Source organism: Rhizobium sp. GR12 (assembly GCF_036596185.1).
In the GTDB taxonomy this organism is placed as follows: Bacteria; Pseudomonadota; Alphaproteobacteria; order Rhizobiales; family Rhizobiaceae; genus Agrobacterium; species Agrobacterium nepotum.
Map to the genome: position 1 here is coordinate 1 of NZ_JASXTH010000003.1, position 230,686 is coordinate 230,686.

The 230,686-nt window shown below is 58.3% G+C and carries 204 protein-coding genes and 14 pseudogenes; 91 read left to right on the forward strand and 127 right to left on the reverse strand.

What is annotated here, in order from left to right; all coding sequences use genetic code 11:
* Positions 1-292 precede the first annotated feature (292 nt).
* The 12 genes and pseudogenes from QSK43_RS05850 to QSK43_RS05895 form a co-directional block, all read right to left on the reverse strand.
* Positions 293-656, reverse strand: a pseudogene (locus tag QSK43_RS05850) (alpha/beta fold hydrolase); the annotation flags it as partial.
* A gap of 72 nt (positions 657-728) precedes the next feature.
* Positions 729-1,643, reverse strand: a complete 915-nt coding sequence (locus QSK43_RS05855; RefSeq protein WP_332302640.1) for a nucleotidyltransferase and HEPN domain-containing protein — start codon at positions 1,641-1,643, stop codon at positions 729-731.
* Between the two features lie 297 nt (positions 1,644-1,940).
* Positions 1,941-2,048: pseudogene (locus QSK43_RS27090) on the reverse strand (threonine/serine dehydratase); the annotation flags it as partial.
* Between the two features lie 298 nt (positions 2,049-2,346).
* A complete protein-coding gene (locus QSK43_RS05860; protein WP_332302641.1) occupies positions 2,347-7,707 on the reverse strand; it encodes an autotransporter domain-containing protein in 5,361 nt (1,786 codons plus the stop codon).
* Between the two features lie 197 nt (positions 7,708-7,904).
* Entirely contained in the window at positions 7,905-8,534 is a 630-nt protein-coding gene (locus QSK43_RS05865; protein WP_332302642.1) for an outer membrane protein, read from the reverse strand.
* Between the two features lie 203 nt (positions 8,535-8,737).
* Entirely contained in the window at positions 8,738-9,781 is a 1,044-nt protein-coding gene (locus tag QSK43_RS05870) for a helix-turn-helix domain-containing protein (protein WP_332302643.1), read from the reverse strand.
* A gap of 322 nt (positions 9,782-10,103) precedes the next feature.
* Positions 10,104-10,599: pseudogene (locus QSK43_RS05875) on the reverse strand (nucleotidyl transferase AbiEii/AbiGii toxin family protein); the annotation flags it as partial.
* Positions 10,595-10,797: pseudogene (locus tag QSK43_RS27095) on the reverse strand (type IV toxin-antitoxin system AbiEi family antitoxin domain-containing protein); the annotation flags it as partial. The pseudogenes QSK43_RS27095 and QSK43_RS05875, both read right to left, overlap by 5 nt.
* A gap of 599 nt (positions 10,798-11,396) precedes the next feature.
* Positions 11,397-11,672, reverse strand: a complete 276-nt coding sequence (locus QSK43_RS05880; protein ID WP_332302644.1) for a hypothetical protein — start codon at positions 11,670-11,672, stop codon at positions 11,397-11,399.
* A 95-nt stretch (positions 11,673-11,767) separates the two neighbouring features.
* Positions 11,768-12,136, reverse strand: coding sequence for a DUF6481 family protein (locus QSK43_RS05885; protein ID WP_332302645.1), 369 nt, complete (start codon positions 12,134-12,136; stop codon positions 11,768-11,770).
* Positions 12,133-12,393: a hypothetical protein gene (locus tag QSK43_RS05890; RefSeq protein WP_332302968.1), complete on the reverse strand. Its 261-nt coding sequence runs from the start codon at positions 12,391-12,393 to the stop codon at positions 12,133-12,135. Before QSK43_RS05890 ends, QSK43_RS05885 begins: the two co-directional genes overlap by 4 nt.
* Positions 12,394-12,526: 133 nt before the next feature.
* On the reverse strand, positions 12,527-12,736 hold the full coding sequence (locus QSK43_RS05895; protein ID WP_003588915.1) for a cold-shock protein: 210 nt from the start codon (positions 12,734-12,736) through the stop codon (positions 12,527-12,529).
* A gap of 567 nt (positions 12,737-13,303) precedes the next feature.
* Between QSK43_RS05895 and QSK43_RS05900 the strand changes: the two are divergent.
* Positions 13,304-13,414, forward strand: a pseudogene (locus QSK43_RS05900) (ATP-binding protein); the annotation flags it as partial.
* Between the two features lie 220 nt (positions 13,415-13,634).
* On the opposite strand, the gene QSK43_RS05905 reads toward QSK43_RS05900, so the two are convergent.
* The 5 genes from QSK43_RS05905 to QSK43_RS05925 all read right to left on the reverse strand — a co-directional run bounded on the left by QSK43_RS05905 (position 13,635) and on the right by QSK43_RS05925 (position 17,517).
* Complete coding sequence (locus QSK43_RS05905) at positions 13,635-13,760, reverse strand: hypothetical protein (RefSeq protein WP_332302646.1); 126 nt, start codon at positions 13,758-13,760, stop codon at positions 13,635-13,637.
* A gap of 28 nt (positions 13,761-13,788) precedes the next feature.
* Positions 13,789-14,205, reverse strand: coding sequence for an organic hydroperoxide resistance protein (locus QSK43_RS05910; protein ID WP_332302647.1), 417 nt, complete (start codon positions 14,203-14,205; stop codon positions 13,789-13,791).
* Positions 14,206-14,335: 130 nt separating this feature from the next.
* The gene (locus tag QSK43_RS05915) at positions 14,336-15,655 is read right to left on the reverse strand and encodes a sensor histidine kinase (RefSeq protein ID WP_332302648.1); all 1,320 of its coding nucleotides are present in this window, start codon (positions 15,653-15,655) and stop codon (positions 14,336-14,338) included.
* Positions 15,652-16,392 carry a response regulator gene (locus tag QSK43_RS05920; protein ID WP_332302649.1) on the reverse strand — a complete coding sequence of 247 codons (741 nt, stop codon included), beginning with the start codon at positions 16,390-16,392 and terminating at the stop codon, positions 15,652-15,654. The genes QSK43_RS05915 and QSK43_RS05920 overlap by 4 nt, the downstream gene beginning before the upstream one ends.
* Before the next feature lie 90 nt (positions 16,393-16,482).
* Positions 16,483-17,517 (reverse strand): alpha/beta fold hydrolase, encoded by a 1,035-nt coding sequence (locus QSK43_RS05925; RefSeq protein ID WP_332302650.1) that lies wholly within the window; start codon positions 17,515-17,517, stop codon positions 16,483-16,485.
* Positions 17,518-17,838: 321 nt separating this feature from the next.
* Between QSK43_RS05925 and QSK43_RS05930 the strand changes: the two genes are divergently transcribed.
* Positions 17,839-19,614: a cytochrome c biogenesis protein DipZ gene (locus QSK43_RS05930; RefSeq protein WP_332302651.1), complete on the forward strand. Its 1,776-nt coding sequence runs from the start codon at positions 17,839-17,841 to the stop codon at positions 19,612-19,614.
* Between the two features lie 48 nt (positions 19,615-19,662).
* Complete coding sequence (locus QSK43_RS05935) at positions 19,663-20,415, forward strand: alpha/beta hydrolase (protein WP_332302652.1); 753 nt, start codon at positions 19,663-19,665, stop codon at positions 20,413-20,415.
* Between the two features lie 598 nt (positions 20,416-21,013).
* Here the strand turns inward: QSK43_RS05935 and QSK43_RS05940 are convergent.
* From QSK43_RS05940 to QSK43_RS05950, 3 genes and pseudogenes are all read right to left on the reverse strand, one after another.
* Positions 21,014-21,650: pseudogene (locus tag QSK43_RS05940) on the reverse strand (NAD(P)-dependent oxidoreductase).
* Between the two features lie 70 nt (positions 21,651-21,720).
* Positions 21,721-22,194, reverse strand: a complete 474-nt coding sequence (locus QSK43_RS05945; RefSeq protein WP_332302653.1) for an AtaL-like protein — start codon at positions 22,192-22,194, stop codon at positions 21,721-21,723.
* A 39-nt stretch (positions 22,195-22,233) separates the two neighbouring features.
* Positions 22,234-23,103 carry an SDR family oxidoreductase gene (locus QSK43_RS05950; RefSeq protein WP_332302654.1) on the reverse strand — a complete coding sequence of 290 codons (870 nt, stop codon included), beginning with the start codon at positions 23,101-23,103 and terminating at the stop codon, positions 22,234-22,236.
* Between the two features lie 106 nt (positions 23,104-23,209).
* On the opposite strand from QSK43_RS05950, the gene QSK43_RS05955 reads away from it, so the two are divergent.
* Positions 23,210-24,100 carry a LysR family transcriptional regulator gene (locus tag QSK43_RS05955; protein WP_332302655.1) on the forward strand — a complete coding sequence of 297 codons (891 nt, stop codon included), beginning with the start codon at positions 23,210-23,212 and terminating at the stop codon, positions 24,098-24,100.
* A 142-nt stretch (positions 24,101-24,242) separates the two neighbouring features.
* Here QSK43_RS05955 and QSK43_RS05960 read toward each other — a convergent pair whose 3' ends face one another.
* Positions 24,243-25,157, reverse strand: coding sequence for a DUF6929 family protein (locus QSK43_RS05960; protein WP_332302656.1), 915 nt, complete (start codon positions 25,155-25,157; stop codon positions 24,243-24,245).
* A gap of 424 nt (positions 25,158-25,581) precedes the next feature.
* Between QSK43_RS05960 and QSK43_RS27100 the strand changes: the two genes are divergently transcribed.
* Positions 25,582-25,683, forward strand: coding sequence for a hypothetical protein (locus QSK43_RS27100; RefSeq protein WP_425965306.1), 102 nt, complete (start codon positions 25,582-25,584; stop codon positions 25,681-25,683).
* A 24-nt stretch (positions 25,684-25,707) separates the two neighbouring features.
* Here QSK43_RS27100 and QSK43_RS05965 read toward each other — a convergent pair whose 3' ends face one another.
* From QSK43_RS05965 to QSK43_RS05980, 4 genes are all read right to left on the reverse strand, one after another.
* On the reverse strand, positions 25,708-25,875 hold the full coding sequence (locus tag QSK43_RS05965) for a hypothetical protein (protein ID WP_332302657.1): 168 nt from the start codon (positions 25,873-25,875) through the stop codon (positions 25,708-25,710).
* A gap of 392 nt (positions 25,876-26,267) precedes the next feature.
* Positions 26,268-26,672, reverse strand: a complete 405-nt coding sequence (locus QSK43_RS05970; protein WP_332302658.1) for an OsmC family protein — start codon at positions 26,670-26,672, stop codon at positions 26,268-26,270.
* A gap of 715 nt (positions 26,673-27,387) precedes the next feature.
* Positions 27,388-28,566 (reverse strand): M20 aminoacylase family protein, encoded by a 1,179-nt coding sequence (locus tag QSK43_RS05975; protein ID WP_332302659.1) that lies wholly within the window; start codon positions 28,564-28,566, stop codon positions 27,388-27,390.
* Between the two features lie 148 nt (positions 28,567-28,714).
* A complete protein-coding gene (locus tag QSK43_RS05980; protein ID WP_332302660.1) occupies positions 28,715-29,647 on the reverse strand; it encodes an AraC family transcriptional regulator in 933 nt (310 codons plus the stop codon).
* Between the two features lie 96 nt (positions 29,648-29,743).
* Between QSK43_RS05980 and QSK43_RS05985 the strand changes: the two genes are divergently transcribed.
* The 3 genes from QSK43_RS05985 to QSK43_RS05995 all read left to right on the forward strand — a co-directional run bounded on the left by QSK43_RS05985 (position 29,744) and on the right by QSK43_RS05995 (position 31,889).
* Positions 29,744-30,490, forward strand: a complete 747-nt coding sequence (locus tag QSK43_RS05985) for an SDR family oxidoreductase (protein WP_332302661.1) — start codon at positions 29,744-29,746, stop codon at positions 30,488-30,490.
* A 509-nt stretch (positions 30,491-30,999) separates the two neighbouring features.
* On the forward strand, positions 31,000-31,284 hold the full coding sequence (locus tag QSK43_RS05990) for a hypothetical protein (RefSeq protein WP_332302985.1): 285 nt from the start codon (positions 31,000-31,002) through the stop codon (positions 31,282-31,284).
* Positions 31,285-31,481: 197 nt separating this feature from the next.
* The gene (locus tag QSK43_RS05995; protein WP_332302662.1) at positions 31,482-31,889 is read left to right on the forward strand and encodes a VOC family protein; all 408 of its coding nucleotides are present in this window, start codon (positions 31,482-31,484) and stop codon (positions 31,887-31,889) included.
* 599 nt (positions 31,890-32,488) lie between these two features.
* Here QSK43_RS05995 and QSK43_RS06000 read toward each other — a convergent pair.
* Positions 32,489-32,821 (reverse strand): helix-turn-helix domain-containing protein, encoded by a 333-nt coding sequence (locus QSK43_RS06000; RefSeq protein ID WP_332302969.1) that lies wholly within the window; start codon positions 32,819-32,821, stop codon positions 32,489-32,491.
* 95 nt (positions 32,822-32,916) lie between these two features.
* Positions 32,917-33,816 carry a helix-turn-helix domain-containing protein gene (locus tag QSK43_RS06005; RefSeq protein WP_332302663.1) on the reverse strand — a complete coding sequence of 300 codons (900 nt, stop codon included), beginning with the start codon at positions 33,814-33,816 and terminating at the stop codon, positions 32,917-32,919.
* A 98-nt stretch (positions 33,817-33,914) separates the two neighbouring features.
* Here QSK43_RS06005 and QSK43_RS06010 point away from each other — a divergent pair, with 98 nt between their 5' ends.
* Both QSK43_RS06010 and QSK43_RS06015 read left to right on the forward strand, forming a co-directional pair.
* Positions 33,915-34,691 carry an SDR family oxidoreductase gene (locus tag QSK43_RS06010; RefSeq protein WP_332302664.1) on the forward strand — a complete coding sequence of 259 codons (777 nt, stop codon included), beginning with the start codon at positions 33,915-33,917 and terminating at the stop codon, positions 34,689-34,691.
* On the forward strand, positions 34,688-35,626 hold the full coding sequence (locus QSK43_RS06015) for an alpha/beta hydrolase family protein (protein WP_332302665.1): 939 nt from the start codon (positions 34,688-34,690) through the stop codon (positions 35,624-35,626). The genes QSK43_RS06010 and QSK43_RS06015 overlap by 4 nt, the downstream gene beginning before the upstream one ends.
* Positions 35,627-36,079: 453 nt before the next feature.
* On the opposite strand, the gene QSK43_RS06020 is transcribed toward QSK43_RS06015, so the two are convergent.
* Together QSK43_RS06020 and QSK43_RS06025 are read right to left on the reverse strand one after the other, a co-directional pair.
* Complete coding sequence (locus tag QSK43_RS06020) at positions 36,080-36,868, reverse strand: SDR family oxidoreductase (RefSeq protein WP_332302666.1); 789 nt, start codon at positions 36,866-36,868, stop codon at positions 36,080-36,082.
* Entirely contained in the window at positions 36,865-37,188 is a 324-nt protein-coding gene (locus QSK43_RS06025; protein ID WP_332302667.1) for a nuclear transport factor 2 family protein, read from the reverse strand. Before QSK43_RS06025 ends, QSK43_RS06020 begins: the two co-directional genes overlap by 4 nt.
* 137 nt (positions 37,189-37,325) lie before the next feature.
* Between QSK43_RS06025 and QSK43_RS06030 the strand changes: the two genes are divergently transcribed.
* Entirely contained in the window at positions 37,326-38,234 is a 909-nt protein-coding gene (locus QSK43_RS06030; protein WP_332302668.1) for a LysR family transcriptional regulator, read from the forward strand.
* A gap of 102 nt (positions 38,235-38,336) precedes the next feature.
* Here QSK43_RS06030 and QSK43_RS06035 read toward each other — a convergent pair whose 3' ends face one another.
* A complete protein-coding gene (locus QSK43_RS06035) occupies positions 38,337-39,443 on the reverse strand; it encodes a Fic family protein (protein WP_332302669.1) in 1,107 nt (368 codons plus the stop codon).
* Positions 39,444-39,825: 382 nt separating this feature from the next.
* On the opposite strand from QSK43_RS06035, the gene QSK43_RS06040 reads away from it, so the two are divergent.
* Positions 39,826-41,031, forward strand: a complete 1,206-nt coding sequence (locus tag QSK43_RS06040) for a hypothetical protein (protein ID WP_332302670.1) — start codon at positions 39,826-39,828, stop codon at positions 41,029-41,031.
* Between the two features lie 224 nt (positions 41,032-41,255).
* Here the strand turns inward: QSK43_RS06040 and QSK43_RS06045 are convergent, their stop codons facing one another.
* A complete protein-coding gene (locus tag QSK43_RS06045; RefSeq protein ID WP_332302671.1) occupies positions 41,256-42,215 on the reverse strand; it encodes a LysR family transcriptional regulator in 960 nt (319 codons plus the stop codon).
* Positions 42,216-42,449: 234 nt separating this feature from the next.
* Here QSK43_RS06045 and QSK43_RS06050 point away from each other — a divergent pair, with 234 nt between their 5' ends.
* The 9 genes and pseudogenes from QSK43_RS06050 to QSK43_RS27105 all read left to right on the forward strand — a co-directional run.
* Positions 42,450-43,541, forward strand: coding sequence for an ABC transporter ATP-binding protein (locus tag QSK43_RS06050; protein WP_332302672.1), 1,092 nt, complete (start codon positions 42,450-42,452; stop codon positions 43,539-43,541).
* A gap of 42 nt (positions 43,542-43,583) precedes the next feature.
* The gene (locus QSK43_RS06055) at positions 43,584-44,315 is read left to right on the forward strand and encodes an HAD-IA family hydrolase (RefSeq protein WP_332302673.1); all 732 of its coding nucleotides are present in this window, start codon (positions 43,584-43,586) and stop codon (positions 44,313-44,315) included.
* A 17-nt stretch (positions 44,316-44,332) separates the two neighbouring features.
* A complete protein-coding gene (locus QSK43_RS06060; RefSeq protein ID WP_332302674.1) occupies positions 44,333-45,637 on the forward strand; it encodes an NAD(P)/FAD-dependent oxidoreductase in 1,305 nt (434 codons plus the stop codon).
* 59 nt (positions 45,638-45,696) lie between these two features.
* Positions 45,697-46,737: an ABC transporter substrate-binding protein gene (locus QSK43_RS06065; RefSeq protein WP_332302675.1), complete on the forward strand. Its 1,041-nt coding sequence runs from the start codon at positions 45,697-45,699 to the stop codon at positions 46,735-46,737.
* 26 nt (positions 46,738-46,763) lie between these two features.
* Complete coding sequence (locus QSK43_RS06070) at positions 46,764-47,636, forward strand: ABC transporter permease (protein WP_332302676.1); 873 nt, start codon at positions 46,764-46,766, stop codon at positions 47,634-47,636.
* A 3-nt stretch (positions 47,637-47,639) separates the two neighbouring features.
* Entirely contained in the window at positions 47,640-48,437 is a 798-nt protein-coding gene (locus QSK43_RS06075) for an ABC transporter permease (RefSeq protein WP_332302677.1), read from the forward strand.
* Positions 48,434-50,128 (forward strand): GMC family oxidoreductase, encoded by a 1,695-nt coding sequence (locus tag QSK43_RS06080; protein ID WP_332302678.1) that lies wholly within the window; start codon positions 48,434-48,436, stop codon positions 50,126-50,128. Before QSK43_RS06075 ends, QSK43_RS06080 begins: the two co-directional genes overlap by 4 nt.
* A gap of 17 nt (positions 50,129-50,145) precedes the next feature.
* The gene (locus tag QSK43_RS06085; RefSeq protein ID WP_332302679.1) at positions 50,146-51,573 is read left to right on the forward strand and encodes an aldehyde dehydrogenase family protein; all 1,428 of its coding nucleotides are present in this window, start codon (positions 50,146-50,148) and stop codon (positions 51,571-51,573) included.
* Between the two features lie 117 nt (positions 51,574-51,690).
* Positions 51,691-51,813, forward strand: a pseudogene (locus QSK43_RS27105) (IS30 family transposase); the annotation flags it as partial.
* Here the strand turns inward: QSK43_RS27105 and QSK43_RS06090 are convergent.
* Positions 51,809-52,009: pseudogene (locus QSK43_RS06090) on the reverse strand (type IV secretion system protein VirB1); the annotation flags it as partial. The pseudogenes QSK43_RS27105 and QSK43_RS06090 sit on opposite strands and share 5 nt — an antisense overlap.
* Here QSK43_RS06090 and QSK43_RS06095 point away from each other — a divergent pair.
* The 8 genes and pseudogenes from QSK43_RS06095 to QSK43_RS06130 form a co-directional block, all read left to right on the forward strand.
* Positions 52,006-52,242 (forward strand): annotated as a pseudogene (locus tag QSK43_RS06095) (hypothetical protein); the annotation flags it as partial. The pseudogenes QSK43_RS06090 and QSK43_RS06095 sit on opposite strands and share 4 nt — an antisense overlap.
* A 388-nt stretch (positions 52,243-52,630) precedes the next feature.
* Complete coding sequence (locus QSK43_RS06100) at positions 52,631-55,042, forward strand: TonB-dependent receptor (protein WP_332302681.1); 2,412 nt, start codon at positions 52,631-52,633, stop codon at positions 55,040-55,042.
* Positions 55,043-55,210: 168 nt separating this feature from the next.
* On the forward strand, positions 55,211-56,134 hold the full coding sequence (locus QSK43_RS06105; protein WP_332302682.1) for an iron-siderophore ABC transporter substrate-binding protein: 924 nt from the start codon (positions 55,211-55,213) through the stop codon (positions 56,132-56,134).
* Positions 56,131-57,159 carry a FecCD family ABC transporter permease gene (locus QSK43_RS06110; protein ID WP_332302683.1) on the forward strand — a complete coding sequence of 343 codons (1,029 nt, stop codon included), beginning with the start codon at positions 56,131-56,133 and terminating at the stop codon, positions 57,157-57,159. The genes QSK43_RS06105 and QSK43_RS06110 overlap by 4 nt, the downstream gene beginning before the upstream one ends.
* Positions 57,156-58,142, forward strand: coding sequence for a FecCD family ABC transporter permease (locus tag QSK43_RS06115; protein ID WP_332302684.1), 987 nt, complete (start codon positions 57,156-57,158; stop codon positions 58,140-58,142). Before QSK43_RS06110 ends, QSK43_RS06115 begins: the two co-directional genes overlap by 4 nt.
* Entirely contained in the window at positions 58,129-58,923 is a 795-nt protein-coding gene (locus tag QSK43_RS06120) for an ABC transporter ATP-binding protein (RefSeq protein ID WP_332302685.1), read from the forward strand. Before QSK43_RS06115 ends, QSK43_RS06120 begins: the two co-directional genes overlap by 14 nt.
* Positions 58,924-59,204: 281 nt before the next feature.
* A complete protein-coding gene (locus tag QSK43_RS06125) occupies positions 59,205-59,750 on the forward strand; it encodes an RNA polymerase sigma factor (RefSeq protein WP_332302686.1) in 546 nt (181 codons plus the stop codon).
* A gap of 116 nt (positions 59,751-59,866) precedes the next feature.
* Positions 59,867-60,823 (forward strand): FecR family protein, encoded by a 957-nt coding sequence (locus tag QSK43_RS06130; protein ID WP_442967786.1) that lies wholly within the window; start codon positions 59,867-59,869, stop codon positions 60,821-60,823.
* 491 nt (positions 60,824-61,314) lie between these two features.
* Here QSK43_RS06130 and QSK43_RS06135 read toward each other — a convergent pair whose 3' ends face one another.
* The 6 genes from QSK43_RS06135 to QSK43_RS06160 all read right to left on the reverse strand — a co-directional run bounded on the left by QSK43_RS06135 (position 61,315) and on the right by QSK43_RS06160 (position 67,637).
* Positions 61,315-62,100 carry a glycerophosphodiester phosphodiesterase family protein gene (locus tag QSK43_RS06135; RefSeq protein ID WP_332302688.1) on the reverse strand — a complete coding sequence of 262 codons (786 nt, stop codon included), beginning with the start codon at positions 62,098-62,100 and terminating at the stop codon, positions 61,315-61,317.
* 22 nt (positions 62,101-62,122) lie between these two features.
* Positions 62,123-62,989 (reverse strand): ABC transporter permease, encoded by an 867-nt coding sequence (locus QSK43_RS06140; protein ID WP_332302970.1) that lies wholly within the window; start codon positions 62,987-62,989, stop codon positions 62,123-62,125.
* Between the two features lie 26 nt (positions 62,990-63,015).
* A complete protein-coding gene (locus QSK43_RS06145; RefSeq protein WP_332302689.1) occupies positions 63,016-63,942 on the reverse strand; it encodes an ABC transporter permease in 927 nt (308 codons plus the stop codon).
* A gap of 10 nt (positions 63,943-63,952) precedes the next feature.
* Entirely contained in the window at positions 63,953-64,939 is a 987-nt protein-coding gene (locus QSK43_RS06150; protein ID WP_332302690.1) for an ABC transporter ATP-binding protein, read from the reverse strand.
* Positions 64,936-65,931, reverse strand: a complete 996-nt coding sequence (locus tag QSK43_RS06155; protein WP_332302691.1) for an ABC transporter ATP-binding protein — start codon at positions 65,929-65,931, stop codon at positions 64,936-64,938. The genes QSK43_RS06150 and QSK43_RS06155 overlap by 4 nt, the downstream gene beginning before the upstream one ends.
* Before the next feature lie 71 nt (positions 65,932-66,002).
* Positions 66,003-67,637 (reverse strand): ABC transporter substrate-binding protein, encoded by a 1,635-nt coding sequence (locus tag QSK43_RS06160; RefSeq protein ID WP_332302692.1) that lies wholly within the window; start codon positions 67,635-67,637, stop codon positions 66,003-66,005.
* Positions 67,638-67,843: 206 nt separating this feature from the next.
* Here QSK43_RS06160 and QSK43_RS06165 point away from each other — a divergent pair, with 206 nt between their 5' ends.
* The gene (locus tag QSK43_RS06165; protein WP_332302693.1) at positions 67,844-68,779 is read left to right on the forward strand and encodes a sugar-binding transcriptional regulator; all 936 of its coding nucleotides are present in this window, start codon (positions 67,844-67,846) and stop codon (positions 68,777-68,779) included.
* 286 nt (positions 68,780-69,065) lie between these two features.
* Here QSK43_RS06165 and QSK43_RS06170 read toward each other — a convergent pair whose 3' ends face one another.
* A complete protein-coding gene (locus tag QSK43_RS06170; protein ID WP_332302694.1) occupies positions 69,066-69,677 on the reverse strand; it encodes a TetR/AcrR family transcriptional regulator in 612 nt (203 codons plus the stop codon).
* A gap of 60 nt (positions 69,678-69,737) precedes the next feature.
* On the opposite strand from QSK43_RS06170, the gene QSK43_RS06175 reads away from it, so the two are divergent.
* The 3 genes from QSK43_RS06175 to QSK43_RS06185 are packed head-to-tail and all read left to right on the forward strand — an operon-like array spanning position 69,738 to position 72,861.
* A complete protein-coding gene (locus QSK43_RS06175) occupies positions 69,738-70,790 on the forward strand; it encodes an NAD(P)-dependent oxidoreductase (RefSeq protein ID WP_332302695.1) in 1,053 nt (350 codons plus the stop codon).
* A gap of 13 nt (positions 70,791-70,803) precedes the next feature.
* On the forward strand, positions 70,804-71,808 hold the full coding sequence (locus QSK43_RS06180; protein ID WP_332302696.1) for an alpha/beta fold hydrolase: 1,005 nt from the start codon (positions 70,804-70,806) through the stop codon (positions 71,806-71,808).
* A gap of 21 nt (positions 71,809-71,829) precedes the next feature.
* On the forward strand, positions 71,830-72,861 hold the full coding sequence (locus QSK43_RS06185) for an ankyrin repeat domain-containing protein (protein WP_332302697.1): 1,032 nt from the start codon (positions 71,830-71,832) through the stop codon (positions 72,859-72,861).
* A 193-nt stretch (positions 72,862-73,054) separates the two neighbouring features.
* Here QSK43_RS06185 and QSK43_RS06190 read toward each other — a convergent pair whose 3' ends face one another.
* A complete protein-coding gene (locus QSK43_RS06190) occupies positions 73,055-73,996 on the reverse strand; it encodes an NmrA family NAD(P)-binding protein (protein ID WP_332302698.1) in 942 nt (313 codons plus the stop codon).
* 74 nt (positions 73,997-74,070) lie between these two features.
* Here QSK43_RS06190 and QSK43_RS06195 point away from each other — a divergent pair, with 74 nt between their 5' ends.
* Together QSK43_RS06195 and QSK43_RS06200 are read left to right on the forward strand one after the other, a co-directional pair.
* Positions 74,071-74,874: an AraC family transcriptional regulator gene (locus tag QSK43_RS06195; RefSeq protein WP_332302699.1), complete on the forward strand. Its 804-nt coding sequence runs from the start codon at positions 74,071-74,073 to the stop codon at positions 74,872-74,874.
* 232 nt (positions 74,875-75,106) lie between these two features.
* Complete coding sequence (locus QSK43_RS06200) at positions 75,107-75,322, forward strand: DUF977 family protein (RefSeq protein ID WP_332302700.1); 216 nt, start codon at positions 75,107-75,109, stop codon at positions 75,320-75,322.
* Between the two features lie 160 nt (positions 75,323-75,482).
* On the opposite strand, the gene QSK43_RS06205 is transcribed toward QSK43_RS06200, so the two are convergent.
* The 10 genes from QSK43_RS06205 to QSK43_RS06250 form a co-directional block, all read right to left on the reverse strand.
* Positions 75,483-76,526 (reverse strand): LLM class flavin-dependent oxidoreductase, encoded by a 1,044-nt coding sequence (locus QSK43_RS06205; protein WP_332302701.1) that lies wholly within the window; start codon positions 76,524-76,526, stop codon positions 75,483-75,485.
* Positions 76,523-76,987 carry a DUF1622 domain-containing protein gene (locus QSK43_RS06210; RefSeq protein ID WP_332302702.1) on the reverse strand — a complete coding sequence of 155 codons (465 nt, stop codon included), beginning with the start codon at positions 76,985-76,987 and terminating at the stop codon, positions 76,523-76,525. The genes QSK43_RS06205 and QSK43_RS06210 overlap by 4 nt, the downstream gene beginning before the upstream one ends.
* 47 nt (positions 76,988-77,034) lie before the next feature.
* Positions 77,035-77,712 carry a YoaK family protein gene (locus QSK43_RS06215; protein ID WP_332302971.1) on the reverse strand — a complete coding sequence of 226 codons (678 nt, stop codon included), beginning with the start codon at positions 77,710-77,712 and terminating at the stop codon, positions 77,035-77,037.
* A 173-nt stretch (positions 77,713-77,885) separates the two neighbouring features.
* Positions 77,886-79,484 carry an MFS transporter gene (locus QSK43_RS06220; protein WP_332302703.1) on the reverse strand — a complete coding sequence of 533 codons (1,599 nt, stop codon included), beginning with the start codon at positions 79,482-79,484 and terminating at the stop codon, positions 77,886-77,888.
* The gene (locus QSK43_RS06225; protein ID WP_332302704.1) at positions 79,481-79,924 is read right to left on the reverse strand and encodes a DoxX family protein; all 444 of its coding nucleotides are present in this window, start codon (positions 79,922-79,924) and stop codon (positions 79,481-79,483) included. The genes QSK43_RS06220 and QSK43_RS06225 overlap by 4 nt, the downstream gene beginning before the upstream one ends.
* Positions 79,925-80,096: 172 nt before the next feature.
* Positions 80,097-82,079, reverse strand: coding sequence for an amidohydrolase (locus QSK43_RS06230; RefSeq protein ID WP_332302705.1), 1,983 nt, complete (start codon positions 82,077-82,079; stop codon positions 80,097-80,099).
* On the reverse strand, positions 82,079-82,366 hold the full coding sequence (locus QSK43_RS06235) for a XapX domain-containing protein (protein WP_332302706.1): 288 nt from the start codon (positions 82,364-82,366) through the stop codon (positions 82,079-82,081). Before QSK43_RS06235 ends, QSK43_RS06230 begins: the two co-directional genes overlap by 1 nt.
* 62 nt (positions 82,367-82,428) lie before the next feature.
* On the reverse strand, positions 82,429-83,118 hold the full coding sequence (locus QSK43_RS06240; RefSeq protein ID WP_222007191.1) for a hydrolase: 690 nt from the start codon (positions 83,116-83,118) through the stop codon (positions 82,429-82,431).
* Positions 83,119-83,819: 701 nt separating this feature from the next.
* A complete protein-coding gene (locus tag QSK43_RS06245; protein ID WP_332302707.1) occupies positions 83,820-84,737 on the reverse strand; it encodes a LysR family transcriptional regulator in 918 nt (305 codons plus the stop codon).
* 89 nt (positions 84,738-84,826) lie between these two features.
* The gene (locus QSK43_RS06250; RefSeq protein WP_332302708.1) at positions 84,827-85,759 is read right to left on the reverse strand and encodes a VOC family protein; all 933 of its coding nucleotides are present in this window, start codon (positions 85,757-85,759) and stop codon (positions 84,827-84,829) included.
* A gap of 120 nt (positions 85,760-85,879) precedes the next feature.
* Between QSK43_RS06250 and QSK43_RS06255 the strand changes: the two genes are divergently transcribed.
* Positions 85,880-86,779, forward strand: coding sequence for a LysR family transcriptional regulator (locus QSK43_RS06255; RefSeq protein ID WP_332302972.1), 900 nt, complete (start codon positions 85,880-85,882; stop codon positions 86,777-86,779).
* A 2-nt stretch (positions 86,780-86,781) separates the two neighbouring features.
* On the opposite strand, the gene QSK43_RS06260 is transcribed toward QSK43_RS06255, so the two are convergent.
* The 4 genes from QSK43_RS06260 to QSK43_RS06275 form a co-directional block, all read right to left on the reverse strand.
* Complete coding sequence (locus QSK43_RS06260) at positions 86,782-87,081, reverse strand: hypothetical protein (protein ID WP_332302709.1); 300 nt, start codon at positions 87,079-87,081, stop codon at positions 86,782-86,784.
* Positions 87,082-87,183: 102 nt separating this feature from the next.
* Complete coding sequence (locus QSK43_RS06265) at positions 87,184-88,818, reverse strand: GMC family oxidoreductase (RefSeq protein WP_332302710.1); 1,635 nt, start codon at positions 88,816-88,818, stop codon at positions 87,184-87,186.
* A gap of 14 nt (positions 88,819-88,832) precedes the next feature.
* Positions 88,833-89,360, reverse strand: coding sequence for a sugar dehydrogenase complex small subunit (locus QSK43_RS06270; protein ID WP_332302711.1), 528 nt, complete (start codon positions 89,358-89,360; stop codon positions 88,833-88,835).
* Positions 89,361-89,412: 52 nt separating this feature from the next.
* Positions 89,413-90,852 carry a c-type cytochrome gene (locus QSK43_RS06275; protein WP_332302712.1) on the reverse strand — a complete coding sequence of 480 codons (1,440 nt, stop codon included), beginning with the start codon at positions 90,850-90,852 and terminating at the stop codon, positions 89,413-89,415.
* Between the two features lie 256 nt (positions 90,853-91,108).
* Between QSK43_RS06275 and QSK43_RS06280 the strand changes: the two genes are divergently transcribed.
* Positions 91,109-92,011: a LysR family transcriptional regulator gene (locus tag QSK43_RS06280; RefSeq protein WP_332302713.1), complete on the forward strand. Its 903-nt coding sequence runs from the start codon at positions 91,109-91,111 to the stop codon at positions 92,009-92,011.
* Positions 92,012-92,323: 312 nt separating this feature from the next.
* Here QSK43_RS06280 and QSK43_RS06285 read toward each other — a convergent pair whose 3' ends face one another.
* The 4 genes from QSK43_RS06285 to dctP form a co-directional block, all read right to left on the reverse strand.
* Positions 92,324-93,361: a LacI family DNA-binding transcriptional regulator gene (locus QSK43_RS06285; RefSeq protein WP_332302714.1), complete on the reverse strand. Its 1,038-nt coding sequence runs from the start codon at positions 93,359-93,361 to the stop codon at positions 92,324-92,326.
* Positions 93,362-93,563: 202 nt separating this feature from the next.
* Positions 93,564-95,396 (reverse strand): hypothetical protein, encoded by a 1,833-nt coding sequence (locus tag QSK43_RS06290; RefSeq protein ID WP_332302715.1) that lies wholly within the window; start codon positions 95,394-95,396, stop codon positions 93,564-93,566.
* 119 nt (positions 95,397-95,515) lie between these two features.
* Entirely contained in the window at positions 95,516-97,435 is a 1,920-nt protein-coding gene (locus tag QSK43_RS06295) for a TRAP transporter large permease (protein WP_332302716.1), read from the reverse strand.
* A gap of 58 nt (positions 97,436-97,493) precedes the next feature.
* Positions 97,494-98,477, reverse strand: a complete 984-nt coding sequence (gene dctP / locus QSK43_RS06300) for a TRAP transporter substrate-binding protein DctP (RefSeq protein WP_332302717.1) — start codon at positions 98,475-98,477, stop codon at positions 97,494-97,496.
* Between the two features lie 229 nt (positions 98,478-98,706).
* Between dctP and QSK43_RS06305 the strand changes: the two genes are divergently transcribed.
* The 4 genes from QSK43_RS06305 (at position 98,707) to QSK43_RS06320 (ending at position 104,258) form a co-directional block, all read left to right on the forward strand.
* Positions 98,707-99,903, forward strand: coding sequence for a hypothetical protein (locus tag QSK43_RS06305; RefSeq protein ID WP_332302718.1), 1,197 nt, complete (start codon positions 98,707-98,709; stop codon positions 99,901-99,903).
* 169 nt (positions 99,904-100,072) lie between these two features.
* The gene (locus tag QSK43_RS06310; protein ID WP_332302719.1) at positions 100,073-101,962 is read left to right on the forward strand and encodes a DUF2264 domain-containing protein; all 1,890 of its coding nucleotides are present in this window, start codon (positions 100,073-100,075) and stop codon (positions 101,960-101,962) included.
* Positions 101,963-102,117: 155 nt separating this feature from the next.
* Complete coding sequence (locus QSK43_RS06315) at positions 102,118-102,906, forward strand: carbohydrate-binding protein (RefSeq protein ID WP_332302720.1); 789 nt, start codon at positions 102,118-102,120, stop codon at positions 102,904-102,906.
* Between the two features lie 101 nt (positions 102,907-103,007).
* A complete protein-coding gene (locus tag QSK43_RS06320; RefSeq protein ID WP_332302721.1) occupies positions 103,008-104,258 on the forward strand; it encodes an AGE family epimerase/isomerase in 1,251 nt (416 codons plus the stop codon).
* A 160-nt stretch (positions 104,259-104,418) separates the two neighbouring features.
* Here QSK43_RS06320 and QSK43_RS06325 read toward each other — a convergent pair whose 3' ends face one another.
* Complete coding sequence (locus tag QSK43_RS06325; protein ID WP_332302722.1) at positions 104,419-104,895, reverse strand: hypothetical protein; 477 nt, start codon at positions 104,893-104,895, stop codon at positions 104,419-104,421.
* Positions 104,896-105,159: 264 nt separating this feature from the next.
* Between QSK43_RS06325 and QSK43_RS06330 the strand changes: the two genes are divergently transcribed.
* Entirely contained in the window at positions 105,160-105,717 is a 558-nt protein-coding gene (locus tag QSK43_RS06330; protein WP_332302723.1) for a sugar O-acetyltransferase, read from the forward strand.
* 43 nt (positions 105,718-105,760) lie between these two features.
* Here QSK43_RS06330 and QSK43_RS06335 read toward each other — a convergent pair whose 3' ends face one another.
* Positions 105,761-106,780 carry a DUF3313 domain-containing protein gene (locus tag QSK43_RS06335; protein WP_332302724.1) on the reverse strand — a complete coding sequence of 340 codons (1,020 nt, stop codon included), beginning with the start codon at positions 106,778-106,780 and terminating at the stop codon, positions 105,761-105,763.
* A gap of 169 nt (positions 106,781-106,949) precedes the next feature.
* Between QSK43_RS06335 and QSK43_RS06340 the strand changes: the two genes are divergently transcribed.
* From QSK43_RS06340 to QSK43_RS06355, 4 genes are read left to right on the forward strand one after another with little or no spacing between them, the layout of a single operon-like run.
* Positions 106,950-107,696, forward strand: a complete 747-nt coding sequence (locus QSK43_RS06340; protein ID WP_332302725.1) for a response regulator transcription factor — start codon at positions 106,950-106,952, stop codon at positions 107,694-107,696.
* Entirely contained in the window at positions 107,689-109,020 is a 1,332-nt protein-coding gene (locus QSK43_RS06345; RefSeq protein ID WP_332302726.1) for an ATP-binding protein, read from the forward strand. The genes QSK43_RS06340 and QSK43_RS06345 overlap by 8 nt, the downstream gene beginning before the upstream one ends.
* Before the next feature lie 53 nt (positions 109,021-109,073).
* Complete coding sequence (locus tag QSK43_RS06350) at positions 109,074-110,153, forward strand: efflux RND transporter periplasmic adaptor subunit (protein WP_332302727.1); 1,080 nt, start codon at positions 109,074-109,076, stop codon at positions 110,151-110,153.
* The gene (locus QSK43_RS06355) at positions 110,150-113,269 is read left to right on the forward strand and encodes an efflux RND transporter permease subunit (RefSeq protein ID WP_332302728.1); all 3,120 of its coding nucleotides are present in this window, start codon (positions 110,150-110,152) and stop codon (positions 113,267-113,269) included. The genes QSK43_RS06350 and QSK43_RS06355 overlap by 4 nt, the downstream gene beginning before the upstream one ends.
* A gap of 221 nt (positions 113,270-113,490) precedes the next feature.
* Here QSK43_RS06355 and QSK43_RS06360 read toward each other — a convergent pair whose 3' ends face one another.
* From QSK43_RS06360 to QSK43_RS06370, 3 genes are all read right to left on the reverse strand, one after another.
* Positions 113,491-114,159, reverse strand: a complete 669-nt coding sequence (locus QSK43_RS06360) for an HAD hydrolase-like protein (protein ID WP_332302729.1) — start codon at positions 114,157-114,159, stop codon at positions 113,491-113,493.
* Positions 114,160-114,265: 106 nt separating this feature from the next.
* Positions 114,266-114,988, reverse strand: a complete 723-nt coding sequence (locus tag QSK43_RS06365; protein WP_332302730.1) for a type 1 glutamine amidotransferase — start codon at positions 114,986-114,988, stop codon at positions 114,266-114,268.
* A 71-nt stretch (positions 114,989-115,059) separates the two neighbouring features.
* Entirely contained in the window at positions 115,060-115,830 is a 771-nt protein-coding gene (locus QSK43_RS06370) for a YggS family pyridoxal phosphate-dependent enzyme (protein WP_332302731.1), read from the reverse strand.
* Between the two features lie 154 nt (positions 115,831-115,984).
* Between QSK43_RS06370 and pdxR (QSK43_RS06375) the strand changes: the two genes are divergently transcribed.
* Entirely contained in the window at positions 115,985-117,430 is a 1,446-nt protein-coding gene (gene pdxR, locus QSK43_RS06375; RefSeq protein ID WP_332302732.1) for a MocR-like pyridoxine biosynthesis transcription factor PdxR, read from the forward strand.
* A 545-nt stretch (positions 117,431-117,975) separates the two neighbouring features.
* Positions 117,976-119,157, forward strand: a complete 1,182-nt coding sequence (locus QSK43_RS06380) for a serine hydrolase domain-containing protein (RefSeq protein ID WP_332302733.1) — start codon at positions 117,976-117,978, stop codon at positions 119,155-119,157.
* Between the two features lie 273 nt (positions 119,158-119,430).
* Here the strand turns inward: QSK43_RS06380 and QSK43_RS06385 are convergent, their stop codons facing one another.
* Together QSK43_RS06385 and QSK43_RS06390 are read right to left on the reverse strand one after the other, a co-directional pair.
* Positions 119,431-120,528, reverse strand: a complete 1,098-nt coding sequence (locus QSK43_RS06385; protein WP_332302734.1) for an NAD(P)H-dependent flavin oxidoreductase — start codon at positions 120,526-120,528, stop codon at positions 119,431-119,433.
* An 84-nt stretch (positions 120,529-120,612) separates the two neighbouring features.
* Positions 120,613-120,945 carry a hypothetical protein gene (locus QSK43_RS06390; RefSeq protein ID WP_332302735.1) on the reverse strand — a complete coding sequence of 111 codons (333 nt, stop codon included), beginning with the start codon at positions 120,943-120,945 and terminating at the stop codon, positions 120,613-120,615.
* Positions 120,946-120,977: 32 nt separating this feature from the next.
* On the opposite strand from QSK43_RS06390, the gene QSK43_RS06395 reads away from it, so the two are divergent.
* The 3 genes from QSK43_RS06395 to QSK43_RS06405 are packed head-to-tail and all read left to right on the forward strand — an operon-like array spanning position 120,978 to position 123,062.
* Positions 120,978-121,877, forward strand: coding sequence for a LysR family transcriptional regulator (locus QSK43_RS06395; protein WP_332302736.1), 900 nt, complete (start codon positions 120,978-120,980; stop codon positions 121,875-121,877).
* Positions 121,864-122,493 carry a YbfB/YjiJ family MFS transporter gene (locus QSK43_RS06400; RefSeq protein ID WP_332302737.1) on the forward strand — a complete coding sequence of 210 codons (630 nt, stop codon included), beginning with the start codon at positions 121,864-121,866 and terminating at the stop codon, positions 122,491-122,493. The genes QSK43_RS06395 and QSK43_RS06400 overlap by 14 nt, the downstream gene beginning before the upstream one ends.
* Positions 122,494-122,528: 35 nt before the next feature.
* A complete protein-coding gene (locus tag QSK43_RS06405) occupies positions 122,529-123,062 on the forward strand; it encodes a YbfB/YjiJ family MFS transporter (protein WP_332302973.1) in 534 nt (177 codons plus the stop codon).
* Positions 123,063-123,144: 82 nt separating this feature from the next.
* Here the strand turns inward: QSK43_RS06405 and QSK43_RS06410 are convergent, their stop codons facing one another.
* Positions 123,145-124,071, reverse strand: a complete 927-nt coding sequence (locus QSK43_RS06410) for a LysR family transcriptional regulator (protein ID WP_332302738.1) — start codon at positions 124,069-124,071, stop codon at positions 123,145-123,147.
* 117 nt (positions 124,072-124,188) lie between these two features.
* Here QSK43_RS06410 and QSK43_RS06415 point away from each other — a divergent pair, with 117 nt between their 5' ends.
* From QSK43_RS06415 to QSK43_RS06425, 3 genes are all read left to right on the forward strand, one after another.
* The gene (locus QSK43_RS06415; RefSeq protein WP_332302739.1) at positions 124,189-125,175 is read left to right on the forward strand and encodes an NAD(P)H-dependent flavin oxidoreductase; all 987 of its coding nucleotides are present in this window, start codon (positions 124,189-124,191) and stop codon (positions 125,173-125,175) included.
* A 61-nt stretch (positions 125,176-125,236) separates the two neighbouring features.
* Positions 125,237-126,592, forward strand: a complete 1,356-nt coding sequence (locus QSK43_RS06420; protein WP_332302740.1) for an MFS transporter — start codon at positions 125,237-125,239, stop codon at positions 126,590-126,592.
* Between the two features lie 61 nt (positions 126,593-126,653).
* Positions 126,654-127,046 (forward strand): tautomerase family protein, encoded by a 393-nt coding sequence (locus QSK43_RS06425; RefSeq protein WP_332302741.1) that lies wholly within the window; start codon positions 126,654-126,656, stop codon positions 127,044-127,046.
* 71 nt (positions 127,047-127,117) lie between these two features.
* Here the strand turns inward: QSK43_RS06425 and surE are convergent, their stop codons facing one another.
* Positions 127,118-127,918, reverse strand: a complete 801-nt coding sequence (gene surE / locus QSK43_RS06430) for a 5'/3'-nucleotidase SurE (protein WP_332302742.1) — start codon at positions 127,916-127,918, stop codon at positions 127,118-127,120.
* An 85-nt stretch (positions 127,919-128,003) separates the two neighbouring features.
* On the opposite strand from surE, the gene QSK43_RS06435 reads away from it, so the two are divergent.
* Both QSK43_RS06435 and QSK43_RS06440 read left to right on the forward strand, forming a co-directional pair.
* Entirely contained in the window at positions 128,004-128,792 is a 789-nt protein-coding gene (locus QSK43_RS06435; RefSeq protein ID WP_332302743.1) for an HpcH/HpaI aldolase family protein, read from the forward strand.
* On the forward strand, positions 128,789-129,229 hold the full coding sequence (locus QSK43_RS06440) for a MarR family winged helix-turn-helix transcriptional regulator (RefSeq protein ID WP_332302744.1): 441 nt from the start codon (positions 128,789-128,791) through the stop codon (positions 129,227-129,229). Before QSK43_RS06435 ends, QSK43_RS06440 begins: the two co-directional genes overlap by 4 nt.
* 143 nt (positions 129,230-129,372) lie before the next feature.
* Here QSK43_RS06440 and QSK43_RS06445 read toward each other — a convergent pair whose 3' ends face one another.
* On the reverse strand, positions 129,373-130,359 hold the full coding sequence (locus tag QSK43_RS06445) for a hypothetical protein (RefSeq protein WP_332302745.1): 987 nt from the start codon (positions 130,357-130,359) through the stop codon (positions 129,373-129,375).
* Positions 130,360-130,506: 147 nt separating this feature from the next.
* Between QSK43_RS06445 and QSK43_RS06450 the strand changes: the two genes are divergently transcribed.
* Positions 130,507-131,916 carry an aminotransferase-like domain-containing protein gene (locus QSK43_RS06450; RefSeq protein WP_332302746.1) on the forward strand — a complete coding sequence of 470 codons (1,410 nt, stop codon included), beginning with the start codon at positions 130,507-130,509 and terminating at the stop codon, positions 131,914-131,916.
* Positions 131,917-131,958: 42 nt separating this feature from the next.
* On the opposite strand, the gene QSK43_RS06455 is transcribed toward QSK43_RS06450, so the two are convergent.
* The 14 genes from QSK43_RS06455 to QSK43_RS06520 all read right to left on the reverse strand — a co-directional run bounded on the left by QSK43_RS06455 (position 131,959) and on the right by QSK43_RS06520 (position 150,186).
* Positions 131,959-132,837: a ribokinase gene (locus tag QSK43_RS06455; RefSeq protein ID WP_332302747.1), complete on the reverse strand. Its 879-nt coding sequence runs from the start codon at positions 132,835-132,837 to the stop codon at positions 131,959-131,961.
* On the reverse strand, positions 132,834-133,709 hold the full coding sequence (locus tag QSK43_RS06460) for a MurR/RpiR family transcriptional regulator (RefSeq protein WP_332302748.1): 876 nt from the start codon (positions 133,707-133,709) through the stop codon (positions 132,834-132,836). Before QSK43_RS06460 ends, QSK43_RS06455 begins: the two co-directional genes overlap by 4 nt.
* Positions 133,706-134,680, reverse strand: coding sequence for an ABC transporter permease (locus QSK43_RS06465; protein ID WP_332302749.1), 975 nt, complete (start codon positions 134,678-134,680; stop codon positions 133,706-133,708). The genes QSK43_RS06460 and QSK43_RS06465 overlap by 4 nt, the downstream gene beginning before the upstream one ends.
* On the reverse strand, positions 134,673-136,211 hold the full coding sequence (locus QSK43_RS06470; protein ID WP_332302750.1) for a sugar ABC transporter ATP-binding protein: 1,539 nt from the start codon (positions 136,209-136,211) through the stop codon (positions 134,673-134,675). Before QSK43_RS06470 ends, QSK43_RS06465 begins: the two co-directional genes overlap by 8 nt.
* Before the next feature lie 58 nt (positions 136,212-136,269).
* On the reverse strand, positions 136,270-137,331 hold the full coding sequence (locus QSK43_RS06475; RefSeq protein WP_332302751.1) for a sugar ABC transporter substrate-binding protein: 1,062 nt from the start codon (positions 137,329-137,331) through the stop codon (positions 136,270-136,272).
* A gap of 52 nt (positions 137,332-137,383) precedes the next feature.
* On the reverse strand, positions 137,384-138,373 hold the full coding sequence (locus QSK43_RS06480) for a sugar phosphate isomerase/epimerase family protein (protein WP_332302752.1): 990 nt from the start codon (positions 138,371-138,373) through the stop codon (positions 137,384-137,386).
* Positions 138,374-138,806: 433 nt separating this feature from the next.
* Positions 138,807-139,682 carry a LysR substrate-binding domain-containing protein gene (locus QSK43_RS06485; protein WP_332302753.1) on the reverse strand — a complete coding sequence of 292 codons (876 nt, stop codon included), beginning with the start codon at positions 139,680-139,682 and terminating at the stop codon, positions 138,807-138,809.
* Positions 139,683-139,781: 99 nt separating this feature from the next.
* Positions 139,782-141,113 carry an MFS transporter gene (locus QSK43_RS06490; protein ID WP_332302754.1) on the reverse strand — a complete coding sequence of 444 codons (1,332 nt, stop codon included), beginning with the start codon at positions 141,111-141,113 and terminating at the stop codon, positions 139,782-139,784.
* Between the two features lie 67 nt (positions 141,114-141,180).
* A complete protein-coding gene (locus QSK43_RS06495) occupies positions 141,181-143,286 on the reverse strand; it encodes a hydantoinase/oxoprolinase family protein (RefSeq protein WP_332302755.1) in 2,106 nt (701 codons plus the stop codon).
* Complete coding sequence (locus QSK43_RS06500; RefSeq protein ID WP_332302756.1) at positions 143,283-144,965, reverse strand: hydantoinase B/oxoprolinase family protein; 1,683 nt, start codon at positions 144,963-144,965, stop codon at positions 143,283-143,285. The genes QSK43_RS06495 and QSK43_RS06500 overlap by 4 nt, the downstream gene beginning before the upstream one ends.
* A 285-nt stretch (positions 144,966-145,250) precedes the next feature.
* A complete protein-coding gene (locus QSK43_RS06505; RefSeq protein WP_332302757.1) occupies positions 145,251-146,174 on the reverse strand; it encodes a carbohydrate ABC transporter permease in 924 nt (307 codons plus the stop codon).
* Positions 146,175-146,184: 10 nt separating this feature from the next.
* Positions 146,185-147,309 carry a carbohydrate ABC transporter permease gene (locus tag QSK43_RS06510; protein ID WP_332302758.1) on the reverse strand — a complete coding sequence of 375 codons (1,125 nt, stop codon included), beginning with the start codon at positions 147,307-147,309 and terminating at the stop codon, positions 146,185-146,187.
* Positions 147,310-147,386: 77 nt separating this feature from the next.
* Complete coding sequence (locus tag QSK43_RS06515; RefSeq protein WP_332302759.1) at positions 147,387-149,048, reverse strand: ABC transporter substrate-binding protein; 1,662 nt, start codon at positions 149,046-149,048, stop codon at positions 147,387-147,389.
* A gap of 76 nt (positions 149,049-149,124) precedes the next feature.
* Entirely contained in the window at positions 149,125-150,186 is a 1,062-nt protein-coding gene (locus tag QSK43_RS06520) for an ABC transporter ATP-binding protein (RefSeq protein WP_332302760.1), read from the reverse strand.
* 366 nt (positions 150,187-150,552) lie between these two features.
* Here QSK43_RS06520 and QSK43_RS06525 point away from each other — a divergent pair, with 366 nt between their 5' ends.
* Positions 150,553-150,993: an RbsD/FucU family protein gene (locus QSK43_RS06525; RefSeq protein WP_332302761.1), complete on the forward strand. Its 441-nt coding sequence runs from the start codon at positions 150,553-150,555 to the stop codon at positions 150,991-150,993.
* 433 nt (positions 150,994-151,426) lie between these two features.
* Here the strand turns inward: QSK43_RS06525 and pdxR (QSK43_RS06530) are convergent, their stop codons facing one another.
* Positions 151,427-152,914, reverse strand: coding sequence for a MocR-like pyridoxine biosynthesis transcription factor PdxR (pdxR, locus tag QSK43_RS06530; protein ID WP_332302762.1), 1,488 nt, complete (start codon positions 152,912-152,914; stop codon positions 151,427-151,429).
* Positions 152,915-153,061: 147 nt separating this feature from the next.
* On the opposite strand from pdxR (QSK43_RS06530), the gene QSK43_RS06535 reads away from it, so the two are divergent.
* Entirely contained in the window at positions 153,062-153,568 is a 507-nt protein-coding gene (locus QSK43_RS06535; RefSeq protein WP_332302763.1) for an antibiotic biosynthesis monooxygenase family protein, read from the forward strand.
* A 357-nt stretch (positions 153,569-153,925) separates the two neighbouring features.
* Here the strand turns inward: QSK43_RS06535 and QSK43_RS06540 are convergent, their stop codons facing one another.
* Positions 153,926-154,363 (reverse strand): Lrp/AsnC family transcriptional regulator, encoded by a 438-nt coding sequence (locus QSK43_RS06540; protein WP_332302764.1) that lies wholly within the window; start codon positions 154,361-154,363, stop codon positions 153,926-153,928.
* 133 nt (positions 154,364-154,496) lie between these two features.
* Here QSK43_RS06540 and QSK43_RS06545 point away from each other — a divergent pair, with 133 nt between their 5' ends.
* From QSK43_RS06545 to QSK43_RS06555, 3 genes are all read left to right on the forward strand, one after another.
* Positions 154,497-155,546 carry an ornithine cyclodeaminase gene (locus QSK43_RS06545; protein ID WP_332302765.1) on the forward strand — a complete coding sequence of 350 codons (1,050 nt, stop codon included), beginning with the start codon at positions 154,497-154,499 and terminating at the stop codon, positions 155,544-155,546.
* 11 nt (positions 155,547-155,557) lie between these two features.
* Positions 155,558-156,481, forward strand: a complete 924-nt coding sequence (gene ctlX / locus QSK43_RS06550) for a citrulline utilization hydrolase CtlX (RefSeq protein ID WP_332302766.1) — start codon at positions 155,558-155,560, stop codon at positions 156,479-156,481.
* Positions 156,482-156,662: 181 nt separating this feature from the next.
* Positions 156,663-157,622, forward strand: coding sequence for a LysR family transcriptional regulator (locus QSK43_RS06555; protein ID WP_332302767.1), 960 nt, complete (start codon positions 156,663-156,665; stop codon positions 157,620-157,622).
* A 46-nt stretch (positions 157,623-157,668) separates the two neighbouring features.
* On the opposite strand, the gene QSK43_RS06560 is transcribed toward QSK43_RS06555, so the two are convergent.
* Positions 157,669-158,919, reverse strand: a complete 1,251-nt coding sequence (locus QSK43_RS06560) for a Zn-dependent hydrolase (protein WP_332302768.1) — start codon at positions 158,917-158,919, stop codon at positions 157,669-157,671.
* Positions 158,920-159,444: 525 nt separating this feature from the next.
* Between QSK43_RS06560 and QSK43_RS06565 the strand changes: the two genes are divergently transcribed.
* Positions 159,445-160,761, forward strand: a complete 1,317-nt coding sequence (locus QSK43_RS06565) for an MFS transporter (protein WP_332302769.1) — start codon at positions 159,445-159,447, stop codon at positions 160,759-160,761.
* A 60-nt stretch (positions 160,762-160,821) separates the two neighbouring features.
* Entirely contained in the window at positions 160,822-161,514 is a 693-nt protein-coding gene (locus tag QSK43_RS06570) for an RraA family protein (protein ID WP_332302770.1), read from the forward strand.
* A gap of 34 nt (positions 161,515-161,548) precedes the next feature.
* Here QSK43_RS06570 and QSK43_RS06575 read toward each other — a convergent pair whose 3' ends face one another.
* From QSK43_RS06575 to QSK43_RS06635, 13 genes are all read right to left on the reverse strand, one after another.
* Positions 161,549-161,944 carry a Rid family hydrolase gene (locus QSK43_RS06575; RefSeq protein ID WP_332302771.1) on the reverse strand — a complete coding sequence of 132 codons (396 nt, stop codon included), beginning with the start codon at positions 161,942-161,944 and terminating at the stop codon, positions 161,549-161,551.
* A gap of 5 nt (positions 161,945-161,949) precedes the next feature.
* Positions 161,950-162,912, reverse strand: a complete 963-nt coding sequence (locus QSK43_RS06580) for an ornithine cyclodeaminase family protein (RefSeq protein WP_442967788.1) — start codon at positions 162,910-162,912, stop codon at positions 161,950-161,952.
* A 278-nt stretch (positions 162,913-163,190) separates the two neighbouring features.
* On the reverse strand, positions 163,191-164,327 hold the full coding sequence (locus tag QSK43_RS06585; RefSeq protein WP_332302773.1) for a GGDEF domain-containing protein: 1,137 nt from the start codon (positions 164,325-164,327) through the stop codon (positions 163,191-163,193).
* 397 nt (positions 164,328-164,724) lie between these two features.
* Complete coding sequence (locus QSK43_RS06590) at positions 164,725-165,690, reverse strand: HD-GYP domain-containing protein (protein ID WP_332302774.1); 966 nt, start codon at positions 165,688-165,690, stop codon at positions 164,725-164,727.
* A 237-nt stretch (positions 165,691-165,927) separates the two neighbouring features.
* Positions 165,928-167,859 carry a methyl-accepting chemotaxis protein gene (locus QSK43_RS06595; RefSeq protein WP_332302775.1) on the reverse strand — a complete coding sequence of 644 codons (1,932 nt, stop codon included), beginning with the start codon at positions 167,857-167,859 and terminating at the stop codon, positions 165,928-165,930.
* A gap of 560 nt (positions 167,860-168,419) precedes the next feature.
* Entirely contained in the window at positions 168,420-169,169 is a 750-nt protein-coding gene (locus tag QSK43_RS06600) for an ATP-binding cassette domain-containing protein (protein ID WP_332302776.1), read from the reverse strand.
* On the reverse strand, positions 169,166-170,236 hold the full coding sequence (locus QSK43_RS06605; RefSeq protein ID WP_332302777.1) for an ABC transporter permease: 1,071 nt from the start codon (positions 170,234-170,236) through the stop codon (positions 169,166-169,168). Before QSK43_RS06605 ends, QSK43_RS06600 begins: the two co-directional genes overlap by 4 nt.
* A gap of 107 nt (positions 170,237-170,343) precedes the next feature.
* Positions 170,344-171,303: a sugar ABC transporter substrate-binding protein gene (locus QSK43_RS06610; RefSeq protein WP_332302778.1), complete on the reverse strand. Its 960-nt coding sequence runs from the start codon at positions 171,301-171,303 to the stop codon at positions 170,344-170,346.
* Between the two features lie 47 nt (positions 171,304-171,350).
* Positions 171,351-172,955: an FGGY-family carbohydrate kinase gene (locus QSK43_RS06615; protein ID WP_332302779.1), complete on the reverse strand. Its 1,605-nt coding sequence runs from the start codon at positions 172,953-172,955 to the stop codon at positions 171,351-171,353.
* Positions 172,956-172,959: 4 nt separating this feature from the next.
* Positions 172,960-174,966, reverse strand: coding sequence for a transketolase (gene tkt / locus QSK43_RS06620; protein ID WP_332302780.1), 2,007 nt, complete (start codon positions 174,964-174,966; stop codon positions 172,960-172,962).
* 59 nt (positions 174,967-175,025) lie between these two features.
* Complete coding sequence (locus QSK43_RS06625; RefSeq protein ID WP_332302781.1) at positions 175,026-175,811, reverse strand: ATP-binding cassette domain-containing protein; 786 nt, start codon at positions 175,809-175,811, stop codon at positions 175,026-175,028.
* On the reverse strand, positions 175,808-176,890 hold the full coding sequence (locus tag QSK43_RS06630) for an ABC transporter permease (RefSeq protein WP_332302782.1): 1,083 nt from the start codon (positions 176,888-176,890) through the stop codon (positions 175,808-175,810). Before QSK43_RS06630 ends, QSK43_RS06625 begins: the two co-directional genes overlap by 4 nt.
* A 135-nt stretch (positions 176,891-177,025) precedes the next feature.
* Positions 177,026-178,090 carry a substrate-binding domain-containing protein gene (locus QSK43_RS06635; RefSeq protein WP_332302783.1) on the reverse strand — a complete coding sequence of 355 codons (1,065 nt, stop codon included), beginning with the start codon at positions 178,088-178,090 and terminating at the stop codon, positions 177,026-177,028.
* 249 nt (positions 178,091-178,339) lie between these two features.
* Here QSK43_RS06635 and QSK43_RS06640 point away from each other — a divergent pair, with 249 nt between their 5' ends.
* Complete coding sequence (locus QSK43_RS06640) at positions 178,340-179,569, forward strand: ROK family transcriptional regulator (protein ID WP_332302784.1); 1,230 nt, start codon at positions 178,340-178,342, stop codon at positions 179,567-179,569.
* 183 nt (positions 179,570-179,752) lie between these two features.
* Here the strand turns inward: QSK43_RS06640 and QSK43_RS06645 are convergent, their stop codons facing one another.
* The 8 genes and pseudogenes from QSK43_RS06645 to QSK43_RS06680 all read right to left on the reverse strand — a co-directional run.
* A complete protein-coding gene (locus tag QSK43_RS06645) occupies positions 179,753-180,379 on the reverse strand; it encodes a hypothetical protein (RefSeq protein WP_332302785.1) in 627 nt (208 codons plus the stop codon).
* A complete protein-coding gene (locus tag QSK43_RS06650) occupies positions 180,376-181,875 on the reverse strand; it encodes a sugar ABC transporter ATP-binding protein (protein ID WP_332302786.1) in 1,500 nt (499 codons plus the stop codon). Before QSK43_RS06650 ends, QSK43_RS06645 begins: the two co-directional genes overlap by 4 nt.
* Before the next feature lie 58 nt (positions 181,876-181,933).
* The gene (locus QSK43_RS06655) at positions 181,934-182,893 is read right to left on the reverse strand and encodes a substrate-binding domain-containing protein (RefSeq protein WP_332302787.1); all 960 of its coding nucleotides are present in this window, start codon (positions 182,891-182,893) and stop codon (positions 181,934-181,936) included.
* A gap of 69 nt (positions 182,894-182,962) precedes the next feature.
* Positions 182,963-183,988 (reverse strand): ABC transporter permease, encoded by a 1,026-nt coding sequence (locus tag QSK43_RS06660; protein ID WP_332302788.1) that lies wholly within the window; start codon positions 183,986-183,988, stop codon positions 182,963-182,965.
* Positions 183,989-184,008: 20 nt separating this feature from the next.
* Entirely contained in the window at positions 184,009-185,454 is a 1,446-nt protein-coding gene (xylB, locus tag QSK43_RS06665; RefSeq protein WP_332302789.1) for a xylulokinase, read from the reverse strand.
* A 4-nt stretch (positions 185,455-185,458) separates the two neighbouring features.
* On the reverse strand, positions 185,459-186,067 hold the full coding sequence (locus QSK43_RS06670) for an SIS domain-containing protein (protein ID WP_332302790.1): 609 nt from the start codon (positions 186,065-186,067) through the stop codon (positions 185,459-185,461).
* 161 nt (positions 186,068-186,228) lie between these two features.
* On the reverse strand, positions 186,229-187,164 hold the full coding sequence (locus tag QSK43_RS06675; RefSeq protein ID WP_332302791.1) for a sugar-binding transcriptional regulator: 936 nt from the start codon (positions 187,162-187,164) through the stop codon (positions 186,229-186,231).
* 381 nt (positions 187,165-187,545) lie between these two features.
* A pseudogene (locus QSK43_RS06680) lies at positions 187,546-187,665 on the reverse strand (ethanolamine utilization protein); the annotation flags it as partial.
* 120 nt (positions 187,666-187,785) lie between these two features.
* Here QSK43_RS06680 and QSK43_RS06685 point away from each other — a divergent pair.
* On the forward strand, positions 187,786-188,130 hold the full coding sequence (locus QSK43_RS06685; protein ID WP_332302792.1) for a hypothetical protein: 345 nt from the start codon (positions 187,786-187,788) through the stop codon (positions 188,128-188,130).
* A gap of 379 nt (positions 188,131-188,509) precedes the next feature.
* On the opposite strand, the pseudogene QSK43_RS27110 reads toward QSK43_RS06685, so the two are convergent.
* Positions 188,510-188,665 (reverse strand): annotated as a pseudogene (locus QSK43_RS27110) (hypothetical protein); the annotation flags it as partial.
* A gap of 184 nt (positions 188,666-188,849) precedes the next feature.
* On the reverse strand, positions 188,850-189,464 hold the full coding sequence (locus QSK43_RS06695; RefSeq protein WP_332302793.1) for a TetR/AcrR family transcriptional regulator: 615 nt from the start codon (positions 189,462-189,464) through the stop codon (positions 188,850-188,852).
* A gap of 104 nt (positions 189,465-189,568) precedes the next feature.
* Between QSK43_RS06695 and QSK43_RS06700 the strand changes: the two genes are divergently transcribed.
* Together QSK43_RS06700 and QSK43_RS06705 are read left to right on the forward strand one after the other, a co-directional pair.
* Positions 189,569-191,005, forward strand: a complete 1,437-nt coding sequence (locus QSK43_RS06700; RefSeq protein WP_332302794.1) for an MFS transporter — start codon at positions 189,569-189,571, stop codon at positions 191,003-191,005.
* A gap of 793 nt (positions 191,006-191,798) precedes the next feature.
* Positions 191,799-192,206 (forward strand): hypothetical protein, encoded by a 408-nt coding sequence (locus tag QSK43_RS06705; RefSeq protein ID WP_332302795.1) that lies wholly within the window; start codon positions 191,799-191,801, stop codon positions 192,204-192,206.
* 189 nt (positions 192,207-192,395) lie between these two features.
* Here QSK43_RS06705 and QSK43_RS27115 read toward each other — a convergent pair.
* Positions 192,396-192,794: pseudogene (locus QSK43_RS27115) on the reverse strand (Lrp/AsnC family transcriptional regulator); the annotation flags it as partial.
* A 180-nt stretch (positions 192,795-192,974) separates the two neighbouring features.
* Between QSK43_RS27115 and QSK43_RS06720 the strand changes: the two are divergent.
* A complete protein-coding gene (locus QSK43_RS06720) occupies positions 192,975-193,883 on the forward strand; it encodes a nucleotidyltransferase and HEPN domain-containing protein (protein WP_332302796.1) in 909 nt (302 codons plus the stop codon).
* 154 nt (positions 193,884-194,037) lie between these two features.
* Here the strand turns inward: QSK43_RS06720 and QSK43_RS06725 are convergent.
* Positions 194,038-194,348 (reverse strand): annotated as a pseudogene (locus QSK43_RS06725) (type II toxin-antitoxin system RelE/ParE family toxin).
* The gene (locus QSK43_RS06730) at positions 194,345-194,596 is read right to left on the reverse strand and encodes an antitoxin (RefSeq protein WP_038496287.1); all 252 of its coding nucleotides are present in this window, start codon (positions 194,594-194,596) and stop codon (positions 194,345-194,347) included. The pseudogene QSK43_RS06725 and the gene QSK43_RS06730 overlap by 4 nt, the downstream one beginning before the upstream one ends.
* Before the next feature lie 535 nt (positions 194,597-195,131).
* Here QSK43_RS06730 and QSK43_RS06735 point away from each other — a divergent pair.
* Complete coding sequence (locus tag QSK43_RS06735) at positions 195,132-195,593, forward strand: mobile mystery protein A (protein ID WP_332302797.1); 462 nt, start codon at positions 195,132-195,134, stop codon at positions 195,591-195,593.
* On the forward strand, positions 195,590-196,186 hold the full coding sequence (locus tag QSK43_RS06740; protein WP_332302798.1) for a mobile mystery protein B: 597 nt from the start codon (positions 195,590-195,592) through the stop codon (positions 196,184-196,186). Before QSK43_RS06735 ends, QSK43_RS06740 begins: the two co-directional genes overlap by 4 nt.
* Positions 196,187-196,325: 139 nt before the next feature.
* Here QSK43_RS06740 and QSK43_RS06745 read toward each other — a convergent pair whose 3' ends face one another.
* Positions 196,326-197,258 carry an SDR family NAD(P)-dependent oxidoreductase gene (locus QSK43_RS06745; protein ID WP_332302799.1) on the reverse strand — a complete coding sequence of 311 codons (933 nt, stop codon included), beginning with the start codon at positions 197,256-197,258 and terminating at the stop codon, positions 196,326-196,328.
* A gap of 39 nt (positions 197,259-197,297) precedes the next feature.
* On the opposite strand from QSK43_RS06745, the gene QSK43_RS06750 reads away from it, so the two are divergent.
* Positions 197,298-197,735: a MarR family winged helix-turn-helix transcriptional regulator gene (locus QSK43_RS06750; RefSeq protein ID WP_332302800.1), complete on the forward strand. Its 438-nt coding sequence runs from the start codon at positions 197,298-197,300 to the stop codon at positions 197,733-197,735.
* 32 nt (positions 197,736-197,767) lie between these two features.
* On the opposite strand, the pseudogene QSK43_RS06755 reads toward QSK43_RS06750, so the two are convergent.
* Positions 197,768-197,902 (reverse strand): annotated as a pseudogene (locus QSK43_RS06755) (IS66 family transposase); the annotation flags it as partial.
* 299 nt (positions 197,903-198,201) lie between these two features.
* Between QSK43_RS06755 and QSK43_RS06760 the strand changes: the two are divergent.
* The 5 genes from QSK43_RS06760 (at position 198,202) to QSK43_RS06780 (ending at position 202,327) form a co-directional block, all read left to right on the forward strand.
* A complete protein-coding gene (locus tag QSK43_RS06760; RefSeq protein WP_332302975.1) occupies positions 198,202-199,089 on the forward strand; it encodes a LysR family transcriptional regulator in 888 nt (295 codons plus the stop codon).
* A 115-nt stretch (positions 199,090-199,204) separates the two neighbouring features.
* Complete coding sequence (locus QSK43_RS06765; protein ID WP_332302801.1) at positions 199,205-200,365, forward strand: adenosylhomocysteinase; 1,161 nt, start codon at positions 199,205-199,207, stop codon at positions 200,363-200,365.
* Between the two features lie 13 nt (positions 200,366-200,378).
* Positions 200,379-201,371, forward strand: coding sequence for a Gfo/Idh/MocA family protein (locus tag QSK43_RS06770; protein ID WP_332302802.1), 993 nt, complete (start codon positions 200,379-200,381; stop codon positions 201,369-201,371).
* A 16-nt stretch (positions 201,372-201,387) separates the two neighbouring features.
* On the forward strand, positions 201,388-201,876 hold the full coding sequence (locus tag QSK43_RS06775) for a cupin domain-containing protein (RefSeq protein WP_332302803.1): 489 nt from the start codon (positions 201,388-201,390) through the stop codon (positions 201,874-201,876).
* Positions 201,877-202,072: 196 nt separating this feature from the next.
* Complete coding sequence (locus QSK43_RS06780; protein WP_332302976.1) at positions 202,073-202,327, forward strand: WGR domain-containing protein; 255 nt, start codon at positions 202,073-202,075, stop codon at positions 202,325-202,327.
* 602 nt (positions 202,328-202,929) lie between these two features.
* Here the strand turns inward: QSK43_RS06780 and QSK43_RS06785 are convergent.
* The 8 genes from QSK43_RS06785 to QSK43_RS06820 form a co-directional block, all read right to left on the reverse strand.
* The gene (locus QSK43_RS06785) at positions 202,930-203,760 is read right to left on the reverse strand and encodes an MTAP family purine nucleoside phosphorylase (protein WP_332302804.1); all 831 of its coding nucleotides are present in this window, start codon (positions 203,758-203,760) and stop codon (positions 202,930-202,932) included.
* A gap of 13 nt (positions 203,761-203,773) precedes the next feature.
* Positions 203,774-205,072: an amidohydrolase family protein gene (locus QSK43_RS06790; RefSeq protein ID WP_332302805.1), complete on the reverse strand. Its 1,299-nt coding sequence runs from the start codon at positions 205,070-205,072 to the stop codon at positions 203,774-203,776.
* Between the two features lies 1 nt (position 205,073).
* Positions 205,074-205,790: an MBL fold metallo-hydrolase gene (locus QSK43_RS06795; RefSeq protein WP_332302806.1), complete on the reverse strand. Its 717-nt coding sequence runs from the start codon at positions 205,788-205,790 to the stop codon at positions 205,074-205,076.
* Positions 205,787-206,641, reverse strand: coding sequence for an ABC transporter permease (locus tag QSK43_RS06800; RefSeq protein WP_112651909.1), 855 nt, complete (start codon positions 206,639-206,641; stop codon positions 205,787-205,789). The genes QSK43_RS06795 and QSK43_RS06800 overlap by 4 nt, the downstream gene beginning before the upstream one ends.
* Positions 206,638-207,558 (reverse strand): ABC transporter permease, encoded by a 921-nt coding sequence (locus tag QSK43_RS06805; RefSeq protein ID WP_332302807.1) that lies wholly within the window; start codon positions 207,556-207,558, stop codon positions 206,638-206,640. Before QSK43_RS06805 ends, QSK43_RS06800 begins: the two co-directional genes overlap by 4 nt.
* 81 nt (positions 207,559-207,639) lie before the next feature.
* Entirely contained in the window at positions 207,640-209,160 is a 1,521-nt protein-coding gene (locus QSK43_RS06810) for an ABC transporter substrate-binding protein (RefSeq protein WP_162706829.1), read from the reverse strand.
* 50 nt (positions 209,161-209,210) lie between these two features.
* A complete protein-coding gene (locus QSK43_RS06815; protein WP_332302808.1) occupies positions 209,211-211,295 on the reverse strand; it encodes an alpha-amylase family protein in 2,085 nt (694 codons plus the stop codon).
* Positions 211,286-212,767, reverse strand: a complete 1,482-nt coding sequence (locus QSK43_RS06820; RefSeq protein WP_332302809.1) for an amidohydrolase family protein — start codon at positions 212,765-212,767, stop codon at positions 211,286-211,288. Before QSK43_RS06820 ends, QSK43_RS06815 begins: the two co-directional genes overlap by 10 nt.
* 263 nt (positions 212,768-213,030) lie before the next feature.
* Here QSK43_RS06820 and QSK43_RS06825 point away from each other — a divergent pair, with 263 nt between their 5' ends.
* Positions 213,031-213,918 (forward strand): LysR family transcriptional regulator, encoded by an 888-nt coding sequence (locus QSK43_RS06825; RefSeq protein WP_332302810.1) that lies wholly within the window; start codon positions 213,031-213,033, stop codon positions 213,916-213,918.
* 15 nt (positions 213,919-213,933) lie between these two features.
* Positions 213,934-215,775, forward strand: coding sequence for an ABC transporter ATP-binding protein (locus tag QSK43_RS06830; protein WP_332302811.1), 1,842 nt, complete (start codon positions 213,934-213,936; stop codon positions 215,773-215,775).
* A 434-nt stretch (positions 215,776-216,209) separates the two neighbouring features.
* On the opposite strand, the gene otnC is transcribed toward QSK43_RS06830, so the two are convergent.
* The 5 genes from otnC to QSK43_RS06855 are packed head-to-tail and all read right to left on the reverse strand — an operon-like array spanning position 216,210 to position 220,577.
* Positions 216,210-216,851 (reverse strand): 3-oxo-tetronate 4-phosphate decarboxylase, encoded by a 642-nt coding sequence (gene otnC, locus QSK43_RS06835; protein WP_332302812.1) that lies wholly within the window; start codon positions 216,849-216,851, stop codon positions 216,210-216,212.
* Positions 216,848-218,104, reverse strand: coding sequence for a 3-oxo-tetronate kinase (gene otnK / locus QSK43_RS06840; RefSeq protein ID WP_332302813.1), 1,257 nt, complete (start codon positions 218,102-218,104; stop codon positions 216,848-216,850). Before otnK ends, otnC begins: the two co-directional genes overlap by 4 nt.
* A gap of 20 nt (positions 218,105-218,124) precedes the next feature.
* Positions 218,125-218,787 carry an arylsulfatase gene (locus tag QSK43_RS06845; protein WP_112651896.1) on the reverse strand — a complete coding sequence of 221 codons (663 nt, stop codon included), beginning with the start codon at positions 218,785-218,787 and terminating at the stop codon, positions 218,125-218,127.
* Positions 218,787-219,593 carry a hydroxypyruvate isomerase family protein gene (locus tag QSK43_RS06850; RefSeq protein WP_332302814.1) on the reverse strand — a complete coding sequence of 269 codons (807 nt, stop codon included), beginning with the start codon at positions 219,591-219,593 and terminating at the stop codon, positions 218,787-218,789. The genes QSK43_RS06845 and QSK43_RS06850 overlap by 1 nt, the downstream gene beginning before the upstream one ends.
* Positions 219,594-219,650: 57 nt before the next feature.
* A complete protein-coding gene (locus tag QSK43_RS06855) occupies positions 219,651-220,577 on the reverse strand; it encodes a glutamate cyclase domain-containing protein (protein WP_332302815.1) in 927 nt (308 codons plus the stop codon).
* A 194-nt stretch (positions 220,578-220,771) separates the two neighbouring features.
* On the opposite strand from QSK43_RS06855, the gene QSK43_RS06860 reads away from it, so the two are divergent.
* The 8 genes from QSK43_RS06860 (at position 220,772) to QSK43_RS06895 (ending at position 226,836) form a co-directional block, all read left to right on the forward strand.
* Positions 220,772-221,497 (forward strand): GntR family transcriptional regulator, encoded by a 726-nt coding sequence (locus QSK43_RS06860; RefSeq protein WP_332302816.1) that lies wholly within the window; start codon positions 220,772-220,774, stop codon positions 221,495-221,497.
* A 290-nt stretch (positions 221,498-221,787) separates the two neighbouring features.
* Entirely contained in the window at positions 221,788-222,510 is a 723-nt protein-coding gene (locus tag QSK43_RS06865; RefSeq protein WP_332302817.1) for a molybdate ABC transporter substrate-binding protein, read from the forward strand.
* Positions 222,510-223,190 carry an amino acid ABC transporter permease gene (locus QSK43_RS06870; RefSeq protein ID WP_332302818.1) on the forward strand — a complete coding sequence of 227 codons (681 nt, stop codon included), beginning with the start codon at positions 222,510-222,512 and terminating at the stop codon, positions 223,188-223,190. The genes QSK43_RS06865 and QSK43_RS06870 overlap by 1 nt, the downstream gene beginning before the upstream one ends.
* A 7-nt stretch (positions 223,191-223,197) precedes the next feature.
* Entirely contained in the window at positions 223,198-223,857 is a 660-nt protein-coding gene (locus tag QSK43_RS06875) for an amino acid ABC transporter permease (protein WP_332302819.1), read from the forward strand.
* Positions 223,857-224,588: an amino acid ABC transporter ATP-binding protein gene (locus QSK43_RS06880; RefSeq protein ID WP_112651882.1), complete on the forward strand. Its 732-nt coding sequence runs from the start codon at positions 223,857-223,859 to the stop codon at positions 224,586-224,588. The genes QSK43_RS06875 and QSK43_RS06880 overlap by 1 nt, the downstream gene beginning before the upstream one ends.
* A 41-nt stretch (positions 224,589-224,629) precedes the next feature.
* Positions 224,630-225,439 (forward strand): transporter substrate-binding domain-containing protein, encoded by an 810-nt coding sequence (locus QSK43_RS06885; protein WP_332302820.1) that lies wholly within the window; start codon positions 224,630-224,632, stop codon positions 225,437-225,439.
* Between the two features lie 20 nt (positions 225,440-225,459).
* Positions 225,460-225,891: a RidA family protein gene (locus QSK43_RS06890; RefSeq protein WP_332302821.1), complete on the forward strand. Its 432-nt coding sequence runs from the start codon at positions 225,460-225,462 to the stop codon at positions 225,889-225,891.
* Between the two features lie 54 nt (positions 225,892-225,945).
* A complete protein-coding gene (locus tag QSK43_RS06895; RefSeq protein WP_332302822.1) occupies positions 225,946-226,836 on the forward strand; it encodes an alpha/beta fold hydrolase in 891 nt (296 codons plus the stop codon).
* Positions 226,837-226,926: 90 nt separating this feature from the next.
* Here QSK43_RS06895 and QSK43_RS06900 read toward each other — a convergent pair whose 3' ends face one another.
* On the reverse strand, positions 226,927-227,757 hold the full coding sequence (locus QSK43_RS06900) for a helix-turn-helix transcriptional regulator (protein ID WP_332302823.1): 831 nt from the start codon (positions 227,755-227,757) through the stop codon (positions 226,927-226,929).
* 89 nt (positions 227,758-227,846) lie between these two features.
* Here QSK43_RS06900 and QSK43_RS06905 point away from each other — a divergent pair, with 89 nt between their 5' ends.
* The 4 genes from QSK43_RS06905 to QSK43_RS06920 all read left to right on the forward strand — a co-directional run bounded on the left by QSK43_RS06905 (position 227,847) and on the right by QSK43_RS06920 (position 230,638).
* On the forward strand, positions 227,847-228,584 hold the full coding sequence (locus QSK43_RS06905; RefSeq protein ID WP_332302824.1) for an SDR family oxidoreductase: 738 nt from the start codon (positions 227,847-227,849) through the stop codon (positions 228,582-228,584).
* Positions 228,585-228,888: 304 nt separating this feature from the next.
* The gene (locus QSK43_RS06910; protein ID WP_332302825.1) at positions 228,889-229,185 is read left to right on the forward strand and encodes a DUF982 domain-containing protein; all 297 of its coding nucleotides are present in this window, start codon (positions 228,889-228,891) and stop codon (positions 229,183-229,185) included.
* Between the two features lie 370 nt (positions 229,186-229,555).
* Positions 229,556-230,032, forward strand: a complete 477-nt coding sequence (locus tag QSK43_RS06915; protein WP_332302826.1) for an Hsp20 family protein — start codon at positions 229,556-229,558, stop codon at positions 230,030-230,032.
* 96 nt (positions 230,033-230,128) lie between these two features.
* On the forward strand, positions 230,129-230,638 hold the full coding sequence (locus QSK43_RS06920) for an Hsp20/alpha crystallin family protein (protein WP_332302827.1): 510 nt from the start codon (positions 230,129-230,131) through the stop codon (positions 230,636-230,638).
* Positions 230,639-230,686 lie beyond the last annotated feature (48 nt).

Consider the following 230,686-nt stretch of genomic DNA (forward strand, 5'->3'; position numbering starts at 1 on the left):
TAGCGTATTCCTTTGGTTATTCTGTGGACGGGGATATCGTAGGCCTTGCCGACGCGTCTGACTCCTATTCCCGCTGGCCCGGGGTCACAAGCTCCCCTGCCATGCAAATTCTGCAAGGCAGGGAAGCTTCCGTGCATACATACAAGTCGTTGGTGAATTCGGGAGCAGGAGCCTTCCGGCCTGGCAGCCAGCGCGCACTTTTCGCAGGCACACGCCGGTGGTTCGAGGCTGTCTGAATATTTCAGGCATTGCAGCGTGAACCCCGCCATGCCTGTCTGTCATGTCCGGGCGATCACGCTTTGATGAAGGCCAGGAGATCCGGATTGATCACGTCCGCATGCCACCTGGATACGGGATAGATCTTCAGCGTACCGCCCTTCACAAACTTCACCGGTAACTTGCCGGCGTTGTCGATCGGCACTGCCTGATGGTCGTCACCGTGCGTGACGGGTGTGGAACCGTAGTGACCTTCACGTCTTCCGTTTGGCCGGTTCCGAAGAGGGCCTTTATGCCCCCATAATGGACCCTGGCGCTGCCCATTATGCCCTGGCGCCACCAATTCTGGATGATACCCGGATAGACCTGGCGTCGGGACGGTTGAACCCGTAGAACGGACCGGTCGGAAAATCGATGACTAGCTGCGCGCGGTTTTTATCCCTGCCGGATTGCAAACTTTGCCGGATGGCTGGCTCTGTTCCGCATTTTTACGTCAGAGCGGATGTCTGGAGCTACGAATCACTCTTCACCGCCTGCCGCAGTTTCCCGATATGCCCTCTGCAAAGCGCCTCGATCAGGGTGTGGAGTTCAGCCGTTCTCTCCTGAAGCCATGCAAGTGCCTCTTCGCTGATCTCGAACTGCTTCGAATAACGCGCCTTGACGTAGGCTTCGTTGAGAATGTTGTACCAGGCGGTGAAACGCTGCTGGTCGCGCGGCCAGATTTCAACCAGCCGGCGGTCGCGATCCTCCGAAAGCCCGCGCAGGAATTTCAGATTGTGCGAGGGCGGGCTGTAGTTGGTCAGCGTCAGGAGGTAGCAGGAGTATGCTGTTTCAACTGCCTGGTGAAGATTGAAGGCAGCGTGATTAGGTTGGTTGTGGTTGATCGAATATAGCGCGAGTTCATGAAAGAATTTGGCGCTGTTGAGCTGGACACTAAAATGCTCTTCGGCCACCCTGAGAGCATCGACGGGGCTGAGTTGTTTCGGTTCGGCCAGCGGCCGGTCATCGAATTCGTAAAGGACAACACCTTCGCGGGCGAGATCGACGAAGAAGTACTGACCGTCATGCAAGAAGTTGCTGATCTCGCGGGCGCCATGCACGATGAGACCCACGGGTGTCTCGATCTCCCTGTCCCACATCAGCCGGTCGGTGGCCTTGTCCCAGTATTTCGGATCGGCCAGTTCCTTGTTGCTGACGATGACGAGAATATCGAAATCCGATCGATAGCCTTTCGACGTATGCGGCTCATCGACCCATGTGCCACGGGCGTAAGAACCGAACAGGATGATTTTATAAATCCGCCCGTCCTTTTTGGCATCCGACTTCGAGCGCTCGACAATACCGGCGAACTCTTCATGAATGATCCGGACGACCCTTTCCAGTTCGCGCTGCTTTGTCTGCGGAAGATGTCCGATATCCGATCTCATCGCCTTCACCACCGATTCTTCTGAACAGATATTCTAGCCGCGATCGGCAGGCCATTGCTACTCCACAATCTTATAGTGATTGCGAGGTCCATTCCTTTGATGCAATGCGGCGTTCATTAATCGCCTTCACATCGCGCCGAAGACAATGCCACCGGTCAAGTGGTCGAAGTCGGCTGCATAGCCCGCTCCCTCGGCGTGCCCCTGGCGCCGATAGTTTGGCTCCAGGTGGCAAGGCCTTCTGTGTAGCTGATTGCGCCCGCCAAACCGTTCTCGTCATGGGAACCTCCGATGTTGGTGCGGCGTCGTCGCTGATGCCGAGCGCAGCACCAAGATCACCTTCACGCCCAGCATCCTCGCCGCATAAGACAGCCCTTGGGCGTGATTGCCTGACGGACTGGCGATCACAGTTTCATGCCTTCAGCCTGGGCGGGTGTCTTCGATCGCTTCGCAAACGCTGGCAAAGCGTTCATTGTTCATTGACCAGACTTCCTTCCCAATCCCGCCAGCGCTCCTCGGCTATGGCGACACCGCACAACGTGTCCCATCTTCCTTACCTGCGCTGGGAATCTCCATGATCGGTCCACGAAGGTGGAGCCCCCAATGTTGCGGCAATCATACCCCGCAAAGGTCAGTCAATGATCAACAGCAACCCGAGTGGAACGAAGCCGTTGTTGCTGATCGGCGAAGACAGCGCAGGAATGCCTTAGAACCGGACACCGAGCTCCGCGTTAAAACCATGGTCGTGGGCGCCGTCGCCAAACTGGCCCTGATAGGAGATGGCGAGGGTGGCGCCGGGTGCGATATCGACATTGACACCGGCCGCGACTATTGCCGCGTCCTTCGCAAGCGGATTGCCGAACACGGTAAAGGCATCGGAACCGGAGAAAGCATGGATAGAGGTCGGCGTCGTGTCGCCATAGGCGTGCCTCCATCCCAGCATGCCGGCGAGATTCATCTGCATGTTGCCCATCCCCAGATCGTTTTCTGCGCGAACTCCGAGAGTGGTAAAGGTCGTATCCGTCGTCTCGCCGGAGGAGGCAAGAACTGCAGCGCCGCCATTTTCCCCGAAGCCATCCGTCTTGACAGTGACATGAGCGAGATTGACGAAGGGCTCGAAGTTGCCGGCCGGCGTTTCTATCTGGTAGCCAAACTCGCCGAAGGTCTGCAATGTGCTGGCATCGTAGCCTGCCGATAAGCTATCCGCGAAGCCGGTGAAACCAACGGATCGGTTGGTCTTGACGTCGTTCCAGGTGTAGGCGAGGCCGGACCGGAACGAGAGGGCTTTCCATTGTGTCCCGGCATAAAGCCCGACGTGATAGTTGTCGCTCGAGGCTGACGAGGCCCGATCATCTGCATCAAACGACGAATGGCTGTAGCCGGCCAGCAGGCCCAGCCGCCAGGCATCGGTGACCATGGCGTCGGCGCCGCCGACAAAGCCGCCGGTCGAGCGATCGAGCCTGCCGGCATTGCCGTTTGCATCTGTCGTCCCCCATGAACCAAAACCCGTGCCCCAGAAGGCAGGGCCTGAAGGGGCTTTCCCCGGGGTAGAATCAACGCCAAGGGCTGAGCGCAGCCGATCATTGGACACGTTTCTGATGTGGCGTGAATCCTCGATCAGCCCGGCTGCCACTGATGCGTGAATCTCACCCGAAAGCAGGTCGAATGCGGTCCTGGCCGCTGGCCGGTCGAGCTGCACGACCGCGTCGTGAAGCGCGTTACCATTGGGCAGGCTTTCCAATCCTTGCGCTGTGGCAATCTGATTGTGCGTCTCGGCGATCGCGGCAAAGCCGATGTCGTTTCGGGTCAGTGAGAGCGTGACATCATTGCCGTTATAGCCAAGCGAGGGATCAAGGAATGCAAAGTCGGAGGTGACAGCGTCAAAGGACCCGTTTACGCCATGCTCTGCCGAAAGGATCGTGTAGGTGGCCGCTGGATCATATGTGCCGGTCATGCCGATATGGGCAACAGTACCACCGTTGAGGGTAGCCGATCCCGACACCTTGATCAGGTCGCTTTGTTTGCCGCCCGGAGCAACCTCGACCTCGTAGCGGGAGCCGGTATTGAATGTCAGATTGCCATCAACGGTCAGCGTGCCTGTCGAATTGCCGGGCGCCAGGGTCGAACCGGAAGCCAGGGTCACCGTTGAACCCGTTCCTGATCCAATCGTGCCTGCGCCCTGCAGACGTCCGCCGTTTTCAATAAGCGCGGAGCCGCCGAGCGCCTCGTTGACGACAAGTGTCGTGTCCGAAACCTGGCTCAGACCTGCAAAGCTGGAATTATCGCCGGTCAGCGCGATCTGCCCCCCGCCATCGAAGGCAACTGTTCCAGAACCTGTGATGGCTCCGCTATAGGTCCCATTGTAGTCCTGGCTGAAGGTAAAGCGGGTCGCTGATGCCAGTTCGAGATCACCTCCGAAGCGGTCTGTTGCCGAAACGAGGCCACCCTCCTCGACATTCCAGGCGAGCGTCGACACCCCGCCAAGGGTGAGCGTCCCTGCACCACGCTTGATCATCTCGCCGCGGGTGCCGTCCAGGCCAGCGATATCACCGGCAAAGCTTCCGTCTCCGGCTTGATCGAAGATTACGGCCCCGGCGTTGGCGATTGAACCGCGAATTGCATCGGTATCTGCGACCAGAACTCCAGCGCGAACAAGTGTATTGCCCCCATAGGTGTTCTTTCCCGAAAGCTTCAATGTGCCTGTCCCCAGCTTCTCAAGGCCGCCCGTCCCCGATATCGCGCCGGACAAGGCAAGCTCGCGATCGCCGAAAACATCGACACGCCCGGAAGCGTTAAGGGTGATTGCACGACCGGAGCTAAAGCCGGTCGTTGTGGCCAGCACTCCACCATCGAAGATCAATCCACCCGACGATGCGCCGAGACTGGCGTCCGACGACAGCCACAGGGTCCCGGCGGCAATCCGGGTACCACCGGTGTAGGCATTGTTGCCGGTCAGGACGAGGGACCCGGCACCGGTCTTCACCAGACTGGAGGCGCCACCGAGCGTCGCGGATATTCCGGCTGCCATTCCACTGTCTGAAGCTCCCCCATCGCCAACCCTGATGATGGTTTCGCCATTCAGGCCAAGCAGCTCGACAGGATCGCCCGAGACGCGATATCCGTCGGTGGCAAACTGCATGCCAGTGACACCGATCGCGCCTGCGGTATCGTCGACCGTGACTGCCCCGGACGTTCCCTGAAAGATGGCAAAGGTCGGATTCGGTTTGAAGGATCCGTTGACCGAACCATTCTCAGAGGTCCAGTTACGCCCGTCCGCCGTCCAGGTACCGGAGCCTCCATCCACGGCATTGTTATCGTGCAATGCTGCATCGCCCCCGTCCCAGAAACCGAGCTCCGCTCCGGCGGTTGAGACCAGATTGACCTGACCCTCGACTGCGGTCTGGATGGAGAGATCATCCGCCACGACGCCCGCCGGCGTCCAGCCGATGGAAAGGCCATTGTCCGTTAACCCTCCGGCGTAGTCGAACAGTCGGTAGACCCCGGTCCCGAAGCCACCCTGATCGGTGATCTCAAGCGTACCGTCGAGCGTGAGATTGCCACCGACATCGAAAAGCGCCGGAGACGAGATTCCTCCCAGTGCGACATCAATGGTGCTGCCTGCATCAAGCCTCAGATTACCGTTAATAGCCAGGGACTGTCCCTGTTGGCCCGATAGAATACCACCGTTGGAGAGTATCAGGCTGCCCTCAATCGCACCGCTACCCGTAACCCGTCCTGTGTCAGAGGCGTCAACATTGCCGCCAACGAGGCCGTTCACCTGGAAGTTGCCGCCGTGCACCGAAGCTGAGCCTCCGAGGCGGTCTGAGACCGTCAACTCGCCCCCTGTTATCTCGGTGGTTCCGGTGAAGCCCGCGCTTTCGCCGCTTAAAACAGTCGCACCGTTCTCGTGCAGGATCCGTCCTTGCCCACGAATATCGGGAGCGAAATCCAGGACTGAACCGTCAGGACCGCCGGTATGATTGAACACCAGACCACCCGTGCCTGATCCGAAGAGCAGTTCGCTTACTTCGAGCGTGCCTGCAGACGTGGCGGTCTGGCCGGAGGCAGAGCCTATGTTGAGCGTACCGCTTCCAGTGGCGGGATCGTCACCCAGCACAACCGCGCTAGTTCCGCCACCGACCGACACCACTCCACCATCAGCGATCGTCAGGGTGCCCGTGCCGGAAGCGCCCACGACAAGAGAGCCGCTATTGTTCCAACTTGATCCTGCGCCCGAGACCGTCACCGAGCCTTTGCCGCCGGTCCCAAATCCGACATACCCGGCGTCGGAACGGACCGATCCTCCATCCTTGATAGTCGATGTCCCGGTGCCAAAAGAACCGACAAAGAGCGCACCGCTATTGGTCCAGTTTGACCCAGTTCCCGAGACCGTTACGGTACCCGTGCTCTCCGTGCCAAATCCGATATAGCCATATGTATCACTGACCGCGCCGCCATTCTCGACAATCATCGTGCCTTCGCTGGAATAGCCGACAGCGAGATAGCCGCCATTGACCCAGGCCGATCGGGTACCCGAGACGGTGACGTCGCCGATCCCGCCGAGATCATTTCCGACATTGCTGTAGGCGGAACTGACTGTTCCTCCGTCCTTGATCGTCAGTGTGCCCGTGCCGGAATGTCCGACATTGAGCTCACCGGTACTCCAGATCGAGGCTTGGCCACTAACTGTCACCTCGCCGGACGATGCCGATTGGACACCGACAAATGCGTCCGTGTTCGAAACACTGCCGCCACCGCTGATTTCCAGAATGCCGGAGCTGGAATAGCCAACATTGAGGATGCCGTAATTGGCCCAGTCGGTGGCCTCGCCGACGACGCGCATCGTCGCATCGCCATTTCCCTCGGCATCGATTGTCCCGTTGGCCGATCCAAGCTGCCCGGTCAGGTCCAATGAGCCCGCGGCAACATCCAGGCCGCCGAAGAAGCTGGCACTGTTTCCGGAGAGCGTGAGAGTGCCTGCACCGCGTTTCGTCAGTTCTCCGCCGCCGGTGATCGGCATGGACAGAGCAAGATCGCCATCACTGTCGATCGTCAACCGTGCCGCAGCTCCGGTAAGATTGACCGCTGATGCTGCGAACGAGACCACGCCACCGTCGCCGATCTGAAGCGCACCATCCGCAACCGTCACCCCACCCGAAAACTGGGTGGCGCCCGTAAGCACCAGCGTACCCATCCCGGACTTGTTCAGGCTGTTGAAGCCACCGTTCTCCCAGATGTTGGCGTCTATGGTGTCCACATCCGAGATGGTCACACCGAATATGGCGGCCCCAGAGTTCGCATTGATATCCGCAACGTCGAGGATGCCGCCATTACTGATCTTGATCGCGGTGGTGTTGTTCAGGTCGAGAACATTGGCGGTAAACCGTCCCTGGTCCGAGATGTTGAGTTCCCAAGGCATTCCTTGCGGCCATCCGAAGCCAGCTCCGTTCTCGACGGTGATCTGCGAACCTGCGCCGGAGACGGAAATCGTGCCGCTGCCGGCTCCGCCGGACGCAGATAAAGTCGATGTACGGAATTTCCCGCCGTTTTCGACGGTCAAAATGCCGGCACCATCCTGCCAGCCAAGCGACGTAATCGTCTGGACGGTGACCGCCGATCCTTCCCCGTCCACAAGCAGGGTACCTGAGGAGCCCGGCAAAAATCCGAGCGTCAGCTGGCCGGCTATGTCGAGCGTGCCTGCGTTCTCGACTTTCAGTGTATTCGTACCCTCGGCACCGACATAAACATGCGTTGCGACTGCCCCCGGCGCATCGACGTGTGTTACTCCGCCACCGCGCATGTCGACAGTATCCTGGGCGGCCGGTATTACCTCGTTCTGCCAATTGGTCGGCATGAACCAGCTCCCGTCCGTGCCTGACTTCCATCCTGCGCGGGCCTCCTGAGCCTGAAGCGGCGTTACGCCGAACGCGGCGGAGGTGATGACGGCCGTCGAGATCGAGAGAAGGAACCGCAGCCTCGCGGTCAGCGACGGGCACGAGCTTGGCTTGCCGTCTGCTGCCGACCAAAGAGCCTTCGGTGGCGTGACCATGGAGTCCGTATTCGACATTGATGACTATTCCTTAGGGCATCCACCCGTTCACAGTCGGTCCGCAACGTCCTGTTAAGGCGTCCAGAAGCTCGGCGCGATACGTGGCGGGACATCCAGGTCGTCGGTGCGCCACGCGCTTATTGAAGGCTTTGCGAGGCGAAGGTCGCGGAAAGGGGACAACAGCGTTCCCCACTTAAAGCTTTCGTGCCGGGCAATCAGAATTTTATGCCCAGGCCAACCTTGACGGTGTGCTGGTCTACATCGACATTGGCGCCCTGAAGGTCCTTGTCGCCGAAATCGTTGTAGCGGTACTCGACACGGCCAAAGACATTGTTGGTGAAAGCGTAATCCAGGCCGGCGCCGACTGTGTAGCCACTGAAGGTGGCCTCGTCTTTACCAAGGCCCGGCACATCCACATAGCCCTGAGTTGCAGCCCAGCCCGCCGTGGCGTAGAGGAGCGCGTGATCGAAGGCGTAACCGACCCTGCCGCGCACCGAACCAGCCCAGTCTGTCCCGAATTCGGCGCCGAAAATTTCCTTTTCGTTCCAGTTGTATTCGACATCGCCCTCGATGCCGAGCACGAGATTATTATCAAACTGGTAGTTGTAGCCCGCGAAAGCCCCGAAGAGTCCGCCATTGACGTCTTCGGAACTGGACAGGCCGAAAGCTGAAAACTCTCCTGTGGCCCAGGCACCGCCGCCCTGAATGCCGAGATATGCGCCTGACCAACTAAAGCCAGGCGATTCGAATGCGGCCGGCAACGGCGATTGCTCTGCGACGACATCGGCGGCCTGTGCTGTCGAAGCAGCCAGCACGATGAAGGCGGAAAGGATCAGTTTTTCCATAGTACAATATCCCGGTTGCAATGCGTCAACGGGACGAACCCCTCGATCCGCTGCGCAAATTCGAGGCTAAAGAAGCAAAACTTTGAACCGAACATAAGAAGCGATCAGCAGGTTGAGGTGAATCTATCCCGGCGCGCAAACCGAACCCGGTAAAATGCTCACAGCGCGCAAGGTGGGTGCCGCCGGCCATGCAGACGTGTCCGTCACTTTCCCCACAGGGATGCGCGATCGAACCAGCTTTGCGATTCGTGGCCTCCCTTCAGCCAGTTGCTTTGTGCGACGGTGCGGATTTCGCGCGGCGTCAGCCCATGACGGCGTTGAAAGGCGCGCGTGAAATTGTGGGCGTAAACGAAGCCATGCTCAAGACCGATATCCGCTATCGTTTTGTGAGCTTGCGCCGGATCGCGCAGCGCCGCGCGCGCAAGGTCCAGGCGTCGTTTCTGAAGATAGGTTGCCACTCCGCCGTCACCGGAAAACAGATAGGAGAGTTTGCGCAGGGAAATATCAAACGCAGAGGCGATCGCGGCCGGGGAAATACTCGGATCCAGCGCACGTGCATCGATGTATCGGCGGATTTCGCCAAGTTGTGCGACAGACACTCCCCGTGAAAAATCTTCCTTCTTTGCGCCGTTCAGAGTGGCGGCGACGAGCTCGACGGTCGGGGTCGCCAGCGCCGCTGCCTGCCTGTCGCTGAGAAGCGGAAGCGCGCGCCAGAGATTGTCCAAATGGTTGCGCAGCAACATTGCCATAGGTTCGCCGGCGGCGAGAACTCTCATGTTGTGTTCGTCGGGATTGTCCAACAACGGCGCAAGTATGGTTCGGGGAACGAACAGGGTCAGGTTGGCAAAATCGCTTGCCGATCCCGCATGGGGCTGTGCTGCATCGTGAATGACCAGGTCTCCCGGTGCAGCCTGCGCCTCCCCTCGTCCGTCCTTCCGGCTCCAGTGGCCTGCAAGATAATATTGAAGCTCGAAATGATCGTATCCGTCTGCGCCGATACGATAGCTGGAACGGCTCAGTTTCTGGGCGACGCTGACGCAGTAGGTCAGCAGGAGTTCGCCGAGCCGGTACGTACAATGTGTCGTATGGAATGTTTCGGGCCGCGAGATATTGACGTCGTAAAGTGAACCGGCGGTTTCCTGCCAGAAGTCCAGTGCCCGTTTCAAGGGCAGCGAACGGGTATCCGTTCTGAACACGAGATTGGCCGGATCGCCGGCCCCATTCTGATCTGTCTGTTTCTCACTCATGCCAGCCTCGCCGGGTTGGTTGCAGCGCCGGTTCATCCTGCCTGATCTATCCGCCGCGAGCGACTACACTCGAGACGGGATACCGTGGCCCACGAAGTGCAGACATCAGGAAGCCATATTCCCCAATCCTTGCGCAGAATTGCATGGATGCTGGCGACTGATTGCCGGATAGTCTCTCGCTGCCATAACGGACGACATGTTTTGAGAACATCCGTAAAGCCGAGTCAACTGCAGGGTGAGCGGCCGGAAGGGCAAATCCCGATCCGGCTCGTTCTTTCGTGGCGGTCAAGCGGATAATCGAACGGCGTCAGATCAGCAATGGTTACGCCTGCTGGCCGTCTTGACCCAAGCTCGCTGCCGAGGATGCCTGGGGCATGAGGAACGCGCCTATATCTCGAATGACTGTCCCCAGATCACCCGGGTCGTGGGCGACATCTCCGACAAAAGCACGCCTCTGTCGCTGCTTCTGCACATCCTCGGCAAAGGCCTGTGTCAGCGCATCCGGCAGGTCTTGCGGTATCGCCGTCCCGCGTCGCGCGAAGGTAGCGGATCGCCCGTGGTAACCTGTTGTCGTCAAAGGTGAAGGACCGACTGAGAATCCAGATGTCGTAAAAGTCCTTCATCCGGCTATTCGCCTGCCCCAGCGCCACCATCGCCTGAAACTTCTCGGCAATGACGGTTTCCCGCGCATAGCCCCGTAGACGGGGTATTGGGAAGTCGAGCATTGAAGGATAGTCCAGTTCTTCGGCACCAGGCTCCAGTGCATCGCCAAAGCCGATGTCGATCGTCAGACTGATCCGGGCGCCGCTGATCAAGTTCGCCGGGCGTGGCCTTGCGCTGGCGAAGCACTTCCTGGAGGCCTCGATCGCCGCCGACAGGCCGACCTTATCGCGATATCGGAAACAGTCCGCGATTGTTTTGACAACCTCAAAGACCTTGACGCTCACGCCCTCGACAACATGGGTTTCGACGCTGTCGTTGAGCAGACTTTCGGTAAAACGCACGATGCGAATGGGTCTGCAGCGGCAAAAACACGCTCGCGGATTTGGCTGAACCCCGCTCCTTCAGCGCGTATTCGAAATGCTCCGCGACGACCCAATGATGGACGTGGTGTGCCAGCCGACCGCAATCGCATTGTTCCGAGTGTTCGATCCGATGCCAGCGGGACGAGCTCCCAGATGATCTACAGCCAACTCCGTCACAAACATCACGTCGTCCTCGATCGCCTCGAGATAGATGCCTTCATTTGAGGCGTCCTATAACATTTCCTCAAATCTGGTATAGCCAATGAATTTGCGCAAGTTCCGGTTCAGACAGTGGCGGCGTTGGAACAATCGCGATCCAGCTTGCCAAACACTTGGGCGCAACGGTCGCAACGACCACCAGTGCGAAGAATGCGGCTCTCGTCAAAGTCTCTACGCGGACGACCTGCGGCTATCGGCGGACCGCTGCCCTTCTCAACAGGCAGCGGCGAGCGAGCGAGCTGGCTTTGAAGCGGAAGCTGTCGTTCCCGATTTCGTTCGCTCCGCAAGATAATAAGACTGGAAGACATCCCCCGTTGCTGGGGCACGACGCTCGTCTCCCAATGTGGTCTCCAGTCGTCCTGTCGGCTTTCTCAGGCACGGTCATAGGTGAACGAAGTCAGTAGGGTCGTCACGAAGTTGCTCGCCCGCTCCTTGACCAGGACTTCTGTCCATTCGTCGGTGCCCCGCAGCCTGAGGTCGGAGTGGATGCTATCGACCGCCGCTTCCTCGATTCGTTTGATATGCGCCTTGAATGCTGCCTCGCCGCCAGCGTGATACATGTCACGAATGACCATTCGCAGGATTTCCTGGATCGCGATCTGCCACGACGTGTTGATCGCTTGAAGCTCATTGTTATCCGGCGCCATTTAGACACTCCTATACTGAGGGATTTCGGCGTGGTCTCATCCCGCCATGTGGCTGGTGCGACGCCGGGTTCTGATAACCAATAGGGAGAGGAGATTCAGGCCTGTCTCGCCTTGCGATTAGCGTAGCGCCGATCACGTTCGGCCTTTCGCTCCGCTTCATCATTGATGAGCCTCGCGATGCGGGCTTTGTCCGCAGCTCCGCGCGCCTCAATTTCCGCAAGTGCAGCCGCAGTCTGCCGGTCTACTGCTTCGGTTGCGAGTCGGTGCCGCTCTTCCTTCAAGCGCTCGCGTTCGAGCTGACGTGCTTCCCGGGCAGAGGCAATCGCTGCCCGCTCTTCCCGTTTTGCTGTCTTTGCTGGATCATCTGCGATCCGTGCGGCACGATAGGCGTTGATAAGAACGTTTCTGGCATCGGCAGCCGCGGTGCGCCGATCAACAAACTCATTAACTTTAGGCTTCTTCATAATTTATCCTCACAAGGTTGTTGGCCAGCTGAGCATTTCGATCCGGCGCGTTTCGCTACAAGGGCAGACGTCGCTGTGGCGCGCTCGTCGAGTTCCTTGGCAAGGCGCGCTTCACGAAGCCGCAGCGTCTTCGCCTCACGGGCCTGTTCGACGGACCGGAGTTCTTCAGCGGCCCTGTCCCTCGCAAAAAATTGCGTCTGGGTGTTCCCGAAGGCGATTTCCGCCTGCTGGCGGGATTTGCTGTATTTCTCTGTCATGGTGGTTCCGATCACGAGTCCGGGAGACGAGCACAAAAGAAAAAGGCCAGGCAAAAATGCCTGGCCTTGAATTGATAACGTGCTCTCCGGCAGTGCCAGTACATCCGTGGTCAAAGGGAAAGCAGATACCGAATTAGGCGTTCTGCAGATTGCAGGCCGACATTTTACCAGACTTGTTGTCGCGCTCCAGGTCGAAGCCGATCTTCTGGCCTTCCACGAGTTCGCGCATGCCTGCACGCTCGACGGCAGAAATATGAACGAACGCATCGGCGCCGCCATTGTCAGGCTGAATGAAGCCGAAGCCCTTGGTGGAATTGAACCATTTAACTGTGCCAGTGGTCATGATGAACCCTTTCAAAGCATAGAGTGAGGGACCGCGGAAGCGAGGCTTCGCGGACGGTGATAACGACTATTTTTGAAAGGAAGTTCGCTTAGAGCGCGGTGCCAATCGCGCGGTAGACAAAGTTCGGCAAGCAAAAGATCGATAAACCAGTAATAGCGGCTTTCGTGGAAGAGTCAACCGGTAGTTTTTCAGAACCAGCGTTGTGCGTGGCTGATAAACTAGCGGCCACAATCATTGTGGAAGGTAGCGCTGATCATGCTGGCCGCTTCCATGTCCGAGACGAGCTGGAGGATCCCGGGGGGCAGCTACGGGCACCCGAGAAAGAATATGACCGCCTGACCGGCACCAAGTGACGCCCCGGGCAAGCAGGTCCGCCTCAAGCTGTTCCTCAATCATCTCCAGAAAGGACGCTGCGCGCACAGGTTTGAGAACCGCCCTTGTTGCCGTGGAGCTTGGCCTGATCGACAAGAAAGGCGACGGCCGGCCCCAAGGAGGCTGCCGGCATCCTTCTCCAACAGAGAGGGATAAACATGATGAGGATTTTAAAAGAGACGCATCAACCCGGCGTTTGGTGATGCCAAAATGACCACCGCACTGCTCGACCGCCTGACCCACCATTGCGAGATCGCCGAAACCGGAAACGACTCCTGGCGCTTCAAAAACCGCTCTCAAAGCTAAAGCCGAAGATACGTATCACCCGCACTTGACCTGCCCTCTGCAACCGCGGCCAGCACCGGACGGGCCAAGCGCTGATCGTCTACAGGGGGTGACCTTCTTCTTAAGACCGCTCCTTTGGCGGTCGAAGCCGCAAGCCTGCTCAAGGACGAAGGCAACAAGTCCTGACAAAAAGAGGGAGGCGCTGTTTCTCAGCCGCTCCCTCTACGATCTTCCGACCTGTCTACCCTGCAAGACCGAACACTGTGACAAGGGCGGCCATGGGGGATGGCTCTGGCGAAAGCGGGTCATAGATGCAAGGCGCTGCGACCACGCCAAACAGCAGCATCCCAACAATCAGTCGTTTCATCACACACTCCGTGGTTTTGCGAGCCCGCTCAGGCAAGATTCAGCTCGACCGCGATGTTGCCCCGTGTTGCCCTGGAATAGGGGCAGGTCTGGTGGGCTTCATCAATCAGCGCCCGTGCAAGGTCGACATCCAGCCCTGGAAGGCTCACATTCAGCCTGGCCTGCAGCAGATAGGCGCCGGCCGCCACGCCGAGGTCTACTTCGGCGTCGACCGCCGTATTCGCAGGGAGCGCCAGCTTACGCTTGCCCGCAGCAATGCCAAGGGCACCGATGAAGCAGGCGGACCAGCCAGCCGCGAACAGTTGCTCGGGATTGGTACCGGGCTTGCCGCTGCCCGGAGGCGAAAGCCTGACGTCAAGCTGCGCATCGTCACTGCGCGCCGCACCGTCGCGTCCACCGGTGGTACGGGTCCTGCCGGTATAGAGAACCTTTTCGATCTTTGTCATGGAACAGTCCTTCGTTCGGTCGCATTGAGCGACGTGGTTGACGGGCCTGTTTTGCCGCATCGACGTATCCGGCATGTTTTCGAAAAGGATGGAATTGTATCGCAGCGTAGAGGCTGCAGGTCGGGCGTCGTCAGGGCAGCGTCACTTCCGCGGCAAGCCCACCGCCGTCGCGATTGTAGATCCGCACTGTCGCACCGATCGACACGGCAAGCTGCTGGGCGATGGCCAGTCCAAGCCCTGTGCCTCCCGTGTCCCGATTGCGGGACGTCTCAACGCGGTAGAAAGGTTGCATGGCGGACTCCAGCCTGTCGTCGGGAATGCCCGGTCCATGATCAGTGACCGTGATGACGATCTTTGCGTCGCCTGATCGTTCGACGCTGATCTCGGCAGCACCGGCAAACTTGAGGGCGTTGTCGATGAAATTGGTCAGGATACGCCGCAATGCATGCGGTTTGGTCAGGGCGGTCCCCTGAACGATTCCGGTTACGGAAACCGCCTTTCCGGTGTCCTGATAATCGTAGGCGATGCTGTCGATGAAGGATGCGAGATCGATGCGCGCGTTCTTTTCGCCATTGCTGTGCGAACTGCGCGCATAGGCAATTCCATCCTGCACAAGCCGCTCGATTTCGCGCAGGTCGCTTACCAGCTTGTCCTTTTCCGGGCTGTCGTCCGCCATGTCGGCGCGAAGCCGCATGCGCGTGATCGGCGTCTGCAGGTCATGTGAGATTGCGGCGAGAATCTGCACCCGTTCCTCCAGGTGATGGGCGATACGGTCACGCATGGCGTTGAAGGCGCGCACCGCATGCGCAACCTCGCTCGGTCCATCCTCATTCAGGGGAGAACCTTGTGTGCCGGGATCGAGTGCATCGGCAGCAGCGGCGAGAGCGCCCAGCGGACGAATTGCGAGGCGCACAGCAAACCACGTGCAGAGGATGAGCAGAACCATCTGCGCTGCGAAGACATAGGGCAGCCATTCGGCCAAGGGCATCACCCCGCGCGGGATCACATCGATGGTCAGCGGCGAACCGTCCGACAGCGTCAGATGCCCCTGCAGCCGCATGTGGTCGCCCGGAATGGCTTCGACGCGGATCTGAAACCTGTTGCCAGCCGCCTGCCCTATCCGGTCTGCGATCTCCGCACCACGACCCGATAAATCCGGAACACCGGGAAGCCCAGGCCCCAGAACAAGGCGGTAGCTGCCACGGCTCAGGCGATCCAGCCAATCGGCCCGCTCGTTGGCGGGAAGCCGGTCGAGAATTGCGATCGACGTTGCCAGATCGCTTTCCAGTGTCCCGAGCATGACGGCCTTGGCCGACATATAGCGCTCGGCAAAAAGAATGCTGAAGGACAGGCCATAGGCGACCGCCAGTCCGGCAAAAAGGATCAGGAACAATCGCAAGCGCAACGTCCTTGGCCACCAGCCGAAACGGGCCTTGCCGCTCCCTCTCATGTCCTGGACACCGAAATCTCGACCGGTACGGAGAATACATAACCTTCGGCCCGCACCGTCTTGATATAGGTCGGCTCGCGCGCATCGTCGCCAAGCCGCTGGCGCAGGCGACTGACCAGAAGGTCGATCGAGCGGTCGAACAGTTCGGCATCGCGGCCCTGCGTGAGGTTCAGGATCTGGTCGCGATTGAGCACGCGTTGCGGGTGATCGATGAACACCCGCAGCAGCCGGTATTCAGCGCCGCTCAAGGCTATTTCCGTCCCGTCCCGGTCGAGAAGATGCCGACCGACGGTGTCGAGGCGCCAATCGCCAAACGTCAACAGTTGCCCGGCCTCGCTGATCTGCAGGTTGGGCGGCAGCATACGCGTGCGCCGTAGCACCGCCTTGATGCGGGCAAGAAGTTCTCGCGCCGCAAACGGCTTCGGCAGATAGTCGTCGGCGCCCATTTCGAGCCCGATGATACGGTCCATCTCGTCGTCGCGTGCCGTCAGCATGATTACCGGCGTCGCCTTGTGCTTGCCAGCGCGCAGCTCGCGGCAAAGCACCAATCCGTCATCGCCCGGCATCATCACATCGAGCACGATGAGGTCGACCGTACTGGCCTCCAGGAAACTGCGCATCTGCCGGCCGTCGGCAGCGACCGTCGTCCGGAGGCCATTCTTCTTCAGATAACTCGAGACCAACTCGCGAATTTCGCGGTCGTCATCGACGATCAGAATGTGGTCGATATGCTCCATCTGTGGCCTTTCAAACCTTCGCACTCACGAGACATCAGTTTCCGTATTGGCTGCCGCGAGTAAAGCCGTTTTTCGTGGCAGCCAACACCATCAGAATCTCGCGACATCGATGATGGCCTGAGCGAATGCCTCTGGTGCCTCCTGAGGCAGATTATGTCCGATACCCGCTACGTCCCGGTGCTCATATCGTCCGGAAAACTTCATTATATAGGCGGAAGGTTGCGGATGAGGCGCACCATTGGCATTCCCTTCCATGGTGATCGTCGGAATTGTGATCACCGGCCCCATCGCGAGCTGCTTCTCGAAGTCATCGTATGCCGGTTCGCCTTCAGCAAGGCCAAGTCGCCAGCGATAGTTGTGGACGGTGATATCCACGTGGTCCGGATTGTCGAGGGCAGCGGCAGAGCGATTGAAAGTCGCGTCGTCAAAGGTCCAGGTGGGCGATGCTGTCCGCCAGATGAGCTTTGCAAACTCGTGCGTGTTGGCCGCATAGCCAAGCCGCCCCCGCTCGGTGGCGAAGTAGAACTGATACCACCAGGAGAGTTCCGCGGCCGGCGGAAGCGGCTTGCTGTTGGCGACCTGGCTGCCGATGAGATAGCCGCTGACGGACACCATCGCCTGGCAGCGATCCGGCCAGAGAGCCGCCATGATGTTGACGGTGCGCGCACCCCAGTCATATCCACCCAGGATCGCTTTTTCGACGCCGAGTGCATCCATAAAGGCGATCATATCGGCAGCCAGCGCCGCCTGCTGGCCGTTTCGCGGGGTCTTGTCCGAAAGGAAACGCGTTGTGCCGTAGCCACGCAGATAGGGAATGAGCACGCGGTAGCCTGCATCGGCCAGGATCGGTGCCACGTCGACATAGCTATGGATGTCGTACGGCCAGCCGTGGACGAGCAGGACAACGGCACCATCGGCCGGGCCGGCTTCCGCATATCCGATATCGAGCACCCCTGCCTTGATTTGCTTGAGTGCTGCGAACGAAGTGTGCCCTCCTGCCCCAACCGAGGCCGCGGCGGGCGTCTGGGCGTTGGCGATCGTGCTCATGCCCAACGGGGTGGCAGCCACGGTCATGGCGGCGATACCGAAGAAGCGGCGGCGCTGGTGGTTGAATTGAAGGGACATCTTTCTCTCCGTCTCGATTGATTGTGATGGAGAGAAGGCCAGGTCCACGTATCTCGCATGTGTCCCGTCAAGCCCGCAATTGAATGCGGATGTAGCCTCCGGCGCCTTCGATACAGTCTGATACAATTCGCACCACCTGCTGCCCGGCCTTGCCAACGGTTTGTATCACTCTGTCGTGGATAAGCCAGGCCTTACACTGCGGTACACTTCCGATGGAAGCCGGACACATCCGGGATACGTCGCTCCGACCAGACTGGCCCTGTTGCTGGTCGTGCTCCGTCGCCGTCCAGAACCCGACCAACCGGTTTCAAGGAAACGACGATGACACTTCTCATCATTGCCTATCTCGGAGGGGCGCTGACCATCCTCAGCCCGTGCATCCTTCCCATTCTCCCCTTCATCTTTGCCCGGGCCGGACAGCCCTTTATCAGAAGCACCCTTCCCATGCTGATCGGCATGAGCGCCACTTTTGCGCTGGTAGCAACGCTTGCAGCAGTCGGCGGGAGTTGGGCGATCCATGCCAATGAATACGGTCGTCTCGCCGCGATCCTGCTGCTCACCGTCTTCGGGGTCAGTCTGTTGTCACCACGCGTTGCGAGAATCATCACCCAACCCGTCGTCGATTTCGGCAACAAGCTGCTGAACGCTTCGGGCAGACCTGGATCCGTGCCGACTGCGGCGAAATCCTTCATCCTCGGCGTCGCGACCGGGCTGCTCTGGGCGCCCTGCGCCGGGCCGATCCTCGGCCTTCTGCTGACGGGCGCGGCACTAAATGGTGCCAACCTTCAGACGACACTGTTGCTCGTCGCTTATGCTGCTGGTGCTGCGACATCGTTTGCCATTGCCCTGCTTGTCGGGGGCAGGATCTTCGCCGGCATGAAGCGGTCGCTCGGCATTGGCGAACGTATTCGGCAGGTGCTGGGAGCCGCGGTTCTGGCTGGCGTTGCCGTCATTGCGCTCGGCCTCGACACCGGCCTCCTCGCGCGGCTTTCCTATGCCAGCACGACCACATTCGAGCAGGCCGTGCTTGACCGACTGCAGACGAGACCGGCCGCGGACACCTCCGCCGAGATGGCAAGCAACAACGTCACGGCTGCCGTCCGCGATGCAGATCGGCCGTTCCGGAGCAAATTGCCTGTCGAGGGCGAGGCGCCGTCGCTGAATGGCGCCGTCGAATGGCTGAACGCGTCGCCGCTGACGACGGAACAGCTTCGCGGCAAGGTCGTCCTCGTCGATTTCTGGACCTACTCCTGCATCAACTGCATCAGAACCGTCCCCTATGTCCGCGCCTGGGCCGACAAATTTAAGGGTCAGGGTCTCGTCGTGATCGGCGTGCACGCCCCGGAATTCGCCTTCGAGAAGAAGATCGACAACGTCAAGAAGGCGATCGACGATTTCGGGATCGGTTATCCGGTTGCGATCGACAACGACTACAAGATCTGGCGCGCGTTTGAAAACAGCTACTGGCCGGCACACTACCTGATCGATGCAAAGGGCCAGATCCGCTACCATCATTTCGGCGAAGGCAACTACCGCCAGACCGAGCAGGCGATCCAGGACCTGCTGCGCGAAGCCGGCAACGACCTGGCCGCGACCACAACGGTGACGCCCGACGCCAAGGGCGCCGAGGCGAGCCCCGATCTCAGGAACATCCGCTCCGGCGAGAGCTATCTCGGCTATGAGCGCGCCGCAGGCTTCGTCTCTCCGGAAGGCCTGCGCGCGGATGTCGCTAACGGATATTCCGTCGACAGACCCGCTCTCAATGAATGGGGCCTCTCTGGACGCTGGACGGTCGGCGCTGAACACGCCGTGCTGGACCAGCCGGATGGCAGCATCGTCTATCGCTTCAGCGCGCGCGACCTGCATCTGGTTCTCGGACCCGGCGCCACCGGCAAACCTGTTCGCTTCCAGGTGACGATCGACGGTAAGGCGCCCGGGTCCGATCATGGCGCGGATACCGATGCCGACGGCTACGGCACGGTGACGTCGACCAGGCTCTACCAGCTCGTTCGCCAGTCCGGCGACGTGGAGGAACGGACATTTGAAATCCACTTCCTCGATCCAGGCGTCGAAGCCTACGCCTTCACCTTCGGCTGAGACCCGTCCTTGTCACCAAAACCACCCACGACAACAGGAGTAAAACGCATGAAACGACATTCCATCTCGATCCTCGCACTCGCCTTCACCACCAGCATCATCGCTTTTTCGGCGCAGGCCGCCGAGGTCAAGAACATCGTCATCGTTCATGGCGCACTTGCCGACGGTTCCGGCTGGCGCAAGGCATCCGATATCCTCGTCAACCGCGGTTTCAATGTCACGATCGTCCAGCAGCCGATTACGTCGCTCGCCGACGATATTGCTGCTACCAACAGGGTGCTCGATTTGCAGGACGGCCCGACGCTTCTCGTCGGTCACAGTTATGGCGGAATGGTGATCACTGAGGCTGGCCACAGCCCCGTTGTCGCTGGTCTGGTCTACGTCGCGGCCTTCCAGCCCGACGAGGGGGAAAGCCTCCTCAGCCTTGCAAGTTCAAAGCCTGCCGGCGGCATGAATATCCGCGAGACGAAAGACGGGAAGTACCTCTATCTCGACCCCGCCGCCTTCGCGAACGACTTCGCCGCCGACCTGCCGAAAGACGACGCAGCGTTTCTGGCAAGGTCGCAGGTTTTCGCCTCGAAGGAGGCTTTCTCCGCCAGGGTCGGGAATCCCGCCTGGAAGACGAAGCAGAGCTGGTCCATTGTTGCGACCGAGGACCGATCCATCAATCCCGAACTGGAACGTAAGATGGCGAAGCGCGCCGGCAGCACAGTGACTGAGATCAAGTCCAGCCACGCCGTCTTCTCCTCTCAGCCCCAAAAGGTTGCCGACGTCATCGAAAGGGCAGCGGAAGCACTCTAGCCCCAATATGGAGAGTGGCGATCCGGCAACAATGGATCGCCACTGAACTCTTTGAAGTCTTGAAGACGTTCGATCGCAGGTAGTGCGCCTGTTTGTCGAACGCACTGAGAAATCAATTTTTTGCTTCGATCGATGCGGATCCTAAAATTGTCGCTGGAGGAATGACGAAATTGCCAGGCCGGAGACGTTAATCTTCAGGAAGAGCATCCGGCCATTGCTGCGCCCCGTGAAGGACACATAGTGTGCGGACTGTCGTCTGTCACGATACAAGCGGCAACGTAAGGCGTACCGGAAAACGACCAGCTCGCGTGTCCCCGCAATCCCGCTGGGACGACCGCTTCCAATTCGGCTGATAGCGCTTTTCCGGCGCCCAAGCCGGACCTATCACATGGCCTGTGGTATACGGCTGATATTTGCGCCTGTTGATATGGAGAGGTACTTGCCGCCTGTTCCGCAGGAAGTGCTGATTTGTTCAGTACTACGACCTGATCAATGACCGGCTTCTCAACCACCGCAGAAAATTCTGGCGCGATAGACGGCATCTGCGATCGTACAAGTCACCTCCAGCCTACCAGGTAATCAAAGGTGATCCGCGCAGCTACGTATCACTACCAATCTGATCGAGGATAAACGCGTAACGTCTGCCCGCGAGATCTAACCACCATGGAAGTCGCTCAGGTCCGTAAGCGCATGGATCGCGTTGTGGCCCGGCTTGTTGTTGAGAATCGAAGGTCGAACGACAGTCCAGTCGAGGCCACTTTCCCTGATGATCGCCTCCTGCCGGTTCTTGTCGGCATAAACGTGACGCAGGAGCAGGGGGAAGACGACGTTGTCGAACAGGAAGCCGCCGTGTCCTTTGCTGTCGCCGGCGCCGATCCCGGTGATCGTGATCAGGCGTGAAACCTGTTCTGCCTTCATCAAGCGGACAAGAGCGCGGGTCGCGGCCGAGAGTAGGGTGACTTCCTTGAAAGGGCTCGCCGGCGTGCCGAGCGCAATGATGACAGCGTCGCGGCCTTTGACAGCCTGGCGCAGCGCCTTCTCGTCGCGGGCATCCCCGACGACAACTTTGCGCCCTTGAGATCGGCGGCTTTTCCCGGCGAGCGCACCAGGACCGTGACATCGTAGCCGCGGGCCAGCGCCTGGCTGACGACGTGGCGGCCGGTCGGTCCGGTGGCGCCGAGGATCAGGATTTTCGGTGCTTTGGCGGCATTCGTTTCGGTAACGGAGGTGGTCATTGTCCTGGTCCTCTTGAAAGGCAGGGCGCCTCGTCGAGAGGCGGGCCCTTTGGTTTCATGTCAAGGATGATCAGAGGCGGCCCTCTGCGAGCAGTTCGCGGGTCCGTCTCAGTGTCGACAGCAACGCGGACTTGTACCCCTTGTCGCTGTCGAACATCGTCTGCTCGGCCTGTTCTTCCGGGCCGTTTGGCTGCTTGCCGCGCAGGCCGATATAGCAGTAGAATTTGAGTTGCAGCGCACCGCTTTCGTCCTCGAACAGTTCGTTGACGATGGCGCCTTCGCGCGGACCGGTGGCCTGAAAAAAGGTGACTTTGCTCTGCGGTTCGAGGGTGATGATTTCGCGCAGGTCAGACCCAGCAATGGTGGCTTCGCGCACAAAGTGGGTCGCGCTTTCTTCCACGACATCGCAGCGGGTGCAGAGACCCGGCGGGAGGAACAGGCGCGCATCGCGCGCCTTTAGTTCCAGGCCTTTCCAGACCTGCTCGCGAGTGAGTTCTGTTTCGCCTTGCGGATTTACGGGAACGGTTGCGGTCGAATAGATCATGGTGATGGTCCTTGTTTTGAGGTGATGGGACGACTGGCCTCAGACAGCAGCCGCAGTTTCCGTGGCGAAGTCGCGGTAGGTGTGGAGCGGGCGGCCGAGGAGCGTCGTCAGGCGCTCGGCGTCGCCGCCCTCAGGCAGCATGCCGTCGGTCAGGAACCGCTCGCCCATCATGCGCATGTCGTAGGCCATCCACGGCGGCATGAACTGCTTGAGGTTCTGCTCGAAGGCAGAAGTATCGCCGCCGCCATAGTTGATCTGGCGGTCCAGAACGTCCGACCAGATGGCGGCGATATCCGTTCCGGTGAGTGTGTCGGGGCCGACAAGGTTGATGCGGGTGGTCGGAAGCGCTTGAGGAGCCTGTTCCCGACGCAGCAGTTCAATTGCAGCAATCTCCGCGATATCGCGGACGTCGATCATGGCAAGACCTTTGTCGCCGACAGGCATCGGATAGACGCCATAGCCAGTGATGACGTCTTTAATCGTCAGATCGTTCTGGATGAAGTAGGCCGGGCGCAGGATCGTGGCGCTCATGCCCATCTGCTCGATCATCCGCTCGACGCCGAACTTGCCTGCGAAGTGCGGGACGTTGACGTAGACGTCGGAGTGAATGACTGACAGGTACACGATCCGCTCAACGCCGGCCGAGCGGGCGACGTTGAGGGCAATCAGAGCCTGGGTAAATTCGTCCGATACGACGGCGTTCAGAAGGAACAGTGTAGATACACCTTCGAAGGCTGTACGGAGGGAGTCGACGTCGAGGAAGTCGCCCTTGACGACGGCAACGCCGGCCGGGAAGTCTGCCCTGGAGGGATCGCGAACGAGGGCACGAACGTCTGCGCCACGATGGACAAGGTGCTGGATGACCTGGCTGCCGATATTGCCGGTGGCGCCGGTAACGAGAATGGTCATGGGAAAATCTCCGGGTTTGTTTGCTTGACAGCCGGAATATGGACGGATCATTATCGACCCAATAGCCCATAAATCTAGACACTCCGTCTCACTGTTGGAACAGACCATGGATCTCCTTGCTCTTGTCGACTTCAACCTTGTGGCGCGCCATGGAGGCTTCGGCAAAGCTGCCCGTGCCGCCGGGCGACCTAAGGCAACGCTGTCACGCCGGGTGGCGGAGCTGGAGGCTGCCCTTGGACTGAGATTATTCGAACGTGGCGCTCGTAATCTGAAGCTCACTGATGAAGGGCGCGCCCTTCATCAGCGAACATCTGTACTGCTGATGGAGCTTGACGAGACAGCCACCGCCATTGCCTCAGGTGCGGAAAAGCCGCGTGGCCGCTTACGGATCAGCGCGCCGCTTCTCCTGTCGCAGACCGCCATGGGCAAGATCGGTGCGGGGTTCGCACTCAAATATCCGGAGGTACGCCTGGAAATCACGACCGAAGATCGGGCGGTGGACATGATCGAGGAAGGCTATGATCTGGTCATCCGCGTCAATCCGGATCCGGACGAAAGTCTCGTCGGACGAGCCTTCCTGCATGACCGCCTGGTCGTCGTGGCAAGCCCCAGCCTTCGCCGCCCTGCCGCGGGTATTTCCGCTCCAGGCGTCGTGCGCGGAACAGGCGATAGACAAACCTGGAATGTCATGACCGCCAAAGGCGCTGCTACGATCAACATCGAGCCAGTCCTTGCGCTTTCGTCGCTCATCATGGTCCGGGATGCCGTACGAACCGGCGTGGGTGCTGCACGTTTGCCGATATCGCTGGTGAGCCATGATCTGGCAGACGGCACTTTACAGCACTGGGGCGATATCGAGGGATCGGAGATCGCGCTCTGGGCGCTCTACCCATCGCGTCGGCTACTCAGCGCCCGCGTGTCAGCATTCCTTGATTACCTGAAGCACGCTTTTCCCGATGGGACGCCCGACGAGCTGGCCGCTTACGTTGGCAGATAGCCGAATGGAGCCCTTGATCGTGTTGCGCAAGACGCCGCCAAGCCGTCGGTTCGACCGAAACATCAAAAATTCCGTCGGCGCCGGTGCCCTCCCCGAGAGCATAACGAATCCAAGCACTTATTGCCTTCGCCCTCGAGGCGGCCTACAAAACCAACGATGCCGACAGGAGCTTTGCCGGTATCGCGGGGTCGTCCGCATCGGTAACGAGAAGCAGGTCCAGCGTTTCATTCTCTACCTTGGCGCTGATACCTTCCACCTTGTATGGCTGTTCGAGCTGATGCAGCGAGAGCAACCGCCCATTTTTGTCAACGATTCCGATCGCGGCACCTACGCAATGGCCATCAAGATATGCGTCGTCGGTATCTTCCGCTGCGGCGCAGAACACCACGTCACCATTGGGTAGAGCCGCTGCATCAGTGAAACAGAGCGGAACGCCTTCGATCGCACCAAGATCCACTCTCGTGATGGAGGATGGCGCAATGGCCGCGGTATCCGGACCTCGCAAAGCCTCGAGAACCGGAAGCAGCGGGTAGTGGATGATCGCGTTGTCGATATGTCTCTTGTTGCCCCGCTCAAATAGCAGGAGTTCATCACCAACTACGGCTGCTCCCTCAATGTTGAGCTCGGGGAACGCTTGATGAAGTGGGCCAAGCATCGCGGCCATGTCGACTTGCTCTGGTGAACCGCTGAGCGCACCTTGCGGATCAAGGCCGAGAAGAACACCGCGTCCGCGGTTTGGCCTCGATGCCGATCCCAGAGCCAGCAGAGCGCCATACGGAAATCCCTCGAAAGCCGGAACGAAGACCAGCGCCTCGAGATCCGGCTTTTGGCGCTTGCGCTCAGCCTTGATGATGGGCAAGTCACCCGCAAGCAGGCGGATCAGATGGCCCGGGCCATAGTCACCGCCGGAAAACACTCCGAGGTGAAGCTCATCGTCCGCAACGACATAGATGTGCGAGCCGACGCAGACCAGACCGCTTGCCGCGCTGATATAGGATGGCTGCGTGTCAGATCTGTCCGGAGAGATGTCGAGTTCTCGAAGTTCGGTAACAATCATCGATCATGGCTATCACCATGAACGCCCGGGCTCCACCGGCCAAGAAGCGATTTTTTGTTTTTATGTTGACATCGAACCGGCGCGGCGTCTGAGAATACTTCGTTGCAAAAGCGCTCGTAACCACTGCATTGTCGCCTCCTCCGCCCGAAATCAGGCATCATCTCAGTATTGTCATAACCTCCCTGCACAAGGACACCGAGCGCAAGCCAACAGGGCTTGCGGATCTGTCGGTCGTGGGAGAACGTCTATGATGCATTTGCTGTTCTGCCTGTTTTGACATTGCTGAGCACAGCAGTAACTTTAGCGTCGTGCTCTGCCGGAACCACGCTCCGAATGCCAAGCGGCCAGTGCCACACTGGTCGAAAGACCGACGCCCACCGACGAAGATGCCAGGCATCGAACGTGAGCGACGATTGTACGCCAGATCGCCCCGGGTCAGCCCGTCACCCACGATTATAAAGGAGGCCGAGTGACCGTTGAGACCAATCCTGCCTCCGGCTGCGTAGTCGGCGCTATCTGCGGATAGTGAAGCAAACCTGCACCGGCGAAGTCAGCCAGCCAGGCATTCATCACAGATGCCGCAGCCGTCTTCATCCATCCGTGCACCCGCGCGCTGGCAACATAGACAGATACGGATGTTTTGTCTCTCGTCGTGGACTTCCGGGGGAATGATTACGACCGTCTCGTCGAGCAGGAAATCAGCTACAAGTTCTGTCATCTCGTGGCTCCTTCACTGTGGTGGAAAGGAGATAGGATCAGAAGTTGCCCACGACAAGATCAAGTCCGTGATGTTGCCTACAGGAGGGGGCGGCCGATCCTGGACGCTGCAGAGACCACGCCCGGTCTGGCGTTTCGTTCAAGGGCCGGTGTGGCCCTCAACGATCAGTCCCTTATCGCAGCACCGAAGACCGTGGTCGTAAACCGCGATCGGCAATTGGTCTCCGATACCAGCGCTCTGGAAACGAAAGGCCTGCCGCGGGAGGAGGAGTCGGCCGCCTGAACTCGAAGCTCTGCGGGAGGGGTGCATCCTACGATGAAAATCAGAGTACCCGCTTTCGGTGCATACGTCTTCAGTGCCTTCGAGCAAGCCTATCACCCAGCTGCCCGCAATCAGACCACCGTGAGCGTGGTCGGCACCCCGCGATTGAGAGAATTTGCCACCGTGCAGATCGACCATGCTCGATCGATCAAGGTTTTTGGATCGGACCCATCCAATGTCGTGCATGTCACAGACATGACGGTGTTGGTGACGACTAGAGGCGTACCGTCAAGTTCCAGCTGTACCGTCACGGCTATGTCTCCGATCTCGACACCGAGATCATGGGCAACATATCGGAGGTCGTTACAGTAGCAACCTCCGACTGCCAAAGCGAGCAGCTGCCCGCCATTGAAGCCCAGCCCCAATCCGCCGGCCTTGCCTTCTGGCCTGTCGACCACGATAGTGTGACCGCCAGCCCAGCCAACTGCCGCTTCCGTGCCCACGACATTACGCAATTCCACGATCGACCGGACCATTCCGTTCCTCCGTCCATATGGGATGCATGCACGCTCCTTGCGTATGTGAATCTTGTCAACGGTAAAATGAAATCCTTGCCAGCAGGCAAGATCTTCAATCCCATAGGCCTGCCTGAAACCGCTACTGTCTGCAGGTGTGATCTCCAGCGCCCGTGTTCCGTTGGGACGTCGGACCCAGACCTGGTCCAGCACAAAGGCAAGGATCCCGGCCCCCCAAAACGCCTGCCAGATGGAGACGGTGCTTGCTCCAGTCCAGACACCGGCGGCAGACAGGTCGAGCGCTTCGTGTGCCGAGGGCGAGGATGCCGAGCCATTGCATCCGGTCCTGACCGGTTTCGGTCAGGACCGGAGCATCGCCCGCGATTTTCGACCGCGCCACTGTGCGCAGGACATCGGCAATGTTGACACCCGACACGGCCGCCAGATGATCGTGGCAGGTGCGTACCTCGCGCAGGGCCGTATCCGTCGCACCGGTCAACGCAGACTTTCTCTATGCCTGGATCCGCATGCTATGGCTGATAGAGCGACCCGAGACTGCCGCACTCGGAATAAGTCCGAAGTGCTGACCTGCGGTGCAACAACGTCAGAAAACTCAATGTATGTAATGACCTCCGACAAAACGGAGCGCGTTGAATCTGCATGATTACAAATCAGGCATCATTTCTATCACTACGGCCTCCCCCGCTTTCGCACGGCTTACTCGGAGCTCGTGGTCTCAACGCAGAAATCTCTCCGTGAGCCTGGCCCACATTGCCGCGCCGACGGTGAGACTCTCGTCGGCGAAATTGTATTTGGAGCTGTGCAGAATCTCCGAACCCACACCGTTGCCGAGGCGCAGGAAGCTGCCTGGACGATGCTCCAGAAAGTAGGCGAAATCCTCGCTGCCGGGGATGAGGTGACAGGTGGAAACGTTTTCTATTCCGACGAGTTCTTCCGCGACGCTTCGGGCAAACGCCGTCTCTGCATCGGAATTGACGACCACGGGATAGCCATGCTCGAACACGACCTCGGCAGTCGCACCGTGACCCGCGGCCACCGCCTGCGTCATCGTGCGGATGCGCTGTTCGAGCAGAGCGCGGACCTTCGGCTCGAAGGAACGAACGCTCAACGACAGCATCGCGGTGTTTGGAATGACGTTCGATGCCTCGCCCGCATGGATCGCACCGACCGTGATCACAGCAGTCTGCGTCGGGTCAATATTGCGCGAAACGATCGACTGCAGCGAAACAACAAGCGTGCAGGCGATAACCACGGGATCGATCGTCAAATGCGGACGGGAGGCGTGGCCACCCTTGCCGGTGATTGTGATCTTCACAGTATCGGCAGCCGCCATCAGCGGACCAGACCGCATCAGCCAATGTCCAGCCGGGGCACCGGGATGATTGTGCAGGCCGAAAATGGCGTCGCAGGGAAAGCGTTCGAACAGACCGTCCGCGATCATCGCCTGCGCACCGCTTCCCACACCTGCCTCTTCGGCCGGCTGGAAGATCAAATTGACCGTCCCGTCAAACCGGCGGGTCCGGGCAAGATATTCCGCTGCGCCGAGAAGCATGGTGGTGTGCCCGTCGTGGCCACAGGCATGCATTCGCCCGGGCACAGTGCTCGCATAGGCGAGGCCAGTCTCTTCCGTGATCGGTAGAGCATCCATATCCGCGCGGATGGCGACGCTTTTCGAGCCTGATCCGACCTTGAGGCACGCCACCACGCCATGTCCGCCGACATTGCGGGCGACCTCATACCCCCAGCCTTCAAGCTTGTCCGCCACGAAGCGCGCGGTTTCGATCTCCCCGAAGGACAGTTCCGGATGGGCATGCAAGTGGTGTCGCGTGGCAATGAGGTCGTTCTTGATGGCATCGAAGTCGGAGATACGGGCATAGGAATTGTCGCGTGTCATCGGATGATCCAGTGTTCAGGCAAGGGAATGGACTGCGCTCCATTGCCGGAGCACAGGGTCTGAGGCGGGCCGGTGCTAGCTTCAGATGAAGCGGGACAGGAAGGGCTGCGCGCGCGGATGCCGGGGGTCCGGTCAGTGGCAGATAGCATCATAAGACGGCAAGGGGGCCAGGACTGACACCGGCGACGTACCCTCTGGCGAACCGGCCCGGGGAGCAGCCCAGCCTTTTGCTAAACGCTGTGCTGAAGGCGCTGGCGGATTCGTAACCGATTTCGTCCGCGATCCTGTCGAGCGACTTTCCGCCGCTCATCAGGGCATCCTTGGCAATAGCCATTCTCCAGCGCGTCAAATATTCGATTGGCGCACAACCAACGATCTCATGGAACTGCGCAGCGAATGCCGCTCGCGACTTGCCCGCTATTCCTGCAAGATTGACTACCGTCCACCTCGTCCGCACATTCTCGTGAATGGCACGCAGGACGCGGGCGATCGCAGGATCGCGCAGCCCGTTCAATAGGCCCGCTGAAGCTGCATTGTTGCCCATAGTATCCCACCGCAATGCCTCCACTAGAAGGGTCTCCAGCAATCGCTGGACAATCAGTTCTTTACCGGGATGGTTGGCAACGCACTCCTCAGACAGCAGTTCCACAAGTCGGCCAAATCGGGTCGCGCGCCCCGCTGAGGCGGAAATGTAAATGTGATCAGGCAGCAGCGTGAGTAGCAACGGCGTATTGGCACTCCTAATCGAAAAGCTTCCGCCCAGCGCCGCGAAATCGGGCTCTCCTTCTTGCTCGCCGTGACGGACAGCTTCAGCAAGAGGTTCAGCGGGAATGCAGGAGACGCCTGGCTTGCTGCACAGCGAGAATGCCGGGGTAGCCGGCAAAAGAAGAAAGTCGCCTTCGCTAATCCGGAGCGGTTTCCGGTTACCTAATGTGACCCATGCTTCTCCTGCCAGCACCACCGTGAACCCGGGTGCGTCGTACGGTCTGTAGCGAACGCCCCATTGTCCGCGCCCCGAGATGGGCTTCGCTATCGCAGCCCTCGGCCGCAAGAGAGCGATGATATCGCTGAGAGGATCCATAAATTTGGACGATCCATAACACTAACTGGACTAGGGATTATAGAGCGTATCGGGATGTCTGTCTATTGCTACACGATCGAAACCAAGGAGACTGACATGACCAAGACCATCCTCATTACCGGGACATCATCGGGCTACGGCAAGGCCACTGCGGAACACTTCCTTTCTCTTGGATGGAATGTCGTCGCGACTATGCGGCGCCCGGACCCATCGCTGTTCGCCGGAACCGACCGGCTGCGCGTGCTACCGCTCGACGTCACCAGCTCTGAGAGTATCGCCGAACTGATCGGTTCTGCCGGTTTGATTGACGTATTGGTGAATAACGCCGGGCTTGGGGGTGTCGGTGCGTTCGAAGCGATGCCGTTGTCCCTCATCCGACAGCTTGTCGAAACCAACACGATTGGCGTAATGGCGATGTGCCAGGCTGTCATCCCGCAGATGCGCGAGCGCCGGTCCGGAACCATCATCAATGTCACGTCCAGCGTCACTTTGGGAGAGTTTCCACTCGCGGCAGCCTATACCGCCACCAAACAGGCCATCGAAGGCTTCTCGGCTTCGCTTGCGCATGAGCTCGGCTATTTCGGGGTCCGCGTGAAGCTCGTCGAGCCAGGTTATGCGCCAACTACCCGGTTCGGGGCGAATGCCATTGTTCCTGTCTCGGAGCTTCTCCCCGGCGGATACGCTGACTTTGCACAGCCGATTCTCGAGGCGTTCGCGAAGCCGCCCCTGACCACCACGGAAAACGATGTGGCAGAAGCAGTCTGGCGGGCCGTTCACGATACCGAGAATCAGCTTCGCTTTCCTGCTGGAGCTGACGCTGTCGCGCTTGCTCAGGCGCGTTGACGTAGGAGATGGCAAGGATGGTGACAGATGGGTCGCCTGTTGCGGCATCGCCGATCGCAGCTGTTCTAGCGGGAGCAAATATCGTGAGCTTTCGAGAGGCCAACGAAGCCAATTGCCTTGAGCGGAGTCGGACCTACGACCCCGGTGCTGTTCCGCATCGATCTCATCCGAAATCCTCGTCCTCGGTCACCAGTGTCTTGCCAATGACATAGGCGGACCGCCTCGAATTTCTGATAGCTGTCGTCCTCGTACTTCCCTTCTCGCTGCAAAAGTCTGGATCCACTCGAGTGAAGACTGGTCAGTCATCTAGTTCATGAGCAACTGACAGATCTGACAAAATATTTCATGAAAATTGGAGGGAAACGGATGGATAAACAGTGCATGACAGCGTCGAGGGAATTGGATGGGAATGGATGAGCAAGTGGAATTTCTAAACACGGCGACCGTCCGCATCACGCCCGAAATCCTGTCGCTGATCGCCGAAATCGACGAATTCAAGGGTGCCTGGCGTGCGATCGGCCGAAGCGCGCCTGAGCGGCTGTCCAGCCTTCGGCGTGTGCCACGATCGAAAGCGTCGGTTCCTCCACACGTATCGAAGGGCACGGCTCACCGACCGGGAGGTGGAAAAGCTGCTGTCAAACATTCGCCTGGGGTCGTTTACGACACCCGACGAGCAGGAGGTTGCCGGCTATGCGGAGGTGATGGAGACCGGCTTCAGTGCTTATGAAGCTATTTCGTTCTGGGGCGGCTTTTCTCTCCTATCAAAAGCCAGATGCAATCCCGTCCTTGCGTGATTCCGACGCGCCGGTCAGAGTGCGGTTTTCCCAATCGATGCGGATTATTTGCGCGCCGCCGATGGCGTCCTCAGTCGGCACGACGAAGTTCGGCAATGGTCGCGGCTGACGATGCACCCCAGCTTGATATGACGCAATTAAGCCTTCAGCCGGACACGCTACAAGGCGGGAGGAAATGCTACAAAGGAGGCATAGTGATGATCGATCATATGGGTATCAGCCCCGCAGAAATCGAAGACGCACGCCAGTTTTACGATGCTGCGCTCAAACCGCTCGGCATCGTGAAGGTGATGGAAGTGACGCCCGAACAAACCGGTGGCTATCACGGGATCGGTTATGGCACCAGCCGAAAGCCGTTCTTCTGGCTGTCCAGCGACAGCCGTCGTGCGTCTGCAGAGGGTCAGCGGGGGGCGGGCATTCATATCGCGTTCCAGGCCGAAAGCAGAGCAGCGGTGGAGGCCTTCTACCGCGCGGCGATGGCGCAAGGCGGCCGTGACAACGGCCCGCCCGGCATCCGACCCCATTATCACGCGGCCTATTATGCTGCGTTCGTGATCGACGCCGACGGCGTGAACGTCGAAGCGGTATGCCAGAAGCCGGAGTGAAATAGTGCAAGGTTGCACAGCTGGCGGCTCGCCTTCACCATGTCGCGCGTCTGTCGCGGGAAGCCCCGGAGTGCCTTCAACAGTTTGCCTTCACGACTGGATATGGCTTGACGGTGTCCGTAGCGGTCTTCGTTCGATAGCGGTCGCCCCAAAACCATTCTCGGAACGTGAGCTCAGTGACGTTCTTGCAAAACCGCTTTACCCGCCCCGCTAGCCCGAGCATTCTTCACGAGAATGATGCCGTGAATTTAAGGAGCGAGGAATGCCAAAAGGACCTAAAGAGTTCTCAGTAAGCTCGAATGGCGACAGGTGGTTTTTGGAGCGTGACGCGACTATGCCCGGGTATACCGTGATTCATCGAGCCAGCCCCGCCGCTGGCGGGGCCGAAACGCGGTGGACAATATCGGATTTTCTTGAGGTCGCCGGCACTCATCCTCAGGGGCAGGCTCTTCGTGACATACTCCCCGATCTTAAGCCTTGCGACAGCCAATCAAGCGAAGTTGTTGAACCCAAACTGCCGCGTTCATTCCCCTGGACGTCCAGGCCCGATCATACCGGCGACTGACTCATCATAGTTCCTGGTGAGAAAGCGCTGCCGTTCACGCGAGATCGTAGGTGAATAATGTCAGCAGGGTCGTAACAAAGTTGCTCGCCTTTTCCTTGACCAGAGCTTCCGTCCATTCATCCGTTCCTCGAAGCCTCAGAGCGGAATAGATGCTGTCGACCGCCGCCTCCTCGATCCGCTTGATCTGCGCCTTGAACGCTGTCTCGCCGCCGGCGTGATAGCGGCCGGCCGGCGTCAGTTCGATATTGCGCGGACGTCGCAGCACGAACGGCCCGAGTTCCTGTTCGAGCCGCCCGACATGCTGACTGACGCCCGCTTGCGTCATATCGAGATGTTCGGCCGCCCGTGTGAAAGATCGATGTGCGATTTTTCAGCCGAGATAGCTGAGGCGGGAATGCCAGACGCCGATGTAAAATTGCTGCGCGTCGCTGGCGGCGCATATCGCTGATGCCTGTAAAATGTCTATCCGTGCGCAGCTCGTCTTGCATAGGCGCCGGGCGGCTCTCCAACGTGGCGGGCAAACGCAACGCTGAACGCGCTCGCCGAGCCGTAGCCGACCCGTTGTGCGATCTCGGCCGTGGCCACATCTTTGCGAAGAAGTTCCTTCGCAAGCGCCATGCGCCAGCCGGTTGCGTATTCCATCGGAGCAACGCCAACCTCACGGCGGAACCGATCGAAGAAGGTTGATCGCGACATTGCGACATCCTGCGCCAAGGCTTCGACCGTCATGCTGCGTCCCGGATCCGCGTGGATCCGGCGCAAGGTCGGTGCCAGCAGCGGATCGGCCATACCGCGCAACAGCCCGGGCGCCGCCGCAGCCCCGCCCGCCGATCGGAGCGCTTCGATCAACAGAACCTCCAACAGCCGGCGAAGCACCATGTCGCGCGCCGTTCGGTCGGCTCTGGTCTCGTCGTTGATCATTCGGACAAGCAGCATCAGGCGCTCCTCGCCACTGATATGGATGACCTCCGGCAACAGCGAGACGAGGAGTGTCCTTTCGTTCGAGCCGAAAGCACAATGGCCGACCATCGCCACCACCTCGGGCAACGCGTCAGCGTCTCCCAGGCGGAAGACGCCCGGACTGGTTTCAAGTCGCTGGGCAAGCGCTCCGCGAGGCGGCGGATCCAGACTGCTCATCGTGAACGAGAAGATTTCCGGAACAAGCACGAAGTTGCCCGTTGTCAGCACCATTGGCTCGCGGCCCGTGATCGTCATCAGGCAGCGCCCTTCCGCAATGGCGCAATAGAAAGGGCTTCCAAGCTCCTTGCGCTCGACAAGCCACTGACCTCCGCCGGTCACCAGTTTGGAGATCGAGGGGGTCGGCTGGAGCAAAGAGACGACTTCGGCCACTGGATCGGTCATTTTCGGACTTTTTCTAAAAGAACCCGGACAAATGAAGATATCAAGTCCGGTCATGGGAGTCCATCTTAGACGGGAAACCTCATCTAGGAGACAATCACATGCCAAAGATCCTTATCACAGGCTGCTCTTCCGGCTTCGGTCTTGCTATCGCCAAGACATTTCTTTCCGAAGGGTGGGACGTCATTGCCACCATGCGCACGCTGCGCAACGATTTGCTCCCTTCTCATGACAGCCTTAGAGTCCTCGCGCTGGATGTGACCGACGTGGAGAGCATAGCGGATGCGGTCGAAGCTGCGGGCCCAATTGATGCTTTGGTCAACAATGCTGGCGTCGGTATGCTCAGTGTGCTGGAAGGCACGGAGATGTCGAAGATCCGCGAACTGTTCGAGACCAACGTCTTCGGGGCAATGGCCATGACCAAGGCGGTTCTTCCACAGATGCGAGACCGCCAGTCCGGCGTCATCGTCAATGTCAGTTCCAGCGTCACCATCAAACCGCTTCCGGCGCTGTCAGTCTATAGCGCCAGCAAGGCAGCCTTGAATGCCTTTACAGAAAGCCTCGCTCTCGAGGCTGACTTGTTTGGTGTCCGCACTAAACTGGTTCTGCCGGGTTCCGCGCCGACTACCGGCTTCGGGAAGAATGCTGTCGCCCGTATGGGCATGAATATCCCCGAACCCTATGCCGCATTCGTTCAGGATTATCTGACAACGCTGCGGTCCGGCACTGAATTCACAACCCCGGAAGACGTGGCACAAGCCGTCTGGCGTGTCGTTACGGAACCGGACGCGCCGATGAAAACTCCAGCTGGCGCGGATGCGCAGAGATGGTTTCGCGAAGTCGGCCAAGCCGTGACGCAGAAGGAAGGCCAGTCTTGAACAATCTTATCGATCTTTCGCGACACATCCCTACACCCGAGGCCGCGCCCACCGTCGCCTATACGCCGATCCGTCTCCCGATGGAGGGCCGTCAACCGCTTGAACTGAGGCTGACCGCACCGGCGGTCGGAAGCGATCTTCCGATCGCGCTGCTGTCGCACGGATTCGGGCCGTCCAGCTATCTTCCCTCGAAGGACGGCTATGCGCCGCTTGCACAGTTCTGGGCCGAGCGCGGCTTCGCTGTCATCCAGCCCACTCACGCCAGTTCGCGCGTCGGCGGCCTGCCCGCCGACGCACCCGGTGCGCCTTTCTTTTGGCGCCAGCGCGTCGATGAGTTGAAGGTGATCCTCGACCAATTGCCGGAGGTGGAACGTCAGGCGCCTGCCGTTGCAGGACGGATGGATCATTCGCGGATCGCTGCAGCCGGTCATTCTTTCGGTGGTCACACCGTCGGGCTGCTAATGGGTGCGCGGTTGAGTGGGGAAGATTTCTCCGATCCCCGCATCTCGGCCGGCATCCTGTTGGCGGCTCCCGGACATGGCGGGAAAGATATGACCGAGGAGAATGCTGCCCGCTTTCCGTTTTTCGACGTCGATTTCTCGACATTGACGATACGCAGTCTCGTCGTCTGCGGTGATGCCGACGATCCGCAATTCACCACGCGAGGGCCCGAGTGGCATACGGATGCTTTTCACGATGCGCCGGGCGCAGACGCACTTCTGATGCTGCACGGCGTCGGACATGGGCTTGGCGGTATCGCAGGCCTTGATGCCAAGGAAACTGAGACGGAAGACCCGGACGTGCTGGAAGCCGCGAAACGCCTGACGCTACCATGGCTTCAGACAGCGCTGGACGTCGACCATTCTGCTTGGGCCAAAGCGCGCGCCGCGATCGAAGGCCCGGCGTCTGCCGTCTCGAGCATCATCGTCCGATAAGTTCGTCATCATCTTCGTTCCGTCTGGGCAATAACCCCTCCAATCAGTGGTCTATTCCCATGGGTTAGATCGCTTTGTAGGCGGGCCAGAAACCCCGATGGCTCCTCCCGGGTAGAAGATGCCAATATCAAGGAAGGTGACATGAATATCCTTCATATCGATAGTAGCATTACTGGTTCTGCCTCCATCAGTCACAAGCTTTCAAAAGCGCTTGTCGATCGGATTTTCGGTTACATGGGATGGTGTCTCCGTAATCTACCGTGATGTTGCAAACGACCCCTCCCCTATTTCGGGCCGGCTAAGCCTAACTATCAAGTCTAAATCCAAGGTCTTGAACGGATACGATCCCGCGGCCTGTCAATTTTCGAGCTGATGGTCGGGACGTCAGGCAGGGACGGAGCCTGCGCCGTGTTTCCCGATGTCCGCAGAGAGTACAAACGTCGGGGTTTGCCCTCAGACAGTCGGAATAGTGCCGCCGTCAATGACAAACTCGGCGCCGTTGATCGCGGCGGCGCGATCCGAGGCCAGATAGGCGATAAGGTCGGCGACCTCATGGGGATCAGCCGGACGCCCGATCGGGATGCCGCCAAGGCTGTCAAGAATCACCTGCCGCGCGTCCTCAATCGTGCCGCCGTTGGCGGCCTGCAGTCGTTTCAGCAGGTCCACGGACGACTCGGTCATGATCCAGCCGGGGGAAACGACGTTGACTCGCACGCCTTTGGGACCAAGCTCCTTGGAGATCGACTTGCTGTATGTCTTAAGCGCTGCCTTGGCCGCCGCATAGGCGGTGGTGGCCTCAGGCAGAGGAAGTACCGATTGAATGGAGGTGACGTGCACCACCGCGCCGCTGCCACGTTCTATCATCTGCGGGATCAGAAGACGATCAAGTCGAACGGCTGCCAGGAGATTCAGGTTCAGTTCGGACAGCCAGTGGTCGTCCGTCAGGGCGACGAAGCCTCCGCCCGGCGTGGAGGATCCACCAAGAACGTGAGCCAGAATATCGATCCCGCCGAAACGCTCAAGCGCCGCCTTGGCCAGGACCTCTCCGCCCTTGGCGGTTGCCAGGTCCGTCTCGATGAACTCCACGCCGTCGACGGTCTCTGGGGCTCCGCGGGCGGCAGTGATCACCCGGGCGCCACCCGCCAGAAACCGCGCTACGGTGGCGCGGCCCGTACCCTTTGTGCCGCCGCTGATGAGAACGCGCTTTCCAGCGAATTCGGTTGGATCAGGTTTGATATTCATGCAGTGATCTCCAGGGTTTGGATGGCGTCGTCTTCAAGCGTGAAACGATAGGTGAAACGGATCGGGCTGCCTTTGAAGTCGCCATGGGCAGGGCCTTCGACCACGACCTGACCGTTTTCATGTCGGACGGTATCCGGTGTGAAGATCGCCTTCACGCCTACTGCCTCTTGGAGCAAGGTTTTCAGCTCGGTGTGACCCTCATAGCGGTGTCCATTGTCCAGGACGATCGCGTCGGAGGCGAAGGGTTTCAGCATGCCGCCCAAATCGAGTTTTGCGTTGGCCTCGACATAATCGGCTATGGGATGGGGTAGTGCTGGCATGAAAGTGTTTTCCTCTGCATTACGACGGGATCGACCGCAAGATGTTCGAATGGTCATCCGCTTCGTCATATTTAACTCTCGACCATCGCGCGGATAAGTGGGATAAACCGGCATGCGGTAATGAGAAAATCGGGACAATGAACCAACCGAGCGTGAAGGAGTTGGAGGCAGCCGTCGGAATTGCCCGGCGCGGGTCATTCCGGGCAGCAGCCATCGATCTCGGCATTTCGACCACCGCTTTGAGCCACACGATAGGCAGGCTCGAGGCAGGGTTGGGAGTGAGATTGTTCAACCGCACGACGCGGAGTGTTTCGCTGACGGATGCAGGTCGGCTCTTCATCCAGCAAGTCGCTCCCTTGCTTCAGGATCTCCGCGCGGTCCTGGAGGCCGTGCGCGAGCAACGTGAAACACCGTCCGGGACGATAAGGATCAACGCGGCGCCATTTGCTGCGCGCGCTATCATCTCACCGCTCGTTCTGGAGTTCCTGAGCCTTTATCCCGATATGCATGTCGATATCGTCACGGAAGGTAAAATGGTCGATATCGTCCGGGATGGTTTTGATCTGGGCATCAGGGTTGCAGACCTCGTTCCAAGCGACATGATTGCTGTTTCACTTGGCCGCCCCCAACGGCACGCGGTTGTCGGTTCTCCGGAGTATTTCGAAAGGTACGGCACCCCGGCTATTCCTCCGGATTTATTCACTCACAGATGCATCCGGGTTCGGTTGCCGGACGGCTCCCTGTTTCGGTGGCGTTTCGAAAAAGACGGCGAGCAGTTGCACGTCGATGTACGTGGCCCCATTACGCTCGATGAGGCGAGCCTTACGAGAACCGCCATTCTCAAGGGCACTGGCATCGGCTACATCTTCGAACAGGACATTCTGCCGGAAATCCGGGCCGGCCGCGTTATCCGAATACTGGAAGACTGGACGCCGCCGTATCCCGGGCTCAGCCTGTACTATCCCGGACGCAGGAACCTTTCGGCAGGTGTTAGAGCTTTCCTTGAGCTAGCTCGAGAGCTTTCACGTCAAGCTCCAGGTGGGTGACTATCCTGCGGCCCCTGGTGAACCATTTCACGCCTTGAGCGGAATCGAACAGCCGGTCACCTGAATAATGACTTTGGTGGAGTTCATTGGACTGGCAGCAATTTATTTCTGCAATGACAGCCAGTACCGGGTATGTCGACGTTCACCCGTACGCGTAAGTGCACCGATCTCCACGAGTTGCTGAAGGTCGCGTGTTGCTGTAGCGCGGGATGTGTCTGTGATTGAAATGTAGTTTTCGGCACTTAGCCCCCCCTTGAAGCCTGCCGTGCTTTCCTTGAAGATGCGCGCGACTACCTTTTCCTGCCGCTCGTTGAGCTGGCCCCGAAAACGATCATAGAACTTTGCTTTCTGCATGAAGAAATCGATGCGCTCAAGCGTCGCCCGTTGAGCATCCAGGATCGTTTCTGAAAAGAAAATGATCCAGTCGGTGATATCAAGCGTGCGCTGGTGCCGCTCAAGCTCTGAGTAGTAGGCCTTCCGGCTCTTCTCGATTGTGAAGGCGAGTGAAATGAGACTTGGTTGCCCTATGTTTTGCGCAAGGGATTTCTCAGCGAGCGCACGCCCAATTCGGCCGTTGCCATCCTCAAATGGATGTATGCTTTCAAAATAAAGATGGCCTACTGCTGCGCGCGTTAAAGCTTGAAGCGACATTTGACCATCTGGCCCGGATTGATTGAACCATGTGATGAAGGTCTCCATCTCAGCGGCAACCCGGCGAGACGGGGGAGCCTCGAAGTGGATGGTGGGCTTGTCCAATCGACCTGACACGATCTGCATGGCGTCTTCATGCGTGCGGTAAGCACCAACCGTTTCAATATATCGGTTTCCCGCCATCAGCATTGAATGCCAGTGGAACAGTCCCTCATGACGCAGCGGCCCATGCCAGCTTCGATAGACATCCGCCATCATCTCGGCGATCCCCCGCTCTTGGGGGCGGATCTGTCTATCATCAGTGCTTAGCCCGAACTGTCGGCGGAGTGACGACTGGACACTCACGCGGTCCAGAAATTCCCCCTCAATCTCTGAGGTCTTGACCGCTTCGTCGCTCAGCAACTCAATGCGAAGTTGGTTGCTGTCGTCCTCGTTGAAATGTCGAACAGCACCGATAATCTCGCCGGCGGACTGCAGGAATTTCTGCTCCAACGGTACCAGGCTTGCGGTGTCGTATCTGAAGTTTGGCCAATCAGTGTTTTGCCAGTTCCATTTCATGAGTTATAGCATCCCTCTCTATAACTCATAATTATTGCCATATATGAGCTATTGCAAGTCCGTCTATCGCTCAGCACCACAAGCTGCGATTCTCCATTCAAGACGAAGCAATCGACAGGTAACCTCTTGCCCTAAACATATTTTGTTAACGGGCGCCCCTATTTCCGCTCACTCTCGGCACTGGTGCCGAGGGGGCACACGACCGCGGAGAAGACGCGGCGGCATCAACGACGGCTGGACCGGTTTCGAGTTAACCTGACGAAGGCCTCGGGGCTTTAGCTGGCTTCTTTGGCTGCTTGCGAGGTATTAACGGTTGCCTAAGCCTCATTTAGGCCATCCTTATTGCGTTGCAATATCCTAGATTCGGTTGAAAGAGCTTGTCATGGCGGGTACCGCAGCAATTTCGAGGATCGTCGGGATAGATCTCACCCGGTCGGTCGCAATCTTTTTTGCAATGCTCAGTCATGTCTGGGTCGTCACCGCAATGGATCACTTCTGGAGCGGCCCGTCTGCAGACTTATTGCGCGCGCTGATGGCGCTGGCGACGCCGATCTTCATCCTGCTCTTCGGCACGATGCTCGAAATCATCTATCGGCCCAAATTTGTCCCGGGTGAGCAGGGGCTGGTTGCCATGCGGCTGTTTTCGCGTGCCATACAATGCTGGCTGCTATACTGCCTGTCGGTCGTAGCGCTGTATCTGGTCCCAGACGGATATTCGCTGAAATTCTCGATCGCGACCATGATGCTCCTGGGAGTTACACCATTCACCGACATTCTGAAATTCTATGCCGTCGTTCTTTTCATTGCCCCAATCCTATTGCTGTTGCGCAACAGAACCGGCCTGCTGCCGCTTCTCTTTGCCGCGGTCGCAGTCCATGCAGCCCACCCGATCCTTCGGGGATTGCCGAGCCCTATCGATTTTCAGATGAGCATGTACGCAGAGAGGGTAACGACTTTTTTGTTTGGTATTGGCGACGCTAAGCTCGGCGGCCCGTCGATCCTTCACGGACTTAGCCTGATCATTGGAGGAATGGCGTTTGGGAGGCTCATCGCAGGTGACCGAGCCGCTCGACCTGCAGCAACGGGCAGTATTGCTAAAAGAGCCTCGTTTCTGTTAGCCGCCTCAACTCTGGCATTAGCACTTGGTGCTCTTTTAAGCCGTGAAAGTTTGTTGGCCGAACTTGGCGACATGTCGCTGCGAATGGATAGCGACCCGCTTTATTTTGCTGCCGGCCTTTGCGGCGCGGTTGCCCTTACCTCCCTGGCCGTGCTCGCCACTCAGGGATTGTCTCACGAGGGAAAGAAGAAGCTGGAAAAGCTCGTGTTTTTCGGACGTACCAGCCTGTTCACCTTCGCCTTCGGCAACATGATCCTGTACGCTTGGCCCGATACGCCGGACACCCTTGAATCGGCCATTCTTCACGCTGTGCTGGTGAGCGTAGTCATTATCGGGCTAAGTTACCTGTTCGACCGGGAAATGCGTCGCGGCGGGCCACTGGCCACGGTTGTCAGATTGCTTCAGGCGAAGATCACGTCATTTGTCAAGATGCTGATGGCTTTGAGTACCCCCAGAGCGGAACAGACCTGATCTCTTATAAAATGCCACGGGGCTGTTGATTATCGCACGGATTTGGCCCACTTTTCCATTTCGGAGCGATCCGCCCACACCGCCAAAAGAGATTTCCAGTCAACACCCTGGATGAGATCAGGTGGCACAACGCGAAATGCAAACGTGGCGCCCACGTAGTTCTTTAATCATGAGATTTTAGGGGGTCAGCGCATGTTGACTTTCGTTCGAAGCATCATCCGCAATCAAATCTTAGACCAACTCTCCGGCCTGAGGCCCAAATCCGGATAGAGCCTGTCCACTGCAACGATGTCGTCATTCAGCTCGGCGATCATCCAGTCGCGAACCTGCATGACGATGTCGCGCACCGGCTTGTCCCGCAGACGGACGAGATGGCATTGGCGGCCTGTTGTCATCAGATGCTCGCGCGCCGGCACCAGTGTCTGGGTTCGCAGCCAATGCGCAACCACGTTCAGCCAGCCGAGCGCCACTCCCTGTCCCAGAAGTGCTGCCTGCACCACGATGGCATAGTCTGAAAAGATCATCGAATTGACCGCATCGCCCTCGTTTGCCGGAGAAAAGAGGGTGGACCAGTTCGGCTGGGCGTCGCTGAGATTGATCGTGGTGTCGGGGGTCCGCTTGACTTCGCCGCCATCCTGTCCATGACTTTCCCGATACGACGGGCTGCAGATCGGGATCAGAATTTCCGGCATGATGAAGGCAGCTTCATGCCGCTCATCCGAACCGTTGACAAAGCGCATGCCGAAATCGACATCGTTGACCGGCCCCGCCAGCGCGCCCATCACCAGTTGGAAGCGCAGATCGACAGTCGGAAAATGCTTCTTGAATTCCGGCATGCGCGGCATCATCCAATGCGTGGTGAAACCGGTGGAGACCGACAAGGAGACCGTCTGGATACCGATGCGGCGGTCCTCGATCTCGCGCAGAGCATTTTCGATTCCCGAAAAGCCCCGGGCGATTGCATCGAACAGCAGCCTGCCGGATTCCGTCAGGCCGACGCCCCCCGACTGGCGAACAAACAGCACCGTATCGAGATGCTCTTCCAGACGCGCGATCATCCGGCTGACGGCAGCCGGCGTTACGTTGAGCTCGTCGGCTGCCCTGGAGAAATTACCGCAGCGTGCAGCCGCCTCGAAAGTAAACAGGCCGTTCATGGATGGCAGGGTTCGGCGCAAATTGTTCATTACATTGTGTAACATCGTTCTGAACTTTTTTTCAATTGCGGACATGGCCTTTCTTTGGTCTTCTATCGATCACAGAAGGCGAAAGACCTTCAATGAAAATCGGGGAACAGGACATGTAAAGGTGCGGGGCAAGTAGCGCCCGTGCACGACAGATATGTTCAAGTTTCTGCTCAACAGCGAATGCAGCGCGGGTTCGTAAAACCTAAGCGCGCATTAATTTTGCAGTGGAATCAAATGATTGTTTCGAAAAAATCAGAGCGCGTGGGCGTATCTATCCGCTCGGCAAACAAGAGTTATGGAATCTTCCAGGCGCTGGACAATGTCAGCCTGGAAGTCGCCGCAGGAGAATTCGTCTCCATTCTCGGCCCCTCGGGTTCGGGCAAGACAACCTTTCTGGGAATCCTCGGCGGCTTTGTGCAACCGACATCGGGCTCAATCTGGCTCGGGGAACGGGATATTACATTCGAGCCGCCACACAAGCGCGACATAGGAATAGTCTTCCAGAACTACGCACTCTTCCCGCATATGAGCGTCGCCGAGAACATCACATTTCCGTTGCGGGCGCGCCGACTACCGAAATCCAGCTGGCCTGAAAAGTTGCGCCAGGCTCTGGATATGGTCGAACTCGCCGGATACGAACAGCGCCGCATCCACGAGCTTTCCGGCGGCCAGCGCCAGCGGGTTGCGCTTGCCCGCGCCATGATCTTCGAGCCGGGGCTGATCCTGATGGACGAGCCGCTGTCGGCGCTCGACAAGCAATTGCGCGAATCCATGCAGATCGAACTCAAGCGGTTACACAAGAAGCTGGGCGCCACCATCATCTATGTCACCCATGATCAGCGCGAAGCTTTGACGATGAGCGACCGCGTCGCCATTATGAACAAGGGAAAGTTTGTGCAGGTTGATACGCCTGAGCAGCTTCACGACCACCCGGTCGATTCTTTTGTGGCCCGATTTATCGGCGAGGCGACGCTGTTGCCAGTCACGCGCGCCAGCGACGACACGGTCCGGCTTGGCGATATCGTCCTGCGCACGTCGCACGCCGTCCCCCCGAACGCCCGTCTGCATCTTGCGGTCCACTCCGAAAAGCTCGTCGTCGCCGATGGCAGCGAAGCAGCCGGCGTCAACCGACTGACAGGAACCGTGACGGAAACGCTTTATCAGGGCGAAAGCATCCGGGTTTTTCTGAAACTCTCGTCCGGCGACGACCTCAGCCTCAGGCTTGCCAGCAATCATGTCGGCCGGTCGCAACTCAAAAACCCCGGTGATGCCATCACCGTGGCGTTGCATCCCGAAGACACGATCGTGGTGCCGGAAGCGTTCTAAAACCTGCCGTTCCAACCTTACAGTCAACAAGGAAAGAAGACTATGAACCTCACCCACTTCAAGGTCATGACCTTCGATGTCGTCGGTACTTTGATCGATTTCGAAACGGGCGTGTTGAATGCCGTTCGGGCACTGGGCGGCGAAAGGGCCGCCAGCACTTCCGACGATGCTATCTTCGAGCCCTACAAGCGAGGTCGCGACAAGTTCTACGGTCGTTCCTCCTTCGCCATGAAGGATGTCTACCTGTCGCTGGCAACAGAACTCGACCTGACGCGGGATGATGCGACGGCCGAGGCCTTCCAGCTCGCCGTCTTGCGCTGGCCGGCGTTTTCCGACTCGGTTGAGGCCCTGGCCCGTCTGCGCAAGAACTTCCGGCTGGTTGCGATGACCAATGCAGACCGTACCGCCTTCTCGGCATATTCGGCAACGCTGGGCAATCCCTTCCATGACAGCGTTACCTGCGATGAGGCCGGATGCGCTAAACCCAACCCGCAGTTCTTCGCTTTCAACAAGGGCCGCCAATCGGCCTCCGGCTACAGACAGTCGGAAATCCTACATGTTGCCCAGAGCCAGCATCACGATATCGGCGTAGCAAAAGAACTGGGCTACACGACCTGCTGGATCGAACGGCGCCAGGGCCAGCAGGGCTTTGGCGGCACGCCAGAACCTAAGGTGCTGACCGAGCCGGATTTCCATTTTTCTTCGCTAAAGCAGCTCGCTGACGCGGTCGATGCCGAATTGGCCGCAGGCGTCCAGACCGCCAGCGCAGCCTGATCACGGAACCCAAAAAGATGACCGCCCATCCTCCTTTCGCTGACATTGCCTCGCTCTGGCAGGAGACAGCTGCCGACCGCCCGGTCTTCGGTGCGCTGTCGGGCGGTCGTCACTACGACGTTGCCATTATCGGCGGCGGTTACACCGGGTTGTCAACGGCACGCTACCTTGCTCGCCGCGGCCTGTCGGCCGTCGTGCTGGAAGCAAGCCGTATCGGCTGGGGCGCAAGCGGACGCAACGGAGGGGTGGTCTCGGGCAAGTTCCGGCTTGCCTTTTCCGAAATTGCCGGACGTTACGGCATCGACACGGCCCGACGTATGCATGATCTCGGCATCGAGGCCATCGATCATGTCGGAGAGCTTGTCGAGGATTACGGCATTGCCGCAGCCGATTATCGGCCAACGGGGTCCTTGCGCTGCGCGCATAATGCAGTCTCGCTCACTTCGCTGAAGAAGGAAGCCGAATGGCTGCATCAGGCGCTCGGTGATCGCGCCTGCTCCATTTTGTCGGCGGCCGAAATGGAGGCGGAGACCGGCTCACGAGATTTTCCGGGCGGCATGCTCAACACCCACGGCGGCATCATTCATCCGCTCAATTTCGTGTTCGGCATCGCTGCCGGTCTAAAAAAGTCGGGCATCGATGTCTTCGAAAACACCCCGGTGACGGGTCTCCGCCGCGAAGGATCCGGCGTAGTCCTGGAGACACCGGGAGGCACAGTCACGGCCCGGCAGGTGGTGATTGCCACCAATTCCTATTCGGACCTAACCCCTGCCACGTCAACGGTACGCAAGGCCATCATCCCCTTCCGTTCGGCAATGATCGCCACGGCGCCGCTTTCCGGACTGTCGGGCAGAAAGCTGCTGGCGAACGGCCGCAGCTACACCGAAACCCGTCGGATGATGCGCTGGTTCCGCAAGACGGGCGACCGCCTGCTCTATGGCGGTCGCGGCGCCTTCGGCAAAACTGATTCTAAGGCCGCTTTTTCGGCGCTGCACCGGGCGATGGTACGGCAGTTCCCGGAACTTGCGGGCGTTGACGTCACCCATCGCTGGTCAGGTCTGGTTGCCATGACATTGGACAGCATACCGCATGCGGGCCGGCTGGATGACCGTATCGTCTATGCGGTCGGCTACAACGGTACCGGCGTGGCATTGGCCTCCAATATGGGCAAGCACATTGCGGCTATCGTCGCTGGTGAGAGACCCGATCTCGGGCTTCTGACTTCTGAACGGCTCAAACCCGTTCCTTTCTATCCCGTCAGGGAACCTGCTGTCCGGCTTGTCGCCGGCTGGTACCAGTTCCTCGATGCAATCGGGCGCTAAGATCCGGCATTCAAACATCAAAACGGGGTTCGAAGCCCCACCACAAGAGGAGAACGGACATGATACACACACTTTCCACACTCGTGCTTTCCGCTTCAGCCATCGCTTTTTCCGCCGGTATCGCCTCGGCCGAACAGATCACGTTCGTCTCACAGGGCGGCGCCTATCAGGAGGCACAGACCAAAGCCATTCTCGATCCGGTCGCTGAATTGCTCGGTATAACCGTCAATCAGGACAGCGCGCCGGACGCCTGGCCTGTCATCAAGACCCAGACCGCGACAGGGAAACCGATCTGGGATGTCATCGATACGCCGACGCAAGACTGCATCCGCGGTGGCCAGCAGGGCATGATCGAGCCTCTGGATTTCGCCAAGATCCCCAATGCCGAGAAGATGCCCGCCGAGTATAAGAGCGCCTATTCCGTTGCCTATGAGTTCTATTCCAGCGTGCTGGCCTACAACAAGGACAAGTTCGGCGACACGCCGCCGCAGACCTGGGCGGATTTTTGGGACGTGAAGAAGTTTCCGGGAACGCGCGCGCTACGTAACCACCCGCTGGCAACACTTGAGGCCGCACTTCTCGCAGATGGTGTCCCGGCCGACAAGCTCTATCCGCTGGATGTCGGCCGCGCCTTCAAGAAGCTCGAAGAAATCAAGCCCTACGTCACTGTCTGGTGGACGTCGGGCGCCCAGTCGGCGCAACTTCTCGCCGATGGCGAGGTCGATATGGAAATGGCCTGGAACGGCCGCGTGACCGCAGTCGCCAAGGAAGGCGCTCCGATCAGCTACACCTTCAACCAGGGCTTCCTGCAATATACGTCGCTTTGCATCCTGAAGGGTGCGCCCAATCTCGAGACGGCGGTCAAGTTCGTCAATGCGGCCATGACGCCGGATATCCAGGCCAACTTTCCCGCCTATATCGACTACGGTCCGGGCAACCCTGAAGCCTACAAAACTGGCAAGATCTCGCCGGAACGTGCGGCAGAAATGCCAAGTTCACCTGAAAACGCCGCCAAGCAGGTGCTGGTGTCGGACGAATGGTGGACTTCGCCCGCAGGCGAGGAAGCACAGAAGCGCTGGGCATCCTTCATCCAGCAGTAATCTCCGGTGAATTGAGGAGCGTCATGATGACCACGTCGACGAACAATCCATCGATGCAGCATGATCGCAAGGAGCAACGGCTAATGCTGTTGCTTCTCGCGCCGGCGCTTCTCGTCATCGTCTCGTTGCTGATCGTACCGCTTGTCTGGCTCGCCTGGCAGTCGATCTGGCAGGACGGCGGATTCACCGTTATAAACTACCAACGGTTTTTGACCGATTCCGTCTACTGGATGACGTTCTTGCAAACCTTCCGCATCGCCGTTGTTGTGACGCTCGTGACGCTACTGCTCGGCTATCCCCTCGCCTACGTGGCGGCGGCCCTGCCCCAGCGGTGGAGCGTGCTGGTTCTGGCAATGGTGCTCCTGCCCTTTTGGACCAGCGTACTGGTCAGGGCCTATGCGTGGCTCATCCTGTTACAGCGGACGGGCATCGTCAATTCCGCCCTCAAGAAGACCGGCTTGATCGACACGCCCTTGCTGCTGATCAACAATGAGTTCGGCACGGTACTGGCGACGATCCATATCCTCCTGCCATTCATGGTTTTGCCGCTCTATGCCACGATGAAGAAGATCCCACCTGAACTCACGATGGCAGGCGCCAGCCTCGGCGGCTCGCCATTGCATGTCTTCACCCGGATCTTCCTGCCGCTTTCGCTGCCCGGAATGATCGCCGGCATGGTTCTGGTCTTCGTCCTGACCCTCGGCTTCTACATCACGCCGGAACTGCTGGGAGGCGGACGGACCTATATGGTTTCCATGCTCGTGTCCCGCAATATCCAGGTCTACAACGAATGGGGCGCGGCTTCGTCGATCAGCGTGGTGCTGATGCTCTGCGTCTTCCTGATCTTCCGGCTGGCAAGCATGCTTATTCCGTTTGAACGCATCATGGGAACGAGGTGACGCATGCGCATATCCACCATTTTACTTTACGGCTTCGTCGCGCTCATTCTCGCCTGGCTGATCATTCCAATCATCATCATTGTGCCGATGTCGTTTTCAAGCGCCCGCTTCCTGACATTTCCGCCGCCATCCTGGTCGTTGCGCTGGTATGAGGCCTATCTCGGCAACGCCGCGTGGATGCAGGCTACGCGGGTCAGCCTCATCGTTTCGGTTTCGAGTGCTATCCTGGCAACAATTCTCGGCACGGCGGCGGCCTATGCGCTAAACATGACATCCTCCCGCCTTGTGCGCAGCCTGCAGATGCTGTTGCTGCTGCCGCTCGTCGTACCGATCGTGATCACGGCCGTCGGCGTCTTCCTCGTCTATGCGCAAGTGGGTCTTCTCGCCAGCATGACCGGATTGATCCTCGCCAATACGATGCTCGGCCTTCCCTATGTGGTCATCTCCGTACTTGTGGGTCTCCGAAAATTCGACCCGACGCAGGAAATGGTGTCGCGCAGCCTCGGCATGAACCGGCTGCGCACCTTCTTCGTGGTCACCCTGCCGCAGATCCGCCCGAGCGTAATTTCCGGCATGCTGTTCGCCTTCATCTCGGCCATTGACGAGACCGTCGTGTCGCTGTTCATTGCTGGCGGCGAGTACCAGACGCTGACCAAACGAATGTTCACGGCACTGCGCGACGAGATCGACCCGACGATCGCGGCAATCAGCTCATTGCTGACGGCGATTTCCTTCATTCTGGTAATGCTGGTGGCGCTCAATGCCCGCAGCGCCGATCGCAAGCAAGGCAAGGTGGCATGATCGCCGATCACCTGATCCTTGGCGGCGGCTCGGCAGGCTGCGTACTGGCAGCACGGCTGTCGGAAGATCCGCACAGGACGGTTGTTCTGGTCGAGGCCGGACGCAACATCGCTGCCGGCGACATTCCCGAAGCGGTGCGCAGCCGTTATCCCGGCCGTGCCTATCTCGACACCCGCAACATCTGGTCCTCGCTCACCTCGCTGATGGGCTATTCCAGATCAAACACCGCGCCACCGACACCGCGCCGTTACGAACAGGCGAAAATCCTTGGCGGCGGTTCGGCGATCAATGCGTTGATGGCCAATCGCGGCGCACCCTCCGACTACGCGGAATGGCAGGCGCTGGGTGCCGATGGCTGGGGTTGGGAAGACTGCCTGCCCTACTTCCGCAAGATCGAGACCGACCGCGATTTCGACGGTCCCCTGCACGGAACCGACGGACCGCTGACGATCCGTCGGATCACGAGCGAGAAGATATCGCCCTTCGTCGAACGCGTCATGCAGACACTTGAGACGCGCGGCCACCCGATTCGTGCTGACCAGAACGGTCCCTGGCAGGACGGTACCTTCCGGGGCGCAATTGCCGTCAGCGACGCCGGCGAGCGCCTGCCCACCTCAATCGCCTACCTGACACCGCACGTCCGCCGTCGTCCAAATTTGCTGGTTATCACCGACAGCACCGCGACCCGCATCCTGTTCGACGGTATAAGGGCAGTTGGCGCCGTGATTGCCGGTGCTGTGTCCCGGACGATCATGGCGCGGGAGGTCATCGTCGCGTCGGGCGCCATCCATTCGCCAGCTTTGCTTTTGCGCTCTGGTATCGGCCCCGGCGCCGATCTGTCGGCACTCGGCATTCCGGTCATTGCATCGCGTTCCGGCATCGGCCGGAACCTGATGGAGCACCCGTCCATCGCGGTCGCCGCTTACCTGCCACCATCGATGCGGGTGCGCGACCGGGCCGAACACCACGAACAGGCAATCTGGCGCTTTTCCTCTGGCCTGCCTGATACGCCGCAGGGCGACATGCACGCAGCGATCTTGTCGCGCTCCGGCTGGCATTCAGTCGGGCTGCGGATGGGCAGCCTGTTCTTCTGGGTCAACAAGTCCTATTCGCGCGGCGTTTTGAGGCTTGCGTCTACCGACCCGCTTGTCGAACCCGAAGTCGATTTCCGGATGCTGTGCGACGAACGCGATCTAGAACGGCTGAAGATGGCGCTGCGCATGGGCGCGCAAACCCTGCGCGATCCGCATATGAATGGCTATAGAGGGACAGTCTTTCCCTCAAGTTACTCTCCACGCGTCGCGAAAGTCGCCGCCCCTGGAGCCTGGAATGCACTGCAGCGCGGCGCGCTGTCGACAATTCTTGACCTTGCCGGGCCGCTGCGCGCAGCGCTGATCCACTCTGCCGTCACACTCGGGACCTCCATTGACGGTCTGATCAATGATGATGCGGCATTAACCGAATTCGTCCGCCGGCATGTCGGCGGAACCTGGCACCCCTCCGGCACCTGCCGCATGGGTGCACCCGCCGATCCGATGGCCGTGACCTCGCCGTCCGGCCGGGTCTATGGCGTCGAGGGACTGCGGGTGTGCGACGCATCGCTGATGCCGACCATTCCCTGTGCCAACACCAACATACCGACAATCATGATCGCCGAGCGCGTCGCCGATTTCATCCGCAACGGGCAATAACGGCGATGGAGACAGCAATGAAGAACGCACAGAAATTCTACATCGATGGTGAATGGGTCGAACCGATCGGCCAGCTCACGCTTGATGTCATCGATCCGGCCACCGAACAGCCCTTCGCGACCATCGCCATGGGCAGCGCCGCAGATGCGGAGAAGGCGATTGTCGCCGCCCGATCCGCTTTTGCCGGTTTTTCCGAAACCTCGAAAGCCGAGCGCCTTGAACTGTTAAAGCGCATCCTCGTCATTCTCACACATCGCAACGATGAGATCGGCGATATCATTTCCAAGGAGATGGGCGCGCCGCTTGCTATGGCCCGCAGCCAGCAGGCCGGCATCGGACTTTCCCATTTCACCGAAACGATCAAGGCGATGGAAGTCTTTGATTTCGACTATATGCAAGGCACCACGCGGATCCTTCACGAACCCGTCGGTGTCGTCGGCATGATCACGCCCTGGAACTGGCCCATCAACCAGATCGCCTGTAAAGTCGCCCCGGCCCTTGCCACCGGCTGCACCATGGTGCTGAAACCCTCGGAAATCGCGCCACTCAACGCTATCCTCTTCGCCGAAATCCTGCATGAGGCAGGTGTCCCCAAAGGCGTCTTCAATCTCGTCAATGGCGACGGCCCAACCGTCGGAGCCGTGCTCGCCAGCCATCCCGGTATCGACATGATCTCGTTCACCGGTTCCACCCGCGCAGGCATTTCCGTGGCGCAAGCCGCGGCGCCCACGGTCAAGCGGGTCCATCAGGAACTCGGCGGCAAATCCCCCAATATTGTGCTCCGCAGTGCCGATCTTGAGGCTGCCGTCAGTTCTGGTGTTCGCCGGTGCATCGACAACTCCGGCCAGTCCTGCAACGCGCCGACCCGGTTGCTGGTGCCGATGGAGCGCATGGACGAGGCCATCACCATCGCCAGCAGGACGGCGGATGCCATCACCGTCGGCGCGCCATCCAATCCCGCCACCGATATCGGCCCTGTGGTCAGCCAGCTGCAATTCGACAAGATACAAAGCCTGATCCGAAAAGGAATCGCGCAAGGTGCCGAACTCGTTGCCGGCAGCCCCGATCGCCCTGCCCATTTGAATGCCGGCTATTATGTCCGCCCGACCGTCTTTGCCCGCGTTACCAGCGAGATGACCATTGCGCGCGAGGAGATCTTTGGGCCGGTGCTGGTCATTCTCGGCTACGAGACCGAGGACGACGCCGTCGCCATCGCCAACGACACGCCCTATGGACTGGCCGCCTATATCCAGGGCGATCCGGCCGAGGCACGCGCCTTGTCGCGAAGGCTGCGCGCCGGCGTCGTGCGCCTTAACAGCTCCGCCTGGGATGGCGCCGCCCCCTTCGGCGGCTACAAGCAGTCTGGCAATGGCCGCGAATACGGCAAGTTTGGCCTGCACGAATTCACCGAGATCAAGGCCGTCGTCGGATACGCCGACAACTAGAAATTTACAGGCCCAAGCCGGACAGACGGCCGCTGAGGAAACCACTCCCATTCGGATCGACGGAAAGCGTGACCCTTTAGGAAGACGATATGCTGCAGTTGAAAGATCCAACCCTGTCCCCTGACGGACACCGACGCGGACTTGATCGAAATCTGCAGCCGGTTCAACGCAACACCGCGCAAATGCCCTGGCTATCGAACGCCTGCAGAAGTTTTCCGCAAAAAAGTTCTCGCGCATCTGCTTGCGAAGAGTTCGCCGAAACGTTTGTCCGCGACCACTCCCCCGTGTCGCCGACTGTTAATCGAGCCATTGCCGGTCCGAACCGTCTGATTTCGCGGCGGACCTGATCCTCATTGTTGACCATGGCCCCGACCGATGGATCGTCACGTCCGTAGCAGGATTGCAGCATGACCCGCTCGGCCCTGGCAGGGTCCGCACGGGCCCCATAACGTTCGGGACGTCTTGGCGACGCACATCCTGAAACTCAACGGCTTATATGAACAGGCGAGCTATGCCATTCAGGATGCGCCGGAGATGGTTCAACAGCACTACGGGCGTTTCCTTCCACAAGATAAGGCGGCACTGGCAACGAAGATATTGAACCGAGCTGGGAAGCGGTGTGAAGGCAACCGAGCTGGCGATGTTGTAAAGGTCGCCAGCGTCCAATAAGCAGATCCACTCTAACGAGTGATCCCTGCTCAAGCGTGATGATTGCGCCGCAAGCTATGCATTCGAAAGAGCATGGTTACAGAGTTAAGCTCTTGATGAAAATCGAACCTTTGGCCTATTTATTGTCATGAATTGAGAGGCAAGGGATCGGTGAAAGATGGTGAATACTGTCCCACCTTCGTGCTGAAGGCGCCCCCAATCGGGATGAAGAACTTCGTCTCGCCATGCGCCAATACCTCGGCGTCGCGTGAGCGATCATTTCCTTAAATTTTTCTCCAGACCGGAGTCCCAAGTCCAAACAGTCAATCGTCTAGATCACGAGTGAATGTGTAGCCATTCCTCGTGATGAACTTGCGGCGCCTTGAACGCCGCACGATTGGGGGTTTTTATGACTAAGACTAAATCCGTCTCGCGCGGGGCTGGGGCGAGCCTCAAGGCGGTGTTTCTGGCGGGAACAGCACTCGTGATGCTGAGCCCCATGCTGCCGGCAATGGTGCAAGAAGCTGCAGCACAGGCGTCCGAGCGAGCGATCGCGGTGCGGCCCGGTCCGTTGACGCCGGCGCTGAACAACCTCGCCGCCCAGACCGGCCTGCAAATCCTGTTCGATGCATCGGTCGCCGAGGGGAAGACGACCCGTGGTGTGAACGGCACGCTGACGCCGGAACAGGCGTTGAGGACGGTGCTAGCCGGAACAGGCGTGGATGCCCGCTTTGCAGGAAGCAACCAGGTGACGCTGCAGACCGGTGCGGCCACTTCCGGCGCGACAGCTGACGGCACCACGCAGCTTGAGGCAATAACGATTTACGGCGCCCGCAATGCGTCGACGTTGGGTGCCACGACCAGCAGCGTTGCCGTCGTCAAGGCCGAAACCCTTGTCGAAAGCCAGATTCGCACGACGCAGGACACCTATCGTCGCATGGCAAACGTACTGGACAGCGCCACGGTCAACGCCGGGTTCGTCATCCGTGGCATGAGTTCTGAAGGTCTCGTCCCGTCCGGCGGGCCGGCCGGCTCAGTCTATGTCGACGGTATCGTTCAGACGCGTTACAATGCCCGTTTCGGGGCACGTAACCTCTGGGACGTCGAGCAGGTTGAGGTCTATCGCGGCCCGCAATCGACGCTTTCGGGCCGTGCGGCCATGACCGGCGCCATCTATATCAAGTCGAAAGATCCGACCTTCGACAGGCAGGTCGAACTTTCCGGCACCGTTGGCAGCGACGACCTCGCGGGCACGGCCTTCATGATGAATACGCCCGTCGTCGAGGATCAGATAGCGCTGCGCATCTCGGGCGCTTTCCAGCGTTCGCACGCCCAACCCAATTACTCAAATTTCAGTATTTTTGACAATTTCGATGACCTTACGACCGACATCAGTGGTGTGGTTCGCGCCAAGGTGCTGATTACTCCCTCGGAAATGCCGGACACCCGCGCGCTGCTCACTTACTCCTACTCGAAGGACCGACCCAACGACGCGCTTGTTGGCCTCGATACGGGCCGCGGCGACTTCAACGATTCCCCGGTTACCTATACGGAATATCGCTGGACGGAAGCGCACAATGTCGGCCTCGAGGTTGCGCATGATTTCTCGAATACGCTGCGCTTCACCTCGCAGACCGGCTATCAATATGGCATCAACAACCGGCGCTCCATCGACTACGGCACGCCAGGAGCCATCTATGGAAGCACTGGCGAAGATGACAACTCCATCTTCACGCAGGAGTTCCGCCTCAACTACGAAGGCGATCGCTGGAAATGGGTTGCCGGCGTTTACGGCAGCCACGAGGTCTGGGATGGCGCGACAGACTTCATCGTAGACTATCCCGGCTTTGGGCCGGTGCAACTCAGCGATACGCAGAATCGCAGGACATCGAACTTCGCCGTCTTTGGTGAAGCTACCTATGAATTTACGCCCACGTGGTTCGCAACCGTTGGCGGTCGTCTCGATTACCTGAAAGACAAGGACTACCAGCGAAATTACTTTGGCCTGATCGATCCGTCTGCCGTCCTGACGGGTACTCCGTCATCCCTGAACGAATTGAATTTCGTGCCGAAGGTGGGCATTTCCAAGGAGCTCAGCGATACACAGACGGTCGCATTGACCTATACGCAGGGATTTCGCTCGGGCGGTTCCTATATCGATCGTCTGGATCCGACCAATTTCAAGGTCGCCACATACGATCCGGAGTTTTCCCAGAATCTGGAATTGTCCTACAAGGGTACTTTGTTCGACGACCGGCTGACACTCAATGCAAACCTGTTTTATACGAAATATGACGATCAACAGATAGAAATCCGGCCGAACTCGGCCTTACCGGGCTATCGCATCACCTCCAATGCAGCAATGTCGAGAGCCTGGGGATTCGAAATCGAGCCGACCTACGAGGTTACGGATCAATTCACGGCCTTCACGTCCATCGGTTATCTCAATACGAAGTTCATGGAATTCAACCATGCTTCCATCGGCGACCAGTCAGGAAAGGCTTTTCCTGAGGCCCCGGAATTAAGCTGGGCTTTCGGTGGACGTTATGAGTTCGACAACGGTGTCTTCGTTGGCGCTGATGCCAAGTACACGACAAGCTACAATTCGCGCTTCGGCACGAAGGGCATGTACGATATCGACTCGCGGTTTATCGTGAATGCGCAGACGGGCTTCAAGAAGGATAATTGGGAAGTTACCGCCTTCGTGGAAAACCTCACGGACGAGAAATATTTCACGATCGTGGATCGCGACGCGGCAAAGCCCTTCGGCCAGCAGGGCAAGGGTCGCTCCTACGGCCTGAACGTCCGAGTGAAGTTCTGACGAACCCGGCTGTGGGGCGTCTCGCCGCACAGCCTTTTCCACCCTGCAGGATTCCCGCCCTTCCTCGAAAGGTGAAAATTCTGCAATTCTTTGTTTTTACGCATTTTCCGGACGTGAACTGCTACGCACATTTACTGGAAATGCCCTAGCCACGAAATGATACCTGCCTTGCGTTTCTGTCTCGTTCTTCTCGCCTTTCTCCTTCCCGCCTCGTTTTCGCAGGCCGCCTGCGAGGGAAAGGCCATAATCGAGGGGATTTACAATCCGCCTTTCTGTATTCCGGCGGACGTAAAGCGGATCGTGACGCTCGATCCGCTGATCACGCTTGGATTGCTGATCGAACTTAAGGCGCCCGTCGTTGCGACGCCCTATATGGCGATCACCGAGGATGAGGTTCTTGACGCGGTGAAGGCCCAGAAGATGGTCGATCTCGGCAATCCCAAGGAACCGAGCCTCGAGCGCGTGGCGGCGCTGAAGCCGGATCTTATCATCGGATCGGCAGAGGTTCACTCAGCGATTTACGAGCAGGCTGCACAGATCGCGCCAACCGTCCTCTTCAAGCATATGGACTGGAAAACTTATCTTCAGCGCCTTTCCGAAGTGACCGGCAGGGAAGGCGTGGCAAACGACGCACTCAAGGCTTACGACAGCCGCGTCGCCGGGATCCGCGCTCGGATGAAGGACCAGAACCTGACGGTCTCGACCGTCCGTTTCGCGCCAGACCGTTTCGTTGTCTTTTTGGATGGGCCTAACGCCTATGCCCCCTTTGCCGTGCTGCGCGAGGCAGGTGTGAAGCGCTCCGCTTACGAGACTGTCACCGATGGAACGATCGTCAAACGGCCAGATTGGGAGGAACTCGCCAATCTCGATGGTGACGTGCTGCTCTACGTTTCCGCCAGCGGTTTCGAAAGCGGCCCGGACGATGCGCTCGAAAAGCAGGTGACCGAGAACCCTCTCTGGCAATTGCTGCCAGCCGTTCAGGCCGGACGCGCCCATCGGGTCGATCGCGGTCCCTGGCAGAGTTTCCACGGTATCGGTTCGGCAAATCGCATTCTCGACGATGTCGAGCGATATGTACTGGCTGGTCAATGATCGACCGAAAGGCCGCTCGGCCCGTCACGGCCTGTAGCCTGCGGTCGCTTGCGCTTGCAGTGCTCCTCTGTCTGCTCATTCTTGCCGCCATGAACGCCGTTGCACTCGGTACATCTGCCATGTCGTTTTCCACCATAACGGCCGCTATTTTCCAGTTCGATGGGTCGCGCGACCATCTTCTCGTCACGACCATTCGCCTGCCCCGCGTCATTGCCGCACTGCTGTCCGGCAGTGCACTCGCTGTTTCCGGCGCCATCATGCAGGCGGTGACCAACAACCCGCTCGCCTCTCCCGGCCTACTCGGCATCAACGCCGGCGCATCAGTTGCCGTCGTTTTGGTGATGACACTCTTTGGCACGGGCATCGGCGACATCTATGTCTGGTTTGCCTTCATCGGCGCCGGCATCGCCGCCATCGTCGTCTATGCACTCGGTTCAATTGGCGCTGTCGGACACTCCCCGCTCGGGCTCGTGCTGGCGGGCGCCATCGTCGCAACATTCCTGACGTCGCTGACCACCGCAATCCTGATCTTCGACCAGAGTACGCTCGATGCAGTCCGCCTGTGGACCGCAGGCTCGGTGACGGGGAGAACCATGCCGCAGGCGAAAACCGTCGCGCCCTATATTCTCACCGGCCTCATCGCCGCCCTCTTTCTTGGCCGGCATCTCACGACGCTCAGCCTCGGCGCGGACGCCTCGCGTGCACTCGGACAGAATCCGGTCATTTGGCGCGGCGCATCAGTCGTCGTCGTCATCCTGCTTGCGGGCGGCGCCGTGGCACTTGCGGGACCAATCGGTTTCGTCGGCCTCGTCGTTCCGCATATGGTGCGCATGATTGCAGGTGTTGACTATCGCTGGGTTATCCCTTTTTCCGCGCTCGGCGGCGCGCTACTGGTTGTCGTTTCCGATACGGCCGGGCGGCTTGTCTTCGGAAGCCAGAGTTTTCCCGTCGGCGTGACGATCGCACTCATCGGTGCGCCGTTCTTCCTGTATCTCGCACGAACGCGGTTGAGAGGCGCGGCATGATCCGGCTTCTCACCATCCTCACCCTTCTGCTCGCCATCCTCGTCGCAGCAAGTCTCGCTTTTGGCGATGTTCCTCTGACCTGGCAGGAACTCTACAATGTCATCGTCGGGATGGGTGAGCCTGCTCCACAGAGCACGATGATCGTCTTCGATCTGCGTTTACCGCGAGCGCTTCTCGCCCTTCTCGTCGGCGTGGCGCTTGCGACCGCAGGCACGATCACGCTTGCGATCATGCGCAATCCATTGGCCGAGCCCGGTGTTCTCGGAATCAACAGTGGCGCTGCGGCGGCGGCCATGGCCGTCATCGTTCTGATGCAGAACCCGTCGATCGCGCTTTTACAGGCAGCGAGCTTCTTGGGTGCCGCCATCATGGCGCTGGCGGTCTATTGCCTTTCGTGGCGCGGCGGCACCTCCTCGCTCCGCATCATCCTTATCGGCATCGGCCTCTCCTCGCTCGCAACGGCTGGAACGACCTTTCTCTCCGCATTCGGCGACATCGGCGATGTACAGCGCGCCATGATCTGGCTTGCGGGCAGCGTTTACGACGCGAATATGGGCAAGGTCCAACTTCTCGCCCTATCACTCATTGTTCCGGTAGTGTTTGCCTTTCTCGCCGCGCGCGAACTCGATCTGATCCGCTTCGGCGATCATTCGGCCAAGAGCCTCGGTCAGCCAGTCGATCGCGTCCGCGGCCTGATGATCGTGCTCGTCACGGTGCTTTCAGGTGTTGCCGTGGCGGCCTCCGGCCTCGTCGGCTTCGTCGGTCTCGTCGCGCCGCACATTGCCCGGCGGCTCACGGGGGCATCGCATGCCCGGATACTCCCTGTCGCCGCACTTGTCGGCGCCTGCCTCGTCGTCGCCGCGGACCTCATCGGTCGCATCCTCCTGCCGCCGGTGCAACTTCCGGCCGGCATTGTCACCAGTCTCATTGGTGCACCTTTCTTTGCCTATCTTCTCTGGGGACGCCGCCATGGCCAAGGATAAGCAACTCCCTGCCAAGATTGCCGGCAAGGGCATCGACATCGCCTACGGCCAGCGCCGCATCGTCGAGCGGCTCGACCTCGCTATCCCGGAACGGCGCTTCACAGCGCTGATAGGGCCGAATGGCAGCGGCAAATCCACGCTTCTGCGCAGTTTCGCGGGGCTTATGAAGCCTTCCGGCGGCAGCGTTCTTCTCGATGGGCATGACCTGAACGACCTCTCGACCCGTGATGTCGCTCGCAAGGTGGGCGTTCTGCTCCAGGGGCCTGTCGCACCGGAGGGTCTTACGGTCAGCGATCTCGTGCGGCAGGGACGGTATCCATATCGCTCGCTTTTCAGTCGCTGGTCGGCGCAGGATCAGGAAGCATGCGATGAGGCACTCATGCTGACGGGCACGGCGGATCTTTCCGACCGTGCGCTGGACAGCCTTTCCGGTGGTCAGCGCCAGCGCGCGTGGATCGCAATGACGCTGGCGCAGCAAAGCGAAGCGATCCTGCTTGACGAACCCACGACGTATCTCGATCTCGAACATCAGATCGAGCTGATGAACCTCATTACGGCACTGGTCGCCAAGCACGGAAAGACGGTTGTCGCAGTTCTCCACGACATCAACCAGGCGGCCCGCTACGCCCAGCATATCGTTATACTCGACCACGGCAGGGTCGTGACGGCAGGAACGCCCGATACGGTCATCTCATCGGAAACGATCCTGGATGTCTTCAAGGTGAAGACAGTCGTGATCCGCGATCCCGTTGCGGGAACGCCGCTCTGCATTGCGCTGTGAGCACCACAGCCGTTACCGAAATATCACACCGCCCCCCGTTTTGATCATGCGGCCTGTCTAATGCGCAACCCCGAGCCAAAAACGTGGGAGATGGAATCGAGCAACGAAATCAGGCATAAAGATGAGTTTTTAACTCTTGATTTATCCAGAGGCCGTCCGTTGGTTTGGAATGTTTCTAACCTATTGCACTTGCATGGGTTTTATAGATTCGCTAGCCATTCTGTCTTCGAGATTCAGCAGTACTGATGCTGAACTGGCTGTTGGTTGGGAACTGTTTGCCAATGTCGAACTCTTCGCCCTCACCCCTTGTCTGGGACAGTGTTGACAGCAACGATCTGCTGAACCGGGCTATGGAAGCTTACTATGCCGACATTACGAACGCTGTTCGCAGACGCGGCCATCCATCATCCACTGCCCGGGATGTGGTGCACGATCTTTATGTGAAACTTGCCGCCAAGCCCGACGTGCTGCAACAAACACGCTCGATCAAATTCTTTCTTTGCCGGGCCGCCATCAATCTCGGCATTGACCGCCAGCGTCGCGAGACGAAAGAAGCCCGGCTGTTTTCCGGCTCGGAGCGTGAAGCCCTTTCGGTCGCGAGCAGCGGGCCCGCGCCTGATCAGGCGCTGGAAATCGAAGCGCGGCTTGCCGCGCTCCGCGAGGCAATCGCTGAATTGCCGGAACGGCGACGCCTCGTTTTCATCCTGCACCGGCTCCATCATCTGACACCCGACCAGATCTCCGTCAGGCTCAACATTTCCAAAAACATGGTGGACCGACATTTGCGCCGCGCCTTCACCCACTGCCTTGATCGTCTTCTCCAGTAAAACAAGAGATTCTCGCGTTCCGTGCAGAAAACCACTACGGATATTTCCCTGAATTGATCTAAGAGATCCCCCAATGACGACGTCGAACGTCTAAAGGTCAAGGTTTAAAGCTGGAGATGCCTGTGCCGGCCAACGGAGCGACGAAAGTTCAAAAAAAACGCAACCGCGAAGCGGCCGACTGGATCCTGCGCAATAGCGATGCCAACCAGTCGCCAACCGACAAGGCGCGCTTCAAGGACTGGCTTGACCGCGACCCGGAAAATTGTCGGACTTACAGCGCTGCTGAACGCCTGATGGGTGATGCCCGCCGGGCAATACAGTCGGATTCTGCGCTCGCCAACATCAAGGTGAAGCCCCGCAGTGCGGGAAAACCGGTCATCGCAGCGCTCTTGGCCATAGGCCTCGCGACGGGCGGTTTTTTCGCGTTCGATGGACCGATGCGCCTGGAAGCGGACATTATTGCCGGCACAGACGAAATGCCTGTCATCACGCTCGAAGACGGGTCTGAGGTTCAGCTTAATGCCTCCTCAACGATCGCGTTGGATTATACCAAGACCCGCCGTACCGTCCGCCTTCTTCAAGGCCAAGCCTTTTTTCGGGTCGCCCATGCTGTCGAAAGACCCTTTACAGTTGTTGCGGGGATGGCAACGGTTACTGCGCTCGGGACCGCTTTCGATGTCCGTTACGGCAACAACGACACCGAGGTGACCGTCACGGAAAATGCGGTCCAGATCGAAATCGACGGAGATGATACCGTCCGCGTCGGCGAGGGCGAGCAAGCGACTTTCGACCACGCGAAAAAGAAGATGGCCATTTTACCGGTGGACAGCATTGCTGCACTCGCCTGGAGGCGCGGCCAGATAGTGCTCGACAATGCTCCACTTTCCTACATCGTGGAGGAGATGAACCGGCATTTCTACGGTCGAATCGTCGTTGCCGACTCGGCCCTGGCTAATCGCCGCGTCAGCGGCACAATGAAGATTGCGGATACCAATGATGCGCTCGCTTTCGTGACGGAGGCTCTTCGCGTGAAATCGACGCGCCTGGGCCCTCTCATCGTCATTAGACAGTAAAAACACCAGTCTCGCCGTACTGACGTTCGATATTCGGATCGATCTGGCTCGGTGCTGCAGCCGCCCTATCAATGGCTTAGGGAAGAAACTGTCGCCGCCGACACTCACCTTTTTTCGGCCCAGCACGTCGTTTTCGGCGTCATGATACTGCGGATGACGGACACTGGCCGCCGGGTGCAGCCGCGTTCGTTATGTGTCCTCGGCTTGGATATGCATCAAAGCACCGCGCATGTTAGCTTGCCGATCACGATTCGGATTTGATGAATATTGTGCGACGATCACTAACAAGATGGCTGCCGCCCGCCTCTGCAGTCTTAACCGACGGCAGAACTCTCTAGCCATGATGGTGATCGCGAATGCTCTAAAGCAATGTGAAGAGTGTGATCTTGTATCCATAATCCGCAATGGGAATCTGGCGCCCTGCATCGCGATAACCGGGGTGAAATCGCTTCAATGAGATCCCGATCAGGCAGTTCGTGACTACACGATCTTCATATGAATAGACTGGATCCAGCGGGCCGGGCAGGTTCAAATTGAGATTGGATTTCGCCGCGCAGCCGCAGAGCGAGATCCGGGCTGTCGGAGGTCAGGTGGCCGATGCCGCGCTCCAGCCAGTGGCGGATCAGCGCCTCTTCGTTCAGCGTCCAGACGCAAAGCCGATCGAGCGGCAGCTTTTCGGTGATGAGTGTCCATTCTGCCGCCATCAGTTCATGATGGATAGCAACGATATCGACGAGGCCCTCGGCCATGTGCAGGAAGGTCTCAAGCCCACCCTGCTTTGCCGCCCACTCCGCATTGACTGAAACCAGCCGCGCGATCTGCGGGGCAACCCGATGGCATTCCTCGAGAACCGAAACGTCGAAGGACGTCAGGTGGCAGCGATTGCCGAGCCCGAAACGCTCGATTTCTGCAACGACCTTTTCGGTGATGCCCGGATAAGGCCGCTTCGCCTCGTCGGATTTGATCTCGACATGAAGCTGCTTGCCGTCCTTCTCCGCCAGTATGGCGAGAACCTCGGCAAGCATTGGCACGGTATCGGCCGAGCCTTCCAGATGGGCAGACTTGCGGGTCTGCGGGGTCAGCGACCGAACCAGGCCCGTCTTGTCCGTCGTCCGCTGAAGCGTCGCGTCGTGGATGACGACGAGTTCACCCGCATCAGTCAGGTGCACATCGAACTCAACCGCATCGACATCGAGCGCCAGAACGTTGCGGAAGCCGGTCAGCGAGTTTTCAGGCCAGATGTTACGGGCGCCGCGGTGGCCAGTGATCTTTGTCATCGTGATTGTCCCAGAGAAGGAGTTAGCGAAGTGTGGGGTCGAGCTTGTCGCGCAGCCAGTCGCCGACCAGCGAGATGGAGAGCGTCGTCATCATGATCACGAAGGCAGGCGCCAGCATGATCCATGGCGCTCGGGTGAGATATTCGCGGCCGAAGCCGACCATGTTGCCGAGGCTGGTTTCCGGCGGCTGCACGCCAAGACCGAGGAAGGAGAGCCCGCTTTCCATCAGGATGATTTCCGGAAAGGTGAGTGTCATGGAAACGATGAGTGTCGAGGCGACATTGGGTAGAATGTGGCGCATGTAGACGCGCGCCGGTGTTGCGCCGAGCTGCACCACAGCCGAAGCGTAACCCTGCGCACTGGCCGAAATCGCGAGACCTCGGGCGATGCGGGCGTAGCGTTCCCATCCGTAAAACCCCATCAGCCCGATCAGAAGCGGCATCGATGAACCGAAAAAAGCAAGAACCGCCAGCGACATGACGAGAAAGGGCAAGGCAGCCTGAAAATCCGCCAGCATCAAAACGAACTGCTCTACGGCTCCTCGGAATTTCGCAGCAGCAAAGCCAAGTGCCGTGCCGAACACAGCGGAAATGATTGTTGCACCAAAGGCGATTGTGAATGACACCCGGATGGATTGAATGAGACGCGAGAGCACGTCACGCCCAAGCTCGTCAGTACCGAGAAAATGCGCGGGGTTGCCCGGTAACGAAAGGCGAGCGCGTAAATCCATGGCAGTGACGCCGTAAGGCCGGATCATGTCGGCGAAGAACGCCACCAATATCATTGCGGCGAGCCAGGCTATGCCGAAGGTAACTGAGAATGGAATTCTGCGCACCTGCCGGATGAAACGAGTAAACAGGGAAGTGTCGGGCGCGGGGCGGTGGGTCATGTCTGCAATGGTCATCGTTGAAATCCTCAATGGGCGCTCTGGCTGCGTAGTCGCGGGTCCAGCCAACCGTAGAGCAGGTCTACGATCAGGTTGGACACGACCATGGTGGCTGCGATCAACAAAAGGATGCATTGCACGACGGCGAGGTCTCGATTGGTCACGGAGACCACCAGCAGACGACCGATGCCCGGCCATGAGAAAATCGATTCCACCACGACGGCACCGGCGATCAGTGTGCCGACCATGAAGCCGACGATAGTGACGATTGGCACGGCGGCATTTGGCAAAGCATGCCGCCAGACGACATCCTGCCATTTCATACCCTTGGCAGACGCCGCCCGAATATAGGGCTGGCCCATGACCTCGATCATGGCGCTGCGAGAAAAACGGGCCAGAATTCCGATGCCGCCGATGCTCATGGTCAGTGTGGGGAGGACACCATGCTGCCAGGTGTCCTGACCGCCGGAAGGAAGCAGACCCAGCGTGATCGAGAAGATCAGCACCAGCAACAGGCCCATGACGAAGGACGGAATAGTAAAACCGAAGATCGCGGCCAGAATGACACCGCGATCGACCGCACTCTGGCGATGAAGCGCTGCATAGACCCCGGCGGGTATGCCGATCACCACCTTCAGGAAAAGTGCCGGAACAGTGAGTTGCAGGGTGGCGGGAATACGCTCGATGACAAGCTGCATGGCGGAGGCCTTGTCACGCATGGACACGCCGAAATCGCCTGTCAGGATCGACTTGATATAGGCGAAATATTGAATCCATAGCGGTTGATCGAGACCCCAGGCCTTGCGGAAGGCATCGACCGCATCTTGCGGCACATCAGGGCCGAGCATGACCTGGGCAGGATCTCCCGACATGCGCAGAACGACAAAGGCGAAGGTCATCACCGCAATAATGGTAATGAGCGCGCGGAGAAGTCGGATGGACACGTAACGCAGCATTTTATGTTCCTTACGCCGCAACCGGCTGATCGACACCGGGCACCAGGTGGCAGGCAGCGGTGCGGCCACCAGAGACCTGCCGTAGTGCCGGAACGCTCGTGCGGCAGAGATCGACAGCCACCGGGCAGCGCGGATGGAAGGCGCAGCCAGATGGGCGATTGGCCGGGTTCGGTGGCTCTCCTTGCAAGATTACACGCCCCTGGAGCGGCTTGCCCGGCACCGGCACACTGGAAACCAGAGCCTTCGTGTAGGGATGCAGCGGTGTCGCGAAGATGACCTCGGATGAGGCCTCTTCGACAATGCGGCCCAGATACATGACGGCCACGCGGTCTGCGATGTTGCGGACCACCTTCAGGTCATGGCTGATGAAGACCATCGCAATGTGGTTCTTTTCTTGCATGTCGCGCAGCATATTGACCACCTGCGCCTGGATCGACACGTCGAGCGCCGACACAGGCTCGTCACAGACCAGCAGCTTGGGACGCGAGGCCAGTGCACGGGCAATGACGACACGCTGACGCTGGCCGCCCGACAGCTCATGCGGATAGCAGCCAGCCTGATCCGGTCTCAAGCCCACCGCGGACATCAGTTCGGCAACGCGGGTTGCCCGATGCTCCTTGGGAACGAGATTGTGAATAACGAGTGGTTCACCGATCTGTTCAGCAATGGTCAGCCGCCGGTCGAGAGCCGCCAGTGGGTCTTGAAAGACAAGCTGCATCTTTGCGCGAAGTGCACGCCATTCCGGCGTGCCGAGGTTCGGCATCGGTTTGCCCTCGAAAAAGGCCTGTCCCAATTGCGGCGGATCGATCCCGAGAAGCATGCGGCCAAGCGTCGATTTGCCGGAGCCGGATTCGCCGACGATGCCAAGCGTTTCACCCGACATGACGTTTAAGTCGACGCCATCGACCGCACGCACTGGCGCAGCTTTTCCGAACACGCCCTGACGAACTTCATAGGTCCTGACGAGGCCCTTCGCTTCGAGAAGAGACGCTGTCACGTCACGGCCTCCAGAACACCGACTTCGGAAACTGCTTTGAAGCCAATGGGGTGATGGCAGGAGAGAAGGCGGCGATCTTCCAAGGCGCGTAGATCAGGCTGACGGGTCCGACAGTCCACCGCCACATGCGAACAACGCGGAGAAAAGGCACAGCCGTGCGGCAGATCGCGCGGGTGCGGCACTGTCCCGGGAATGGGGATCAATCGCTCGCGGGGGCCATCCAAGCGGGGAATGGCATCGAACAGACCACGCGTGTAGGGGTGTTGCGGATTGTCGAACAGAGTCGCGATCGTCCCCTGCTCCACGATGCGCCCGGCATACATGACGCAGGCGCGTTCGCACACCTGACTGACGGCACCGAGGTCATGGCTGATGAAGATGGTCGCCATGCCGGTCTCGGCCCGAAGCGCGATCAGCAGATCAAGAATTTGCGCCTGGATGGTGGCATCGAGTGCCGTGGTCGGCTCGTCGGCCACCAGAAGGTCCGGTTCACCAGCAAGCGCCATTGCAATCATCAGGCGCTGACATTGGCCGCCGGAAAATTCGTGAGGAAAAAGATCAAATCGATTGCGGGCATCGGGAATGCCGACCATATCAAGAAGACGCAACGCCTCTGTCCTGGCGGTCTCGCCCATCAACCTGCGATGGATGGCGAGCGTCTCGGTGATCTGCCTGCCCACCCGCAGAACGGGGTTCAGTGAGCTGGACGGATCCTGAAATATCATCGCGATACGTTTGCCGCGCACACTTTCCAGAACAGAACGCGGAGCGCCCAGGATTTCCTTGCCGTCGATTTTCACCGAACCGGTGACTGTCGCTTTGCCCGGAAGAAGACCGAGCGCCGCAAGCCAGGTGACCGATTTACCGCAACCGGATTCGCCCACAAGGCCAATTGCCTCGCCGCGAGCAACATCGAGATCGATACCGTGCAGCACCTGAACGCCATCAAAAGCGACCTTCAGGCCGCGCAGTTCCACGAGATTGGAAGCCATCGGAGCTCATCTCCATTTCTACAACAAAAGACGCCGGCCGCAGAGACGGCCGGCGCAAAAGGATCGAATGATCAGGCGTTCCAGTTGGATGTACGAAAATCCATTGCGAATGCAGGTGCAGCCTTCCACTTCAGCGAAGACTTCATGCCAGTGAAGACGGCGTTCTGGTGCAGAACCTGATAGGCCGGGTCTTCGCGTTCGCATATTTCCAGCATGCGGGTGATTGCCTTCTTGCGCAGATTGCGGTCAGTGGATGTTTCCATGACGACGGAGAGCGTGTTCATCTCTTCGTTAGTCCAGTCCTTTTTCTGCTGGGCTTCGCCATTGGGACCGAACTGCGCGACCAAAGGCGTGATCGGATCGTTGATCGAGTTGCCAGCAGACCAGTCGCGAACGCCTTTGACGCCTTCAGGATCGTGGATCTGAGCCCAGTTTTCCTTCATCTGAATCTCAACGTTGAGGCCAACCTGCTTCCACATCTCGACCATGATCTGCGCATTGGCAGTCTGGTTGGTGTAGTAGTTGTTGAGCAGTCGATAAGGGATAGGATCACCCTTGTAACCCGCTTCCTTGAGCAGTTTCTGAGCTAGCTCAGGATTGTATTCGGGTGCCGCCCAGCCATCAACGAACATGTTGGTGCTCTTGAAGGACTCAAATTGCAGCCCTGCAGGGACGACGGTCTGGCCAGCCCAAAGCGCGTCAACGATAGCCTGCCGATCAATCGAGTGCGTCATTGCGCGGCGAACGAGCGCGTTGTTCAGGATCGGATTCTGGGTGTTGAAAGTGGAAATGCGGTGGTTCCAGATGGTTGAATTCTGGACTTCGAGACCCGGTACGGCTTGGACGGCAGAGATCTGGTCAGGCGGAAGATCGCATGCGAAATCATATTCGCCTGACAGCAAACCATTGACGCGGGAGGCAACTTCTGGAACTTCGACGAAACGGATCTGCTGCAATGGCGGACGGCCACCCCAATATTCGTCAAAGGCAACGAGCGTCAGCGAAACGTCTGGCTTGTAGTCACCGACCATGTACGGGCCGGTCGTCACTGGCTTTCGAGCCCAGTCAATATAGGTTCTGGCCTCTTCCCAGGAGCGACGGCTGGTTATCTGGCTACCGAAGGAATAGAGACGACCTTCAAGCGTTACATCCGGCGTCGCATTGTGGAAACGAACTGTATATTTATCAACGACTTCAACACCCGCCAGAGCTGGCCAGAGGCGACGTGCGACGCCCGGAACGATCGCTGGCAGTTCCTTGCCCGTCGCAGGCTTGTTGTCATCCTCGAAAATAGTCTTGCCGCCCTTCGGCTCCGTATTGCCGAAAATGCGTTCCTTGGAGAATGAAAACGCGACGTCTTCGGCGGTTAGCTCGTCGCCATTGTGGAACTTGACACCTTGGCGCAGTTTCAGCTCAAGTGTCTTATCGTCGATGCGCTTCCACTCTGTCGCCAGTCCGGGCACCGGTCCCTGATCGCCCATCCAGTTGCGATTGATCAGACCTTCCCAAAGATTGGGAAAGAAGACGCGCTCACCTACATTCGACTGCTCATTCCAGATGTCCAGCGTGTTGTTGTTGGTGATCTTCTGGACGGCGATCGTCACCGAAGGACGGGCGCCCTGGCTAGACGACATACGCGGCAAGATAATGCTGCCTGCTGCAGCCGACATTAACCCCAGTGCATGGCGGCGGTTGATAGAAAGCATGAATCTCTCCTGTAGAAACAAAGGACGATACGGACGCGCGGACGAATGCGCAGCGCCCCAAGGCCCCACGTGTGGTTCCGTTAAATTTGACAGTCGATCTTTCCGTAGAGCGGCGGCTATCTGAAGTGACTTTACCAGCCTCTCGACTTCGATTACCTCTAGGTTACAAATGTAACGCTGTTGTGACATTTGGGGAGGAGGTGCATATGCCTTATCAGCAGAGCATGGTACGGGCTTCGTGGCTTTACCACGTAGAAGGACTAACGCAGGCCCAGATCGCGGAGCGTATGTTGTTAACCCGGCGCAGGGTCAACGAACTTCTGGCAGCAGCTGTTGATCAGGGGATCGTAAAGATCAGCTTCAACTCTCCACTGACGGAAAATATCGAACTGGAGGCCGAGTTGCGAAATCGCTTCGGCCTGACGGATGTCGTCATTGTTCCAACGCCTTCGGACAAATGCCAGATGGCAACCGTGATCGGCCGCGCTGCTGCGATGTTTCTCGAGCGACTGATCCAGGCCCGCGAACCAACCTCACTGGGTGTTGGCTGGGGTGCAACACTGCGGGAAACCGTGCACCATATGGCCCCGGTAAATGCACCTGAAATCAAGGTTCGCTCGATGATGGGCGGCCTGACACGCGGCTCGGAAATCAATACGTTTGAAATCGTGCGCCGCTTCGCCAAGATCATGAACGCCGAATGTCATTATCTGGCGGCACCGATCTACGCCGACAGCCCTACCTCACGGGACACAATTTTCGCCCAACCGACCTTCGAAAGCTTGTTGGCCGAAGCGACTGCAGTGGATGTGTCTATCCTCAGCGTCGGCGACGTTTCGCCGGAATCATTGCAGGTGAGATATGGTCTGCCGACCGGAACGGACATCGCGGACCTGACCGCCTCGGGAGCGGTTGGTGATCTACTGGGTCGTTATCTGGACGAAGCTGGACGGGAGATTGATCACCCACTCAATCGACAAGTCATCTCACCGTCGATCGAACACTATCGAAAGATTCCGACGCGCATAATAGCGTCCGGAGGCGACCATAAGAATAAAATTTTAAAAAGCTGCATCGTTGCGGGCCTTGCAACAACATTGGTCACGGATGCGGATAATGCCCATTATTTGCTTGATCGTTGACTTGAGTGAATGGCGATGGGACTGAACTGCACAGCGGGTCATCATTCTAAGCAGGTACGCAGCAAATGGGCATCGTATGGTGTTAGTCTAAATGTATGCCGTGAAAGGATTCGAACCATCGGCACTCTTCTTTCTTCCCCATCCAATCGGTCCTGTAAGACGGCTCTATGAAGGTCGACATCATGGGGAGCCAGCGCTGGGCTTTTCTCGTATAAATACGTCCGAAGAGTTCGGCAGCGGATGCTCAACCCGGCTATCTCCCAGCCGTATGGAGCGGCACATCTACTTACGCTTTACCCTGGGCCACAGCTCCAATGAGATTCGACAACACTTCCTCTGCCTCAGAAGCGGAGCAGCTCCCCCGTGTAACAGCGCTTGTCAACGCGTCTCCCGCCGCAACCAATGCCGCGCAGGTCAATGCCAGCGTTTCTAGCCGAAAGTTTGAGTGAGGCCGTAGAACTGCCACGAACATCTCGATCACCGCCTCGACTAACTCTTTGTACACGGAAGCTTTTTCCTCGCTTCCTGCAAGTGCCGCGCCGACGGCATGAAATTCGTCACCCTGGTCGGTTCCGCAGGCCAGATAGGTTTTAGCCAAAGCCAATATAGTCTCTTTCGCCGGTCGATTTTCCTGAGCCATAAGCGTGCGAAACGCGGCAATGCGTTCGGTGTCGATCCAACGATAGAGGTCAATCAAAAGACCCGTTCTAGTCTCGAAATGCTCGTAAGTCACAGGTTTGGAAACGCCCGCACGCGCTGCCAGATGACCTAGCGTCAGCCGATCAGCACCTTCCTCCCGAACGATCAGGCGCGCCGTCTCCAGCAGTTGCTGACGCCGCTCGGGCTTCGAAAGACGACCTGCAGTCCTGTTGTCGACAGCGACTTTTGGCTTTTCCACTTGCTTACCTACTTTTAGTAACCTACCATGTGTAGGTATTAGTAAAACATAGGTGTCGCAATGTTACAAGCTTCCGGAAGTCTGCACGACCCAATATTGATTATCGGCGGAGCCGGTGAGGTCGGACGCTGGGCTACACGCTTCTTGCGTGACCAACATCCTTATGTGCCAATCCTCATTGGCGGTCGGGACGAACAACGCGCGATACGAGCAGCCGCAGCCGTCGATGGCGCGTCTGCGGTAGTAGTGGACCTCACTGCCTCTGACTTAGGGCTAGGCGAGCAACGTGTCTCGGCGGTCGCAACGCTTTTTACCGATGAAACGGGTGCAACTCTCCGCTGGGCCCAGCAAAAGGGCGCCGGGCACATCAACATCTCACCAAGCATCTGCGAACTTGGCCTGGAAACTGCGACATTCATGCAGAAACCTGCCGCCGCGCCCGTTGTCCTCGGTACAGAATGGCTTGTTGGTGCAACAAGCGTACCGTCACTCTTGTTTGCCCAAGAATTTGATCGTCTGGAAAAAATTCACATCGAGGCAGTGCTCGACGAACAGGACGCGTTCGGACCTGCGGCAAATGCAGACCTTGAGCGCCAGATGCAAGCGGGTGCCGCCGCGCTGATGAGAAGGGCTGGCGTTTGGCGGTGGTGCCGTGGCGACGAAACCAGGTCCAAGGTTCGTGCAATCGACGGCACTGAGTTGGACGCGAACGTGTTTTCGCCGAACGACGTCCTGTTGTTGGCAAACGCAACCGGCGCACCTGATATCCGATTCGACCTGGCTATTGGAATGAGCTCCGCCCGCCGGAATGGCGGACCGGTATCGACTGAAATCATTATCCACCTTTCGGGCCTGGATCACGCCGGGCAGCAGCTTCGGAAACGTCACGCGATCGTTCACCCCGGTGGGCAGATGCCGCTAACGGGTTTGGGTGTCGCGCTCGTTCTTGAACGCCTGGCTGGTCTCGCGGGCGATACGCCCCGACCGGGCCTCTACTTCCCGGCCCAGCTCATCGACCACGCCACATACTTTGATCGGCTTCGCGCCTCAGGTGGTGAAGTCATGGAACTGGAGCCGATTCAACACGCGCCGCAAGGCTCAGATCAAGCATAACCTGGAGCAGAAAATGAACCATCCTCATGAAGCCGCCGCGGATCATCCCGTACATCATTCGCAAATTGAGGCAAATGGTGCCTCTTTCCATGTCGTTGAGCAGGGCCGTGGTCCAGTCGTGCTTTTCTTGCACGGCTTTCCGGACACGGTCGAAACGTGGCGTAGCCAGATGCAAGTTGTCGCAGAAAACGGGTACCGCGCGATCGCGCTCGACATGAGGGGTTTTGGCGACAGCTATTCCCCGGACGACCCAGCACTTTACAGCGGAGCTTTAATTGTTGGCGACCTGATTGGCATACTTGATGCATTGCAGGTACCTACCGCAACAATCGTATCCCATGATTGGGGCGCGGACCACGGGCAACGGGCAATGGTCATGCGACCAGATCGTTTCAACGGGATCATAACGCTCGGCATCCCTTTCCTGCCGCGTGGCGAGTTGAGTACATGGGACTTACTACGGAGCCGCGGTCTCGGCGATCTCTATTATGCTTTCGACATGATGAAGCCGGAGACGGAGGACCGGATCCGTGATGCGAGCAAGACTATTCCAAGTGCACTTTATTGGCTCTCGGGCGAGCCCGACGAAGGAACCGGTTGGGACCCCATCGACGCAAAGCGGAATATGTTTCGCCCCGCCCCTGAAGCGCTGCCCGGCTGGGCCGATCCAGCCTATGTGAAGCACAACATCGAAACGTTCCAACGAACAGGATTCCGAGGCGGTCTGAACCAGTACCGTGGCGTACAGGCGACGTTTGAGCATCTCGCTGCCTACAAAGATGTGCTTATCAAGCAGCCATCGCTTTATATCTGGGGCGATGCAGACGGGTTGTGTCGACTGTTCCACCCGGTCCCGCCGACCGTGGAAGAGATGCGCGAGACAGCGCCCGGGCTCGTCGATGTCGTGCGCCTGGAAGGTGTAGGCCACTGGCCTCATCATGAGGCCCGCGAACGCGTGAATACCGAAATCATCAAATTCCTGGACGGCCTGAATGCCGCCGTTTCAGCAACTGTCTAATCGATCAGGGAACATAGGACCATGATACTTTCTCACGCTATTCGTACAGGCGATCTTGCTTCGGTCAAAGAAGCCATCGACGCCGGGGCGAACGTTAATGCTAGAGGCCCCGATGGTCTCACGCCGTTGATGATCGCGTCTGCGCTTGGGCAGGCACAAGCTGTTGCTTTGCTCCTCACTGCCGGGGCGGACGTGCTGGCGGCGGAGCCTCGAATGGGAGCAACGGCAATCCACAAGGCAGCACAGTCCGGCCGCGCCGACGTAATCGGGATCCTCCTCGACCACGGTGCCTTCATCGATCAGCAATCGCCAGTTCTTGGTAACACCGCTTTGATGGACGCCGTGCTCCACAAGCACGAAGCTGTCGTGCGGATTTTGCTGTCTCGGCGCGCTCGGACTACCATACGGAATCATTGGCAACAGACAGCGCTCGAAATCGCCAGGCATGACGGCCTGAAAGCAATCGCAACGCTTATTGAGGAACGAGATCAGGCCGATGAAAAGTACATTGCCAGCTTATCGATCGTATCATCAGTCAAGGCCGGAAATGTTGAGGAGGTGAAGCGGCTGGTTGCAGATGGCGCTGATTTTGAGGTTCGGGTGCCAATAACCGGGACGTTCGATGACGACTATACGCCTCTCGGTCTCGCAGTTCGCGAAGGTCATGCCGAAATAGTGCGTGTATTGCTGGATGCTGGAGCAGATCCTCGCCGTACGATCGGCCTCATGCGCGGTTCGCCACTTCACGATGCTGCCTATTTCGGAAAGGCGGATCACATCGATATTCTGACCTCATCAACAAAGCAGGGGGACACACAGGTTGAGCTTGATGCGCAGGGTCCTTACAATGGTCTGACCGCTTTGCACGATGCTGTGTGGCATGGATACGTGGATGCCGTTGCGTCCCTGGTACGCGCCGGTGCTCGCCGTGATCTGAAAACTCATTCGGGCCTGACACCATTAAGCCTCGCTACTCTCTACGGCTATGACCGGATCGTTAAAATCCTGAGCAGCGACAGTCAGCAGGCTGGATCCCAACCAGAAGTCCTCTGACTTAACTCGTTGATCTTATACGGGCGCTGCTATCGAAGATGAAGACTGATCCGTAGCGCCGTGGTGCTATCTCGGTTTGATGGCGATGCTGCGCATCGCGGTCATATAGCTACCGCAACTTAACAATTTGCGGTAGCATCCAGTAAGGACCCGAGATTGCTCGGGGGGATCAAAAATCTAGCCTGACAACCAGCTAGTCCCTGGCGGTCCACATGGAAAACGTCTCGCGTTCGTCTCCCGCTCTGACCGCCTCCAGGTAACGCGGCTTCCAAACGTCACCAATGAACGCCTCCATCGTCGTGGGCAATTTCGGACGATCCTCATGCTCCCCATCGAACCTTACGATGCCATTGTTCAAAGCGTCGGCACTCTGGGTGTCGTCCTGCCATTTCGCCAGCGTCCCGAACCGCGCCAGAAATTCAGCTTCCACGTCTTTGCGGGTCGTCTCGATATATCGATACTCCACCGGCCTGCCGATCTCCTTGCCAATGATCGCGGCCAGTTCGTTCATCGAGACATCTTCAGAGCCTACTTCGCGATAGACGCGGTGTCTGCCCGTCGGATTGGTCAGTTCCTTCGCTGCCAGCCATGCGATGTCATCGGTCGCCACCCATGGCATCTTCAAATCAGGTTTGCAGAGCCAGGCAATTCGACCGTATTTGGCAACCGGCCCCGTCCACGCCGCCACATTTTCCATGAACCACGCGGCGCGCAGGTGGACCAGATCGATACGGCCGAGTTCGTTGAGCTTTTCGTCCAGACGGTGGAAGGACTCGAAATGACCCGTTGTCCCCTTCACGCCCGAACCCATGGCCGTCAGGCTTACGGCCAGTTTGACGGGGGATTTTTCGAGCGCATCGACGAAGCGCTGGGCAACAGCAGGGTAGTGTCCCTCAATGTTGTTCCAATCGGTCTTCACCATCAGGAACGCGGCATCGGCACCCTGGAAAAATTGGTCAAGGTCCCCCGCTCCTGTGTCAAAGCTTCCCAGAAATGGCTCTGCTCCGAGCGCGACCAGTGCGTCCAATGCTGGGCCACCTCTCGACAACGCTCTGACCTGATGCCCGGCCCTCAGCAGGGTCCGGGTCAGCTTGGCGCCAATTCGTCCCGTTGCGCCGACGACAGAAATTCGCATGACAGTCTCCATTCGATTGTTGATCGCCCGATGGTAGACTATTGCAGTCCGCACGAATTTGGAGATAATGCCAAATGATCTCTAAATCGGGCCAATCCGCGAAACTGCTGCGTTCCTGCTACGACGACGTTGATCTCGACCAGTCGGATCGTCTGGCCTTCGCCGTTCACCTCGACTTCAGTGACTATGAGGCTGAAGTGCCCCAGCACCGGCACAAGGAAGGGCAGCTCATTTTGGCCCTGCACGGGGCCGTCACCTGCAGGACGGAAAATGGCATCTGGATTGTCCCACCAGACTGCGGAGTCTGGATACCAGGCGGCGTGCCGCACAGCAACCAGGTCACGTCCAACGCACGCCTGTCCTATCTGTTCGTTCAACCAGGTGCCGCGACGCTGCCGTGGGAGTGCTGCACTTTGTCTGTGTCGCCGATGCTCCGCGAGATGATCCTCCGACTGGCGGATGTACCGGTCAATTATGCTCCGGACGACCATGTCGGCCGTATGGTGCGGGTCTTGCTGGACGAACTCGCGCAAATGCCGATACAGGGGCTGGACTTACCCGCGTCCAGCCATCCCAAAATCGCCGCGATCACCGCTGCACTGATGGCGGAGCCGAGCGATCGTCGCACGCTCGTGGATTGGGCGGCACACGTCGCCATGAGTGAGCGATCCTTGAAGCGGCTGATGGTCCAGGAAACGGGACTGACCTTCGGCCGATGGCGGCGACAACTGCACCTGGTCATCGCGTTGCGCGAACTGGCCAGCGGCGCGACGGTGCAGAGGGTGTCGAGCGACTTGGGATACGAATCCGCCACCGCCTTTATCGTCATGTTCAAGAAGGCATTGGGAACAACACCGGCCCGCTACTTCGCGAGTTGATTTTCCGAGTAGCCGAATTTAGCAAGACTGGTCGGCCTTTGCGGCACGTGCCGTGACTACAATGGGCCGACTAGCTTGTGCTGATCATTCACTGAACGGACACACCAAATACAACGTATCGCCGCTAACGGCACTTTCCGGAAGTCCGTCGAGTGCATTGGTTTCGACCGCATCGTTCTCATGGGACTATCAGCTATCCGCTCAAAGGCCGCAGACCCGGCTTGAGAAGAAAATGGAGCGCGAGCGTATCATCCTCGCCGACATGCCGGAATTATCTGTCACATTGCTCGAGTTGGCGCGCGAGCACGGGCGGATCACGGTCGCGGAGGCTGCACGGATTACCCATACAAGCCGTCACACCATCAAGGATCATCTCAAGGCACTCGTGGATCAAGGGCACCTCGTCTTGCACGGTGCCGGCGGCGGCGCCTGGTACGGTCTTTCCTGATGAATCTGATGTCAGGCCCATTTGAATAAGTTTTATGCTCTTGATTAGATTCGAACCGTCAACCCTCCAAAGCTGGAGCCCCGTAAATTCAATGACTATGTTTCAACGGTCCAATAATCCTGACAATCCTGCGTTTCTAGAACGTTTATTTACTCGCCAATCAGCGTGGGGCTTTTACGCGGTGATCGTGGACCAATGGAATGACGCTAGAGCCAAATAGCTCGATACTCCGCATGAGTTTCTCATGCTCTAGCGGGCCAGCCGAATATTTCATCTGAAAACGAGAAATCCCGAGCGTCGCAACAGTTTTGGCAATCTTGTCGGCAACAGTCTGCGGCGAGCCGGCGTAAAGCGAACCATGTTCGATCTCGTTCTCGAAATCCTTCTCTGTTACCGGCGGCCACCCGCGCTCCTTCCCGAGCCGATCCCGGATTTTCTTGAAATGAGGAAAGAGGTCGCGGCGGGCCTGTTCATCGGTCTCGGCAACATATCCCGGCGAGTGCACGCCGACATCGCCTGCCGTCTGCCCGGCTTGCTTGGATGCCTTTTTGTAGAGTTCGACATACGGCGCGAAACGGGCGGGATCCCCACCGATGATGGCCAGCATCAGGTTCATGTCGTAACGCACAGCACGGATAACCGATTCCGGGCTGCCGCCGACACCGATCCAGGTCTTGAGCCGTCCTTCGGCGATCGGCGGATATATGTGCTGATCTTCCAGTGGCGCACGCCATTCCCCTCGAAAATTGACGACCTTCTTGGATGCGACTTCCGAAAACAGGTCGAGCTTCTGTTCGAACAGTTCTTCGTAGTTCGAGAGATCGTACCCGAACAGCGGAAAGGACTCGATGAAAGACCCGCGACCAAGGATAACTTCAGCGCGTCCGTTCGAAATCGCATCGATCGTGGAAAACCGCTGGAATACGCGGATGGGGTCGTCCGAACTTAGGACGGTCACTGCCGAACCGAGCCGGACCCGACTGGTGCGCGCTGCGATGGCAGCCAGGACTACTTCAGGAGCGGACACAGCGAAGTCCCTCCGGTGGTGCTCTCCCACTCCGAAGAAATCGATCCCCAGCCGGTCGGCAAGAACCGCCTCCTCGACGACGTTGCGGATCACCTGCGGCTGGGGGAGGAGTTCTCCATCGACGCCGGTGGTCACGTCGCCGAATGTATCGAGGCCGAATTCGAGAGCTTTTGTCATGGTCTGTTTCCGATCGAATGCAATGAAGGGATGTCAGTGCCCATCAGGCAGCAAAGACGATGAAGAATGGGCCTGTGGGGGGCCGGCACCGAGCTTTTCGTCCATGGCCACTGGCCGTCGATCTCGGCTTCCAGAGAGAAGCTCAGGAAAGTTCTGATTAGAACGATGAGCCCCAGAAGACCCACGCTTTCCAAGGTCAGCGGCGAGATGATCGTGGCGATAATGTCCGCACCGATCAGGATCTCGAGGCCCAGCAGTATTCCGCGACCAAGATTGGCGCGGTAACGCTCATATGCTTCCCGGCCACCGACGGAGAAGAGATCGCGCCCATAGAGGATCGTCGCGATAAAGACACCCACCAGGATCACGCCGACACCGAAGAACTCAAGGCCGATCGCAAGCGGCTTGAGGACTGGAGCGATCAGACTTGAAAGACCGTCGGCTTCGTGGCTGATGTCCATCTGAATTTCCTTTCATAGCAACGGTTCAGTGTTCATGCTTTTCACAGTCAAGACTCGGCGGTCGCACTGCTTGCGAACAAAGCGATGAGCGCGAGGATTGCCGGCAGGCTGAACGCGACCACCGGAGCAAGCATGAAGCCTGCAGCACCGGCCCCGCAGCCGACGGCAAACGTGATCACGGCGGCGCCCATCTTCTTCACCCGTGCCCTCGCGGCGGCGATCTCATCGGATTTCGGGCTAGCCAGAATGTCAGCCAGATCGAGCATGATCTGCGTCGTCGTTCCAGTCATCAGTGTTGATGGTGGCGCCTTCGCGAGGTGAGCCTTGTGCAGGCCGTTCTGGATCGCCATCGCGGAAACCATGGCCAGAGCAACCACGAGTGTGATCGTGCTGTTATCACCATTGAAAGGACCATAGATAAACGCCATTGCTGCGACTGCGGTCAGTAGCATCAACTTGACGACCAACATCGGGCGGATTGGCGAGCGATTGCGACCTTGCAGCATCAGGCAGGCGAGCCGGGACAGGAACACGATCGCACAGAACATCGGCAGCGCCAGAAGCTTGGACCATGCTCCATCCAGTCCGTGTGCCATCGTCGCGCCCAGGGTGACGAAGTTACCTGTGACATGCGCGGTGAACAGACCCGAGAGCGACAGAAACCCCAAGGTATCAACATAACCGCCGTTGAAGCTGAGGAGCGTTGGAAGTGAAGGATGTTTCACAGTGGTGACTCGATTCAATGAGTGTTGGTGCTGCGGCGATCGTCTGTCTCGCGGCGTGAGCTGATTCTGCAACGGAAACGGCCCGCTCACAATTGCATCAATTGTTCGGAGTTCGTTGCGCTGGATGACATAATGGCAGGGGCAGCCGAGGCCGCCCCATCCTTTGCGCTTGCTCAAGCCACCCTTGGCCGATTGATCGTCAGGAAGTGACGAACGACGGGTTTGTCCGGGCCAACATGGTAGGTCAGAACCTTTCCCTGCAGGTCGGCATCGGCGTTGGAAACCCGCTTGTGCTGGCGAAGGTGCTCAGCCCAGGATTCCACCATGAACCACTCGACGATCTTTTCCGGATCTGCGGAGTCTTCGGTCACACCCCACCCATAGGCGCCATCGCGGCGGCGTTCGTGAGACAGGTGGTCGAGAGCACGCAGGAAGGCAGAACGATGCTCTTTCTCGACCTTGTACTCGATAAGTATCAGGACAGGACCACGGTCATGAGCAACAGGCTCGGCGACCAGCGGTTCCGGCCAGTGGTTGGACGGCACCATGTCGACGTCACCAGCAGGAAGCTTTACGCGGTGCATGATGAAGCCCGCAACGAGCAAGCCAGCTGCCCCGATAAGCAATGTCGTCTGAATTCCAACGGCTTCGCCCACAGCACCCCAGCCGAGGCTGCCCGCCGTCATGGCTCCGTTGAATACGGTCAGATAGACAGCAAGGCCACGCCCACGCACCCAGTTGGGCAGAACAGCCTGGGCTGCCCCGTTCAGGGTCGTCAGGGCGGTGATCCAAGCACCACCGAGGAACAGAAGAGCGATAATCGCGACGATCTTCGGCGGGGCGAGCGAAAGGACACCCATGACGACTGCGGTGATCAACGCTGCGCCAAGAAGCAGACCATCCGAGCTCAGGCGTTCACGCAGCTTCGGCATGACCAATGCTCCACCGATCGCACCGGCACCGACCGCACCAAGCAGAATACCGTAGAAGCTGGCATCACCACCCAGCAGTTGTCGGGCAACCAGCGGAAGAAGAGCCCATACTGCACTGGCAAAGGCGAAGAAGATCGCTGCCCGCAGAAGAACGACATGCAACGGCCGGCTGGACCTTGTGTAGCGAAGCCCGGCTCTGAATGCGCCGAAGAAGTTTTCCTGCAGCGCATCGTTGGCGTTCTTGGCCCGCGGCCACCAAACCAGCGCAGCGATCACGAAGACATAACTTGCGACGTCCGCGCCATAGGTAATGCCTGCACCGAAGGCTGCGAGAAGCAGACCGCCGGCAGCAGGGCCAATAGAACGAGCAATATTTATGCCGAGCGAATTGAGCGCCACTGCGCTTTTCACGTCCTCACGCTTTACCAGTTCCGGCACGATCGCCTGCCAGGTCGGCCCCATCAGCGCAGCGCCAATACCGCCGAGGAAGGTAAGGCCGATCAGTGCGCTGACAGAGAGCATTCCCGTCTGGGACAGAACCATCAGCGAGATACTCACGGAGGCCAGCAGGAGCTGGACCGCAATCAGGAACTTGCGGCGATCCAGAATGTCGGTGAGAACGCCCGCAGGGATCGCAAGCAGGAAGATCGGCAATGTTCCGGCCGCCTGAACCATGGCGACTGCAGCAGGCGATGCCGAGAGGTCCGTCATCAGCCATGAGCTTGCGACATCGCGCATGAAGCTTCCGGTATTGCCGAGAACCGTTGCAATCCACAGGACCGCGAAGACGGGCTGTGCGAGAGGAGCAAAAGTGCCCCCGGATGTTTTCGCGGCGCTCATTTGCCCGCTCCCTTTGCAAGGTCGGCCGCTGCTACGAAGACGAATGCGCCGGCCAGACCGATGTGTTCGAAGAACGCGTTGGTTGCCATCATGCGGTCCATGCCGGGCGCCATTTCCCAGAAACGGAGAGCGATGAGCGTTGCGAGAAGCGTAAAGCCTGCAAGTGCGAGTGCGCCTGCCCAGCGCAGGAAGCCCGAGACCACCATCGCGGAGGCCGTAAGCTCGAACACGATGACGACGACGGCAAAGAGAGCGGCAGGGTGCAGACCGAAATGATTCATCTCGGCAAGCGCGCCATTGAAATCGAAAATCTTGGTGAGCGGACCCTGGATGTAGGCAGCGCAGAGAGCAAGCAGCGATACAGTTCTCGTAATGGGAGAGCCGACGAAACGTGCAAGTCCGCTCAAGGCCGAATTCGATATAGGGGATTGGTAGGTCATATCCTGCTCCTTTTTGGTCGCTGACGTGACCGAGCGGCCGCGTTTGATGGAGCGATATTGGCTGGTGATCGCTCCGCCAACAATTGCAGCAATAGTTTCGATTTAATTGCCAATATTGCAATTATAAGATCGATCGCTTGGGCGAACAGCCGCCGCCCAAGCGAAGACAGCATCAGACTGCCCAGCAAGAGCAGCCAAGAGCGCCGAAGAAACCCTTGAGGTCGGCGATGGGCAGTTTGGATGTCCAGGCTCCTGCATGGTCATGACCATGTACGCCGCAATCACTCGCGCAGCCACAGGTCGAGATTGCCGTGCGCCGTAGAGAACGCGCGCCAGCACCTTCCGGCTCGCCCCATGCGGCATACCCGCCGAACTTGCGCACTGGGGACCAGTCGGGCATCGCCGGGGGCACGTCGTTCTCGTCAAGCGCTTTGAAGTCCCCCGCTCCATAGACAATCTTGCCGCCGACCATGGTCAGCTCCGATACCAGGAAAGAGATTTCGTCCTCGGCGCAGGAGAAGAAGTCCTTATCGGGAACGACAAGGTCAGCGAACTGGCCTTTCTCGATGCGGCCCTTCTTGCCTTCTTCATTCGAAAACCACGTGACTTTTTCAGTCCACATCCGCAGAGCCGTCTCGCGATCGAGGCAGTTGGCACGGGGATAGAGCTGCATACCACCAACCGTCTTGCCGGTCACCATCCAGGACAGCGACACCCAGGGATTATAGGAGGCGACGCGGGTCGCATCCGTGCCGGCGGAAACGTTGACGCCCTTGTCGAGCATCTTGCGGATCGGGGGGGTGGCTTCGGCAACGCCTTGGCCATATCGCTCGACGAAATATTCGCCCTGATAGGCCATGCGATGCTGGGTCGCGATGCCGCCACCAAGGGCTGCGATGCGGTCGATCGAGCGATCGGAGATGGTTTCGGCATGGTCGAAGAACCAGTTCAAACCTTCAAGTGGAATGTCCTTGTTGACCTTCTCGAATACATCAAGGGAACGGGAGATTGTCTCGTCATACGTGGCGTGAAGGCGCCATGGCCACCGGTTTTCGGCCAGCACACGCACCACTTCTTCGAGTTCGCCTTCCATTTCCTGCGCCATTTCCGGACGTGGCTGGCGAAAGTCCTCAAAGTCCGCTGCGGAGAAGACCAGCATTTCGCCGGCACCGTTATGACGGAAATAGTCGTTGCCCTGTTTGTATTTGACCGAAGACGTCCAGTTGAGAAAGTCCTGCTTTTCTTCCTTGGGCTTCTGAGTGAAGAGATTATAGGCCAGACGCACGGTCATCTGGTTCTCGTCAGAGAGTTTTTGAATAACCTCGTAGTCATCAGGGTAGTTCTGGAAGCCACCGCCTGCATCGATCACACCCGTCACGCCAAGACGATTGAGCTCGCGCATGAAATGGCGGGTGGAGTTGACCTGGTAATCGAGAGGTAGTTTGGGCCCCTTGGCAAGGGTGGAATAGAGAATGCCGGCATTAGGCTTGGCCAGCAACAGGCCAGTCGGATTGCCGTTGGCATCACGGGTGATCTCGCCACCGGGTGGATTGGGCGTATCGCGGGTGTAACCGACGGCGCGGAGTGCAGCGCCGTTCAAGAGCGCGCGGTCATAGAGGTGCAGCAGAAATACTGGGGTATCTGGCGCGACCGCGTTGATCTCCTCAATCGTCGGCAGACGCTTCTCCGCAAACTGGTGTTCGGTGAAGCCGCCGACAACACGCACCCATTGCGGGGCTGGTGTTATCGCCACCTGGCGCTTGAGCATGTCCATTGCATCTGCCAGCGAGCGCACGCCGTCCCAGCGCAATTCCATATTGTAGTTTAGCCCACCACGCACGACGTGCGTATGGTTATCGATCAGGCCGGGCAGGACGCGCTTGCCCTTGAGATCGACGATCCTGGTGTTGGAACCAGCAAGGGACATGACCTCGCTGTCTGAGCCGACTTCAAGAAACAGTCCATCCTTGATGGCGACCGCGGTCGCGTTTGGATTGGTGCGGTCAAGGGTCGTGAAGCGACCGTTATGGAGGATCAGGTCTGGGTGCATGGTGTCTATTCCGGTCTGGTTGGGATCGGCGGCATTGGCCTTTGAGAAGAGGTTCGAAAACGCCAGGCTCGAGGCCGCTCCAAGGAAGGTTCGGCGCGTCGTCATCAGCTCCGCTCCTCCAAATTGGTTTGCGAGCGATGGGCAATCTCCGGAGAATTTCCGCCCTTCGGCATGTGACCGAACATGTGCGGCTTCACCTGATGGAGCCAGGAAACAGCTGCCGGCTCCTTGCTCCAGAGCGATTTGGCGAGCGGGATGATCTGCTCACCGACGAGAATGCCGAGCAGGCCGACAAGCGCGATAACGGGCGGAGCAGGCGAACGCACGTTGAGCAGGCTGTAGACGATGCCGACCAGCAGACCCGCGCCAAGAGACAGAAGATAGATTTTCATGAGAGTCATCCTCGTTAAAACGGACAACCGCTCCGATGCGTCACCGGAGCGGTTGATCTGGCTTACTTCGCGGGGTTCGGACCGATGCGCTTGCCATGGCTGACGCGTTCGGCACCGCCGTGGACGTGGGTGACTGCGTAATCGATGCCCATGCCGTAAGCGCCGGAATGCTCCTTCACCAGCGTGGTGACCGCATCGTAGGTTTCCTTGCGAGCCCAGTCGCGCTGCCATTCGAGCAACACCTGCTGCCAGGTGACGGGTATGACGCCAGCCTGCACCATGCGGTCCATTGCATATTTGTGCGCATCGGAAGAGGTGCCGCCGGAAGCATCGGCGACCATGTAGATTTCGTACTCCGGAACGTCATGCAAAGCAGAGAGTGCAAAGGTCGTGTTGCAGACTTCGGTCCACAGACCGGAGACGACAATCTTCTTCCGGCCGTTGGCAGCATTCTTTGCCAGCGCATCGCGTACGTTTTGATCATCCCAGGAGTTCATCGAGGTGCGTTCGAGGATGTCATTCTGCGGATAGACGGCCAAAAGTTCGGGGAAGGTGTTGCCGGAGAAGCTCTCGGTCTCAACCGTGGTAATCGTGGTTGGCACGTTGAAAATCCTGGCAGCCTTGGCCAAGCCAACAACGTTGTTCTTCAGGGTCTGGCGGTCGATCGACTGAACGCCGAATGCCATCTGCGGCTGCTGATCGATGAAAATGAGCTGGCTGTTGGCGGGGGTCAGAACTTCAAGCTTGGACATGTCAATTCCTCTTCGGTTGTTTTGGACCGCGAATGCGGCTGGTTATGAATGAGCAGGACCTTTCGGACGGATGCCGTGCCCTGGGACACGGCTTCCAGACCGTTGGGAGGTTGAAACCGATGCTTTCGTTCGCTTGCTGCCTCGGCTGCTGAAAGGAAAGGTAGCGCGACTTGCGACTCCGCAGAATTGCAATATTAATTGCGAATGAATTGCTATTATCGCAATAATAACTTCTCGGTCCGGCTGAGCTGTGGGCTTCGCACGGGGCTGCGATACGCGACCACTCGTCCGAAAATTTCTGAAGGAAATTCCATTCGGAGAACCGGTCTTAAAAAAGTCCGCAGCGACCCTGATTTCGCTCTTCGGCGGAAGCGATCTGCGCGGCACCGCCCGTGAACGGCAGTCGAGCGGTGTGAGCCGCGAAATGTCTGACAGTCGGCCGTGGAGTATTGAGATGACAAGATGGTTGGAACTGCGGCATTGGCGGCCAATACCGTGATCACATCGCCTTCTACTTGATCTAAACAACCGTTGTTTCCAATTGCAGGTGGTTCGTGCGATCCAGAAGCCGAGCCTGTCACAGCCCGTTCCCGTGCGGGACAGAGCCACCGGCTCACATCAGCCGTGGGAAATATCTTCAAAGGAGAAATTGGAGAAGCCCGTCGTTGTGGAGTAACTATCCATGGATATGGATAAAGCTATCAGGACGGGGCGGTGCCCTCATCGTAGGCAGAAAAGACGCCCGCAACCCAGTCTGCAAATACCCGATACTTAACGCTCGGAAACCGGCCCGCTGGTCTGACTATGTGAACAGGATATCGTGGTGGCGCCCAATCCTTCAGGATGGGGACCAGTGCACCGCGAGCGATATGGGCGCGCGCCAGGAATTCAAATGTCTGTCCAATACCCAGCCCTGCTAATATTCCATGCAAATGCGCAGTCGCATCACTGGTGGATAGCTTGATGGGGCTATAGATTTCTATTTTCTCGTCACCATTCATCAATCGCACTGGTGCGGCCTTCAGGCTGCGTGCGAAAAAGTACTGAACGAAAACATGATCACGCTGCAGATCCGATGGCGAAGCTGGCACGCCGTATTTTTCGAGGTACGCCGGGGTGGCGCAGGTGACTATCTCGACGCTGCATAGTTTCTTCGCAACAAGAGATGCGCTGGGCAGATCTCCGGCACGAATGACGCAATCTATTCCCTCTTCAACGATGTCGGCCTGACGCTCTGTCACACCAAGGTGCAACTCGATCTCTGGATAGAGCGCGTAAAACTCCGGCAACCGAGGGATCAGAATCGTATTGGCGAAGGTCCCTCCTACGTCAACACGAAGTTTTCCCCTGGTGGCAAGGCGCCCGCGGGTCGCCTCGTTGTTCATTTCATCGAAATCGGCGATCAGGCGGAGGGCGCGCTCGTAGTAAGCAACGCCCTCGGGTGTCACCGTGAGTGAACGTGTCGTTCGTTCCAGCAATTTGAGGCTCAAGCTTGCCTCAAGATCCTGGACAAGCTTGCTCACGGTGGACCGTGGCGCACCCATCGTGCCTGCAGCCTTTGCAAAGGATCCGGCCTCGACGACGCGAACAAAGGCTCTGATTGCTCCCAATTGATCCATTGGCATTTCTCCATAGAAGTTTATGCACGCGAATGTCTTGGGGTCAGCTACCGATCAGTTGCCACCGACACCATTGAGCGGGGGGGTTGTTAGGCAGTCAGCGGCTCGAGATTTGCCTGGATCTGGTCCCGGAATGCTTCATACCGGCTCGGCAGCTTAAGCGCCTCGCCCAGATGTGCCGTGTCCTCGTCCCGGTCAAACCCCGGCTCGTTCGTGGCAATCTCGAACAACACGCCGCCTGGTGTGCGGAAGTAGATTGCCCAGAAATAATCGCGGTCAATGACGGGCGTAACCTGATAACCGGTGTCCATCAGTGCCTTGCGAACTTCGAGTTGCTTTTCGCGGTTTTCGACGGCAAAGGCGATATGGTGGACCGAACCGGCACCCTGCCGGGCAAACGACGTTTTCGGCAGTGCTGCGACATCAATCGTATCGGCGCCGTTTCCATTGGGAATGATAAAGCGGGTCACGTCACCTTCTTTCTCGGCGCGTTGATACCCCATGAAACCCAGAAGCTCTTCTGTCGCGGCAGTATCGTGCAAGCTGAACCGGGCGCCGGCAAAACCGCGGATAGCTGCATCGCCCGGAATGTCGTCCGCCAGCCATGCCGCGCGGTTGTCATCGGCAGATTCAATCAGCGCCAGACTGTCACCGTCCGGACCCATGAATTGAAGTCTGTTGGCGCCAAAGACGGTGTCAGTTTTCAAGCCATCGACACCGTGCGCGGTAAACCGATCCTGCCAGAACTTCAATGCCCCCTTTGGCACGGAGAACTGCGTTTCCCCGACCTCACCAACACCGGGACGACCCAGCATCATGCTTGGGAACGGGAAGTAGGTCATGACGGTGCCTGCGGAGCCGTTCTCGTCACCATAATAAAGGTGGTAGACGTTCGGGTCATCGAAGTTAACGGTCTGCTTGACGCGACGCAGGCCCAGTGTGTCGGTGAAGAAGCGATTGTTCTGACGCGCATCCGAAGCCATTGAGGTTACGTGATGCAGTCCGTTGATATCCTTGATCATGTCCTTGCCTTTCAATGTCGCCGTTAGTGTTTGGCTGTTGACGAATATCTAGGCCGATTGATCACGCCAGAGAATTGCAATATTCATTTCGACTGCGTTGCTCTTTTTGAAACAATCCCAATGAACGATTACAAAGCTCTGCGAACCTTCCTTCTTGCGGCCGAAAAGCGAAATTTCGCCCAGGTTGCCCGCGAACTCGACATGACGCCGGCTGCAGTCACAAGGGCTATTGCGGCACTTGAAGCCGAACTCGGCGTTCAGCTGTTTGTCCGTACGACCCGGCAAGTGTCGTTGACAACAGACGGTGCGATCTTCGCCGCCCAGATTCAACCGGCCGTGAAGACGCTTGAAGAAGCGCGCCGCGACGTGATGAACGCTCACAAGGCCGACGAAGGGCGTCTCAGGATCAGTGCGCCGACGTGGTTTGGCAAGGCGGTGCTACCACCGATCCTCTCCGGCTTCAAAGAGCGGTACCCGAAGATGGGCTTCGAGATATCACTGTCCGACGGACTGGTGAATATCGTTGATGATGACTACGATCTGGCGATCCGCATCTCGTCTCAGCCATCGGACAAGTTCACGATATGGAGGAAAATCCGCGTCGTGCCGCGCATTCTGGTTGCGGCACCGGGAAGTCGGTTTGTCGAGATGCAGCATCCGAACGAGTTGACGCCAGACGATTGCCTCGCCTATAGCGGCGAAAGCCGGCGAGAGAACTGGGTGCTCTCGGACGGCGGTTCGAGCATGACGATATCGGCAGGGCGCGCCTTCAGCGCCAATAGTGGCGAGGTGCTTGCCGATATGGCCGCCGACGGCTCAGGCGTCGCCATGCTGCCGAACTTCCATATCTCGGAGCATTTGCGGTCCGGTCGGCTCGTGCATGTGTTCAGAGGATGGGCGCCGCCCGATTTGTGGCTGACATTATATTACCCGCCCTACCAAGCGCTCCCTCCACGCATCGCCTCCTTTTCGAAATTCTTCGAAGAACAGGTAGCGGCGCAGATGGTGATGCTTGATTGACGTCACGCATTCCCGCCAGTGCGGTCATTGCATTGCGGTGATCTCGGCGGCGACAAGCGATGCAGGTTCCAGAGGTTCTGGTCGCGGATGCCTTCGGCTTGAAGATCGACGATCGTATTGTGCACATATTGGGAGAAGGATCCGCCCTCCCCGCAGGCGTTGGCGATCAGCATTGCTGCCTTCTGCGACGGCAAAGGCATCGTCAGTCCAGCGGGCTTCGTGCTTGCCCAGAACGTCAGAGCTTTCCGCACGCCGCGGGGTGTCTTGACCTGTACCCACCGGATCGTGTCAATGACTTCCATATTTGATCTCGCGTTTGACGAGCGCCCGAAGATCATCACGACGACGCGCGGGTGCCAGTTGCAAGACGACACCGTCGCAGCGTCCACCACGGCTTAAGAGCTTCAAAGCTCCTTAATCAACTGCTCTGCAATACGAACGCTGAGTGCCGCACCCGTCAGGGTCGGGTTCATGCATGATGCGGAAGGCATCACGCTGGTGCCCGCGATGAACATGTTCGGATGGTCATGCGTGCGGCAATCGTGGTCGACGACCGAATCGGTCGGGTCGTCGCCCATGCGCGTCGTGCCCATGACATGCTGGCGGTTCTGCCATTTGACGTCGGTCGACAGGACTTCGGCATCCAGCAGTTCGGCGATCTTGTTGAGATCCTGCAGGCCACGATCGCGGCCGGCATTCCAGTAATCGGTAACGCTGTAATAGAGGACCGGAACAGGGATGCCGAGCGCATCGAACTTGGTCTTCGACGGTGTGACCCGGTTTTCGGCCAGTGGCAGCGGTTCGAAATCGATCGCCCAGTTGAGCGAACGGGCCGAATATTTGCGAATCTGTTCATCCAGCTTGGAGCCAAGAATGCCCTTTTTGATAAACCCCTCGGTCATCTGCGCGGTCGGCACGGTGTTGCGCACCTTAATCTTGTAGCTCGGGTAATCCTTGCGGAATTCGCCGTCGCGCTGGTTGAGATAAACCAGCAATTCCGTCGGGCCTTCGCCCGGCCACATGTCCTCCTTGGTCAGCATGTTCATGCTGATACCGGTATGGTCCATGAGGTTGCGGCCGACCTGATCGGACGAGTTGGCAATGCCGTTCGGATATTTTTCCGAAGTCGAGATCAGAAGTAGCTTCGCGGATTCGATGCCATATGCGGCCAGCACGAAATATTTTGCGGTCAAGCGGTGTTCGGAATTATCAGGCTTCTTATACCAGATCGCCGTGATCTTACCGTCGTCGCCTGCTTCGATCTTGTAGACGGGCGAATTGTCGAGCAGCCTGGCGCCGTGACGCTCGGCCTCATCGATATGCATCGAACCGTCATATTTGGCTCCGATCGGACAGACCGGATTGCAGTTGTTGTTGCCGGCGCAGACCGGGCGGTTGCCATAGGGACGCGAGGCACGGCCATGCGGTTCCAGCACGGGATTGAAGCCGCCGACCGCCAGCTTTTCCGCCAGCGTATCGAACATGTAACTGGTGTTCAGCTGCTTCATCGGGAAAGGCATGGAACGCGGCGGCATTGGGCCACCGCCCTGTCCGCTTTCGTCCTGCCCATCCGTGCCGGTCACGCCGAGTTCGAGTTCAGCCTTGTTGTAATACTGCTCGAGATCGTCGTAACCGATCGGCCAGTCACGGCCGCGGCCGTAAAGCGTCTGGATTTTGAAATCGTTCGGGATCATCCGCCATAGCGCCGAACCGAAATGCCAAGTCGTCCCGCCGACGACGCGCAGATAGGAGGTGTTGTACTTCACCGGTCCTTCATATTGAAGGTAGTCGCCATAAGTCGACGGCGCATGGGGTAGGCTCGGGAACGGAGATCCGGCGCCTTGCAGTTTGGCGTTGGCCAGTGAGAGTTTTACAGGCGCATTGCGGTAGGTCTCGACGATCTCGCGGCGATTGACGCGCGGACCAGCTTCGAGAACGATGACCTTCTTGCCGGCCTTGGCGAGATTGGCGGCGACGATGCCGCCCATGACGCCGGAGCCGATGACGATCAAGTCCGCATCATAGGATGTGTTAGCCATTGTCTTTGTTCCTGTCAGATCTTGCTACCGGGCTTCGGTCCCCAGGCATTCGGGCCAGGACCGTAGGACGGGACGGTAAGGAGGCCCTTGGTGGGGCGGTACATCAGCGAGTCGGCATAAGTGATCAGTTCCGCATCCTCCGGCTCGCCGACGACACCGAGATACCAAGCTGATACGACCTGGGTGGCGGTCTTCATCAGCGCCGGATCTGTGCCGGTCAGAGCCAGAAAACCGTCCATGTTCGGCACGCCAGATTGCTTGATGAGGTGCGAAAGAGCGGCAAGGCTGGCATCAAGATCAGAGTCGCGTTTCTTCAGCGCCACGAAAAAACGGGCACCAAGAACGGGGTCGAGCTTATAGCCGGTCAGAAATTCCGACAGCTGGGTGAAAGAAGCAGCACCGTCGTCAGCCCCAGCGGCCGATGTCAGACCGAGCAGATTGGTCGCGATTGCCAGACCGCCGAAGGCGGCTGTGCCGCGTAGCAGACTACGACGCGAGAGATGACGGCCGAGCACGGCCGGGGAAGAAGGATCGAAAGGCATCAGGATCTCCGGGGGAGCGTTTAATGCGGAAGGGAAAGCGATACGAGCAGGCTCAGCCGAGCACCGCTCGCGAGCGACGACGCGAGAGCAGCCACAGGACCAGGGCCGGCACAATGACGGCAACGGCGATCAAGGCTGGAGCGGCAAGAGGCGCGAGCTTGACGATCAACGGCTTCTCACCGCCATCACGGATGCGCACCACGTCGGCCTCTGTCACCTTGACGGCCGGGTTGCCGTAATTCGCCAGCACATAATTGCTGACATCGGCGATATCCTTGTCCGATAGACGATCCGTGTAGGATGCGTCAGGACCAAAGGCAGGCATGAAGGCGACATGATCGCCAACGGTGCGATGCAGGCCGTAAAGAATGGTCGAGACGAGATTGTCCGGGCGATCTTCTCCGGTCGCTGTATTGTGGAACAGTGACGGATAATGTTGGTTGCCCTGCCCTTCCGCCTGATGGCAGGCAGCACAGCTGCCGCTGAACACATGGAAGCCGTTTTCATCCATCGTCTGGCCGGGTAGCCCGCGCAGCGCCGCCTCTATCTCGACCGAAGGCTTGCCCAGAACGGCGCGCGATGGCGTGTCACCAGATGCAATCGCCGGCACGTCTCTAAGATAGGTGACGATCGCTTTGAGGTCGCCGTCGGAAAGGTACTGCAGGCTGTTTTCGATCGCTTCCGCCATCGGGCCAGCGGCTTCGGCCTTGCCTGCGACATTGCCTGTCTTCAGATACTGGACCAGCTCTTCGTCGGACCAGCCGCCGATGCCAGCGACCTTGTCGGAGGTGATGTTCGGTGCATACCACGATCCGACAGAACCACCGGCGAGCGGTTGGCTGGCATCTTCGGCCATGAAGGCGTTACGCGGCGTGTGGCAAGTCGAGCAGTGTTCAAGCGCATCCGAGAGATAGGCGCCACGGTTCCATTCCGCTGATTTCTCTGCGTTTGGCTGAAATCGGATCTTGTCGAGAAACAGAAGGTTCCAGACGGCCATGGAGGTCCGCATGGAGAACGGGAAAGGCAGCTCAGTCTTCTGCGGCTTGTGGTCGTCCGGTTTCACCTCGTTCATGAAGTAAGCATAAAGCGCCTTCATGTCGTCATCGGTGATCTTGGCGTAAGCTGTGTAGGGCATCGCCGGATAGAGGTGGCTGCCATCCTTAGCAACACCTTCGCGGACGGCCCGGGCGAAATCCTCTTCGCTGTAATTGCCTATGCCGTACTCCTTCGACGGCGTGATGTTCGTCGAGAAAATCTTGCCGAGCGGAGTGTCGATACCGTAGCCGCCGGCGAAAGGCGTGCCACCATGCGGCGCGGTGTGGCAGGCGGCACAGTCGGCTGCCGTCGCAAGATAACGACCGCGTGACACCAGGTCCGAATAATCGTCCGCAAAGCTAGCGCCGGCCATAGCGACCAGCACGGTCAGACAGAGTAAAGCAGGTCGTAAGGTGGGAGGAAGCTCAGGCATAGGCAACGCGCTTTCATCAAGCATGAACGATATCTGCCAGACCAAGCTTCCCCTCCCACGAGCAAGGCTGATCCATGTGGCCGTTACCCACAATCAACAGAGAAAACATGCCATTCTTCTGAAGCAATTCTGTACAAAAATGCTTGGTGGGCGAGCCCCTTCAACAGGACCGTGGCGTGTCGAATGTGTCGCGGGTACGACTTAACGAGGTTCATACCGTCGAAGCGATGGCGTTGAATATTAATTTATCATAAAAGCAGCTTTCACCTTGGATGAAAGCATGCAGAAGTTCGACTTTACAGATCTGAAGATTTTAATCTCGGCAGTTGATCGCGGAAGCCTCTCCGCGGCAGCAGAGGAAAACAACCTGGTCGTCGGAGCCCTGAGCAATCGACTGAAGCGGCTGGAAAGCGCCTTCAACCTGGAGCTTTTCGAGCGCACGGGGCGAGGCATAAGGCCGACCCTGGCGGGGCATATGTTTACCCGCCACGCCAGAACCATACTTGATGACGCGCGCAAACTTGAAATCGACCTGGAAGCATTTGCCGAAGGACGCAGTGGAACGGTCCGCGTGTTGTCCAACACGAACATGCTCTCAGAGCATATGCCTCAAGCGCTTGCTCCGTTTCTCAGAGACAACCCGGACATATTTGTGTCCATGAAGGACAAGCCAAGCCACGAGGTCGTCAATCTGTTGCGCAATGGCGAAGCGGATATCGGCGTGGTTGCTGCATCCGCAGACATGACCGGATTGGAACGGTGGCGATTTGTGCACGACAGGCTTGTGCTGATTGTGCCGACCGCTTCAACATTGACGGGCTCAACCAGTTTCTCGTCGATCCTCGACGCTCCGTTGATTGGCCTGCCGGAGAAGGTGGCGTTATCGCAATTCCTCCGTCGTCTGGCCAATGAATCGGGACGCCGGCCGAACATTCGTCTCCGGTGCGAGAATTTCGAATCCCTGAGCCGTATGGTTGAGAACGGAGTGGGCATTGGCATTGTCCCACAAACTGCCGCATTTCGATACGGTCTCGCCATGAACTTCCGCATCGTGCAGATCGCCGAGCCGTGGGCAGAACGGGAGCTGTATCTGTGCGTAAGAAACAAATTGCATTTGCCCCGATACGCAGCAAACCTGCTGGACCATCTTCTGCAATATGGTGAAACCTATAGCGGGACATAGGTTTTTAGCTCCCCGCCGAAGCATTGTCGCGTCCGGCGGCTTACGGCAAGACTGTTGCTCAATGAGTCCGAGAGGCGGTCGAAGAAACAGTCAACTCATAGCTCGATGATACATGCTTGGAGGAAAGTTTATTAACTCGATACAGTCCATAGATCTACGTATTGTGGATGACTTTGTTGACTTCGTCCGAGGCCATGGCTTTGTGCTGGACCTTTCCAATGCTAGCTTCGTCGACTTTTTGCTGTGGGCCGCTCCGGATCATAAATCGCGACAGGACGCGCCAAGGTCCTGTTTCAGGCGAAAATGGCGCGGTCAGTCGTGCTCTCTCGGAGCACCCGTCGATCCACGTTGTACGAGAGTTGCGCCTAACGAGACCCGCTGCACGGACTGCGTTTCGCCTTCATGCTGAAGGAGCCCGACAGCAATGCGACCGAGCTCGCGGCGATCGACCCGCATTGTCGTCAGCTGCGGCGCCGAGTGAGCCCCAACCGGCAGGTCATCAAAACCGACGACGGAAATGTCGCGTGGAACCGAAAGACCATGAGCCTGGACGGCCTGGATCGCGGCGATCGCAACAATATCGTTGATGCAGACCATGGCGGTCGGGGGGCGCTTGATCTTCGCCAGATACTTTGCAACCAGTTCGCGCGCATCGATGCCGAGCATCATCGGCGTGCCAAGGTCGAGAATGTGTCGCTCCGCGTCGAAGGCGATATCAGCTTCTTCAAGCGCATTGCGAAACCCGTCGATCCGTCGCCGAATGGATTCCCGGTACGGGTGTGTCACGTGCAGGATTTCGCGATGGCCGAGGTCAAGGAGGTGACGCGTCGCCATCCACCCGCCAAAGTGATAGTCGGGCGCGATACTCGAAAGCCGCATCGAGCGGTCCATGCCGTTTATCAGGACAGCCGGAATTCCCATTCGCGAGATGCTGTCGATGAGCGGCGGTCCGTCGACGCCCAGCAGCAGAACGGCCTTGGGCATTGCACCAGAAAACAGCTGCTCCGGCGGCAGGTCACAGTCGCTGTCGGAGACGACCTTGACGTCGATGACAACGCCTTCCCGGGCACCCGCCTCCACGATGCCGGCCAGGATCTCGCCATAAAAACCATCGTTCTGGGCATAGCGCCCAAGCGTCAGGACAGTCGCCTCGCGCGACGGTGCGGCATTCAGACGCCCGCCGCGCCCCTTGTATCCGATCTGGTCCATGATCTGAAGGATGCGATCCCGGCTGGCCTGACTGACGCCGCCTCGATTATTCAGGACTTTCGACACGGCCGCAACGGAAAGGCCGGCTTCGGTGGCGATGTCTTTTAGCGTCAAAACCGGATCGGCGTCGTTCAGCGTCATCTGTTTTCCTGTCATTGGATCGTCAATGCCGCTCGCCTTCGCCCGCTCCCCAAAGGGAACGAGCGAAGGCGAGCATGTATCAGCCTCTCTTTATCATAATAGTCTCATTGAAATCACCAGATCTCCAGGGACCCCTTCCATTGCGGACATCAATCGGCGGATTGTGCCCGGCGTGGCCTGCCCTAATCCTGGCGCTCGCCATTCATTTCGAACGCCGATCACCGGAAACGGCGATACGTTCCGCCCGCTCCGACACCACCACGGTGGCGGGTGTGAAGTTCATCAAAGTAATATCGGCGGCTTTGCCGTCCGGCCTGTCCTCACCATAATTGTCGAGTTTGCCGAGGAAGCCATCATTGGTGGCGATTTCGATCCTCATGTCGCGTGGGACGAAATCGGGCTCGGACGTGTACAGGGAAACGGCATGATGGCTTCCATTGATCTGTGCAAGCAAGTGACTAGCGGTTCCTTCCCGGCTGTCCAGGATCTCCAGTTCGACGCGTGCACCCGAATAGGTGTTCTGCGCGATGCTCAATGCCTCGCCATATTTGGCATCGGCCTTTGCGCCAAGAAGAACGTCATCCGTGCCGATATGGAAACCCGCCTGTATGGTATCCCTGACGGTGGAGTTGACAATCAGGCTTCCGCCGACGCCAAAACCTGTGCAGATGCCCCGGCGCATGCCAGTGACAGTCGCATTGCGAATCGTCGTTTTGCCGGTGCGCACATCGCCGCTCTTGTCATAAAGGCGGATTCCGTCCTCGCTGAGGGAGACCATGTCACCCGGCGGAATGCGGCCATCGCGATCGGGCAGCACGCCTTCACCACTGCCTTTGATCTTGAAGTTCCGCTCTGCGGCAAAACTTGCGGTTTCTGCCAGGATGTCGTTGGTGCGGCGAAGAAGTCCATCGACCTTGCACCCGTCGATCAGTGTGTCAGCCGCGCCCTGTATGAAAATCCCGTGGCCCATTGCGCGCATATGGACGGTGCAATCGATCAGGCTGACGCGTTCGGCCGGCGCGCCGATGCGGATACCGTTCATCTTGCGGACCGGATCGCCGCTGATCCCGAACAGGCTGCCATATCCCCATGGGAACGATCCGGCAGTGTGTACGGTGGCCCCACGCAGGGTCACGTCATCGCCGGTGATGTTGAAAATCTTGTTTCGCGACTGCAGTCCCGGCTTGTCGCCATAAGTTTCGAAATATCCGCCCTGCATGGTGATGCGGTCGCCGGTCAGATCGATGACGCTGTAAAAGCCGCCTATCCCCGGAATGATACCGAATTTCGAAAACAGGCTGGTGTTGGCCTGGATCCGCACGCCCGTCATGTCGAACGTGCTGCCATTGCCGGTAAACTCGATAAAATGGTGACAGAGCGCTCTGTCCAGACGATAGGTGCCAGGCTTCAGCCGAACCTTGACATTATCGAGATGGGCGTAACCGCGCAGTGCATCGAGGCTGTCTACGACGACAAAACCGTCCGGAGCGATCGCTGCAGGCTCGTCTCCCGTGGTGATTTCGAGCGCCGAAACGGCAATGGCAGCACCCTTCGGCCCGGCACCACGCTGAATGCGGAAGACCAGTTCACCGCGCAAGGACAGATTGAAAAGCTCGACAATCTGCGAACCTACCGCCCCGTTTTTCCGCCACAGCTCGTTGGCTGCGGCGTCATAGAGCACGATGTCGCTGCCCGGAAGTGCGTCTGCATCCAGCTTGAAACGAACCTTGGACACCGGACCGTCGACCTTGCGATGGACCGAGACATAGGCTGGCAAGGAGCCGGATGTCGCTGCCGATGTCGCGCGGAAGCCATTTGGGCTCAGGTCGATATCGAACGTCTGGGCGTTGTCCGGGTGATTGAACCGGACCATCCACCCGCCCTCGATCACCTGCGGCAGGCCGAGCTGCGGCTCGGACGCCGCCGCCGGCAGGGCACAGGCAAAGGCAAAGGCAAAGGCGAGCGCAACGGCAAGGACCCATGCCTTGCACCATTTGAAATAGATCGTGTGCCGATTATGCAGGAACTTTGTCATGGTCCTCTTTTCTTGATGGTCGCGAGCCGTCGAGCGTGAGCGATGGCCGGGCACATGCGGTTAAGCAATGCCGGGCCGATGCACGATCGAAATCCGCCGCGGATGTTGAGCTATGCCCGTCATAGGCCGAGGAGACGGGGCAACCACAGCGTGACTTCCGGAACATAGGTAATGACCAGAAGACCCAGGATCTGCAGTGCAAAGATTGGCATCAGCGGCCTGGTCACCGCGCCAATGCGCTCGCCGCTGATGGAGCAGGCGACGAACAGGACGGTGCCCACGGGCGGCGTGACGATGCCCATGGCTAGGTTGTAGACCATGATGATGCCGAAATGGACCGGGTCAACGCCGAGTGCGGTGACGACGGGAAAGAAGATCGGCGTAAAGATCAGCATGGCGGGCGCCATATCCATCGGAATTCCGACAATCAGCAACACGATGTTGATGATGAGGAGGACCATGAATTTGTTGTCCGCAACCATCGTCAGAAGCGAGCCGACGGTCTCCGGGATTGAGGCGAATGTCATCGACCACATCATCACCGTCGAGCAGGAAATCAGAAAGAGGATCGATCCGGTAACGAGTGCCGATTCTGTCAGGATCGTGCGCAGGCGCTCTAAGGTTAGCCCGCGGTAAAGGACAGCGAGCAAAAGACTGTAGATGACGGCCACGCCTGAGCCTTCGATCGCTGTGAAGGCACCGCCGAGAATGCCGGCAATGACGATCACCACCAGAAGCAGACTGGGGACCGCGCGGATGAAGATACGCAGGACTTCCGAGCCGCTCGGGCGTGCTTCATCGACCTCATAGCCGTTTTTGCGGGCATACCACCAGGCATAGATCATGACGCAGAGGCCCATGATGATCCCTGGCAGGTAGCCGGCCATGAACAGGGCAATGATCGAGGCGCTGCCGCCGGTAATAAGCGAATAGACGACAAGCGCACCGGAGGGCGGAATCAGCATTCCGCAGGGCGCCGAGGCGGCGTTGACGGCAGTGGTCATCGCCATGTTGTAGCCCTTCTGGCGCGCCACAGGGGTAATGATCCCGCCGATCGCCGAGGCCGATGCGATGCCCGAGCCAGACAAGGTGCCAAACAGCATGTTTGCAAGCACGTTCGTGTGCCATAGGCTGCCGGGGATGCGTCCGCCAATGACCATCGCAAGGTCGATCAGTCGTCCGGCGAGACCAGTCGCATTCATGATATTGCCGGCCAGAATGAAGAATGGCAGCGCGAGAAAGCCGAAGCTGTCCAGGCCGTTAAACATGGTCTCACCGACCGTCGGTAAAACGAGCGACATGTCGAGTTGTAGGCCAAGTGTCAGCACGCCTGCCAGAGCAAGTGCAACCGAGATCGGCAAGCCGATCAGCAACAAGACGAGCGAGACGACAAAGAGAACCACGGTGGAGGTCAGCTCGAGATTTGACGCCACGACCTGCGCCATGAATTCCGAGCGCCACAAAAGCGCGATCAAGGCACAGGAAATAACGCAGGCCAGAAATGAGCCTGCAAGGAGACCCCAGTCGGCCTGGTTGATTTTCGCAAGCCGCACGATCTCGAACGCCTGCGTCACGACGATCATCAGCCCGCAGACCACGATGGCCGACAGCATTGCGCCCATTGACAGCTGCAGCATCGGCGTGACAGTCGCCAGATTGCCAAGCACGCTAGTCAGACCGCCCCAGACGAGGACACCGCCGAACAGGCCGCAGATCATGGCGTTGAGGTATTGCAGGAAACGCTGCCCGCGCGGCGGCAGGGCTTCGATCAGCATCGGCAGGTTCATGTGCTGACCGGTGATGAAGCAGTAGCCGGCGCCGACAAGGCCAAGCCAGATCAGGGAGAAGCGCAAGAATTCTTCGGTGATTATGCTCGGTGCATTGAAGAGATAACGGGTTCCGATCTGCCAGCCGATGGCCAGGACCATCAGGCCCAGCACCACCAGCAGAAACGTTGACACCAGACGCATGGCCGCCCGTCCGGCCCAGTGCAGGCTCAGGTTGCCCTGGGGTGCCGACAAATGTTCATCCAAAATCATAATCTCCTCCTCCTGGGCGTGATCGGCGGCCATTGGCCGCCGCGTTCTGCCGCCCCTCTTACCGGCCGGTCAGCGCGAATATTGCTTCGATCACCGGTTTCTTTGCGGCGTCGCCGCGTGCGGCGGCATACATGGGCTCCACGGCTGTCATGAATGGCTTCAGATCAGTGTTGGTGACCTTCACACCCAGTTCGGCAACGGCCTTCGCCAGCTGTTCAGCCTCCGTCTTGTCGGCAAAATCAATGGACTTCAGGCTGATCTTCTGAAACTCCTCGCTGACAAGGGCAAAGTCCTTGTCACCAACGCGCTGCTTGAAACGAGTGGAAGTGACCACGTAATCGGTCAGGCGGGTATGGTTGGTCACGAGCGCGTATTTGGCCACTTCGCCGAACTTGGCGACGTAAAGTCCCGCAAGTCCGCCCTCCGCGCCATCGACGATGCCCTGCTGCAAGCCGGGATAAAGCTCGCCGAACGGCAAGGGCGTGGGAACGGCGCCGAAGAGACGGACCATTTCCGTATAGGTGGGGCTTGAAATCGCCCGTAGCTTCAGGCCTTTCAGCCCTTCAAAATCAGAAACCGGCTTTGTCGTGTAGATCGAACGGAAGCCTGAAGAGAGAAAGCCCAGCGGCACGATGCGGCTGCTGAGCGCAGCGGTATCCAGTTTTTCCTTGACGTCGGCATCCGTCATGACCTTCGCGTATTCCTCCGAGGAGCGGAACACGTAAGGCAGGTTCATGACGCCAACGGCCGGCACGACCGTCTCCAGCGTTCCGGAGTTTACAAGCCCCAGATCCACCACGCCACTCTGGATCTGCTGGAGATACTGGGCCTGTTCGCCCAGAACGCCGTTGTGAAACATCTTGAACTGGACACGGCCGTCTGTCCGCTTGACGACAGCGGCGGCAAATTCGCCGATCAGTTGCCCCGCCGTACTGTCTTCGGAAACATTTGTCGCGAACCGGTAGGTCGCGGCCTCGGCGCGGGCACCGATCGCGGCACACACCAACAGCGCGCCCACAGCGCGCATGACAACTGACTTCATCATTTTTCTCCTCCACATGGTCGCCTCCCGACGACGCACTCTGTTCAGCGAAACTTTCGCTCACATTTTCGGCATAAAAGACCTCTACCCGCCTTGATCAGCCGGCTCGGTATCCTTTCCGCCGGAATTTTTCTGCCTCCGCCGACAAAAACCGTATCACCGGAATAAATTCCGTCAAGGAAATTTCTATACTTGACGAAACTTTCGCCATCAGCGAAACAATTGAGGCATGGAGGAGCCGATGAACGAAACACAAAAGACGTCGTATTTTGCTACGGAGGCCGTCAAGGCCACCCATCATCATTATCAGGCGGCCCTGGAGCGCTGTGTTGACCGCCTGCGTGGACTGATCCGGGTTGCCGGACTGCGCAATCCCAAGATCGGCGATGCGGATGATAGATGGATTTTTTGCAACGGCCCGGACTGGGTCATGGGCTTTTTGTCCGGCAAATTCTGGCTCGCCCATCAACTGACCGGAGAAAGCCACTTTTCAAACGCGGCCCGTGCCAGGCGCCCGCAGTTTCGGGCTATTCTTGACAATCGCAAAGCGCGCGACCACGACCTCGGCTTCGTATTCTCGCTGAGTTCTGTGGCCGAATGGCTGTCGACGGGCGACGAAGCCGCACGCACCATGGGACTGGAGGCGGCCCGCGCGCTCGCAGCCCGTTTCAGGGAAGAAGGTGGTTACATTCAGGCCTGGAACCCGGTGGGGCCGCATGACCGGGCGCAGGCGCGCTTTGCCAATGGCCGGATGATCGCCGACACCATCCAGAACCTTGCCCTGCTTCACTGGGCACATCGTGAGACGGGCGTTGCCGATTTCTGCGAGATCGCCGACATCCACGAGATGAGCTCGATGCGCCATCTGGTGCGCAGTGACGACACCACCTTCCATACCTTTGTGTTCGATGCCTCAAGTGGCGAACCACTGCGGGGCGAAACACATCAGGGCCACGCCCACGAAAGCTGCTGGGCAAGGGGCCAGGCCTGGCTGATTCACGGCTTTGCCAACTGCTATCGGCTGACGGGAAATCCGCTTTCGCGCGACGTCGCACTGCGGCTGGCGACAAAGGCCGAAATCCTGCTTGGTGATAACGCGGTTCCGGTCTGGGATTACAGCCTCCCCCCAACCGGTCAGCATCCGCTCGACAGTTCGGCCAGCGCAATTACCGCCGCCGGTGTCTTCCTGCTCGCCGACTTTGTGGAACCGGCAGATGCCGTTCGTCTTCGTGCCTTCGGCCGGCGTCTTCTCGATGGGTTGCTGACGCATTGTGACCTGACCGACGTGGACGGAGCTCAAGGCTTCCTTTCGCAGGGCGCAGCTCATGTTCCAGCTGGCCGTTTTGATACGATGCTGCCCTATGGAGACTACTATTTCATGGAGGCGCTTATGCGGGCGCAGGGCCACACGGACTTCTTCTGGTGATGGCAGGGAGTGATGGATCAGCCTACGCGGGCTCGGCTCATGGGTGCTCACGCTTTCTGCCCTGCCCGACACGACAATAAGGGCTGGCGAATAGGTGCGGCTCTGCCGGTGTCTTCGCGATGAAGCGGAATGTTGGGCGGATGAACACCAAAGGGAACCGAGGGCATCCATGACTGAACCCTATCCATTCGCTTTCTCGGGATGGAACCCGCTCGCGGGAAACCCGCTGAGAACAAGGGCCGACTGCGAAGAGGCGCTTAGACAATTGGTCGCGCCGCTTTCCGCCTATATTTCGCCGGGCAGAGCGCGCATACGTCTTTCGGCGGGCGGCGCCGTCTTTGACCGCGCCGCCGCCGACCTTGAGGGCTTTGCGCGGCCCCTCTGGGGACTTGCACCGGCCGCGGCTGGCGGAGCAGCCTGGATCGACTGGGAAAGTATACGCCGTGGCCTTGCCAATGGTGTCGACCCAGCTCATCCCGAGTACTGGGGCGATGTCGGCGACGTCGACCAGCGGATGGTCGAACTGGCCGCGATCGGGTATGCCCTCAGGCTGGTACCAGAGTTGTTGTGGGAGCCCTTGCCTGACCGGGCACGGGCGCATCTTTCGGCCTATCTAATCGCGGCGCGCGCAAAGGAATTTTCGACCAACAACTGGCGATTTTTTCGGCTGATGATCGATCTTGGTCTCGAGACGATCGGACTAAGCCCAGATCCTGAACCCGCGCAGATCTACCGGGAGGACATAGAGCGGCTTTACCTCTCGGACGGCTGGTATCGCGATGGCCCGGACAGGCGAGCCGACTATTACATCCCATTTGCCATCCATTTTTATGGCTTGCTGCTGGCAGCTTACGGTAAGCCGACCGAACAGACACCGCGGTGGCGAGAACGGGCGCGTGCTTTCGCGCCGCAATTTATGGCCTGGTTCTCGCAGGATGGTTCTGCTATTCCCTTTGGGCGTAGCATGACCTATCGCTTTGCGATGGCAGCCTTCTGGGGCGCGTTGGCTGTTGCAGATGAAGAGGTTCTTCCGTGGGGCGTGATAAAGGGCCTGTGGTTGCGGCACCTGCGGTGGTGGTCGGGGCAGCCGATTGCCGATCGCGACGGTATTCTATCAATCGGATACGGTTATCCAAACCTTCTGATGTCGGAACCCTACAATTCTGCCGGCTCACCTTATTGGGCGCTGAAAGTCTTCGCGCCCCTGGCCCTGCCTGAAAGCCATCCGTTCTGGCAGGCGGAGGAAGAAGTTTGTCCCGCTAGGTCCGGCGTTTCCCGACAAAGCGAGCCGGGCGCCCTTCTGTTTTCCTTACCCGGCGATGCGGTAGCGCTCTTCTCGGGCCAGGAAACGACCCAGGCATTTCGGCACACGGCGGAAAAATATGGAAAGTTTGCCTATTCGGCGCGATACGGATTTAGCATCGAAAGCGACCTGACAGGGTTCGAAAACGCCGTCTTGGACAGCATGCTGGGCTTGAGTGATGACGGCCGCCATTTTCGCGTCAGAGCCTCTAATGTGGTCGCGCGTATTGGAAACGACTTCCTTTACTCACTTTGGAAGCCCTGGCCCGATGTCGAGATAGAAACATGGCTTCTTCCCCGTCCCCCTGGCCATATGCGAATTCACCGCATCCGTACGCCGCGGCCGCTTGATGCGAATGAAGGCGGCTTTGCAGTCGCAAGAACGGACAACAATGCCGTTGAGCTCACGGATGGCGCAGATAGCGCGGTCATCATCACAGCAGAGGACGCCTCAGCCATCCTGGATCTTGGCTCGACGGTACGCCGGGCGGGCGTCTGTCATCCGGCTCCACCAAATACCAATCTCATTTCCAGCCGCACCTGGGTGCCGCAGCTCAGAGCTCACCTGCCCGCCGGCGAAACAATCCTCCGCGGTCTGGTCGTCGCGTCCTGCGATCCCCGGATTGTTGCCACCTGCTGCGAGACTGCACCGTCAATGCCTGACATCGCCACTCTCGAAGAGGCGACCGAAGAGGCTCAAACAGTTGGTGTCGCGGATATGGATTTCAGGCCCCAAGGAACACGCCATGACCGCTGACCAGCTCGGGATTGCCTCGGCGGGACGGATATTTGAATTGCCGCGGGCGGCGGTCCTGTGAGCCGTATTGCGGACAAACAATCCGATCGCGCCCGATGTCCCCTTCCTCGTTCTCCGAGGATCTATCCACTCAAGAACCCGCAGGATTTTCAGCCATGAAGCTCTCCCTTCAAATCCTCGACCCGGACGGCCATGTTGAGATGGAACGGGCGGAAGAGAACGAGGTGTTCCTCGTGCACGATCTTCCCTATCAACGCGGCAGCCGGCTGAGGCTGACCACCGACCAGCCCGGCTGCCATATCGTGTTTTCCCTGGACGAGGGTCTGCCTGGGACCCTTGCCTATCTCGCCGGCGAGCATTTCGAGTTCCCGGTCCCCTTCGAAAGTGACAGGATACCTTACCCGCCGCAGGCATTCATGAGCACGCGGCACAGACTGCTTGCCCGGTCTGCCAGACCGGAAGAGGTTGAGAGCCGCAGAAACCTCGCCCTCAATCCGTGGGACTGTCATACCAATCAAACGCTGTTCCCTCACGCTTTTGCCAATGTGGAAACAAGGGGCGAGGCGGTATTTGCAGCCCGTAACGCGATCGACGGAGAGATGCCGAATGACGACCATGGTGTGTGGCCGTTCAGCAGTTGGGGGATCAATCAAAACCCGGACGCTGCCCTGTCGGTGCAGTTTGGTCGGCATGTGGAAATTGATGAAGTGGTAATCCGCATGCGTGCCGATTTTCCCCACGATGCATGGTGGGAGCGCGCAACAATCGCTTTTTCCGACGGATCCGAGACGATAATTGCCCTGAAGAAGACGGGAAGCAACCAGGCCTTTTGTTTTCCATCCCGAAGGGTCGAGTGGGTCAAGCTTCAACAGTTGATCAAGGCTGACGATCCCTCGCCTTTCCCAGCCCTGACACAGATCGAAGTCTGGGGGCATGACGTATAGCCCGTTCGTCAGGCAACGGCGACGACGTCTGAAAAACTGCGACCCGCACAAAACATAATAAGGCCAACCCTTGGGAAGAAACAATTTCTTTGAGGTATTTTATGACTGAACCGAATCAGATGCCGAAGCGCTGGAGCGACCTCCCCTATCATCACCGTTGGCTGCTCGATCAGGCAGAGGGCCTGATGGACTTCTTCCAGTATCGCGCCCTCAACCCCACAGGCGGCTTCTACGATCTGGACGACGAAGGCCGCCCGCTTTCAAACGCCAATGCAGTCCGCGGCATCCACGCTTCAGCGCGCATGGTCCACTGCTATTCGATCGCCTACATGCTCGGGCGCCCGGGGTCGGGCGACCTGATCGACCACGGCATGAATTTTCTCTGGAACGGCCACCGGGATCAGAAAAACGGCGGTTACGTCTGGTCGATGAACGATGACGGCCCGGCCGACACCAACAAGCAAGGTTACGGCCACGCCTTCGTCCTGCTTGCCGCCTCTTCCGCCAAGGTCGTCGGACATCCTCTTGCCGACAAGATGATGGCGGATATTACCGAAGTGCTCGAAACCCGGTTCTGGGAGAAGCAGCATGGCGCGATCGCCGAGGAATTTACTGCAGACTGGGGACCGATCGACGGCGGCACCTATCGCGGCCAGAATTCCAACATGCACCTCACCGAAGCGCTGATGGCAGCCTATGAGGCAACCGGCGAACAGCATTATCTCGACAAGGCGGAGAGTATCGCCGACCTGCTCATCCGCCGCCTTGCCGGTGCGACCGGCTTCCGCGTCGGTGAACATTTCGACACGAACTGGACACTCAACAAGGATTATTATCACCCGGACGAAATGTTCCGCCCTGCCGGCACCACGCCCGGCCACGCGCTGGAGTGGGCACGCCTTACCCTCCAGCTCTGGGCCCTCGGAGATAAGAAACACGCCTGGATGCCGGATGCCGCAAAGAAGCTGTTCATTCAGGCCATATCACTGGGATGGGACAAGCAGAAGGGCGGCTTCTTCTACACACTCGACTGGGATAACAAGCCAGCCAAGACGAACAAGCTCTGGTGGCCGATGTGCGAGGCTGCAGCTGCCGCTCACTTCATCAACCAGCACCTGCCGCACGATCCCTTCTTCGAGGACAGCTATCGCCTGATCTGGAGCACCATTGCAAACCGCTTCATCGACCACAAAAACGGCGGCTGGCATGAGGAACTGACGGAAGATCTCGTCCCGGCTCATACACTCTTCCACGGCAAGGGCGATATTTATCACGCCTTCCAAGCCTGCCTCATCCCGCTCTATCCGGCCGACGGCAGCCTGACGAAGATGATTGGCGAGGCTATCAGCTAAGCGTCGCTGATCGACGCGTGAGGAAGGCGTCGCAGCTAAACATCGATTAGCCTGTTCCAGGGCATGCAGCCTACCCGATAACTGTCTGATTTCCGCTCCAACGTGGGCCGACGCCTGATCGGGCTTTTATCAAGCGGCCGACCCTCGGCTGGCTGGCACGTCAGCCGGATCGCCCCAGTATCAGTCCGTCAACATCCACCAGCCTGCCCCAGAGGCTGCCTTTCAAGATATTCTTGAGATCCGCGCTAAAGTTCACCGGCTGACCGGATTGCTGGCTGAGGTGCCGGCCTACCCCGATCGCATAGGTCACGCACTCCTCCATTGCGTGCCGGGTCTTGCCGGCAAAACCGAATTCCAGGTTTGCCACCACCCGCACGGTCTCCAGGGCGCCAGAATAATGACGCTTGAGATCAAGAGCATAGATGTTCGCCCATTGGTCGCTGCCATCCTCCTTGTAGGACATGCGCACAGCATGCTCCGGGCTGGCAATATTCTTCTCGGAACCGAGGACAACAAACACCTCCTCCTTGCCGCGCTGCTGCGCGAGTAAGCCCACCCCGCGCGCGAGCGCCTGGTCAAGATCAGCGCCCTTTGCCTGCGCAATGGAGTCTTCGTAACGTACGTCGATTGAAATCATTTGATATCCGTATGCTGGAATGTATGACGATGACTGGTCGGCGTTTTTTAACATAATTGGCGGCGGAGTTAAAAACAGTTCAGACCGACACTTCTACCGCTGTGGTCACCGGCTTTGAACCCATTCCTGCGAGATTTCGCTGCCGATACCGGGTGTGAGCATCGGCCCTTCCCCTCAGAGAAAGGAGCACGATAAATTGTTTGCAACTCACAATCGTAATAATGATCATCGGCACAATAGCGAAGCACACAAAGAGGACAGATAATGAGTCGAAGTCAGAAAGAGAAAATGTTGGCCGGTGAACTGTACATGGCCATGGATCAGGAGCTTATTGCCGATCACCTGCGGGCGCAGGCGTTACTGGCGGATTTCAACGCGAGAACCCTTGAGGAGGATGCGGAACGGAAACAACTTCTGGGAGAGCTTCTGGGATACCTCGGAGAGGACGCATTTGTGAAGCCCATCTTGCGCTGCGATTACGGCTTCAATATCTCGATTGGGGCGCGAAGCTTCCTTAACTATGACTGCACACTGATTGATTGCAATACGATCACCATTGGCGAAGACGTGCAGATTGCACCGGGTGTTCACATCTATACCGCTACTCACCCGCTTGATGCGGAGACACGCAAAACGGGCGCAGAATTCGCGCTGCCGGTCAGGATCGGCAACGGGGTGTGGCTCGGCGGGCATGTCGTGGTCTGCCCGGGCGTCACGATCGGCGAAAACACAGTGGTTGGCGCGGGAAGCGTCGTCGTGAAGGACTTGCCCGCGAATGTTCTGGCAGTTGGAAATCCTGCGCGGGTAGTGCGGCATCTTTGACCCCGGCGTCGAACGCCGGTAAGACGCCGCACTAAATGGCGGATCAGGGACGAAGAGACGGCTGCGCTGCCTCGGTCGGATGAGAAGTCGCATCGGCGATCTCGCTATCCGCCCCGTGATCGGTCCAGGACGGCGGCACCCCGAAGGTCCCTGCAATCAACCCGCCAACACCAGGCGCCCTGCCGAACGCCGCACAGGCTTCCTCCTTGGGCTTTCCGCCCAAGGAAGATCGGATTCTCTGTCGGGAGGGAAGTTGAATATCCAGGCCGCTCCCCGCAGCACGCCCTTTGACAAGGAGGTTTGCAAACTGCGCGCTGAAGGGTCCGGCAAAGTTATAGGCATCCCCGATTTCGGAAACCCGTGGCATATTCGTGATCGAGTTGGCGCCTTTTGACCAGACCATCGCGGCGCGTTGTTGCCCGACCAGATCAACCGCTTCTACCTCCGCTGCCATTCCCCCCAGTCCCAGGGGCAGTCTCGGCACGCCGACCGGAAGAACCACCGAGGATCCCAGCGTTACAGCCGTGGACAGACCCGCGGCCACCTTTCCGGTCGGCACAATATCCGTGACGGTCGCATGAACGGTCAGGTCGGCGGTTTGGCCGGGTGGAACGATACGATATTTATCGCTCAGCGCAACGCACATCGTCCTGTCGATCGCATTGGCAACCAGGCGGGATTCCCCGGGGTGAGACAATCTTGATGATGCAGCCTCAGAGACAGTGGTCGGGACGAGACTAACCGTTGTCATTGCAGCAACTGAAGGGCCGTCCACGAAGGATCGGGATTTGCTTAAACGCCCCTGCCGGGGACCGAGATTGTCGTAGGTCGCCAGCGATCCGTTTTGCGTGAGTGGTACGGAACTACAGGAGGCGCCCCCCAGCAGCGCCGCGAGCGCGCAAAGATTAACCACGCCCCTCCGCGCCTGTCTCAGATAAGTTCTTTTTGACAATCCAGATTCCTTTGTCGCAACAAACTGCAGCGCTTGTACGCACTGCGGTTGAGGCCTCGAGAGACATGTCGTTGCAAAGATTGCCGGCCACGGGGCAGGCGTCTTTCGCATCCAAGCGTTATTTACGTCGCGACCTGCGATTCCGCGTGTTGCGATTTATGAAGATTTGTTGCTGGCAGGCCCGTTTCGTCCCGATGCGCAACAAAAGTTCGTATTATTCAAGAAGGCTCCAGGCGCCGCCTGTGCTATTTCACCGGGCAAATAGCAGGAGATACCCGCCGTGGATCAAAACAGGCTGGCAGCGAACGAAGCGCCAAACATCCTCATCGTCGAGGACGATAGTCAGATAGCGGACATGCTCCGCGCCAGTCTCGTTGAGCATGGCATGTTTGTTGATATTGCCGACAACGGCCTTGCAATGGATGCCAAGATGAAGCAGGTCCGCTTTGACCTTGTCGTGCTGGACATCATGCTGCCGGGGGAGGATGGACTGAGCATCTGCCGGCGGCTGCGATCGTCCGGGGATATTCCGATCCTGATGCTGACATCTGTCGCGGGCGATATCGATCGCGTCGTCGGGCTTGAACTGGGCGCCGACGACTACGTCACCAAGCCGTTCGTTCTTCGTGAACTGATCGCCAGGATCAAGGGGCTGCTACGCCGCGCACACGCCAGGTCGTCGAAGCCACGTTCGGAAGGCAGACGACTGCTTTGCTTTGATGGCTGGCAGGTCGATCCGGTCCGCCGTCAGGTGCATGATCCGAGCCGCGCGCGGATCGCAATGACGGCCAATGAATTCGACCTGCTCCTGGCGTTCTGCCGCAATTTCGGCCGCGTGCTCACGCGCGAGCAGCTCCTTGCGGTTACCCATCCTGGCCTTGCCGGCCCGGACGATCGAAGCATCGACGTCCATATCAGTCGTTTGCGCCAGAAAATGGAGGTCGATCCCCGCGATCCAATGCTCATCAAGACGGTCCGACTGGGCGGTTATATCTTCACGGCAACGGTGGAGGAACTCGATGGTTAGGAGTATGTCGTTTGCGGGAACGGTCCGGGGCCAGATCACGGTCCTCATTCTTCTGGCGCTCGTCACGGTCACCCTTGCAGGAGGGCCGCTTGAGCGCATGATGAACCGGGATTCTGCCATGCCGAGCCTCGAATACGCTTCCAGCCAGGTCGCCAGCCTCGCCCTCGTCATGCGCTCCGCCCCGGCCCCGGAACGTGACGCCATCCTTCGAAGCGCACGGGCCGCGGGACTCCAGCTGTCTCTTGCTCCCGCCTCGATGGCCGAACAATTCAAGCCATTGCCCGGTATTGGCGGCAAGCTGACTGCAATTGCGGATTTCCTGTTCCCGCCCGATGGCGAGCCCCCGATCGGCGGATGGCGGGCCTATCTGGCGGAGCATCGCGTGATTGCCGCCAAGGTCGATAGTGACACGCTGTTGCTGATGTTCGGGTTTCCCGAGGGGATTTTAACGCGCTCCCAGTTTGGCCAGGGCCTCTACTATTTTGTCGCCACAGTCGTGCTGATGATCTTCTTCTTTATCTTCGCCGTCACGACCATCACCCGCCCGATCAGGCGGCTTTCGGAAGCCGCTGCCCGACTGGACCTCAACGACGACAGCCATACCTTCCAGGAGCGGGGGCCGATCGAGATCGTGGCTCTTGCGAAGGCGCTGAACGCGATGCGAAGTCGCATCCGTCTTTTGGTGGCGGCAAGGACGAATATGCTGCGCGGGATCAGTCATGATCTCAGAACGCCTTTGACCAGGATAAGATTGCGCGCCGATCGCATGGCCGAGGGACCGCTTCGCGACGCTTTCCTGGTGGATGCTGACCGCATCGACCGGCTGCTCACGGAAAGTCTGAACTATCTTCGTGACGAATACGCCACCGAGCGTTTTGAACGGGTAGACGTGGCAAGCATCCTGCAAACCGTGTGCAGCGAATTTTTCGATGTGGGATTCCCCGTGAAATATCATGGCCCCAACAAGCTCGTCGCCCATTGTAGGCCGCTATCCATCACCCGCGCCGTGACCAATTTATGCGACAATGCGATCAAGTTCGGCACCTCGGTTGAGGTTCATCTGGCCGAAGATGAGAAGTGCTTCTCGATCTGCGTTGGCGACGATGGCCCCGGCATTCCTCAGGCACTTCATGAAAAGGTATTCGAACCCTTTTTCAAGGCCGACACCGCCCGCAATGACAAAGCGGGTTTTGGCCTTGGCCTGTCCGTTGTTGCGGAGGTCGTTCGCTCCCATCATGGCGCGATCGACCTTGAAGCGCGAACGCCCAAAGGCCTGATCGTGCGGATGCTTTTTCCAAAAACGACCGCGATCAGCCCGTCCTGAATTTTCATTTCACCACGTGTCCCCCGTTGCGATAGAACCCGCAGGAAACCAGCATGTCCAATCATTCAGTCAGGCTTGCGATTGTCGCAGGCGCCCTAGTCCTGTTGTCTGCATGTAGCGAAGAGCAATCTGCTGCCAACCCGCCCCGCCCAATCAAATACAGTGTCGCGAACGTAGTCCCGTCCGGTGAGGAAATAGTACAGACCGGAGAGATAAAACCACGTTTCGAAACGCCGATGAGCTTCCGTTTGAACGGACAGCTTGACTTTCGCGCGGAGATTGGAACATCGGTTCGTGCTGGCGACGTCGTGGCGCGCGTTGACAAGACACCGGCCGAAATCGGAATGCTGACGGCGCGCGCCGATCTGTCTACCGCAAAGGCGGGCCTCGACCTGGCGCAGGTGACAGCGGACCGCAATCGCGAACTCTTTGCAAAAAACATCACACCTAAAGCCCAGATGCAGGAGGCAGACGCCAATCTGGCGACCGCCAAGGCAAAGGTGGAGGCTGCGCAGGCGGCAGTTGCCAATGCCGGGCAGACGCTGGCCTATTCCGAATTGAAGGCCGGCCGCGACGGCGTCATCTCTGCTGCCGGCGCGAACGAAGGTCAGGTCGTGAGCGCGGGTCAGATGATCGTGACCCTTATTTCCGAGACCGAACGGGATGCTGTATTCGACATCCCGCAAAAATTGCTCGCCCTGAAATCGGAGGATCCGCAGGTCGAAGTCAAGTTGATATCGGACCCCGAGATCAAGGCGACCGGACGGGTTCGGGAGCTGACGCCTTCCGCAGATCCCTCGACGCGAACCTATCGTGCAAAAGTATCCCTTGATGAAGGCGCTGAACTCATGCCACTCGGCGCGGCCGTCACAGGTTACCTCAGGCTGTCCCCGAAGGACCTCGTTTCGCTGCCCGCCGCGGCTTTGACACAGGACAATGGGCAAACCGCTGTCTTTGTGTTCGACGCCACATCGAAGACGTTGAGATACAGGGATGTCCAGGTCGAACGATATACCGATGCGACGGTCATGATCAGCGAGGGACTTTCCGACGGAGACGTCGTTGCAACCGCTGGCGTGAGCAAGCTGCGAGCTGGCGAGACTGTTTCCCTCGATGAGGAGGCTTCCAAGTGACTGTCACCCCTTCCTTCGCAAAGTCCCGCTTCAATCTCTCCGCATGGACATTGAAGCATCAGTCGCTGGCCATTTTCCTGATGATCGCAACGGTTCTGGGCGGCGTTTGGAGCTACCAGCGCCTTTCGCGAAACGAGGATCCGCCCTTCACCATCAAGACAATGGTGGTCTCGGCGGCCTGGCCGGGGGCGAGCACCACGGATACGGTGAATCTTCTCACCGACAAGCTGGAAAAGAAGCTGTCCGAGACGCCTTATCTCGACTTCACCCAGAGCTATACCCGTGCGGGGCAATCTGTCGTGATGGTGAATCTGCGCGACAACGCGCCGCCGCAAGCCGTGCCGGACATCTGGTATGCGGTCCGCAAGAAGATCAACGACATTGTCCCCTCCCTGCCCGGCGGCGTCCAGGGGCCGTTTTTTGACGACGAATTCGGTGACACCTTTGGCAGCATCTACGCTTTCCAGGCGGATGGTTTCTCGTCCCCGGAACTGCGCGACCGCGTCGACCGGATTCGCGCAGAACTGCTGTCGCTGAAGGATGTCGGCAAGGTCAATCTGCTGGGGGTGCAGGAAGAAGAGATCGTCATCGAGTTCTCCTCGGCCAGACTCGCCAGCCTTGGCATTAATCCCTCGGCAGCGATCGATGCGATCCGGGCGCAGAACGCTGTCGTTCCGACCGGTGATGTGCGCACCGACGCGGAAAAGATTTCGCTGCGGGTCAGCGGTGCGTTTGCTTCGGAAAAAGGTCTTCATGACCTGACGTTTCAGGTTGATGGCCGATACATCCGTCTTGATGACATCGCCACTGTTTCGCGTCGCCTCGTCGATCCGCCGGCACCCAGCGTTCGCGTGAACGGCGAACCAGTTATCGGACTCGCCGTTTCAATGGCACAAGGCGGTAATCTCATTTCCTTTGGCGAAGCGCTGTCGACGAAGATGGCCGAAATCGGCCGGCAGCTTCCACACGGCATTGAGATCAGGCAGATCGCTGATCAGACGACGGTTGTCGAGGACGCCGTCGGCGGGTTCGTAAAGGTGCTGGTCGAGGCTATTGTCATCGTTCTGGTCGTTTCCTTCGTCTCTCTCGGTACCCGAGCAGGGCTGGTCATTACTGCATCCATCCCCCTCGTCCTTGCCATGACATTCTTCGGAATGGACATCGCGGGAATCGGTCTGCAACGCATCTCGTTGGGAGCCTTGATCATCGCGCTCGGCCTTCTGGTCGACGATGCCATGATTACGGTGGAAGCAATGGTGTCGCGGCTGGAACATGGCGACCCAAAGACGAAAGCGGCCACTTATGCCTACGAGACAACGGCTTTCCCGATGCTGACAGGCACGATGGTAATGATCGCAGGGTTTATTCCCGTCGGATTTGCGGCCTCCAGTGCCGGCGAATACACGTTTTCGCTTTTCATGGTGGTTCTGATCGCACTTGTCAGTTCCTGGATTGTTGCGGTCCTGTTTTCGCCGCTGCTGGGCATCTGGATCCTGCCTGACCGAATGAAACACGCCGACCACGCTGACAGCCGTGTCATGTCGGCATATCGCGGAATTCTCGGCTGGTCGCTGACCCAGCGCTGGGTCACACTGGCGATCGCGCTTGTGGCCTTCGCCTTGTCGCTATTCGGCGCGACAAGGCTCGAAGAGCAGTTCTTCCCGGCCTCCGACCGTCCCGAGCTCCTCGTCAGCCTTACCCTGCCGCAGAATGCCTCGCGTGAAGCGACGGACAGCCGCGCGCGCCAGCTCGAGGCGATCCTGAAAGCCGATCCTGACGTCGACCATTTCACGACCTATGTCGGTTCCGGCTCCATCCGCTTTTATCTGCCCATGGACGTGCTGCTTGAGAATGACAATGTCTCCGAAACGGTCGTCGTCACCAAAGGCGTTCATGAGCGTGATGCTGTGCGCAAGCGGCTGGAAGCGGCCTTTCATTCGGATTTCGGCGATATCGTGACCCGGGCATCACCGCTGGAGCTTGGTCCTCCGGTTGGTTGGCCGCTCAAGTTTCGTGTCCAGGGACCGGACCACAGGAGAGTGCGCGAATTGTCGCTGAAGGTTGCCAACGTTATTGGAGAGGATCCCCGCACGCGCGACATCAATCTGACGGCCGGAGAACCGCAACGGAGCGTCATCGTAACAGTCAATCAGGTCGAGGCACGCTCTTTGGGAATGAGTTCGGAATCCATAGCCGGCGAGATCGCCTCCATCTTCTCCGGGACGACGGCAACGACCGTGCGGGATGGCGATCGGCTTGTGAATGTCGTGGTCAAGGGGATTGAAGCCGACCGCACCTCGATTGCAACTTTGAGCAACGTCGAACTGCGGGCTTCGAACGGCGCCTCGGTGCCTTTGCGTCAGGTTGCAACAGTCGCCTATGGACTGGAGGATCCGATTATCTGGAGACGTCAGGGCAAGCCGATGATCACTGTTCAGGCGGACGTGGCGCAAGGTGTTCAGGCCGCAACTGTCACAGCGGCAGTCGAGGAAAAGCTCCACCAGCTGCGCGGCTCACTGCCGATGGGCTATTCCATCGACACCGGGGGTGTAGTCGAAGAATCGGAGAAGGGCACGTCCTCGGTGTTTGCGGTCATACCGGTCATGTTGACTGTCATTGTTGCTCTTCTCATGGTTCAGCTTCAAAGCTTCAGCCGCATGGGCCTGGCGATCCTGATGGCACCCTTCGGGCTGATCGGCGTTGTCGCCGCAATGCTGCCGACTGGAACGCCCATGGGCTTCGTCGCCCAGCTCGGCGTCATTGCGCTTGCAGGCATGATTATCCGCAACGTCGTCATTCTGATCCAGGAGGTGGATGACAATGTCGCCAGAGGTGAGAGCCCGTATAGCGCGATCGTTGCAGCCTCCATGCATCGCGCGCGTCCCATCGCACTGACGGCCTGTGCTGCAATATTGGGCATGATCCCGATCGCCGGTGAAATATTCTGGGGACCCATGGCCTATGCCATTATCGGCGGTCTTGCGGTTGCAACCGGGCTGACGCTGGTTCTGCTACCCTGCCTGATGTTGTGGCTTTTACGGGCGGAACAGGACAGGAGCAGGACGGCCGTCTCCGATCAGACGGCGACAACAAACGTCCCGGCAGAAGCCGGCTAGGCGACGATCATGGTATCAAAGGAGCGGCTGGAACATACAAGACCGGCCGCTTCAAGAATGGGGTCATCGAGCATGCCCGCGGCGGCGGCGGTCAAAGGTCTGCCCCGGCGCTGACCATGATTCCTCACCTTGAACATCCAGGCTCTTGATATCGGGATTCCTCCAGTCTCCCGACCGCCTTCGGTTTGGCCAGTTGCATCGTCTTTCACTCTGCTTGCTCTCTATCGACGGGCGGTCTCTGATTGAAGCAAATCCACAAGGGCCATTGGTCGATCCACCAGGGCGTCAGCGCCGCATCGTTCCAGTTCTTCGCGGGAGCCGTAACCCCACAGGACACCGATGCCGCGCAGGTTGTTGGCATGGGCTCCGATGATGTCGTATCGTCTGTCACCAACCATAACGCAATCGTGCGGATCGAGGTCGTTCTCTTTGAGAATGTACTGCAGCAGTTCAGGTTTGTGGTCCCTTCCTACGTCTGGAACCGCGCCGTGAACCCCCTGGAACAGGTCGGACAGGTCCAGATTATCGAGGATCTTGACAGCGAAGGCTTCCAGTTTCGACGTGGCGAGAAACAGGTCGGCTCCGGACTGGTTTAAGGCTTCCAGCATTTCACGGATATCGGGATAGAGTTCACTACGTGTATAACCGTCGGTTCCATAGTCTGCCCGGTACGCTTCAACCGCCACGTCGATCCTTGTGTCTCCGGTTGAGGCGAGAAGATAGCGCATGACATCCTGAATCGGCGGGCCGATGATCGAAGCAATGTCGAAATCTGCTGGCATCTCGTGACCGAGGAAGCGCAACGCAACGCGGCAACTGGACAATATGCCGTTCTTCGAATCGATCAGTGTGCCATCCAGGTCAAGGAAGACGGACTTATTTCTATGCATGTTTGCTCTACCTTGTCCTTCTGGTTCGTTTGGGGGTCGGCACGAGCGCACCGTTTCCTGAGGACGCTTTAACCGTCCGCACTTGGCGCGCGACGCAGAGTTGGACCTATTGCTGCGAGCGGTAGGATTCCATCAGGCGGTCGAGAAACACGAACAGCTTTTCGTTCATGCTGTCATAGTCGTTTGCGCGCAGGATGTCCGGCTGCTGAACGAACCGATGGTCCTTGAGGGTGGCCAGTTCGCGTTCCGACGCCGCGATAAGAAGATTGACGACCTCCAGCGTGAGCTCCATGTGGCACTGAAACCCGTAAACGATGTCGGAATATTCAACGATCTGACGCGGGCATCCTTCGCTGAACGCAATGATCCTGGCGTCATCAGTCAATCCTGGCATGTCGTTGTGCCAGTGACCAACATCCACTCGATCACCGAAATGCTCAAACTTTCGATTGCGCCGGCCATCGGCCGTCAGCGAGATTGGAAACTTTCCGATTTCCTTTTCAGGACTATGTTCGAACGTCGCCCCGAGGGCCTCCCCGATCAACTGGGAACCCAGACAGACGCCGATCACCGCCTTGCGGGCTTCCACACACTTCCGGATGACGGCTTGCTCTCCGGCAGAATCAAAATGGGGGCATTCTGCAATCGTTGTCGACGGATCCTGCGGGCCTCCCAGAACCACGAGGAGATCGATCCCATCGGCAGATGGCGGCAGTGGCTGTCCCTCGTAAACTCTCGAGTAGGAGGAGTGGTACCCGCGGCTTTCGATCCATGTCTCAAAGGCGCCTGGCGCTTCGAAGGCCTCATGCACGATAAAATGTACGTTCATGTCTTTTCCTGTCGTTTGTTCAATCAGTGGTCTCGGTTAGAAGAGGGTCGTTGGCAGGCTCCGTCCAGCCGTCAGGACTGACCGGCTTCCGGGGCAAAGCCCGGCCAGTACAGGCTATCGGGTGTCGGACGCTTGCCGAAGATTGCCTGACCGACCCGAACAACGTTTGCGCCCGCTTCGATTGCCTCCTCGAAATCCCCCGACATGCCCATGGAAAGTTCCGTAACCGCGGCATTACGCAGGACGGCTTGATCCCTAAGGCGACGCAGCAGCCGGAAGCAGGGACGGACCTTGTCCATGTCCTGGCTGAACAAAGCGAGTGTCATCAAGCCGCGCGGCCGCAACGCTTCAAACTGATCGAGCGTTTCGATGAAGGGCATGAGGGCGTCTGGATGCAGACCGAATTTGCTCTCCTCCCCCGATGTGTTTACCTGGACATAGACATCCAGCTGCCGGCCCTCGCGCTTGAGGCGCTTGTCGAGCAGATCGGCCAGCCGAAGGCTGTCAAGTGCGTGAAACTCGCGAGCAAAATGACAAAGATATTTTACCTTGTTGCTCTGGAGGTGGCCGACAATGCTCCAGTTGATGTCCATCTCGCCCAGCTCCGCCTTCTTGGACTGCGCTTCCTGGATCTTGTTTTCCCCGAAATCATGGATACCTGCAGCGAAGGCGTACCGGAGGATGTCTGCCGGCACTGTCTTGGTGATGGGCAGCAGCCTGACATCCGAGCGGTTGCGGCCGGACCTCTGGCAAGCCCTTACAATGCGCTCTTCGACGGCCGAGAGATTGACGCGGAACGTTGCTGCCGGGTCAGTACCAAACCGTTCTTCGTCTGCGATCATGACGGTCCTCTTTTCAGTTTGCGCTCGGCGGGCGGCCAGGCGCCTGGTGGGCCTTGCCCCGCGCGGCCCTTGCTTTACCACCCGTAATATGTCCAAACTGGACCTTTGTTAACGTCCAGTTGGCTTGATTTTAGGTGGTCCAGATAGATTTCGAATGACAAAAACCAGACCTATCCTGGGAGCAAAGCGCATCTACCAGACCCTCAAGGAGCAGATTACTGACGGGGTATTCGGAGACGGAGGCTCGCTCCCATCGTCACGCAGCCTTGCTGAAGAACTCGGGGTATCCAGAACGACTGTGACTGCGGCTTACGAGCAGTTGCAGGCTGAAGGCTTCGTAGAGGTACGGCAGGGCATGCGACCCAGGATCACGCGCACAGCTGGCACGGCTCCCCCAGTGATACCGCGAAATTCTGCTTCCGTGGCACCGCTGACGTTGTCGTCCTATGGCGAGCGCATTCAAACATGCGTGCCATGGTCAGCCGGCCCTTCGCGCCCGCTGATCGCGGACTTCCGGCACGGCAATCTGTCTGGAGACGATTTCCCGACGGCCGCGTGGAACCGGGCGATGCTGGGGGTGCTCCGCTCCAGGACGGCCACGCTGACCTATGCGGATCCCCGCGGTTCGCAACGGTTGCGGATGGCATTGCAGGGCTATCTCTGGCGCGCGAGGATGATCCGGTGCGATCTCGACCAGATCATTGTCGTCAACGGATCCCAGCAGGGTCTGGATCTCTGTGCGCGGCTTTTGCTGGACGAAGGCGATCGGTTTGTTATCGAGGATCCGTGCTACGAGATGGCCGCGCATGTCTTTTCATCGAGTGGCGCCGAAGCGGCCCCTGTTCGTGTCGACGCAGCAGGCATGGATACGGATCGTCTTGCGGGCATCGACGCGCGGCTTGCCTATGTGACACCCTCGCACCAGTTCCCGCTCGGGGGCGTCATGCCTGTCGCCCGGCGTTACCAGCTGCTCGAATGGGCGCAGTTCTCCGGCACATATATTATCGAGGACGATTACGACAGTGAGTTCCGATATGACATAAGCCCTGTCCCGCCGCTCTACGCTCTGGAGGACAATGTTTGCGTCATCTACTGCGGCACCATCTCGAAAACCCTGTCGCCAGGACTCCGTCTTGGTTACCTGGTGGTCCCTGCAGGTATGAGCGACGTCTTTGCAAAGGCAAAAATGCTCATGGATCGACACACGCCTGCCCCACAGCAGGAGGCCCTGGCAGAGTTGATCGAGAACGGAACGTATGAAGCCCATATCCGCCGGATCAGACGTCGCAATCGCGAACGCCGCGAGACGTTGCTGAACGCAATCATCCGCAGATTTGGAGACCGGGTCGCCATCGAAGGGGCCGACGCAGGGCTCCATCTGGTTGTTTGGCTGAAGGGTGTTCCCCTGGATAAGGAACCGAAAATACTGGAACGCGCCACGCAAATGGGCATCGGCCTTTATCCCATTTCCGCACTTTACTGTTCTAGGTCGCCATCCTTGCCCGACTGCGTTGGTCTCGTCATGGGATATTCCGCACTCGATGTAAGGAGCATTGAACGCGGCATCCATATCCTGTGGGACGCCGTCTGCGGCGTCTGACATAACAATGGCGAGGCCAAGCTCGTTTCGAGAACGATGAGTTGCGCGAAAAGTGCCAGCGGCAGGCCGCGGGAAGCCATTCATTTCGACGCTCATCCTAAAAACAGATGAAATCAATCTGATCTAATCATTTGAAGTTGGTCGAGGCGAGATTTAAGCTGAACGCTGATTACGATCCGGGCAGTCGGGAAACCTGCCAATCAAGGAGGCAGATGAAATGACCCGTACTCGCCGGCATAGATGCTGACCTCCCTGCAAACCTAGTTCTTCGGGATCCAGCATCCGATCGCTCAGGCTCCCATACGTCCTGCGTCCGCAGGCGTCGGCGACACCGACGCCCCAGGTGTGCCAGGTGGAGGATACAGCAACAGCGCGTGGTTTGAAGCAGATGCGAAGGTCACTCGGTCGGATGATCAGATCAAGCGACACGCGGATGCGCCGGGTCAAGTGTTAGCCCCTCGGACGCCCACGTTGTTGCTGCTACCACTGGACTACTATGATTTCATCACGGCCGTTATTCGGCTTTAGCAACATGGAGTGTCGCTATGAACTCGAATTCGATGGATAACGCCCTGGTTTGGGCCACCGAAAATGGCGCTATCCCCGGCCTTGTAGCAATGGCAGCGACTGGCGGCGAGGTCATTTATCAAAGCGCATTCGGCAAACGCGATCTGTCGAAAAATACGCCGATGACAATTGATAGCGTATTCTGGATCGCGTCGATGACCAAGGCCGTGACGGCCGCGGCTGCGATGCAACTGGTTGATCAAAACAAGCTCCAGCTCGATACGCCGATTGGCGAGGTGCTTCCGGATTTGGCGGCACCGCAGGTCCTCGAAGGATTCGATGAATCAGGTGCGCCGAAACTGCGGCCGGCGAAGCGTCCAATCACGTTGCGCATGTTACTGACCCATACAGCCGGCTTCTGCTACGACATGTGGAACGGCGACATGGTGAGTTACCTGGAGAAGACCGGTACGCCGGGCATCATCAGTTGCCAGAACGCGGCATTGACGACCCCCATCGTGAGCGATCCAGGAACGCGTTGGGAATACGGCACCAATATCGATTTCGTCGGTAAGGCCATCGAAGCCGTCAGCGGTGATACGCTTCGGGCCTACTTGCGTGACAATATATTGCTGCCGCTCGACATGGGCGATACGGATTTCAGGATCGGTACGGCACAACGCGAGCGGTTAGTGGGAATGCACACGCGCGGTCAAGACGGACTGATGGCGCCGATAGCGTTCGAGCTTGAGCAAAGTCCGGAGTTCGAAATGGGCGGAGGCGGGCTATATAGCACGGCCGTCGACTACATCAAGTTCACGCAGATGATCCTGAACAAAGGGAGCTGCAACGGTCATCAACTCCTGAAACCCGACACCGTCGCTATGATGGGTCAAAACCAGATTGGCGATATGGAGGTGCGCAAGCTCGTCTCGGCTGTCGCCTTTGCGACCAACGACGTCGATTTCTATCCCGGAATGTCGAAGAAGTGGGGATTCAGTTTCATGATCAACACAGCCACCACTCCGGAGGGTCGCAGCGCCGGATCGTTGGCTTGGGCCGGTCTTGCAAATACCTATTACTGGATCGATCCGGTGCGCGACATTTCCGGCGTCGTTCTGATGCAGCTTTTGCCTTTCGCGGACACTGAATGCCTCAACACCTATGCGGCGTTCGAACGCAGCGTCTATTCGCAACTGAAGGGTCGAAAACCGTCGTAAGGCTGTTGCGTTCAAGTAAGCGGCGAATTCACGCCGAAGGATGGCCGGCTGAGGTGACAGGTCGGCAGGAGTGTGCGCCGACGCACTTCCGACCCTTCAGGCAGGACGCTTTTTCCCACGCGTCGCATTCTCTTCGCGGAGCTTGGCGACCCATCTCTTTCTTGAAACGTGATTCTGGGACGATTCCCATTTATCGGAATCATGCTTGAAAGCCTGTTGATATTCATCGTGAGTTTATGACGACTGCTGTGATTTTTTGCTGTCAAGACTGTCTCAAACCATGCTGCGTTCGCCGACCTCGAGCTTCTGTCCGGCGGCGATTTCCGACTCGACGGCCTCAAGTTCATGAACCAGTGTCGCCATGAGCTCGGTGGCAGGCATGGCGCGCGCAAGCGGAGCGCCCTGCCCGGCCCACTGCGCCCCAAAACCGTGTTCGTTCCTTGCTTTTGCAGCGGCGTGCAGAGCCTTTCCGGCATCGTAAGCGATCGGGTAGTCAGGCGGGAGTAGGTCGGAAATCTCCTGTAGTGCCGTGAAGCGGTTCAAAAGCGCGCGGGCGGGCCTGCCGGAAATCAGCCGTGTCAGTCGCGTGTGATGGGCACCCGGTCCTGTCAGGGCTTTTCGATAAGCCTCATCAGCACTTGATTCCGGACACGCGACAAAAACGGTGCCGAGCTGAGCTGCGATTGCACCAAGCCGAAGTGCCGCCGCAATTCCCCCTCCGTCCATGATGCCGCCGGCCGCGATCACAGGCAATCTGCCTTCGTGGGCCAGAAGCCTCACAAGGGCAAAAGTACCCAAACCGTCATCCGGTAACGAGGGGTCGAAGACGCCGCGATGCCCCCCCGCCTCAATGCCTTGCGCCACGATCCCATCTACGCCGGCCTTTTCGACCTGACGTGCCTCGTCAGGACTGGTGGCGGTCGCAAGCAGTGTCGTTCCATTCGCCTTCAGGGCTCGGATAGCCTCATCCGATGGTAGCCCGAAATGGAAGCTGACCACGGGCGGCCTCGTTTCAAGCAACATCGACAGCATGTCGATGTCCTCGGCGAAGCTCTTATAGATGGTGCGTAGAGATTTCGGAGGCTCTGCTCCGAACTCTGCAAACAATGGTCCCAGCCATTCGAGCCACGCCGCCTCGCGCACCGGATCGGTGGTCGGCGTGTCGTGCACGAATAAATTGACATTAAAGGGCCGATCCGTCCGCGAACGCAACTCCTCGATCATCGCCCTTGCGCCGGTGGCATCGGTTGCTCCAACGCCGATCGACCCTAGCCCTCCAGCGTTCGAGACCTCCGCCGCCAAGGCAGGCGTTGAAACGCCCGCCATAGGCGCCTGAATGATCGGAATCGTGATTCCTAGCTTGTCCAACATCGTCTTTTCCTCATGCCGCTAACAATTCGTCAGTGGGGCCAAAAAATTCATAATGAATGCGGTCAACGGAGATCCCCGCTCGCGTCAAACCCAAAACAAAGAAGCGCAGGAATGGCCGAGGGCCGCAGATGCAGCCAGAGCATGGACCTGCGTCCCACTCTTCTGGTTAGATTGATTGAACAGCGCGGCGATCTTGGCGTCCTCGAACAGCCGCCGGTACACGGCCGCAGTGATCACTGCGCCGTGCACATCGAGGGCGGGTATCGTGGCTTTCACGATCGAAATTGTCTCTTGTGAAAGCATTTTTGCATTTGATCCTCCGGAGCCTAAGGCATCGACGTCGGGACTAGCCAACGGCGATCCGAATTCTTTATTTAAGAAACTATATTGACTTGATTTCTCCGAATGAGAATACATGTCTCTAACAATTGCGCAATGGAGAATTTGCAATGGACCTCGCATCCCTCGCGATGTTTCGCACAGTGGCCAAGGAACAGAGCGTCAGTCGCGCTGCCGAACTCCTCGGCAGAGTTCCTTCGAACGTCACCACACGCATTCAGCAGCTCGAGGCTGAAATCGGTGTCCCGCTGTTCCAGCGAGACAAGAAGGGAATGGCGCTGACCTCACAAGGACGGGCCTATCTCGACTACGCCGACCGTATCCTGAACTTGGCCGACGAGGCTCAGCAGGTTGTCAATCCGACAGGCCCGACGGGCGTGTTGCGGATAGGATCGATGGAATGCACGGTCGCCAGCCGGCTCCCTGTTCCACTTGCCGAATACAATAGGAAATGGCCTGAGGTCACGATCGACCTGTCGACGGCTCCGACCCGGCAGCTTATCGATTCACTGCTCGCGCACCGCATCGACTGCGCCTTGATCGCTGTACCCTCGGGGGAATGGTGGCTGGGGGCAAGCGAAATTGACAGGGTCCCGGTCTTTCGGGAGGAACTGGTGCTTCTTCTTCCCCCCGGACATACGGAGGTGCACCACCCCGACGATCTTAAGACAAAGTCGCTTGCCGCGTTCGCGCCCGGGTGCACCTACCGGATGCTCGCGGAGGAATGGCTGACGAGCTCCGGAACCCGCCCTGCACGTTTTGCGATCCAGGATGTTCGATCCTATCACGCGATGTTCGCCTGTACGGCTGCTGGCTCCTGCATCAGCATCATGCCGCGCACAGTGCTGGATCTGATACGCCATACGGCTGCCGTTGTCGAAAAACCGTTGATGACGGTCGATACATATCTTGCTTGCCGGCCGGGCTTTGCGACACCGGCCTTCGTAGAGTTTCGCGATGCGCTCGCCCGGTTCTCGGACATCAAGGACCAAACCGATGCGGCAGTCTGAGACACGCGCGACCTTTGCCGCGGCTCTAGTGCTGGTCGTCGGCATGGGTTTCGGACGTTTCGCCTTCACCGGTCTTTATCCGCTCATGGTCGCTGACCAGCAGATAACGGTCGAGGGCGGTTCATATGCGGCTTCCGCCAACTATGCCGGCTATCTGGTCGGCGCACTTTTCGCCGCCCTGCTTACAGGCATTTCCAACCGAAGATTGTGCACGTTCGCCGTAGTGACGACGGTTGCGAGCCTGGCAGTGCTGGCACTGCCGATTCCGGAGTGGCTGATCATTGCCGTGCGCGGGTTCTCCGGAGTCTCGAGCGCATTCGCAATGGTGGCCGCGTCGAACTGGCTGATCCACGAGCGCAAGCATCATCACGGCGCTCCGGCGCTCTTCGCCGGCGTCGGGATCGGCATTCTCGTCTCGGCGGAAATGATCGCGATCGGCCATTTGGCATCCTTATCGAGCCATGCGCTCTGGCTGGTGCTCGCACTCGGCGCGCTAGCTCTGATGGTGGTTTCGATCATCATGTTGGGCTCTGCGGATCGCCTGAAGCCGGCGCCGGTGGCCTCCCATAGCGACCCCAAAGTACCGCCCCGGCTCCTTTCGGTCCGACGAGGCTGATCCTCATCTATGGGCTCGCCGGACTAGGGTACATCATCACCGCCACCTATCTGCCGCTCCTTGTCCGCAGCGCCATCTCAGTCGACCCTGTGCATATCTGGGCAGTATTTGGTCTGGGTGCGGTACCGTCATGTTTCGTTTGGCATGCGTTGCACGAAAGACTGGGAACCCGACGAAGCCTCATTGGCAATCTGGCGCTGCAGGCGGTCGGCGTGGTGCTGCCTGTCTGGCATACACCGGCGGCCTATATTCTCAGTGCTGTTTTGGTCGGTGCAACATTCATGGGAACCGTCACCATCGCCATGCCGGCGGCCCGGAGGGTGGCCGCAAAGGTTCGCTTTAACATGTCGGCGATCATGACGGCATCTTACGGTGTAGGACAGATCATCGGCCCTCTCATGGCCAACGCTCTCCATGCAAGGACAGGCAGCTTTGATCTCCCGCTGATGCTGGCAGCCTCCGCCTTGATGCTTGCGGCGTGCTTATGCATAGGCAGGGCCAACAACGAAAGCCCGCAGGAACATTTCCCGGATGATCGGCAGATGGTTCACAAGCTGGGGAAGCGATAGCCCGTTCGCGTTATAGCAAACGAGCAGCCAGATGCACGGTTCACGCTCCACGTGATGATCGCTCTTACCTGTTTTGCGGTTCCTACGCTTGCTGCAATTGTCTGACCGTCTCCGGCCTTGTCGGCTGAGGCCGGGAATGCGCCTCAGAGGCCACCGTCATGAACGTCTGAAGCGCCGCAGAAAGATATTCGTCGCTACGCGTAATGAACACGGTCGGCGCCGACCGCAGATGGTCAGGAAGCTGGTGTATGATCACCCGTCCGTCGGCCGCCGCCGCCTGGACCACACCCCGAGGCAACATGGCCACTCCGACCCCGGCTGCAACGCAGCCGATGATCCCGTCCATTGTTCCGAGCTCCATCCAGCGCACATTCGTTACACCACATGCCGCCAGGAACGTGTCCATGCGTCGGCGATAGGAACAGCCCGATCGAAAGGCGAGGACCTTCAGGGCCGGCGATGCAGCCAGTGCCTTCAGATCCGTAAGCTCGTGAACCCGCGGCGACGAGATGACAACAAGCTCCTCTTCGATGATCGCCAGGCTCTGCAGTTCGGGATGAGCGATGGGCCCGGAAACGAACGCGCCATCCAGTTTGCGTGCGACAACGTCGCTGACGAGCTGTTCGGTTGGTGCAGCCTCCATCAGGACGTCGACTTCCGAATATTCTTCGGCATAGCGGATCAGGATTGGCGGAAGGCGAAGCGCTGCTGTGGTCTCCATTGAACCGATCCTCAGCAAACCGCTCGGCGTACTGCGGTCCGTGACGACGCGCTTGGCTTCCTCCAGAAGCTCTCCGACGCGCTCGGCATAGGGCACGAGCTGAATGCCGGTGGCCGTCAGCGTAACCCCTCGCCTCGAGCGGTGAAAAAGCGGCGCGCCGATTTCTTCCTCAAGCGATTTTATTCGTGCGGTGACGTTGGATTGGACGGTGTGCAGCACCTCGGCCGCGCCACCCATACTGTTTGCTCTCACCACCGCCTGAAAAAACTTGAGATCGACGCTGTTCATCAGCCATCTCCTTTTCTGATGGAAAACATCAGATCTAATCGTTTGTCATTGGTCAAGCGTCACAATAGCGTCAAAGAAAAATTAATCGGGAACATTCCTCCAACTGGGAGCAGCACGATGACGATACGAACGCGTCTGACAAAATTTTTTAATATTGAGCACCCGATCATCCTGGCACCGATGACCCCGGCGGCGGGTGGCGCACTTGCTTCGACCGTCGCCGATGCTGGCGGTTTGGGTCTTTTGGGCGGAGGCTATGCTGATCGTCCGTGGTACGAGGCGGAGTCTCCGCTGATCACCAACGAACGCGTTGGCTGCGGGTTCATTACATGGGCGGTTGAGCACGATCTTGATCTGTTTGACCGAGCGCTTGCGGAGCGTCCATCCGCGATGATGCTGTCCTTTTCCGATCCCGCTCGGCTCGCAGCCCGCGTCAAGCAGGCAGGTGTCCCGCTGATCTGCATGATCCACACGCTCGAACATGCCCGACGTGCGGTAGACGTTGGCGCCGACGTTCTCGTCGTTCAGGGGACAGAGGCCGGCGGCCACGGTCTGGTCGCGCGCTCGACCATGCCCTTCGTTCCATCGGTGGTGGATCTTGTGGCTAAGATTGCGCCGTCCGTCATTGTCGTGGCCGCTGGCGGCATTGCCGACGGCAGGGGCCTTGCCGCTTCGCTGATGCTCGGAGCAGACGGGGTCCTGATGGGAACGAGGTTCTGGGCTACGCGCGAGTCGCTCATCCATCCGGCAGCCAAGGACAAGGTTGTCGTCGCCTCCGGCGACGAGACAATCCGGACGTCAGTTTACGACATCGTCCGTCAGAAGGCATGGCCCGTCGGCTATACCGGCCGGCTCCTCAAAAACGGCTTCATCGACAAATGGCATGGCCGCGAGGAAGAGCTGCGTACGCTGCACACCGAAGAGTTGTCGAAGGTTGAGGCCGCTTGGGCGTCGGGGGACTACGACACGGCCAACGTGACCGTCGGCGAGGCGGTGGGCCTTATCAATGATCTGCCCTCGGCAAAGGACGTCGTCCGCCGAACAGTGCGCGAGGCAAGCGAAAGACTTGGCCTCTACGCATTCGATCAGCGCGTCGCGAGCTGAATTGCCGCGGCCCAAATTAAAGGGCCGACCAATTTCAAAAACATAAAAAGGGGACTGCAGCATGCAACAGCTACAGGAAAGGGACGATTCTGTCCGCACACCAGGCATCTGGACCGTTGTTCTCGCATCAAGCGCCGGCACGGTTATTGAATGGTACGACTTCTACCTCTACGGAAGCCTGGCAATTTTTTTCTCGACGCTCTTCTACCCGGCCAATGAGCCGACGGCAGCCGTTCTGATCAGCGTCGCGACCTTCGCCACGGGTTTTGTCGTACGCCCGTTGGGAGCCCTGCTGTTTGGCAGCCTCGGCGATCGCTTCGGGCGCAAAAGCACGTTTTTGATGACACTCATTTTGATGGGCGTTGCGACCGCACTTGTCGGCATCCTGCCAACCTTTGAGACTGCGGGCTATTTCGCGCCGATCGCTCTCGTCGTTCTGCGGCTCATCCAGGGACTGGCGATTGGCGGGGAATACGGCGGCGCCGCCGTTTACGTTGCGGAACACGCGCCCGAAAATAGACGTGGCTTCTTTACGAGCTTTATCCAGACAACGGCAACCGTCGGCTTTTTCCTCGCGATTGTTGTCGTTCTGACGTGCCGGCTGTGGCTCGGCGAAGACCTCTTCAAGCAATGGGGTTGGAGAATTCCGTTCCTGCTGTCATCGGTTTTGATCGGGCTGTCGCTCTATCTGCGCCTCAAACTGAGCGAATCCCCCGTGTTCGAGGAGCTTCGCAAAGGCGGAAAGACGGCAAAGAACCCGATCCGAGAGAGTTTCGCAACCGGTCATGGTGTGCGTTACGCCGCCTTCGCACTCTTCGGGGCAACTGCCGGCCTCGGATGCGTGTGGTATACGGGACAGTTCTATGCCCTTTACTTCCTGCAGAGCGTACTGAAGCTGGACTTCCTGACAGCAAACCTTTGTCTTGCCGCCGCTTTGGTAATCGGAACGCCGCTCATCGTTTTCTTCGGTGCCTTGTCAGATCGGATTGGCCGCCGCAAGTTGATCGTGACAGGCTTCGTTCTTGCAGCGGTGTTTTATGTTCCGATCTATCAGGGCATCGCGGCCGCCGTCGCTGCGCAGAACTTCGTTCTGGTCACAGCACTCATCGTCGCCCAACTCGTCTTCGTCGGTCTCGTCTACGGACCGATGGCAGCGTTTCTGGTCGAGCTCTTTCCGGCGAAATTGCGCTACACCTCCCTCTCGCTGCCCTATCACATCGGAACAGGCGTGTTTGGCGGATTTGTTCCCCTCATCAGCCTGTCCCTGGTTGCCTACACGGGCAACATCTATGCGGGGCTCGCCTATCCCATTGCGATCGCGATCATGAGCGCGGCCGTAAATGTGCTCTGCTTCCCTCGTGCCCTGGCTGGAGAGCGTGAACCTGCCGCAACTGGCCTGCCGATAAAGGCAAACTGAATGTTCAAGGGGGACGCTGGCGTGCGCCCCCGCCCTTTTCCTTTATTTCCAGAGGACGACAATGCCACTGATCAAAATCAACCTTCTGAAGGGCCGATCGCCCGAAGAACACGACACGATCCTCGATTGCATCCATGAGGCGGTAGTCCAGGCCTTCCATGTACCGCCGGCTGATCGCTATCAGCTCCTGATCGAACATGAGAAATCGCATGTGCGCGCAGAGGATACTGGGCTCGGTCTTTCCCGCAGCAACGGGCTGATCATCATTGAGGTGATCTCACGAGCACGATCCGCTGACGACAAACAGGCCTTCTATCGTCGTGTTACCACGGGACTTTCGGAAGCCTGTGGGGTCGACCCAGCCGATGTTGTGGTCAGTATCGTAGAAAATGGCGACGCGGATTGGTCCTTCGGCCTTGGCAGAGCTCAATTCATGACCGGCGAGCTTCGCTGAAAACGCCCCATTTGCGGGAGCGAAAAGACACTACTGTCTGTGCAGTCCGATAAGAGACACCTGTCAGACAATCAGCTCCGCGAGTAGCAACTTGCGGTTCCGTCGCATCCGCGTGACGCAATAAGATCGGCCAATGCCCGGCGGCTGGTGCGCTCGAACTCGAGCGGCGTCACCGAAATCTTTCCTGCCGCTACAGCGCTCGCCTCGCTGCTGTCGGCGTCGACATGGACTGACCTCGAAAGACTGAGCCAGAAGTAGTCGAGTTTGCGTGGATCTGTACCCGCAACAACCTGAACATCATCGAGATGCCCTCTTCCCTGCGTTGTAAGGACAACCTCGCCCGCAGATTCGGCGGCACAATCGGGAAAGTTGATGTTGAGGCAACTTGCTGCGCTCCAGGAACCGCCTGCGAACATCCGGATCACGTCGGGCGCGCGGGACCGCGCCGTCGACCAGGGAATGTTGTCACGGTCTGAAAACGCCTGGCTGAGCGCCATCGACGGGATGCCGAGCAGCATTCCAGTCATCGCCGCTCCAACGGTGCCGGAGAAGACCGTTTCCACACCGATGTTTGCTCCCCGGTTGATGCCGGACAGGATCAGCTCGGGCGGCTCGTCCATAAGATGCCGCACCGCCATGACGACGCAGTCGCCGGGCGTCCCCGAAACTGAGAAACGGCGCGCGTCTTTGCGGGAGACGCGCAGCGGCGCGTGAAGGCTGAGGGAATGCGAGATGCCGCTCTGATCATGATCAGGGGCGACCACCCAGACATCATCAGCCAACTCGTTTGCCACCTCTTCGAGCACCTTGAGGCCGGGCGCATCGACGCCGTCGTCATTTGTCAGAAGTATCCGCCGCAGTCGTTTCGCCATTGCGTCTTTCCCATGCTTTTTGCTAACCAATAATAGCTAATAGTCGTTAGCAATAACGGCCGACGCATGCAACAACGAGGATGTGATGAAAATCCAGGAGAACCTTCTGAAGACAAAACTGCGGACGGGCCAAAAGTGCTTCGGCATGTGGCTGCATTCAGCCTCTCCAACGATTGCCGAGATCGTCGCACAGGCCGAACTGGACTTCGTGATCATCGACCAGGAACACGGCGTCGGTGATCTCGACAACGCCGTTTCAATGATGCGGGCGATGCTGGGCACCGGTACGACGCCGGTTTTGCGCGTGCCGGCCAGTGATCCTGTTTATCTGAAGCGCGTTGTGGACGCGGGTGTGCAGGCCGTGCTCGTTCCAATGGTCAACACGGCAGAGGAAGTGAAATCCGTTGTCGACGCATGCCTCTATCCCCCGCACGGCAGGCGGGGAAACGCCGCTGGAGTTGTGAGAGCATCACGGTATGGGATGGTCCACAACTACCTCGATATCGCCCATGAGCAGATGTTGATCATTCCACAGATCGAGACGGCTGAAGCCGTGCACAATGCGGCCGACATTGCTGCGGTTGCGGGCGTCGATGTAATTTTCATCGGTCCTTCTGATTTATCTGGAAGTATCGGTCTTCCGGGACAGACAGGCGCAAGGCAAGTGGAGGATCTGATCGCCAAATCATACGAGGCCATCCGGGCCTCTGGAAAACCCGCTGCCACCGTACCACGTCACGGGCGGACATGGCAGGCGCTCTTCGACGACGGCTATCAGATGGTGGCGACGGGAAGCGATCTTGCCTATGTGAGGGACGCCGCGTTGCGGCAGGCAGACGAATACGGCCTGTGGTCGGGAGGGATAAGCAAATGACGCCAGACGACGTGTCCAAGCTGCGCTCGCGTATGACCCTGATGGCGAGACGCCTGCGCAAGGAAGCGATGAATGACGCTGTATCATGGTCAAAGATGCTCATCGTCGGACTGATCGACCGCATGGGCGGGTCGGTTACGCCGACGATGCTTGCGACTGCGGAGGGAATGTCATCGGCCAATGTGGCAGCGCTGCTTCGCGAACTGGAGGCTGTTGGCCTTATTGACCGAACCCCCGATCCTGACGACAAACGGAAGACGTGGATCAGCCTCTCTCCAAAAGGGCAAAGGGCACTTCGCGAAAGCAGGCAGGCTCGCGAGACCTGGCTACGCGCGGCGATGGAGGCCACCCTCAGCCCGGCCGAGCAGGAACAGCTTCTGGCGGCAAGCGAATCCCTGGAGCGGCTTGCGCTCTTTTACGAGTCCTCGCGAGGGTGAACCCTGACATGTTTGCACTGCCAGCATACCGACGAAATCGCTGCCTGCACCATGTGCTGACAAGGGTCGACTACTCCCGCCGGAATCTTGGAGTCCTCATCCGTATCGCTGGGCAACGGGCGCCCCCCCTTGGCGGCCCCTAATCACAGGTCGGCGGCCGATCGAGCGTGACCATCTGCGCCATGATTATCGCCCGTCGATGTAAGTCCATGCCTCAAGGCGGCAAATACAACGATCGTGACGATAGCAGTTGCGACACTCAAGCAGCCAACAGCGAGCGTCGCAGTAAAGGCTCCCGGACGGACCTGATACAGCCGGATGAGAGCACTGGAAAGCGCAGCCATCGGAAAGGTGAACCCCCACCACGAGCGTGAGAAGCGGGCTTCCCACAGGCGCTTGCCATGGCTGGCCACGCACAGCGCAAAGAAGAGGGAGCAATATGTCCCAAATTCTGTAAGCAGGTTACCATGGCCAAGGATGGTGGACAGGGCAATCGCAATGACTGCGGGGGCAGAAACAAGAATTTTCAGACCCGGCAGTGCCCGAACGGCGATCCGGGGTTCGGCAAAACAAAGTCTGAAGAGAATGATCGGCTGAAACGCAATCCAGCACGCAATGGCGGACATCAGCATCGCCCTGCTCAGGTCTTCATAGCCAAGCGCCACGCCCGCGAATGCAGGCGAAGCGTTTCCAACCATCGGGATCAACCACGTCGGATTTGCTTCAGTGACGGGATGCGTGGTGGTCATCCAGCGGCGCATCGATGCCACTAACAACACAAGCTGCGCGCTCGTCGTGGGCCACCAGATGAACTTTGCCAGGGTCGTGCTGTATGGAAGTACTGCCGCCGCCAGCAGGGATCCCGAAATTGTTGCGGCCGAAAAGAACACGAACTGCGCAGATGAGCGCCATTCGTCCACCAGAGCATTCGGGCAGAGACAGATGCGGACAAGCTGCACTACCAGCAACACGCCATACACAACGGAACCCGCAAGCAGAATGGTTTCTCCGATCAAATGCGGCCAACCGAACGTATCTGATGCGATCCTCCATCCCAGTCCGAGCCCAATGATACCCATCGAGCTGGAAAACAGATCAAACCTTTTGTCCTGCAGAAAGTGGTTTGGCATGGAAATCCCTCAAGGCACCCTGTCCAACGCGGGCCCACGTTGACCGTTCAGCACAAGGCCAAGACGGGTGAAGCCTCTCCATTGGTATATATCCGAGAAGATGATAAGGTCCAATTTGTCAAAATCATTGGTCCGGTCTGAAACGCGATGCTTGATATACGCCTTGACGCGGCCGCCAGTGGCGCGCTTCCGATCTACCGGCAGCTGCTCGATCAAATTGAATTCCTGATAAGGTCCGGGAAACTCTCATGCGGTGAACGCCTGCCGTCGACGCGGGATCTTTCCCGTCAGCTCGGGATATCCCGCGGCGCCGTCGTGCAGGCCTATGAAGAACTTTGCAGTCGCAACATCTGTGCAAGCCGCGTTGGTCGTGGCACAGAAGTTCTGGCGGTCAGCGACGCGGTGACATCAGCACTCAATCGTGCACTCGACGCAACGGCGGGGACATTGCTCGCGTTCGACGAACCGATCATCGATGATCCTCGCGTGCGGTCATTGATGCCCAGTATTGCGGACACGACACATCTGCCGGTGACCGAACTGCGACAGGGCTTCAACAAAGTGCTTCGTTACCCCGCGTTGCTGAATGCTTTTGGCGAAAGCGCCGGCGACCTGACACTACGCAAGCTCATCTGTGAGAAGCTGCTCCCCGCGCGCGGCATCATTGCAAAGCCGGAGGAAGTGCTTGTCGTACCCGGGTCCCAGTATGGGGCCGTGCTGATCGCGATGACGCTGCAAAAGTCATGCAACGCGATACACTTTGGCGTACCGGGCTATATCGATATTCCGAGGAACTTTGCCCGCTTCAACTATACCCTTCACGCGCATGGTGTGGATAGCAACGGCATTCTTCTCGGGGATACGCGGCTGGGCCCTGAAGATCTCCTGTATCTGATGCCGCAACATCACTTCCCCCAATGTCTGACCCTGGACAATGCACGGCGTGCAACAATTCTGGAGCAGTCAGAAAAGCGCGGCGCCATGATCATGGAAGATGATTACGACAGCGAATTTTATTACGATCATCAGCCACAAGCCGCACTGAAGGCGAGCAATGCAGGACGAAACGTCATATATTTTGGCACGTTTTCCAAAGTACTTTTCAACACTGTTCGCCTGGCATACGTCGTCGCCGACGCTGGCTTAATCCGGGAAATGGCGGGGTTGCATTGGAGCCTGTCAAGAGGAACGAACGGTCTTGTACAGCGATGGGTGGCAGAGCTGCTTGCGAGCGGTGTCATCGAACGTCACGTCCAGCGAATGCGAAGCGTGTATCGGCGCAGGCGGGATAAACTCGCCGGCCTCTTGGGTACGATGTTCCCGGACTGGGACTTCCAAAAGCCTGAGGGCGGGCTTCAGTTCTTCGTCAAAATCGGGTCCGACATTGAATTGCAGCGCGTACTGGCTGCCTGTCAGAAAGCGAACCTGGCAGTCGGCATTCCATCGGTTTACACACTCCCGGAAGTGCCATCGTGTCTGTTCATTGTCATCGGCTTCGGCGCAATGCAATTCAGCCAGATCAAATCGGCCCTGGTGGACCTGCGTCGCATGCTGTAGCGGAAAATGGCTGTCCCGGATGATTGACCGAAGGCCCGGAGTTCAGCGCGGCGAGCTGACGAGGATAGCTGCGGCTCGATTGGCGGCATGCAGTGCACCGGCGAGTGGTGTATCCTCAAGCAGACGTGCAGCCAAAACGCCGACGAACTCATCGCCTGCGCCATGCGTGCTGACAAGCTCAATCCTGATTGCCTCGATTCGGATTTCCTCACCATTGCGTGTTGAACACGCGACCCCCTCGCCGCCTGCAGTCACGACCGCCACTGGAAAGGACTGTGCCAGACGTCGCGCTGCTGCCATCGCATCGTCGAGCGTATCAACGGCGGAGCTGCCTGCGAGTGCTTCCGCTTCGACCGCATTAACGATCAGGACATCGACCAGCGCGGCCAGTTCGGGCGACAGATCTCTCGCCGGTGCGGCATTGAGGAGCACTCGACCGCCGGCACTCTTCATCGCAGATGCGGCAAGAGCATTGGCCGCGTCCGGTACCTCGTTCTGGAGCACGAGTATGTTACCGGAGCGAAATAGAGATGCAGCGCTTTCAATATCACCCTGCGAAAGCTGCAGATTGCTGCCTGACACAATCACAGCACCGTAATCACCCTCAGAATCGAAGATTGCGACGCTCATGCCGGACGCCGCGCCCTCGATGACGCGAACATGATCGATCTCGACGGCTTGCCTGACAAGGTTTGAGAGAAGCACCCTGCCGAATTCGTCGTCGGCAACGGCACCGATCATCGTCGAACGTACACCGGCCCTGGCGGCGGAAACCGCCTGATTTCCGCCTTTCCCGCCGCACGCCGGATGCCAGGCGGAGCCTGTCACGGTTTCGCCCTTGCGCGGCCGCGCTGGCCCCTTGACGATGATGTCGTAGTGGAGGCTGCCGAAGACGACGACGGCGGGGCTTGATCCAGTCATAGTAACCTGTCTTTCCGTTTGGAGGCCACGGCCGCCATGGTCTTTTCGAGATTGTTTTCCGCGGCGCCATAATCACGCTGTGCCACGGCGACGAATACGGCATCGAGAATGTTGAGCTGGGCAATGCGGGCGGCCGCATTTTCCCCCATCAACGGTGATCCCTGCGCCGTCGAACACAAGACTACGTCAGCATGCTGCGCAAGCGGCGATTCATTGTAATTCGTGATCGCAATCGTCCGTGCGCCGTTTCGCCGGGCCAGCTGCATCGCCTCGATGACAGCCATCGTGTTGCCGGAGTGCGAGAATCCGACGGCAATATCATCATTGCCGAGCAGCGAGGCAGACATCAGCATCATGTGAGAGTCGTCATAGGTGCTGGCGCGCACGCCGATACGCAGGAACTTGTGCGCCACATCGCGCGCGATCTGCGCCGAACCGCCGACACCATAGAAATCACGCTGACGGGCGCCATGGATCAGGTCGGCGGCGCGGTCAAACGCGCTGACGTCCATGATCGCAAGAGTTTCTTCCAATGCCTGGATGGACGTGCGAAACACTTTCTGGATGATTTCTTCGGAGGTGTCGTCGACAGACAGTTCCTGGTGCATTTCCGCTGTCGGCAGCTTGTTGTACTGGGCAAGGGCGTTGCGGAACTCCCGATAGCCCGCAAAACCCAGCTTTTTGGTGATCTTCACGACCATCGCTTCGGAAACGCCGGCATCGGTTGCGATTTCCTTCAACGATGTATCGTCATCGAAGGTGCGCAGCGCGAACACGGTTTCCACAACACGTGCTTCCAGTGGCGTCAATAGCGGCATCCGCATACGAATGCGTGGGCCAACTGCCTTCAGATCCATTTTATCGGAGTTCATTCCCGTCCCCTTGTCGCGCGATCAATCATCATTGCGACAAGAATTATAAGGCCAGTTGCAAGCAGTTGATAGAAAGCCTGGACATTCATCAACGTCAAACCATTGCGCATGGCACCAAGAATAATCGCGCCGAGGATCGTACCGAGGATAGAACCTTTGCCGCCCATGAGGGAGGCACCGCCGATGGCAGCCGCAGCAATCGCATCCAGCTCCCAGAGGTTGCCGAGGATCGGTTCGGCGGCGCCGAGACGGCCGATCAGAATGAAGGATGCGAGTGCAGCCAGAACGCCGGAGATCACATAGGCGGTGATCTTGGTCAGCGCGATCGGCACACCAGCAACATAGGAAGCCTCTTCATTGCCGCCGACGGCAAGCAGATATTCACCGATCGGCGTCTTTTTGAGCAGGACCCAGGCCCCGAATGCAACCACCGCAACGATGATGACCGAGTTCGGGATACCGGCCACATTACCGTTGAACAAAGACCGGAACCCCTGCGGCACGCCGAGAACCGGATTCCCGCCCGTATAGATCAGCGCGATGGCGCGGTAGGTGCTGAGCGTTCCGAGCGTGACGATGAACGGCTGAAGGCCGACATAGGCAACCAGCACGCCGTTGACGAGACCGCAGAAGGCACCGACGCCGAGACCGGCAAGAAGCGCCACCGGCACGGGAACGCCCGTCACCAGAAGAGCGGCCGTCAGCACGGCGGAAATCGCCGCCGTCGGGCCGACCGAGAGGTCGATACCGCCGGAAATAATGACCAGCGTCATGCCGAGTGCGATGCAGGCATTGATACTCGACTGCTGCAGGATGTTGATGAGATTACGCTCGGACAGGAAGCCCGGCACCAGCGCCGCAAACACGGCCATGATGATGATCAGACCGATGAGCGTACCGGCATCACGCAGCGAGAACGAGCTGAAGAGTTTCGAGGAACGCTTGGGCGTTTCGGCGGCGATATCAGACATGGGTGTGCTCCTGCGTCGAGGAATGTGTGTTTGGCTCGGCATCGCCGACGGCGTGCGAGACGATGGCCTGTTCCGTCAGCTCGTGTCGCTCCAGCTGGGCGGCGATGCGGCCGTTGCGCATGACGATGACCCGGTCCGACAGCCGGATGACCTCGGGAAGCTCCGAGGAGACGACGATGACGGACTTGCCTTCGGCGGCGAGGTTTTCGATCAGATGGTAGATTTCGGACTTGGCACCGACATCGATGCCGCGTGTCGGTTCGTCGAACAGCAGGATTTCAGACCCGGCGGCAAGCCAGCGGGCGATGATCGCCTTCTGCTGGTTGCCACCGCTGAACAGCTTGATCGGACGATCGATCTGGAACGGCCGCAGATTGACCCGCTTCAGCAATGTTTCGGCAGTATTGTTAACCGCCGAATGGCGAACGACGCCGACCTTCGCGAATTTTCGCAAGGACGGCAGCGCCATGTTCAGGGACACCGGGCGCATGGGGATGATGCCCTCGCGCTTGCGCTCTTCCGGCAACAGACCGATACCGGCAGAGATGGCGGAGCGCGGGTTTGTCAGCTTCAGCGCACGGCCGTCGATGCTGATCTCGCCAGACTCAATCTTGTCGACGCCAGCCAGAAGGCGCAGAAGCTCGGTACGGCCGGAGCCGACCAGGCCGGCCATGCCGACGACTTCGCCGCGTCTTACTGTGAAGGAGACGTCGCGGACATGCGTGACCGCGGAGGAAAGGCCCCGCACTTCGACGCGAACATCCTCCTTCACAAATGAATTGTGTTCTTCCTGCATCAGCTCGCGGCCGACCATCATCGCGATCACGTCCGACTGGGCAGCGGTGCGCAGGTCGACCGTGCCGATGACATTGCCATCACGCATGACGGTGCCCTGGTGGCAGATGCGGAAAACCTCGTCCATCTTGTGCGAGACATAGATGATCGCCACGCCGGAAGCCGCCATCTTCTCGATGATGGCGGCGAGGCTCTCGAATTCGGCCGGCGTCAGGCTGGACGTCGGTTCGTCCATAGCGACGATCTTGGCATTTTCAAGCAGGGCGCGGGCGATCTCGACGATCTGCCGCTGCGCAACCTTAAGGTTCTTGATCGGCGTCGAAGGGTCGATCGACGGGTCGATCATGGCAAGTGCTGCGGCCGCGCGCTTTTCCTGCTCGCGACGATTGACCAGCAAGCCGCCGGCAGTCTTCAGCGGATGGCCGAGAAACATGTTCTGCGCGACAGTCAGATTGGGGATCTGCTGCAGCTCCTGATGGATCATGGCGATGCCGGCGCGGCGGGCATCCTCGGGGCTCTTGAACGTGGCAAGTTTGCCATCGACGTAAAACTCGCCGCTGGTCTGGCGCGACACACCGGACAGAATGCGCAGCAGGGTCGATTTGCCGGCGCCGTTTTCGCCGAGAAGAGCGTGAACTTCACCGGGCTTTATGGAAAAGGTCGCGTCCGAAAGCGCCTTGACGCTAGGAAAGGTCTTGGTGATGCCCTCGAACTTGAGGCGAGCCGTTGTCGTCATCTCGGTGCTTTCATCAAAGGAGGGGAGCCGGTCTCGGGAGGACCGGCTCCTGTTGCGATTACTGCGCGGAGGCAGCATCCTTCATCAGCACGGCGCGGACATCGACGCCGTCGCCCTTGTACCTGGCAAGGTTGTTCTTGGTGATCAGCGCCTGCGGCGTGGCGACGACACGCGCCACCTTCTGGCCTGCGACGAGACGAAGAGCGGTTTCCATCGCCACTTCACCGGTCAGGATCGGGAAGCTGTCGACCGTACCGGTCAGCTCGCCGGCCTCGATCGACTTGTAGGCGTCGGAAATGCCATCCGTGCCGAACACGGCGACCTTGCCGAGCAGGCCGGCAGCCTTGACCGCCTCGATGACGCCGAGTGCCATGCCGTCATTGTTGCAATAGAAGCCGACGAGATCGGGGTTCTGCTGCAGAATGTTGGTGGCGGCATCGTAGGACTGCTGGCGATCCCAGTTGCCCGGAACGCTGGCGACGACCTGGAACTTGGAGTTTTCTCCAATGGTGGCCTTGAAGCCCGCTGTACGCTGGACGGCGGCAAACACACCAGCCTGGCCTTCGATGATGGCGACCTTGCCGCCTTCCGGACGGTTGTCGATGAACCATTTGGCAACACGGACACCGTTGTCGCGCTGGACATTGCCGACATAATGTTCGGCCTGCGGGATGACGGCATCATTGACGTTGACGACGGGGATGTTGGCTTCCTTGGCCTGCTCCATGACCGGCTGCAGGTTGGCGTCGGTCTGCGGCGACACGAGAATGACGTTGAAACCGGTGGTAACCATGCCTTCGGCGATCGTCAACTGACCGAGCTGATCGCCCTCGCTCTGTGCTGCCTGATATGCAACCGTCACGCCCGCCTTCTCGCCGAATTTTTGATAACCTTCGCCAAGCGAACGCCAGTATTCGTTGGTGAGCGTCTTGGAAACGCCACCGGCACGCGTGCCTTCCGGAATTTTCGGAAACGCGCCATATTTCGCTTCAAGCTGCGACCAGTCGATACGGTCCTTTTCGGTATCCGAGTTGAGCGGCGCAAGCTCCTGCGCGAAGGCTGCGCTTGCCATCAGCGCCAGCGCCATGCCGGCAATCGCGGATTTCAGGTGTCTGTTCATGGTATCCTCCCAGGTGTGGTTGTTGGAATAGAAAATGTCTCTTGGAGCCTCTTCAAGCGACGTCGCCGAGCATTGCCTCCTGAATGATCGACTGCGCGGTGACGGCATCCTGACGGTCGATCGCGCTGCCGAGGCGGTTGTCGCCTTCGAGACGATCGACAACCTTCAGCATGCGCTTGACGGTTTGAATGTTGACTTCGCATTCATGAACCGGATCGAGGCCGGTCATGTCAGGGAAGGTGTCGAAATAGATTGCGCCATCGTAACCGTCGCGACGGATCTGGCGCAGCAGTTCGATGGTCTGAATCGAGTGCACCGCACCGACCATCAGGCCGTCATCGCGCTTGGCGTAGCCGTCATTGAGGTGAACGCCGAGCAGACGGCTGTGGCGGGCGATCATTGCCGCGGCGAAAGCCGGCTGTTCATCTGCATAAAGCACATGCGCGAAGTCCAGCGTGACGCCGAGGTTGGCACATCCAGCTTCCTTGATCGCCAGAAGCGTCGTGGCGCAATCCGGCATCAGGCTGTAGGAGCGCGGCTCGTTCGGCTTGTATTCGATCGAGATCAGGCAATCTGCGTCGTGCCTGCAAACTTCACGAATTCCGTCAATTTCGTGTTGCCACATGCGATCATAGTCAGCCTGGAAAGCATAATCGAAACCGTCCTGGCCAAGCCAGATGGTCATCAGGTTGGAACCGGCTTCACGTGCGGCATCAATGCCGGCCTTGGTCAGGTCGATCGCTTCACGACGAACGCTTTCATCGGGATGGGTGAAGGCACCGAGCTTGAAAGCCGGATTGGTGTAATACCGCATGGCAAAGCCGTTGATTGCCAGACCAATATCTTCCAGCTTGCGCTTCAGTTCTGAAGGCTTTTCACCGACGTGATCGGGATAATTGAGGTCCAGATCCGTCAGGCCATCGACCTTTGCGGCGCGCGCCGCCATCTGCAGAGCGGTCGGCTTGCCTTTAAGATCCGGCCATTCACCGGCTGGGTTTGAAGCGAAGGAGTTGAGGCGGGTAGCAAAACGGAGATTCGGCAATGTCTTCGGCCCTATCGGAAATGATCAGATAGCCAAACTTCACAAATTTATGTTGTGATGTAAAGTAAAATAGTTTGTGCGCTGCGGGATGCCCGGCGGGGGCACCGCTTTTCGCACTTTCCCGAGCTCGATCGCAGCGTAAAGTCGGCCTCGGATCGGTCCCATATTGCGCGTCCTGCTCGCGGTGAAGCCGGCGCGGCACAACGCCGCCGAGGCTACGTTCCACAGGGCGTAGATGACGGATCACCTCGCAAGGCACCTGCTCGTCGCAGTGACAGCCTCGTTCAAAACGAGCCACGAACGTGGCTGGCTTCAGGACGATTGCCGTTCACATCAATGACCGGAACATTGAGGCGGCGACATCGACGCGTCGTAAATTCCCCGCTGGCTGTTTGTCGGCACACACGAAAAATCACGCGGTTCTAGAGAACGCTTAAAGAGCGTCCAGCTGCATGAGCAGATTGGGAACATGAGGGGATACATTGGCTTTTGGCCAGGCAGCGTAGAGTTCGGCGTTTGGGCACTCGTCAAGAATTGCGAGAAATGTGACGCCTGCAATAGCCATGCGACTTGCCGATCGCGGCACCAGGGCCACGCCGAGACCAGCTCCAACCGAGCACAACATGGTCGACATCTGCGACGCGTCCTGGAAGAATGCCGGCGTATAGCCGGCCGCCCGGCATAGATGCAGGATAAGATCGCGAAAGCCGGAAGCTTCCTCCCGTTCAAAAATCACCAGCGGCAGGTCCTGCACCTCCCTCAGGCGGATGGCGCCGCGCCCGGCAAGCGCGTGGTCTGACGGAATGGCGATCAGGAAGGGCTCCGTATGGACCAGGCGGATATTGAACCGCTCGTCCAGCACGGGCGGGCGAACAAAAGCGATATGGATGCTGCCGTTTTCGAGCGCTATCAGCTGCGATGGCGAGTTCATTTCGTGAAGTGAGACCAAAACCTGCGGATGGGCGCAAGCAAAGGCCCTCAACAAGGGTGATGCGAAATCGAGAGCGGCGGTTTCAGTCAATCCGATGGCAAGGCGACCGCCCTTTCCGTCTCCTGCCTGCCGTGTCGCGGTCTCCACACGGTCGAATTGCGCCAGCAGTTGCCGCCCTTCCTTCAACAGTATCTGTCCCGCTGTTGTCAGGGCAATCGGCCGTGAACTGCGGTCTATCAAAGTCACGCGTAGCTCGGCTTCGAGGCTCTTGATCTGCTGGGATAGCGGCGGCTGCGCCATATGCAGCAATTCGGCTGCCCGCCCGAAATGCAACTGTTCGGCGAGAACGACAAAGTACCGGATCTGACGCAAGTCCAAGTCGGCCCCTCCCTTGGATCACGGATACAGCCGTCATTATACATGCAAAATACCGCCGGGGACCTGCCGCGACGGTATTTTTGTCATCTGGCGAGATTGTCAGTCACCATTCATCGCTTTCCCGGTGCGGTCCTTGGCAGACAACAGCGCGAAAATGCCCAGCACGCTTGCCACCATCATATAGTAAGCAGGTATGAGAGGGTCACCGGTAGCCTCGACCAGCATCGAATTGATCAGCGGCGCCGTTCCGGCAAACAGAGCGATCGTGACGTTATAGCTGACAGCCATGGCCATGAACCGCACTTCCACCGGGAACAGCGACGGGATTTGGGCGAAGATGCAGGCGGTAAGCATGGCCAGCCCAATATTAAGGATGACGAGGGCCGCGATCTTCAGAAGAACCGGCTGGGTGCCAATGATATGGAAAGCTGGAACGGCGCAGATGAGCGTCAGTGCGAGACCCGCCAGCATCATGCTCTTTCGACTGGTGCGGTCAGCGATTGACGCAAAAGGTGGTATCAAAAGGACCAGCACTGTCATTGGGATGAGATTAACCGCAAGTGCCTGTGCACCTGTCAGACCTACTGTCCGGTTGAGATAGGTCGGCAGGTAAGTCAGGACCGTAAAGAGAGTGACGTTGGTGCCGATAACCATGCCGGCGGCCTGCAGCATGGATCCCTTGTAATTTCGCAGTCTGGCAAGTTTCGTCAGAAGCGGGGCATCTTTAACCTTGCCCTGCTTTCGCGCCTGCATGAACAGCGGAGACTCCTCCAGGCGGTAGCGGATATAGAGTCCGACCAGCGCCAGCGGTGCTGCAAAATAAAAGGGGACACGCCAGGCCCATGCGACGAGTTGCTCGTCGGTGACCATCGAATGCAGAAGAAAAGCGACGACGGCACCCATAAGGAAGCCCGCCATGCAGCCGACCTCGACCCAGGCGGTCATTCGCGTGCGATGGTGGTTGCCGCAGCGCTCCGCAACGAAAATTGCCGCCGCCCCGACCTCGCCACCTGCCGACAGACCCTGGAGCAGACGCAGAAGCGTCAGAGCAATGGGCGCGGCAATGCCGATTGATGCATAGCCGGGGACAAGACCGATGGCGAATGTGGATGCGGCCATGACGAAGAGCGTCAGGTTCAGCACCCGCTTGCGCCCGATCCGATCCCCCAGCGCCCCGCAGACGATCCCGCCGAATGGACGGGCAAGGAACGCGACCGCGAAGGCAGCAAAGGACGCGATGATCTGGACGCGGGGTTCGGACGTCGTGAAAAAGACCTTTCCCATCACCGCCGCGAGATAGCCATAGACGGAAAACTCGAACCACTCGATGACGCTGCCGGCAGCAGCACCTGCCACGACCCGCTTCAGTTCCGCATCATTGCCCTCGAGAGGCTGCGCGTCGGCTTGCGACGCGTAATTTATACTGGACAAGTTCGTTCCCCTTTTTTGATTGATCGAAGGCTCTTATCCGGTTTCACCCGGACCTGTCGAAGTCGCCTCAAGCTCCGGCAGGAATATTCTCCATGGACGCGCGCGGCGCCGACACACCCACCTTCGGTGCAACCATGATGTCGAGCCAGCCGCGGGCATCGACCGTCGCGACGTCACCCTCGTGAATGACGATCGTGGTCGTCTCGGATTCAAAGACAGCTGGGCCTTTGATACGCTGGCCGCGGCCAAGGTCGCCCGAAAGGTATACCGGCGCCCGCCGCCATTCCCCGCCGCTGAATATGCGGCGGTGAGCCCACGGCGCGGCGATCCGGTCCGAAGGGGACACGCCTTCCTCGACGCCTGTGTTCCTGGCCACTTCACATATGATCGCCACCCGGGCATTCACCAGATCGACCTCCTCTCCCGGGGAGGAGAAGGTATAAAGTTCCTTGTGCCGCTTGTGGAAACGGTCGACGAGAAGCTCCGAGATACCGTCGGCATCGAGGTCGAGGCCATCGAGAGCAACGTCGACCTCATAGATTTGCTCTCCGTAACGCATTTCAGCCGAGCGTGAAACGCGCACCTTATCAACCATATCTGCTGGAACTTTCGCGCTCGCCTTCGCCTCAAGCGTGGAATAGATCTCACGCAGGGATTTGTCGTCGAGGGCTGCGTGGTCGCCGACATGGCTGGCGGACATTTCATATCGCAGATCGCTGGCAAGCATGCCCCAGGCACAGAGGACCGAAGCAACACTTGGGACCACGACGCGCGGCACGTCCATCTCGCGCGCAACCTCAACGGCATGCAGTCCTGCGGCACCACCGAAGCTCAGCATCGTAAACCTGCGCGGGTCGACGCCCTTGCGGAGCGTCATCAACCGGATTCCGTCGGCCATCTTGACGTTGATCAGGCGATGAATGCCAACCGCGGTCTCCTCACTCGAAAGAGACAGCGTTGCAGCCAGACGATCCACTGCCGCCTCGGCGGCCTCGACGCTGAGACCTCCCGCAAAAGCCTGGTGATCAAGGTAGCCAAGCAGGAGGTTCGCGTCGGTCACCGTCGCCTCGGTTCCGCCCTTGCCGTAGGCCGCGGGACCGGGAACGGCGCCGGCCGAACGCGGGCCGACATCGAAACGACCGGCCTCGTCAACATGGGCAATAGAGCCGCCGCCGGAGGCAAAGGACAAGATGTCATAGCTTCGAAGCGCTATCCGCTCGCCCGCCATTCCCCGCTCGGACGTCAATGCAACCTCCCCACCGGCAATCAGGGAGACTTCCGTCGAGGTGCCGCCCATATCGAAGGGAATGACATGTTCCTCGCCGATCATCCGGGCACACGCACGTGCTCCGGCAATGCCGCCTGCGGGACCGGAAAGGCATGTTCCGGCGGCGAGCCTGGTCGCATCGGCGACCTCGCAGATGCCACCATGGGAAAGGATGATGAAGAGCGGCCCCTTATAGCCGACGCTATCCAGTTGCCCGCGCAGGCGATCGAAATAGTTCTTCACGACCGGACCGACATAGGAATTGACGACAGTGGTCGAGAGGCGCTCATATTCCTTGATCTGCGGCAGCACCTCGCTGGACAGGGAGACATAGGCTCCGGGCATGTGTTGTTCCAGTAGCGCCCCGGTTCGCCTTTCGTGATCCGGATTACGGTAGGCATGCAGGTAGCAGACCGCGACCGAACTGACGCCGGCCCGCTTCATTTGCTCGATCTGGCGCATTATGACCGTTTCATCCAGAGCAGTGAGTTCACGGCCGTCATGCGACATGCGCCCGGGAACGCCATAGCGTCGGTCGCGGGGGACGAGCGGCTCCGGCGATACCATACGGAGGTTGTATCTGTCTGGTTTCAGACCCTCACGCATTTCCAGAATATCGCGATGACCTGCCGATGTCAGCAATCCAACTTTCGCGCCCCTGCGCTCGAGCAGCGCATTGGTTGCGACGGTTGTGCCGTGCACGATCCGGTCGGTTCGCCCCATAAGCTCTGCAAGCGTCATCCCGACCTTTTCTGCAAGAACGCGCAAGCCGTTCAAGACGCCAACCGACTGGTCGGCCGGTGTTGAGGGGGACTTGGCAATCGTCGTTCTGCCGCCTTCATCAATTGCGACGAAGTCGGTGAACGTGCCTCCGACATCGATACCAATTACGAACTTCTGGATCATGCTGCGCTTCTTGTCTTGTCGTTGTCCAGGCCGGTATCGATTAAGCCGCGCTGGATATCGAGTTTATGTGCTGAAGGATCGCGTCGGGCGGGATCGCCCCATCCGCCGCCGCCGCCGGAGCGAACCTCGATCAGCATTTCGGACGTCAGCTCAAGACCGAAACTCTTGGTACGAAGTGCAGTCGACCCGTGCGGGCCGGTCAGACGATAGTCGTGGGGGGCGCCGTCCCTTCCGCCTGCTATTCCCGCCGCGCCGTGGCGCACGCCCTCGCCTGCGGTATGGGCATAGGCCGGGACTTCCAGCCGCAGATCCAGCTCACTGCCAACACCACCGCGGAACTCACCGTCTCCGCCCGAACCGGGGCGGAACTCGTGGCGCTCAAAAAACAGCGGGAAACGCGCTTCCGTCACCTCGATGCTTCCGAACTTGATGCCGCCGACGGAATGCCATTCGCCGCCGTTCGACCAGCCGTCACCCCTGGAAGAAGCGCCGCCACCCGGACGCGCGTGGAAAAGATGCCACACGAATTTGCGGCCGTTTCTCGGGTTGTCACCCGTGATCGACATTCTGAACCGCCTGCCCCAGCCGCCCATTGTCCGGTCAGGGCACGCGCTTTCGAGCGCTCTTACAATGGCCTCGACAATCTCGTTTGCAGGATGGGTCGTGCAGAGCGTCACCGGCGCGTTATTGTCGCAACAGACGACCGTGCCGGGTTTCAGCTTGACGTCCAGCACACGGAATGCGCCGTCATTCTTCGGAATATCGGCATCAATCAGATAGGCGAGCGCCATGGCGACTGAAGCACGGGTGTTGGCGAAAGGCGAGTTGGCGAAACTCTTCGATTGCGGATCGCTCTCGGTGAGATCCACCGTCAGGTTGCTGCCGCTGACAGTCACCCGCGCGCGGATCGCTATGTCCTCACGACCCCTGCCGTCGTCGTCGAGATAGGCCGTCCCGGTATACTCTCCATCCGGCCATTCGGTGATGATCGCCCTTGTGCGGGCTTCGGCGGCGTCAAGAATCTCGTCGATCGCCGCACCGACTTTGCCGGCGCCAAATTCTGCGAACAGACGAGCCAGCCGGTTCTGGCCAAAATGCGCCGCTCCGATCATTGCCTGCATGTCACCACGAAAATCCCGGGGGAAGCGCACATTCATCAGGATCATCTCGAGGACGTCTTCGCGCATGCGACCGGCATCCGCGAGCTTCATGGGCGGGATGCGCAGACCCTCCTGCCAGATTTCGGTGGCCTGTGGATTGTAGGCTCCGTGGGTCGCCCCGCCAATGTCACCCATATGCGCCCGTACAACCGTCCACAGGCGACGCTTTCCTTCAGCAAAAACGGGAACAAAGATTGTGACGTCCGGCAGATGGCTACCGCCGGCATAGGGATCGTTCAGAACGATGATGTCACCGTCCGAGATATCATTGCCGAAACGATCCTCGACGGCACGAACAGCCCATGGCAGGGCCCCGACATGAACGGGAATATGATCGGCCTGGGCGACGAGACGGCAGTCCGCGTCCAGAACGCCCATCGAAAAGTCGCGGCTGGCGTTGAGAATTTGAGAATAGGCGGTGCGCAGCATGCACTCACCCATCTCTTCGACGATCGCGCTGAGACGGTACTGGATCACCGAACGTGTGATCGGATCGACGGGCCTGGAAAATTCGCTCAAAGACTGGCTCCTTTGCCTGTTTCAGCGAGCTAAGACCCTGACACGGGCGACGTCCAATACTGAACAGATATAATAAGATAATTGCTTGATAATAATGCAGCGCCATCAGGTGCTTAATTACAGGGCATGCCTCGATATTTTTCGCTTGCGTTCCGCACGGGCGCTTCCAGCGCGACGTTTGAGACGCTCCATCGTATCGTGACCTTATGCACCACGCCCTATTTCGAGGGCGACAGCGGTCCTGACGCGTCAGGCTGCCAGCTTCGGTGATGTTCATCACGTCTCTTACTTGACGGCACCTGCCGTCAGGCCCTTGACGATGTAACGTTCAAGGAAGATTCCGACCAGCACCAAAGGCATGATGGCGGCGGTCGCAATCGCTGCCATCGACCACCAGTTGATGCCTTGCGATCCCGTCTGGCTTGCCACCATCACGGGCAGCGTCTTCGCGTTGGAACTGGTGAGAAGGGCGGCGAAGAAATACTCGTTCCAGCAGAGAATGACGGAGAGAATGAACGCCGCCACCATGCCAGGCAACGCGATTGGCAGCACGATGCGCAGGAACGCGCCCCAGATCGAGCAGCCGTCGACGAGGGCCGCCTGCTCGAGTTCCAGCGGGATCGTGTCGAACTGATCGCGCATGATCCAGATGACGATAGGCAACACCATCAGCGTATAGACGAGGATAAGGCCGACCAGCGTATCCAGCAGCATGAGGTGCTTGTAGAGAACCAGAAACGGCATGGCGAGCACTACGGGTGGAAGGATGAGCTGCGACAGGAAGAAGAAGGAAATGTCCTTGTTCTTCATCCAGAGGAATTTGTAGGAAAACCGGCTGAGACCGTATGCCGCGAGAGAGCCGATAACGACGGCTAGGAATGAGGCGCCCGCCGAGGCAACGATGCTGTTAAGAAAGCGGCGGACGAACTCATCACGGACCGTCGATTGTGCAAAGATCGTATCAGGCGAGAGACCCAGCGAGCGCCAGCCTTTCCAGTCGGGCGTGAAGTCGACGAAAGGAATAAGGTGTCCTTGCGTGACATTCACCGCCGTCTTGAATGATGTGGTGATGGTCCAGTAAATCGGAAACAGCGAAACAAAGGCCCAGAACACCAGAGCCGCATAAATCAGCAGGCTGCTGGTCAGAAACTGCGGACGGCGGGACCAGAGACTTGACCGTGTCGTGGATGTTTCAACATGTGTTGCCATCGGTTTAGCCTCAATTGTCGCGTTGCATCCACCGGCTCGCCCCTTTGAGGATGAGCGCGACGAAAATGATGATGATGACGAGATAGAATTCCGCGAGCATGGTGCCGTAGCCGACATTGGAGCGGTCGCGATATTCGCGGAAGATGAAGCTGGAGACGGTATCGGTTGCCCCGCCCGGCCCGCCTGCCGTGACGTTGATGACGATATCGGCCAGCTTCAGCTGAAAGATGATGCGCAGGATGATGACGGTGATGCTGACCGGCAGCATGAGTGGAAAGGTGATTTCCTTGAAACTCTGCCAGCCGGAAGCACCATCCACCTTCGCCGCCTCCTTGATCTCGGCAGGCAGGGCCTGAAGGCCTGCGAGCAGCAGAATCATCATGAAGGGAATGGACACCCAGGCGTCCATGGCCATGATTGAGGAGCGCGCCAGCCACGGGGTGGAGAAAAACGCCGGATTGTCCCAGCCGAGATGGCGTGCCAACGTTGCCGCCGGGCCGAAACGGTATTCCATCAGCGACTTGCCGATCATCCAGCTGACGGCTACGGGGCTCAGCATCAGCGGCAGGAGGAAGGCGACACGGAAGAATTTTCGCGCCTTGATCTCGGCGTTGAGCAGGAGCGCCAGCCCGAAGGCGATCGCGTATTGCACCAGCACGGCCGCCACGTAATAGACCATATTGAGAAGCGCGTTCCAGAAGTAGACGTCGGCAAACAGGGCTCGCAGATTGTCCAGCCCGTTGAACCGCCGCCCGGCGGCGGCACTGAGATTCCAGTCGGTAAAGGCGATGTAGAGGCCGAAGACGGTGGGAAAGACCACCATGGCAACGGTAAAGAGAACGGCAGGGAGCACGAAGGCTGCACGCTGACCCGCCTCGCCGCGGATCAGGATCTGCGCCGCGCACAAGGCACCTGTCCAGAAGATGTAGGCAAAGAGGAGCGGCCGCCAGTTGACGAGACCGATCGAGGTCACGCCGGAAGCTTCGAGCACCTGCAGGAGGAGTACGGCAAAAAGCAGAACCGTCGCAACCATGAACAGCAGCCGGCCGCGCCTTGCGGAGATCAGCTGAAGGTGCGCACGCTCGGGGACGGTTGACATCGGCGACGTGACGGCAGGCAGTGTGGTATGGGACATTGGCAAACCCTTGGAGCGCAGCGCGTCGCGCACGAATGGGAGCCAGGCGACGCGACGGCGACGCCTGGCCTTTCCGGTCAGGCTCCGAGTGAAGCCTTGTAGAGCGCGATCTGCTTGTCGCGACCGAGTTGATCTGTGATCTTCTCCCAGGCGGCGGCGATTGCGTCAGCACCTGCCTGCGCACTTGCCTGACCGGCAAACACCTTGGCCAGTTCATCTTCTGCCACGCTGTAATATTGGAAGATGCCAGGGATGCGCGGCTCGATAGCCGCATTGGGATGGTTGTAGGAGCTGGACTGCGAGTTGAGGTAGCTCGTGATGAACGCCTCGTCGTAGCCCGCCGACACCCATTCCCTGATATCGAACTGGCTCTTGCGGTAGCACTGGAAGCCGGAGGGATAAGCCGCCGTCCACAGCGCCAGATCCTTGCCGCCGAGATGGGCCGCCGCACTCCAGGCCGCTTTTTTCTTCTTCTCGTCACTGTCGACCCGCGCCATTACGTAAACGCCCCAACCCAGATAGGCCATGTTCGGTGCGTGGTTCGGGCCGCTGGCGAGTTTGTCCCACTGGCCGGTCTTCGAATTGTAGACGTCGTCCGAGCCCGGCAGAATATCAAAGCCGATCGTATCACCCACCACCGAACTGTCGCTGGTGCGTGCGCCAGCACCCACGTCGCCCCACCAAGAGACCATCGAGCCGGTACCGGCCAGAAACTGCTGGAAGGCTGTCGTGCCCGGATCAGCGTTCAGCTGGTCCCCTGCTTCCGACGGCAAGGCGTCAATGACGTCCTGGATCGCTCGGACCCAGGCCGGGTTGTTGATACGGGGCTTCATCGTGTCGGTGTCGAACAGCCAGGCCTTGTCGTCTGGATGCTTGGCATAGGCCGTGGCTCTCGAGCCGAGGAAGTAGAAGCCGAAACCGCCCCAGGCCTTGGGTGCGTCAAGATAGCCGACCGCTTCCATACCACCAACGGTCTTGCCCTTGAGAAATTTGGTAACCTCCTGAACCTTCTGCCAGGTCTTTGGCACGCCCCACTCGCCCTCATGCCCTTCGTCCTTCCAGGCTTTGGCGAGATCCGCGTCGGCGAAGTAATCAGTGCGATAGTTGAAGTTGTGGCAATCGCCATCAACGGACACGCGGTAGGTCTTGCCATCCCAGGTACCAACGGGCGCTTTCAGGTAATCCACGTAATCGTCCATGTCGATCTGGGACTTGACCCAATCCGGCATTTCCGAAGCGAGCCCCTTGCCGCAGACATCGCCCTCGAACGGAGCGCCCATTTCCAGAATGTCGAAATCGACCGTACCTGTGGCAATCGCCTGTTGCAGACGTGGATTGTAATCCGCCTGGGCCAGATCGATCCATTTGATCTTCGCACCGGTATATTCTTCCCATGGCTTCAGAAAGCCGCGGAACAGAACGTTATGAAGGTTCTGGTTGTTGAGGCCCATGAAGGACAGTTCAACACCGGCAAATTCGCCCTGTTTGACGTTCTTTTTCGTGGCCTCCAGGCACATCTCACCAACCTTCTGCCAGTCGGCATCAGTTGGCGAGCCCTTGCCGACGCCGGGAACCTGCAATATCAGGCTGCGCAGCGACGCATCCTGCGCAAAAGCTGCACCAAAGCCGCCGAGCGCGAAATTGGCCGCCGCCACAGCCCCCAGGCTTGCACCTGTCCTCAGGATGGCACGGCGGCTCAGGCCAATGGTCATCATTCTCTCGAAATCGCTGACTTTCATGTGGGTCTCCTCCCGTTTATAGAAATGTTTCGATGCACGGCAACCAGCCCCCTGCCTGGAGCGCCAGCCAGAACTGTCAGTCGAGCCGCAGGCCGCTCTCTCCATCGAAAAGATGGACAAGATCCGGGTTCGGCGTCATGGCGATTGCGTGGTTTGCCGGTTCATCGACGCGCTCGCGAAAGACACCGATGATTTTCTGATGTCCGAGCCTCGCAAATACCTGCGTTTCCGATCCCGTCGATTCCACAACGGTAACATCTGCGCTGACTGCCCCGCCGAGCGTGAAGTGCTCCGGCCGGATGCCGTAATAGGCCGCTCTGCCATCGGAGCCTGCCGGGGCGTGAACCAATGGCAGGCGGATACCTTCGTCCGTTTCGAAGAACGGCGTGCCGGACGTCTGAATTTTGCCCTTTATCAGGTTCATCGAAGGCGAGCCAATGAAGCCCGCGACAAAAATGTTGGCTGGCCGGTCGTACAGCGTCAGCGGCGAGCCGATCTGCTCAACGCGCCCGTCTCGCAGCACCACGATCCGGTCTGCCATGGTCATGGCCTCGACCTGGTCGTGGGTCACATAGATCATTGTCGTTGCCAGACGGCGCTGCAATTCCTTGATCTCGGCCCGCATCTGGACGCGTAATTTTGCGTCGAGATTGGAAAGTGGCTCGTCAAACAGGAACACCTTGGGATCTCGAACGATCGCCCGGCCCATCGCCACGCGCTGCCGCTGGCCACCGGAAAGCTGGCGCGGATAGCGGGCGAGGTAAGGCGTAAGATCAAGAATTTCAGCAGCTTTATGGACGCGGGCGTCGATATCGGCCCTGATTTCTCCACGCATTTTCAGCGCAAAGCCCATGTTTTCGGCGACTGTCTTGTGCGGATAAAGAGCGTAGCTCTGGAAGACCATGGCGATATCACGGTCTTTGGGCGGCAGGTCGTTCACGACCTTGCCGTCGATCTGGATGTCGCCAAAGCTGATCGGCTCAAGACCCGCAACCATGCGAAGCAATGTCGACTTTCCACAGCCCGACGGTCCCACCAGAACGACGAACTCGCCATCCGGGATCTCGACGGATACGCCATGGATGACCGTGAGGCTCCCATAAGCTTTGCCAACATTCACAATATTCATCGATGCCAAGAAATGCCCTCCTCCAAGGCGCCGCGCACTCCTCGCGACGTTCGATCGGCCTCCCTGAGAATGGCGGCGGGGAGAGCTTCTGCTCTTCCCGCCGCTGCCCGGCTTATCTTGGGAGGATACCGTTCGTCTAACGAACTTCACATAGTAAATATTTTGTGTAAAGTATGCTTCTTAGGGTTTCTTTAAAAAAGATCACGTTTGCCGCAAGGAAATTGCGGGAACGGCCTGCTAATCCGGGACTGAGGTGACTGTTCGCTTCTAAAATCAGGCAGCAAAACGTTTTTTTGTGCGCCTCGTCCAGTTGAAAACATTACGATGTTTGTATATTTCATAAAGTATGAGTTTCGTTTCAGGGAGGAAATGTGAATGTTGAGAGGAATCGACCCGGTCCTAAACGCCGAGCTGATACATGCATTGATGCTGATGGGGCATGGCGACCAGCTTGTGCTCTGCGACGTCAATCATCCCGCCCAAACGATCGCGAGACATACCACCTACGGAAAGCTCATCGATGTTTCCGGGTGCGGCCTTGAGCGGGTTGCTGAAGCCGTTTTGAAGCTCTTCCCGTTGGATACATTCATCGAAGCGCCCGTAAAGCGGATGCAGGTCGTTGGCAACCCCGACGGCCAGGCGCCGATCTTTTCGGCGATGCAAAAGGTCATCGACGAAGCAGAAGAGCGCGTTGTGCAGATGGAAGCGCTGGAACGTTTTGCCTTTTACGAGGCAGCAAAGAAATCCTTCGCCATTGTCAGGACGTCGGACCCGGGACCCTACGGGTGTTTTATCTTCAGCAAGGGTGTCATCTAATCCTTGGCGAGGTACTAAGACCTACGGGCTCAAGGACGATCGGCCAGCGCGCGGGACGCGTCGATCCAGGTGCTGGCCGCATCGAGCAGTTCGTCCAGCGAAGCTGCCGCTGCCTGGCCGGGTACGTAGGCGCTTGCCCACTATTGAAAATTGAGTGCTCCGATCCTGTCGGGTCCCGATTCCAGAAGATGGGTCGGTTCATCGAGATCCTCATTGGAGACCTTGCGTCCCAGTTGCTTGTTGATGATAATGCGTCGTCCTCGGGGACGCCTGAGCTTTAGACATGGCGCGAACAGTTGCCAGCCCATTGCTCCATCGGTCACACTATAGGGGGCAGGCCTCATCCAACGACGAACCGTTACCGGCACACTGTGCCCGTTCGTCCCGCTTCGCAGTTCGCCCGACTGCATTCAGCCGGAACAGACCGAAGAGTTCAGTCCGTCCCATTCAATTTGCGGGAAACCCGGTTGAGTGCCGTTTCAATCTCAGTTCCCGACAATGCTGTATAGCCGACGACAAGCGACCGATCAGAAAAGCGTTTCAGGTTTCCTTGTTCCAATGCTCCTGCCATTGCAAGCGGATAAAGGCCGACGTCACAACTCAAAGCCACAGCATGAATATCGGCCGCAGCGGGCAAGTCAGGCGGCAGCATCCACATCACATGCATGCCACATTCCTTGCCGGACACCGTGCTACCTGGAAAGTGACGGGCAATCGTATCAACCAGCGCATTCCTGCTTGCCATATAGCTTCGCCTCAGGCGCCTGAGATGACGCGTGAACGCCCCTTCCTTCAGGAACTCGGCGACGACCATCTGCTCCAGCCAGGGCGAACCGTTGTCCAGCAGCGTTTTGACGATATCCGCCTGATCAAGAAGGTGTCTGGGAAGAACCGCGTAACCGAGCCGAAGGCCTGCGCCGATCGACTTGGAGAAGGTCCCGAGATAGATGACGGCTCCCCGCCTGTCGAGACCCGCCAGGGCCGTCAGTGGCAAGCCATCATACCTGAAATCGCTGTCGTAATCGTCCTCGATGACATAGCTGCCTGTCCTGTATGCCCAATCAAGCAGATGAAGCCTGCGATCGAGGCTCATGGTGTAGCCGGTCGGAAACTGGTGCGAGGGCGTGACATAGACGAGGTTTCCGGAAAAATCCTCAAGCTGGGAAACTACTGCTCCGAACTCGTCGACGTCGATCGGCTTCAAGCGTGCGCCATAGCTGTTGAACAGAAATGCCGCCCCCTGATAACACGGATTCTCTACAGCGACGCTTGGTTGCATGCGTCCGCTCAAGAATATGCGTGCAAGCAAATTGAGAGCGCCCTGGATACCGGAAGTAATGACAATCTGCTCCGCGCCCGCATCAATCCCGCGGGTGTCGCGCAAATGAGCTGCTATTGTCGATCGCAGCCCAGGAATGCCCCGCGGATCGCCGTATTCCGTTTGCGCCTGATGCGCGATCTGAAGATTTCTGGCAATGGAGCGTCTCCAAAAGTTGCTCGGAAAGCTCGACGGGTGCGGCCGGCCAACGAAGAAATCGAATTTCGGGCGTAGGGCACGTTCCGACCATAGCTTGGGCGCTCGCCCGGTAAACGACGGATTGGCGCCAAGCCGAATGCGCTTGCCGGTTTCGATTGTCGCGGCCCCGGTATTCCTGACGAGAACGGCGGTTTCGGGCAGTCGATCATTCACAAAGATTCCGGAGCGCGCCTTAGCTGCGATGTAGTCCTCAGAAGCGAGGCGCTCATAGGCATGAGAAACCGTATTTCGCGCAACATTTATCTGTTCCGCAAGACTACGGGACGATGGCAGTTTTTGTCCCGCCGCGAGCGACCCCGCAAGGATCATCTGGCGAACCGCCTCGTATATCTGCACCTGAAGGGGCCGCTCACCCAGCCGATCAAGATCAAGGATCAATTGCATTCGTCACCGGGCGACGCCAACGCATGCGTCGTCTTGAGCTGGCACCATAAACTTTGCTGGATCTGGAGCTACCAAGCAGCCACATCGAACCTAATGTTGAGTTGCTTGTCAACTCGACCGTGCCAAAGAGCACAAAGGGGAACTCAAATGTCCATCTTCCTCAGCATGCAGCGTGTCCGGTTTTCCAGTCCGGACGGTTACGAGAAATTTAAGGTGATCTTCGCCGATACGCGCAACCACCTTATGAAAATGCCGGGCTTCCTTCACCTCACATGGTGGGTTCACCCCGAAGATCCCGGCTGGTTCAATGAGGTCAGCTTTTGGATCAGCCGGCAATCACTTCGTGACTGGCACATGAACGTCTATCACAAATACGCCAAGGAGTGGGCGGCGCGAGGCGCCATCATGGAAGACATCATCACCAACTTTGAGCTGACCAGCACGCGGCTGTTGCGGGTCTGTCCCTGCTGTGGACATGTGGAGGACAAGGTCTATGAATTGCAGGAGGAGCAAAAAACGCTCGCGGAGCCTTGCCCCAAGTGTGAGTTCAACTTCCCGGTCATGCCGATGACGCCGAGCAGCTTCGCGGTATTCAAGGATATTCCCAAATGTGAAGCCATTGCCTCACCGACGGAAATTGAGCTGGCAAAATAAGAAAGGCGCCATCTTCGCGCCGTCGTGACCGAGGGCACGTAAGTTCCTTCCTGGCTGGCGGCCGTTGGGGCATCTGTGCCAATCGCCGCATTCTCTCGCCGGCGACCGAAGGAAGATGAACGGGTGAATAGCGATCAGAGTGCGCGCTCCGCAATCATGATTTGATCTTACGGGACGCCGGCTCCGAGAGAGCCTGCGTTCGCAGACCAAGCTCTCGTTGACTTGCGCGGCGACCGCAGCAATCGACAGCTCCTGATATCCGTTGCACCTGAGCTCCTCGACCGTCGCGTCAACCACAGCAGCACGTACGCACGCTTCTGCCGCCCGTCCGGCGCGAGGCGCAGATCGTCACCAAAACTAGACAGTGCTCAGCAACAAGCTCGTTTCGCTGTTTGAGACGCCGTCGATCATGCGGACCTCGCGCAGCACGCGATCAAAGTCCGAGAGGCTTCCAGCGCGTATATCGGCCACAAGATCCCAGTTGCCATTGGTGGTGTGCAGCGAGGAAATCTCGGCAATGCCACGCAGCTTGCGGATGACCTGCGTCGTCGACTTACCCATGACCTCGATCATCATGACCGCATGTACCGTCAGCTCATCATAATCCTCGCGCACCCGCACGGTGAAACCAAGCAGCGTACCGGTTTCCGTCAGCCGGTTCAGCCTGTTTTGAACCGTACCGCGCGCGACACCCAATGCATCGGAGAGCTTGGCCAGTGACGCGCGCCCGTCGACCCTCAGATGGGCAATGATCTGCCGGTCGAGCTCATCGGGTATGTACTTGGCGATGCTCATTTGGATCTCTGACTGAATTGACAACCGGACTGAACATATCGTTCAAAATGATTTCAAAAACAACAAAGTTCTGCGATTTCGGCTGAACAGGCTCAATGGATATCCTCGCTCCAGCAAGTGAGGAGTTACCCCGATGCCGCCGTCCCCGTCCGCTAAAGCCCTTATCCCTTTCGTCAGCGTCGAGAACATGATGCGCCTCGTGCATCATGTTGGCATAGAACAGATGCTGGTCGAACTGACGGATGCCATCGAGGCAGATTTCCGCCGGTGGCCCTGTTTCGACAAGACGCCGCGCGTTGCCTCGCATTCGCGCGAGGGCGTCATCGAACTGATGCCGACGTCCGACGGTGAAATCTACGGCTTCAAATATGTGAACGGTCACCCGAAAAACATGGCCGAGGGGCTTCAGACCGTCACCGCCTTTGGCCTGCTTGCATCCGTATCCACCGGTTATCCGGTGCTCCTGGCGGAGATGACCCTGCTGACGGCGCTGCGCACCGCGGCCACATCGGCAATGGCCGCCCGGCATCTGGCGCCCAAAGGCACCAAGGTCATGGCGATGATCGGCAACGGAGCACAGGCGGAGTTCCAGGCGCTGGCGATGAAAGCAGTGCTTGGGATCGATGAGGTGCGACTTTACGATATCGATCCGCGCGCCACTCAAAAGACGGCCGCGAACCTGAAGGGAAGCGGCCTGACGGTGACCCCGTGTAAATCGGCTCAGGCCGCGATCGAGGGGGCCGGCATCATCACCACCTGCACCGCCGACAAGCAATGTGCGACGATCCTGACCGACAACATGGTCGGCGCCGGCGTGCATATCAACGCCATCGGTGGCGATTGCCCCGGCAAGACGGAGCTGCACAGGGATATTCTGTTGCGCGCCGACACCTTCGTCGAATATCCGCCGCAAACGCGTATTGAAGGCGAAATCCAGCAGATGGAGTCGGGTTACCCCGTGACAGAGCTTTGGAAAGTAATCCTCGGCGAGGCTGAAGGTCGGCGTGACGCACGCCAGATCACCCTTTTCGACAGCGTCGGTTTCGCCATTGAGGATTTTTCCGCGCTGCGTTACGTGCGCGCAAAACTCGAAGGCTTAAGCTTCTACCAGGAGATCGACATTATCGCTGATCCCGATGATCCGCGTGACCTTTTCGGAATGTTGCAACGCGCCCGGGCCTGAGGAGCAGGATCATGAAGAAACCCTATTCCGTTCAGGCTCCGGCCGCTGTCGTCATGGTGCGTCCGCACCATTTCGCCGTCAATACTGAGACCGCCGCCGACAACCGTTTTCAGGCGAAGCCGAATAGCGGCGAGGATCTGAGCGCCATTGCCAATGCGGAAATCACCCGCGCCGCGCAGACGCTCGAAAGCCAAGGTGTGGTGGTGCATCTCTTCGAAGACGAAGGCACCGGCACACCGGACTCGGTCTTTCCCAACAACTGGTTTTCCACCCATGCTGGCGGTCATGTCGCCATCTATCCGATGAAGGCCGAAAGCCGCAGGCATGAGCGTCGCCGGGACGTCATCGAGATGCTGAAGAGCCGCTACCGCGTCCAGGACATCATCGACTATTCGGGGTTGGAGCCGGACGGAATTTTTCTCGAGGGCACGGGGGCCATGGTGCTCGATCACATTGACCGTGTCGCTTATGCCGCGCGCTCCGACCGCACCGATCCGATCGCGCTCGAACGCTTCTCGACCCATTTCAATTTCGAACCCATGGTCTTTGATGCGCGAGACGAGACGGGCGTGCCGGTATATCACACCAATGTCCTGATGTGCATTGGAACGGACTACGCGATGATCGGTCTAGACATGATCGCCGACAACCGCCGTCGTGGAGAAATCGTTGCCCGGCTTGAACGCTCGGGACGAAGGGTTATCGCGCTTACCAACGCGCAGATCCGTCACTTCGCCGGCAACTCGCTTGAGCTGCAGGGGCGCGACGGCCGTATTCTTGCGCTCTCAACCACGGCATTCTCCTCGCTGACGAGAGAACAGATAGACACGATCCGTGAAAGCGCCGTTCCGGTCGCGCTGGACATACCTACCATTGAAAAGGCCGGTGGTTCGGTGCGCTGCACGCTTGCTGGCATCCATCTGACGCCCCGGTGAGAGAAATCAGTAAGCAGGTTAGCCCCTGGCACGCGGCGAGGTAGCGATCAATTCAGAAAACCGGTTGGTGGCGAGGCGGTCTGCGCTCTGGACAAGAGCTGCAATGGACTTCCGCCGGATCGTCCTTTTTCAGGAATTCGACTATATTGAGGACATTGTTTTCTTTCATGGAGTCATACGATTGCCCCGTAGCGCGCCCCGGATCCAGCACCTCAACTGGAATTTGCTTCGAACCTTTCTCGTCATTGTCGAGGAGGGCAGCATCACGAGGGCTGCCAATCGGCTATTCATCCGTCAGCCCTCCGTCACAGCCGCTTTGCAGAAGCTCGAGGAAACGCTCGGATGTCAGTTGATCCAGCGTGACAGCCGCCGTTTTGTGCTCACGGTACAGGGCGAAACGCTCCGCCAGGAATGCGCTGAAATTTTCCTGCGCGTCGAACGCATCGGCGAAAAACTGTCGGCGGAGGCAGATGATCTGACGGGCCAGATCCGTGTCCTGATCGTCACCAATCTCGTTCTGCCACAGCTGGATCAGGCGCTCCGCCAGTTGCGGCGCCGCCATCCGTCGGTCACGATTCGAATCGATGTGGCCAATACACAGGATATCGTTCGCGCCATCGGGCAGAAACAGGCAGCCTTCGGCATCTGTCTGCTGCCAAAACCACTCGCCGGAGTGGACTGCAAATTCCTGCTGAGGGAAACGTTCGGGATCTATTGCGGCGCCTCGCATCCGTTTTTCGGACGCGTCGATATCACGATGGAGGAATTGCGGCAGGAAGCCTTCGTGGCCTTCGCCTGTGGCCAGGAAGGCGGGGCGCTAGAACCGATGATCGCACTTCGCGACGGTGTAGGGCTTGGCAAATGGACCGTAGGCTCAAGCCCGCACATGGAAGAAGTCCGGCGGATGATCATCGCCGGCATCGGTGTGGGAATTCTGCCCGTGGACGCTACGCGCGGCGTTGCGGAAGACGAGATCTGGCAGATACCGCTGCTTGAGGATTCGCTGGGCGCGGACGCCTATTTTCTGCGCAACCCCGATATGGAACTGGGCGGAGCGGAGCGGGCATTTCTGACAATCTTCGAAAACGAGCTTTTCGACGCCCAGGCTGCGGCCGCCCATCTGCAAACCGGCGACGGCTAAACAGGGATGACGAAAGACGCAAGCGCCTTTCGCCATCCCCTGGCATTCAGTCGGGGCGGTTCGCACGCTCCAGCACGGCCTGAACCAGCACGTTCACACCGGGTTCGATGTCGGCGACCGTGACGTTTTCCGCCTCGTTATGGGAAAGACCGCCCTCACACGGTGTGAAGATCATCGCCGTCGGCAGATATTCGGCAACATGCATGGCGTCATGTCCGGCCTCGGTGAGGAGGTCGATTGAGGAATAACCGAAAGCGTCGGTGGCGTTGCGAATGAGTCCGATGCAGTCGGCATCGAAATGCATGCCGCCATAGGCCCAGCCTTCCTTGACAACGATCTTGCAGCGCGATCGCTCTTCCAGTTCGGGAAGTTTCGCCTTGAAGGCCTCGAACATGGTGCTGACGAGGGCGTCGTCGGGGTGGCGCAAGTCACATGTCATTTCCACGAAATTCGGCAGCGCGCCGAGGAGATTGGGTTCCGCCCTGATGCGCATTGTCGTGGACTTGCCGCCGGTTTCGTGATTGGCCCAGCCGATCGCATTGATCGCCAGCGTCACCTCTGCCGCCCCCACCAGCGCGTTCTTGCGCGCGGGCATCGGCGTCGGTCCGACATGTCCGGTTTCGCCATGTACTTCCACCACGAAACCACGCACGCCGAACGCGCCGGTTACGATGCCGAGCTGCTTTCCGGCCTCCTCCAGCCTCGGCCCCTGCTCGATATGCAGTTCGAACAGGCTGTCGAACGCTTCCGCCGAAACGACATCCTTGCCCTTGAAGCCAGTGCGCTCCAGCTCACCGCCCAGCGTGTGGCCGTCCCGGTCCTTGCGGGAATAGGCGAATTCCGCAGCTTTCGCCCCGGTAAAGACCGCCGAACCGATCATCGGCGGCTCGAAACGCGCGCCCTCTTCATTGGTCCAGTTTACAAGGGTGATCGGCCGGCGCGTCGTCAGCGAATGGTCATTCAGAGTGCGCACAAGCTCCAGCCCGGCCAGCACCCCGAGAATGCCGTCGAAACGGCCCCCATGGACCTGGGTATCAAGATGGCTGCCAACGAGAACCGGCTTCGCATCCGCATCGGTACCGGCGCGCTCGGCAAAGATATTGCCTATGACGTCGATCCGGACCGTCAGGCCGGCTTCTTCGCACCAGGCAATGAACTGGTGACGCATCGTCGCGTCTTCGTCGGACAGCGCAAGCCGCTTCAGGCCACCTTTTCCGGTTGCGCCGATTTCGGCTGAGCGCATCAGCGTCGCCCACAGGCGTGACATGTCCGGCCGGATGTTGCTCAATTTTTTCATTTCGGTCCCCTGTTATGGGTTCGTTGCGGCAATGCCCCGGCGTAACCGGCAGCCCGCATACGACCTTTTCCAATCTGTGGAATGACAAAGGGGATAAGACCAAACCGGCCAATTCAAAAATAGATAGATTCGATACTTAAAATAAGAATGGCGATTTTGCTGGTCGGAAAAAACCTCAACGGCCAGAAGACAGGCAAGGACGATTACGAAAATTGCACCTTCGATATCGCCATGATTTCATCGTTTATACCGAATTCGCATTCGCCATCGAGACGGTCGGATGTGCTCCTGATTTTGTCTATAGCGCGGCCCTATGGAAGAAATCTGCATTATCTATTTGTCGGGAGCATCACGGTTTCCCATCATTGGGCAAAACAGGGGAACATCGCGGCGTATCAAACTGACGGAGAAAACTGCAAATGGTTTCTCCGCAAGGGATGTCATTGGCATCATGCCCTCACCATGCATCCGGTTCCGCTTCGTCGTCTCCCCGTTTTCTTCACGGCAACAAAAAGGGGAATATTCATGCAAGGGGAAACCGCTCTCGTGGGCTCCGTCGGAAAACAATCGGTCAACGTTCGGCGGATTGCCGTCGCAAGCGTGATTGGCACCACCGTCGAATGGTACGATCTTTTCGTCTTCGCCACCGCCTCGGCACTCGTCTTCAACAAGATCTTCTTTCCGAGCTTCGATGCGACTATCGGCACGTTGCTGGCATTCGGCACCTTCGCCTCGGCCTATCTCGCCCGCATCGTTGGCGCCGCGCTTTTCGGTCACTTCGGTGACCGGATCGGCCGCAAATCGATGCTGCTCGTATCCCTTGTCATGATGGGTGTCGCGACCTTCGCCATCGGCCTTCTGCCGAATTACAACCAGATCGGCGTCTGGGCTCCCATCCTGCTTCTGGCGCTGCGTGTAGTGCAGGGTCTGGCACTTGGCGGCGAATGGGGCGGCGCGGTGCTGATGGCTGTCGAGCATGCGCCCCAAAACCGGCGGGGCCTTTATGGATCATGGGTTCAGATCGGCGTTCCGGCCGGCACACTGATTGCAAACCTCGCTTTCCTCGCCATCGGTTTCCTCATGTCGCCCGAGGATCTCGTTTCCTGGGGCTGGCGCATTCCGTTCCTGATCAGCATTTTTCTGGTCGGTGTAGGTGCTTATATTCGCCTCAACACCGCCGAAACGCCGTCCTTCGCCAAGGTGAAAACGGAAGAGGCAACCGTGCGCATGCCGTTCATCGAACTGCTGTCGAAATCCTGGAAGACGGTCGTCCTCGGCGGCATCGCCACCATGTCCACCGGATCTTCCTTCAATCTCATCGTCGCCTTTGGCCTGAGCTACGGCACCCAGGCGCTCAACATCGCCCGCAACGAAATGCTGATAATCGTGCTGATCTCCTGCACGGCCTGTATTTTCCTCCTGCCGCTATTTGGGCTGCTTTCCGATAAAATCGGCCGCCGGCCGGTCATCCTCGGTGGCATTCTCGCCGAAGCGCTCGTCGCCTTCCCGATGTTCTGGCTGATGGATACCGCCACCTTCGCCGGCGCCCTCCTTGGTTACCTGCTGATGATGACGGCCTTTGCCGCCAATTACGGCCCGATCGCCACCTTCCTCGCTGAACTCTTCGGCACGAAAGTCCGTTATTCCGGCCTCTCGATCGCCTACATGCTGTCGGGTGTTCTGGGCAGCGCACTCACCCCGGTCATCACGACCTGGCTGCTTTCAGCCACCGGTAGCGGCGCCTCCGTCGCCTGGTACATGATAGGTTCCGCCCTGCTCTCGGCCGTCGCACTGCTGGCGCTGACCGAAACCGTAAAGCGCGATCTGGCCAGGACCAATTGATCCCCTTCGACATATCCCAGGACGCCGGCCCCGCCGGCGTCTTTTCTTGTGGAGAGACGCATGGAAAATCCCAACCAGATCAACGAAGCGCTCGAATTGCTCACGAGCGTCGAGACGGCGACGATCGGCCATTTCAGATCGGAAGGTTTTATGGATCCGGCGATGCAATGCGTCATCGACGGCATCCGCGTGGCAGGGCGAGCGCTGACGGTCAGCCTGCCGCGAGATGATGGCACGGCGCTTCTTTATGCTCTTTCCCGGGCCATGCCCGGGGATATCCTTGTCATCGAACGACCGAATGATGACCGGCATGCCTGCTGGGGCGCGGTGATGACCGCTGCGGCGCTTGCGCGCGGCGTTTCCGCCGTCGTCATCGACGGCTACGTAACCGATGTTGGCGCCATCCGAAGCGCCGGCCTGCCGGTCTGGTGTCGAGGCCGCTCACCCATAACGACAAAACCGGGTGGCGGCGGCAATGTCGCAGCACCGGTCCTCTGCGGTGGTGTGACGGTGAGCAACGGCGATGTCGTGCTGGCCGATGAAAACGGCGTCTGCATCCTGCCGCCAGCCAAAGCACTGGCCGCAGCAGAAGAGGCGCTCGTCATTCAGGCGAAAGAGCCCGGCGTCATTGCCAGGCTCGAAAACGGCGAGGATATCGTCAAGGTTTACGGGCTTTCGCCGCTGGAGCGCTTCCGGCAAAAGGGGCGCGCAATTTCACTCAAAACAATGCACAAAAAATCGACGCATCGGTGATCCATCCGCCGCGCCCTGTCCAGACCGACTTACCTCAGATGACGGCAAGGCATTCAATCTCGATGTTGAAGGGCAACGCCCAGGGCTTGATTGTCGCGGAGGTGCGCGCCGGAAAGCCGCTACCGAAATATTCGTGGTATATCTCGTTCACCGTTGCCATCATCGACCCGTCGGTCACATAGACGGTGGTCTTGATGACATCTTCGAATGTCGCTCCGGCCGCCGCCAGCGTTACCCGCAAGGCTTCAAGCGACGCCCGGGTCTGGACGGCGATATCGCCTTTTACGATCTCACCGGTCCGCAGATCGACCGGCGGCATGCCGCAGGTGGCAATGAAACTGCCGGAGCGAACGAGGGCCGAAGTCGGCGCACCAAGCCGGCGGATCGCCTCTGAAACCACCGGGACTTCCACGATTTCGCGTTTGGCCATATCTCTCACCCTTCTGCATTTGAAACCGCAGCTTCATAAACCATGGTTGCGGCCGCAAGATCGGCAAGCGCGGTTCCCACAGCCTTATAGAGCGTGATTTCTGTGTCCGAACCACGCGCGAAACGGTTTTCCCTGCAAAGTCCGGCTAGGGTTGACCTGACGTTTTTCTCCGAAAAAAGGCCGGTGTTGATAGGCTGAACGAGATCGCCTGCCTCATGCAGCGCCTCGTCCGTATCGATAAACACGGAAGCCCGAAGAATGGCATCGTCATCCGCCTCACGCATGCCGGGCGTGAAGCCGCCGATGAGATCGACATGTGTGCCCGGACGCAGCCATTCACCTTTGATGATCGGCGTGGTGGCCAGCGTCGCGGCGCTGATGATGTCGGTCTCAGCGACAGCTTTCTCGAGATCGTCGACTATGGAGGCTGCAAGCCCAGAAGCTGCTATTGACTGCGCCAGCCGCTCCGCATTGCCGCCATCTATGTCCCAGACTGCCACGTGATCGAGCGGACGGACGGCCCGATAGGCATCGGGAATGAGGCTTGCGACACGGCCGGCACCCAGTACCAGAAGCCGCCTGGCATCCCTGCGCGCCAGGTAGTCCGCCGCGAGTGCCGACGCCGCAACTGTCCGCCGGCCGGTGATGACATTGCCCTCCAGTGTGGCAAGCTGGATACCGGTCTGGGCATCGTAAAGCATGTAGGTCGACGTCAGCCCCGGCAGGTTTCTGCCGGCATTTCCGGGGAAAACCGTAACGATCTTTATCCCGAGATAACGCGATGATCGATGCGCGCAATGCCACGCGGGCATCAGCAGCAACGTTGCAGCGGCCTCGTCCGTTACATCGACCGTGTGATGGTGCCGGACTGGCATCTCACAGCCTTCGACAAAAGCGGCGCGCAGCGTGTCGGTCAATTCCTTGAACGGCAGAAAAATCGCCGTTTCTTGCGCATCAAGACCAATCACCTTTTCATTCTCCACATTAGCGTTGAAGATGAAAATGGCCCACTCATGAGATTATTGTAACGCCGAATCTTACTATCCAATGCATAGAAACCAGCGTCATCGCCCAGGTGGCCGGCACGTCTCCCGGATAGGATGCGAACTCGAACTGAATTTTCTCCGACCAGATTTGAAGCTGACGGAAAAGCCTACAGCCGGCAAGGCGCGTCGTGCTGACAATTGGCGATGAGCTTCTATACAATATCCAGTGACAGACGGGGATCGAGCAGGCACGTTCGCGCCTACGGATCGGCCGGCGTGCGGTCGATCTCGGCAGCATGAACATGACGGCTTTTACCATTCTCCTTGGCCTTATAGAGCGCTTTGTCGGCAGCCTTCAGGATCAAGCTTGCGGCTTTCGTTGTATCGGCAACGCACGCGCTGCCGGCGCTGCATCCGATGGTAACGACAAGCTCCTCCGACAGCATGAACGGGAAGGCCATGCATTCGATGACACGATTGGCAACGGAGGCGCATTCAGCAGGCACCGCGTTGGGCATGTAGACGATGAATTCGTCTCCGCCGATGCGGAACGCGATATCGCCCACTCGGGTGTTCTGCTGTAGCCGCTCAGCCACCGCTTTCAGAAGAAGGTCGCCGGCAGCGTGACCGTGCTTGTCGTTGACCAGTTTGAAGCCATCAAGATCCAGACACATGTATGCATAGCCGCCTTTGCCCGCGTTATGTGCGGCAATGTTGTCTTGATAGCTCAGAAACGAAAGTCGGTTGGGCAGACCGGTCAGGGCGTCTGTGTGAGCAAGCGCTCTTGCTTGCCGTTCGGCAGCAATGAGCCTGACGAGTGCACCATGGTTTCGCTGCGTGAGTGAATAAAGACTGGCCAGCAACGGAATGCCGGCAACAAAAGCCATCCAATTGTGCTCGGCCAGCGAAAGAGCTATCGCCGTAAAGAATGGGAACGTGATCAGACAGATGGCGAGAATGGCTGTCCGTGGCATCGCCGCATTGGTAAGAGCGCTGCTGACGCCGACCGTCATTACACATGCGACAACGAGCAGACCCTGGTCGTCAGCCTGGACCAGACAATGCATGACAATACCGAAGACACCGCTCCAGACAAGAATCAGAAAGGCCAAGATTGACCTGCTACGCCGTCTGACGGCGGAGGCGCCGGTGAGCGCATGGGATATCACAATCCATTTGGCTGCGGTCAGGACCACCTCCAATCCAAGCCAGAATATTGGCCATGCCTCTTTTGTGATATATGCTGCAACACTGGCAGTCATCGCGATGCAGGCAGCCCCGAGAATGATCTCCCACCGACGATCAAGGATGTCTTGAAGCAGTTCATCATTGCAATCAGCGCCACCGGTAAGTGGCGAGCCTGCGAGATAGTCGAACCATTTCCTTAACGGGAACATCGTGTGACCGGATTATTACGCTCGTCTGAGACCGGTTATATCAGGCTGATCCAAACAAACGATAAGTTCAACAGGTCGCAATTGAACCGCCCCGAGGCTGTTGAAGGGCGCGATAGAGCCGTTCGCGCTCCTGGTCGCCGATCTTGGTGCACGCCTCGTGCGTCCGCCCGTTCGGTCGGAAATGCCGTGAAGCGCAGCCGGGTCGAGCGAACTCGCCGCTCTCGGGAAACGTCACAGACCCCAGAACGGCCCCGCGACCGGGTATCCGAATGCTTCGATAAAACGTTCTGCCTACCCGACGCCTTGTATCGAAACGTCGCTGTCATGACGAATGAGGGCATCGCCGCATGCAGGAACGGCTTGTCGGTGACAGGCTTCAGAGCTGTGGCGACATCGTTTAATGAAGCGTGCCACTGATCACCATCTTCGAGACGAACTTTGCCAGCAGCTCCTCATCGAAATGTCCCGGCGATGTCATCATCACGTGGATGGCCTGGGCCTGAGACCAGGCACGTTTGTAAGGGCGGGTCGTGGTCAGCGCGTCATAGACGTCACATATTGCCGCCAGACGTGCGACATAGGGGATGTCATGTCCAGCAAGACCGGAAGGGTAACCCGACCCATCGAATTTCTCATGATGATGGCGGCAGATATCAAGAACCTGTTGCGGTGTATCTGGAATGAGCGATACCATCTCGTATCCCCGCTGCGGATGCAGCCGAACGAGCTGCATTTCCTCTGCCGTCAGTTTGCCGGTGCTTTTCAAAATCGTGTCGGGCAGCGCCATTTTTCCGAGATCATGAACCAGCCCGCCCACTCCAAGAAGCCGAACATCCTCTTCTCCCAGACCAAGAGCGCGGCCAAAGCTGATCATCAGCGCGCTGACCGCAAGCGAATGGAGGAACGTGATCTCGTCCTTCTGCTTGAGTCTGGCAACTCCAATCAGCGCCCCGGCATTGCTTGATGCCGCGGACATGATCCGGTCGACGGCCAGTTCTGCCGCGTCGCTGGCGAAGGCGCCTTTGATCCGGGCTTCAGCCAGCACGTTGCGGACATGGGGTTTTGTCTCCTCGATAGACCGCCGCGCCAGATCGACTTCTTTCGCCGAGAAGCTCCTCAAAAGGGTTGCTTCAAACTGCACTCGGTCGAGCGCCTGCGGTCTCGCATTTCCCGGCTCGACATCCCGACCTTTGCGGATATCGATGACGACGGTCATAACATTGCTGTTCATCATCTGCTGAATTTCAGAGGCAGAGGAAATCAGGAAGGAGCTGAAGCGCTGTGGCTGAGCCTGACTGCCGCTTTCAACCTCGTCGATAAACATCCCGACACGCAGTTCGTGCAGCCGGATTCTCTTACGCATGGAAAACCGCCATAAATTTGAAAACTATGAACCCATCTTCAACATCCACTAAAAGAGCGACTGTTTTAACAAGTTATCAATGCCGCCCGGAAAGTCTCGCAAGAGTCGGTAAAATTTCTGGCATTATTCATCGGATCTGCACTACCCGCATGCGCCGATCTCGCACTCAACAATTCTGCGCAGGCTTGGGGCATGAAGGTGATTGTTCTGGTATCACCCTCATGCCCGAGTTGTTGATCAGAACTCTTCCCAGCTTTCCTTGACGGCGGCATTGCCCGAGAACGCATTGGCTAACTTCCCGGCAAGGCGGCGCACGGGTGATGGTACGGGACGGTGCGCGGAGTGGGCCGCTATGGGAGAAGTTGATTGATGAGGCGCGCCGGCAAGACGAAACTGTGAGATCAGTTCCCGCAATCTGCCGCTTTCACTGGCAAGTGTCGTGCCGGCGGCGCTGGTCTCCTCGACCATTGCCGCATTCTGCTGCGTCACCTGGTCCATCTGGTTGACTGCGGTATTGACCTCGGCAAGCCCGACCGATTGTTCCCTCGCCGATGTCGCAATCGAGTCCATATGCTGGTTCACCGTGACGATGTAGCTTCCGATGGTTTTCAGCGCCTCACCGGTTTCACTCACCAGCCTGACGCCGCTCTGGACCTCCACGGATGAGTTGCGGATCAATTCCTTGATCTCCCTGGCGGCTTGCGCCGAGCGCTGGGCGAGTTCTCGCACTTCCTGGGCAACGACAGCAAAGCCTTTACCGGCTTCGCCCGCGCGCGCGGCCTCCACGCCGGCATTCAATGCCAGCAGGTTAGTCTGGAAGGCGATCTCGTCGATGACGCCGATGATGTTGGAAACTTTGTTGGAGGACTGCTCGATTTTCTGCATGGCATCGACCGCACTGGCTACGACCATGCCAGACTGGGCGGCGCTTTCGTTGGCTTGCACCGCAACCTGGCGTGCCTCATCGGCGCGCTTGGACGAGTTGGCGACGTTGACGGTAATCTGGTCGAGAGCCGCGGCCGTTTCTTCCAGAGCGGCGGCCTGCTGCTCGGTGCGTTTGGACAGATCATCAGCACTGCTGCTGATCTCGCGGCTGCCGTTGTCGATCGCATCAGTCGCATCCGCGACAGAGCGCAACGTTTCAGATAACTGTGCGACAGTGGCATTGAAGTTGGCGCGCAGGTTTTCGAAATCAGCTGCAAACGGTTCGACAAGCTGAAACGTCAGATCTCCCCCCGCGAGATGCTTGAGGCCTTCTCCAAGACCCGCCGTCGCCTGAGCCATGGCATCGGCGCGCAGCCGGTCGGCTTCGGCAGTTTTCTGACGCGTAATTTCCGCCTCGCTCCGCATGTTTTCGGATTCGGCAGCGAGCGTCTGCGCTTTCAGCCCGTTCTCCTTGAACACCAGCACGGCCTTGGCCATACCGCCGATTTCATCTCGACGGTCCGTTCCACCGACATCTGCCGTATAGTCCCCACCAGCAAGGCGCCCCATCACCGCGGCCAGCACCTTGATCGGTGAGACCATCCAGGCGCGGATTGCAAAAAAGCCCGCAGCGAGCACGACAATCAAACCGCCAATAACAACCGCGAATGTCGTGACGACAGTTGAGTTGGAAACGTCCGTCAGGACGTTATTGCTGTCGTCCGCATGCTTTGTGACGCGTTCCGTCAACGCTGCAATCTCAGCGGTCAGGGGCGGAAAAAGGGGCTGGCAGCCCGACAGGAACGCGCTCTGGCTCTTCATGATGTCGGCTTCCGCAACAGCCCCTCTGGCCAGATCGAGCGCAGGTTTGCAACCTTCGCTGAGGACGTTTAGGGCTTTATCCTTCAACGTTTTAAAAGCGTTCTCCAGGGGCAGAGCTGCCGCGGCTGAATCAAAATTCCTGACCATCTCGTCGGTGGACGTACGCAGGCTTTCAGCGGTCGTTTTGTTTTCGGCGTCGCTGCGCGAGATCGTCATCTCCGCGATGGAGGCGCGTGCCGTCTGAAAAGCCCTGTTGGCCCTGGTCAGCTTTTGAGCAGCGGTCATCTCACCGGATACCAGGGCGCTATAGTTGGAATCGATTTTCCATATTTGAGTTGCAGAATACGTCACCACCCCGAGGATGAACAATCCGAAGGCGGCCATGATCGTAAGAAATTTTCCGACAATAGAGATATTTTTCATGGCAAAGGTTCCTGCCGCTCCGCTCCGTAAGAAGGGCCGCGTAAGTTAAACAAATGTGCCTGAGAGCAAAATCATTCTGCCGAGGGCCCGGAAAAACGGCCGTCATGCCGTGGATCAAAAAAGCCGAATGGTTTATTCAACATGAGTGATATTAGAGAATTTTCGGTTAAGTTGGCTGTTATCAGATGTTACAGGAATCCCGTAGAGCGTCTCAAAAATCCATGAATGGCGAGCCACCGGTGCCTACCGATGTGAGGGAGCGACAACGATGAGAAGTCCCCGGTAGCTGAAAGAGGTACAGCGAGGCACCTACCGGAAACTTGGAAAATTTCGGATTCAGAATTGCCACGTTCGGCCCCTATGTCCGAACGGCAGCAATAAGGCCAGGATCGCCGACGGAAGCGATCACACACGGGCGGTCGCTGGTATCTCAACGGACTCTTTGCCATGAGCTAGACATCAACAAACGTCTTGCGCAACCAGACGCAGGCATGCCCTGCAGCCAATCCTTCAATCCGTCCAAACTCTTCGTAACCCCGAGATGACACGCACACACGCCCTCAGTTCGCGCCCATGATCATCGCTATCAATTCCGGAACAGACTCCTTTTTGGGAACCGCCGAGCCCGCGATACGGCCCTGCCGCATGACAATGGCCCGATCAGCTACCCGCACTACGTGGTCCATGTTGTGGCTGATAAGGATTACTGAAACGCCTCTCTCGGGAAGCGACTTGATCAAGCGAAGGACCTGGGCGGATTCGCGCACGCCGAGTGCGGCGGTTGGTTCGTCCAATATGACAACTCTGCTCGCGAACGCCACCGCGCGCGCGACGGCAACCGCTTGACGCTGTCCGCCGGACATCAACCCAATCTCCTGGCCGGGATCAAGTGCCTTGATCCCGAGGTTGTTTGCAGCGTCGATCCAACCGGTCGCCTCCCTTGCTTTATTCAGAAAGCCAAAGGGACCCAGCCAGCTCGGCCATATTTTTTCTCGACCGATGTAGAAGTTCGAGGCGACGTCCATATTGTCCAAGACGGCCAGGTTTTGAAACACCGTTTCGATGCCGGCACGCCGCGCGTCACCCGCCGAACTCAGAGCAAGCTTCTCGCCCGCGAGGTGGATATCACCCTCATCAAGTTGCATCACGCCACTGATCGCGCGAACCAATGTGGTTTTGCCGGCTCCGTTGTCGCCTAGTAGAGCGAGAATCTCGCCCTTATGAAGGGTCAAATCAACGCCCCCAAGGGCAGTGACGAAGCCGTAGGACTTTACGGCGTTCTTAACTTCCAAAACAACATTGCTGTTCATCGCATTGCCCTCGCTGCACGTGCACGGAGTTTCTCTTCGAAATATCGGCGGAGAACGTCGAGCTCGAGTGCCAGGAGGATAGACACGCCAATAGCGATCGCTTCCCAGAACGGAGAGACGCTCATCAGGTTCAGGCCGTTGCGAATGACGCCGATGATCAGTGCGCCGATCAAGGCATTGACGATATGCCCCCGGCCGCCGAAAAGGCTGGCCCCACCAATAATTACCGCTGTAACCGCGTCGAGTTCCATGCCCATGCCAGCGAGCGGTGAAGCGGCATCCGTCCGCCCGGCATAGATCAGCCCGGCGATTCCCGCTGTCATGCCCGACAGCATGTAGCAACTCATGATGACCCGGTCGCGTGGGACCCCCAACCATCCAGCAATATCCGGGTTTCCGCCGACAGCGTAGATCCAGCGACCCCAGAGCGTTCTGAGTGTCAGAACCGCGAGCAGAAGGGCAACGAACGCAACGAGTATCGCTGGGACGGGAATCCCGCCGATTGACCCATTGCCTGCAGCCTGCACGACGGGTGCCATCCCGATGTGTTCCGTACCACCGCTCAGAAGAAGCGCCAGCCCCCTCCCGATGCCCAACGTTGCGACGGTAACGATCAGAGGCTGCGGTATTCCGCCCTTCACGATCATGAAGCCGTTGAAGAGCCCGAAGCATGCGCCTGCCGACAGGAAGGCAAGGACATGGAGCAGGCCATTGTCGATACCGGAATCCATCATCAGTCCGGACAGCACCACGGTCAGGCCAAGGACACTGCCCACTGAGACGTCGACCCCGCGGACGATGATGACCAGCAACTGACCCAGCGCCAGCGTTGCTACCATCGTCGTTTGCGTCAGGAGGTTCTGGAGGTTTCGGACAGTAAGGAAATACTCGTTGAGGAAGCTCATTATGATGACGAGCGCGATGAGGATCACCGCAGGCCCTGTTCTCAGGATACGGAGCCCCAATCGAATACCTGGGGCTTTCAAAGCTTCGGAGCTATCCGGCTCCGTGGTGGGCGTTTGCGCTTTAGGCGCACCTGCCCCGCTGTCTGTGTTGGTGGACGACATGATGAAAACCTTCTGACCTGCGTCTCCGAGCCGCAATTCGGCTCGCATTTTGACCGTTGCGCCCCCATGCGTCGCTCGGGGGCGCAGTGTCTCGCGAGTGCCCTCGATTACCTGGCGGCGAGCTTTGCCTTGAGGTCAGTCGCGTAGGCCTTTGCGTTGTCCTTGGTCAGCGGCGTTGCAACGGGCACGACGGTAACAGGCTCAACGGCCTCGTTCTTGGCAACCTTAACCGCGGTATCGATCGCGGTCGCGCCGATAGCCTCGAAAGGATATGGCACGGTGTATTTCCAGTTGCCACCAGAAGCTACCGCCTCTGCCCCGTAGAGCTGACCGCCGATCGACCCCAGAGGCACATTGCTCCCGCCAGCCTTGAGCGCTTGAAGGGAGCCCTGGGCCGAAACGTCGAACACGTTGAAGATACCGCCAAGGTCAGGCGACGATGTGAGCATGTTTTCAGTAATCGTTCGTGCGCTCGCGGGATCGCACTTGGCGTCGGCGTCCATGACGACGTTGTATTTCTTCGACTCCGTTGCCTTCTTGAAGCCATTGATGAACGCGTCGGTATCCGGATTGCCAAGCAGGCAACGGATGATCCCGATCTTCGCCCCTTCAGGCACGATCTGGGCAAACAGCTCGCCGGCCTTACCTGACGCGCCCGGAATGTCGTACAGCACGTCGGACGCGTGCCCCTTCAGCTCGGGAAGTCCGGTATCAAAGCCGACAACCTTGATTCCCTGGGCCCCCGCCTTCTTGAGTGCGGGATAAAGCTGCGCGGCCGCGCCGCCGTGATTGATGGCGATGACGTTGTAGCCTTCGGTCATCGCCTTTTCGATGGCCGTGATGAAGTAGTTGGCATTGGTGCGATCCGGACCAGCAACGATGTCAATCTGGACGTCCGGATATTTCTTCGCTTCCACCTCCGAAGCCTTATGCATCCGAACGAACGACTGGTCGCCCAGGTAAGGATAGATCACGAGCACCTTGGGCTTGTCCGCCGCATATGCAGCTGCACTCAGCATAGATGCGGCCAGACCCAGCAGGATGCCGGCTTTCACTGTCAGTTTCATTGCTTCCTCCACTTCCCGTTACGATCGATATTGCTTAAGCCTGAAGCTTATTGTGCCGCCTCGACCTCCCGCGGCTTCCGTTGCCGATACTGTCTGTTCCGGGCATCGAACATGTGAAGCGAGCGCATTGCCCGCCGTAGCTCTTCGTCTGCCGCCAGCCGTCGATATTCGGCGTACAGGACCTGGTAGTCAGCCAAACGGTCTTCGTTAGGCTCGAACTTGCGCAGACTGCGTGCACCCAGTTGTTCTGCTCCCTTGGCAAACGAACTTACGATCCCAGCCGCTACGGCGCCGTGGATCGCGGCCCCGAGTGCGGTCGGGTTTTCAATGTCGGGAACTTCAATGGTACGCCCCAAAACGTCCGCCATCGTTTGGACAAGAAACGGGTTGCTGCGTGTGAGGCCACTCGTCATGATCACCCGCCGGATCGGAACGCCCGCAGCAAGTGCCAATTCCAGCACGGTCTTCGTGCCGAAGCAAAGAGCCTCGATCAGGGCCCTATAGATCCCGGCAGCCGTCGATTTCAGACTCAAGCCAACGAGTAGGCCAGACAACGCGGAATCCGCTAGCGGGATGCGGTTTCCGGCGAACCAATCGAGAGCCATGACGCCGCCCTCGCCCGGACCGAGCGCTTGGGCTGCTTCGTTGTACGATGCGAAGTTTCTCGATAGGTCCGGATCCCGGGGAAAGGTCTTCACGTACCATGCCAGCATATCCCCGAACGCCGCCTGCCCCGCCTCGTAGCACCAAAGGTTCGGGAGAACGGCACCGAACGCAGCTCCCTCAAGACCGGTAGGAAAGCCTCTGCTCTTATCATCAAGGATGAGGAAACCGGCAGAAGTACCGAGTGCACCAACGAAGACTCCGGGTTCAACGGCACCGACGGCCGGCAGGACCACATGACTGTCGATAACCGCGACGGAAACGATGGCATCGCCTTGGATACCTGTGCGCAGACGCCATTCTGCTGTCAGGGTGCCCGCCGGGCTACCAACCTGCGCGGGCTGAGACAGCCGCCGGGTCAGCCCTGAGACCACATCTTCAGGATATCCCGATACTGCGGAAAACTGCGCCTTGTAAGCGGCGAAATCCAGGCTTCGCATCTCATTGCCGGTGAGCTGCCAGACCAGCCAGTCACCCGCTTCGATAAAGCGCTCCGTCTCGTCCCAGATGGCCGGCGCCTCGGAACTCAGCTGCGCAGCCTTGGCGATCAGCCATTCACCAGACAGCTTTCCACCGAAGTTCTCTAAATATTCGCCACCACCAGCGTTGATAGCGTCCGCGTGGGATTGGGCAGAGTGCTTCCACAGCTTCACATAGGCATGTGGGTCGTCCGGGTGGAGTTCAGCCAGGGCCGTCCCATCGGCTCGCGCGGGCATCGGTGATGACGCCGTGAAGTCGATACCAATCCCGTCAATGGTCTTTCCGGCTCCTAGAGCGAACAGTATTTGCTGAGCGGCCTCGGTGTAGTCAGAGGGGACCTGCAGGACAAAATTCGCCGGCAAGGCATGGCCCATAAGCGAGGTCGTCAAAATCCCGTTGCTGTAAGGGTGAACGTGGTGTCCCTCCTGCGCGCCAGTCCGGGAATTCACCAGAATGCCGCGAGCGGATTCCGACCCGAAGTCGATACCGATGAGATAGGTGTCGGCCATGCCGTTACCCCTTTCTCGCGTCGAGCATCGTTCTGACCCCGTCAACGACAGCCTTTGCGGTAATGTTGAAGTGTTCGAAAAGAACCTCAGCAGGGGCGGATTCGCCGAACGTGTCGATACCAACTACCGCTCCATCGAGGCCGACATATTTGCGCCAGTAATCCGTCACGCCGGCCTCGACAGCGAGGCGTGGCACGCCACCTGGAAGAACGGCTTCCCTGTAAGCGCGGTACTGACGGTCAAAAGCAAATGTTGACGGCATCGATACGACGCGGACATGGATGTCTTTCTCGGCGAGCAACGCCTGCGCTTCGATAGCCAGTGCAACTTCAGAACCCGTCGCAATAACGACGGCAGAAAGTGATCCGCCCTCCTCCTTGAGGACGTATCCACCGCGTCGCATTGCTGCAAGTTTGTCGGCGTCACGCGTCTGGAAAGGAAGGTTCTGTCTCGAGAGGACGAGGCTGGTAGGATTGGAGACGTTCTCGATTGCCACCTGCCAGGCAACAAGCGTTTCTGCCGTGTCGCACGGCCGCCAGACGTCCATGTTAGGCATTAGTCGAAGTGTGGCCAGCTGCTCGATCGGCTGGTGGGTTGGACCATCCTGCCCCAGCGCGATCGAGTCATGAGTGAACACATGGATCGCACCGATCTTCATGAGAGCGGCCATCCGCAATGCGTTGCGCGCATATTCGGAGAACATGAGGAATGTTCCCCCGTAGGGGCGGACGCCCCCATGGCGAAGCATTCCGTTCATGATCGCGGCCATACCGAATTCACGAACACCATAATAGACATAGTTGCCGCCACTGGACGAGCCAAGCGGGCTCGTTCCACTCCACATGGTAAGGTTCGAACTTGCAAGATCAGCCGATCCCCCAACCAGTTCTGGAACCAGCGGCGCGATAATTTCGAGAACGTTCTGGCTGGCCTTCCGGGTGGCTATCGTTTCCGCCTTCGCAACGATATCTTTGAGACCGTCCTCCATCTTTAACGCGAAATCGGCCGACAGGCTGCCGCTCATCCGGCGCTTGAACTCGGCTGCAAGAGCCGGATACTCGGCACGGTATCGGTCAAAAACGGCCAGCCATTTCGCCTCTCGCGAGGCTCCCGCAGCGATCGCGTCGAAAGCGTCGTACACCGTCGCCGGAATATCGAAAGGCTCATACTTCCAACCTAGCGCCGTACGAGTTAATGCAACCTCGGCTGCACCGAGTGGGGAACCGTGGCTGTCATGGCTGTCGGCCTTGTTGGGTGACCCCTTCCCAATCGTGGTGCGACAGCAAATCAGGGTCGGCCGGTCGGTCTCAGCCTTCGCCTCGGCAATCGCATGATCGACGGCGTCGACGTCGTGACCGTCAACCCCGCGGATAACGTGCCAACCATAGGCTTCGAAACGCTTGGGAGTATCATCGGAGAACCATCCACCGACATGACCATCAATGGAGATGCCATTGTCATCATAAAGGGCGAGCAGTTTTTCAAGCCGCAATGTCCCTGCGAGCGAGCAAGCCTCGTGGCTGATCCCCTCCATCAAACAGCCATCGCCCAGGAAAACGTAGGTGTGGTGATCGACGATGTTGAGTTCGTTCCGGTTGAACTCGGATGCGAGAAGCCGTTCGGCGATGGCCATCCCGACCGCGTTGGCAACACCCTGCCCCAGCGGGCCAGTCGTCGTTTCCACACCGGGAGTGTAACCGAATTCCGGGTGCCCTGGCGTCCGGCTGTGCAATTGCCGGAATGCCTTGAGGTCTTCGATTGTAACGTCGTAGCCAGTCAAATGAAGCAGGCTATACAGAAGCATCGATCCGTGGCCGTTCGACAGCACAAAACGGTCACGATTCATCCAGTTCGGGTTGGCCGGATTGTGCTGCAGATGACGTGTCCAGAGCGCAACCCCGATTTCCGCCATACCCATGGGCATGCCAGGGTGGCCTGATTTGGCAGCCTCTACGGCATCCATTGAAAGCGCTCTGATCGCGTTGGCGAGTGTGACGTTGCTGTGAGACATATTATCCATGCTTTATTTCGTGCGAGAGATAAGAGCTGACGTGGGCCACCGGTCGTGGCTCAGGCGCTCGCTGAGACAAAATCGGTCGCTGTCATCGCCCCGGTCATTATCGCTACGGCGTCAGACATCGTGACGGCCCGCGGATTGACCACGGCAGCTCGCCTTCCAAGTCTGTGAATGTGGATGCGATCGGCGATCTCGAAGACGTGGGGCATGTTATGGCTGATCAAGACGATAGACAGCCCTCGCTCGCGAACGCTCTGGATCATGTCCAAGACCTTGCGCGACTCCTTCACCCCAAGCGCGGCAGTGGGTTCGTCCAGAATAATCACGCGTCCACCGAACGCACAGGCTCGCGCAACCGCGATGCCTTGACGCTGACCGCCCGAGAGGGTCTCCACGCTCTGATGGATGTCCTGAACGGTCATCAATCCAAGGTTCGACAGATGACGCCGTGCTTCGGCTGACATTTTTGCTCGGTCGAGTAATCGGAGCACCGATCCGAGCATGCCACCGACGCGGATTTCCCGGCCGAGAAAGAGGTTATCGGCAATGGAGAGTGCCGGAGACAGCGCGAGGCTTTGAAATACCGTTTCGATACCGGCTGCTCGCGCGTCCATCGGGGACTTGAAGGCAACCGGCTTGCCGTCCAGTTTGATTTCCCCGGCGTCCGGGATAACCGCACCGGCGAGTGCCTTGATCAAGGTTGACTTTCCCGCGCCGTTATCTCCGATAACAGCTAGGATTTCGCCGCGGCGCAGTTCGAAATCGGCGCCATTGAGCGCGACGACATTGCCGTAAGTCTTGGTGAGGCCATGTGCTTCGAGAGCGAGTTCCTGATTCATGCCGCAACCCTCCGGATCCACTGATCAACACCGACGGCGGCTACGATTAGAATTCCCACGGAAAATTCCTGCCAAAGCGCATCGAGACCGGCCAGTGCGAGACCGTTGCGAAACACGCCGACGATGAGCGCTCCAATGAGAGTTCCGACGATCGTTCCGCGGCCACCGAACAGGGAAGTGCCCCCGATGACTGTTGCCGTGATGGAGTCGAGGTTTGCGGTCGATCCAGAGGTCGGGCTGATAGCGCCTACGCGTCCGATCAATGCCCAAGCGCCGATAGCGGAGATGAGCCCAGCGCATCCGTACACCGCAAGCAATACGCGCCGCGTATTGATACCGGCAAGCCGGGCAGCATCAGGATCGTCACCGGTCGCGTAGACGTGCCGACCGAACGCAGTGCGATTGAGAACGTACCACGCGCCGGCGGCGAGACCGAGCATGAGAACGGTCCCCATTGTGATGCGGGCTCCGCCAATCTGAACGGCAGCCCCCATCCACTGCAGGATCGGCGCAGCTTCGGCTACCTCCTGTCCACGGATTGTCTGGCTACCGGAATACCAGAGATTCAAAGCACCGAAGACGCTCCAGCTTCCCAAGGTGACGATAAAGGGAGGCAGACGAACATAGGTGACAAGGACGCCGTTGATCATGCCACAGAGCAGCCCGCCTGCCAGTCCGATAACAAATGCGAGTTCGGGTGGCAGACCTGCGACGATTGCGAGGCGACCCATCATGGTTGATGTCAAAACCATGATCGCTCCGACAGACAGATCGATACCGGCAGTCAGGATGACAATCGTTTGAGCGATGCCGATGATCCCGATGATCGTGACCTGCTGCAGAATGAGCGAGAGGTTGAATGACTGGAAGAACTTTCCGCCGGCGACCACGGAAAAGACAATCACGCTAGCGGCCAAAACGATAAAGGGCACCATCGTGGGATTGCTGTGGAGAAAGCGCTGCAGCCGATTGAGGGGGCTTTTACGCTTGTTTTCGAATACAGCGACCGCGTCATTACTTTCTGAAAGGTGCGCTTCGAAGCTGGCCGGCGTCGCCTCCAGCTTGTTTGGATCTGTCATGAGGATACACCCTATTTGAACTGCCGATGCTGGTCCCGCGGCTCAAAGGCGGGACCAGATGAAGAGCGGCGCGAAAGCGAGCGGAGTGAGGTTGACGATAGTGTCCGGGATCAGAACCCCGGAGCACCGACCCGATCATCCCCAGCATGCTTTCAAGGCCTCATCGGATGTGATCGACTCCACACCGGCCACGGGCTTGTCGGTCACGAGCGTGACGCCTGTGTTGAAAAACGGAAGACCTGGGCTGACTTCTGGCTTCTTGCCGGATTTCACATATTCCACGATTGCCTCAACACCGAGCGAAGCCATCTTCAACGGATACTGCATCGATGTTGCACCGATGACGCCTGCCTTGACGTTCTTCACACCCGGGCAACCGCCGTCAACTGACGTGATAAGCACAGAACCTTCTTTTCCCGTCGCCTTGAGAGCTTCGTAAGCACCGGCAGCGGTCGGCTCGTTGATCGTGTAGACCACCGACAGATCGCTGTCCTTCTGGAGAAGCGTTTCCATTCCTGTACGGCCGCCCTCTTCTGATCCCTGGCCCCACTGATGGCCTACGATGCGGCTGTCATCTTCATCTAGGTAGCGCGTGACATCCTTGGGATCGATACCAAAGCCCTTCATGAAGCCCTGATCTCGGGCGACGTCAACGGTCGGCTGGTTCTCCAACGCGTCAAGGAAAGCCACCTTTGCCTTGGACGAGTCGGCAACGCTTTTGGCTGCCCAGGCGCCGATCAATTCACCTGCCTTGAAGTTATCCGTGGCGAAAGTAGCGTCGGCGGCATTCGCCGGCTCGAGCGGGGTGTCGAGAGCGATAACCAGGATGCCCGCCTTGCGCGCCTGCTCGACGGCCGAAACCAGGGCCTTCGTGTCGCTTGGAACGATGAGAATGCCCTTCGCGCCCGCAGAGATCAGGTTCTCCACGGCAGCCACCTGGCTGTCATTGTCGCCGTCGAACTTCCCGGCAAAGCTCTGAACTTTCACTCCACCGAGTTCTGCCGCTTTCGTGCTCGCACCTTCGCGGATTTTGGCAAAAAACGGATTAGCGTCGGTTTTGGTGATGACACCGATAAGGATATCCTCGGCAAGGGCGCTCCCCGGCAAGCCAGCGATGCCAGCGCCGACGAGAAGAGCTGCAAAGCCCCAACGCCGCAAAGATGCACTGCTGCACAAGGTTTTTTTAAGCTGACGGATCATTCAAATTACCTCCCAGATTGATGAACCGAGACCCACTCCTTTGAGGCCATCGGTCTTAACATCCACGTTAATGAACCTCCTTTTGCGCGCTGTCAATCATATCAACCTAGTCTTTTGTATAATTTTATACGTAATAAGTAAGAATTATGTTGATTTTCATCAGCGGCTTTGGAATAGTCTTCGTGCGGCCTCGTCACACGGCCGAAGAAATGTAAGAAAATAAGCATTCGAGACTGACAGGATTCAACGATGCCAAGCACAAACCACGCACACGGTAAAACCAGGCAGAGTGGTGGGGGCGATGTCAGCTCAGACAAAGCGAGTGGCCAGATTCTCTCCCTTGTAGGATCAGGGCGTGCTCGCTCAAGAAGCCTGTTAACTGACCTTTCTGGCCTGTCTCGAGCGACAGTTCATCAGAAGCTGGGAAATTTAATCGACGCTGGTTTGATCAGGGAGACCGAGGAAACGCTTCCGAGTGGTGGCCGCCCCACCCGCACGCTGGATATCAACAGGGACTTTGCTGTCGTCTTGTGCGCCGACATTGGTGAACAGCATATTCGTGTTGCGCTTACGGACCTCCGCCCCACCATTCTGGGTGAGATATCGGAGACGTTCGATATTCTCCGTGGTCCAACCGTCGTGCTTGAATGGATCGAACAGCAATTCGAGGTTCTACTCGCGACCGCGGGAAAAACAGCCAGCGACGTGATGGGAATAGGGATCGGGCTTCCGGCACCGGTTGACTACGCCAATGGCCGGGTGGTTGGTCCTTCTGTCCTTGTCGGATGGGACAATTTTGAAATTCGCGAGCACCTAGAACAGAAGTTCGGGGTTCCCGTTTATGCAGAGAACGACGTGAACCTCCTCGCTCTTAGCGACCACAGACTTCGTCGTCCGGCGGTGAGCGAGATGGTTTTTGTGAAGATCGGCACAGGTATAGGCAGTGGAATCATCACCGAAGGTCGCCTCTATCGCGGTGCTCAAGGTGCCGCCGGGGATATCGGACATATTCAGTTCGCCCGCGAGCCGGCACCTCTTTGTCGCTGCGGCAAGGTAGGGTGTGTCGAAGCGAGAGCTGCAGGTTGGGCGATCGCCCGCGAACTCAGGGAAGAGGGCATAGAGGCGCAGAACGCACGGGATATCACCAAGCTGGTGCGCGCGGGACAGCCATTGGCCATTCATCTCGTCCGAGAATCCGGGAGAATTCTTGGAGAGGTCATGACCAGTCTGGTCAGTATCCTGAACCCGGAAATGATCGTGATCGGGGGTACACTTGCCACCTTGGATGACCATCTCCTCGCTGGCGTGCGGGAACTTGTCTACAAACGTTCACTCCCGCTTGCAACGAGAGACCTGGAGATCGTCATTTCCCCTCCGGATCCTGATGCGGGAATTGTGGGCGCAGCTTTCCTTGTGGTCGAAGAGCAGATGAAGGAAATCAACGTGGAAAGGGTCATAGCACGACACGGTCAACGCTGAGCTCAGCGCCTTCCTTAGGAACGTCTGCGACCCATACAGCCCGCTCCTGGTGGATCGTGCAGGGCCCAAGTGACGTTACCACTCATTCCATCGCATGCGATGCCCGAGCCGCTGTCGCGACCGGCCATTCAGGCCTGGCAAAAATCCCGCAACATCTAGAGTTTCAACGCAAAGGTGGCCGCGCTAGATCTTGGCCAAAGATGCAATCTCAACGGCGCGTGCGAATGCATCATCACTTCCAAAAAGTGCCGCGCCGAGTACAACCGTGTCAACGCCTAGACGCAGCATCTCGTTGAATAGCTCGGGCCGGACTTTTCCGTCCACTGTTGTCGGAAAGCCTTTCGGTCTCCCTGCGAGGCGGTCGAGGGCCGCCTCATCGAAAGATCCTCCCCCCGCTGGAGCGGTCAGGAAAAGAAATCCGTCAGCGTAGTCTGAGAATTGATCGAGTTTGCTGACGTGAGTAGTGTGCCGAAGACTGACATACGCCAACGAGCCATTGTGCCGTATCGCGTTCGATATCTCTGAGACCGAATGGTCCCCTTCGATATGGAAGGCAACCGACCGTGCGCCCATCTCAGCGAAGCGCACCGCGGCCTTGGCCGGATGACGCAGCATGAGATGAACGTCGAGTGGCAGTTTGCTGTAGGCGGCGACATCGCGAACAAGCCGTTCGTGAAGACCGAATTCCGGGGTGAAGACAGCATCCATGATATCTATGTGAAGTGAATCCACATGATCTGCCACAGCATCGATCTGCTCGGCAAGGCGGAGTGGGTCTGCGGCATAGAGCGAGGCTGAAATCTTCATCATGCTGCCGGCGCCCATGCCGCCTGCCGGAGGCCCCCAAGGGAGGCCTCAGAAACCGGTATTGCCCTTCCGTCGCAATGGCCGTGCTGGAAGACGGCGATTCGGTCGGAAATCTCCATGAGTTCCTCTTCCTCGCTGGACACAACGATGATGCACCGCCCCTCGTCGGCAAGCGCGCGAATGATCGCGTAGATATCCGCCTTCGCCCCGATATCGACACCCTTGGTCGGCTCGTCCAGCAATATCAGGTCAGCGCTCTGTTCGATGATGCGCCCCAGCAGGACCTTTTGCTGGTTCCCCCCGGAAAGCGATTTGATCGGCCCGTCGAGCCTGCCCCTGGTTCCAATTCTCGCAAGCGTCTTGCTTGCTGTTTCAGTGGCGTCCTTGACCTGCACCAGACCATTTTTTCGGTAGCGTTTCAGGGTCGAAAGAGCGACATTCTGGTAGGCTGACATCAACGGGATAAAACCGTCGACCTTCCGCTCCTCGGTCAGCATCGCGATGCCCCTCTTGATGGCGTCGGCCGGCGAAACCGGATGGTATGCCTTGCCGTCCAATGTGACCCGTCCCCCGGCAACGCTTTCCATTCCGTACAAGGAGCGCAAAAACCGCGTCCGGCCGGAACCCACCAAACCGTATAGACCCAGGACCTCACCGCGTCTGGCTTCCAGATTGACATCGCGCAATTTGGTCCCGCGCAGGTTCTGAACCGTCAGATAAGTTTCGCCGGCCTGTCTCGTCTGGCGCTGCAGCTCCACTGACCTTCCATGTGCATCGCCGACGATCGCGTCGACAATCGCCTGCTTCTGCAGCCCGTCGCCGGTCGCATGAAACACGACCCGCCCCCCGGACAGGACGGTTGCCTCGTCACAGACGGACAGGACTTCATCGAGCTTGTGGGACACGAGCACGATCCCGATGTTTCGCTCAAGCGCGATCTTGCGCACATCGGCCAGCAGCTTTTCGGACTGTTTGCCGTCAAGGGCCGTTGTCGGCTCGTCGAGAAACAGAAAGCGCGCTTTTCCATCGAGATTGGCGATCACCTCAACCAACTGCTTTTCCGGGTGGGAAAGGCTGCCGACGGCACGCCTGGGATCGATGTGAACGCCGTGCTCCGACAGCAGGCGCTGCGCGTAGTCGTTCATTACCGCGATCTGCTTGATGCCGCGGATGGAGACCTCTCGGCCAAGAAAGAGATTTTCGGCAACGCTCAGATTCGGGATGAGCCGCAGTTCCTGATAGACGCATGCGATGCCTTTCGAAAGCGCATCACGTGGCGAGGAAAGAGAGAGCTTTTCGTCGTCGATTGAAATCTCGCCGTCGTCCTGCGGCTGTGCGCCGGCCAGTATCTTCAAGAGCGTCGATTTGCCGGCGCCGTTGTGGCCGAACAGGCCGTGGATCGTTCCGGCGCGAACTTCGAAGTCGATACCGTGAAGCACGCCGACGCCCGCAAATGCCTTGGTGATACCGGATGCTTTGTAGCTGCTTTCAGATGCCATCTTCAGGACCTCCCGCAAGGATTGCGTGGGCCGGAAACCGGCCCACGCTGGTTTGACATCAATAAGCCTTGTCGACCGTTGCCGCCGCATTGTCCTTGTTGACAAGCAATGGCGGGTTGTCGACAACCGGCTGGAGCTTCTCGCCAGCCAGAAACTTCTTGATGTTCTCGACCTGGATCTGCGCCAGCTTCGCCGGCTCCTGGATCGCGCCGGCCTTCAGGATAGTGTTTTCCGCAATGTACTGGACGCCAAGCTTATCGACGAAAGCGTAGAGCTTCACGTCGTTTTCCTTGCCGAGCTGCTGGATCGCAGCCAACGCGCCAAGTGCTGCCGGTTCCGTATCGGAATACACAACCGTGATTTCGGGATTTCCCTGCAGCATTTCAGTCGTAACCTTCAGCGCGGTCGTTTCTTCGACCTTGCCGTTCACGAGGGCCACGAACTTGACGTTCTTGTTGGAAGCAAGACCTTCTTTGAAACCGTCGTCACGCGCATTTGCCGCAACCGACGTCGGTTCGCCGACGATGCCGACAACCGCTTTGCCGTCCGCGCCGATATCCTTCAGAAGCTGCTCGCCGATGAACTTGCCGCCGGCCTTCTGATCGGTCTGTACTGCCTGCTCGACCTTCAGGTTCTCAGCCTTGAGACCTTCCGGATCGGGAAGAAGGTTGATCGTAAACACAGGGATCTTGGCTTGGTTGAGCTCCGAGACCGAGGCGACACACGGACCGGATGACACGCAGTTCAACGCGACCGCGGAAACACCCTGCTGCACCAGGCTTTGAACCTGAGACAGCTGCTTTGCATCGTCGTTGTCGGCAATGAGGACGCGAATGTCGAAGCCGTTGGCTTTGGCATTCTCCTCAAAGCTCTTCTTCATGGCAACGTAATAAGGGTTGGTCAGGTTCGGCAGGGATACGCCCAACACCTTGGCGTCCGCGGCCTGGGCCGCGCTGGCAATGGCCAATAGCGATGCCCCCAACAGAGCCAGTTTTGCACTCCTCCACGACTTCGTCATCTTGCACTCCTCATGAGATGATGTTCATTCCCAGGACGCTGCACCGTGCAGCTTCCTCTTTCGGGGCAGTTACTTTGCGCCGCCCGAAAACTTCCCTTTCAGCAGCCTGCTCCACGGAAGAGACAGGCGGCTGGAAGAACGCAACGTGTCGAAGGTGACCCCGACAAGAATGATGACGCCGATGACCAGCGGCTGCCAGTAGGCGCTGACGTTGAGCACGTTCATCAGATTGGAGATGGTCGCGATCAGTGTCGCACCAATCATTGCGCCGTAGATCGAACCGATACCGCCAAACAGGCTGACGCCGCCAACGACGGCGCCGGCGATCGAAAAGAAAAGCTCGTCGCCGCGGCCTGCCGTCGGATAACCCGTCATCAATCGCGACCCGTAGATGAGACCGCCACAGGCGCCACAGAAACCGGAGATGGCATAGACAAGTATGGTGATACGCGACGTATTGACACCTGCCAGGCGGGCCGCTTCAACGTTGCCGCCCACGGCAAAAATATGGGTACCGGTCACTGTCCTCTTGATGAAGATCGCCGCGATCGCAACGCTGATCGCAAGCGCGATGACAGGAAACGGAATACCAAGGACGCGAGACTGGCCGATCATCCGATAACCCAGCTGGAGCACACGTATGGATTCAGCGCCAGTAATAATCTGCGGGATCGATGCAGCCACGCCCATCATGGCGAAGGTCACGATAAAGGGCGGCACGCCTGTTTTCGTGATGATAAGACCATTCACGGCGCCGGCCAATGCGCCGATCCCGAGAACGAGAACGCAAGCAATTGGCCACGGAATACCAACCGTCTGGATAAGCACGGCGGCGATAACGCAGGTCATGGCGACGATCGAACCGCAGGACAGATCAATTCCGCCTGTAAAGAGAACGAATGACTGACCGAGGCAAAGAAAGCCGATGACCGCGCCGTTCAGCAAAAGCACGAACATGTTCGAGAGCGTCATGAAATTCGGCGATGCAATCGAACCGGCGATCATGACGACAAGAAGAACGAATGCGATGCCCGCTTCGGCCGGAATTCGAATGCCTTGTCTTGTGTCAGACGGTGACTTTGTGATGTCCGTCATGGAATCCTCCCTAGGGGCGTTCAGGCGAGCCCGCGCGCCTTTCGATAATTGCTTCTGACCTCTGCAGCCCGGCTGAATGCCTCCACATTCGGCTCAGCGACCCGTTTATAGGTCGGCGTCCACTCCTCGGCGATTTCAGCCGCATCCCGGCCCGTCAGCGCGGCGGCTGCCTGTACTGCAGCGCCAGCAGCTGCGGCTTCCGCGAGCTCGCAGGCCCATACAGGTTGTCCCGTAAGATCCGCGAGCACTTGCCGATATGTCAGCGACCGGGAGGCGCCGCCGGTGACGATCAGGCGGCCGTCCGACTTCAGACCCTTGGCCCGAAGAAGATCGCCACCCTCAAGAAGGCCGCAGATCACGCCCTCGACCGCGGCACGCGCGATCTGGCCGGGCGTGACGTCACTGCGGAGCCCGAGAAGGCTACCGGTTGCGTCAGGCAGGTTTGGTGTTCGTTCGCCGTCCAGGTACGGGACGAGGACGACCCCGTTCGATCCCGCAGGTGTGGCAAGTGCCAGCTGGTCGAAGCGCTCGGCATCGACGTTCAGGATCCGGCGAAATGCGTCGGTCACCTTTGCGGAGTTCAGCGTTGTCACCATTGGCAGAAAGGCGCCGGTGGCATCGGCGTAGCCGTTGATGGCACCGGTGCCATCCTTGATGCCGATGTCGCTAATGCCGTAGATCGTTCCGCTCGTGCCAAACGAGATGACGACATCGCCCTGGCGAATTCCCATGCCGAGGGCAGCCGTCATGTTGTCGCCTGAGCCCGCCCCAATGACAGCGCCTTCAAGGCCGCTGACCTCGTGTCCCACTGGAACCATTCCCGCGCGGTCACTGGATCCGATGATCTCGGGCAATACCGCCGGCCAATCAATGCCAGGCGCGGCGAGTTCCGCCAGGGAAGGATCCCAGGCGTTGGTGAAAGGATTGAAGTAGCCGGTACCCGAGGAGACGCCTCGCTCTGTGACTGCCCTGCCGGAGAGCTTGTAGACAAGATAGTCTGACGGCAGCATAATCTTATGGGCGCGGCCTACGATCCCCGGATGGACCCGTTCCGTCCATGCCAGCTTGCTGATCGTCAGCGCTGCAGCCGGAACGGACCCCGTCCGGTCAGCCCACAGCTCAGGATCGAGTTGTTCGAGAAGACGAGCCGCATCGAAGGCGGACTCGGTATCGTTCCAGAGCTTGGCATCGCGAAGCGGAACGCCGGCTGCATCGAGCATGACGAGGCCGTGCCCCTGCCCGCCCACGGATAACGCCGCAATCCTCGGAATATAGGCCTGCAACTGACCCATTGCAGCCAGAAAAGCGCCCCACCAGGTCAGGGGAGACTGTTCGCTTCTTGGCGGCGTTGTCACCGGATGCGGTGCGCGAGCTTCCGCAACGAACGCGCCGTCTTCAGCCAGCCTGAGCACGACCGTGCAGGACTGGGTGGAGGAGTCTATACCGGCAACAAGATCGCGCTTCATCGCCTTAATCCTGTGCTTCCTGAAGACGCTTGAGACTGTCGACGGCATCGCGGCCGACAGCACCAGAGGGATGCGTGTAGAGTATTTTATCCCAGCCATAACCTCTGCCGACGCGGCACACTTCGACAAGTGCATCCGTGATAGCGGCCGTAGCTAGAGAGCTTCCTGTCGCCACGACAGCGCCAAGATCCGAGTCGGCGGGAACCGTCAGGCGGATCACATGATCCGACATCTTACCGAGCGGAGATTCCGGCGAGGCGGTGATCGAGATGAGTCCCGCGCACAGCGTTTTGGCACGCTCGCAAAATTCGTTGAGCTCAGCCGAACTGCCTCCCTTGGACAGGGCAAGCACAAGATCTTCTTTCTGAAGTACGCCGAGTCCGCCGTGCAGACCGTCCGTCGGCGAAAGATAGAAGGCCGGTGTTCCACCGACTGACAGCAGATGTGCGGCGCGGCTGGCGATAGCACCGGAGGTGCCACTGCCCGTCACCAGGATCTTGCCTTTGCACGATACAAACATCTCGGCGACGGTGACGATGGTTTCATCGATCCCGTCCAGTGCGCCGAGGATTGCCGCGGCATCAGCCCGGATCACGTCTTTCGCGCGGTCCATCCAATTCTGTGATGTGTGCATGACTGCCTCCCTGTGAGAGAGGTTTTAACGCAGTCGGTAATATTCGTCAAGTGAGCGTAACTTCGCTCATTTGAGCGCATTAAAGCAAGAGATATCAAACAGTGAATTCCCTGCCTCAGAAACATCGAATGGGTAGTCGATCAGGCTAGCAGCCGCCTTGCAACGCCAGCATCCGTAATAAGGGTCTTCAGCCACCCTCCGCGAAGAGCAGCACGGATGGCTTCCGTTTTCTCGAGGCCGCCGCCCACGCCGATCACCTCCGGAATAGCGCGCAGCTGACGGCTGGTGAGGCTCAAGCCAACGTCATCGAGCCTGTTAGGCACTTCGCTACCTTTCGCGTCGATCAAGGTGGCGCAGAGATCGGCGCAGACGCCTTGCCGCAGTGCTTCGACGCGCCACTCCTCGGGAAAACCCGACGCCAGGCACGATTCCGCAGGTTGCCATGACCCAATGCCGACGATGAACACGTCAATGGCGTCATACTTCGACATGGCAGTCGCAACCGACGGCTCATTGCGCAATCGCTCAACAAGGTTTGGGTCCTCTACCCACATTGGGCCGAAGAGGGGAAACGCGGTGCCCCCGCTTGCCCGGGCGAAGCGGTGAACCAGTTCCACCGGATTTTGAGCGAAATCCAGTCCGGCGGGACTGCCGGCAGCCTGGACGACGTCTACTTTCGGGAGGCTCGTCAAGGCGCGCGCCGTGGCCGCGAGCGTCCGCCCCCAGGCGATCCCGAGCAATTGTCCATCGGCAAGAGTTTCCTCGAGAAACTCGGCAGCAAGCACCCCCAGTGGCTCAATCAGGGCTCCCGCTGCCAGCTCTGGACCATCCAAAACAAGAGCTGCCTTGAGATTGAATTTCTGCCGGAGACTCTCGGCGAGTTCGGTTTGCAGATCTCCCTGCTCATTGATTGCAATGGTGACAATGCCCTCCGCAAGCGCGGTATCCAGCAACCGCGCAACCTTGAACCGGGAGATACCTAGTTCGTCGGCGATCTGGGATTTCGTATGCTGCTGGAGATAGAATCGCCGGGCAACCAGCGATGCCTGTATCTTTTGAAGTGGTCGTCTCGTCACCCTGATAGCTCCCATCGATGCTCATCTGAACCAATCGACGCTCATTGTAGCACCGAAAAGCTGTCTGGCGTAGAGCAACCTGGCGGCAGTTCGTGTATCCGTAATCCGACATTCTTCGGTAATATTCGTCGCCGCCGCCTGAGGGCGTGATGTGAATCTTTCGCTATATCCTACGGACAGGTGAAGGGCAGCTTTCCGACGCTGGAGAGCCGCCTTGAGGTGATCGATAGGAGACGGCAGCGGCTCGTCACCGACGAGGCGAAGCTCCAAACTATTGAAGGAGACTTCACCTAGACTTCGATGGCGTTGCAGCTGCATTGCCGCGCGACGTCAACAGTTTATCGAACGGTGATTCGAAGTGAACGTGCTTTGGTGGTTTCCTCCCTTGGGCATATAAACGATGTCGCTCGGTCCAGCCGTCACGGTACCGTCGACCGTTGAAATGGACAGACGACCCTCAAGGATGATCATCGTGTCGTGTACGGCCATCGTCCCGGTGACTTGACCAACTCGGCGTCGGATAGGCTGAATTTCTGAACCACCATTGCTTCCTCCTTTTTCGCAATTGAAGGTAGGGCAGAACGCCAACGCAGCCAAGAGCGACCGAATATGGAGACATGCATGACCAAGACTTGCTCCGTTCCAACACCGGAACAGCGGCAGTACCTCGCGATCAGAGAAGCGGCCGAGCGCAGGATGCTCGAAAAGGTGTTCAAAGCCATAGAGGATGCGGTGGCCGAAGTGGCCGACAAGTTTCAAGAAGCCGGACTGGAATTTGAGCCTACGAGCTCCGACTACTTCACCTTCACCGTCCAGCAGGTGACCTTCGTGCGCCTGAGCGGCGGCAATCCTGATACCCTCGAAGGTGGTGACCCCGAAATCGGCGAACGCGTCGTCACGAACTGTAGGCACATCATCGATCACTACTGGAAAGGCTCTGGGGACTTGAACATACCCGATAACTAGCCGCGGCCTGCGCCGAACGCGCCATCACTGACACTCATTGTCTGCCCTAAATCTTAGAGGAAGGTTAATCAGTCCACACGGTCTTCCCGGCCGCTCCAGTCGAGCCGGACGGTCGAAACTGCGAAGACCCTGGCCTTGTAGATATGGTGACATCACATCCGCGCGTATGCCCTTGCCGCGCAGGTGCAAGCGCGGAGTTGTGCGCCAGGTTTCGACCGCCGCCTTGGACGCGCTGAGCCTCTAACGCAGGTGCGCCATCCCTAGGAAGCAGCATCCCCGCTTACGGGGTGACAGTGGTTCTCTCAGTTCACGGCCTATGACAGAACTGCAAGCCCATCTACACCATCTTCAGTTTGTGTCCCACCTCGACGATTGCACTGTGGGCGGCAACGACGAGCCGGCGGGCAACGCTGTTGGCAGCTTTCGCCCCAAAATCCTTCCGCACGACATGGATGCAGAGATCGAGCCCCGCAGCACTGCCCGCCCCGCCTTGCAGGGTGTCATTTCCGAGCCCGCCGCGGATCACGTCATTGCCCGATGGTTACCCAGAAGCAGAAGCAAGAAGCCCGAGATGAACTCGCAAAAGGTACGAGCGTGTCGGCAATAGCCCGGAAATTTGCCCCCCCCCCCCCGGCAAACGATTATGCGTGTTCGTGACGAGAGTTCACGCTCCATTCGATCTTAGCGTGCCTCTCGGAACAGATCTTGTTCTGACCCGGTTATGCTTGGGAGCGTTGCGCTATCGATACGGTCTGGATTGCCAGCATCGCGGTGGGGATCGTCGCCAGTAGCCGCGTTCGCGATACACCATCGCGTGCCTGCACGGAGAAGCCGTGCAGGACAGTGGCATAGTGGTCTCCGAGCATCTGCGCATCTGTGTCCGACCGCAGTTCGCCTTCCGCCACTGCACGCTTCAGACGCTCGACAAGCGAGGCAGTGCGGCGGCGGCGGTAGTCGGCCAAGAACTCGCGCACATTGTCATTCTCGGCCGCGCAGTTGGTTGCAGCCGACACCACCATGCAGCCTTGGGGCCGCCCTTTTTGAGTATAGGTCTCGACCGCTTCGCGCAGGCTCCGCTCAATGGCCCGCATCGCTGTCGGTTCCTCCGCTAGCGCGCGCGTGGCAAAGCCGCCTTCGCCTTCGTCGTAGAGCGCGACCGCTTCCAGAAATAGCGTCTCCTTCGATCCGAAGGCCGCATAGATACGCGCCGAGGCGATCCCCAGCGTCTCGACCAGATCGGCCATCGACACGCCTTCATAGCCGCGCGACCAGAAGGCATCGCGCGCCTTTGCCAATGCCGCATGCCGGTCGAACTCTCGCGGGCGTCCCGCCATCGCTTCCTCCATTCTTGAATGACCAACAAATAATTCGCTTGACCGCGCGATGCAAGGTTATATTCTTTGATGATCGACAAAGAATTGTCATCATGGAGTTTGACATGACCGCATCGGATCATGCCGGCGCAGTACCGGCATCTAGCATTAGCGGGCGAAGGGGTGCGGCGCTGGCGCTGCTCGCCTTCGCCCAGCTCATCTATTCGTTGGATATCAACATCGTTTTTGTCGCCCTGCCGGAGATCGGCGCAGGCCTTGGCTTCTCGGGCAAGACCCTGCAATGGGTGGTCAGCGCCTATATGGTGTTCTGCGGCGGCTTCCTGCTGTTCGGTGGTCGGGCAGCCGATCTGATCGGCCAGCGGCGCATGTTCGTCTTCGCGCTCTGCCTATATGCGCTGTCCTCGCTTGCAGGAGGACTTGCTACGTCGCCCACCGTCATCGTCGCGGCGCGCGCCGTGCAAGGCATCGGGGCCGCTTTCCTGTTCCCGGCGACGCTCTCCCTCATCAACCGCCTGTTCGCCGAGGGGCCGGAGCGCAACCGGGCGCTGGCCGTATGGGGTGGCGCAGGCGCGAGCGGTCTCAGCATCGGCGCGCTTGCGGGCGGGTTCCTGACCGCCGCATGGGGATGGCCAGCGGTCTTTTACGTCAACGTCGTGCTGGCCGGCATCGCCATCATTGCAGCCTTCTTCATAATCCCGCGCGATCCGCAGCGGCATGAGAAGCGCAGCTTTGATTTGCCGGGCGCGTTGACCGTGACGATCGGCGCGACCGCACTGGTGTTCGCGTTAGTCGAGGGACCGGAGGTCGGCTGGGGCACAACAGGCGTGGTTTGGGCACTCATCCTATCGGCGATCTTCCTTGTCACCTTCCTGGTGATCGAAGCCCGCAGTGCCGATCCGCTGATGCCGCTGCGCTTGCTCGGCAACCGCAGCCTCGTCGCCGGCATGATCATTACCTTCCTCTACATGGGCACCTTCGGTGCGCTGCCATACTTCCTCACCGTGCTATTTCAGAACGTGCAGGGTCTGACCGCACTTCAGACCGGATGGGCGTTCCTTCTGCCATCCATTGCAATCGTTATCGGCACGCAGGCTGGCGAACGGCTGGCGACGCGGCTTTCCACCCGCACCACGCTGATCGTCGGCATGGTGATGGGTGCGGTTGGCACCGCGCTGCTCGTTCCCGGTTCCAACGCGGATAGCGGGTACCTCGTCATCGTGCCCGGCCTGATCGTATCGGGCATCGGTCAGGGCATCGTCTGGACCGGCATGTGGATCGCGGCGGCCTCTGGCGTGCATCACGACGAACAGGGTGTCGCATCCGGCATGGCCTCAACGGCGCTCAGCGTCGGCAACGCTATCGGCCTCGCCGTCCTGATCGCGCTGGCCAACCGGCATGTCGGCGGGCTGGAGGGCGGTGCGCTCCGCGCCGCCGTGGCTGATGGCACGGAGGTCGCCTTCTGGCTGGCCGCCGCCGGCATCCTCGTCAGCCTCATTGCGGCCTTTGCCCTCCCGGCCAAGCTCAAGGCTGCTGCCGAATGACAGGAGGCGGATAGCAATGCGGCGGCGACATTCAGCACCAATGGTCGACCGTCAACGGGGCGTGCTGACCTCATTGGGGGCGCGCATTCCCCTCGCGTCGCTGATCCAGGCACTGGCAGTTGCGGAATATCTGAACTTCCGCCACGCTGCGAATGTGTTGGGGGTTACGCAACTGATCGGGTCGGCGGTTGCGCGCATCTGTCCAGGATGGGCCACGCCGTGGCTCTGATTGGACCTGATGAACCCGAAGACTTCTCGCGTCACACCGGCGTTTTTGGCAGCCATTGTGACGAAGACCGCATCACCCGAAGATTTGATACAGAACCATTCTGGGTCCAGATGAACCGTGCTGCAATTTCCCGTACCACTAAATTTCGGAAGAAAGTGGTATCGAGTTTTATCGGGAAGCCGGCGTGCTGCATGTCGGAGACGCCGAAAACCCAAACGTGGCACTTGTGGCAAAAGTCACCGCGGAGAATGGCATTCTCCGCCAGGCTACGAGGATGCAAAGCTCGCAGAGCGATTTCCATTTCTGAAATCAACGCAGGCCGTGCAGGGATATTTCGAGCCTCATGATGCCGGGTATATCAGCCCGCGTCGCCTGGTTCGGGCATAGACGGTCGCAGCACAGCGTGCCGGCGCTGGCATCGTCGCCGAACCTGCGATTGGCTTTCCGAAAGTCGCTTCGGTGTAGCGGTTCGAACAGTCATTGGGTTTTAAGGTCCAGGGGCGAACGGCGGCAATATCTCGTCTCAGTGTCACTGCGGCTCAGCGGCTGGCCACGATGCCATCGATGCGATGTATCGGCCCAAAGAGCAATAATCCGTACATTTTACCGCCGATTTCCTATCCCGACGGGCAATATTGGCTAAAGCTCGGCGGTGATCCCGTCGATATCCCGCTCGAAAATGAGGCCGGTATCAAAAACTGGTTCCGGTCGGGTGGATCGGTTCAAGTTGCCGAGCTGCTTGAAGCACAGATTCTTGACCGCATTCATGAACTGGATTTTGAAGAGCGCCGCATGGTGCCCTGCACGGCTACCTTTGGGGATACTGGCCTGCTCTGTATTGGGCCGGTTTCAGAAAGGGTAACGGTTGTATTCTGCTGTTACGGCAAGAGTGCGAAATGTTCGGATGAATTGGGGCGGCTGGGTGCTATGGCGCTGTTGGGCGAGGTTAGGGCAGAACTCGCGCCGCGATAGCATTTGTCGCGGAAACCCTGCAGACTGTCCGAAAATTCGGCTCCGGAAAATTTTGTTAGAAACCGTTCCTAACTTGGCGTCCAATACCCGCTCTGGTGAGCGCCGGTTTTGCGATATTCCTGATTCTGCGGAATCTTATTCTACCCAGCGAAATTCATTTTGAGTTTTCGGACGGCCTGCCTGATTTCGCTACAGGGGCGGCAAACGTCGTTTGACGGACGTTTCCTTAATGACGGCCGTACTGGTGACGGCGTGCTCGGAGAGCGCTTCAAGCACATCGTCCATCTGCTCGATGGTATGGACCACGAGGCGGGCAAGGAATGGATCATCGCCAGTGATCTTGTCGCATTCGACAAATTCCGGACGCTCCTGAATGAGCCGTTCCACGAGGTGGAGTTTGCCGGGCAGCGGTCGGATGCGCACCATCGCCCTGATCTGGTAGCCGATGGCGCGCGTGTCCACATCGACGGTGAAGCCACGGATGACGCCGGCGGCCTCAAGCCGGCGGACGCGCTCCGAGACGCTCGGTGCGGACATGCCGACAAGCCGGGCAAGCTCGCTCATCGACAAACGCGCATCGGAATCAAGGGGGGGTGCGGACGAAAACTTGGACCACCAGGAGGTAGTTCATGTATTCTTATTCCGACAGACCTCGATCCTAAACCGAAAAATGGCGTCCTAGCCCCTCAACCCTTACAACAATGTGGAGTAGCAATAGCCAGCCGATCACGGTTAGGATGGCTGTTCAGAAGAATCGATGGTGAGGCTATGAAAACGGATATCGGACATCTTCCGCAGACGAAGCAGCGCGAACTGGAAAGGGCCGTCCGGATCATCCACGAAGAGTTCGCCGGCATTGTGGAGCGCTCGAAGTCCGAAGCCAAGAAAGACGGGCGGATTTATAAAATCATCCTGTTCGGTTCTTACGCTCGTGGCACCTGGGTGGACGAGCCGCACACATCGAAAGGTTATCGATCGGATTTCGATATTCTCGTCATCGTCAGCAACAAGGAACTGGCCGATCCCAAATACTGGGACAAAGCCACTGACCGGCTGATGTGGGACAAGGAGATCGAAACACCCGTTGGTCTGATAATGCATGGCGCCCGCGAGATCAGCAACTTCCTGCATGACGGCCAACCCTTCTTCGTTGATCTCGCCCGGGAAGGCATAGTTCTCTACGAATTCGATGACCGACCGCTCGCCGAGCCCAAGCCTCTCAGCCCTGCCGATGCCCTAAGAGTGGCGGAGGAGCATTTTGGAAAGCAATTCAGCAGTGCGAGCTACTTCCTTCAGTTAGCACGGTACGCAATAGCGGATGATCAACCAAATCACGCAGCTTTCATACTTCACCAGGCGGTGGAAACTGCCTACTCCTGTTATCTGTTGACGCTCACTAACTATACCCCCGCATCGCACAATCTCAAATTTCTGCGCGGACTTTCGGAGGATCGCGACCGCCGTTTGGTCGACATATGGCCGAGGGACCATCAGCGGTTCAGCGCATGGTACAACATTCTCAATGAGGCCTACGTCAAAGCGCGCTATTCGAAGCGTTTCGAAATTTCCGAAGAGGCACTCGCCTGGCTTCAGGACCGAACGGCAGAACTTCACGCCCTGATTGAGGCGCTCTGCCGCGAGCACATAAACAAACTGCAGCAGGTAGCGAAGTCCTGACGGCGGTGATGCAACGGCTGCCGGGATAGCACAACCGCCTGGTTTTGGCCGGTTTCGCTCTTGAAGGGATCAGAACTGACGACCCGTTTTTCGGCCACGCAATAACGACGATTCGTCGGTCTTGCGCTCACATAATCTCGCCTCCGCCCGAACGTCATTTTTTCAGACGATCCACCAAACGCTTCATCAGATCCATTCGTTCGTGAAAAATCGCTACGATGAGGGCGGGCGCATCCTCACGAGGCAGACAAAAGACGTAGTGGTGCTGGCATCGCGCCATCCTTAACGCCGGATGAAGCGCACTCATATCCTTGAACGAACCTGTGCCCTCGGCAAGGGTTGCGATACCTCGCTCCAAACCCGAGACTAGCGGCGTACCTGCGCAGCACTCCATTGCGTATGTGTGTAGCGGATTACCGAACGTAGATCTGATTCCGCTTCCGCGGTAAGAATATAGGCAGTCAAACGCGACCCTCGGAAACCTCCTCGTCAAGGATTTCCCCTACAGTTTTGGTCGACAGTCTCCCGGCAAGCCCCTCATTGACGCGCATGTTCATCAAAGTCTTCAACTCCTCCCAGGCTCGCTCTGCATCTGCGTCACCGGGGAAGAGGCGCTCAAGCGCATACTGCTTGATTGTCTTGCCTTGCAATGCTGCCAGCGCCTTCAGGCTTTGATGTTGTTGATCCGTTATGTCGATCGTCAATCGGCTCATCTAACGCACTCCTAAATTGAGAAAACCCACATTAACACATATGTAGTTTTGTAGCCACCGCTGATGCTTGCCCGATGTCGCTTGGAGGGCTTTGCTATTTCGGAGACTCTGATCCCCCTACCTTCCTCCGCTCGAGCACAATCCTTACCAATCAATGGACGTGTGCGTTTTAAGCTCTTGAACGGATTCGAACTTTCGACCCTGTTGTTTGTCGTGGACAGGAAACATCTCACAGCGGCAGTTGAAGATGTCGGTCCATGTCAGCGATCGTCCCTATCCCGGTAGTAGCCGCTGTTCGTCCGGGCCGAAGAAAGATCACGGGAGAACGTATTAACGGGAAATTTGGATGGGAGGTGTGTCGACCATCAATCACTCATTGATCATGCTTCAGACTGATTTTGAGTCAAGATTACCAGATCACAGACTGATTCTGTGAATCAAGAAACATATTAGCAGCTGATTTACACACATTGATAATCAGACTGTATACTGATAGAACCTCCATCGTAATCAGTTTACAGTCTGAGGTTAATGCATGAAAAGCGACACTCGAAAGAAGGGGCGGCTGCGGCTCGATGAAAGACTTCGAGCGCTCCAACCTATTGACCGATTCAGGGCGCCGCCAAAGGGATGGGTGCGCGCACTCCGCGACGCGCTCGGAATGACGGGCACGCAGCTCGGCACACGCATTGGTGTGCGACCTCAAACTGTTGAAGCCATCGAGAAGTCGGAAGCCGCAGGCACAATTCAACTCAACACCTTACGTCGCGCAGCTGAGGCGCTGGATTGCACGCTCGTCTATGCCCTCGTTCCAAACAGTTCACTTGAGGCAGTCATCGAGGCGCGCGCGCGGAAAATCGCAACGCGCGAGCTTCAGCGCGTCGCGCATACGATGCGGCTCGAAGCTCAAGGCACGGGCGAGTCGGACTTCGAATCCCGCGTCCAAGCATACATTCGCGACAGACTCTCCGAGCGCGACCTCTGGAACGAGACATGACAGACCTATTTCAGGAGCCTGAGGACGCCACACCCCTTCAGCCAAATGAGCGCGAGGGATTGCTTCAGACATGGATAACACACCGTCGCGACCTCAACGAGGCGGAACAGGAAAACATTGTAGAAGGTGCGGCGTGGGTGCGCGGCCGCCGGCGTGTCTCGCTGGAGCGAATGCTCAGCGAAGACTTCATCAGAACACTGCACAAGCGGATGTTCGGAGATGTCTGGGAGTGGGCCGGCACATTCCGAAAGACGGAGCGCAACATCGGCGTCGGGGCTTACCGTATCGGAGTGGAGCTTGCAGGCTTGTTGAGCGACATCCGTTACTGGATCGACCACGAGACATTTCCGCCGGACGAGATTGCGATAAGGTTCCACCATCGCCTGGTCGCGATCCACCCGTTTCCGAATGGAAATGGCCGTCACGCTCGCCTGGCGGCCGACCTTCTGATCGAACGTCTTGGCGGCGAGCGTTTCAGTTGGGGTGGCGGCAGTCTGGGCGACGTTAGCGAATTACGCGCTCGATACGTCGCAAACCTGCGCGCAGCAGACAATCATGATATAGCGCCGCTGCTGGAATTCGCACGCACCTGACAGGCGCCGCCTCGTGCGTATCATTCACCTTGATGAGGTCCGAACTCGTGACCTATGCCTTCCGGTAAGTTTGAGCAGCACGCGCGAATATTCGAACAAACCGACTACCCACCATCTCGGAAGCATAAACTCCTACAATCTACAAGCCGACTCCATCGTCCGTCATCAGGAAAGGACCGAGAAGTCGAGCAGTCGAAATCCAAAGTCTACCGCGTTGTTCCTCGCTGTTCCCGGGCGCAATAGGCGTCAGCGATCTGGCATTTTTGACAGAGACGTAGTGGCCAGTTTTGACGCCAAATTCAGGACCGGTCGCGAGCCGCGCGATGATCCCGGCACCACGGTTCGGATCTCCGATCCCAAGCCAGTTCAGGGCCTTGGCGAGCGGACCCGAGAATCCAAGCTCGCGGCCTAGGCTCGTAACATTGAAACCGGGATCCAGGCAGTTCACAGCCACCCCGGTGCCTTCGAGCTGTCGCGCGAGCTCCAGCGAGAACATGATATCCAGCAGCTTGGTGCGACCGTAGATCTTTGATGATCCACGAGCCGTGAAGGGTGCGGTATCCAGAAGATCCGCGTAGATGTCGAGCTCGCCGCTTTGGCGAGACGCTTCCGATGCTACGGTGACAATGCGGGCAGGAGCTGACCGCACCAGCGTGTCACGCAGTACCGATGTCAGAAGCCATGGCGCGAAATAGTTCACGGCCATCATTTCGGCAAAACCGTCCTTGGTGATGCGCTGCTGGAAGGCATGCAGACCAGCGTTGTTGATCAGCACGTCGATACGCGGATGCCGGGCGGCGATGGCTCTGCCGACCGCGACCACGGCTCGGAGATCGCAGAAGTCCGCGTAGAACACATCAACGGCCGCACCCGGCGCGGCAGCCTCAATCAGCGCGCGCGTGGCGGCTGCCTTCGATTGGCTTCTCGCCGTCAGAATGAGATCGGCTCCCTTTCGTGCCAGCTCTATTGCTGCGAGTTGACCGATTCCGTCGGTGGCACCTGTGATGAGAACTTTCGGACGCTGAGGCATTTGCAAGACCGCGCTTGGTTGATATATATCCACTATGTGCATTTAGTTGACATATGTCCATCATATTATGCCGAGGTGATTATGGAAAAGGCGCGCGTCGAACACCTAAAGGGGCTTGGAGTCGAGCTCAACGCGCTGTTCGCTGCCTCACGCGCGATCACCGCCGCATCGGCGGAACTGTTCCACCCGAAGCTTCAGCCGGCTGCCTACCAGATTGCCACGATTTTGTCGGCGCGAGGTTCTGCAACAGGTCGGGAGGTTTCAGAACAGCTCGATATGGACAAGAGCGCGGTCAGCAGGCTGTTGAAGTCACTCTGCGATCTGGGGCTGACAGAATCGGCGACCGACCCCAACGATCGTCGTTCGGCGATCTATCAGTTGACGAAGGAAGGACGATTGAGGCTTGAGGCATCGATCGAGGTGAAGGCCGGAGCGTTCTACTCACGCACTGATGGATGGAGTGACGCCGAGCTTGTCCAATTCAAAGAATTGCTCCGAAAGTTCAATCGACAGGAATGAGTGACCGACCTAGTCATCAAACGGACTGAGGTACGATCCTCGATGTCGTAGAGCGCTCCGATGCGCGACAACGCTTCATCGGCAATCGGGGAAGGCTTCAGCTTGATCACATCATGGAATTTTCGGCGCACATGCGCCATACAGGCGGCTTCAATGATCTGGTTGCCACCGGACATGATCTCAATTCGAGCCATGAAACCTCTTTAATCTGGTATTAATGTCAGCACTAATGCTGGTTTTAATGCCAGAACATCGCCTGATTTGCCCGATCAGCAAAAACCGCTCACCGGACGCTCACTAAGTGTCGAGGGTTGTGTCATCAGCACTTTGATTATTGATTTCAGATGTAGAAAGTCAAACTTGCCGAGAAAGCACGCTTTTCATTTCGCGTAGTTCAATCGAGCAATGGATCAGGTAAAGTCGGCAATGCCTCAATCGGAGCGGTCACTTGCACCAAAAACACCCTTTGCCCCCGCTTAATGCTCTTCGTGCTTTTGATGCGCTCGCCCGCTGCGGCAGCTTGCGAGCGGCAGCTTTAGATCTTGGCGTAGTACCAGGAGCGGTTCGGCAGCAGTTGCAAAGTCTCGAGGAGTATTTCGGAGCAGCTCTTTTCATCCGCAAAGGGGGTCGGGTCACACTCAACGCTGCCGGGCGTCGGTTCGCCGATGCGGTTGGAGTTGCTTTCGCAATTGTCTCCCGCGCGGCGGAAGAGGTACAGCAAAGAGATCGCAAGACGCGCCTTCGACTTGGCGTACCGATGCCAATGGCTGTTTCATGGCTGATGCCCCGCCTTCCGCGCATTCACAATGATCTTCGCGATCTCGAGATCGACGTGGTTGCAGTTGCCGTCACTCGTACGCTCGCCAGCGCGCCCGACCTCGATGCCATGATTGCCGGCGGCGAATACCGTCCCCTGCCCGACATCGCAGCGACCGCATTTATGGTCGATGCGTTTGGCCCCGTCTCAAGCCCCTCAGGCTTCGACCCAAGTGACGCCGATCTCCCCGATTGGCTCGAGAATGCCACGGCGCTGGTGGCACGCGATGTCCCCTATCTCTGGGACGACTGGTTCCGTGAAAGTGGCAGGCGCCCTTCGCGCTTCCTGAAACGGGTTGAAATCGATGACCTCACACTGGCGATTGGTGCGGCTAGGGCGGGTCTTGGCGTAACAGTAGCGCCGCGGGCCTCAATCGAAGGGGAACTCGCCAGCGGAGAGCTGGCAGCACCTTTCGGCTTCGCATCCCGACCGGTCGGCTATAGACTGTGCTGCCGCGTTGCAGATCATCGGAGCAAGGCGATCGCGCTTCTGGCAGAATGGCTGATCCGCGAAGGCCAGGCGACTGATCCGGCCTGAGCAGTAAATCTGCCCATTACCGCAGTTTTAAATCCCTGTTGACGACCGTTCCCGCACGCTACGAAACATCCGCGCAACTACCGGCAGCACGCCGGCGCCCAGCGGAGACAATGCCATGACCCGACAAAACCAGCTTTCGCGGATCGAATGGGTGGCGGATAGCTGCCGGCTTTTGAAGGAAGTTGCCGAGGAATTTTCACGTACAAAGCCTTTCCAGGGTCTTATGATTGGCACTGCCATCCACCTGGAACCCAAAACCGTCGCGCTTCTCATGACATTGCGGGCCGGCGGCGCCAATCTCGTGGCAACCGGAAATCTCAACAGCACACAACCTGCGACCGTGGAATACCTCAACCAGCACCAGATCGATGTCATTGGCGGGCAGACGACGGACACGAAGTTGCATCACAGCTTCATCGACACTCTGCTCGACCGCGAACCTGACCTGTTGCTCGACAATGGCGGTGACCTTTTCGCTCGCGTGGCCGAGCGTCCCTATAAGAACTTATTGGGTGGCACTGAGGAAACAACATCCGGACGCCGGCGTCTCGTGCCCATGCGCCAAGCGATCGGACTGCCGATCCTTGTCATTAATGACAGTCCGATCAAACAGTTTGCCGAAAACCGCCACGCCGTCGGACAGTCGCTGTTCGAGAGCTATATGCGCTTCACCAATCGCTCGACCAATGGCAAGCGTGTAACTGTTTTCGGCTATGGGGCCTGCGGCAAGGGAACCGCTGCCTGTTTCCGTGGTGCCCACAGCAGTGTCAGTGTGGTCGATGTCGATCCCGTCACTGCTCTGGAAGCCCATCTCGACGGCTTTTTGACACCGCTTAGAAGCCAGGCAGTCGGCTCCGCCGATGTGATCATCACCGTTACAGGCTTTGCCGATATCGTCACGGCTGCTGACCTGCCGCTGTTCAAGGATGGCGTCATCCTGGTCAATGGCGGACATTTTCCAACTGAAATCGATGTCGAAGGCATGAAGACCGCGGCAGAGGTCAACGCCGTCGATACCTATACCGATGGTATCGAGACCCTGCATCTGGTTGATGGTCGGAAGATCCACATCCTCGGCGGCGGGCATATGGCCAATCTCGCCGGCCCACGTCCGCTTGGAAACTCGATTGAATCAATGGATCTAGGCTTTGCGCTACAGGCGCGCTGTCTCGAACGGGTCGCCAGCGGCAAGCTCAACTACACCTCTTGTGTGGTTCCAGTGCCGGACGACATTGATGCGCAGGTCGCCTCCGCCTATCTCGATCTCAATCGCTAAGGGAAAATGCCAAATGTTGCGTTGGGGAATACTCGGAACAAGCTTCATTTCAGACACTATGGCCGAAGCGATCGCATCCAGCGAAAACTCAAGCCTTGTAGCGGTGATGGGTCGTGATCCCGGCCGGCTCGAAGCTTTCGCGAGCCGTCACGCAGTCGCTAAGCGTTATGGCGATATTGACACCCTGCTCGGAGACGATGATATCGATGTCGTCTATGTGGGACTGCCCAACAATGTCCACCACAGCGCAGTGATTGCCGCGGCCAACCGGGGCAAGGCGATTGTCTCGGAAAAATCACTGACCGTGACCATGGCTGACGCTCAGTCCCTCGCCGACGCAGTGCTCGCCTCTGGCGTGTTCTTCATGGAGGGGCTGATGTATCTCAACCACCCCTTGATCGCCGAATTGGGTACTATCCTCCGATCAGGCCGCCTTGGACAACTCAGGTCGGTCAACGGTCTCTATGCCGCCGATATCGCAGAACTTGTCAACCCTGCGGGTGGCGGTACGCTTTTCAATCTGGGCTGCTATCCGGCATCGCTCCTTCATTATGTCATACAGACCGCTTGCGGCGATGACACGTTTGGTCTCCGGAAAATTGCGGGTCACGGCAACATGTCTGAGAAGAACGGCAATATCGGTGCTGCGGCGGTATGTGCCAGGTTCACAAACGGCGTGCTCGCCACACTGCAATCAACTGACAATTACGGCATGGCCTGGAGTTTTGCTATCCACGGCGACAATGGCGTTGCGCGCTTTAAGACCAACCCCTGGCTTCCCGTCGCGGGGGAAAACATCATTGAGGTGGAAATCTATGGTAAAGCGCCTGAACAGATTGTCGTCTCCACTGGGCTTGATGCCTTTCAGCATCAGGTATTGACCACCGAGCTAGCGCTCGGCAACGGCCTCAAACAAGCCCCGAGGCCTTCGCCGCGGCTCACTGATTCACTCGAAGTCATGGGGTTTCTCACCGAGTGGGACGCCTGCTGCCGTGCCGCCGGCTGATGGTGAGGATCGCACAGTGAAAAAACACGACGTGATCAGCGCGCTCGGCCTCACACCACATTTCGAAGGCGGTTATTTCGCCGAAACATTCCGGCCGGACGCCGCTGCCAAAATCGTCAGTGCACGCGGCGAACGCCTCGCCATGACCGCAATTTATTTCATGCTGGATGATGCCTCCCAGAAAGTAGCGTTTCACAGCAAGCATTCGGATTGCATCCAGTTCCACCTGAAGGGTGATCCCATCACCTATCATCTAATCCATCCCGACGGCGCCTATGAAAGGATCGTGTTGGGCCCGGACATTGAAAACGGTGAGCATCTTCAACTTGCCGTCCCAGGCGGCACGTGGAAAGCGATGGAGATGGAAGCTGGAGATTTCGGGCTTGTCAGTGAAGTCGTGTCCCCGGGCTGGGAACTGGAAGATATGATTGAAACGGATTCCCAGAACCTGTCGGCATATTTCCCGCAGCACGCCGGAGTAATCGCTCGATTGATGAGGGAATAGACGCTCACGACTGCGCCAGGGCCTATCATTGACGTATTGCTGACGGCGGCGGGTAAGAGACGTGCATACGGCTTTGTACCGCGCCTAACAGGGGCAATACGCTCGTTGGCGACGGTCTGGTCAGAAAGGGGCACAGCTCGCGCCGCAACAGGTGCGAGTGATCCACGCGCCAACGGATCAGCGTTGTGAATCGATAGTGCCCGTCCAATTCAAAACTCTCATTGGACCGTCGAATTCAAACGCGCGGTTTTACGCGCTCGCCGTTCAGCCGACATTGTTCGGCGAGGCGTCGCTTGTACGCGCCTGGCGCCGGCTCGGAACGCGGGGACAGCAGATGGTGCATCTGTTTGACAATGAGAGGCAGGCCACCAACCTGTTCCTCGGTGTGCTTCGCGAGAAACGTAAACGGGGCTGCCGGCCAAAAGAACCTGTGGACATCCCGCGGATCTGATCCTCGTCCCCGAGGCGCAGCTTGTGAGCCACACCTCCCCGCTCTTCGATGAACGAAGCGTTATGTCGTTTAAGCTGCATACCGATGATATTCGCGGCCTTCCCAGCTCGAGATTCTAGACGGAAACGCTGGAGCTGATCTTGCAGTTGGTGCGCCTCGCTTGCGAGAACCTGGCTGGCTGCCGTAGTTTTCTCGACCATCGCCGCGTTCTCTGGGTCATCTGATCCATGTGATTGACGGTTGATCTCGCCCAGCGCCAACGACTATTCCTGAGCAGCCTTGGCGATCGTCACCACGTGATCATTGACGCAGTTGACCATGGACTCGATTTCCTTCAGCAGCTCATTATCGTGTTTCTACCGGCGGGGCGGGCTCTCCATCACTGAAAGGCTAGTTGGCTCGACGATGGCTTTTGCCTGCACCCTTGGCGCGCTTCTTGTGGCAATCGAGAGCGGCATCGAACCCATCAACAGCGGTCGGCGAAATCTGGCGTTTGCCGCACTTGAAAGCCAGATCCGGCTTAACAGCTCAACTGAAGAAGCCGGATTGAGGGGGGGCCGTGAACTCGCGATCATGGCGCATGCTTTAAAGGTGGCAGACTTTCATCCGACCATACGCTTGATCCAGGCGGGCGGCGTGCCGTGGAAACCACCGTCGAGAGCCTTCGCGCAATTGCAGGTCCGCTCTTGGGACAGACCTGAAATAGCTTCGATCAATGTCTTTTCAATCAGATCGTGCAGACCGTCCTTGTAATAAATCTCGTTCATGCTGCCGGGGCCGAAATGCACGACGGCAGGCGCCATGCCGGAGCCGAAATTGATGACCGGCGCGATCGACGCGAAGCACATTTCCGCTTCGCGCGCGAAGATCACTTCGGGGACGAGCGGCGTGCCGACGATATCCCCGCCCTCCCGCTGAAAGGCTCGAATTTCCGCAGGCGTTTCGAAGCGCGGACCTTCGGTGCATACGAATGTGCCGCGCTCGATAACACGGTTGCTGAACTTGTTGGCCGCAGCGATGAGATCGGCGCGCAGGCGTGGGCAAAAGGGATCGGTAAAATCGACGCGAACCCAGCAATCGCTTTCGTCGAACAGCGATTGTGCACGCGATTTTGTCTTGTCGAGAAAATCGTCGGAAATTACTATGTCGCCGGGACGAATGGCCGGATTGACGGAGCCGATGGCGTTCTGGGAGATGATCGCCTCGACGCCCAACTCGCGAAAGGCCCAGATATTAGCATGATAGTTGATTTTGTGGCTGGGAACAGTCAGCTTTTCACCGTAACGCAGGATCACGGCGGTATCCCGCCCACCGATTTTGCCCAGCAGAACATCCGCCTCGCCCCAAGGCGTGCTAACGCTGACGGAACGGCGTTCGTGCAAAAGATTCACAGATGCGGCGCTGGTCAAAAGGCCGACAGGTGCTTGGCTCATGGTGTTTCATCCCTCAATTGCATTGATAGTGTTTGTGAATGGACGCGCGGGTTTCGGCTTCGTCGATCCGTGTGAATTTGCCCTGGTCCATTACCGTCTCACCGGCGATGACAACGGTGCGGACATGTTGCGGGCCTGCGTGATAAACGATGTCGGACAGCGCCCTTTCGAAGGTCATGTCCAGCGCGTGGTCGATCGACAGGACGACCAGATCAGCCTGCTTGCCGACTTCGAGGCTGCCAATATCGGCGTCCCAACCCAGCACCCTCGCGCCTTCCAGCGTCGCCACCGTGAACGCATCCTGCGCATTCATGGCATGGCCATCCAGCGAGATGGCACGCTGCAACAGCACGGCCATCTTCATTTCCTGAAACAGATCGAGGCAGTTGTTGGAAAGCGTGCTGTCAGTCCCAAGGCCCACCGGAATGCCAAGCTTTCTCATAGCTGGAACCGGGGCTACACCGCTTGCAAGCTTGGCGTTGCTGGCCGGATTATGGGCCACGCCTGCCCCGCTGGCCGCCAGAATGGCCATGTCGACATCATCCACCCACACGCAATGGGCAAGAATGGACCGGCTGTCCAAAACGCCCAGATCGTTCAGCCATGCTATCGGCGTCTTGCCATGCAGTTTCATGATCAGTTCGTTTTCGCTTCTGTTTTCGGACACGTGAATGACGAAGGGAACGTCAAGCGCATTCGCCTCTCGCTTCACCTCCTGCAAAAGCTCAGCCGTGCAGCTGTAAGGAGAATGCGCACCAATATAGAAACGCGACAAACCGTCGCCCTCGTATCTGGAGATCGCCTCTCTGGTCTCATGCAGTGCCAGCGGCCAATTCGGGCGGCCGTTGCGGCGCAGTTCCGGCGAGTTGGCAAGCGCTCCGCTTAGCGAGCGCATACCGATGGTACTGGCGACATCCGCGAAAACACCAGCGTCATAACGGGTACAGTCACACGCCGTTGTGATGCCGTTACGGATCATGTCTAGAACCGCCAGCGTGCAACCGCGCCGGTTATCTTCCACCGTCAACGCCGAGGTGTGTGGCGCAAGCGCTGCGGCCCACTGAAACAGATCGCCATCGTCGCAACAGCCCCGATGGGTGGAGAGCCCCCCATGGGCATGGGTGTTGATCAGTCCGGGAATGACGACACGTCCACCGAGGTCTTCGCGGGTCGCTTCATTTGCCGTTGCTGGAAGATTATCGCTCTCGCCGATCCATGCGATTTTGCCGTCTTCAATCAGGATCGCACCGTTTTTGGCGAACCCAGCGGGCAGACCGGTACAGATATCGGCGTTGAACAGAAGTCTTGCCATATCAAACCTCCATTCGGTGGAACTGGCCGGTCACCGTATTGCGGATTTCCTCACAGAGAGTGCCGCAAGTCTGGACTTTGCCTTTAGAAAGGAACAACGGCGCGTCATGGCCAGGCACGATAACGTCTGCCATAGCCGCGATGCGCCTGATGCTGGCGGACGCGATCCCAGCGTCGAAAGCTCCGGCGGATATGCCGCTGTCCATCTCGCCGCGATGTTTCACGGCATCCTGCGCCAGCACCACGCATTGCCCGCCAACGTTCAAAACCAGTGATACATGCCCGGCCGTATGGCCCGGCGTGCGGATCATGCGAATACCGGGCAGCACATCGAGTTCACCGGAAACGATGGACACCTGCGGGCTGCGCAAGAGCCCCTCGACCTGGTAACGCGGAATTGCCGGATCGTTTGCCTGGTGCTTCTCGAAATAATCGAGTTCGGTCTCATGCAGCACGAATTCAGCGCCGCGAAAGCATTCCGCATTGGCGATATGGTCGAAATGCAGATGCGAGACTATCACCGTGCGAATGTCGCTCGGCTGGATGTTCCGCTCGGCAAGCGCTTCAATCAGCCCGGGCCGATCACCGGCACCGCCCGTGTCGAGCAGAGCATAGCCCGATGTCGTCTTCAAAAGGACCGTCGTGCTCCAGCCCAGAAAACCGCGAGCCGTTTTTCCCGGAAAGCCGGAAAGCAGGACATCGTAACTCGGTTCGCTCATGTTTCCACCTGCCGTAATCGCGGATCGAGAAGATCGCGCAGCCGGTCTCCGACGAGGTTGATGCCAACGACGGTAAGGAAGATCGCAACGCCGGGAATGGTCGCCACCCACCAGGCATTGCCGATGTAATCGCGCCCTTCTGATATCATGGTCCCCCATGTCGGCGTCTCAGGCGGCACACCAAGGCCCAGAAAGCTCAGCGACGATTCAAACAGTATCATCTTGGCGACCAGCAGGCTGGAAATGACGATGACCGACGACATGACGTTCGGCAACAGATGCCGTAGCAGGATCATCGGCGTCGAAATGCCCATAGTCTGTGCCGCCTGAATAAATTCGCGTTCCCGCAGCACAAGGCATTCAGCACGCACGACGCGGGCATATTGTACCCAGTTCGTGACGCCCAAAATGGCAACTATGTTCCACAGGCTGGGGCCGACGACCGCCGCAACGGCCAGTGCCAGAACCAGAAACGGAATTGCCAGTTGGATATCTGTTACCGCCATGATGACGCGGCCCGCATATTTATCGTCATACCCGGCGACCAGCCCCAACGTGACACCGATTGAGCCGGAAATTACCACCGAGGCCACACCGATCAGAAGCGATACGCGGGCACCGGCGAGGATGCGACTGAAGATATCGCGACCAAGCGAATCCGTGCCTAAAACATGCATGCCTTCCGAGCCTGTCCAGAGCGGAGCCTTGAGGCGCTGGAGAATGTCCTGCGCATCAGGATCGAACGGCATCAGCCAACGGCTGAGCAAGGCTGCGAACACAACCAGCAACACGATGGCAAGACCGAGCGCCGCAAGATAGCTTTTGAGATAGCGTCTGAGAAATATCGTCATTTGTTTTTCCTCAGTCGAGGATCAAGGAGGCCGTAGGACAAATCCACGAGAAGGTTGATGGAAACGATGGCCGTTGCCATGACCAACACGAAGGCCTGCACCACCGTAAAGTCGCGGTTTGAAATGGCCTGAATGGCAAGCCTGCCGATGCCCGGATAGGCAAAGACCTCTTCTGTAATCACTGCGCCACCCAATAAGGCGCCAACCTGCAAGCCGATGACCGTCAAAGTCGGAATGGCGGCGTTTCTAAGTGCGTGTTTGAGCACGATCCTCTTTTCGCTGACACCCTTACCTCGGGCGGTGCGGATGTAGTCCGATTGCAGCACCTCGATCATCGAGGAACGCAGAAGCCGGGTGATGATGGCCGTCGAATAAGTTGCAAGTACAATTGCCGGCATGATCAGATGCTGCCATGTGCCACGCCCGGAAGGCGGCAGCATGCGGAATGTTTCCGAAAACAACAGGATCAGCATGATTGCGAGCCAGAATGCCGGAAAACTCTGTCCAATCAGCGAGATGAGCAGGCTGGCCCTGTCGATCGCCGAACCGCGCCAGGTCGCGGCCATGATGGCAAGCGGGATCGACACCACCAGCGAGATCAGCAACGCCATGCTGCTCAATTGCAATGTGGCGGGAACACGGTCCAGCACCAGCCTCATGGCGGGTTGATCATAACGCAGCGACATGCCGAAATCGCCGCGCACGGCGCGGCCCAGAAAATCAAAATACTGAGTGAGCAAGGGTCTGTCGAAGCCCATCAGGTGACGGAACCGTTCGATTTCCTGCGCGGATGCTTCCGGCGGCAGGAATAAAGCGGATGGATCGCCGCCGATCCTGATGAGGAAAAAGACGGCGACCGAAACGCCAAAAATGACGGCGATCGCGTAAAGCAAACGCGAAAAGAGGAAGACGGCCACGGCTCTTCTTTCCTTATAGTGAGCGGGTGATCATGGCCGGATAGGACCGGCCATGATCCGTTATGGAAACGACGGACGCCGTTACTCGAAGCTTGCCTTGCGCAGGTCGAGCATGCTGTCCGTGCGAGGCTTCCAGTTCAGCTTAGCGTTCAGGCCATAGATCAGCGGCGGCTGGATCATCGGCAGATGCGGTGCCTCTTCCTTGATGATGACGGCGGCCTTCTCGTAGATCGCCTTGCGCTCGTCCGCATTGATGGTCGACGCGCCCTGCGTGAGAAGATCATCCAGCTGCGCATTGCTGAAATAGCTCTGATACTGGCCGGTCTTAAAAAGCGGGTCCCAGACGAGGTTTGGGTCGCGACCACTCCAGCCGGGGAAGGTAATACCTTCGCGGCCCTTCTTTTCTGAAACCTGCCCCCAGACGCCCGGTTCGAGATATTTGATATCAGCCTTGATACCGACTTTAGCAAGGAAACCCGCCGTGGCTTCCACGATCTCGGCATCCTTCAGGAAACGACCCTTGCGCGTCATCAGAGGAATGGTGAAGCCATTCTTGTAACCCGCCTCTGCCAGCAGTTCCTTAGCCTTCGCCGGATCGTAAGGATAAGGCTTCCATTGCGGATTATAGGCAAAAGCATTTGTCGGGAGCGTCAGTGCGATGCGGTTTCCCATGCCGTTCAGCAAGGCCTGCTGAATAGCCTCGACGTCGACGGCATAATTGATGGCTTGACGCACGCGCTTGTCTTTCAGCGGAGTGTCGCGAGTAGTGTCGAATGCGAGAAAATAGAGGAAATCGCTGGCAACGCTTTCGATCTTGGTGTCGCCCCTTTCGAGTGACTTCACATCTTCCGGAGGAATATCCACAGCAAGACCGACACCACCGCTCTTCAGTTCGGCAATACGCGTGCGTGTTTCCTTGATCGGGCGAAACACCAGCTTGTCGATCCTCGGCTTGCCGCCCCAGTAATCCGGGTTGGCTTCCAGTTCGACCTGCTCGTCCTTAAGCCATTTTACGAACCTGTACGGGCCTGTGCCGACGGGTGCAGATGCCAGAGCATCGCCGTTGTTTTCCTGCGTATATTTCGGCGGCACGATGAGAGCCGCAAAGGATGCCTCATAGAGCGACAGAAGCATGGTCGGGAATGGCTTGTCCGTCTTGAAATCGACAGAATAGTCATCGACGACCGTCACGGATTTTATCGCCGAGATGCGTGAGAAATAGGGGGCCTTGAAATTGGGATCGAGCGCGCGGTCAAAGGTGAACTTCACGGCTTGCGCGTTGAACGGCTCGCCGTTCTGGAACTTCACGCCCTCGCGCAGTCTGAAACGCCACGTCAGCGGATCGGGATTGCTCCACGAAAGCGCGAGTGCCGGTGCCATCTGCCCGTCTTCGCCCTGCGTGACCAGCCCGTCATAAATCTGGAAAAGAATGTTGGCGGTTGGAAAGGACGAGTGTTTGGCCGGATCCATGGAATAGGCATCGGCAGGCTGCGCCACCACCAGAGTTCCGGGCTCCTGCGCCAGGGTTGATGCGGGCAGGACCGTCAATGCTGTGGCGCCCAGTGCTGCGGCGAGAAAGCTTCTTCTGAAAATGTCGTTCATGCGTTCACCCTTTTTATCTTTGATTATTGGACAGTTGCTTGGAGAAATCATCAATCCGGCGAAAGCGGATTGTCGTATAGCGGTTGTTCATTTCGTGACAGCAGGGCGAAAGCCGCGAAGCTGTCGAGCCTCTCGATATGGATGATCAGCCGGTCCCCAACTCTGGAAGACGCGACCTCGATTTCGCCCTCAAGAGAGATGGAAACATCTGCCTGCGTCGTCACGGCGATGTCGAAACCGGCAAGCGGCGTAAGTTCCGTCAGGCCTTTGCCTCTGGCTGCCGCACCGTTCAGCACATGCAGAACGAGACCATTGTTATGTTCATAAAGAATGGTTTCCACGGCTGACGAAGCCGATGTTGCCAAGGGTGCTGGTCCTGCAGTGTTTTCCAGCATGACACCTAAAAGGTCGCAATATTCGGGCATCGAAAAGCGGTGATAAAGAGACCCGACGCGCCAGGGCAGCCATGTGCTGAAGCCTTGTCCAAATGTGCGACGGATCAGGCCCGGAACGGTCCCCGGCCCTTCGACAACGGTAAATTCCGGCGCATTGTTCTGGAATGGCCCGATGAGATGCAGTTTCTGACCCGTCGCGCCTTCGGCGGACGGCGACCAGAAATCACCGGCGGCGGCGATATGCGGAATATCTCCGAATGGTGCGCGCATATTGCTGCAATCCAGTTCGAAATATGCGCCGCTTACATCGCGGCTTTTCCCCGGCAGTGCGGCCAGACAGGCGAGTGCGGCAACAGCGCGTTCTGAACCGTTTTCGTCAGCCCGGCCCGTATCGCCTGTGGCGATGACATGACCGCCAGACGAGACATAGGCATCGATTGCGGCTGCATCGCCATCGCTTATCGATTCCACGGCAGGCAGGATAACGACATCGTATCGCGAGAGAGATTTAGCCGTCAGCCCGCCCGCAACAACGACATCCAGCGGATAGCGCAAATCAGCCACCATTTCGAAAAATCCGCGAAACTCGGAAACGTGTCCGCGTCCGTCCGCCGCTCCAGCCGGTCGCCCGGCATCAGCACCCCACAGCCTGCTATCCTCGGATTTGACGATGGCGATTTTTGCCAAGGATGTCAGCCCCCGGTACCACTGCTCGGTCTTGCGCTGATAAACCCCGAAACGCTGCAAAGCCGGAACGAAACGATTGTCGGACTGCGATAGCAGCCCGTTGACGGCTGGCGCAGTGTTGGCGCCATGCGCCGCAGCCTGGATGAGATTATGCATGAGACGCGCATCCGGCATAGCAGACTGGCGGCTGGCGAACACTTCTGATGACGTCTGAATGAGAACGGGTGCGCTGTCCGGCTTCAATGCCCGCGCCGTCAAGGCCTCTTCTGCTGCCCAGAAGTTCCACATGGGTTGCGGGTCCACCGGGTTCGGCATGACAGGATTGGACACCTGCGAACCAATGATGTCGCTGATGTCGGCCATGCGGCGTATATCCCAGCCATCATGGACATGATGGTACGGAACAAGGGCCGCTCCATCGTGCCGGGCGTGAATGAAATCCCGCACCCGGCCCATATAATCCGCCAGAAACGCCTCCCGCCAGCGCTCATATTTCGGCGATCGTATGCCCGCTGGCGGAACGGTTTTGCCTGTGGCTTCCAGAACCCGAGCCAAACAGCGCGCGCAATGGCAGCGCGGTACATGCAGATAGTTGAAGAAAAAACCGTCAAGCCGCGGACAGCGCCCTATGATTTCATCCAGAATGGAAAACACTTCTTCTTGCCAGAATGGACCCGTGGCGCACATCTGCGGCATGGCCCAGACGCTGGAAATGCTGCCGTCCTCACGGCGCACGAACCAGTCGGGATGGATATCTTCCATGCCCTTGCGGCCCTTGGAAATGTCCATGCGCACGATAACGCGAATGCCTTCCTGTTTCGCGGCATCGATCATCTCACCCAGAAAATCGAAGTTCAGATGCGGATTGACGGTCTGGGAGGTCAACACCGTCGGGTACCATGCGGAAAATCCGCCGCCCATGACGATGCAGCCGCCGGCGCCCGCGCTTTTGATCTCTCCGACCAGATGCCTGATGTCCAAATCCTTTGCGTCGGCTTCACGAAGCAAATGTTGGAAAAATCGCACCGGATTGCGGGTCCAGCCTAGTGACATACACAGCCTCCTACCAGCCGCTGACGCATGCGGCGGATCGGTATTTCAAGCTGATGGGTTGCGTGAAAGGCACTGGCATTGTCACGCTTGCGGCGGTCGGCCAGCTCCTGCGTCTCCGCCCAGATGGTGGCTTGGTCGAACAGCACAGGCGCACCGTTTCTGGCAATAATCTGACCGTTGCATATTGTCAGGGCATGCGACGCGCCGGTTTCCGAAAGCACCAGTTGCCGGACCGCATCATTGAGTGGCACGAATGGTGCGGACGCCAGACGGAAGAGCGCAAGATCAGCCCGATATCCGGGCTCAATTTTGCCCGCCATCGCGTGAAGCCCGATGGCTTTAGCGCTGCCCTCGGTAGCAAGCGTCAGCGCGCGCTGCGGCCCAAGCCAATCGGCCTCGTTAGTCGTGCCGCAATTATGAACGATGGCGGCCCACTTCATCGTTTCCAGCATGTTGCTGCCATCGTTGCAGCAGGCGCTGTCCGTGCCAAGGCCGATGGTGATTCCTGCATTTATTATTTCCGGCACACGACAAGTCCCGCTGCCCAGCCGCGCATTGGAAACCGGATTGTGGATGACACTTGCACCGCAGCGGGCAATACGCCCGATATCGCCGTCATCAATCCAGATGCAATGAACGAGATTGGTGCAAGGTGTCAGCAGGCCAAGACTTTCCAGATGAGCGATCGCTCCGCACCCATAGAGCCTGTGGCTCATATGCCGCTGAAGTTCCGTTTCCAGCACATGCATATGCAACGGCATTTCATGACGTGCGCTGAAATCCGCCGCCATGACCAGCAATTCATCCGAACACCGTTGCGGTGCGGATGGACCTATCGCCACGCGAATGCGCCCCTCACCCGCACCGTTCCAGCGGCAGTAAAACCGTTCCACGGAAGCGATTTGGTCACGAGCGGATAGTGGCGTGCGTGCGCCATAGGTGGAAAGGTCGGCACCATCGAAATCGCCGGCTTTGAATGGCATCGTGCCTACAACTGCACGATCCGACACCACGGGAGCAATCGTCACCCGCATGCCGCTATCGCGCCATGCGGAAGCGACTGCATCGAGGCTGTCGTCATCTATATCCGGGGAAATCTTGACGTGGTCGAGAACCGTCGTCGTGCCACTGCCCATCATTTCGATGGCACCAAGCAGGACCGAAAGATAAATCTCACGAGCGCTGCGACTTTCCCGGGCGGCAGAGGATGACAGCGACCACAATTCCAGCGGCAGGTCGGGTGCCGAACCGCGCGCCAGATTATCGGGAGAATGGCAGTGCGCATTGATGAAACCCGGCACCGCCAGAAGTCCGGCTGCGTCCACATATTCCACCGCGCCATCGGAGTAATCTGCACCACTATCCAGCGACGCGATCGCACCGTTCGTGATCGCCAGAGACCGGCGCTCGGCGGTCCATGATCCATCGGCCTTCAACAGGCAAAGCGCATTTTGAAGCTGCAGCGAAGACAATCGGGTTCCAGTCGGTTTGTTCCCATGGCCGCTTGAACGGCATTCTTGTCTTCAGTGTTTCAGACTGAGGAATAAGTTTAATACCGCATTTTGGAAAAAAACAATTTCCACCGCCACGGCAGCAAACGGGCGTTTTTGCGGGTCCTAAGGCACATCACTTGCTATGCTTGGCATAAAAGGGATGCAAAACGGGCTTGATCTTGCCGAATTGGTGATTTCCTGTGCGCCTTGCTGAACAAATAAGCAGGGAACGTGATAGGAACGTGAACAAGTTTCAAGATATACTGGCATTCGCCCGTGTGGCTGAACTGGGTAGCTTTACGGCGGCAGCGCGGGCGTTGTCGTTGACAACATCAGCTGTAACCAAGGGCATCACCCGTCTCGAGGAAGATCTCGGTCTGCAACTGCTGCACCGGACCACCCGGCGCATGCATATGACGGAAACGGGCGCAGAATTTTACGAGCGCTGTCGCGATATCCTCAAGGATCTGGATGATGCCGAAAGTGCCGCCCGCGAAAAGAACGTCGCACCCAGCGGCAATGTGCGCATCGCCCTGCCCCCGTCTTTCGGGCGGCGCACCGTCATCCCGGCGCTGCCGTCATTTTTTGTGCGTTATCCGGATGTGACGCTGGACATCTGCCTGAAACACCATACCGCCAATCCTATCGATGGCGGCTATGATCTGGTCGTGCATTCCGGGCGACTGGCAGATTCCCGCCTCATCAACCGCATTTTGGTACGCGGGACGCAGAAAACCGTGGCCTCCCCCTGTTATATCGAAAAACACGGCATTCCCAACACGCCCGCCGAACTTGTAGATCATAACTGCATAGTCGGAGGTTTTGGTCCCAACTGGCATTTTCGCGGCACAAGTGGCGAAGACCATGTCGTTCGGGTTTCGGGACGGCTCGTGACAGACAGTGGTGATATATTGCGCGAAGCCGCCGTCGCCGGTCTCGGCATTTCGCAGGCGACATGGTGGATTTATCGAGACGAGCTTGAGAGCGGCGAACTGGTCCCCATTATCGAGGAATTCGAGATCGAAGCCGATCCGATTTCGATCGTTTTTCCCGCCCATCGCCGCACCCCCACGAAGGTTCGTGCAGTTGTGGATTTCCTGCTGCAAATCACTCGAACCAGACAGAATTGATCAGGGAGCAAGACAATGGCAATAGCTGCATACAGGATGGCAACGGAAGCACAGGCTCCGGTCCTCTCCGTCTCCCATCTCACCACATCCTTCCGTGTCGACGGCAATTGGAAACCTGTGGTGCGTGATGTCTCGTTCAAGATCGCGCCTCGCGAAACGCTTGCAATCGTCGGCGAATCCGGCTCGGGAAAAAGCGTAACGTCGCTGTCGATCATGCGGTTGCTGCCAGCCTATTCCAGTCGCATCGAGGGCAGCATCCGGCTTGGCGATGCGGAGATTCTTTCGCTCAGCGATCGTGAGATGCGGTCCGTTCGGGGGCGTGACATGGCGATGATCTTTCAGGAGCCGATGACGAGCCTAAACCCGATCTTTACCATCGGCGACCAGATTTCGGAAGCACTGTTGTGTCACAATAAGGGTATGTCCTATGCCGACGCAAAGACTGAAGCTCTGAAGTTGATGGACAAGGTCCGCATTCCCGCGGGTCTCTCACGCTACAACGAATTTCCCCACCAGTTTTCTGGCGGCATGCGGCAGCGCGCGGTCATCGCGATGGCCCTGGCATCCAAACCGAAACTCCTGATTGCCGATGAGCCGACAACGGCTTTGGACGTCACCATTCAGGGCCAGGTTCTCGATCTGATTAAATCGCTTCAGGATGAAGACGGCATGTCAGTTTTGTTCATCACCCATGACATGGGCGTCGTGGCCGAAATGGCGGACCGGACGGTGGTGATGTATCGGGGCGACTGCGTGGAAACGGGCGATACACGACAGATTTTCTCCGCTCCTGCTCATACCTACACGCGAGCGCTGTTGTCGGCTGTACCGAAACTCGGCTCAATGCGCGGCCAGAGTAAGCCATTGCGATTTCCCCTGGTCGATATGGCGACAGGCGAACAGAAAGCACCGCTACCGGTGGCCAGTACCGTGGCTTGCGAAAAGCAGCCATTGCTGGAAGTGCGCAACCTGACGACACGGTTCGCCGTCCATTCCGGCACATTGCGACGCCTGTCAGGCCATATTCATGCCGTCGAAAACATTTCCTTCTCGATCCAGCCCGGCGAAACATTGTCGCTGGTGGGTGAATCCGGCTGCGGAAAATCCACAACCGGCCGCTCGATCATCGGCTTAGCCAAGCCGCAGTCCGGCTCCGTCCTCTTTGACGGAAAAGACGTTCTGTCCCTCGACCGCAAGGGAATGCGCGACATGCGCCGAGGCGTCCAGATGATCTTTCAGGACCCCTTTGCAAGCCTCAACCCGCGCATGCGCATAAATGACGCCATTGCCGAGCCATACCTGACGCATGGTCTGGGCAATAAGGTTCAGGCAAAACAGCGTGTTGCCGAGCTTCTGGAACAGGTCGGCCTTTTGCCGGAGATGGCGGAACGCTTTCCGCACGAATTTTCTGGCGGGCAACGGCAGCGCATCTGTATTGCGCGCGCGCTGGCGCTGGAGCCGAAGCTCGTTATCGCCGATGAGTCCGTCTCTGCACTCGACGTGTCGGTAAAGGCACAGGTCGTCAACCTTCTGCTTGAGCTACAGGAAAAACTCGGGCTCTCCTTCCTGTTCATTTCCCATGACATGGCGATTGTCGAGCGTGTCAGCCACCGCGTTGCGGTCATGTATCTGGGTGAAATCGTGGAAATCGGACCACGGGCGGCAATTTTCGGGAACCCGCAACATCCATACACGCGCAAGCTTATTGACGCCGTGCCCGTGCCAGATCCCGAACGACGCCGGTTACGAAGAGCTCTCGAAACCGATGAGTTGAAATCCCCCTTTAGACCGACCGGCTTTGTCCCGAGAAAATCGACGTACGTGGAGATCTCATCAGGCCATTTTATTCGAAACTAGAGTGGCAAATCTCCTCCCCAAATGTTCTTGGTTCTCATTCGCGCGATTTGCGGATTGCCTGACCTCCCCAGTGACTTGATGTTCGTCACCGAGCGAGTGAATCTCGAATGTCGTCCTTGATCCTGACGGACCGGCGCAGCCGAATGGAGTACCAAGGCGTGTCGATATTGGTGTGTTGAGCTGAAGTCGGCGACACCAATAGATAATTGAAACAGAATGAGCTTCATACAGTTGATGGAGTCGAACCGCAGGTGCCGCTGACTCCACGTTTTATCAGCTATCAAGTCATCCATCGACGCGCATTGTTTTATGGCAATTTGTTCACGACCAGTATGTCCCAGGGCTGGCAAGTCCTAGGAAGGCGCAAACTGTTCGGCCGCTGTTTCATGCGCCATCACGCATCGCTTCGAAACTCGCCACACTTCTGCCTGCCGCTATCCAGGCGAGAGTTCATCAACTTGCGCCTGCGTGAGAGACGAGACCTTGAGGCCTCTGACCAGCAGGTAAAGCTTTGCGGTCTCTTCCAATTCTTCAGCTGCATATTGCGCGTCCAGCAATGATTTACCGGAAACAACCGGCCCGTGGTTTGCTAGCAGGACCGCATGCGCATGACTGATTTTGCGCTGGACAGCCGCTGCCAGCCTCACATCACCCGGCGGGAAATAATCGACGATCGGAAGCCTTCCGACGCGCATGACATAATAGGCGGTAAGCGGCGGAAGAGCGTCGGCACGATTGATTTCTGGCAGGATGCTGAGTGCAACCGCATGAGTTGAATGAAGATGTACGACGGCGTTGGCAGTCTTGCGGTTGCAGTAAACGCACTGATGCAGAAAGGCTTCTTTTGTCGGCTTGTCGCCCTCGAGATGAACGCCTTCTGCAGAAAATCTGGAGATCCGTTTGGCGTCAAGTGTTCCCAACGATACGTTCGTCGGGGTCATGAGAACATCCCCGGATGATAGTCGGACGCTGATATTTCCGGTCGACCCTGGAGAAAGTCCGCGATCGAAAAGCGACCTGCCGACCAACGTTATCTCATCCCGGACTTTTGTCTCTTCGGACATGATGGCGATCACCGGCACATTCTCCTGGCTTTTTCAAAGAAGTCCGGTGCGCCGAAATTTCCCGACTTCAAAGCAAGCGCCGGTCCGCCGGCGTATGCCGCCCTTGTCCACGGAACGCCCGGATCGATCTCGGGTCCGATCTCCAGGGCACTCACAGACAGAGCTGCAGAAACCGCACCTGATGTTTCTCCTCCGGCCACAATAAACCTGCTGAAACCGGCCGACCGCAAGATGCCTGCCAGTTCACCGAGGAAGTCTTCGACCAATGCCCCGGCCTCGTCACGGCCCAACACTTCCTGGGCCTTTAGAACATCCGCAGGATCGGAACTGGAGTAGATGATGGGCGGCCAACCCTCCGACGCCTCTGCCCATTCCGCAACAGAAGCCACGTCAAGTGTGCCAGAAGCGATTGCGATCGGATCGATTTTGGTTGCTGGATAGCCAAGGCCGATGACATGGTTCACCTGGTCTCGGGTTGCAACCGAGCAGGAGCCGGCAAGAACTACCGTTCGGCCTTGCGGCCAGGCGAATTCTGCACTTCTGCGTTCGCCCTGAATTGCTGCGGCATGGTTACGAGCAAGCGCTCCGCCAATCCCAGCGGCGCCGGTTACCAGCATTCGGTCACTGCAGGCTTTGCCAATTGCGTTCAAATCCTCCGCTGTCGCAGCATCCGCAATCAAGACGCGAACGTTCTGTGTCGCCGCTTCCCTTATCCGTGCCGCCACCCGCTCCTGTCCCGCTCGGACGTCGGCTGCCCCAAGGATACCAACAGGCAAGGCGGTCTGTCTCTGCAGGACACGGACGAGGTTGGCATCGGTCATCGGCGTGAGAGGATGATCTCTCATCGAACTCTCGGACAGTAACTTGTCCCCGACGAACAAATGCCCCTGAAACACCGTCCGGCCATTTTCCGGAAAGGTTGGACAGGCGATCGTTATGGTCTCTCCCAGTTCCTCAAGCAGCGCTTCGGTAACCGGCCCGATATTGCCGGCGTCCGTCGAGTCAAACGTGGAGCAGTATTTAAAAACGACTTGTTGAACGTCGCGAGCTCGCAGCCATGCCACGGCGCGCCTTGACAGCGAGACAGCGTCGGACGCCGGGATCGTCCTGGACTTCAAGGCGATGACGACGGCATCCGCGTTCTGCTCGAAAGCGCCATCGTCTGGAATTCCATTGATCTGCACAGTGCGCAAGCCTTCTCGGGCGAATGCGAGTGCAATGTCAGTTGCTCCGGTCAAATCATCGGCAATTGCGCCTAACAGCATTGGTATCTCCTCAACGTGGGTTAGCCTGCGAGCGCTTCCCGCATCGCAAGCACTGACGCCTCGGGTGCGCTCAAGACCGGAGTGGCAGTTTGTGAACGCAGAAGGTCCGCAGCACGAGACGTGGAAAAATGCGCGAGCATGACTGCCTCAAAACCGGAAAGACTGGCGCCTTTCTCGGCAACCAGGCGATTATGCGTTTCCGCATCGCCGCTTCTCAAAGCGGCCATCGCGTCTGGTAGTACAAAGGTTTCAAGAACCGCGGCGGAGCCTTGTGCCCTCGCCTGCTCGGCAAACTCCTGCTCCATCGTTACCACCGCAGGTGCGAAGGTCGCGATCATCGCGATCCGTTGCCCTTGCCTGATGGCTGCATCAAACATCGGTGCATTCGGCTTCAATACCGGAATTGAGATCTCCGACACCGCCTGTTCGATTGCAGGGCCGAAGGCTGAGCAAGTAACCAGGATGCCATCCGCCGAAAGGCTGGCACCGTAGTGGCACAATGAAACGAACCGGCTTTGCAGATCAGGCCTCAATTCACCGGCCTTTGCCCGATCGATTGTGAGTGCGTCGTCAAGCAGGTTTACGGCTTCAGCCTCTGGCCAAAGCTTGCGAAACGCTGCATGGATTGGGTCAACGGCGACCATTGTCGCGTGGAGCAACACGATTCGAGTGCGTGGGGCCATCACCTGGATTCCCCGTAGCTACGCATCCAACCGAAGCTCTCTTCGGTAGACGTCGATGGATGATATTCGCAACCCACATGGCCGCCGTAGCCGACATCGTTGAGAACCTGAAACACCCTCGCAAAATCAACGATTGAAGAACCGGGCTCATGTCGCCCGGGATAGTCGGCGATCTGGATATGACCCACCATCGCATGGTGCTTTCTGATGAACGCCAGTGGTTCTGTCCCAAGGCTGATTGCATGATAGACGTCCATCAGAAGCATGACATTGGATCGGCTTGTCGCTTTGATGGCTTCGATTGCTATGTCCGGGTCGGCAATGAAATAATTCGCAATCGATCCCGGCCCTATGGGTTCGACGATGACGTCGATATCGTAAGCCCTTGCGGCATCCGCCGCATATGCCAGGTTCTCCAGATATTCAGCCCACAGCACAGATCTTGTCGCCCCCTCAGGCACGACTCCAGCCATCGCATGCACCATCTTGCATCCAATTTCGCTGGCATAATCCAGAGTTGGAGCTATGTTTTCCCGAAACTGGGTGCGCTTCTCAGGAAGCGACGCAAAGCCCTTCTCCCCTTTAGAGGCGTCGCCTGCCGGAAAGCCGGTCTGCACATAATGAAGACCGGCATCGTCCAGATATTTTCGGACAGTCGCCGCTGGCGTTTCGAACGGGCTCGGATGCTCCACGGCTGTAAAGCCACGTTTACGGGCGGCAGCGAACCGTGCACCAAATGGCAACTCGCCGAATAGAAACCCGATGTGGGCACTGAACCGCAGGGTCCAGGGATTATCCTCGCTCATGCTCTGTCTCCCTTGCGAAGTAAGCGAGTTTGGCCGGCGACAGGCCGGCCAAACGTCTTAAGCATGGGCGGCAACGATGCTCTTGAGGTCATCGATTATCGCAATGTGGTCGGCGACCGGCAGTCTGTCGATCGTCATCTGCAACTGACCGAGCCGGTCGACACGGCTGTCGTCGATCGCCTGTCCAATATTGACAGCCGCCTCAAGGATCTCGGTCTCGAACGTGCCATTGAAGTGTTTCAGCAGTTGAGGACCAATATCTGTCCGGATAGCGGAGAGAGCTGCCAGAAGACCATAAGCTCCCCAGTTCGCGACGCCTGAGACGATCAGGAAATCGGAACCGGTCCTGGCGGCAATGAGCGAACCGTTGGGGATGTCCTTCTCGACGATATCGAGGGGAAGAACGCCCATGCCAATTTCATTCCCGCCGTCGCCGATACCAATCGTCTTCCACGGCGCCTGCCACCCAGCGTCTTCGAAAAGATAGTCCAAAGGTGCGGTATCGCCAGAGATATCCCAACCATGTTCGCGGTGCGGCTTTCCATCGGAGCCCAGCGAGCAACGCTCGATGGCGATAAGGTGCGTAAGCGGCGTTTCGGATTGCTCGATGTTCTTGCGAAGATTGCGCACAGCGGTCGCATCAACGGAAACCACCTCCAGTCCGACCTCGTGGGGTAGCACTTTCGTGACCGCCCAAACCGCCTTCGCACATGGAGCATCGGTGATCACTGTCACTTTGATCCCGGCCTCCGTGAGCCCTGCAGCGAGCTGAGCCATCCCATTCAGACCGTCCGTCTCGGGAGACGGCGGTTCCGCATGCCGAACGAAGAAGCCACAAATGATCCCCACATGCGGCGCGGGATGCTCACCAATCGACCTCGCTGCCTTTTCAATATTACCGTTGGCGAATGCGACCAGCCGCGAGATATCGCGACGGACCATGCGACCAACAGATGCTTCCACTGCTTCAAAAACCGACGACATGGAACCTCCGTTTGCGTTAATATATCTCACGTATATTATCATGAAACAAGCCCGTCAATCTTTGAGGCGTAAAAAACGATAGAGTCTTTACCTCGACAAATTACCCACAAAACTGCATGTTCGCGATCAGCTTTCCAAACGTGCCGCAAAGGCAGTGAACTCTTGGATACTTGGGATATTTTAAAGGGGTACCCGTGACTCAGAATGCAGAAGTGAAGCTCGCATCACAAACCGATGCCGCTCTCGATCTTATTCGATCGCATATTATCGATATGGGACTTGAGCCCGGAAGCAGGATCGACGAGCGAATTCTCGTGGATCGGTTCCAGCTCGGCCGCACACCGGCGAGAGAGGCGATCAATCGCCTCGTGGCTGAAGGCTTCGTCAAAATCATGCCGCAGCGGGGCGGAACCTATGTCCGCAAGCTCGATATGGACGAGATGGGCGAGGTCATCGTAGCGCATCAGCTCGCCGAGTCCGTAGCCGGACAGATGTGCAGACTCGACGATCCAACGCTTCTGCCAGACCTTCGGGCCATTCAGCGCCGTTATACAGAAAGTGTTAAAAACAGGGAGTTCCTAGCGATTACGCAGCTCAATCAGGAATTTCATCTACGCATTCACAAGACCATTGGCAACGGCCTGTTCTACGACTTCGCAGAAAGCACTCACCGCCACGTCCGCAGGCTGAACGTCTACATTTATAAAGCCGAGGTGGCCGATCCGGACTATCAATCCGGGCAGTTTGCCGCCAACCTCGACCAACACAATCAGATTATTGAAGCCATAGAAAGACGCGACAGGGCCGAACTGATAACATTCCTGCCGGAACACGCTCGATACACCCAGCGCCGCCTTCTCCGACTGCTTGAGAACAAGACGGTGGGCTCTCTTACCCTTGATGTCGAAGACATAGAGTAAGCGTCGCCTCCACAAACCGGGCTTACACACGTCAGATATGGCTCCGTCGATAGTCTCGTCGGGGCCATATATATATTTTGCATCAGGCGACAGTGAGAATGACCTAACCATTGGCTGCATTGCGCCGAAAAAAGCAGCATAAATTGGGCATTTCATGGACTTTTTGCCCATTCTGACGCCAATTTGATTACGAACTCAACTTGCTGAAAAAACGTTCTTGACAGTATAATATACGTGATGGATATTTGCTCATCAGCCAACCCAATACGGGCACTCTATTGGAGAGGACAGTGGCAATTCCTAAGATCAGATTGATGAGCACCCTTGGCGTGCTGGCTCCCCTCCGGGAGAGGATTCTTCCCGAGTACGAACGAAGCCGAGGCATCTCTCTCGACGTCATTTTCAACCCTACAAACGTCCTGGCTGATCGCGTTGATGCCGGAGAACGGGTCGACGTTATCATTGCTATATCTGACATGGTGAGAGGGTTAGCCAACAAAGGCATCCTTTCGGCGCGAAGTATTCGCGATCTCGCCTCAACGACGGTTGGCTTGGCGAAGGCCGCCGGCTCGCCGGATGTTACCATCGATTCAGAGCAGGAGTTCATCTCCTGCATGCTCTCCGCGAGATCGATCGTCTTTTCCCAAACAGGCGCCAGCGGCGTTTTCTTCCGCGCCTTAATTGAACGGCTCGGCATTGCCGAACAGGTGCTCGCTAAAGCCAAGATTATCCCGCAGGGCCTGACAGCCGAGCATATTCTGACAGGGGAGGTTGAATTCGCTGTTCAGCAAATGAGCGAGCTGCTTGCCGTGAGCGGCGTAGACGTCATCGGGCCTTTTCCGGCCGAGCTCAATCATAAAACGATCTTCACAGCCGCAGCGTTTGCTGAGCAGGAAAGCTCTGGAGTTGTCGCCGATTTCCTTAGCTTCATAACAAGCGACTTTGCTCGGAAATCATATCTGGCCGGGGCCCTGGATGTGCCCAGGAGCCAGGATAACGCAGGAGCAGATTGATGGGAGAACTCGACTTTTCGTTTCTCAACGAGTACATGGGCCAGATACTCGGCGGCATCGTTTCAACGTTGCTGATGACGGCCCTCGCGCTCATCCCCGGAGCAATTCTCGGCGTCGTCTGCGCGTTGGCGCGGGTCCATGGTTCACGTAATGCTGCTCGAATTGCCGGCTTTTACGTCGAGATCATCCGCAACACGCCATCTCTGATTCAGGCATTCTGGCTGTTTTTTGGTCTCGCGTCGCTTGGTATCCGTCTGAGCCCATTCACAGCGGCAGTCATCGCGTTGATCGTGAACTTCGGAGCCTATACCGGCGAGATCATCCGAGCCGGCCTCGAAGCAACTCCAAAGGGTCAGATCGAAGCTGCGGACTGTCTTGCTCTGTCACCCCTGCAGCGCATTCTTTACATCGAGCTGCCGCAGGCTTTCGAGCGCGTCTATCCGGCGCTGGTTGGACAGTCCATCCTGATGATGCTTTCGACCGCGATCATGTACCAGATCTCCGCCCAGGAATTGACCGGCGTTGCCTGGCTCATCCAGTCGTTCACGTTTCGCAGCTTCGAAATCTATCTCGTCGTCGCGGTCCTCTACATCATCATAACGGCGCTGATGCGCGGCCTTCTCAACGGCGCAGGCCTTCTCGCCTTTGCCCGCCTGAGAAGGCTTCGGACACCATTGTGAGGACGCCATGCTCGGTTTGACCATACAACAATACGGCGCGCTCCTGAGCGGCGCAGGGTGGACCATTGTCCTTTCATTGCTCGGCTTTCTGGGCGGCACCATTTTAGGCTTTCCGCTGGCGCTGCTATTGATCTCAAAGTCAACGTTCTCCCGTTTGATCTCATCGATCGTCATCATCATCGTGCAAGGCATTCCCCTTCCGATCTTGATGTTTGCAGTCTATTTCGGCGCTGGTTTGACAGGGTATGACCCTGCAACACTGACAGCCGCGGGGCTTTCCATGGCGATCTACTCTGCAGCATTTCTCGCGGAAATCTGGAAAGGAAGCCTGCGGGCTGTGCCGAGCACGCAGTGGGAGGCCGCCGACTGCCTCGCTTTGACCAAGACGGATATCCTTTTCCGCATCATAATACCCCAGGCCATACGGATCGCCACACCTCCGACCATCGGCTTCTTCGTTCAGGTCGTGAAGAATACTTCCTATGCAATCGTGCTGGCTTTCGCGGAGCTCACCTACACGGCTCGCGTGGTTAACAATACGAGTAATGAACCCTTTGTGATCTTCACAATTGCGGGGGTTATCTACTTCGTCATCTGCTTTCCGCTTTCGATCATCAGCCGGCGCCTTGAACGGGCGACCGGGAAATACAGAAAGGCGTCTTCGTGATGGCTGCCGCAATCGTATCCTTCAAGGAAGTTCACAAGAAATTTGGCGATCTCGAAGTGCTGAAAGGCATTTCGCTCGATATCGATGAAGGCAAGGTCGTCGCAATCCTGGGGCGATCCGGCTCAGGAAAGAGCACCGCCTTGCGCTGTATCAACGGCCTCGAAAAGATCAACGGCGGAGCGCTTTCGGTCTGCGGCTTTGAGATCGATGACAAACAGATCGATCTTCGCAAGCTGCGGCAGGACGTCGGAATCGTCTTCCAGAGCTATAATCTTTTCCCGCATCTGACCGTCGCCGAGAATGTTACAATTGCGCCCCGTCGTGTCCTTGGTGTTCCCAAGCACAAATGCCGCGAATTGGCAGAAGAGGTTCTGTCGAAAGTGGGCCTAGGCGAAAAGATCGACAACTACCCGGAGCAGCTTTCCGGTGGCCAGCAGCAGCGTGTCGCCATTGCGCGATCACTCGCGATGCGACCCCGCGTGCTGTTGCTCGACGAGGTCACGTCCGCGCTTGACCCTGAGCTCACCGGTGAGGTGCTTCGCGTTATCGAGAACCTCGCAAAAGAAAAAATGACGATGATCCTCGTCACGCACGAAATGGCGTTTGCCCGCAAGGTCGCAGACCAGATCGTGTTCATGCATCACGGCAAGATCTGGGAGGTGGGAGATCGCTCGCTTCTCGATTTGCCCCAGACGCCCGAACTCAAGCAGTTCGTTGCCAGCGGTCTTTGATCGCGAAACCAACCACTAATCACAACAAAAAGGAGAACAGCATGCTCAACAAGCCCTTCGCTATCGGAATTTTGACCGCCGTAATAACTGCGGCAACCGCTTTTTCGGCTTGGGCCGCAAGTCTCGAAGAGATCAAAAGCCGCGGCAGCATCATCGTCGGCATCGACTTCTCGCACCCTCCCTTCGCCGGTGTGAATGCAAAAAATGAGCAGGAAGGTTCGGATCTCGAAACGGCACAGCTCCTCGCGAAGGATCTCGGCGTGAAGCTCGAGACAGTCAACGTTTCAGGACCGAACCGAATTCCGTTCCTCATCAGCAACAAGGTCGACATCGTCGTCGCCGCGATCTCCATTACCAAGGATCGCCTGAAGGTGATCGACATTTCGACACCTTATGGCGTTGTGCCGCTTAACATTTCCGCGCCGAAAGAGGAGAATGTCAAAGGGCCGGCGGACCTCGCAGGCAAATCGGTTGCGGTTGCGAGCGGCGTGACAGCCGACATCGAACTTGTACGTTCGACGAAGGACGTTCCTGGTGTTGAGATCGTGCGCTATGCGGACGAGTCCACCACCCGGACGGCAATCCTTACAGGTCAGCAGAAATATCTGGCGTCCACATTGTCGGACCTGGGCGAAATCAAGAAGCAGAAGGCCGATCTCGACCTGGAGCTCAAGTTCACGCTCAAGACCTACCCGATGGGTATCGGCATCAAAAAGAACTCGCCTGAGCTCCTGGATTGGACCAACAAATGGGTCGAAGCCAATGTCCAGAACGGCAAGCTGAACGACATATTCGTGAAGTGGTTCGGTCAGCCTCTCCCCGCCGATATGAAAAGCCTCGATATCAACTAATCCCCAAAGGAGGCTCGCAAATGAGCAATCAAGTCACGAGCCACCAACCCAGCACACGGGTCACACCCGTGGTCGTTCACAACGGAGTCGCCCACGTCAGTGGGCAACTGCCACGAGAGAATGGCGTCCTGGCGTTGCGTGGAAAAGTAGGAGCCGAGGTCAGTGTTGTGCAAGCGCAGTTAGCCGCTGCCCTGTCGATCAATGCCTGCCTGGAACAGCTCCGGAATGCGATCGGTCCAGAAGGTCGAATAGAGCGCATCATCAAGATCACAGGATTTGTTGCGTCAGCACCGGGGTTTAACCAGCAAGGAGCGGTCATCGATGCCGCTTCTGATATTCTGCTGGACCAGTTCGGCCCAAGCGGCGCCCATGCAAGAAGCGCCGTTGGCGTCGCCGAACTTCCTCACGGTGCGCCGGTGGAAATCGAAATGATCGCGGCCGTCACGATCTGAGCAGCGACCGGTACCCCCAAGTTGGAAAACAAACATACGTAAGGGAGAACACCCATGACAGCTTACCTAGACCAGAACGGTCAGAAACTTCCGCCGAGGTTCGTGAACTCAGACGGCATCCGTTTTCACCATCTTCGCACCGGCACAGGGCCGACCGTCGTATTGATCGCAGGCTTCCCGCAGAGCGTTTATGCGTGGCGTCGGGTCATCCCGCTGCTTGCGAAGGATTTCGATGTGATCGCTCTGGACCTTCCGGGCCAAGGTGACTCTGACAAGCCGATCGGCGGTTATGACACGGCAACAACAGCCAAAAGGGTCAACGCCTTCCTCAAGACGATTGGCGTCGGACGTCACTTTCTGGTTGGACACGATGTCGGATCCTGGGTCGGCTATCCCTACGCGCACGAGTTTGCCAGCGATCTGGACGGTATTGTCTTCCTCGATGCAAACATCCCCGGGGTGACATTGCAGCCCTTCATCAATGTCGCCGATCCAGACTACTGGCGGAACTGGCACTTCCTGTTCAATATCATTGAGGACCTTCCGGAGGCGCTGCTGAAAGACAGGGAACGGATACTCATTGAGTGGTTTTTCAACAAGAAGACAGCCAATGCGATGGCGACTTTCAGCAAGGACGATATCGACGAGTATGTGCGCGCCTACAGCAGCCTTGGCGGCATGCGAGGAATGCTCGGTTACTATCGAGCCGTAATTCAGGACATGGAATACAACAAGCGATTATTCGAAAAGAAAATCTCTGTGCCAGTCCTCGCGCTCGGTGGCGATGTCGGGAGCGCTCCGGCAATATTCGAGGCAATGAAGCCTCTCGCGGAGAATATCCAAGGTGGCGTGATCGCCAATAGCGGCCACTATATTCCCGAGGAACAGCCGGAAGCGCTTGTGTCAGCCTTGCAGGAATTTTTCTCGAGCATACAGGCTCCCTGATGGCTTCCCTGAGGTTGGGGGGCTACTGCTGCACGTTTAAAATTGCTCTTGAGCAGCAGTAGCCCGCCACCTCTCAGATGCTGCACATCGTCACTCGACGTCTGGATCGACACGGCCCTGCAACAAGGCTTCTGTCGGCATATAGACAATCATCGTAAGGCTGGCGGATCCCTCAATGGTCAATGCAGCATGTCGATAAGTCTGAGGACCGTGAACCGGATGGCGGATGATTTTCAGGCCTTCGCCAATCGGAAGGACTTCCTGTCGCTCCCACATCTGCCGGAATTCAACGCTTTGCGACTGGAGATCCGCCACGAGTGCTTCAAACATCGGATCTTCATGTGCGTGGGCATAACTCAGGCGAAATTTGGCGACGGTTCGACGTGCATCCGCCTCCCAATCCAGCATCAACTGTCGCATGTCCGGTGACGTGAATACCAGTTGCAAAAGATTGACGTGGCCAAGGTCCGAATTGGTAAAGTCGGGGAATATCTCCCCCGCTAACGGGTTCCACGCCAGGACGTCCCACCTGTTGTTCTTAATATAGGCGGGATACGAGAGCGTATTCAGAAAGGCGGTAACGGTTTCTGGAATCGCCTGCGGAGGCTGACTGATTGCGGGAGGAAGCCGATGATGCGCCAGCATGAAAAGATGACTGCGCTCGGCTGGGGAGAGCCGAAAGGCACGAGATATTCTTTCCAGGAAATCTGACGAAACGCTGATGTCTCTTCCCTGCTCGAACCACGTGTACCAGGTTACACCAACGCCTGCCAGATACGCCACTTCCTCACGCCTCAAACCGGGCGTTCGTCGCCTTGGCGACGTAGGTAAGCCCACGTCAGCCGGCTTGCTTCTCGACCGAAGGCTTCGGACGAACCCAGCCAGTGCCAGCCTATGGTCGACGCGATCCAACTTCCCCATCTGTCACCTTTGGTAATAGGATAAAAAGCTATCTGGAACCTTTATAAGGAACACATACCCTGTCTCAGTCAAAATTCAAAGGATGCAGGATGAGCAGGATTGCCGGCAAAGTGGTGGTTATAACCGGAGCGAGCAGCGGGATTGGCGCGGCGACGGCGCGATATTTGGCTAAGCAAGGAGCAAAGGTCGTCGCAGCCGCCAGGCGAAAAGACGAACTTGACGCCTTGGTCGCCGAACTGATTGAAAATGGCGGTCAGGCGCTAGCCGTTCAGGCAGATGTTTCTCGTCGCGACGACGTATCCCGTCTGGTCGATGGTGCCAAAGCCCATTACGGCACTGTTGATGTTTTTATCAACAATGCGGGTATTGGCCCGATCTCTCCGCTCGATGATCTGCGCGTAGATGAATGGGAAAGGATGGTCGATGTGAACGTCAAAGGCGTCCTGTTCGGGATTGCCGCTTCTCTTCCCGTCTTTCGCGCCCAGCGCTTTGGACATTTCATTGCGGTCGCGTCGACTGCGGGTATGAAAACCGTCCCAACGCAGACAGTGTACTCCGGGACGAAATTTGCCGTCAGAGCGATTTGTGAAGGCTTAAGGCAGGAAGCCGGTCCCAACTTGAGAGTTACGGTAATTTCACCAGGAGCGGTCAACACTCCGTTCGTTGAAGGTATAGCCAACATGGACGTTCGGGCGAAATATATCGGCTTAAGAGATGATATGGCGATAGACCCTTCGGCCATAGCCCGCGCCATTGGATTTGCCATCGAGCAACCAGGCGATGTTGACGTCGGCGAGATAGTCGTTCGCCCCACGGCACAAAATTAGCAAATTAGACTTCTCGTTTGAACCGCGCGTTTGCTCGCACAAGGCCTACCTCCGGCGAGCATGCTCGTCGCCAGCGCAAAACACCGCGAAGTTGTGTCGCATGAAGGGTGTTGCGCCTGCGGTTGATTGCTACCTGGTTAGCCAAAAAAATTTACCCGCGGGCGGCCCATGTCTCGCTTTGAAGGGATCCGAACCTTCGGCACTCAACCAACGCCGGGTCCAAAGAGAGTCATACGGCCTCTTGATGCCCGAATTCACTATTCCTAAATCCTCCGCGCTTAACGACACAAAAAGGAGGGAAACGATGGCGTTCGAAACTTTCGCGGAGCCCATTTACGTTCAGCGCATGCACTACATTGAGGAGATCACCGGGCTCGATGACGTCTTTGATTTCCTCGACGAATGGCCGCAAGAAATGCGTGACCTTGTCTACGAGGTGATGGTGGACGCATGCCGGAAGGCAGCGTGCGGCCAACTTCCGGCTCAAGCGATCGCAGATAATTTCCGCCGCTTTCTCAAGAGGCATGGCAAGCTCGCCGATATCAAAGATGTACCCTTGCATCTGCGGCGGGCCAATGAACAGAACGCATCAGGCATGTAGCCATGCAGGCGCTCCGGGCGTGCCTGGTCGGGTACTTTCGCGCCGAACCGACGTTCGGTCTCTTCGGGAATCCCTTTTGAATTCGATTGAGCAATTGTCTCACCGTTGCGATCCCATATAGCTCGCATGGCCGGGAGCAATCCAGCCATATCGTCGCTCGTCTCGTTTTCAGGCACTGCCTGTTTGCTAAAGGTATCCGCCGCCCGATAAAAATTTTGTTTTGCCGACCGGCGACCTCTTGAACAGCCGGATTTCCAAAACCAAATCGATGTTGCCGGATGCCCCATTGGGGCCGGCCCGTCGAGCGATGAGGACATCGTCGGCGGAAGTTGAACCTTGTACCCATGTTGCTTCAATGGAGGATGTGGCTATGAGAACCACTTTCGACTTCTCTCCCCTGTTCCGGTCGAGCGTCGGCTTCGATCGGATGTTGAATGCGCTTGATGCTGCAAGCCGCGTCGACACGATCGACAACTGGCCTCCCTATGACATCGCCAAGACCGGCGAGGACGACTACCGCATCACCATGGCGGTGGCCGGCTTCTCGCAGGACGAACTCGACATCGCCCAGGAGCAGAACATGCTCGTGGTGTCGGGACAGAAGGCGGGCGAAGAGGCCAGCCAGTATCTGCATCGCGGCATCGCCGGGCGCACCTTCAAGCGTCGCTTCGAGCTTGCCGATCACGTCAAGGTCGTGGGCGCCGGCCTGGTCAACGGTCTGTTGACCATAGATCTGAAGCGCGAGATCCCTGAAGCGATGAAGCCGCGCCGGATCGAGATCGCCACGGGCACGGCGCTGCCCGGCGCAGAGGCTAAGCAGATCGAGGCGAAACAGAAGGCCGCCTAAGCCTGGACAACCCATTCTTGTGACCGCACGGCGTCGGGCGAAGCCCGGCGCCGGCCGGAATCGATTGTCCAACAACAAAACAGAAAGGAGAAAACAATGAGCGTACGTGATCTTATTCCCTGGGGCCGCAACAATGGCAGCCAGGTTCCAAGTGTTTTGCGTGATGATGATCGCGATCCGTTCCTGTCGCTTCACCGCGAGGTGAATCGCTTGTTTGATGACGTCTTCCGCGGCTTTGGTTCAGGCCTGCCGTCCTTCGGCAACGGCTCCGCGTTCAGGGCCGGCTGGCCGAGTGTCGAGATTTCGGAGGCCGACAAGGAGATCAAGGTGACGGCCGAGGTCCCCGGTCTCGAAGAGAAGGACATCGAGGTCCTGCTCAACGACGGGGTGCTGACGCTGAAGGGCGAGAAGCGTTCCGAGAACGAGGACAGAGATCGCCAATTCTCCGAGCGCTACTATGGCCGTTTCGAGCGCCGAGTCCCGCTTGGCGTCGAGGTCGACGAAGACAAGGTCGATGCCAGCTTCAGGAACGGCGTTCTGACTGTGACCCTGCCGAAAACCGAAAAGGCGCAGTCGCAGGTCAAGCGGATCGCAATCAAGAGCTAATCGAACCAACCCGCCCGGCGGCCGGCCCCAAGGAGGCCGCCGGCATCC

Excerpts from the sequence above, each read along its gene's own strand:
- QSK43_RS05855 (WP_332302640.1), bottom strand. The coding sequence starts at position 1,643 with ATGAGATCGGATATCGGACATCTTCCGCAGACAAAGCAGCGCGAACTG.
- QSK43_RS05860 (WP_332302641.1), bottom strand. The coding sequence starts at position 7,707 with ATGTCGAATACGGACTCCATGGTCACGCCACCGAAGGCTCTTTGGTCG.
- QSK43_RS05865 (WP_332302642.1), bottom strand. The coding sequence starts at position 8,534 with ATGGAAAAACTGATCCTTTCCGCCTTCATCGTGCTGGCTGCTTCGACA.
- QSK43_RS05870 (WP_332302643.1), bottom strand. The coding sequence starts at position 9,781 with ATGAGTGAGAAACAGACAGATCAGAATGGGGCCGGCGATCCGGCCAAT.
- QSK43_RS05880 (WP_332302644.1), bottom strand. The coding sequence starts at position 11,672 with ATGGCGCCGGATAACAATGAGCTTCAAGCGATCAACACGTCGTGGCAG.
- QSK43_RS05885 (WP_332302645.1), bottom strand. The coding sequence starts at position 12,136 with ATGAAGAAGCCTAAAGTTAATGAGTTTGTTGATCGGCGCACCGCGGCT.
- QSK43_RS05890 (WP_332302968.1), bottom strand. The coding sequence starts at position 12,393 with ATGACAGAGAAATACAGCAAATCCCGCCAGCAGGCGGAAATCGCCTTC.
- QSK43_RS05895 (WP_003588915.1), bottom strand. The coding sequence starts at position 12,736 with ATGACCACTGGCACAGTTAAATGGTTCAATTCCACCAAGGGCTTCGGC.
- QSK43_RS05905 (WP_332302646.1), bottom strand. The coding sequence starts at position 13,760 with ATGAAACGACTGATTGTTGGGATGCTGCTGTTTGGCGTGGTCGCAGCG.
- QSK43_RS05910 (WP_332302647.1), bottom strand. The coding sequence starts at position 14,205 with ATGACAAAGATCGAAAAGGTTCTCTATACCGGCAGGACCCGTACCACC.
- QSK43_RS05915 (WP_332302648.1), bottom strand. The coding sequence starts at position 15,655 with ATGAGAGGGAGCGGCAAGGCCCGTTTCGGCTGGTGGCCAAGGACGTTG.
- QSK43_RS05920 (WP_332302649.1), bottom strand. The coding sequence starts at position 16,392 with ATGGAGCATATCGACCACATTCTGATCGTCGATGACGACCGCGAAATT.
- QSK43_RS05925 (WP_332302650.1), bottom strand. The coding sequence starts at position 17,517 with ATGTCCCTTCAATTCAACCACCAGCGCCGCCGCTTCTTCGGTATCGCC.
- QSK43_RS05930 (WP_332302651.1), top strand. The coding sequence starts at position 17,839 with ATGACACTTCTCATCATTGCCTATCTCGGAGGGGCGCTGACCATCCTC.
- QSK43_RS05935 (WP_332302652.1), top strand. The coding sequence starts at position 19,663 with ATGAAACGACATTCCATCTCGATCCTCGCACTCGCCTTCACCACCAGC.
- QSK43_RS05945 (WP_332302653.1), bottom strand. The coding sequence starts at position 22,194 with ATGATCTATTCGACCGCAACCGTTCCCGTAAATCCGCAAGGCGAAACA.
- QSK43_RS05950 (WP_332302654.1), bottom strand. The coding sequence starts at position 23,103 with ATGACCATTCTCGTTACCGGCGCCACCGGCAATATCGGCAGCCAGGTC.
- QSK43_RS05955 (WP_332302655.1), top strand. The coding sequence starts at position 23,210 with ATGGATCTCCTTGCTCTTGTCGACTTCAACCTTGTGGCGCGCCATGGA.
- QSK43_RS05960 (WP_332302656.1), bottom strand. The coding sequence starts at position 25,157 with ATGATTGTTACCGAACTTCGAGAACTCGACATCTCTCCGGACAGATCT.
- QSK43_RS05965 (WP_332302657.1), bottom strand. The coding sequence starts at position 25,875 with ATGACAGAACTTGTAGCTGATTTCCTGCTCGACGAGACGGTCGTAATC.
- QSK43_RS05970 (WP_332302658.1), bottom strand. The coding sequence starts at position 26,672 with ATGGTCCGGTCGATCGTGGAATTGCGTAATGTCGTGGGCACGGAAGCG.
- QSK43_RS05975 (WP_332302659.1), bottom strand. The coding sequence starts at position 28,566 with ATGACACGCGACAATTCCTATGCCCGTATCTCCGACTTCGATGCCATC.
- QSK43_RS05980 (WP_332302660.1), bottom strand. The coding sequence starts at position 29,647 with ATGGATCCTCTCAGCGATATCATCGCTCTCTTGCGGCCGAGGGCTGCG.
- QSK43_RS05985 (WP_332302661.1), top strand. The coding sequence starts at position 29,744 with ATGACCAAGACCATCCTCATTACCGGGACATCATCGGGCTACGGCAAG.
- QSK43_RS05995 (WP_332302662.1), top strand. The coding sequence starts at position 31,482 with ATGATCGATCATATGGGTATCAGCCCCGCAGAAATCGAAGACGCACGC.
- QSK43_RS06005 (WP_332302663.1), bottom strand. The coding sequence starts at position 33,816 with ATGACCGATCCAGTGGCCGAAGTCGTCTCTTTGCTCCAGCCGACCCCC.
- QSK43_RS06010 (WP_332302664.1), top strand. The coding sequence starts at position 33,915 with ATGCCAAAGATCCTTATCACAGGCTGCTCTTCCGGCTTCGGTCTTGCT.
- QSK43_RS06020 (WP_332302666.1), bottom strand. The coding sequence starts at position 36,868 with ATGAATATCAAACCTGATCCAACCGAATTCGCTGGAAAGCGCGTTCTC.
- QSK43_RS06025 (WP_332302667.1), bottom strand. The coding sequence starts at position 37,188 with ATGCCAGCACTACCCCATCCCATAGCCGATTATGTCGAGGCCAACGCA.
- QSK43_RS06030 (WP_332302668.1), top strand. The coding sequence starts at position 37,326 with ATGAACCAACCGAGCGTGAAGGAGTTGGAGGCAGCCGTCGGAATTGCC.
- QSK43_RS06035 (WP_332302669.1), bottom strand. The coding sequence starts at position 39,443 with ATGAAATGGAACTGGCAAAACACTGATTGGCCAAACTTCAGATACGAC.
- QSK43_RS06040 (WP_332302670.1), top strand. The coding sequence starts at position 39,826 with ATGGCGGGTACCGCAGCAATTTCGAGGATCGTCGGGATAGATCTCACC.
- QSK43_RS06045 (WP_332302671.1), bottom strand. The coding sequence starts at position 42,215 with ATGAACAATTTGCGCCGAACCCTGCCATCCATGAACGGCCTGTTTACT.
- QSK43_RS06050 (WP_332302672.1), top strand. The coding sequence starts at position 42,450 with ATGATTGTTTCGAAAAAATCAGAGCGCGTGGGCGTATCTATCCGCTCG.
- QSK43_RS06055 (WP_332302673.1), top strand. The coding sequence starts at position 43,584 with ATGAACCTCACCCACTTCAAGGTCATGACCTTCGATGTCGTCGGTACT.
- QSK43_RS06060 (WP_332302674.1), top strand. The coding sequence starts at position 44,333 with ATGACCGCCCATCCTCCTTTCGCTGACATTGCCTCGCTCTGGCAGGAG.
- QSK43_RS06065 (WP_332302675.1), top strand. The coding sequence starts at position 45,697 with ATGATACACACACTTTCCACACTCGTGCTTTCCGCTTCAGCCATCGCT.
- QSK43_RS06070 (WP_332302676.1), top strand. The coding sequence starts at position 46,764 with ATGACCACGTCGACGAACAATCCATCGATGCAGCATGATCGCAAGGAG.
- QSK43_RS06075 (WP_332302677.1), top strand. The coding sequence starts at position 47,640 with ATGCGCATATCCACCATTTTACTTTACGGCTTCGTCGCGCTCATTCTC.
- QSK43_RS06080 (WP_332302678.1), top strand. The coding sequence starts at position 48,434 with ATGATCGCCGATCACCTGATCCTTGGCGGCGGCTCGGCAGGCTGCGTA.
- QSK43_RS06085 (WP_332302679.1), top strand. The coding sequence starts at position 50,146 with ATGAAGAACGCACAGAAATTCTACATCGATGGTGAATGGGTCGAACCG.
- QSK43_RS06100 (WP_332302681.1), top strand. The coding sequence starts at position 52,631 with ATGACTAAGACTAAATCCGTCTCGCGCGGGGCTGGGGCGAGCCTCAAG.
- QSK43_RS06110 (WP_332302683.1), top strand. The coding sequence starts at position 56,131 with ATGATCGACCGAAAGGCCGCTCGGCCCGTCACGGCCTGTAGCCTGCGG.
- QSK43_RS06115 (WP_332302684.1), top strand. The coding sequence starts at position 57,156 with ATGATCCGGCTTCTCACCATCCTCACCCTTCTGCTCGCCATCCTCGTC.
- QSK43_RS06120 (WP_332302685.1), top strand. The coding sequence starts at position 58,129 with ATGGCCAAGGATAAGCAACTCCCTGCCAAGATTGCCGGCAAGGGCATC.
- QSK43_RS06125 (WP_332302686.1), top strand. The coding sequence starts at position 59,205 with ATGTCGAACTCTTCGCCCTCACCCCTTGTCTGGGACAGTGTTGACAGC.
- QSK43_RS06130 (WP_442967786.1), top strand. The coding sequence starts at position 59,867 with ATGCCTGTGCCGGCCAACGGAGCGACGAAAGTTCAAAAAAAACGCAAC.
- QSK43_RS06135 (WP_332302688.1), bottom strand. The coding sequence starts at position 62,100 with ATGACAAAGATCACTGGCCACCGCGGCGCCCGTAACATCTGGCCTGAA.
- QSK43_RS06140 (WP_332302970.1), bottom strand. The coding sequence starts at position 62,989 with ATGACCCACCGCCCCGCGCCCGACACTTCCCTGTTTACTCGTTTCATC.
- QSK43_RS06145 (WP_332302689.1), bottom strand. The coding sequence starts at position 63,942 with ATGCTGCGTTACGTGTCCATCCGACTTCTCCGCGCGCTCATTACCATT.
- QSK43_RS06155 (WP_332302691.1), bottom strand. The coding sequence starts at position 65,931 with ATGGCTTCCAATCTCGTGGAACTGCGCGGCCTGAAGGTCGCTTTTGAT.
- QSK43_RS06160 (WP_332302692.1), bottom strand. The coding sequence starts at position 67,637 with ATGCTTTCTATCAACCGCCGCCATGCACTGGGGTTAATGTCGGCTGCA.
- QSK43_RS06165 (WP_332302693.1), top strand. The coding sequence starts at position 67,844 with ATGCCTTATCAGCAGAGCATGGTACGGGCTTCGTGGCTTTACCACGTA.
- QSK43_RS06175 (WP_332302695.1), top strand. The coding sequence starts at position 69,738 with ATGTTACAAGCTTCCGGAAGTCTGCACGACCCAATATTGATTATCGGC.
- QSK43_RS06180 (WP_332302696.1), top strand. The coding sequence starts at position 70,804 with ATGAACCATCCTCATGAAGCCGCCGCGGATCATCCCGTACATCATTCG.
- QSK43_RS06185 (WP_332302697.1), top strand. The coding sequence starts at position 71,830 with ATGATACTTTCTCACGCTATTCGTACAGGCGATCTTGCTTCGGTCAAA.
- QSK43_RS06190 (WP_332302698.1), bottom strand. The coding sequence starts at position 73,996 with ATGCGAATTTCTGTCGTCGGCGCAACGGGACGAATTGGCGCCAAGCTG.
- QSK43_RS06195 (WP_332302699.1), top strand. The coding sequence starts at position 74,071 with ATGATCTCTAAATCGGGCCAATCCGCGAAACTGCTGCGTTCCTGCTAC.
- QSK43_RS06200 (WP_332302700.1), top strand. The coding sequence starts at position 75,107 with ATGGAGCGCGAGCGTATCATCCTCGCCGACATGCCGGAATTATCTGTC.
- QSK43_RS06205 (WP_332302701.1), bottom strand. The coding sequence starts at position 76,526 with ATGACAAAAGCTCTCGAATTCGGCCTCGATACATTCGGCGACGTGACC.
- QSK43_RS06210 (WP_332302702.1), bottom strand. The coding sequence starts at position 76,987 with ATGGACATCAGCCACGAAGCCGACGGTCTTTCAAGTCTGATCGCTCCA.
- QSK43_RS06220 (WP_332302703.1), bottom strand. The coding sequence starts at position 79,484 with ATGAGCGCCGCGAAAACATCCGGGGGCACTTTTGCTCCTCTCGCACAG.
- QSK43_RS06225 (WP_332302704.1), bottom strand. The coding sequence starts at position 79,924 with ATGACCTACCAATCCCCTATATCGAATTCGGCCTTGAGCGGACTTGCA.
- QSK43_RS06230 (WP_332302705.1), bottom strand. The coding sequence starts at position 82,079 with ATGACGACGCGCCGAACCTTCCTTGGAGCGGCCTCGAGCCTGGCGTTT.
- QSK43_RS06235 (WP_332302706.1), bottom strand. The coding sequence starts at position 82,366 with ATGAAAATCTATCTTCTGTCTCTTGGCGCGGGTCTGCTGGTCGGCATC.
- QSK43_RS06240 (WP_222007191.1), bottom strand. The coding sequence starts at position 83,118 with ATGTCCAAGCTTGAAGTTCTGACCCCCGCCAACAGCCAGCTCATTTTC.
- QSK43_RS06245 (WP_332302707.1), bottom strand. The coding sequence starts at position 84,737 with ATGGATCAATTGGGAGCAATCAGAGCCTTTGTTCGCGTCGTCGAGGCC.
- QSK43_RS06250 (WP_332302708.1), bottom strand. The coding sequence starts at position 85,759 with ATGATCAAGGATATCAACGGACTGCATCACGTAACCTCAATGGCTTCG.
- QSK43_RS06255 (WP_332302972.1), top strand. The coding sequence starts at position 85,880 with ATGAACGATTACAAAGCTCTGCGAACCTTCCTTCTTGCGGCCGAAAAG.
- QSK43_RS06260 (WP_332302709.1), bottom strand. The coding sequence starts at position 87,081 with ATGGAAGTCATTGACACGATCCGGTGGGTACAGGTCAAGACACCCCGC.
- QSK43_RS06265 (WP_332302710.1), bottom strand. The coding sequence starts at position 88,818 with ATGGCTAACACATCCTATGATGCGGACTTGATCGTCATCGGCTCCGGC.
- QSK43_RS06270 (WP_332302711.1), bottom strand. The coding sequence starts at position 89,360 with ATGCCTTTCGATCCTTCTTCCCCGGCCGTGCTCGGCCGTCATCTCTCG.
- QSK43_RS06275 (WP_332302712.1), bottom strand. The coding sequence starts at position 90,852 with ATGCTTGATGAAAGCGCGTTGCCTATGCCTGAGCTTCCTCCCACCTTA.
- QSK43_RS06280 (WP_332302713.1), top strand. The coding sequence starts at position 91,109 with ATGCAGAAGTTCGACTTTACAGATCTGAAGATTTTAATCTCGGCAGTT.
- QSK43_RS06285 (WP_332302714.1), bottom strand. The coding sequence starts at position 93,361 with ATGACGCTGAACGACGCCGATCCGGTTTTGACGCTAAAAGACATCGCC.
- QSK43_RS06290 (WP_332302715.1), bottom strand. The coding sequence starts at position 95,396 with ATGACAAAGTTCCTGCATAATCGGCACACGATCTATTTCAAATGGTGC.
- QSK43_RS06295 (WP_332302716.1), bottom strand. The coding sequence starts at position 97,435 with ATGATTTTGGATGAACATTTGTCGGCACCCCAGGGCAACCTGAGCCTG.
- dctP (WP_332302717.1), bottom strand. The coding sequence starts at position 98,477 with ATGAAGTCAGTTGTCATGCGCGCTGTGGGCGCGCTGTTGGTGTGTGCC.
- QSK43_RS06305 (WP_332302718.1), top strand. The coding sequence starts at position 98,707 with ATGGAGGAGCCGATGAACGAAACACAAAAGACGTCGTATTTTGCTACG.
- QSK43_RS06310 (WP_332302719.1), top strand. The coding sequence starts at position 100,073 with ATGACTGAACCCTATCCATTCGCTTTCTCGGGATGGAACCCGCTCGCG.
- QSK43_RS06315 (WP_332302720.1), top strand. The coding sequence starts at position 102,118 with ATGAAGCTCTCCCTTCAAATCCTCGACCCGGACGGCCATGTTGAGATG.
- QSK43_RS06320 (WP_332302721.1), top strand. The coding sequence starts at position 103,008 with ATGACTGAACCGAATCAGATGCCGAAGCGCTGGAGCGACCTCCCCTAT.
- QSK43_RS06325 (WP_332302722.1), bottom strand. The coding sequence starts at position 104,895 with ATGATTTCAATCGACGTACGTTACGAAGACTCCATTGCGCAGGCAAAG.
- QSK43_RS06330 (WP_332302723.1), top strand. The coding sequence starts at position 105,160 with ATGAGTCGAAGTCAGAAAGAGAAAATGTTGGCCGGTGAACTGTACATG.
- QSK43_RS06335 (WP_332302724.1), bottom strand. The coding sequence starts at position 106,780 with ATGCGAAAGACGCCTGCCCCGTGGCCGGCAATCTTTGCAACGACATGT.
- QSK43_RS06345 (WP_332302726.1), top strand. The coding sequence starts at position 107,689 with ATGGTTAGGAGTATGTCGTTTGCGGGAACGGTCCGGGGCCAGATCACG.
- QSK43_RS06350 (WP_332302727.1), top strand. The coding sequence starts at position 109,074 with ATGTCCAATCATTCAGTCAGGCTTGCGATTGTCGCAGGCGCCCTAGTC.
- QSK43_RS06360 (WP_332302729.1), bottom strand. The coding sequence starts at position 114,159 with ATGCATAGAAATAAGTCCGTCTTCCTTGACCTGGATGGCACACTGATC.
- QSK43_RS06365 (WP_332302730.1), bottom strand. The coding sequence starts at position 114,988 with ATGAACGTACATTTTATCGTGCATGAGGCCTTCGAAGCGCCAGGCGCC.
- QSK43_RS06370 (WP_332302731.1), bottom strand. The coding sequence starts at position 115,830 with ATGATCGCAGACGAAGAACGGTTTGGTACTGACCCGGCAGCAACGTTC.
- pdxR (WP_332302732.1), top strand. The coding sequence starts at position 115,985 with ATGACAAAAACCAGACCTATCCTGGGAGCAAAGCGCATCTACCAGACC.
- QSK43_RS06380 (WP_332302733.1), top strand. The coding sequence starts at position 117,976 with ATGAACTCGAATTCGATGGATAACGCCCTGGTTTGGGCCACCGAAAAT.
- QSK43_RS06385 (WP_332302734.1), bottom strand. The coding sequence starts at position 120,528 with ATGTTGGACAAGCTAGGAATCACGATTCCGATCATTCAGGCGCCTATG.
- QSK43_RS06390 (WP_332302735.1), bottom strand. The coding sequence starts at position 120,945 with ATGTATTCTCATTCGGAGAAATCAAGTCAATATAGTTTCTTAAATAAA.
- QSK43_RS06395 (WP_332302736.1), top strand. The coding sequence starts at position 120,978 with ATGGACCTCGCATCCCTCGCGATGTTTCGCACAGTGGCCAAGGAACAG.
- QSK43_RS06400 (WP_332302737.1), top strand. The coding sequence starts at position 121,864 with ATGCGGCAGTCTGAGACACGCGCGACCTTTGCCGCGGCTCTAGTGCTG.
- QSK43_RS06410 (WP_332302738.1), bottom strand. The coding sequence starts at position 124,071 with ATGAACAGCGTCGATCTCAAGTTTTTTCAGGCGGTGGTGAGAGCAAAC.
- QSK43_RS06415 (WP_332302739.1), top strand. The coding sequence starts at position 124,189 with ATGACGATACGAACGCGTCTGACAAAATTTTTTAATATTGAGCACCCG.
- QSK43_RS06420 (WP_332302740.1), top strand. The coding sequence starts at position 125,237 with ATGCAACAGCTACAGGAAAGGGACGATTCTGTCCGCACACCAGGCATC.
- QSK43_RS06425 (WP_332302741.1), top strand. The coding sequence starts at position 126,654 with ATGCCACTGATCAAAATCAACCTTCTGAAGGGCCGATCGCCCGAAGAA.
- surE (WP_332302742.1), bottom strand. The coding sequence starts at position 127,918 with ATGGCGAAACGACTGCGGCGGATACTTCTGACAAATGACGACGGCGTC.
- QSK43_RS06435 (WP_332302743.1), top strand. The coding sequence starts at position 128,004 with ATGAAAATCCAGGAGAACCTTCTGAAGACAAAACTGCGGACGGGCCAA.
- QSK43_RS06440 (WP_332302744.1), top strand. The coding sequence starts at position 128,789 with ATGACGCCAGACGACGTGTCCAAGCTGCGCTCGCGTATGACCCTGATG.
- QSK43_RS06445 (WP_332302745.1), bottom strand. The coding sequence starts at position 130,359 with ATGCCAAACCACTTTCTGCAGGACAAAAGGTTTGATCTGTTTTCCAGC.
- QSK43_RS06450 (WP_332302746.1), top strand. The coding sequence starts at position 130,507 with ATGCTTGATATACGCCTTGACGCGGCCGCCAGTGGCGCGCTTCCGATC.
- QSK43_RS06455 (WP_332302747.1), bottom strand. The coding sequence starts at position 132,837 with ATGACTGGATCAAGCCCCGCCGTCGTCGTCTTCGGCAGCCTCCACTAC.
- QSK43_RS06460 (WP_332302748.1), bottom strand. The coding sequence starts at position 133,709 with ATGAACTCCGATAAAATGGATCTGAAGGCAGTTGGCCCACGCATTCGT.
- QSK43_RS06465 (WP_332302749.1), bottom strand. The coding sequence starts at position 134,680 with ATGTCTGATATCGCCGCCGAAACGCCCAAGCGTTCCTCGAAACTCTTC.
- QSK43_RS06470 (WP_332302750.1), bottom strand. The coding sequence starts at position 136,211 with ATGACGACAACGGCTCGCCTCAAGTTCGAGGGCATCACCAAGACCTTT.
- QSK43_RS06475 (WP_332302751.1), bottom strand. The coding sequence starts at position 137,331 with ATGAACAGACACCTGAAATCCGCGATTGCCGGCATGGCGCTGGCGCTG.
- QSK43_RS06495 (WP_332302755.1), bottom strand. The coding sequence starts at position 143,286 with ATGATCCAGAAGTTCGTAATTGGTATCGATGTCGGAGGCACGTTCACC.
- QSK43_RS06505 (WP_332302757.1), bottom strand. The coding sequence starts at position 146,174 with ATGGCAACACATGTTGAAACATCCACGACACGGTCAAGTCTCTGGTCC.
- QSK43_RS06510 (WP_332302758.1), bottom strand. The coding sequence starts at position 147,309 with ATGTCCCATACCACACTGCCTGCCGTCACGTCGCCGATGTCAACCGTC.
- QSK43_RS06515 (WP_332302759.1), bottom strand. The coding sequence starts at position 149,048 with ATGAAAGTCAGCGATTTCGAGAGAATGATGACCATTGGCCTGAGCCGC.
- QSK43_RS06525 (WP_332302761.1), top strand. The coding sequence starts at position 150,553 with ATGTTGAGAGGAATCGACCCGGTCCTAAACGCCGAGCTGATACATGCA.
- pdxR (WP_332302762.1), bottom strand. The coding sequence starts at position 152,914 with ATGCAATTGATCCTTGATCTTGATCGGCTGGGTGAGCGGCCCCTTCAG.
- QSK43_RS06535 (WP_332302763.1), top strand. The coding sequence starts at position 153,062 with ATGTCCATCTTCCTCAGCATGCAGCGTGTCCGGTTTTCCAGTCCGGAC.
- QSK43_RS06540 (WP_332302764.1), bottom strand. The coding sequence starts at position 154,363 with ATGAGCATCGCCAAGTACATACCCGATGAGCTCGACCGGCAGATCATT.
- QSK43_RS06545 (WP_332302765.1), top strand. The coding sequence starts at position 154,497 with ATGCCGCCGTCCCCGTCCGCTAAAGCCCTTATCCCTTTCGTCAGCGTC.
- ctlX (WP_332302766.1), top strand. The coding sequence starts at position 155,558 with ATGAAGAAACCCTATTCCGTTCAGGCTCCGGCCGCTGTCGTCATGGTG.
- QSK43_RS06560 (WP_332302768.1), bottom strand. The coding sequence starts at position 158,919 with ATGAAAAAATTGAGCAACATCCGGCCGGACATGTCACGCCTGTGGGCG.
- QSK43_RS06565 (WP_332302769.1), top strand. The coding sequence starts at position 159,445 with ATGCAAGGGGAAACCGCTCTCGTGGGCTCCGTCGGAAAACAATCGGTC.
- QSK43_RS06570 (WP_332302770.1), top strand. The coding sequence starts at position 160,822 with ATGGAAAATCCCAACCAGATCAACGAAGCGCTCGAATTGCTCACGAGC.
- QSK43_RS06575 (WP_332302771.1), bottom strand. The coding sequence starts at position 161,944 with ATGGCCAAACGCGAAATCGTGGAAGTCCCGGTGGTTTCAGAGGCGATC.
- QSK43_RS06585 (WP_332302773.1), bottom strand. The coding sequence starts at position 164,327 with ATGTTCCCGTTAAGGAAATGGTTCGACTATCTCGCAGGCTCGCCACTT.
- QSK43_RS06590 (WP_332302774.1), bottom strand. The coding sequence starts at position 165,690 with ATGCGTAAGAGAATCCGGCTGCACGAACTGCGTGTCGGGATGTTTATC.
- QSK43_RS06595 (WP_332302775.1), bottom strand. The coding sequence starts at position 167,859 with ATGAAAAATATCTCTATTGTCGGAAAATTTCTTACGATCATGGCCGCC.
- QSK43_RS06600 (WP_332302776.1), bottom strand. The coding sequence starts at position 169,169 with ATGAACAGCAATGTTGTTTTGGAAGTTAAGAACGCCGTAAAGTCCTAC.
- QSK43_RS06605 (WP_332302777.1), bottom strand. The coding sequence starts at position 170,236 with ATGTCGTCCACCAACACAGACAGCGGGGCAGGTGCGCCTAAAGCGCAA.
- QSK43_RS06610 (WP_332302778.1), bottom strand. The coding sequence starts at position 171,303 with ATGAAACTGACAGTGAAAGCCGGCATCCTGCTGGGTCTGGCCGCATCT.
- QSK43_RS06615 (WP_332302779.1), bottom strand. The coding sequence starts at position 172,955 with ATGGCCGACACCTATCTCATCGGTATCGACTTCGGGTCGGAATCCGCT.
- tkt (WP_332302780.1), bottom strand. The coding sequence starts at position 174,966 with ATGTCTCACAGCAACGTCACACTCGCCAACGCGATCAGAGCGCTTTCA.
- QSK43_RS06625 (WP_332302781.1), bottom strand. The coding sequence starts at position 175,811 with ATGAATCAGGAACTCGCTCTCGAAGCACATGGCCTCACCAAGACTTAC.
- QSK43_RS06630 (WP_332302782.1), bottom strand. The coding sequence starts at position 176,890 with ATGACAGATCCAAACAAGCTGGAGGCGACGCCGGCCAGCTTCGAAGCG.
- QSK43_RS06635 (WP_332302783.1), bottom strand. The coding sequence starts at position 178,090 with ATGATCCGTCAGCTTAAAAAAACCTTGTGCAGCAGTGCATCTTTGCGG.
- QSK43_RS06640 (WP_332302784.1), top strand. The coding sequence starts at position 178,340 with ATGCCAAGCACAAACCACGCACACGGTAAAACCAGGCAGAGTGGTGGG.
- QSK43_RS06645 (WP_332302785.1), bottom strand. The coding sequence starts at position 180,379 with ATGATGAAGATTTCAGCCTCGCTCTATGCCGCAGACCCACTCCGCCTT.
- QSK43_RS06650 (WP_332302786.1), bottom strand. The coding sequence starts at position 181,875 with ATGGCATCTGAAAGCAGCTACAAAGCATCCGGTATCACCAAGGCATTT.
- QSK43_RS06655 (WP_332302787.1), bottom strand. The coding sequence starts at position 182,893 with ATGACGAAGTCGTGGAGGAGTGCAAAACTGGCTCTGTTGGGGGCATCG.
- QSK43_RS06660 (WP_332302788.1), bottom strand. The coding sequence starts at position 183,988 with ATGACGGACATCACAAAGTCACCGTCTGACACAAGACAAGGCATTCGA.
- xylB (WP_332302789.1), bottom strand. The coding sequence starts at position 185,454 with ATGAAGCGCGATCTTGTTGCCGGTATAGACTCCTCCACCCAGTCCTGC.
- QSK43_RS06670 (WP_332302790.1), bottom strand. The coding sequence starts at position 186,067 with ATGGACCGCGCGAAAGACGTGATCCGGGCTGATGCCGCGGCAATCCTC.
- QSK43_RS06685 (WP_332302792.1), top strand. The coding sequence starts at position 187,786 with ATGACCAAGACTTGCTCCGTTCCAACACCGGAACAGCGGCAGTACCTC.
- QSK43_RS06695 (WP_332302793.1), bottom strand. The coding sequence starts at position 189,464 with ATGGCGGGACGCCCGCGAGAGTTCGACCGGCATGCGGCATTGGCAAAG.
- QSK43_RS06700 (WP_332302794.1), top strand. The coding sequence starts at position 189,569 with ATGACCGCATCGGATCATGCCGGCGCAGTACCGGCATCTAGCATTAGC.
- QSK43_RS06705 (WP_332302795.1), top strand. The coding sequence starts at position 191,799 with ATGCGATGTATCGGCCCAAAGAGCAATAATCCGTACATTTTACCGCCG.
- QSK43_RS06720 (WP_332302796.1), top strand. The coding sequence starts at position 192,975 with ATGAAAACGGATATCGGACATCTTCCGCAGACGAAGCAGCGCGAACTG.
- QSK43_RS06730 (WP_038496287.1), bottom strand. The coding sequence starts at position 194,596 with ATGAGCCGATTGACGATCGACATAACGGATCAACAACATCAAAGCCTG.
- QSK43_RS06735 (WP_332302797.1), top strand. The coding sequence starts at position 195,132 with ATGAAAAGCGACACTCGAAAGAAGGGGCGGCTGCGGCTCGATGAAAGA.
- QSK43_RS06740 (WP_332302798.1), top strand. The coding sequence starts at position 195,590 with ATGACAGACCTATTTCAGGAGCCTGAGGACGCCACACCCCTTCAGCCA.
- QSK43_RS06745 (WP_332302799.1), bottom strand. The coding sequence starts at position 197,258 with ATGCACATAGTGGATATATATCAACCAAGCGCGGTCTTGCAAATGCCT.
- QSK43_RS06750 (WP_332302800.1), top strand. The coding sequence starts at position 197,298 with ATGGAAAAGGCGCGCGTCGAACACCTAAAGGGGCTTGGAGTCGAGCTC.
- QSK43_RS06765 (WP_332302801.1), top strand. The coding sequence starts at position 199,205 with ATGACCCGACAAAACCAGCTTTCGCGGATCGAATGGGTGGCGGATAGC.
- QSK43_RS06770 (WP_332302802.1), top strand. The coding sequence starts at position 200,379 with ATGTTGCGTTGGGGAATACTCGGAACAAGCTTCATTTCAGACACTATG.
- QSK43_RS06785 (WP_332302804.1), bottom strand. The coding sequence starts at position 203,760 with ATGAGCCAAGCACCTGTCGGCCTTTTGACCAGCGCCGCATCTGTGAAT.
- QSK43_RS06790 (WP_332302805.1), bottom strand. The coding sequence starts at position 205,072 with ATGGCAAGACTTCTGTTCAACGCCGATATCTGTACCGGTCTGCCCGCT.
- QSK43_RS06795 (WP_332302806.1), bottom strand. The coding sequence starts at position 205,790 with ATGAGCGAACCGAGTTACGATGTCCTGCTTTCCGGCTTTCCGGGAAAA.
- QSK43_RS06800 (WP_112651909.1), bottom strand. The coding sequence starts at position 206,641 with ATGACGATATTTCTCAGACGCTATCTCAAAAGCTATCTTGCGGCGCTC.
- QSK43_RS06810 (WP_162706829.1), bottom strand. The coding sequence starts at position 209,160 with ATGAACGACATTTTCAGAAGAAGCTTTCTCGCCGCAGCACTGGGCGCC.
- QSK43_RS06815 (WP_332302808.1), bottom strand. The coding sequence starts at position 211,295 with ATGTCACTAGGCTGGACCCGCAATCCGGTGCGATTTTTCCAACATTTG.
- QSK43_RS06830 (WP_332302811.1), top strand. The coding sequence starts at position 213,934 with ATGGCAATAGCTGCATACAGGATGGCAACGGAAGCACAGGCTCCGGTC.
- otnK (WP_332302813.1), bottom strand. The coding sequence starts at position 218,104 with ATGCTGTTAGGCGCAATTGCCGATGATTTGACCGGAGCAACTGACATT.
- QSK43_RS06845 (WP_112651896.1), bottom strand. The coding sequence starts at position 218,787 with ATGGCCCCACGCACTCGAATCGTGTTGCTCCACGCGACAATGGTCGCC.
- QSK43_RS06850 (WP_332302814.1), bottom strand. The coding sequence starts at position 219,593 with ATGAGCGAGGATAATCCCTGGACCCTGCGGTTCAGTGCCCACATCGGG.
- QSK43_RS06855 (WP_332302815.1), bottom strand. The coding sequence starts at position 220,577 with ATGTCGTCGGTTTTTGAAGCAGTGGAAGCATCTGTTGGTCGCATGGTC.
- QSK43_RS06870 (WP_332302818.1), top strand. The coding sequence starts at position 222,510 with ATGGGAGAACTCGACTTTTCGTTTCTCAACGAGTACATGGGCCAGATA.
- QSK43_RS06875 (WP_332302819.1), top strand. The coding sequence starts at position 223,198 with ATGCTCGGTTTGACCATACAACAATACGGCGCGCTCCTGAGCGGCGCA.
- QSK43_RS06880 (WP_112651882.1), top strand. The coding sequence starts at position 223,857 with ATGGCTGCCGCAATCGTATCCTTCAAGGAAGTTCACAAGAAATTTGGC.
- QSK43_RS06885 (WP_332302820.1), top strand. The coding sequence starts at position 224,630 with ATGCTCAACAAGCCCTTCGCTATCGGAATTTTGACCGCCGTAATAACT.
- QSK43_RS06890 (WP_332302821.1), top strand. The coding sequence starts at position 225,460 with ATGAGCAATCAAGTCACGAGCCACCAACCCAGCACACGGGTCACACCC.
- QSK43_RS06895 (WP_332302822.1), top strand. The coding sequence starts at position 225,946 with ATGACAGCTTACCTAGACCAGAACGGTCAGAAACTTCCGCCGAGGTTC.
- QSK43_RS06900 (WP_332302823.1), bottom strand. The coding sequence starts at position 227,757 with ATGGGGAAGTTGGATCGCGTCGACCATAGGCTGGCACTGGCTGGGTTC.
- QSK43_RS06905 (WP_332302824.1), top strand. The coding sequence starts at position 227,847 with ATGAGCAGGATTGCCGGCAAAGTGGTGGTTATAACCGGAGCGAGCAGC.
- QSK43_RS06910 (WP_332302825.1), top strand. The coding sequence starts at position 228,889 with ATGGCGTTCGAAACTTTCGCGGAGCCCATTTACGTTCAGCGCATGCAC.
- QSK43_RS06915 (WP_332302826.1), top strand. The coding sequence starts at position 229,556 with ATGAGAACCACTTTCGACTTCTCTCCCCTGTTCCGGTCGAGCGTCGGC.
- QSK43_RS06920 (WP_332302827.1), top strand. The coding sequence starts at position 230,129 with ATGAGCGTACGTGATCTTATTCCCTGGGGCCGCAACAATGGCAGCCAG.